Origin of the sequence: Maledivibacter halophilus (assembly GCF_900167445.1) — a bacterium.
Lineage (GTDB): Bacteria > Bacillota > Clostridia > Peptostreptococcales > Caminicellaceae > Maledivibacter > Maledivibacter halophilus.
The window spans coordinates 57,672-280,728 of the sequence record NZ_FUZT01000008.1; the positions used below are offsets into that span (position 1 = coordinate 57,672).

At 31.3% G+C, this 223,057-nt stretch carries 227 protein-coding genes, 1 other RNA gene and 1 other annotated feature (1 of these 229 running past the window's edge); of the genes, 19 read left to right on the forward strand and 209 right to left on the reverse strand.

Features of this window, described 5'->3' with window-relative positions; translation table 11 throughout:
- From pulA to B5X81_RS15710, 11 genes are all read right to left on the reverse strand, one after another.
- Positions 1-766: the 5' portion of a type I pullulanase gene (gene pulA, locus B5X81_RS15665; protein ID WP_079493025.1), read on the reverse strand. 1,124 nt of this gene lie to the left of the window's left edge; 766 of the gene's 1,890 nt are visible here — the first part of the coding sequence; it begins with the start codon at positions 764-766; the stop codon falls past the left edge of the window.
- A 24-nt stretch (positions 767-790) separates the two neighbouring features.
- Positions 791-3,226 (reverse strand): glycogen/starch/alpha-glucan phosphorylase, encoded by a 2,436-nt coding sequence (locus B5X81_RS15670; protein WP_079493026.1) that lies wholly within the window; start codon positions 3,224-3,226, stop codon positions 791-793.
- Between the two features lie 46 nt (positions 3,227-3,272).
- Positions 3,273-4,718 (reverse strand): glycogen synthase GlgA, encoded by a 1,446-nt coding sequence (gene glgA / locus B5X81_RS15675; protein ID WP_079493027.1) that lies wholly within the window; start codon positions 4,716-4,718, stop codon positions 3,273-3,275.
- A 35-nt stretch (positions 4,719-4,753) separates the two neighbouring features.
- On the reverse strand, positions 4,754-5,872 hold the full coding sequence (gene glgD, locus B5X81_RS27145; RefSeq protein ID WP_139380366.1) for a glucose-1-phosphate adenylyltransferase subunit GlgD: 1,119 nt from the start codon (positions 5,870-5,872) through the stop codon (positions 4,754-4,756).
- Entirely contained in the window at positions 5,869-6,969 is a 1,101-nt protein-coding gene (locus B5X81_RS27150; RefSeq protein ID WP_139380367.1) for a glucose-1-phosphate adenylyltransferase, read from the reverse strand. The genes glgD and B5X81_RS27150 overlap by 4 nt, the downstream gene beginning before the upstream one ends.
- Positions 6,970-7,210: 241 nt before the next feature.
- On the reverse strand, positions 7,211-8,620 hold the full coding sequence (locus tag B5X81_RS15685; RefSeq protein WP_079493028.1) for a S41 family peptidase: 1,410 nt from the start codon (positions 8,618-8,620) through the stop codon (positions 7,211-7,213).
- Positions 8,621-8,736: 116 nt separating this feature from the next.
- Positions 8,737-10,206 (reverse strand): Na+/H+ antiporter NhaC, encoded by a 1,470-nt coding sequence (gene nhaC / locus B5X81_RS15690; protein WP_079493029.1) that lies wholly within the window; start codon positions 10,204-10,206, stop codon positions 8,737-8,739.
- Between the two features lie 65 nt (positions 10,207-10,271).
- On the reverse strand, positions 10,272-11,651 hold the full coding sequence (locus B5X81_RS15695; protein WP_079493031.1) for an alpha-L-fucosidase: 1,380 nt from the start codon (positions 11,649-11,651) through the stop codon (positions 10,272-10,274).
- 103 nt (positions 11,652-11,754) lie between these two features.
- Positions 11,755-12,396: an L-fuculose-phosphate aldolase gene (locus tag B5X81_RS15700; protein WP_079493032.1), complete on the reverse strand. Its 642-nt coding sequence runs from the start codon at positions 12,394-12,396 to the stop codon at positions 11,755-11,757.
- 34 nt (positions 12,397-12,430) lie between these two features.
- Positions 12,431-14,212, reverse strand: coding sequence for an L-fucose isomerase (locus B5X81_RS15705; RefSeq protein WP_079493034.1), 1,782 nt, complete (start codon positions 14,210-14,212; stop codon positions 12,431-12,433).
- Positions 14,213-14,280: 68 nt separating this feature from the next.
- A complete protein-coding gene (locus B5X81_RS15710; protein WP_170917459.1) occupies positions 14,281-15,750 on the reverse strand; it encodes a rhamnulokinase in 1,470 nt (489 codons plus the stop codon).
- Positions 15,751-15,918: 168 nt separating this feature from the next.
- Here B5X81_RS15710 and B5X81_RS15715 point away from each other — a divergent pair, with 168 nt between their 5' ends.
- A complete protein-coding gene (locus B5X81_RS15715; protein WP_079493037.1) occupies positions 15,919-16,677 on the forward strand; it encodes a DeoR/GlpR family DNA-binding transcription regulator in 759 nt (252 codons plus the stop codon).
- Between the two features lie 53 nt (positions 16,678-16,730).
- Here B5X81_RS15715 and B5X81_RS15720 read toward each other — a convergent pair whose 3' ends face one another.
- From B5X81_RS15720 to B5X81_RS15855, 26 genes are all read right to left on the reverse strand, one after another.
- Complete coding sequence (locus tag B5X81_RS15720; protein ID WP_079493038.1) at positions 16,731-18,449, reverse strand: dipeptide ABC transporter ATP-binding protein; 1,719 nt, start codon at positions 18,447-18,449, stop codon at positions 16,731-16,733.
- 12 nt (positions 18,450-18,461) lie between these two features.
- Positions 18,462-19,298 carry an ABC transporter permease gene (locus B5X81_RS15725; protein WP_079493040.1) on the reverse strand — a complete coding sequence of 279 codons (837 nt, stop codon included), beginning with the start codon at positions 19,296-19,298 and terminating at the stop codon, positions 18,462-18,464.
- 2 nt (positions 19,299-19,300) lie between these two features.
- Positions 19,301-20,278: an ABC transporter permease gene (locus tag B5X81_RS15730; RefSeq protein WP_079493041.1), complete on the reverse strand. Its 978-nt coding sequence runs from the start codon at positions 20,276-20,278 to the stop codon at positions 19,301-19,303.
- Positions 20,279-20,283: 5 nt separating this feature from the next.
- Positions 20,284-21,861, reverse strand: a complete 1,578-nt coding sequence (locus B5X81_RS15735) for an ABC transporter substrate-binding protein (protein WP_079493043.1) — start codon at positions 21,859-21,861, stop codon at positions 20,284-20,286.
- Between the two features lie 57 nt (positions 21,862-21,918).
- Positions 21,919-22,446 carry an FmdE family protein gene (locus B5X81_RS15740; RefSeq protein WP_079493044.1) on the reverse strand — a complete coding sequence of 176 codons (528 nt, stop codon included), beginning with the start codon at positions 22,444-22,446 and terminating at the stop codon, positions 21,919-21,921.
- Between the two features lie 245 nt (positions 22,447-22,691).
- Entirely contained in the window at positions 22,692-23,873 is a 1,182-nt protein-coding gene (locus tag B5X81_RS15745) for a MalY/PatB family protein (protein ID WP_079493046.1), read from the reverse strand.
- Between the two features lie 266 nt (positions 23,874-24,139).
- Complete coding sequence (locus B5X81_RS15750) at positions 24,140-24,418, reverse strand: sodium ion-translocating decarboxylase subunit beta (RefSeq protein ID WP_079493047.1); 279 nt, start codon at positions 24,416-24,418, stop codon at positions 24,140-24,142.
- A gap of 45 nt (positions 24,419-24,463) precedes the next feature.
- Positions 24,464-24,991: a hypothetical protein gene (locus B5X81_RS15755; RefSeq protein WP_079493049.1), complete on the reverse strand. Its 528-nt coding sequence runs from the start codon at positions 24,989-24,991 to the stop codon at positions 24,464-24,466.
- A gap of 446 nt (positions 24,992-25,437) precedes the next feature.
- A complete protein-coding gene (locus tag B5X81_RS15765; protein ID WP_079493052.1) occupies positions 25,438-26,013 on the reverse strand; it encodes a flavodoxin family protein in 576 nt (191 codons plus the stop codon).
- 75 nt (positions 26,014-26,088) lie between these two features.
- Positions 26,089-26,823, reverse strand: coding sequence for a hypothetical protein (locus B5X81_RS15770; RefSeq protein ID WP_079493053.1), 735 nt, complete (start codon positions 26,821-26,823; stop codon positions 26,089-26,091).
- A gap of 50 nt (positions 26,824-26,873) precedes the next feature.
- Positions 26,874-27,431, reverse strand: coding sequence for a GNAT family N-acetyltransferase (locus B5X81_RS15775; RefSeq protein WP_079493055.1), 558 nt, complete (start codon positions 27,429-27,431; stop codon positions 26,874-26,876).
- Between the two features lie 322 nt (positions 27,432-27,753).
- Positions 27,754-29,064, reverse strand: coding sequence for a LysM peptidoglycan-binding domain-containing protein (locus tag B5X81_RS15780; protein WP_079493056.1), 1,311 nt, complete (start codon positions 29,062-29,064; stop codon positions 27,754-27,756).
- A 251-nt stretch (positions 29,065-29,315) separates the two neighbouring features.
- Positions 29,316-30,962, reverse strand: coding sequence for a hydroxylamine reductase (gene hcp, locus B5X81_RS15785; protein WP_079493058.1), 1,647 nt, complete (start codon positions 30,960-30,962; stop codon positions 29,316-29,318).
- A gap of 385 nt (positions 30,963-31,347) precedes the next feature.
- The gene (locus B5X81_RS15795) at positions 31,348-32,037 is read right to left on the reverse strand and encodes a Crp/Fnr family transcriptional regulator (protein ID WP_079493061.1); all 690 of its coding nucleotides are present in this window, start codon (positions 32,035-32,037) and stop codon (positions 31,348-31,350) included.
- Positions 32,038-32,146: 109 nt separating this feature from the next.
- Positions 32,147-33,091 carry a 1,4-dihydroxy-2-naphthoate polyprenyltransferase gene (menA, locus tag B5X81_RS15800; RefSeq protein ID WP_079493062.1) on the reverse strand — a complete coding sequence of 315 codons (945 nt, stop codon included), beginning with the start codon at positions 33,089-33,091 and terminating at the stop codon, positions 32,147-32,149.
- A 74-nt stretch (positions 33,092-33,165) separates the two neighbouring features.
- Positions 33,166-33,411 carry a PF20097 family protein gene (locus B5X81_RS15805; RefSeq protein ID WP_079493064.1) on the reverse strand — a complete coding sequence of 82 codons (246 nt, stop codon included), beginning with the start codon at positions 33,409-33,411 and terminating at the stop codon, positions 33,166-33,168.
- 80 nt (positions 33,412-33,491) lie between these two features.
- Complete coding sequence (locus tag B5X81_RS15810) at positions 33,492-34,265, reverse strand: ABC transporter permease (protein ID WP_079493065.1); 774 nt, start codon at positions 34,263-34,265, stop codon at positions 33,492-33,494.
- Positions 34,266-34,268: 3 nt separating this feature from the next.
- On the reverse strand, positions 34,269-34,883 hold the full coding sequence (locus B5X81_RS15815; RefSeq protein WP_079493067.1) for an ABC transporter ATP-binding protein: 615 nt from the start codon (positions 34,881-34,883) through the stop codon (positions 34,269-34,271).
- Positions 34,870-35,202 carry a PadR family transcriptional regulator gene (locus B5X81_RS15820; RefSeq protein WP_079493068.1) on the reverse strand — a complete coding sequence of 111 codons (333 nt, stop codon included), beginning with the start codon at positions 35,200-35,202 and terminating at the stop codon, positions 34,870-34,872. The genes B5X81_RS15815 and B5X81_RS15820 overlap by 14 nt, the downstream gene beginning before the upstream one ends.
- A gap of 217 nt (positions 35,203-35,419) precedes the next feature.
- The gene (locus B5X81_RS15825; RefSeq protein ID WP_079493070.1) at positions 35,420-35,626 is read right to left on the reverse strand and encodes a hypothetical protein; all 207 of its coding nucleotides are present in this window, start codon (positions 35,624-35,626) and stop codon (positions 35,420-35,422) included.
- An 85-nt stretch (positions 35,627-35,711) separates the two neighbouring features.
- Positions 35,712-36,875 (reverse strand): TraB/GumN family protein, encoded by a 1,164-nt coding sequence (locus B5X81_RS15830; protein WP_079493071.1) that lies wholly within the window; start codon positions 36,873-36,875, stop codon positions 35,712-35,714.
- Between the two features lie 301 nt (positions 36,876-37,176).
- Positions 37,177-37,986: a coiled-coil domain-containing protein gene (locus B5X81_RS15835; RefSeq protein ID WP_079493073.1), complete on the reverse strand. Its 810-nt coding sequence runs from the start codon at positions 37,984-37,986 to the stop codon at positions 37,177-37,179.
- A gap of 142 nt (positions 37,987-38,128) precedes the next feature.
- On the reverse strand, positions 38,129-39,187 hold the full coding sequence (locus B5X81_RS15840) for an ABC transporter permease (protein WP_079493074.1): 1,059 nt from the start codon (positions 39,185-39,187) through the stop codon (positions 38,129-38,131).
- Position 39,188: 1 nt separating this feature from the next.
- On the reverse strand, positions 39,189-40,400 hold the full coding sequence (locus tag B5X81_RS15845) for an ABC transporter permease (RefSeq protein WP_170917460.1): 1,212 nt from the start codon (positions 40,398-40,400) through the stop codon (positions 39,189-39,191).
- The gene (locus tag B5X81_RS15850) at positions 40,375-41,046 is read right to left on the reverse strand and encodes an ABC transporter ATP-binding protein (protein ID WP_170917461.1); all 672 of its coding nucleotides are present in this window, start codon (positions 41,044-41,046) and stop codon (positions 40,375-40,377) included. Before B5X81_RS15850 ends, B5X81_RS15845 begins: the two co-directional genes overlap by 26 nt.
- 1 nt (position 41,047) lies before the next feature.
- The gene (locus B5X81_RS15855; RefSeq protein WP_079493079.1) at positions 41,048-42,433 is read right to left on the reverse strand and encodes a synaptonemal complex protein 1; all 1,386 of its coding nucleotides are present in this window, start codon (positions 42,431-42,433) and stop codon (positions 41,048-41,050) included.
- 262 nt (positions 42,434-42,695) lie between these two features.
- On the opposite strand from B5X81_RS15855, the gene B5X81_RS15860 reads away from it, so the two are divergent.
- Positions 42,696-43,334 carry a hypothetical protein gene (locus B5X81_RS15860; RefSeq protein WP_079493080.1) on the forward strand — a complete coding sequence of 213 codons (639 nt, stop codon included), beginning with the start codon at positions 42,696-42,698 and terminating at the stop codon, positions 43,332-43,334.
- A gap of 79 nt (positions 43,335-43,413) precedes the next feature.
- Here the strand turns inward: B5X81_RS15860 and pduL are convergent, their stop codons facing one another.
- From pduL to B5X81_RS15875, 3 genes are all read right to left on the reverse strand, one after another.
- Positions 43,414-43,989, reverse strand: a complete 576-nt coding sequence (pduL, locus tag B5X81_RS15865; protein WP_079493082.1) for a phosphate propanoyltransferase — start codon at positions 43,987-43,989, stop codon at positions 43,414-43,416.
- Between the two features lie 103 nt (positions 43,990-44,092).
- Complete coding sequence (locus tag B5X81_RS15870; protein WP_079493083.1) at positions 44,093-44,392, reverse strand: MTH1187 family thiamine-binding protein; 300 nt, start codon at positions 44,390-44,392, stop codon at positions 44,093-44,095.
- Between the two features lie 19 nt (positions 44,393-44,411).
- Positions 44,412-44,981: a flavodoxin family protein gene (locus B5X81_RS15875; RefSeq protein WP_079493085.1), complete on the reverse strand. Its 570-nt coding sequence runs from the start codon at positions 44,979-44,981 to the stop codon at positions 44,412-44,414.
- 247 nt (positions 44,982-45,228) lie between these two features.
- Here B5X81_RS15875 and B5X81_RS15880 point away from each other — a divergent pair, with 247 nt between their 5' ends.
- Positions 45,229-45,603 carry a class II SORL domain-containing protein gene (locus B5X81_RS15880; RefSeq protein WP_079493086.1) on the forward strand — a complete coding sequence of 125 codons (375 nt, stop codon included), beginning with the start codon at positions 45,229-45,231 and terminating at the stop codon, positions 45,601-45,603.
- A 113-nt stretch (positions 45,604-45,716) separates the two neighbouring features.
- Here B5X81_RS15880 and B5X81_RS27545 read toward each other — a convergent pair whose 3' ends face one another.
- From B5X81_RS27545 to B5X81_RS15890, 3 genes are all read right to left on the reverse strand, one after another.
- Entirely contained in the window at positions 45,717-45,890 is a 174-nt protein-coding gene (locus B5X81_RS27545; RefSeq protein ID WP_170917462.1) for a hypothetical protein, read from the reverse strand.
- A 173-nt stretch (positions 45,891-46,063) separates the two neighbouring features.
- On the reverse strand, positions 46,064-46,600 hold the full coding sequence (gene hpt, locus B5X81_RS15885) for a hypoxanthine phosphoribosyltransferase (RefSeq protein WP_079493088.1): 537 nt from the start codon (positions 46,598-46,600) through the stop codon (positions 46,064-46,066).
- Between the two features lie 128 nt (positions 46,601-46,728).
- Positions 46,729-46,959, reverse strand: a complete 231-nt coding sequence (locus tag B5X81_RS15890; protein ID WP_280175285.1) for a YkvA family protein — start codon at positions 46,957-46,959, stop codon at positions 46,729-46,731.
- 498 nt (positions 46,960-47,457) lie between these two features.
- Here B5X81_RS15890 and B5X81_RS15895 point away from each other — a divergent pair, with 498 nt between their 5' ends.
- Positions 47,458-47,997 (forward strand): peroxiredoxin, encoded by a 540-nt coding sequence (locus B5X81_RS15895; protein ID WP_079493091.1) that lies wholly within the window; start codon positions 47,458-47,460, stop codon positions 47,995-47,997.
- A 52-nt stretch (positions 47,998-48,049) separates the two neighbouring features.
- Here the strand turns inward: B5X81_RS15895 and B5X81_RS15900 are convergent, their stop codons facing one another.
- The 9 genes from B5X81_RS15900 to B5X81_RS15940 all read right to left on the reverse strand — a co-directional run bounded on the left by B5X81_RS15900 (position 48,050) and on the right by B5X81_RS15940 (position 58,149).
- On the reverse strand, positions 48,050-48,655 hold the full coding sequence (locus B5X81_RS15900; protein ID WP_079493092.1) for an SIR2 family NAD-dependent protein deacylase: 606 nt from the start codon (positions 48,653-48,655) through the stop codon (positions 48,050-48,052).
- 418 nt (positions 48,656-49,073) lie between these two features.
- A complete protein-coding gene (locus B5X81_RS15905) occupies positions 49,074-50,783 on the reverse strand; it encodes a PocR ligand-binding domain-containing protein (protein ID WP_079493094.1) in 1,710 nt (569 codons plus the stop codon).
- A 246-nt stretch (positions 50,784-51,029) separates the two neighbouring features.
- Entirely contained in the window at positions 51,030-52,289 is a 1,260-nt protein-coding gene (locus B5X81_RS15910) for a TRAP transporter large permease (RefSeq protein WP_079493095.1), read from the reverse strand.
- Positions 52,289-52,777: a TRAP transporter small permease gene (locus tag B5X81_RS15915; protein WP_079493097.1), complete on the reverse strand. Its 489-nt coding sequence runs from the start codon at positions 52,775-52,777 to the stop codon at positions 52,289-52,291. The genes B5X81_RS15910 and B5X81_RS15915 overlap by 1 nt, the downstream gene beginning before the upstream one ends.
- 176 nt (positions 52,778-52,953) lie before the next feature.
- Positions 52,954-53,973: a TRAP transporter substrate-binding protein gene (locus B5X81_RS15920; RefSeq protein ID WP_079493098.1), complete on the reverse strand. Its 1,020-nt coding sequence runs from the start codon at positions 53,971-53,973 to the stop codon at positions 52,954-52,956.
- A gap of 20 nt (positions 53,974-53,993) precedes the next feature.
- Positions 53,994-55,652: a dihydroxy-acid dehydratase gene (ilvD, locus tag B5X81_RS15925; protein ID WP_079493100.1), complete on the reverse strand. Its 1,659-nt coding sequence runs from the start codon at positions 55,650-55,652 to the stop codon at positions 53,994-53,996.
- A gap of 277 nt (positions 55,653-55,929) precedes the next feature.
- Positions 55,930-56,273: RNase P RNA component class A (gene rnpB, locus B5X81_RS15930), an RNA gene on the reverse strand.
- 77 nt (positions 56,274-56,350) lie between these two features.
- A complete protein-coding gene (locus B5X81_RS15935) occupies positions 56,351-57,469 on the reverse strand; it encodes a Nif3-like dinuclear metal center hexameric protein (RefSeq protein WP_079493101.1) in 1,119 nt (372 codons plus the stop codon).
- Entirely contained in the window at positions 57,460-58,149 is a 690-nt protein-coding gene (locus tag B5X81_RS15940) for a tRNA (adenine(22)-N(1))-methyltransferase (protein ID WP_079493103.1), read from the reverse strand. Before B5X81_RS15940 ends, B5X81_RS15935 begins: the two co-directional genes overlap by 10 nt.
- A gap of 206 nt (positions 58,150-58,355) precedes the next feature.
- Here B5X81_RS15940 and B5X81_RS15945 point away from each other — a divergent pair, with 206 nt between their 5' ends.
- Entirely contained in the window at positions 58,356-58,571 is a 216-nt protein-coding gene (locus tag B5X81_RS15945; protein WP_079493105.1) for a hypothetical protein, read from the forward strand.
- A gap of 34 nt (positions 58,572-58,605) precedes the next feature.
- On the opposite strand, the gene rpoD is transcribed toward B5X81_RS15945, so the two are convergent.
- From rpoD to gpr, 38 genes are all read right to left on the reverse strand, one after another.
- Entirely contained in the window at positions 58,606-59,733 is a 1,128-nt protein-coding gene (rpoD, locus tag B5X81_RS15950; protein ID WP_079493106.1) for an RNA polymerase sigma factor RpoD, read from the reverse strand.
- Positions 59,726-61,606, reverse strand: coding sequence for a DNA primase (gene dnaG, locus B5X81_RS15955; protein ID WP_079493108.1), 1,881 nt, complete (start codon positions 61,604-61,606; stop codon positions 59,726-59,728). Before dnaG ends, rpoD begins: the two co-directional genes overlap by 8 nt.
- A 302-nt stretch (positions 61,607-61,908) precedes the next feature.
- Positions 61,909-62,919, reverse strand: coding sequence for a deoxyguanosinetriphosphate triphosphohydrolase (locus tag B5X81_RS15960; RefSeq protein ID WP_079493109.1), 1,011 nt, complete (start codon positions 62,917-62,919; stop codon positions 61,909-61,911).
- 149 nt (positions 62,920-63,068) lie between these two features.
- Positions 63,069-63,257, reverse strand: coding sequence for a hypothetical protein (locus B5X81_RS15965; RefSeq protein WP_079493110.1), 189 nt, complete (start codon positions 63,255-63,257; stop codon positions 63,069-63,071).
- Positions 63,258-63,502: 245 nt separating this feature from the next.
- Complete coding sequence (gene ppdK, locus B5X81_RS15970; RefSeq protein WP_079493112.1) at positions 63,503-66,136, reverse strand: pyruvate, phosphate dikinase; 2,634 nt, start codon at positions 66,134-66,136, stop codon at positions 63,503-63,505.
- 38 nt (positions 66,137-66,174) lie between these two features.
- On the reverse strand, positions 66,175-66,990 hold the full coding sequence (locus tag B5X81_RS15975; RefSeq protein ID WP_079493113.1) for a pyruvate, water dikinase regulatory protein: 816 nt from the start codon (positions 66,988-66,990) through the stop codon (positions 66,175-66,177).
- 19 nt (positions 66,991-67,009) lie between these two features.
- Positions 67,010-67,648 carry a helix-turn-helix transcriptional regulator gene (locus B5X81_RS15980; protein ID WP_079493115.1) on the reverse strand — a complete coding sequence of 213 codons (639 nt, stop codon included), beginning with the start codon at positions 67,646-67,648 and terminating at the stop codon, positions 67,010-67,012.
- A 155-nt stretch (positions 67,649-67,803) separates the two neighbouring features.
- A complete protein-coding gene (locus B5X81_RS15985) occupies positions 67,804-69,201 on the reverse strand; it encodes a glycine--tRNA ligase (RefSeq protein WP_079493116.1) in 1,398 nt (465 codons plus the stop codon).
- 64 nt (positions 69,202-69,265) lie between these two features.
- Positions 69,266-69,437 (reverse strand) — a binding site (T-box leader).
- 61 nt (positions 69,438-69,498) lie between these two features.
- Complete coding sequence (locus tag B5X81_RS15990) at positions 69,499-69,999, reverse strand: DUF4342 domain-containing protein (RefSeq protein WP_079493118.1); 501 nt, start codon at positions 69,997-69,999, stop codon at positions 69,499-69,501.
- 20 nt (positions 70,000-70,019) lie between these two features.
- On the reverse strand, positions 70,020-70,772 hold the full coding sequence (gene recO / locus B5X81_RS15995; RefSeq protein ID WP_079493119.1) for a DNA repair protein RecO: 753 nt from the start codon (positions 70,770-70,772) through the stop codon (positions 70,020-70,022).
- A 4-nt stretch (positions 70,773-70,776) separates the two neighbouring features.
- On the reverse strand, positions 70,777-70,929 hold the full coding sequence (locus B5X81_RS27550) for a hypothetical protein (protein WP_170917464.1): 153 nt from the start codon (positions 70,927-70,929) through the stop codon (positions 70,777-70,779).
- Positions 70,930-71,071: 142 nt separating this feature from the next.
- Positions 71,072-72,460: a magnesium transporter gene (gene mgtE / locus B5X81_RS16000; RefSeq protein ID WP_079493121.1), complete on the reverse strand. Its 1,389-nt coding sequence runs from the start codon at positions 72,458-72,460 to the stop codon at positions 71,072-71,074.
- Positions 72,461-72,544: 84 nt separating this feature from the next.
- Positions 72,545-73,432: a GTPase Era gene (gene era, locus B5X81_RS16005; protein WP_079493122.1), complete on the reverse strand. Its 888-nt coding sequence runs from the start codon at positions 73,430-73,432 to the stop codon at positions 72,545-72,547.
- 18 nt (positions 73,433-73,450) lie between these two features.
- Entirely contained in the window at positions 73,451-74,527 is a 1,077-nt protein-coding gene (locus B5X81_RS16010; RefSeq protein ID WP_079493124.1) for a DUF3048 domain-containing protein, read from the reverse strand.
- 25 nt (positions 74,528-74,552) lie between these two features.
- The gene (locus B5X81_RS16015; RefSeq protein WP_079493125.1) at positions 74,553-75,830 is read right to left on the reverse strand and encodes a hemolysin family protein; all 1,278 of its coding nucleotides are present in this window, start codon (positions 75,828-75,830) and stop codon (positions 74,553-74,555) included.
- A gap of 76 nt (positions 75,831-75,906) precedes the next feature.
- Positions 75,907-76,605, reverse strand: coding sequence for a diacylglycerol kinase (locus B5X81_RS16020; RefSeq protein WP_079493127.1), 699 nt, complete (start codon positions 76,603-76,605; stop codon positions 75,907-75,909).
- A 74-nt stretch (positions 76,606-76,679) separates the two neighbouring features.
- Positions 76,680-77,135, reverse strand: coding sequence for an rRNA maturation RNase YbeY (gene ybeY, locus B5X81_RS16025; protein WP_208985079.1), 456 nt, complete (start codon positions 77,133-77,135; stop codon positions 76,680-76,682).
- A 5-nt stretch (positions 77,136-77,140) separates the two neighbouring features.
- Positions 77,141-79,246, reverse strand: coding sequence for an HD family phosphohydrolase (locus B5X81_RS16030; protein WP_079493128.1), 2,106 nt, complete (start codon positions 79,244-79,246; stop codon positions 77,141-77,143).
- A 33-nt stretch (positions 79,247-79,279) separates the two neighbouring features.
- Positions 79,280-80,257, reverse strand: coding sequence for a PhoH family protein (locus B5X81_RS16035; protein ID WP_244282124.1), 978 nt, complete (start codon positions 80,255-80,257; stop codon positions 79,280-79,282).
- A 2-nt stretch (positions 80,258-80,259) separates the two neighbouring features.
- Positions 80,260-81,456, reverse strand: coding sequence for a sporulation protein YqfD (yqfD, locus tag B5X81_RS16040; RefSeq protein ID WP_079493131.1), 1,197 nt, complete (start codon positions 81,454-81,456; stop codon positions 80,260-80,262).
- 12 nt (positions 81,457-81,468) lie between these two features.
- Positions 81,469-81,750, reverse strand: coding sequence for a sporulation protein YqfC (yqfC, locus tag B5X81_RS16045; protein ID WP_079493133.1), 282 nt, complete (start codon positions 81,748-81,750; stop codon positions 81,469-81,471).
- Positions 81,751-82,014: 264 nt separating this feature from the next.
- Entirely contained in the window at positions 82,015-83,124 is a 1,110-nt protein-coding gene (locus B5X81_RS16050; protein ID WP_079493134.1) for an amidase domain-containing protein, read from the reverse strand.
- A gap of 102 nt (positions 83,125-83,226) precedes the next feature.
- Positions 83,227-83,667 (reverse strand): GatB/YqeY domain-containing protein, encoded by a 441-nt coding sequence (locus B5X81_RS16055; protein WP_079493136.1) that lies wholly within the window; start codon positions 83,665-83,667, stop codon positions 83,227-83,229.
- 13 nt (positions 83,668-83,680) lie between these two features.
- Positions 83,681-83,860: a 30S ribosomal protein S21 gene (gene rpsU, locus B5X81_RS16060; protein WP_079493137.1), complete on the reverse strand. Its 180-nt coding sequence runs from the start codon at positions 83,858-83,860 to the stop codon at positions 83,681-83,683.
- A 150-nt stretch (positions 83,861-84,010) separates the two neighbouring features.
- The gene (locus tag B5X81_RS16065) at positions 84,011-84,352 is read right to left on the reverse strand and encodes a histidine triad nucleotide-binding protein (protein WP_079493139.1); all 342 of its coding nucleotides are present in this window, start codon (positions 84,350-84,352) and stop codon (positions 84,011-84,013) included.
- A 200-nt stretch (positions 84,353-84,552) separates the two neighbouring features.
- Complete coding sequence (mtaB, locus tag B5X81_RS16070) at positions 84,553-85,857, reverse strand: tRNA (N(6)-L-threonylcarbamoyladenosine(37)-C(2))-methylthiotransferase MtaB (RefSeq protein WP_079493140.1); 1,305 nt, start codon at positions 85,855-85,857, stop codon at positions 84,553-84,555.
- The gene (locus B5X81_RS16075; protein ID WP_079493142.1) at positions 85,858-86,616 is read right to left on the reverse strand and encodes a 16S rRNA (uracil(1498)-N(3))-methyltransferase; all 759 of its coding nucleotides are present in this window, start codon (positions 86,614-86,616) and stop codon (positions 85,858-85,860) included.
- Positions 86,609-87,559, reverse strand: a complete 951-nt coding sequence (gene prmA / locus B5X81_RS16080; protein ID WP_079493143.1) for a 50S ribosomal protein L11 methyltransferase — start codon at positions 87,557-87,559, stop codon at positions 86,609-86,611. Before prmA ends, B5X81_RS16075 begins: the two co-directional genes overlap by 8 nt.
- A gap of 217 nt (positions 87,560-87,776) precedes the next feature.
- A complete protein-coding gene (dnaJ, locus tag B5X81_RS16085; RefSeq protein WP_079493145.1) occupies positions 87,777-88,919 on the reverse strand; it encodes a molecular chaperone DnaJ in 1,143 nt (380 codons plus the stop codon).
- 216 nt (positions 88,920-89,135) lie between these two features.
- Positions 89,136-90,989 (reverse strand): molecular chaperone DnaK, encoded by a 1,854-nt coding sequence (gene dnaK / locus B5X81_RS16090; RefSeq protein WP_079493146.1) that lies wholly within the window; start codon positions 90,987-90,989, stop codon positions 89,136-89,138.
- Between the two features lie 93 nt (positions 90,990-91,082).
- Positions 91,083-91,676, reverse strand: coding sequence for a nucleotide exchange factor GrpE (gene grpE / locus B5X81_RS16095; protein ID WP_244282125.1), 594 nt, complete (start codon positions 91,674-91,676; stop codon positions 91,083-91,085).
- A 264-nt stretch (positions 91,677-91,940) separates the two neighbouring features.
- Positions 91,941-93,473, reverse strand: a complete 1,533-nt coding sequence (locus B5X81_RS16100; RefSeq protein WP_170917465.1) for a TCP-1/cpn60 chaperonin family protein — start codon at positions 93,471-93,473, stop codon at positions 91,941-91,943.
- 132 nt (positions 93,474-93,605) lie between these two features.
- Entirely contained in the window at positions 93,606-94,634 is a 1,029-nt protein-coding gene (gene hrcA, locus B5X81_RS16105) for a heat-inducible transcriptional repressor HrcA (protein WP_079493149.1), read from the reverse strand.
- Positions 94,635-94,839: 205 nt separating this feature from the next.
- Positions 94,840-95,973 (reverse strand): radical SAM family heme chaperone HemW, encoded by a 1,134-nt coding sequence (gene hemW, locus B5X81_RS16110; RefSeq protein WP_079493151.1) that lies wholly within the window; start codon positions 95,971-95,973, stop codon positions 94,840-94,842.
- Positions 95,974-96,101: 128 nt separating this feature from the next.
- Positions 96,102-97,910, reverse strand: coding sequence for a translation elongation factor 4 (gene lepA, locus B5X81_RS16115; protein ID WP_079493152.1), 1,809 nt, complete (start codon positions 97,908-97,910; stop codon positions 96,102-96,104).
- 250 nt (positions 97,911-98,160) lie between these two features.
- On the reverse strand, positions 98,161-98,544 hold the full coding sequence (locus tag B5X81_RS16120; protein ID WP_079493154.1) for a hypothetical protein: 384 nt from the start codon (positions 98,542-98,544) through the stop codon (positions 98,161-98,163).
- A gap of 181 nt (positions 98,545-98,725) precedes the next feature.
- On the reverse strand, positions 98,726-100,030 hold the full coding sequence (gene spoIIP / locus B5X81_RS16125) for a stage II sporulation protein P (protein ID WP_079493155.1): 1,305 nt from the start codon (positions 100,028-100,030) through the stop codon (positions 98,726-98,728).
- Between the two features lie 251 nt (positions 100,031-100,281).
- Complete coding sequence (gene gpr / locus B5X81_RS16130; protein ID WP_079493157.1) at positions 100,282-101,256, reverse strand: GPR endopeptidase; 975 nt, start codon at positions 101,254-101,256, stop codon at positions 100,282-100,284.
- A 227-nt stretch (positions 101,257-101,483) separates the two neighbouring features.
- Here gpr and rpsT point away from each other — a divergent pair, with 227 nt between their 5' ends.
- Positions 101,484-101,759 (forward strand): 30S ribosomal protein S20, encoded by a 276-nt coding sequence (gene rpsT / locus B5X81_RS16135; protein WP_079493158.1) that lies wholly within the window; start codon positions 101,484-101,486, stop codon positions 101,757-101,759.
- A 93-nt stretch (positions 101,760-101,852) separates the two neighbouring features.
- Here rpsT and holA read toward each other — a convergent pair whose 3' ends face one another.
- The 12 genes from holA to B5X81_RS16195 form a co-directional block, all read right to left on the reverse strand.
- Positions 101,853-102,893 (reverse strand): DNA polymerase III subunit delta, encoded by a 1,041-nt coding sequence (gene holA / locus B5X81_RS16140; protein ID WP_079493160.1) that lies wholly within the window; start codon positions 102,891-102,893, stop codon positions 101,853-101,855.
- 25 nt (positions 102,894-102,918) lie between these two features.
- Positions 102,919-105,237 (reverse strand): DNA internalization-related competence protein ComEC/Rec2, encoded by a 2,319-nt coding sequence (locus B5X81_RS16145; RefSeq protein ID WP_079493161.1) that lies wholly within the window; start codon positions 105,235-105,237, stop codon positions 102,919-102,921.
- 144 nt (positions 105,238-105,381) lie between these two features.
- Positions 105,382-106,467, reverse strand: coding sequence for a YibE/F family protein (locus tag B5X81_RS16150; RefSeq protein WP_079493163.1), 1,086 nt, complete (start codon positions 106,465-106,467; stop codon positions 105,382-105,384).
- Positions 106,468-106,587: 120 nt separating this feature from the next.
- Positions 106,588-106,878, reverse strand: coding sequence for a hypothetical protein (locus tag B5X81_RS16155; RefSeq protein WP_079493164.1), 291 nt, complete (start codon positions 106,876-106,878; stop codon positions 106,588-106,590).
- A gap of 217 nt (positions 106,879-107,095) precedes the next feature.
- Positions 107,096-107,836, reverse strand: coding sequence for an MBL fold metallo-hydrolase (locus B5X81_RS16160; protein WP_079493166.1), 741 nt, complete (start codon positions 107,834-107,836; stop codon positions 107,096-107,098).
- Between the two features lie 229 nt (positions 107,837-108,065).
- Complete coding sequence (locus B5X81_RS16165; protein ID WP_079493167.1) at positions 108,066-108,572, reverse strand: ECF transporter S component; 507 nt, start codon at positions 108,570-108,572, stop codon at positions 108,066-108,068.
- Positions 108,573-108,729: 157 nt separating this feature from the next.
- Complete coding sequence (locus tag B5X81_RS16170) at positions 108,730-110,199, reverse strand: hypothetical protein (RefSeq protein ID WP_079493169.1); 1,470 nt, start codon at positions 110,197-110,199, stop codon at positions 108,730-108,732.
- Positions 110,189-110,818, reverse strand: a complete 630-nt coding sequence (locus tag B5X81_RS16175) for a hypothetical protein (RefSeq protein ID WP_079493170.1) — start codon at positions 110,816-110,818, stop codon at positions 110,189-110,191. Before B5X81_RS16175 ends, B5X81_RS16170 begins: the two co-directional genes overlap by 11 nt.
- Before the next feature lie 66 nt (positions 110,819-110,884).
- Entirely contained in the window at positions 110,885-113,113 is a 2,229-nt protein-coding gene (locus tag B5X81_RS16180; RefSeq protein ID WP_079493172.1) for an Eco57I restriction-modification methylase domain-containing protein, read from the reverse strand.
- Between the two features lie 173 nt (positions 113,114-113,286).
- Entirely contained in the window at positions 113,287-113,718 is a 432-nt protein-coding gene (locus B5X81_RS16185) for a hypothetical protein (protein WP_079493173.1), read from the reverse strand.
- A gap of 138 nt (positions 113,719-113,856) precedes the next feature.
- Positions 113,857-114,801 carry a hypothetical protein gene (locus tag B5X81_RS16190; RefSeq protein ID WP_079493175.1) on the reverse strand — a complete coding sequence of 315 codons (945 nt, stop codon included), beginning with the start codon at positions 114,799-114,801 and terminating at the stop codon, positions 113,857-113,859.
- 178 nt (positions 114,802-114,979) lie between these two features.
- Positions 114,980-115,561, reverse strand: coding sequence for a hypothetical protein (locus B5X81_RS16195; RefSeq protein WP_079493176.1), 582 nt, complete (start codon positions 115,559-115,561; stop codon positions 114,980-114,982).
- Between the two features lie 151 nt (positions 115,562-115,712).
- Between B5X81_RS16195 and B5X81_RS16200 the strand changes: the two genes are divergently transcribed.
- The 3 genes from B5X81_RS16200 to B5X81_RS16210 all read left to right on the forward strand — a co-directional run bounded on the left by B5X81_RS16200 (position 115,713) and on the right by B5X81_RS16210 (position 118,509).
- Complete coding sequence (locus B5X81_RS16200; RefSeq protein ID WP_079493178.1) at positions 115,713-116,705, forward strand: hypothetical protein; 993 nt, start codon at positions 115,713-115,715, stop codon at positions 116,703-116,705.
- Between the two features lie 44 nt (positions 116,706-116,749).
- Positions 116,750-117,949, forward strand: coding sequence for an alanyl-tRNA editing protein (locus tag B5X81_RS16205; RefSeq protein WP_079493179.1), 1,200 nt, complete (start codon positions 116,750-116,752; stop codon positions 117,947-117,949).
- A gap of 173 nt (positions 117,950-118,122) precedes the next feature.
- A complete protein-coding gene (locus B5X81_RS16210) occupies positions 118,123-118,509 on the forward strand; it encodes a hypothetical protein (protein WP_079493181.1) in 387 nt (128 codons plus the stop codon).
- Between the two features lie 57 nt (positions 118,510-118,566).
- On the opposite strand, the gene gdhA is transcribed toward B5X81_RS16210, so the two are convergent.
- From gdhA to B5X81_RS16240, 7 genes are all read right to left on the reverse strand, one after another.
- Positions 118,567-119,904, reverse strand: a complete 1,338-nt coding sequence (gene gdhA / locus B5X81_RS16215; RefSeq protein ID WP_079493182.1) for an NADP-specific glutamate dehydrogenase — start codon at positions 119,902-119,904, stop codon at positions 118,567-118,569.
- Positions 119,905-120,221: 317 nt separating this feature from the next.
- Complete coding sequence (locus tag B5X81_RS16220; protein ID WP_079493184.1) at positions 120,222-120,992, reverse strand: hypothetical protein; 771 nt, start codon at positions 120,990-120,992, stop codon at positions 120,222-120,224.
- The gene (locus tag B5X81_RS16225; RefSeq protein ID WP_079493185.1) at positions 120,958-122,553 is read right to left on the reverse strand and encodes a recombinase family protein; all 1,596 of its coding nucleotides are present in this window, start codon (positions 122,551-122,553) and stop codon (positions 120,958-120,960) included. Before B5X81_RS16225 ends, B5X81_RS16220 begins: the two co-directional genes overlap by 35 nt.
- A gap of 52 nt (positions 122,554-122,605) precedes the next feature.
- Complete coding sequence (locus B5X81_RS27555) at positions 122,606-122,782, reverse strand: hypothetical protein (RefSeq protein ID WP_170917466.1); 177 nt, start codon at positions 122,780-122,782, stop codon at positions 122,606-122,608.
- Between the two features lie 121 nt (positions 122,783-122,903).
- Positions 122,904-125,021, reverse strand: coding sequence for an ATP-dependent DNA helicase (locus B5X81_RS16230; protein ID WP_079493187.1), 2,118 nt, complete (start codon positions 125,019-125,021; stop codon positions 122,904-122,906).
- Positions 125,022-125,533: 512 nt separating this feature from the next.
- A complete protein-coding gene (locus B5X81_RS16235) occupies positions 125,534-125,938 on the reverse strand; it encodes a sigma-70 RNA polymerase sigma factor region 4 domain-containing protein (protein WP_079493188.1) in 405 nt (134 codons plus the stop codon).
- A gap of 378 nt (positions 125,939-126,316) precedes the next feature.
- A complete protein-coding gene (locus tag B5X81_RS16240; RefSeq protein WP_079493190.1) occupies positions 126,317-126,856 on the reverse strand; it encodes a hypothetical protein in 540 nt (179 codons plus the stop codon).
- A gap of 171 nt (positions 126,857-127,027) precedes the next feature.
- Here B5X81_RS16240 and B5X81_RS16245 point away from each other — a divergent pair, with 171 nt between their 5' ends.
- Together B5X81_RS16245 and B5X81_RS16250 are read left to right on the forward strand one after the other, a co-directional pair.
- Positions 127,028-127,465, forward strand: coding sequence for a helix-turn-helix domain-containing protein (locus tag B5X81_RS16245; protein ID WP_079493191.1), 438 nt, complete (start codon positions 127,028-127,030; stop codon positions 127,463-127,465).
- A 57-nt stretch (positions 127,466-127,522) separates the two neighbouring features.
- Positions 127,523-128,017 (forward strand): ImmA/IrrE family metallo-endopeptidase, encoded by a 495-nt coding sequence (locus B5X81_RS16250; RefSeq protein WP_244282126.1) that lies wholly within the window; start codon positions 127,523-127,525, stop codon positions 128,015-128,017.
- Between the two features lie 189 nt (positions 128,018-128,206).
- On the opposite strand, the gene B5X81_RS16255 is transcribed toward B5X81_RS16250, so the two are convergent.
- Genes B5X81_RS16255 through B5X81_RS16265 form a run of 4 tightly spaced genes read right to left on the reverse strand, consistent with a single transcriptional unit; the run spans position 128,207 to position 130,362 of the window.
- On the reverse strand, positions 128,207-128,905 hold the full coding sequence (locus tag B5X81_RS16255; RefSeq protein ID WP_079493194.1) for a helix-turn-helix domain-containing protein: 699 nt from the start codon (positions 128,903-128,905) through the stop codon (positions 128,207-128,209).
- Between the two features lie 34 nt (positions 128,906-128,939).
- Positions 128,940-129,956: a hypothetical protein gene (locus B5X81_RS16260; RefSeq protein WP_079493196.1), complete on the reverse strand. Its 1,017-nt coding sequence runs from the start codon at positions 129,954-129,956 to the stop codon at positions 128,940-128,942.
- A complete protein-coding gene (locus B5X81_RS27560; RefSeq protein WP_170917467.1) occupies positions 129,934-130,098 on the reverse strand; it encodes a hypothetical protein in 165 nt (54 codons plus the stop codon). The genes B5X81_RS16260 and B5X81_RS27560 overlap by 23 nt, the downstream gene beginning before the upstream one ends.
- Positions 130,099-130,149: 51 nt before the next feature.
- Positions 130,150-130,362 (reverse strand): aspartyl-phosphate phosphatase Spo0E family protein, encoded by a 213-nt coding sequence (locus tag B5X81_RS16265; RefSeq protein ID WP_079493197.1) that lies wholly within the window; start codon positions 130,360-130,362, stop codon positions 130,150-130,152.
- A 125-nt stretch (positions 130,363-130,487) separates the two neighbouring features.
- Between B5X81_RS16265 and B5X81_RS16270 the strand changes: the two genes are divergently transcribed.
- Positions 130,488-130,832, forward strand: a complete 345-nt coding sequence (locus tag B5X81_RS16270; RefSeq protein ID WP_244282127.1) for a helix-turn-helix domain-containing protein — start codon at positions 130,488-130,490, stop codon at positions 130,830-130,832.
- A gap of 24 nt (positions 130,833-130,856) precedes the next feature.
- Here B5X81_RS16270 and B5X81_RS16275 read toward each other — a convergent pair whose 3' ends face one another.
- The 7 genes from B5X81_RS16275 to B5X81_RS16305 all read right to left on the reverse strand — a co-directional run bounded on the left by B5X81_RS16275 (position 130,857) and on the right by B5X81_RS16305 (position 145,380).
- Entirely contained in the window at positions 130,857-131,615 is a 759-nt protein-coding gene (locus B5X81_RS16275; RefSeq protein ID WP_079493200.1) for a M23 family metallopeptidase, read from the reverse strand.
- Between the two features lies 1 nt (position 131,616).
- Positions 131,617-133,449, reverse strand: coding sequence for a VirB4 family type IV secretion system protein (locus B5X81_RS16280; protein WP_330397404.1), 1,833 nt, complete (start codon positions 133,447-133,449; stop codon positions 131,617-131,619).
- A 231-nt stretch (positions 133,450-133,680) separates the two neighbouring features.
- A complete protein-coding gene (locus B5X81_RS16285) occupies positions 133,681-138,432 on the reverse strand; it encodes a DEAD/DEAH box helicase (protein ID WP_079493202.1) in 4,752 nt (1,583 codons plus the stop codon).
- Positions 138,413-141,250 carry a hypothetical protein gene (locus tag B5X81_RS16290; RefSeq protein ID WP_079493203.1) on the reverse strand — a complete coding sequence of 946 codons (2,838 nt, stop codon included), beginning with the start codon at positions 141,248-141,250 and terminating at the stop codon, positions 138,413-138,415. Before B5X81_RS16290 ends, B5X81_RS16285 begins: the two co-directional genes overlap by 20 nt.
- Before the next feature lie 375 nt (positions 141,251-141,625).
- Positions 141,626-142,870: a PDDEXK-like family protein gene (locus tag B5X81_RS16295; protein ID WP_170917468.1), complete on the reverse strand. Its 1,245-nt coding sequence runs from the start codon at positions 142,868-142,870 to the stop codon at positions 141,626-141,628.
- Positions 142,871-142,951: 81 nt separating this feature from the next.
- Positions 142,952-144,691: a hypothetical protein gene (locus B5X81_RS16300; RefSeq protein WP_079493206.1), complete on the reverse strand. Its 1,740-nt coding sequence runs from the start codon at positions 144,689-144,691 to the stop codon at positions 142,952-142,954.
- Between the two features lie 308 nt (positions 144,692-144,999).
- Positions 145,000-145,380, reverse strand: coding sequence for a group II intron maturase-specific domain-containing protein (locus B5X81_RS16305; RefSeq protein ID WP_079493208.1), 381 nt, complete (start codon positions 145,378-145,380; stop codon positions 145,000-145,002).
- A 102-nt stretch (positions 145,381-145,482) separates the two neighbouring features.
- Here B5X81_RS16305 and istA point away from each other — a divergent pair, with 102 nt between their 5' ends.
- Positions 145,483-146,958: an IS21 family transposase gene (istA, locus tag B5X81_RS16310; protein ID WP_079493209.1), complete on the forward strand. Its 1,476-nt coding sequence runs from the start codon at positions 145,483-145,485 to the stop codon at positions 146,956-146,958.
- 1 nt (position 146,959) lies between these two features.
- On the forward strand, positions 146,960-147,703 hold the full coding sequence (gene istB / locus B5X81_RS16315) for an IS21-like element helper ATPase IstB (RefSeq protein ID WP_079493211.1): 744 nt from the start codon (positions 146,960-146,962) through the stop codon (positions 147,701-147,703).
- 12 nt (positions 147,704-147,715) lie between these two features.
- Here istB and ltrA read toward each other — a convergent pair whose 3' ends face one another.
- The 35 genes from ltrA to B5X81_RS16480 form a co-directional block, all read right to left on the reverse strand.
- A complete protein-coding gene (gene ltrA, locus B5X81_RS16320) occupies positions 147,716-148,678 on the reverse strand; it encodes a group II intron reverse transcriptase/maturase (RefSeq protein WP_244282128.1) in 963 nt (320 codons plus the stop codon).
- A 915-nt stretch (positions 148,679-149,593) separates the two neighbouring features.
- Positions 149,594-149,755, reverse strand: coding sequence for a hypothetical protein (locus B5X81_RS27875; protein ID WP_208985075.1), 162 nt, complete (start codon positions 149,753-149,755; stop codon positions 149,594-149,596).
- Between the two features lie 229 nt (positions 149,756-149,984).
- Complete coding sequence (locus tag B5X81_RS16325) at positions 149,985-152,051, reverse strand: restriction endonuclease (RefSeq protein WP_170917469.1); 2,067 nt, start codon at positions 152,049-152,051, stop codon at positions 149,985-149,987.
- Between the two features lie 196 nt (positions 152,052-152,247).
- The gene (locus B5X81_RS16330; protein WP_079493214.1) at positions 152,248-153,921 is read right to left on the reverse strand and encodes a restriction endonuclease; all 1,674 of its coding nucleotides are present in this window, start codon (positions 153,919-153,921) and stop codon (positions 152,248-152,250) included.
- 150 nt (positions 153,922-154,071) lie between these two features.
- Positions 154,072-154,950: an REP-associated tyrosine transposase gene (locus tag B5X81_RS16335; RefSeq protein ID WP_244282129.1), complete on the reverse strand. Its 879-nt coding sequence runs from the start codon at positions 154,948-154,950 to the stop codon at positions 154,072-154,074.
- Between the two features lie 6 nt (positions 154,951-154,956).
- Positions 154,957-155,676: a ParA family protein gene (locus B5X81_RS16340; RefSeq protein WP_208985076.1), complete on the reverse strand. Its 720-nt coding sequence runs from the start codon at positions 155,674-155,676 to the stop codon at positions 154,957-154,959.
- Positions 155,648-155,818: a hypothetical protein gene (locus B5X81_RS27880; protein ID WP_208985077.1), complete on the reverse strand. Its 171-nt coding sequence runs from the start codon at positions 155,816-155,818 to the stop codon at positions 155,648-155,650. The genes B5X81_RS16340 and B5X81_RS27880 overlap by 29 nt, the downstream gene beginning before the upstream one ends.
- A gap of 79 nt (positions 155,819-155,897) precedes the next feature.
- The gene (locus B5X81_RS16345; protein ID WP_079493217.1) at positions 155,898-156,773 is read right to left on the reverse strand and encodes an AraC family transcriptional regulator; all 876 of its coding nucleotides are present in this window, start codon (positions 156,771-156,773) and stop codon (positions 155,898-155,900) included.
- A 115-nt stretch (positions 156,774-156,888) separates the two neighbouring features.
- A complete protein-coding gene (locus B5X81_RS16350; RefSeq protein ID WP_244282130.1) occupies positions 156,889-157,059 on the reverse strand; it encodes a VOC family protein in 171 nt (56 codons plus the stop codon).
- Positions 157,060-157,163: 104 nt separating this feature from the next.
- Positions 157,164-157,988 carry a TrmH family RNA methyltransferase gene (locus B5X81_RS16355; RefSeq protein WP_079493220.1) on the reverse strand — a complete coding sequence of 275 codons (825 nt, stop codon included), beginning with the start codon at positions 157,986-157,988 and terminating at the stop codon, positions 157,164-157,166.
- A 27-nt stretch (positions 157,989-158,015) separates the two neighbouring features.
- Positions 158,016-158,741 (reverse strand): hypothetical protein, encoded by a 726-nt coding sequence (locus B5X81_RS16360; protein WP_079493221.1) that lies wholly within the window; start codon positions 158,739-158,741, stop codon positions 158,016-158,018.
- Positions 158,731-159,657, reverse strand: coding sequence for an aminoglycoside phosphotransferase family protein (locus tag B5X81_RS16365; protein ID WP_170917471.1), 927 nt, complete (start codon positions 159,655-159,657; stop codon positions 158,731-158,733). Before B5X81_RS16365 ends, B5X81_RS16360 begins: the two co-directional genes overlap by 11 nt.
- 48 nt (positions 159,658-159,705) lie before the next feature.
- Positions 159,706-160,131: a helix-turn-helix transcriptional regulator gene (locus B5X81_RS16370; RefSeq protein ID WP_330397405.1), complete on the reverse strand. Its 426-nt coding sequence runs from the start codon at positions 160,129-160,131 to the stop codon at positions 159,706-159,708.
- Between the two features lie 790 nt (positions 160,132-160,921).
- Complete coding sequence (locus B5X81_RS16375) at positions 160,922-161,596, reverse strand: hypothetical protein (protein ID WP_079493226.1); 675 nt, start codon at positions 161,594-161,596, stop codon at positions 160,922-160,924.
- A gap of 12 nt (positions 161,597-161,608) precedes the next feature.
- Positions 161,609-163,474 (reverse strand): hypothetical protein, encoded by a 1,866-nt coding sequence (locus tag B5X81_RS16380; protein WP_079493227.1) that lies wholly within the window; start codon positions 163,472-163,474, stop codon positions 161,609-161,611.
- Between the two features lie 85 nt (positions 163,475-163,559).
- Complete coding sequence (locus B5X81_RS16385; protein ID WP_079493229.1) at positions 163,560-164,189, reverse strand: hypothetical protein; 630 nt, start codon at positions 164,187-164,189, stop codon at positions 163,560-163,562.
- A gap of 98 nt (positions 164,190-164,287) precedes the next feature.
- Positions 164,288-164,836 (reverse strand): hypothetical protein, encoded by a 549-nt coding sequence (locus B5X81_RS16390; protein WP_244282131.1) that lies wholly within the window; start codon positions 164,834-164,836, stop codon positions 164,288-164,290.
- The gene (locus tag B5X81_RS16395) at positions 164,833-165,237 is read right to left on the reverse strand and encodes a DUF4320 family protein (RefSeq protein WP_079493230.1); all 405 of its coding nucleotides are present in this window, start codon (positions 165,235-165,237) and stop codon (positions 164,833-164,835) included. Before B5X81_RS16395 ends, B5X81_RS16390 begins: the two co-directional genes overlap by 4 nt.
- 23 nt (positions 165,238-165,260) lie before the next feature.
- Positions 165,261-166,133, reverse strand: a complete 873-nt coding sequence (locus tag B5X81_RS16400) for a secretion protein F (RefSeq protein ID WP_079493232.1) — start codon at positions 166,131-166,133, stop codon at positions 165,261-165,263.
- A gap of 68 nt (positions 166,134-166,201) precedes the next feature.
- A complete protein-coding gene (locus B5X81_RS16405; RefSeq protein ID WP_079493233.1) occupies positions 166,202-166,942 on the reverse strand; it encodes a hypothetical protein in 741 nt (246 codons plus the stop codon).
- A gap of 47 nt (positions 166,943-166,989) precedes the next feature.
- Positions 166,990-167,919, reverse strand: a complete 930-nt coding sequence (locus B5X81_RS16410) for a type II secretion system F family protein (protein ID WP_079493235.1) — start codon at positions 167,917-167,919, stop codon at positions 166,990-166,992.
- Positions 167,916-169,265: a CpaF/VirB11 family protein gene (locus tag B5X81_RS16415; RefSeq protein WP_079493236.1), complete on the reverse strand. Its 1,350-nt coding sequence runs from the start codon at positions 169,263-169,265 to the stop codon at positions 167,916-167,918. The genes B5X81_RS16410 and B5X81_RS16415 overlap by 4 nt, the downstream gene beginning before the upstream one ends.
- Positions 169,262-170,206 carry an AAA family ATPase gene (locus B5X81_RS16420; protein ID WP_139380371.1) on the reverse strand — a complete coding sequence of 315 codons (945 nt, stop codon included), beginning with the start codon at positions 170,204-170,206 and terminating at the stop codon, positions 169,262-169,264. Before B5X81_RS16420 ends, B5X81_RS16415 begins: the two co-directional genes overlap by 4 nt.
- Entirely contained in the window at positions 170,196-171,005 is an 810-nt protein-coding gene (gene cpaB / locus B5X81_RS16425) for a Flp pilus assembly protein CpaB (RefSeq protein WP_079493238.1), read from the reverse strand. Before cpaB ends, B5X81_RS16420 begins: the two co-directional genes overlap by 11 nt.
- 458 nt (positions 171,006-171,463) lie before the next feature.
- The gene (locus tag B5X81_RS16430) at positions 171,464-172,180 is read right to left on the reverse strand and encodes a hypothetical protein (RefSeq protein ID WP_079493239.1); all 717 of its coding nucleotides are present in this window, start codon (positions 172,178-172,180) and stop codon (positions 171,464-171,466) included.
- A gap of 192 nt (positions 172,181-172,372) precedes the next feature.
- Positions 172,373-173,104 (reverse strand): class I SAM-dependent methyltransferase, encoded by a 732-nt coding sequence (locus tag B5X81_RS16435; protein ID WP_079493241.1) that lies wholly within the window; start codon positions 173,102-173,104, stop codon positions 172,373-172,375.
- A 330-nt stretch (positions 173,105-173,434) separates the two neighbouring features.
- The gene (locus B5X81_RS16440; protein WP_139380372.1) at positions 173,435-173,677 is read right to left on the reverse strand and encodes a hypothetical protein; all 243 of its coding nucleotides are present in this window, start codon (positions 173,675-173,677) and stop codon (positions 173,435-173,437) included.
- Between the two features lie 187 nt (positions 173,678-173,864).
- Entirely contained in the window at positions 173,865-175,031 is a 1,167-nt protein-coding gene (locus B5X81_RS16445; RefSeq protein ID WP_079493244.1) for a hypothetical protein, read from the reverse strand.
- Between the two features lie 39 nt (positions 175,032-175,070).
- On the reverse strand, positions 175,071-175,949 hold the full coding sequence (locus tag B5X81_RS16450) for a protein kinase domain-containing protein (protein WP_170917472.1): 879 nt from the start codon (positions 175,947-175,949) through the stop codon (positions 175,071-175,073).
- A gap of 64 nt (positions 175,950-176,013) precedes the next feature.
- The gene (locus B5X81_RS16455; protein WP_079493247.1) at positions 176,014-176,619 is read right to left on the reverse strand and encodes a hypothetical protein; all 606 of its coding nucleotides are present in this window, start codon (positions 176,617-176,619) and stop codon (positions 176,014-176,016) included.
- Positions 176,620-176,825: 206 nt separating this feature from the next.
- A complete protein-coding gene (locus B5X81_RS16460) occupies positions 176,826-177,383 on the reverse strand; it encodes a prepilin peptidase (RefSeq protein ID WP_244282132.1) in 558 nt (185 codons plus the stop codon).
- 55 nt (positions 177,384-177,438) lie between these two features.
- Positions 177,439-177,777, reverse strand: a complete 339-nt coding sequence (locus tag B5X81_RS16465; protein ID WP_079493248.1) for a hypothetical protein — start codon at positions 177,775-177,777, stop codon at positions 177,439-177,441.
- Between the two features lie 80 nt (positions 177,778-177,857).
- Positions 177,858-178,067 (reverse strand): mercury transporter, encoded by a 210-nt coding sequence (locus B5X81_RS16470; protein ID WP_079493250.1) that lies wholly within the window; start codon positions 178,065-178,067, stop codon positions 177,858-177,860.
- 12 nt (positions 178,068-178,079) lie between these two features.
- Positions 178,080-178,913, reverse strand: coding sequence for a conjugal transfer protein TrbL family protein (locus B5X81_RS16475; RefSeq protein ID WP_079493251.1), 834 nt, complete (start codon positions 178,911-178,913; stop codon positions 178,080-178,082).
- A gap of 74 nt (positions 178,914-178,987) precedes the next feature.
- Complete coding sequence (locus tag B5X81_RS16480) at positions 178,988-179,278, reverse strand: hypothetical protein (RefSeq protein ID WP_079493253.1); 291 nt, start codon at positions 179,276-179,278, stop codon at positions 178,988-178,990.
- A gap of 217 nt (positions 179,279-179,495) precedes the next feature.
- Here B5X81_RS16480 and B5X81_RS16485 point away from each other — a divergent pair, with 217 nt between their 5' ends.
- Complete coding sequence (locus B5X81_RS16485; protein WP_079493254.1) at positions 179,496-179,726, forward strand: helix-turn-helix domain-containing protein; 231 nt, start codon at positions 179,496-179,498, stop codon at positions 179,724-179,726.
- A gap of 33 nt (positions 179,727-179,759) precedes the next feature.
- Here B5X81_RS16485 and B5X81_RS16490 read toward each other — a convergent pair whose 3' ends face one another.
- From B5X81_RS16490 to B5X81_RS16590, 22 genes are all read right to left on the reverse strand, one after another.
- The gene (locus tag B5X81_RS16490) at positions 179,760-179,993 is read right to left on the reverse strand and encodes a DUF6133 family protein (RefSeq protein ID WP_079493256.1); all 234 of its coding nucleotides are present in this window, start codon (positions 179,991-179,993) and stop codon (positions 179,760-179,762) included.
- Positions 179,994-180,024: 31 nt separating this feature from the next.
- A complete protein-coding gene (locus tag B5X81_RS16495; RefSeq protein WP_139380373.1) occupies positions 180,025-180,372 on the reverse strand; it encodes an Mbov_0395 family pilin-like conjugal transfer protein in 348 nt (115 codons plus the stop codon).
- 20 nt (positions 180,373-180,392) lie between these two features.
- A complete protein-coding gene (locus B5X81_RS16500) occupies positions 180,393-182,450 on the reverse strand; it encodes a VirD4-like conjugal transfer protein, CD1115 family (protein WP_139380374.1) in 2,058 nt (685 codons plus the stop codon).
- An 18-nt stretch (positions 182,451-182,468) separates the two neighbouring features.
- Positions 182,469-185,039 (reverse strand): S-layer homology domain-containing protein, encoded by a 2,571-nt coding sequence (locus B5X81_RS16505; RefSeq protein ID WP_079493257.1) that lies wholly within the window; start codon positions 185,037-185,039, stop codon positions 182,469-182,471.
- 287 nt (positions 185,040-185,326) lie between these two features.
- Positions 185,327-186,277 (reverse strand): relaxase/mobilization nuclease domain-containing protein, encoded by a 951-nt coding sequence (locus B5X81_RS16515; RefSeq protein ID WP_244282133.1) that lies wholly within the window; start codon positions 186,275-186,277, stop codon positions 185,327-185,329.
- 22 nt (positions 186,278-186,299) lie between these two features.
- Complete coding sequence (locus tag B5X81_RS16520; RefSeq protein ID WP_244282134.1) at positions 186,300-186,698, reverse strand: plasmid mobilization protein; 399 nt, start codon at positions 186,696-186,698, stop codon at positions 186,300-186,302.
- A 282-nt stretch (positions 186,699-186,980) separates the two neighbouring features.
- Complete coding sequence (locus tag B5X81_RS16525; RefSeq protein ID WP_208985078.1) at positions 186,981-187,721, reverse strand: PH domain-containing protein; 741 nt, start codon at positions 187,719-187,721, stop codon at positions 186,981-186,983.
- A gap of 112 nt (positions 187,722-187,833) precedes the next feature.
- The gene (locus tag B5X81_RS28480; RefSeq protein WP_280175263.1) at positions 187,834-187,965 is read right to left on the reverse strand and encodes a CD1375 family protein; all 132 of its coding nucleotides are present in this window, start codon (positions 187,963-187,965) and stop codon (positions 187,834-187,836) included.
- A gap of 14 nt (positions 187,966-187,979) precedes the next feature.
- Positions 187,980-188,135, reverse strand: coding sequence for a hypothetical protein (locus tag B5X81_RS27565; protein ID WP_170917362.1), 156 nt, complete (start codon positions 188,133-188,135; stop codon positions 187,980-187,982).
- Positions 188,135-190,000, reverse strand: a complete 1,866-nt coding sequence (locus B5X81_RS16530; protein WP_330397369.1) for an Ig-like domain-containing protein — start codon at positions 189,998-190,000, stop codon at positions 188,135-188,137. The genes B5X81_RS27565 and B5X81_RS16530 overlap by 1 nt, the downstream gene beginning before the upstream one ends.
- On the reverse strand, positions 189,975-191,033 hold the full coding sequence (locus tag B5X81_RS16535) for a reverse transcriptase domain-containing protein (RefSeq protein ID WP_079491498.1): 1,059 nt from the start codon (positions 191,031-191,033) through the stop codon (positions 189,975-189,977). The genes B5X81_RS16530 and B5X81_RS16535 overlap by 26 nt, the downstream gene beginning before the upstream one ends.
- 258 nt (positions 191,034-191,291) lie before the next feature.
- On the reverse strand, positions 191,292-191,624 hold the full coding sequence (gene avd, locus B5X81_RS16540; RefSeq protein ID WP_079491500.1) for a diversity-generating retroelement protein Avd: 333 nt from the start codon (positions 191,622-191,624) through the stop codon (positions 191,292-191,294).
- On the reverse strand, positions 191,612-191,866 hold the full coding sequence (locus B5X81_RS16545) for a hypothetical protein (protein ID WP_170917363.1): 255 nt from the start codon (positions 191,864-191,866) through the stop codon (positions 191,612-191,614). Before B5X81_RS16545 ends, avd begins: the two co-directional genes overlap by 13 nt.
- Entirely contained in the window at positions 191,844-192,155 is a 312-nt protein-coding gene (locus B5X81_RS16550) for an inorganic polyphosphate kinase (protein ID WP_079491504.1), read from the reverse strand. The genes B5X81_RS16545 and B5X81_RS16550 overlap by 23 nt, the downstream gene beginning before the upstream one ends.
- 3 nt (positions 192,156-192,158) lie before the next feature.
- Positions 192,159-192,464, reverse strand: coding sequence for a hypothetical protein (locus B5X81_RS16555; protein ID WP_079491506.1), 306 nt, complete (start codon positions 192,462-192,464; stop codon positions 192,159-192,161).
- Positions 192,448-193,404 (reverse strand): serine/arginine repetitive matrix protein 2, encoded by a 957-nt coding sequence (locus B5X81_RS27885; protein WP_208985034.1) that lies wholly within the window; start codon positions 193,402-193,404, stop codon positions 192,448-192,450. Before B5X81_RS27885 ends, B5X81_RS16555 begins: the two co-directional genes overlap by 17 nt.
- Positions 193,405-193,406: 2 nt before the next feature.
- Positions 193,407-194,543 (reverse strand): baseplate J/gp47 family protein, encoded by a 1,137-nt coding sequence (locus tag B5X81_RS16565; protein ID WP_079491508.1) that lies wholly within the window; start codon positions 194,541-194,543, stop codon positions 193,407-193,409.
- Positions 194,543-194,962 carry a contractile injection system sheath initiator gene (locus tag B5X81_RS16570; protein WP_170917364.1) on the reverse strand — a complete coding sequence of 140 codons (420 nt, stop codon included), beginning with the start codon at positions 194,960-194,962 and terminating at the stop codon, positions 194,543-194,545. Before B5X81_RS16570 ends, B5X81_RS16565 begins: the two co-directional genes overlap by 1 nt.
- A gap of 2 nt (positions 194,963-194,964) precedes the next feature.
- The gene (locus tag B5X81_RS16575; RefSeq protein WP_079491512.1) at positions 194,965-195,246 is read right to left on the reverse strand and encodes a hypothetical protein; all 282 of its coding nucleotides are present in this window, start codon (positions 195,244-195,246) and stop codon (positions 194,965-194,967) included.
- Between the two features lie 14 nt (positions 195,247-195,260).
- Positions 195,261-196,022, reverse strand: coding sequence for a hypothetical protein (locus B5X81_RS16580; RefSeq protein ID WP_079491514.1), 762 nt, complete (start codon positions 196,020-196,022; stop codon positions 195,261-195,263).
- Positions 196,012-196,593, reverse strand: coding sequence for a hypothetical protein (locus B5X81_RS16585; protein WP_079491516.1), 582 nt, complete (start codon positions 196,591-196,593; stop codon positions 196,012-196,014). The genes B5X81_RS16580 and B5X81_RS16585 overlap by 11 nt, the downstream gene beginning before the upstream one ends.
- Positions 196,593-198,995, reverse strand: coding sequence for a phage tail tape measure protein (locus B5X81_RS16590; RefSeq protein WP_079491518.1), 2,403 nt, complete (start codon positions 198,993-198,995; stop codon positions 196,593-196,595). The genes B5X81_RS16585 and B5X81_RS16590 overlap by 1 nt, the downstream gene beginning before the upstream one ends.
- A gap of 79 nt (positions 198,996-199,074) precedes the next feature.
- Here B5X81_RS16590 and B5X81_RS16595 point away from each other — a divergent pair, with 79 nt between their 5' ends.
- Positions 199,075-199,317 carry a hypothetical protein gene (locus B5X81_RS16595; protein WP_079491520.1) on the forward strand — a complete coding sequence of 81 codons (243 nt, stop codon included), beginning with the start codon at positions 199,075-199,077 and terminating at the stop codon, positions 199,315-199,317.
- Between the two features lie 213 nt (positions 199,318-199,530).
- Here B5X81_RS16595 and B5X81_RS16605 read toward each other — a convergent pair whose 3' ends face one another.
- From B5X81_RS16605 to B5X81_RS16755, 31 genes are all read right to left on the reverse strand, one after another.
- Positions 199,531-199,860 (reverse strand): DUF6848 family protein, encoded by a 330-nt coding sequence (locus B5X81_RS16605; RefSeq protein ID WP_079491523.1) that lies wholly within the window; start codon positions 199,858-199,860, stop codon positions 199,531-199,533.
- A 37-nt stretch (positions 199,861-199,897) separates the two neighbouring features.
- Complete coding sequence (locus B5X81_RS16610) at positions 199,898-200,329, reverse strand: hypothetical protein (RefSeq protein WP_079491525.1); 432 nt, start codon at positions 200,327-200,329, stop codon at positions 199,898-199,900.
- A 15-nt stretch (positions 200,330-200,344) separates the two neighbouring features.
- Positions 200,345-201,754 carry a DUF2586 family protein gene (locus B5X81_RS16615; protein WP_079491527.1) on the reverse strand — a complete coding sequence of 470 codons (1,410 nt, stop codon included), beginning with the start codon at positions 201,752-201,754 and terminating at the stop codon, positions 200,345-200,347.
- 2 nt (positions 201,755-201,756) lie between these two features.
- Positions 201,757-201,942: a hypothetical protein gene (locus B5X81_RS16620; protein ID WP_079491529.1), complete on the reverse strand. Its 186-nt coding sequence runs from the start codon at positions 201,940-201,942 to the stop codon at positions 201,757-201,759.
- 13 nt (positions 201,943-201,955) lie between these two features.
- Positions 201,956-202,453, reverse strand: a complete 498-nt coding sequence (locus B5X81_RS16625; RefSeq protein WP_079491531.1) for a hypothetical protein — start codon at positions 202,451-202,453, stop codon at positions 201,956-201,958.
- Positions 202,446-202,940, reverse strand: coding sequence for a phage virion morphogenesis protein (locus tag B5X81_RS16630; RefSeq protein WP_079491533.1), 495 nt, complete (start codon positions 202,938-202,940; stop codon positions 202,446-202,448). Before B5X81_RS16630 ends, B5X81_RS16625 begins: the two co-directional genes overlap by 8 nt.
- A 1-nt stretch (position 202,941) precedes the next feature.
- A complete protein-coding gene (locus tag B5X81_RS16635) occupies positions 202,942-203,394 on the reverse strand; it encodes a gp436 family protein (protein WP_079491535.1) in 453 nt (150 codons plus the stop codon).
- An 11-nt stretch (positions 203,395-203,405) separates the two neighbouring features.
- On the reverse strand, positions 203,406-204,305 hold the full coding sequence (locus B5X81_RS16640) for a Mu-like prophage major head subunit gpT family protein (protein ID WP_079491537.1): 900 nt from the start codon (positions 204,303-204,305) through the stop codon (positions 203,406-203,408).
- 25 nt (positions 204,306-204,330) lie between these two features.
- Entirely contained in the window at positions 204,331-204,732 is a 402-nt protein-coding gene (locus tag B5X81_RS16645; protein WP_079491539.1) for a hypothetical protein, read from the reverse strand.
- Complete coding sequence (locus B5X81_RS16650; protein WP_244282056.1) at positions 204,732-205,748, reverse strand: phage protease; 1,017 nt, start codon at positions 205,746-205,748, stop codon at positions 204,732-204,734. Before B5X81_RS16650 ends, B5X81_RS16645 begins: the two co-directional genes overlap by 1 nt.
- Positions 205,749-205,958: 210 nt before the next feature.
- On the reverse strand, positions 205,959-206,690 hold the full coding sequence (locus B5X81_RS16655) for a phage head morphogenesis protein (protein ID WP_079491541.1): 732 nt from the start codon (positions 206,688-206,690) through the stop codon (positions 205,959-205,961).
- Entirely contained in the window at positions 206,665-208,245 is a 1,581-nt protein-coding gene (locus B5X81_RS16660; protein ID WP_079491543.1) for a DUF935 domain-containing protein, read from the reverse strand. Before B5X81_RS16660 ends, B5X81_RS16655 begins: the two co-directional genes overlap by 26 nt.
- Before the next feature lie 10 nt (positions 208,246-208,255).
- Positions 208,256-210,022 (reverse strand): phage terminase large subunit, encoded by a 1,767-nt coding sequence (gene terL, locus B5X81_RS16665; protein ID WP_079491545.1) that lies wholly within the window; start codon positions 210,020-210,022, stop codon positions 208,256-208,258.
- Positions 210,015-210,578: a phage protein Gp27 family protein gene (locus B5X81_RS16670; protein ID WP_079491547.1), complete on the reverse strand. Its 564-nt coding sequence runs from the start codon at positions 210,576-210,578 to the stop codon at positions 210,015-210,017. Before B5X81_RS16670 ends, terL begins: the two co-directional genes overlap by 8 nt.
- Entirely contained in the window at positions 210,578-210,892 is a 315-nt protein-coding gene (locus tag B5X81_RS16675) for a hypothetical protein (RefSeq protein ID WP_079491549.1), read from the reverse strand. Before B5X81_RS16675 ends, B5X81_RS16670 begins: the two co-directional genes overlap by 1 nt.
- Positions 210,885-211,214: a hypothetical protein gene (locus B5X81_RS16680; RefSeq protein ID WP_079491551.1), complete on the reverse strand. Its 330-nt coding sequence runs from the start codon at positions 211,212-211,214 to the stop codon at positions 210,885-210,887. The genes B5X81_RS16675 and B5X81_RS16680 overlap by 8 nt, the downstream gene beginning before the upstream one ends.
- On the reverse strand, positions 211,204-211,656 hold the full coding sequence (locus B5X81_RS16685; RefSeq protein WP_079491553.1) for a hypothetical protein: 453 nt from the start codon (positions 211,654-211,656) through the stop codon (positions 211,204-211,206). Before B5X81_RS16685 ends, B5X81_RS16680 begins: the two co-directional genes overlap by 11 nt.
- A 119-nt stretch (positions 211,657-211,775) precedes the next feature.
- Positions 211,776-212,096 carry a Mor transcription activator family protein gene (locus B5X81_RS16690; RefSeq protein WP_170917365.1) on the reverse strand — a complete coding sequence of 107 codons (321 nt, stop codon included), beginning with the start codon at positions 212,094-212,096 and terminating at the stop codon, positions 211,776-211,778.
- Positions 212,097-212,130: 34 nt separating this feature from the next.
- The gene (locus B5X81_RS16695) at positions 212,131-212,856 is read right to left on the reverse strand and encodes an N-acetylmuramoyl-L-alanine amidase (RefSeq protein WP_079491557.1); all 726 of its coding nucleotides are present in this window, start codon (positions 212,854-212,856) and stop codon (positions 212,131-212,133) included.
- Between the two features lie 14 nt (positions 212,857-212,870).
- Positions 212,871-213,266: a hypothetical protein gene (locus B5X81_RS16700; protein WP_079491559.1), complete on the reverse strand. Its 396-nt coding sequence runs from the start codon at positions 213,264-213,266 to the stop codon at positions 212,871-212,873.
- Positions 213,267-213,287: 21 nt separating this feature from the next.
- Positions 213,288-213,548 (reverse strand): hypothetical protein, encoded by a 261-nt coding sequence (locus tag B5X81_RS16705; RefSeq protein ID WP_079491560.1) that lies wholly within the window; start codon positions 213,546-213,548, stop codon positions 213,288-213,290.
- A gap of 25 nt (positions 213,549-213,573) precedes the next feature.
- Entirely contained in the window at positions 213,574-213,999 is a 426-nt protein-coding gene (locus B5X81_RS28170; RefSeq protein ID WP_244282057.1) for a hypothetical protein, read from the reverse strand.
- A gap of 123 nt (positions 214,000-214,122) precedes the next feature.
- The gene (locus B5X81_RS16715; protein WP_079491562.1) at positions 214,123-214,530 is read right to left on the reverse strand and encodes a regulatory protein GemA; all 408 of its coding nucleotides are present in this window, start codon (positions 214,528-214,530) and stop codon (positions 214,123-214,125) included.
- A gap of 11 nt (positions 214,531-214,541) precedes the next feature.
- The gene (locus B5X81_RS16720) at positions 214,542-215,033 is read right to left on the reverse strand and encodes a host-nuclease inhibitor Gam family protein (RefSeq protein ID WP_079491563.1); all 492 of its coding nucleotides are present in this window, start codon (positions 215,031-215,033) and stop codon (positions 214,542-214,544) included.
- Positions 215,034-215,057: 24 nt separating this feature from the next.
- A complete protein-coding gene (locus B5X81_RS16725) occupies positions 215,058-215,285 on the reverse strand; it encodes a hypothetical protein (RefSeq protein ID WP_079491565.1) in 228 nt (75 codons plus the stop codon).
- Positions 215,285-215,482, reverse strand: a complete 198-nt coding sequence (locus tag B5X81_RS16730; protein ID WP_079491566.1) for a hypothetical protein — start codon at positions 215,480-215,482, stop codon at positions 215,285-215,287. Before B5X81_RS16730 ends, B5X81_RS16725 begins: the two co-directional genes overlap by 1 nt.
- 15 nt (positions 215,483-215,497) lie before the next feature.
- Entirely contained in the window at positions 215,498-216,457 is a 960-nt protein-coding gene (locus tag B5X81_RS16735; RefSeq protein ID WP_079491568.1) for an AAA family ATPase, read from the reverse strand.
- Positions 216,458-216,493: 36 nt separating this feature from the next.
- Positions 216,494-218,539 (reverse strand): Mu transposase C-terminal domain-containing protein, encoded by a 2,046-nt coding sequence (locus B5X81_RS16740; protein WP_079491569.1) that lies wholly within the window; start codon positions 218,537-218,539, stop codon positions 216,494-216,496.
- A gap of 121 nt (positions 218,540-218,660) precedes the next feature.
- Positions 218,661-218,990: a hypothetical protein gene (locus B5X81_RS16745; protein ID WP_079491571.1), complete on the reverse strand. Its 330-nt coding sequence runs from the start codon at positions 218,988-218,990 to the stop codon at positions 218,661-218,663.
- Positions 218,991-219,212, reverse strand: a complete 222-nt coding sequence (locus tag B5X81_RS16750) for a helix-turn-helix domain-containing protein (protein ID WP_079491572.1) — start codon at positions 219,210-219,212, stop codon at positions 218,991-218,993.
- Positions 219,213-219,269: 57 nt separating this feature from the next.
- Positions 219,270-219,662: a BC1881 family protein gene (locus B5X81_RS16755; protein ID WP_079491574.1), complete on the reverse strand. Its 393-nt coding sequence runs from the start codon at positions 219,660-219,662 to the stop codon at positions 219,270-219,272.
- A gap of 96 nt (positions 219,663-219,758) precedes the next feature.
- Between B5X81_RS16755 and B5X81_RS16760 the strand changes: the two genes are divergently transcribed.
- Positions 219,759-220,334: a hypothetical protein gene (locus B5X81_RS16760; RefSeq protein ID WP_079491575.1), complete on the forward strand. Its 576-nt coding sequence runs from the start codon at positions 219,759-219,761 to the stop codon at positions 220,332-220,334.
- Here the strand turns inward: B5X81_RS16760 and B5X81_RS16765 are convergent.
- The gene (locus B5X81_RS16765) at positions 220,331-220,717 is read right to left on the reverse strand and encodes a hypothetical protein (RefSeq protein WP_079491577.1); all 387 of its coding nucleotides are present in this window, start codon (positions 220,715-220,717) and stop codon (positions 220,331-220,333) included. The genes B5X81_RS16760 and B5X81_RS16765 overlap by 4 nt on opposite strands.
- Positions 220,718-220,906: 189 nt before the next feature.
- Here B5X81_RS16765 and B5X81_RS28835 point away from each other — a divergent pair, with 189 nt between their 5' ends.
- Both B5X81_RS28835 and B5X81_RS16780 read left to right on the forward strand, forming a co-directional pair.
- On the forward strand, positions 220,907-221,038 hold the full coding sequence (locus B5X81_RS28835) for a zinc ribbon-containing protein (protein ID WP_079491578.1): 132 nt from the start codon (positions 220,907-220,909) through the stop codon (positions 221,036-221,038).
- A 742-nt stretch (positions 221,039-221,780) separates the two neighbouring features.
- Entirely contained in the window at positions 221,781-222,440 is a 660-nt protein-coding gene (locus B5X81_RS16780) for a helix-turn-helix domain-containing protein (protein WP_170917366.1), read from the forward strand.
- The last annotated feature ends 617 nt before the right edge of the window (positions 222,441-223,057 follow it).

Here is a 223,057-nt window from a genome sequence, read left to right on the forward strand (position 1 = left end):
CATGATTATATACCACATCCATAATCACCATTATATCATTTTGATGGAGGGTCATTATCATTTTTTTAAGCTCGTTTATTCTTATTCTTCCATCATAGGGATCAGTAGAATAGGAGCCTTCAGGTACATTGTAAAGATAAGGATCATACCCCCAATTGTATTCCCCTACATTTCTCTCATCTACACTGGCAAAATCAAATATAGGCAGTAAATGGACATGGGTAATTCCAAGCTCCCTTAAATAATCAACCCCAGTTGATAATCCAGCCTTATTCTTTGTTCCTATCTCTGTGAGACCAAGGAACTTCCCTTTATTTTTTATGCCTGAAGATTCATGAACTGAAAAATCCCTAATATGAGTTTCATAAATTACTGATTGGTTTAACTTTACCGGCTTAGATCTTTTATGATCTTCCCAGCCCCTGGGATTTATAGAGTCAAAATCTACAATCATTCCTTTATCTCCATTGACAGTGGATCCTTTAGTATAGGGATCGGGAATTTCTTTTTCACAGATACCCTCTTTTAAAATATAGTTATAGTATTTGTTTTTATAATTTCCCTTCAGCTTTAATTTCCATACTCCATTTTTCCCTTTAATCATAGGATATATTTCGCCATACTCATCATTGTGATTGTCGTAAATAATAGCTTTAATATCATCCTGAGTAGGAGCCCAGACTTTAAATAGGGTATAATCCCTATGATAGCTGGCTCCCAAATCATCACCTTTATAAATATATTCCTCTATTTTACTATTTTCCATCAAGCTAACATTCCCTTGTGAATTTCAGTAATATCCATTATGCAGATTCATCTTCCATATTCCTGTTGCATATTCATATACAGTTCGATCACTGGAAAAAACACCTGAAGAACCTATATTTACAATAGACATTTCTCTCCATTTAGGTTTATTTCTATAAAGATTCTCTATCTTTTTTTGTGCCTTTACATAGGAATCAAAATCTTTTAGAACAAAAAATTCATCGTTATGCTTAATAAGGGAATCATATATAATAGATAATTCATCCTTCTTAACAGAAAAAAATCCGCCCTTTAATTGATTTAATATGGTTTTAAGTCTTATATCATTATTATATAGCTCCATTGAATTATAGCTTCCACTCCTATAAAGCTCTAAAAATTCCTTTTCATTTAAACCAAATACTACAATATTTTCTTCCCCCACGGCATTTTTTATATCTATATTTGCTCCATCAAGGGTGGCTAAGGTAATTGCTCCGTTCATCATAAATTTCATATTTCCAGTTCCCGATGCTTCCTTTGTGGTAGTAGATATCTGCTGACTTACATTTGCTGCTGGAATTATATCTTCCGCCAAGGATACCCCATAATTTTCCATAAAGACAATTTTTATCTTATCCTTTATCCTGCTATCATTATTGACTTTATCTGCAAGTGTATTTATAAGCTTAATAATCTGCTTTGCCATATTATAGGATGGCGCCGCCTTTCCACCAAATATAAATGTTCTTGGATAAATATCAAAATGGGGATTCTCCCTTAAACTATTGTATAAATACATTATATGGAATACATTTAAAAGCTGTCTTTTATATTCATGCAGCCTTTTTACATGGATATCAAATATAGAACCAGGGTCTACATCTATTCCATTTTTTTCTCTTATAATATTGCTAAGCTTTATTTTATTATTTTGTTTTATTTGATAAATCCTTTCCTGAAAAGCCGGATCATTTCTATACTTCAATAATTTTCTAAGCTTTGTGGGTAAGTTTATCCAGTCTCTTCCAATAGTTTCATTAATTAGTTCTGTAAGCTTTGGATTCGATTTAATAAGCCATCTTCTATGGCTTATTCCATTGGTTTTATTATTGAACCTATAGGGATAATAATCATAAAAATCCTTAAGCTCCTGCTTTTTCAAAAGCTCTGTATGAAGCTTAGCCACGCCATTTACACTATAGCTTCCTACAATTGCAAGATGGGCCATTCTTATTTGATTATGGGCAATTATAGCCATTTGTGAAATTTTATCAAAATCTCCATAATATTTAGTATTCCAAAGCTCCCTACAAAATCTTTCGTTTATTTCACTTATTATCATATATATACGGGGCAGGAGGCTTTTGAACATTTCCACATCCCATTTTTCCAGAGCCTCGGACATAATAGTGTGATTTGTATAGGAGATAGTATTTGCGGTTATATTCCAAGCCTCATCCCATCCAAGATTTTCTTCATCCATCAGTATCCTCATTAGTTCGGGAACTGCAAGGGCAGGATGGGTATCGTTTATATGGATTGCTATGTATTCATGGAAATCCTCTATTGGCTTTTTTAATTTTTTAAAGGTTCTCATTATACTTTGAATTCCCGCTGAAACCAAAAAATACTCCTGCTTAAGCCTTAAATTTCTACCTGCTTCAAGGGCATCATCTGGATAAAGCACTTGGGAAATAGATTCTATAGAATGCTTATATTCAAAGGCCTCAATATACTTTCCCCTGCTGAAATTTGAAAAATCAAAATCCTGCTCCATGGCTTCTGCACTAAAAAGTCTCAAAGTATTTACTCTTTTATTTTTATATCCTACCAAGGGTGTATCATAGGGAACAGCTAAAACCGATTCATAATTTTCATGGATAAACTTTAGCCTACCATCCTCCTCTATAACTCTTACATTCCCTCCGAATTTAACTTTAACTGACTTTTCCTTTCTTTTTATTTCCCAAGGATTTTCGTTTTGCAGCCATTTATCAGGAAATTCTACCTGATATCCATCTACTATCTTCTGTTCAAAGAGGCCATAACTATATCTTATACCGCAGCCATGGCCTGGAACTCCTATGGAGGCCATCGAATCCATGAAACATGCAGCAAGCCTTCCCAAACCTCCATTTCCCAGTCCCTGATCCTTCTCTATCTCTTCAATTTCATTTAAATCTATGTTTAGCTCTTTAAGGGCCTCCTGACAAATATCCTTTATTCCAATGTTTATAAGATTACTTACAAGGAGTTTTCCCATTAAAAACTCCATTGAAAAATAATATACCTGCTTTTCTGAATTCCTTATATATTGTCTATTGGTTTTTAACCAGTTCTCATATATATAATTTTTCATTAAACTGCTGAGGGCATAATATATGTCCAGTTTTGATGCTTCATCTATATTAATTGCCCGTTCAGTTTGAAGCTCTTTTATTATATCTCTTTTTATTCTATCCTTATTTAACCTCATACAGTTCCCCCACTTTGCCAAAATGAAGTAAAGAACTCTATTCCCTCTATATTCCCCTTACTTCTTGTATTTTTTCAAATAATTCTTTATATGTTTTTGCTGAATTACTCCAGCTATAGTCCTCATTCATAGCACTTTTAACAATTTTGCTCCATATTTCCTTATCTTTATAGAAACTTAAAGCCCTATTTATTGTATAAAGCATATCATGGGCATTATAATTGGTAAAACTAAAACCATTACCTTCCCCAGTGTATTCATTAAAGGGCTTAATTGTGTCCTTTAAGCCTCCTGTTTCCCTTACTACAGGTATAGAGCCATACCTTAAAGCAATAAGCTGACCAAGTCCACAAGGTTCAAATAGAGAAGGCATTAGAAACATATCTGAAGCTGCGTATATTTTATGGGCTAATTCTTCATCAAATAAAATATTTGCAGACAATTTTTCCGGATACCTATAGGCAAATTCTTTTAACTTGGATTCATAATAGGGTTCGCCGGTACCTAATATTATGATTTGTATATCTTCCCGTAACAGCTCATCTAAAATACCTATTACTAAATCCAGACCCTTCATCTTAGCCAGTCTTGAAACCATTGCCATTACAGGCGTATTTTTTGTCTCTGGAAGCTTTAAATACTGCTGCAGCTTTATTTTATTTTCTTCTTTTTTTCCTATAAAATTAACATCATACTTTTTAAATATCTTCTCATCCTTTCCCGGATCATAAATATCATAGTCAATTCCATTTACAATACCATACAATTCATCTTTTCTATACCTTAAAAGGCCATCAAGTCGTTCTCCAAAAAAAGGGTATTGTATTTCTCTGGAATATGTTTCACTTACAGTGGTCACTAAGTCGGAATATTTTATGCCTCCCTTCATAAAGCTAACTCCACCATAAAATTCAAGAGCATCCACATCATAATATTCCTTTCCAAGTCCCAATAAATCTCCTAATATTTCTCCTGAAAATATCCCCTGATATTTTAAATTATGTACTGTAAAAACTGTTTTTATATGGTCATATTTTCCATACTTTTTGTAATGCTCATTTAACAACACTGGAATTATGGCTGTATGCCAGTCATTACAATGTATAATATCGGGAATAAATCCTATATTTTCAATTGCTTCAAGTACTCCTTTGCAAAAATAGGAAAATCTTTCTCCATCATCATAATGACCATATAATCCATCCCTTTTAAAATAATACTCATTGTCTATAAAATAAAAAGGTACTTTTTCATATTCTAAATATTCTATTCCACAGTATTGCCTTCTCCACCCAACAGGAACTTCAAAGCTGGTTAAAAAATTCATTTCTTCTTTGTACTTTTCCCCAATTCCTTTATATTTTGGAATAATAACCCTTATATCAACACCAAGCTTACCAAGGGCCTTAGGAAGTGAAAAGGCAACGTCTGCAAGACCTCCTGTCTTTATAAATGGTACTGCCTCTGAAGCCACATAAAGTATTTTCAGCATTTGTATTATCCCCCTTAATAATATAGCTGTATTTTTTAAAGCTTTAATCCTTTCTTAACAACCAATGGATTTATTTTGTCCCCAGCAAGTATATTATTTTTAGTTACATTAACATATTTATCGACAATAGCATTTTTTATATATGCTCCTTCTTCAATTACACTTTTTTGCATAATAATACTATTCTCTATAACAGAATCTTTTTTAATCTTTACCCCTCTCCCAATAATACAGTTATGAACTTTACCTTCTATAACACAACCATTCGCTATTAAAGAATTAACCACCTCAGAATTTTCAGTATATTTAGCCGGTGGTTCGTCCTTAGTCTTTGTATATACTAAGTCTTCTTTGTGGAAGAGCTCCATTGATACCTCAAGATCCAGAAAATCCATACTGGTTTCGAAATAATTCTGAGTAGAATTAATACATGCCAAATATCCTTCATATGGATATCCATTAACATTTAATCTATCCAGTCTTTGAAAGATAGCTTGTTTTAAATATTGGCTGTCTCCCAATGTTAAACTGTCCTGAATAATATCTAAAAGTAATTTCTTTTTCATAATATACATTTCCATAGATATATTATAATATCTTCTATTGCCTTCATTACGCCCTATACTTTTTATTTTTCTATTCTCATCAATATTTAAGGAGTTGCATTTTAAAAATCTTCCGTTGTGATTTATCATTCTTTTATATGCAATTGTTATATCGGCTCCACTTTTTTTATGATACTTAAAGGCCTCTCTAAGGTCTATATTAGATATCATGTAGCTCCTAGATAAGAGTACATACTCCTGCTTACTATATTTAATATAATCCAAGTTATTTCTAAAATTTTCCAGATCACCTCTGTGGGTAATTACATCATTTATATTGACAACGGGATTTAAAACGAATAATCCATCAATTTTTCTATTTAAGTCCCATGGCTTACCGGTGCCTAAATGATCCATCAAGGAACGACTTTTTCCCTGGGTGAATATTGACACATTATGTATACCTGCATTGACCATATTGGACAAGGTGAAATCTATAACCCTATATCTCCCTCCTATAGGTATAGTTGCTATAGGCCTGTTATAGGTTAATTCTTTAATTTCTTCTTCATTTTCCCCTAAATTGATAATCCCCATTAAATTTTTCATTCTACATGTCCCCCTTTTTCACTTCCAATCTTTATAATTGAACCATCCATAACTATGGCCTTTTCAATGATTGCATAGTCTTGTATCTTAACACCGGGCATAATTACCGAGTCAATTATTTTTGCATTTTCTCCCACATATACATCGGTAAAAAGTATAGAACCTTCAACTTCGCCATGTACTATGCAGCCTTCATTTACAAGTGAGTTCTTAACATTTCCGCTCCTGCTTATATAATGGGGATGGGTATTATTATTCACAGAATATATTCTCCACCTACGATCATATAAATCAAGCCTGCTGTCTTCCTTTAATAAATCTATATTTGCTTCCCATAAACTTTCTATGGTTCCAACATCCTTCCAATATCCATCAAATTCATATGCATAAACCTTAGCTTTGCTGCTTACCATTTTAGGAATTATATTTTTTCCAAAATCATTTTGGGAGTTTTTATCCTTTTCATCTTCTATCAAATATTCCTTTAAAACTTTCCAGTTAAATATGTATATTCCCATGGAAGCAAGATTGCTCTTGGCGTCTTCAGGCTTCTCTTCAAATTCATAAATCCTATTATCCTTATCTGCATTCATTATTCCAAATCTATAGGTTTCCTTCCATGGAACTTCTAAAACCGAAATGGTGGCATCTGCAGATTTTTCCCTGTGATATTTTAACATCATTGAATAATCCATTTTATAAATATGATCCCCAGATAGAACAAGCACATAATCGGGATCATAGGAATCAATAAAACCCATATTTTCATATATTGCATTTGCCGTTCCCTTATACCATCTTCCTCCATCAAGTCCTATATAAGGAGGTAATATGCTTACACCTCCATGAATTCTGTCAAGATCCCAGGGGCTACCATTACCTATATGGGTATTAAGCTCTAAAGGCTGATACTGTGTAAGTACTCCAACTGTATCTATGTCTGAGTTAGAACAATTACTTAAAGTAAAATCTATAATCCTATATTTACCTCCAAAGGGCACTGCCGGCTTTGCGAGATTTTGAGTCAGTTTTTTCAGCCTTGAACCCTGTCCTCCTGCCAATACCATTGCTACTATTTCCTTTTTCTGTCTTTTCATGATTTTATCCCCTTTTTCCAAATATTTATCTATAATATATCAAGCTATTCTTTCAAAATTATATTTATAAAAATAATTATTATTCTAGTTTTTTTACTTTTTTTTTTGAAAACGTTTACTATTTTATATGACAAATATCTCAATAGAGGATGAAACTTAATAAATATCCTTTTAAAAAAATAGAGACCAGTAAAGCTTTTGCCTTACTAGTCCCTTAATTTTACTAACTTTAAATCATTCTTCATTTAATTGTCTTCTCTAATATTTCCATTAAACTTCCATCTTCAAAATCATCGGGCATTATAGAATTTCCCTCTAAGGGTTTATCATCTCCTAATATTATTCTTTCTCTAAGGGGAATATAAATTTGGGTTTTAGTATTTTTTAGAGTAAAAACATCTGTACCTCCACCAGCTCCCGTTGTAGGCATTCCAATTATTTTTCCTCTTTTATTAATTTGGAACCATCTCGGGAAAAAGTCTGACCCGCTAGCACAAATAGAGTTAATTCTAAGGATAACATTCCCATTCCAAACATTTTCAAAGTCAATTTTATCACTAATAAAGTTAAAATCTCCTATACCCGATGTTCTCATCTTCGTCTCAGAGTCAATATAATCATAAAAGAATTTAAACTCTTTATTTATTCCAATAATATGGGATAGAAATAAAACTTGATCAAATGCACCGCCGGCTGTATCCTTAAGGTCTAAAATTAAAATATCAGGTTCATTATTTAATATTTCCTTAAAGGTTAAGTCCAAATCATTTTGATTCCAGTTGTTAAAATCCCTTGGATGGAGAATTGCAGCCTTTTTGGAGTTAATTGTTCTAAAGTAATATAAAAGATCTGGATTCTTATATTGAACATCCTTTGGTATTTCTTCCAACGAAGGTTTTATCCCATTTGTTAGTAATACAAGATTATTCTCTTCATATTTTTCAAAATTGGTCGTTGCATGGCATTCTTTCCACTTAAGTATTGTTTCTTTTATATTTCCTTTTTCATCCTTGTACTCTATTTTTACATCCTTTAGCTCATCCCTTATAGGCATATTAGGATATTCTATTGAAAAATTTCTTGCAGCTAGCTCCATGGAACCATAGGATGTAGATGAAGGAATTATATCTGAAAAGGACTTAATCTCTTCTATTGCTTCTTTTCCGTCAATTTTTACTATTTCGTATCCTTCTGATATACTATCTATGTACTCATCATATATCTTTCCTACATAAACTTTATTATCCTTTCCAACTGTCATTATTAAACCTAAAAACATTCCCCCATCTCTTGGGTAAAGCTCTTTATCAAGGCTCCATATAACATGTCCATCTGGAAGCTTTGACAAGAGCTTTCTGATTTCAAAGATGAATTGCTTTTCTCCTCCACTCCAATCTAAAGAATTGGCATATTCAATAGATTCATTTAAAAAATCTTTTCTGGACTTGTCTAATTTTCTTTCTAGATATATATAATTATCTGCTATGAGCTTAACTGCTTCTAAATAGTCTTCTTTATAAATATTTGCTTTTTCAGAATTTACACTGGTAGTTATTTCTTCTTTAATACTATTTTCAGCACCACTAGCATTACAAGACATTAAGAAAAAGCTTGTAAGCGTTAAGATGATTAAAGTAATTACTTTTTTCATATAGGTCTCTCCTTAGATTTTAAAATATGTACCATAATTTAACACCTAATTCATTATATAGCCATAGTTTTAAAAAATCAAGGAGCCTACCTGTTCTCTTAGCATATAATAATAATTTATCCACCTAACTCTTGGTTTTCAGAAAGTCTGCTTTTATCATAAAAACATCCTATACCTGTTATGGCAAGTAATGGTGCAATTATAAAGTTTGTTATCTGTAAAAACATAAAAGGTAAATACTCTCCATAGGCAACACCTAAAGTTGCAACCATATATATTCCAGTTGTAGTCCAAGGCAGCATAGGTTCTATAAATGTTCCATAATCTTCTATGGATCTGGATAAAACTTTTCTTGGAATTCCAAGTTTATCATATTTGTATTTAAATGCATCTCCTACTATAAAACTTGTTGCATACTGATTTGAAGTAGTTCCATTTACTAAAGAAGAAGAAATAAGAGAAGCTAGTATAGTTGCACGTCTTGTCCTGACAAATCTGAATAGTCTATTTACTACCACCTGCATAGCCCCGATCATTTCAATAGAACCTATATAAATGAATACCATAAAGGTTATTACAACCGCTTCACTAAGACTATATACTCCTCCTCTATTTAGTATGGCAACTACATTATCGGGAATAGTATTTACACCTGTAATCATTTCAGCATTAAATCCTTTATATAATGTTTGAAATAGATCAGTAAGAGTAAAGTCCTGTAATGTAACTGATATCACACTGGCTACAATAACGGAAGCAATAAGTGTTGGCAGAGAAGGCTTCTTTTTCATTGCTCCCAGTAGAACAATTACAGGAGGTAAAAGCAATAAAATATTAAAATTAAAGCTGCTCCTTAGTGCATCTAAAGTTGGCTGTACTAAATGACTTGCATCTGCTGAAGCTGCTGGATAAACTTTCCCCATTATAATATACAATACACTAGCTATTATAAATGATGGTCCAGTTGTATATATCATAGACTGAATATGATCATATAGATTTGTTCCGGCCCCTAGGGCAGCCATATTTGTAGTATCAGATAAAGGTGACATTTTATCCCCAAAATAGCTTCCACCAATAACAGCGGCTGCAAGCACAGCAAGATTTGCATCAACTGCTTGTCCAACTCCCATAAGCACAATACCTATGGTTCCTGCTGAGCCCCATGAAGTTCCTGTTAAAAGTGAAAAAATTGCTGCAAGTATAAAAGCTACTGCATATAAAAATGAAGGATTAATCAGCTTAATTCCATAATATACAAACATTGGTATCGTACCACTAATAACCCAGCTGCCTATAATTAATCCAATGGAAAACAACAGATAAAAGGCAGGTAAAGCTTCACCGGTCTTTTTAATAATTGACTTTTGTATTTCATCCCAACCGAATCCCAAATAAAATAATTCAACAATTGTTACAATAGAAGAAAATATAAACACTAATTCCAGAGGTAATGAAGGCTGGTTAAAAACCTGGGGACGAATAACCATTCCATATATAATAATTGTAAATAAAGTCAGTACAGGAATAACCGCATGGATAAATTTTATCTCTTTTTTAGGCTTTACATTATTTTCTCTACTCATTATTATCCTCCTAATATGTTGACATGATTTTCTATATATCTACTATGTTTAAATAGTACAGATTTCTATTCGCATTTCCTCTCAATTTCCAATTCATACACATAAGCATGTGAATTCTGATATGTATTTGGGCTGACAATTGGAGACTCTATTTTAACAGCATTTCCATCCTGATAATACTTGATATCTCCATTGTAACCAATCAGACTAATATTCTTTATCTTAAGACCATCACTTATATAAATCTCTATTTCATCATCAAACCATTTTCTACAAATCACATAATTACATTTATTAGTTTCAGTTATAAAAATTTCTTTCTCCTTTGACTGTACTCTATTGGATGGCATCGTTTCATAAATAGCCTTTCCGTTTATATTAAGCCAATCGCCAATATCCTTTAAACGCTGCTGCTGTATAACTGGAATTCTACCATCGGCTGTAGGTCCTACATTTAATAATAAATTACCTCCCCTTGAAACAATTTCAATTAATTCATGGATTAATTCCGTAGAAGTATTATAATCCCATAAATTTTCTGCTCTATTAAAACCATAGGATTTTCCAATCCCCCTGCTTTCTTCCCATGGATGTATAAAACCATATCCTTCAATATCTCTATACTCAGTACTATAATAATCACCATGTTTTCCCGGCATTCCAACACAAAATCTGTCATTGATAACCACTTCATTTTTATTTGGAGCTTCATTATATAGCCATGCTAAAAACTCCTTTACCTTACTATCCTCTTCACTAAAATCCCATTCTCCCCCATCTGTAAAAATTAGAGCGGGCTTATATGTATTTACTAATTCTTTTAATTGTGGTATCAATATTTCATCCACATATTTGTCTTCATCAATTCCATACAATTCTCTATCCCTTTCAGGTACAAAATATCCGCCTTCCGGTCTATGGCTCCAATTAGTTTCCCAATCAATAATTGAATAATACAAACCCATTTTCATACCCTGTTTTCTAACGGCAGCACTTAAATCCCCTAGCAAATCACGGTTTGGACCAACATCAGTTACTCTCCAATTCTTTTTATGTTTATTTGTAGTTGGCCACATACAATAACCTTCATGGTGCTTGGATGTCAATACAACATATCTTGCCCCTGCTTCTTTAAACATCTCTGCCCATAAATCAGGATCAAAAAGTTCAGCCTTAAAATCCTTTACAAAATTTCTGTATTTAAAATCCTTTCCATAGATTCTCCCATGAAAATCGTCATCATTATTTTTGTAATCACTATATACACTGGCGTAATACCACTCTGCATAGGAACCAAATCTCTCATCACTAATTTTTCTCCATGCAGGTACTGAATACACTCCCCAATGTATAAATATTCCAAATTTTGCACTTTGAAACCAGCTGGGAATTCTTCTACTGTCTAGGGAAGACCAATTAGGTTGATACTTTATATTACCAGTCATAAATTTCATTCCTTTCTTAAAATATTGTCAATTATGAATAACCCAGATTAAGAATTCATATTACTTTAGAGTTGGTTGTTTCACTATAATATTAATTTCTTTATTATTTTTGTCCATAGGTTTGAAATTTCTTTTCCATTAAATTCATTTCATCATCCTCTAATATTACCGGTTCTCCAATGCTTTTCGATCTATAATAAATTTCTGAGCAGTATTCAACTTCTTCCAATATATTAAAGGCATTTGCTAAATCCCTTGCTCCGGCCAGTACACCATGATTTGCTAAAATAGCAGCCTTTCTGTCTTTCATAGCTTCATAGGCATTTTGAGCAAGTTCTTTTGTTCCATAGGTGGCATATTCAGAACAACGCACATTCTTTCCTGCAACAGCTACCATATAATGAACTGGTGGCAATTCACATCTTAAACAGCTCAGTACCGTTACGTAGGTTGTATGTGCATGAATTACAGCATCAATATCATCTCTTTTTTCATACATTATTCTATGCATTTCAAGCTCACTGGAAGGCTTTTTTAAGCCATCAACTATATTCCCTTCTAAATCAGTAATTACAATATCTTCAGCTTTGATTTCCAAAAAATCTATTCCAGTAGGAGTTATAGCAATCAATCTTTTTTCCCTATCATATATACTTAAATTTCCCCCTGTGCCCTTTGTTAAATTATTTATTACTAATTTCTTGCCATATTCAATTAATTGCAATCTTTCTTTTTCCATTATCATATCTATAACGCTCCTCATCTTATTAATTCAAAAACTATTTATATAATGGCCCATAGTACTTGCAGGCTCTAAAATCTGCACTTTCTAAATCCTTTGTACCAAATCCATTAAATGAATGGGGTCTAAATATATCTGAATCTTCAATATTATGCATAGATACAGGTATTCTTAACATACTGGCAAGGGTTATTAAGTCTTTGCCCACATTGCCATATACCCAGGCTCCATGATTTGCCCCCCATTTTTGCATAACATCATAAACACTTTCAAAGCCCTTTGCTCCCAATCTTGGAGCAAACCATGTAGTAGGCCATGTTCTATCAGTTCTATGATCTAGTATTCTATGAACATCTTCATCCAAAACAACAGTATATCCTTCAGCAATCTGTAATGTAGGCCCAATACCTTCAATCATATTTACACGAATCATAGTAACCGGCATTTCAGCACTAGTTTTAAAGTGAGATGAAAAACCGCCTCCTCTAAAATATTCGTAATTTGCTCTACACCAATCTGTTGCAGCTAAACAGGCTTTTATATCGTCTTTAGTTAAATTCCACCATTCTTTCATGCAGCCATTTCCTTTTTCATCCTTTGAACAGCCGGTTCCATCTAAAGCAGTGGCCCCTGAATTAATTAAATGAATTATTCCATTTTCCCCCCTGCCTTCTAATCTTTTTCCTGTAACCCTTTCAACAGATTCCGGAGACCAGTATGTTCTTACATCTGAAAACAAAGGGGCCTTATTACTTACTAAAAATCCTAGGATCATGGCTACACCATTTAAAGTATCGTTTTCAGTTGCAAAGGGAATTGGTTTCTTAGCTCCATTCCAATCAAAGCTGGAGGCAATTATAGCTTCAGTAAAATCACCATTAGGCAGCCAGTCTGTCCACATTCTCTGGCCTTGAAAACCTCCTGCAAATCCGTTTCTTCCCAATGACTCTTCATGCCATCCCATTTCTGCTAATTTAGAATTCCCTTCTAATATATCCCTGACAATAATAGCGTGTTTAGCCATGAACTCCCAGTCTTTATCAGGGTCTATAACTTTGGATTTCCTAATGATTTCCGGCAGCTTTTTCCCTTTGTTAACATCAAAGCCTTCTTTACAATTTTCCTTTATCCATTTTAAAGCTTTTTCATATTCATCATGATCATAAATTTCTAGAGTTATACGTCTTAAAATCTCAGTCATATCAACCCATTCACTTCTCATTCCAAGATATTTCTGGAAAAATGATGCATCAATATCTGAGCCTGCAATTCCCATTGAAACTGAGCCAATATTAACATAGGATTTTCCCTTAATCATTCCTACCGCCACTGCTGATTTTGCAAATCTTAGTATCTTATCCTTTACATCTTCCGGTATACTGCTGTCATCAGCGTCTTGAACATGCTTACCGTAGATAGAAAAAGCAGGAATACCTCTTTGGGCATAGGCCGACATAACAGCTGCTAAATAAACTGCTCCCGGCCTTTCAGTGCCATTAAATCCCCATACTGCTTTAATTGTATTGGGATCTAAATCCATTGTTTCTGTACCATAGCACCAGCAAGGTGTTACTGTAAGTGTGGCAATTACATTGTTTTTTTGAAAGTATTCACTACACCTGGCAGCTTCTAGACTTCCCCCTATAGTTGATTCAGCAATAATACAGCTTACCCTTTCTCCATTGGAATATCTTAGATTATTTTCAATAAGCTCTTTTGCAGCTTTAGCCATATTCATAGTCTGGACTTCCAAACTCTCTCTAACTCCTCCCCACCTTCCATCAATGGTTGGTCGAATACCTATCTTTGGATAACCCATTATATTTTCCTCCTTTTAAAATTTTTGATTTCTATACTAAGCTTCAACTTATATATCAAAACCCACTATTACTCTTTTTTTTCAATTAGGCGCAAATACTTTTGATAAGCTCTTTGCCATTTATTATGGTTTTTAGGATAGTAAGTTTTGTTTTCAAATGAATTCTTAATCATATTAAAAGCTTCCTCCATATTCAATATCTGTTTATCTTTGATTAATTGTATTACAATATTTCCTAACGCTGTGGCTTCCGATGGTCCTGCCAAAATAATTTTATTAGTGATATCGGCCAACATTTGACACATAATATTAGATTTTGACCCTCCACTAATCACCTGAATTTCTTTAAATTCTCTGCTTAAACATTCCTCAATGCTAAGAACAGTTTCATAATATTTGAAAACTAAGCTTTCATATATTGATCGAAATATTATTCCATCATTATCTGGAATACTTTGATTAGTTTTTTCAGCATAATCCATAATAAAATTAACAATACTGCCACCTAATGACGTTGGAACCTGATCAATATCGAAGGTACAAGAAAAATGTGGTGAATCCATAACCAGCCTATTTATCTCTTCATAGGTATATTTTTTTCTATGCTCCAACTCCTTAATAACCCTCTCAATCAACCATAATCCTGTTATATTCTTAAGAAATAAATTTTTATCACTGAAGCCACATTCATTGGTCAAATCATTTTCAAAGGCAAATTTATTTATAATCGGCTCCTCAGTACATACTCCCAATAATGACCATGTACCACTGGATAAAAACATGGTTTCATCATTAAAAAATGCTTTAGTTATAGACACAGCACTGGCTGTATCATGGGAAGCAACTGAAATAACATCTATATCCTTATCCTTCAATTCATCAATTAAAGAATTTTTTGTATTTCCAATAGTTCTACAATTGTCAATTATCTCTGGAAATAATTTTTTTGGATATTTTAATTTTTCTATTAAATCATAATTCCACTTTTTATTTACCATATCAAACAATTGAGTAGTAGAAGCCATTGTTTTCTCAGCAAATATATTTCCTGTTAAGTAATAGTTTATTAAATCTGGCATTAAGACAATTTTATCTATTTGCTTAAACAAATCGTAATTATTCTCTTTTATCGATTCGATTTGAAATAAAGTATTTATCTCCATGACCTGATTACCAGTCAGCATATATATATCTTCTTTAGAAAACCTTTTCAAAAGTTCTTTAAAAGTATTTTCATTCATTGGATCCCTGTATGATAAGGGAAATTCAATTAAGTTTCCTTCCCCGTCAAGTATTCCAAAATCAACCCCCCATGTATCTATACCAATACTGACAAAATCATGGGAGTCAAGTTTCTTAATTAGCCTAATAATCTCACATATAATTTTTTCCCAATCCCAAAATAAACGCCCATTTATTTCTTTAATATTATGATAAAACCTCATAACTTCATTTAAAATAATCTTATCATCTTGTACATATCCAACAATTCCCTTTCCAGAAGTGGCACCCATATCAATAGCTAAAACTTTTTTCATTTTCATCACCTGATATTTAAATATTTTATAATTTAATTAAATTATATCATCACCAAATACATATGAACACATATGAATCGTAAGTTGATTTTTATTTTCAAAATATGCTATAATTGATTCAAAATAATTCATTTTAGTTCATGAGAATGTGAGGAGGAAAAAGTGAATATGATTCCTGAAGAGAGAATTGATAAAATAAAGTCTCTTTTATCACAAAAAAAACATATCGGAATTAATGAACTATGTAAACTTTTATATTGCAGTAAGTCTACAATTAGAAGGGATTTGATTTATCTGGAAAAAGCTGGCCTTGTGAGAAGAACGAGGGGCGGTGTCAGCATAATTTCAAACTCCACTATAGAATATTCATCCTATATAAGGTCTATAGAAAATAAAGATAAAAAAATTGCTATTTGTAAAAAAGCAACTGAATATTTAAAAGACGATATGTGTCTTTTCTTAGATTCAAGCTCTACAGTTAATTACCTTTGCAGTTTCCTATCTAGTTTTAATAATATTAAAGTAATAACAAATGGACTTGGAGCAGCCCTAGCTTTAAACAGCCTTGAAAATGTTCAAGTTTTTGTAACAGGAGGAGAATTAAAGTCCCAGTCCAATTCCTTGCTAGGAGAATTTGGAGGAGAATTTATTAATCATTTCTATAGCGATCTATCTATCATATCCTGTAAATGTCTAGATGAATCTGCTGCTTATGAAATTGATCCTAGTCAAGCATTAATCAAATCTCATATGATGAAAAATTCAAAAAAAACCATATTATTATGTGACTCAAGTAAATTAGGAAAGTCTTCCTTTTATAAATTAGGATATTTAAAAGATTTTAACGTCATAATTACTGATAAAAAGCCACCTACATCAATCTACAGCAATATAATTAATGAAGGATGTACAATAGAATATTATTAAATAATACTCTATTGTACATCCTTAGACTGTTCAGATTAATAAATCAAATTCAATTATATAACACCAAAAAAACACTCATCAAATAAATTTTTTGTATATTCACACTTAGGATTATTAAATATTTCGAGGGCACTTCCTTTTTCAACTATTTCCCCTTTATTCATTACATATACTTTATCTGCTATTTTCCTTGCAACTGGTAAATCATGGGTTATAAATAGCATAGAAAATCCTTTTTCATTTTGCAATCCCTTTAATAATCTTAAAATACTGGCCTTTGTAGATGGATCGAGCATGGATGTAATTTCATCTGCAATTAATAACTTAGGCTTCATCACTAGACTTCTGGCAATTGAAATCCTCTGCCTTTCCCCTCCACTTAAAGTATTACACCGAACTGTAAGGCTTTCATCATCAAAAGCCATCCCAACATCCTCTAATGCTTTCTTTACAATGTCTTTTCGCTTTTCTTTACTTTCTATATTCAATATTTCAAGGGGCTCCATTACAGCCTTTTCTACTGTAAAGCTGCTATTGATAGATGAAAAGGGGTCCTGAAATACTATTTGAATTCCATATTCTCTCTTCATAGCTTCAAATCCATAAATCCTTTCATCTTTAAAATAGATATCTCCCTTATCCTCCTTCATAAAGCCAGATATTATTTTAGCAGCAGTCGTTTTTCCACAGCCGGATTCTCCTATGAGAGCTGCCACTTCTCCAGCCTTTACCTTTATCCCCACATTTTTACAGGCGTCTATTTTCCCTCTATTAAATTTAAAGGCTTTAGATAAATCCTTTGTTTCAAGTACAGTAATTATTCCACCTTTATTACAGGCAACCTTTCTCTCTATGGAAATATATCTGAGCTCTGGAAGCTTTTCTGCACATTCTCTACTTGATTGAACACATCTCTGATAAAAGGGACATCCATTTCCCACCTTTGAAGAAATTTTCCTCGGAATTCCCCATAAATCCTGATAAATATTAATATCACAGGAGGAATTTATCAGTCCTCTTGTATATATATGCATTGGATTATTTATTAAATCCTTTGTAAGTCCTTCCTCTAAAATATGGCCTGAGTATAAGACCTCAATCTTAGTTGTCAAATCTCTTATAACAGAAATATCATGGGATATAACAATCATAGAAAATTTATTTTTTTTCTGCAGCTCTTTAAGTAAATAGGTTATTTCCCTCTTAGATAAGATATCCAAGGATGAAGTAGGTTCATCTACAATTAAAAGCTTTGGATCACATGCAAGTGCCATTGCAATAAGGACTTTTTGTCTCATTCCTCCTGATAATTCATGGGGATACATATAAAGCCATTGCTCATTTAGTCCTACCATTTTAAAGAGCTCTTTAATCCTTTTATTGACTTCCTTTTTTGTTTTACATTTATGCTCCTTTAGTACTTCCTTAATTTGTTTTTCTACAGTTAAAACAGGATTTAAAACCTCTAACCTATTCTGAAAAACCAAAGCTATTTCTTTCCATCTATATTTATTTAGCTTTTTTTTGTCTAATCCATTAAGCTTTATACCATCATAAATTATTTCTCCCTCTACAGCAGTATTCTTTAAAAGTCCCATAATTGACATGGCTATAGAGGTTTTCCCGCTTCCCGACTCTCCTATTATACCTAAAGTTTCGCCTCTATTTAATTTAAAGGACACTTTATTTACTGCTTTTACAGCTTTTTTATTATTGTCTTCAGCCAAATATGATATTTTCAAATCATTGATTTTAAGTAATTCTTCCCTCATAAATTCCAGCTCCTACATTTTAAAATCGAATCTACTTTCCATCTCCCTTCCTATTAGAGAAACAGAGAGAACCACTAAGATTATAGCCAAAAGCGGTGATAACACCCACCATTTCCAATAGGAAGTAAAATATATACCTTTAAAATCCATGGCTCTATTTAATATGAGCCCCCAGCTTTTAGATGTGGGATCTCCCAGTCCCAGAAAGGATAGTGATGCCTCTGTAACCACGGCCTTCCCTATGGTTCTAATAAAGCCAAGCATAATTATAGGAAAAAGATCCCTCTGAATATGATTTATATATATATATTTAAAGCTTCCACCATAACCCTTTGAAAGCTTAATATAATCCTCCTCCATTAATGTAAGAACCCTTGAACGGGTTATCCTAGCTATCGGTGTCCATGAAAAAAGACTCAATACAATAATTATATTTTTTATACTGGGTCCGAAAAAGGCTCCCAATACTATCATAGTGGGAAGCTGAGGAAGTACTATCATCATATCAGTAAATCTCATTAGTATATAATCTATGGCTCCACCCTTATATCCTGAAAGTATTCCAATAAAACTTCCTATAGAACAAGCCAGTACAGCCACTCCAAAACTTATTATTATACTAATTCTTCCGCCATTACATATTTGAGCTAAAATATCTATTCCAAGACCATCGGTTCCCAATTTATGATTTTTAGATGGCTCCTCCAATGAATCGCCGGAGGGCAAGTCATGGGAATGCTTTGATAGCTGGGGCCCAAGGATGCTTAAAATAAAGATTAATATGAGTACTATAAATGCTAATTTGCCCAAAACCGAAAAATTTTTTATGATTTTTATAATCCTTTTCATATCTATCTCAACCTCGGATCCAATTTTTTGTAAATCATATCTGCCATGAAATTCATCATCAATACCATTACAGCCATAATTAGAAATATTCCCTGTATGAGAGGATAATCTCTAAAAAATACAGCTTCCCTCATTAATGTTCCAAGACCAGGATATCTAAAAACATTTTCTATGAGAACTGCTCCACCGATGGCCTTTCCAAGACTTAGAAACATCCTTGTTATAATAGGTAATAGAGCATTCCTAAGGGCATGATTAAATATTATACTACTTATTCTTAAACCCTTTGCATTGGCTGTAACAATATAATCCTTTTCCAAAACATTAATCATACTGTTTCGAGATATTAAATAGAAGCCTCCCATATTTATAAAGCTTAGGGAAAGGGTGGGCAAAATTCCATGGTATAAAATATCCTTTATTAGCTCCAAGGTGGATTTATAATCTGTAAAGGGCGTAATTCCCCCTGCAAGGGGAAAAATATTAAGATATGCAGCAAAGAAAAATAGAAAAATCAGTCCTATTATAAAACCCGGTATTTCAGATATAGTCATAAATACAAAATAGAGCATTTTATCTATTAGTTTATTTCTATTATAGGCCGATACAGAACCTAATAGTGAACCAAATAGGCTGCTGATTATTATGGATATTATTACTATCCCTAGGGTCCATGTAATTCTGGTAAAAACTATATTTGTAACCTTGTCATTTAGTATAATGCTATATCCCAAATCTCCCTTTAAAATATTTCTTATATATCCCAAATACTGAATCCTAAGGGGCTTATCCAAACCATAGTACTCCTTATATTTTTGAACTTCCGCATCTGAATAATTTACACTCATTCCCGATTCATCACTGGAAAGATAAGTAAAGGGGTCCCCAGGCATTAGCCTAGGGATGAAAAAATTTACTGTTATTATAAATATAAGGGTTAGCAAATATCCAAAGAACTTATTAAATATACTATTCTTCATTACATTTATTTCTCTCTCTCTAAATATGATAATTTACAGTGCTCAGGATAATGATGGTCATATGTATACATCCATCCATCATATTTTGAAGTTTTAAATACAAAATATGATTTGGTATTATATAGGGGTATTTGGGGTACATCCTTTGCAATCAATTCTTGAAGCTTAAATACAATCTCTTTTCTTTTATCCTTATCCAGCTCCTTCATCTGCTTTTGACACAGCTGAATTATTTCTTCATTATAATATCCCGGTAATGAATTTGAAGATAGGCTTTTAGTCTCTCCATTCTCCCCTCCATAGATTTCACGTAAATAATCGGGATCATTTCCCCATCCCCCATGTCCTATAAGGGCAATTTCAAAGTTCTTGTTCTTTACAGCATTGTCTCTGGTTTTCATATCTACACTTTTTATATTTACATCTATGCCAATATCCTTTAAAGACATTTTTATAAGCTCTGCTATTTTTACTTCTTCACCTTTATTTCCAGTTAGTATTTCAAAAGTATAGCTTTTTTCTTTAAGTAATTCCTTTGATTTTATAGGATTATAATCATATTTTTCAATATTTTCATTATACCAGATATGCTCACGTGGAATATATCCCATACTTGCCACCTTAGCAGCACCCCTTGCCACCTTATCTACCATTTCCTGTCTGTTTATTCCATAGGCCAGGGCCCTTCTAAGATTTACATCCTTAAACTTTGGTCTTTTTTCCATATTCAGAATAAGTCTATATCCCCAAAAGCCTTTATTTTTCTTGATTGTATACTTTTCATCATTTTCATATCTTGAAATGATATCGGGACTTGGAGATATTACATCTATTTTTTCCTTTTCAAAGGCCAATATCTCATCACTTACAGGAATCCATTCTATAGTATTTACCCTTTGCCTTGGCCCCCAGTAATCTTCATAGGCATTAAATTTATATGAGCCCTGTTCCCTATTATAGGATACAAATTTATAGGGTCCAGACCCAATTACGGCCTTTTCAGAGTCAAATTTATTGGGATCCTCTACATCCTTCCATATGTGCTTTGGAAGGATTCTCACGCTTCCCAGTCTTTCTAAATATGTAGCATTTGGACTATCAACATTTATTTTAATTTTGTTTTCATCAATAATTTCCACATCTTCTACTATATACTTACCATTTACAATTAGAGAGTTACGCACTGGAGAGTGGTTTTTATAATAATCAAATGTAAATTTTATATCTTCTAAAGTAAGCTCTTCTCCGTCATGCCATGTTACATTATCCCTTAAAGTAAATATATATTCTTTTCCACTATCTTGTATATCCCATTCACTGGCCAACCAGGGTATTATCCCTTCTTCATCCTTTTCCAGAAGGCTGTCAAATAAAAGTTGCATTTTATATGCCCCAGGTCCCCTGGAATAGTGGAGATATGGACTTGGCATACCCCAGTCACCACCTACTAATCTTACAACTACATCTTCATCTTCCTTTGTTCCATTATTTTTCATAGAATCAGTGTTTTTTGCAGGGCCAGAGCAAGCTGTTAAAGATATAAAAATGAATAATGCCATAACAATAGCTAAAAATCTTTTCATGTCTATCTACTCCTTAAATTAACTCATCATTCTAGTTTCCATATCAGGGATTTTAATTTACCAACCCCTTGTGTAATCTTCAAAACAGTCTAGACAAACCATTTTACCTTTACTTATTCGAATTTTATTTTCGGCAGCTGCTTCACCGCATACCTCACAAACTATACTGTTAAATATTTTTGCCCTTTCAGGTAAATTGAATTTCGGCTCTTTAAACTCGAAAATATCTTCTATATCAGCATTTAGCAAAAATTCCTGTCTTTCACTTCTATCCATTTTCTTTTCAGATTTTTTAAGTACTATCCTTATATTTTCACCTGTTGACCTATTAAAAAATGAAAATGCTTGCTTACCCCTATCTCTATAAATCAAATTGCCCTTACCCATACTGCAGCCTAATATTGCTTGAATTGCATCAACTCCACAGGCATCATTTTCTGTAACACATATTATCTCTTCATCCCTTGAAAAGTCAATTTTAAGTTTCTTCTCTGCAGCTTCACTTGCCTTAAAACCTATAGCCAATCCTGGACATTCATGTCCATGAAATTCTACACTTTTTTTCCAAAGTTCTTTATTATACATTTTATCTTCTCCCTTCAAAAACAAACATATTTATATGTTTTACTTAAATTTACAATTATAGAGAATTCCAATTAAAGTTTTGACTGAAATCTCTATATAAAGTTGCTCAAAATAAAAATCACGAAGACACTTCTAGCCCTTAACTAGAAATTGATCTTCGTGATCAAATATTCAATGGTAAAATTGGAAATAATATTAAATTATTACCACTATTATAAGGTACCATATTTTATTTTTTTTGTCAATCAAATACCATTAACAGCTTTACAAATCCTAGATAGTCCCTCTTCTAATAAAGTTCTTGGACAAGCAAAATTTATTCTCATAAATCCTTCTCCCCCTTGGCCAAACCATGTTCCACCATCCAGTGCTACTTTTCCTTTCTTTGCTAGAATTCTCTCTAACTTTAATCCATTTTCCTCATATTCCCTCAAATCGATCCATCCTAAATATGTTGCTTGAGGCTTTATCATCCTTGCCTTTGGAAGATTTTCACCTAAATATTTATGTATGAATTCTATATTTTCTTCTAAATACTTTAGCAGCTCCTTTAGCCATTGTTCTCCGTGGTTATAGGCTGCTTCGGTTGCAATAATACTAAGGGGATTTTGGTGTCCTATGTTATTTTTTTCTAATATTACTCTAAATCTTTCCATAAGCTTTGAATTTGGAATTATTATATTTGAAGCCTGCATTCCAGCTAAATTAAAGGTCTTGCTTGGAGCTGTACAGGTGATAGAATTCATGGCGAATTCTTCCTTTAGTGAAGGAAAGATAGTATGCTTATAATCTGAATATACTAAATCATTATGTATTTCATCAGAGATAATCAAGATATCATTTTCCAAACATATATTACCTATTTTTATTAGCTCTTCCTTTGTCCACACCCTGGAAACCGGATTATGGGGGCTGCAAAGAATAAACATTGTAACCCTAGGATCCTTGGCTTTTTCTTCAAGGTCTTGAAAATCAATTTCATAATACTCACCATTGAATTTTAATCCATTATTAACTACATGACATCCATTGTTTTCAATTGATCTTCTAAAGGGATAATATACCGGCTCTTGAATTATAATTTTATCTCCCGGAATGCAGAAAGCCTGAATTAAATAATTAACTGCTGGAACTATCCCAGGACAATATTCAATCCACTCCCTTTCTATTTCCCATCCAAAACGCCTTCTTGTCCAATTAATAATAGCTTCAAAATAGGAATCGGGCCTTTTGCTGTAACCATAAATACCATGCTCTGCCCCCTTCACTACTGCTTCTATAATAGCAGGTGCTGTTTTAAAATCCATATCCGCCACCCAAAAGGGAAGTGCCTCTGGCTCATCAAACATTTCTATAAGAGTATCTCTATCCCATTTCATAGAATTTGTATCTTTTCTATCAATTACCTCATCAAAATTATACTTCATAAAACCCACCCTTTCTTCTTTAATACAATCCCCTTAACTTTTGATCTTCTACATTGATTCTCCCTTAATCTCAATAATATCTCTAAAAAAATTAATATTTTTACATCAATAAAAAAGCTTTTGTATAATGAAGCTATATAAAATAAAACTTTACTAAAAATAATACATTTCCTTCATATTGTATCATGTTGTGGTAACATTATATTTAGATATATGAGTAAATTGCATAGCTGTATTATGTAATTTCCTCAACTATAAGCCAAAAACTATTTTACTGCTTTTTTAGTAAAAAACAAATATAAAATCCCAGCTATTGAAAGTAATATTAAAATAATAGTTAAAATATTTGAAGATAGTTGGGTTGTTAGATAAATAGCTGTTGGTCCATCTGCACCGCCTATAATTGCTGTTGAAGCTGGCTCATCCAACTCACTATTCAATTTATAGGATAAGTACATAGGTAATAAAAAATTGAAACCCAAATTAATAAAAGTTATTATTATAATTATAATGGTTAATAGGGTAACCACTTTTCTTAATTTCATTTTTCTCACCTCTTTAAATCTTCCTGATTTCAAAATAATTATTTTTTAATCTATATAATCATCTTTAAGATTTTTCTTCATATGTTCTAAACTCCCTTTTTCCACTATTCTATCAATAATACTCATATCAATATCTCCACTTATTCTATGCAAATCATATTCATACTCAAAATCCTTGGGAAATCTCCTAACTTTAATAAATTTATTACCAATTATCCTCATACTAACTATTCTTTTGCCATTATTAAAAGAAATATAGTCTATATGTCCTTCATAATATAATTCTCCATCTCCAATATAATACCTTCTAACCTTTATAGATTGAATTAGATCTATTAGTTTTTGTATATCCTCTTTATCATAAACCTTCACCTCATATGTTTTAAAAGGGTAAGAACCATATCTATATATTTTTACTTCTTCTTGGGCAGAAAGATTTTCGTTATCCATAAGGTATGTAAAATCCCTTAGTTTTAAATGCCAGTAGACTTTAAATGATAATAGAATTATTAAGATTATCATAATAAAAGCTATTATCTTATTATAATTAGTGGAAAATCCTTTACTGGTCATATTGGCCAAACTCTCCCTTTATTGTTATGTTATACATAATTGTAATTATCCTTATAAAATCCATTTTTCATTAGCTTCTATATATTCTTTCTTTAATCATTCTAATGGCTTTTTCAGTCTCTGGTGTTTGTAATATTACTTTTCTACCATCAAAGGAAATTTTTATTGATTTGCATAATTCCTTAAAAAATATTCTATTAACTTTTTTGTTTCTCTTAGGAGGAGGTCGGGAACTGTCAAAAACATAATAACACCCACAACTCCAAAAACTAATATACTAGTTATAACCTTCTCTCCTCCTCTTGTTAAATATATAAATATAGTAAAAAGAATTGTGGAGATTAAAAATCTTTTGATTCTTAATCTCATAAAATACCTTTTTACAAAATCATTAACCTTTTCTTTGTCTATATATGTCATAATCTATTTTCTCCATAAATAAATATTTATAACTCTTTTCCTAAGATTTTAAGAGCAAACTTTCTGGCACCTCTTATGGCTTCTAAGGTTTGAAATGATGCCTTGTCATCTTCATCCTTTACAGAATACATACCAGCATAATTTAGGTTTGAATGCTCACAAAGACGCCTTATTCCAGTTTCAAATGGCTTTGCTCCATATTCCACATCATATCCGTGGGTTGCAATAATGGCACATTTTTTTCCTTCCCAAAGAGAACCCTTTCCACTTCCATAAAATTTGTTCATTCCATAAAATCGGTCAAGTACTGCCTTCATCTCTGCCGGGCAGTACCATGTATAAATAGGTGCAGCTAAAACCAAACAATCCGATTGTACTATACTCCTAACAATATCCTTCATATCATCATCCTGTGGACAGCCATATTCTCCTGTTACATTTTGACAAGTATAACAACCGCGACAAAAAGAAATATTTTTATCTGCAAGTGTAATATAAATTACCTCTACACCATTCATTTCTAATTCCTCAATAAATGGTTTTACCAATTCCGCTGTATTTCCATTTAATCGAGGACTCCCCATTAAAATACAAAACTTCATATAACAACAACCCCCTTAAAATATTGATACTACTTAACCTTTCAGATTACTTAATAAATCAAATATAGGATATTATCAGCTAATGGCAACAATCAATAGTACCAGCGCAATTGCCGGATATACAAACCAAGATATTCTTTGAATCATAATATAAAACTCCGATGGCTCTGGGTCTTTAACTTCTAAAAAATTTCTAAGTTTGAAAAAGAATAATGGAAATTTAATATCTATTAGCCATATAATTAATATAAATACTGCAAATATTAATAACTCAACCTTACCACGAATTCTGTCCTTCTCAAAGGTTGCAAATTTCACTATATTTAGCAATGATATTTTGTAGTTATTTTCATAAGGATTTTGCCCTGGAAATGAAATTCTGAAAATACCATCTAATATTGGCTCACCATTTTTATCTAATAAAATACTGCTTCCTTTTATATATTTTCCCTCAAAAATTATTTCACCTTCTTCATCTTCAATACTATCAACCTCGGATTCTCCATTACTGGCTTCTTTAAAATTTACTGTATACTCCTCATTAATGTTATTTGGCAATCTATAGAGCACTTGTACGCTTTCATCATTATTTTGCTTAACTGTAATATGTATATCTCCATATATGTCTTCATCTCTATAGTGATTGTCAGAAGATATTACTTCTTTTTTCAAAAAAGTATCATTGAAATAGACTCCAATAGTAAAGAAGGTTTTAAAATAAATACCTAATATAAATATTATAAGAATTGATAAAAATATTTTTATATATGCTTTTTTCAAAATTATTTTCTTGATTTCTTCAATTGACATAACAGCATGTCCTCCTTAGTAAACTTCATCCCTTTACAGTATATATATTATCATATATTATTTCTATTTCCTTTATATTCGCCTTCTAATATACTATATAAATAAGAATCCCTCCACCTATCACGAATCCATTTATTTTGCCTCAAATGTCCTTCTCTTTTCATTCCTATATTCTCCAACACCTTTGCTGAACCAATATTATTTATATCACAGGTTGCATATATTCTATGTAAATTCAATTTATTAAAACCAAAATTCAATAATCCCTCTGCTGTTTCAGTTCCATAGCCTTTTCTCCAATACATTGGATTAAAACAATAGCCTATAAACCCTTCTTTATGTTTTCTATTACATATATTAATTGCTCCACCACCAATAAGCTCCCCTGTTTCCTTTAATATAACAGCTAGATCATAATTGACTCTTAAATTCTGCTGCTGAAAATCAATTGCCCTTGAAATAAAATTTTTAGTTTCTTCCTTTGAATTAGGTCCCCATTCCATAAAACGAACAACATCTTCTCTAGAAGCATAAGTATGTACTGATTCCCAATCCTCTTTTACAAAATCCCTTATAAACAATCTTGATGTTTCAATTAATCTATTCATCCATCACATCCCTTTCTATGCTTTCTATAATGCAATTCCCATAAAAAATCCAAATAGAATACTATACCAATTCTATTAAATTTTCCAATTTATATCAATATTTTATATTATTCTCCCAAATATATTAAATTCCCTTTTATTTTAATATTGTTTGAATCTAAAAATATTTTCTTTTTTAAAATATAACTTAGGGAGTATTAATATTTCATTTGAGTGATTTTTATAAACCTGTTTTCATCTTAAAAGTCATATAAAAAACAGGTTTATAGCATGAACGAAAAGGAAATATTAATACTCCCCATATAAAAACTAGCACAACGAGTTAAGTTAAAGATTTTCTTATGGAAAATAGATTTGAAAGAATATACCATGTTGCAGGAAGTGGTTGATTTAGTAGCCAGTAAAAAACCCCTCTAAGTCCATATTCATCAACAAGCCCATATTTGTAATAATGGCTTAAGGCATTCACAAACCATATTCTATGGGAGATACCTTCTTCTGTTATATAATCCATATAGGGCTGTTTTACATTATAATCGAAATTTATTCCAGCATTATATCTTCTTCCTAAATCCCATACCTCAGGTAATACAACAGCTCTAGCTAGATTTTCAGGTGTATCGGGAAGAGTCCAGTCATATCCATAAAGTGTCATCCCCATAAGTATTTTATTTGCAGGAATGTTATTGTAAATAGCATAGTCTATGGACCTTCTGACAAACTCTAGGGGAGTAGTTGCCCTTGGTGGTCCTTCCCTCCATCCCCACTCATAGGTCATAATGGCAGCAATATCTATTAAAGGCCCCAGAGCATTATAGTCAAAGAATCCAACCCACGGCCTGTCAGCCCATTCTTCCCATTTAGGAGGCATATTCAATATAAGAATCTGATTATTATTATGCAGTCTTTGGGATAATTCAGAAATAAATTCAGTAAATATATTCCTATCCTCGGGATATAAATTTTCTATATCTATTATTACTCCCTGTAAATTATATTTTCTAAGAAGAAATAAAATATTATTAATTAAATTATTTCGCTTTTCAATATCTGAAAGCACTGCTCTACCTAATTCACTGCTAAATGTTCCTTGAGCCAAATTAGTGATAACAGGCATAACCAGTACATTTTCCCTCTTAGCTGCTTCTAAGATCTCTTCATCTATTGTTCCTATTACATCTCCTGTTTCAATAAACGGGAAATCAAATATTCCTAGATAAGTAAGATATTTTCCTAAAGCATCTATTATAAAGGTTTTATCACTAACATTCCTTGGATCATAATATCCTAATGTTTCTATAGCAGGCTTAAATATATTCTCATCCTCAGCGGTTGAAATAATTAAAGTTTGATTGGGAAAAATCAAATATGGTGGAGTTAAATTGTTTAGGAATATTATTCTAGAAATTGGAACATTGTATCTGGCTGCTATTGACCAAAGAGTATCTCCTGGTTTGACTGTATATATTCTATCTCTTTGTAAACTGTCATTAGGTATAACCAAATCCATTCCCACAATTAACTCTTCTGGTCTATTCAACCCATTTACAGCTATAATTGATTGTATAGGCACATTAAAAAATCTTGCTATATTCCATAAACTATCTCCAGGTTTAACTTTATATATTACCATTCAAATCACCTCGATTCTTTTTTATGAGAAAATTGCACTATTATATTTATGAAAATCTTATCTGACAAACTTGCATAATTAACATTATTAATTTTAAAATGCAATGTCCTCATATTTATAGATATGCAAAAATTAGATATAAAGAATAAAAAAGCTTTAGGTTTTGATCTTTCTTCCATAGAAGATCAAAACCTAAAGCTTTTAGCTAATCAAAGTAATTATTTCTATATTAAATGAATTTGTAATTATTCTTACTTCATAAACATTTCTATATCTTCATCTACAGTTCCTATTCCAGCTATACCAAAGGTATCAACTAGAACCTTTGTAACATTTGGTGATAGGAAGGCTGGTAAAGTAGGTCCTAGGTGAATATTTTTAACACCAAGATATAATAGTGCCAGTAGAACTATTACGGCTTTTTGCTCATACCAAGCTATATTATATGCTATTGGCAGTTCATTAATATCATTTAATTCAAATACTTCCTTAAGCTTAAGAGCTATAACAGCCAATGAATAGGAGTCATTACATTGTCCAGCATCTAATACTCTAGGTATTCCTCCTATATCTCCAAGTTCTAATTTATTATAACGATATTTAGCACAGCCTGCTGTTAATATTACAGTGTCTTTAGGTAATTTATCGGCAAATTCAGTATAGTAATCCCTTGACTTCATTCTTCCATCACATCCGGCCATTACAAAGAATTTCTTAATAGCACCGGTCTTAACTGCATCTACTACCTTATCTGCAAGGGCTAATACTTGATTATGGGCAAATCCTCCTAGAATTTTACCATTTTCAATTTCCTTAGGTGGAGCTAGTTTCTTTGCATGCTCAATGATTTCGGAGAAATCCTTAAGGTCATTTTCATCTGCATCTATATGTTTACATCCCGGGAAGCCTGCTGCTCCAGTAGTATAAATTCTCTGAATATGCTCACTCTTAGGTGGAACTATACAGTTTGTAGTAAAGAGAATAGGTCCATTGAAGGATTCAAATTCTTCTTTTTGCTTCCACCATGCATTACCATAATTTCCTACAAAGTGATCATATTTTTTAAATGCTGGATAATAATGGGCTGGCAACATTTCGCTATGGGTATATACATCTACTCCAGTACCTTCTGTTTGTTTTAAAAGCTGCTCTAAATCCTTTAAATCATGTCCTGATATTAAAATAGCTGGATTATTTCTAGTTCCAATATTTACTTCTGTTATTTCCGGATTTCCATAAGCTCCTGTATTGGCAGCATCCAACATAGCCATTGTATCTACACCATATTTTCCAGTTTCTAATGTAAGGGCTACTAAATCATCAGCACTCATCCCCTCGTCTAAAGTTGCAGAAAGTGCCTTTGTAAAGAACGCAAAAACCTCTTCCTTTTCCTTTCCTAGATTATACGCATGCTTTGCATAGGCTGCCATACCTTTAACGCCATATGTTATTAATTCTCTAAGGGATCTGATATCTTCATTTTCCGTAGCTAGAACACCTACATTTACAGAGTTTGCCTTAGCCAGAATAGCTTCATTTGAATCTGCTGTCCATGTGGCTGCATCATGTAAGCCTTCAAGCTTTACATCCTTACTTTCAAATTCCCTTTTCATCTCTTCTCTTAATTTTAAGCCTTTCTTTATCTCTGCTATGAATACTTCATCATCGAAGTTAGCATTTGTAATAGTCATAAATAGACTATGCATTGTAAAGTAGTCAGCATCAGGGAATTTTACACCTGCCTTTAAACCTTTTTCTGCTATTTGGGCTATACCCTTTAAAGTGTAAACCATTAAATCCTGTAAATTGGCAACCTTATCTGTCTTTCCACATACACCTCTAACAGTACAGCCAGTTCCCCTTGCCGCTTCCTGACATTGATAACAAAACATACTCATTTAAAAGTCCTCCTTTTTTATTGGGTTTATATATTAAAATTAAATTTTAATTTGAATTATTATGTGAGCAAATTTCATAATTACCTTTTTAAGAAACCAACTATTACATATTGCTTTAAAATCTTTTAAGCCATACCACCAAAATATATTTTATTGTAAATAATTAAATTAAGGATAATATTCCCATATGCAATTTTGCCAAAATCCAATTTATTCAATTTTCTCATGTTTATATAATATAATAGATAAACTTTTATTTCGGTATCCACTGTTACTAAAATTAATAAATCTATAGAAAAAGTTGTAAAAAAAATGGCTATATGAATTATAAATATTTTCATATAGCCATTTTTCTATATATTCCCAATATTCAATTAATTAAAATCTATATATTTTTTTGCAATGCTTTAATATCAAGGATTTTAAAAGAAGATTTATAAAAATCTATAATACCTTCGTCTCGCATATTACATATTTCCCTGGATAATGAAGGCCTTGACACATTTAAAAATTCAGCCAGTTCACTCCTCTTTAAAGGCACCATAAATGTTTGCTCTCCATATTTATTGTATTGCTCAAGTAAATAGGTTGCAATTTTCCCCCTTATGCTCTTTATAGATAAATATTCTACCTTTCTGTTAAGTCCGAGGGCTTTGCGGGAAACTATTTTGAGCATATTTTGTATTAAAAGCTTATGGCCAGGGCACATTTTAGGACAATTTCCAAGGATTTTCTCTGGAGGTAAAAACAAAATTGTACAATCTGTATTTGCGATTACCGTGGCAGCCCATTTATTATAACCGGAAAAAGCAATTATTTCGCCAAATAGATCCCCTTCCTTAAGCTTAGCCATAATAACTCTATTACCCGCTGCATTTTCCTTTGTAACAATCACTTCACCTTCAACTACAATTCCTATTCCATCAAAATCATTTTCCGACATAGTAATGCTTTCCTTCTTTTTATAGGACACTACATTAGGACATATACACATAAGCATACTGGTTAATTCTTCTTTTCCAATATTTTTAAATAATTCTACATCTGTTAATAATCCAATCCATTTTGTATACATATAAATCTCCTCATTATAGATAACTAAGATTTTAAATTTTCTCTACTCATTTTAAGTCCATTATGATAAAGTATAAGCTTTTAATTGTTAAATTCATCATATGCTTCCCCTAGCTAAAAGCTCCAATTCCCAAAGAAATCACATGAACAATATTTATTATAACAAAATTTTTAACTGCTAAAACAAAGGTATCCTTTTTAGTTTGTTTTTTATTAAACTCCTGAATATTATTTATAACCGGCATTATAGTTAAAAGCACAAATAAAGAATAAATAGGAAGTATTTTTATTATAACTAAGATGATTAAATCAATATAAATAGCATAATACAACACTTTAAAAAGCTTAAGAGCATTTTCCTTGCCTATATGGATAGGTAATGTATATCGTCTGTTTTCAATATCGTCCTCTATATCGCAGATATTATTTGCAAGCATAATATTTGCAATTCCATTTACTGCAGGTAGGGATATTAAGAAAATATAAATAATCTCTATAATATCTATACTTATATCTAAAATTCCATTATTATATATAAGTTTAACTATATTTTCATCATATATATGTATATATACAGAAATAAAAACTATTACAAAGCCCATAAATATTCCGGAAAAAGTTTCTCCAAGGGGTGTGCGAGATATGGGTATTGGTCCGGCAGAATACGTCAGGCCAACTACAAAGGATATTCCTCCTAAAATCAGAACAAATACATTGGTATTTAGAAATAGAATAAATCCACATATCACGGCAACTAATACAAGTGTAAATATAACACCTAAAACGGTTTTTTCCTTTAGATTGCTTCTAACAATCACATTATGTATTTCGTAATTATACCCATAGGTCTTCTTGGCATTTTTATAATCATAAAAGTTATTAGTTGCCGTCACAGCCATGTCAAAGGCTATAAGTGAAATAAACATTAAAATAAAATTCTTTAAATCAAAGCTGTTAAATCTATATAGAGTATATGCTGTTCCCAATAAGAAGGGAATAACACTTGCAACCTTTGTTTGTATTTCAACGAGTTTTAGAAAACTTGGTATAGACATATTTGATTCTTCCTTTCCAGCTTAATCCTTGTAATATATAGCTTTGATCATTATTATGAATAAACTTGAAATTACTATTTTTCAATACCTTGATATTCTTCCTTAACCGGCACTTCTATTATAATCTTACCGCATTCATAACACCTATAGCAGAGAATAATACATCTAATACCACTTTCAATACTTATAACCTCGCCACCAAATCCTAAAAGTTTAACCACTTTATTAACTTTTTCCTCTGGGCTAAACCATCTTATACTATCCCTAGGGCTTTCAAGTGTTCCAATTACCATATCCTTATTGCAGTAAGGACATTTCATACTTATTCACCTCATTTCAGACTATTCTACACCTAATCCTTTAAAGGCAGTTATTGTAATTTCTTCAATCATCTCAATTCTTAAATAGCTAAAATATCATAATCATTAAATGCCTTATGGGCTGTAAATACTATTGATAAAATAGAACTAAAATACCTTACTATTAAAATAGCCACCATAATGGCAATCTGATATCTTATTGCTGTCATGGGTATAGCTCCTCCCAAAATCTGCCCTGTCATCATTCCAGGTAATGCCACTAATCCAATAGTTTCAATAGATGCTATTGTAGGATTTACTGCAGCCACCACAGCATTTTTAAAATAGGGTGCTAAAGCTTCTATTTTATTTCCACTGAGGCTCAATGAGTAAAAATACTCGTTTTTATTTTGCTTTATTTCTTTGTAAAAATTATTGATACAAATTATATTCCCATTTAAAGTGTTTCCCAACAACATTCCTCCAATAGTAATAACATACTGAGCATTAAATAGATTATCTAATCTCGTAACAAAGGCGTTAAAAAAGAAAAGCACAATTATATTTGGGACTATAAAAGCTAAAAACAAAGGTATAATAAATTTTTTAATTTGAAAATCACAAGATTTAATAGCTGAAAAACTTGCAACTATTATCATTAAAACAAAGTAAGCTAGATTTAAAAAAGGATTATTTATATTAAAAATATATTGCAAAAATATACCAACTAAGCTAAGCTGTATCACCATTCTTCCTATAGAATAAAATATTTTCTTGTTTATTGCAATATTTAGTTTATAATTTATTACAAATATAGGCACTATTAAAATCAATAAACTAAGGATTGAATAATAGGAAATATCATTTATACTCATGTTTTACCACTCCTTTATCCTGACAAAATCATCTCTCATCCAGATTTTATCATGGGAAATTATTAAAATAGTTTTATCCTGCTTCAAGACATAATCCACTACTATTTCCTTAGTTTCTTTGTCTAATCCTGAAATAATTTCGTCTAAAAGCCATACCTGCCTGTCTAATAGTATACATATTATTAAACCTATCCTTTGTCTCTCTCCTCCTGAAAGCTGACTTACTTCCTTATCTAAAATATCTGTAAAAAGATTAAAGTACGTGGCAATATTTAAGACCTTATCCTTGGTAATCTTAATATGTCTATTATGCCTATATGAAAAAATATCAACAATTAAATCCCAAACATTCTTGTTTCTAAGGTCTACATCCTGACTTACATATCCTATATTCCTTCGAAAATATGAAAGATTATATTTATTTAATATTTTATTATTAAAAAATATCTCACCATTATCAATTCTTTGAAAGCCTAAAAGTACTTTAAACAGTGTTGATTTTCCCTTTCCTGAATGAGCTTTTAAAAGCAATTTTTCTCCCTTTTTAACCTTCAAATTAAAATTCTTGAATACTATATTGTTATGAAAACTCAAATTTATATCTTTAAATTGAATCATCACTATCACCCTTTTCTACAATTTCATGGGTTAATTCTCTGGCTTTTTCTGTTGCCTCCTTTAAAATTTCTTCCCCTAGCACAGTTGTATCATAAAATTTTATAATTCTTCCATTAACATTTTTTTCTGTCTTGTGTAGCAAGCCTTCCTTTTCCATTCTGTTCAGTAGAGGATATAATGTTCCAGGACTGATCTTATATCCATGCTCCTTTAGTTCTTTCATCATCCAAGTACCGTATATAGATTCATGTTTAGCATGATATAATATGTGTATCTGTATAAAACCTAAAAATAGCTTTCTTAATATTTTTCCTTTCATAATTACCTCCATTTCAAATATAGCAAATTATTATCGTTTTACGATATCGTATTTCGATATCTGTATGTGATATTATAGCAGTAAAACTGTAATTAGTCAATCAAATATAACAATTAATTATAGTTATAAATAATCCATATTAAAAAGATGGCTTCCTTTTAAACCGTTAGAGGTAGCCATCCTTTGGAATGCATAATAAATTAACTTGTTAACTCCATTAATGGTTCATAAATATCCAGCTTGATAATAAGAGAAGTATTAGACCAGGAACCATTACCTGAAAACCTAATTTGTTATTTTTATAAACATATTCTCTGTCTACTATTTTCTTTAGTGGTGACATTTCATAATTTATAAAGAGTAAGCCTAAAAATACAAAGAATGTACCTAAAAGCATTAATCCTATGAATAGAAAATATATCATCATTTTCACTCCTGTCATATTATAATTATATTATATCTAAGTAATTTTAAAAAACCTAGCAAAGTTTTCCCTGCTAGGTTTTTCATTACAAGCTATTTATAAATAATCTAACTATATCCGTTCCGCTGACCATTGTTCCAACAACACTTCCTAGATTTGCAAGTACAACCACCAGCAAAGTTCTAGTCACTTTATTTTTCCAAAAACCCTTTATATTTAAAACATCTTCAGATAAATTTTCAAATTCCTTAACACTTGGTTTTCTAATTAAAACTTCAACTAGTCCCGCAAACCATCCTGCAGCTATAAGTGGATTCAATGAGCTTATAGGTGCTGCAACAAAAGCTGTGAGAACTGAAAGGGGATGGGCCACTGCAATTGCTGCTCCTAAGGCTGACAGGCTTCCATTCCATAATATCCAGCTGGAAATTTGTTTTATGCCAGTATCCCTATTCATTAAAAATGTAGATCCTATAAGCAAAATAATTATAGCTGGAATTATCCAGGAAATAAGCTTCTTTGTATTCTTTGGCTTAGGCAATTTACTTAATTCTCTTAAATCATTTTCTTTGAATATTTCTTTTTTAATTCCCGGCACATGGGCTGCCCCTAAAACTGCAACTATTTTTTCTCCCGGTGCTTCTTTGATTTTTTGAGCTAAATATCTATCTCTTTCGTCGACCAATGTACTTTTCAATCTTGGCATATTTTTCGTCATCTCATTTAAAGCTGAGTTTAACATATCTTCGGACTTTAGTTTATCTAAGTCCTCTTCACTGATATCTTCACTGTCAAACATACTAAAAACAAGCTGAAAAAGTAATTTCATCTTATCCCAAAGATTAATACTTGAAAGAATTCTCTTAAAAGTAATATCAATATTTCTATCAGCTAAAACAATTTCTGCATCCACATCTTTAGCCGATTCAATACCTTGTATCATTTCTTGTCCAGCATTAACACCCAGCTGTTTTGCAATTTTTTTTTGATAAGAAGACATTATGAGATTCACCAAAAATAAAAGTGCCTTTTTTTCTTTGATAATCTTAATAATATCCATATTAGCCCATCTGTTTTTATCCCTAATAGCATCGTATCGAGACTTGCATAATTCAACACAAACAGTATCAGGCTGCTCTTTTTCAATTACTGCTTTAACTTCTTCTGCGCTGTTTTTTGAAACATGTGCAGTTCCTATTAAAATAATTTTTTTATTGTCGACATTTAATTCGTGTATATTACTTGTCACTTAATCATCATCTCCACTATTGTTCAAATATTTAAAACATAGATTTAATCTATTCATATTTTATCAGATAGACCATTAGAAGTCTATTTAAAATTATTTAATTAAATGAATTGCATAATTACTTCTTTCAAAAAACAACTATTAGATTTCAATTATGATATTATCTCAAGTGAACTATTATCCCTTAAAAACATATTATTCTTTTTTTGTAAATATTAAAACCGCTATATTTCAATATTCTAGAAAATAGCGGTTCTAAATATCCTATAATACTGCTTTGAATAGTGGTAAAGTGTCATAGCTATATATATAAATCTAAAGACTTTCTATTTTCAACTTCATTTCTTTCTTTTTCTAAATCCGGTTTATTTTTATTTTCTTCATTGCCTTGATTTTCCACTTCTTTCTCCTGAGACTTTTCAACTTTTTCTTTAGTATTTTCATTGTCATTAGTGCTCTCTATTTCCTCCTGAATCTCATAGCCCTTTTTCATAATGGATTTTTCTACTGCTTTTATTCTTCCGTCCATTTTTCCAAATTCTTTTATTTTTCTAGAAACATCTTGTCCTCTAGATGCATCCAATGCAATTTCACTGGCTGCAACACGGGCTTTTCCCTTTAAATCAGTTCTCACCTTTGAAAGGTTCTTCATTTCAGAATAAGTTGTATCTATTTCTGTCAAACTTTGAAATTTTGAAGAATCAATTCCGTTATTATTATTTTCATCCTTACTATTATTTTCATCTAATTTACTTTCTTTATTTTTAGCCGCCTTCTTTAAATCCTCTTTCTTTTTAGTCATACTCTCAAGTTTAGTTTGTTGTATTTGAACATCAATTTCTTCAATTTGTTTTTTTAGCTCACTAATTCTTTCTTGCTTTATCTTAGGATCAGATTCACTTTCTTTTATTTTTTCTATTTGCTCTTGTAATCTACCTTTCTGATTTTCAAAAGCTTGAATCATTTTATTCTGAGAAAAAAGTGCTCCATTGACCTTTATAGATTTATTATCATTTGATTTTTCCTTAATATTTTCCTTTGATTGAGAATCATTATCTAAAGTACTAAAAGAAATATTATATTTTCCAGATGAAACTGCTGAAATATTCATATTAATCCCCCTAATTTCTAATTATCTCTTCACTCCAATCATTCTACATATTAATTATCGGATAAAAAAAACAAATTCTTTAGGGTTATTCCTAAATAATAGTATATTATCCACCATATAGCATATCATTAGCAGTTACCCATTAGGCTAGGAAGTGCATATACCACTTGATTGGAAAAAGCCATGAAACATAGTTAAGGAGCTTATATGTTCCATCTAACAATCCAGATCCTAGAATAATAGAAAGCAATAGAAAAACCTGACTGGCAAAATTATAGCTTTTTTTTGAATTGAAGCTAAGTCCAGTTAAAATGACTATACACCAGGTAAAAATTATATAAATTGAAGTGAGTAATATATTTGTCAATAGATATCTAGTACCTTCAGGAGCCAAATACTTAAACAGAATATGGGAAATAATAAAAGGGATAATTATACTTATAAATTGAATTATTAATCCCGTACCATAGTACTGTATTTCACTTATGCCCGATAGTTTAAGACGTACTATTATCCCCTTCTCCCTTTCACAAACCACATTTTTGCCAAAATTTGTGAGTAAGAAAAGTATTATTCCAGCCCACAATATTTTAAAAACATACTGTCCTACTGAATTATCGTTTTCTTTTATTATGCTTTTGTCTTTATTTACTTTTTTTATTTCCATAGATAGTATTTTATTGCTGGTCATAGCTTCTTCAAATTTTAATTTGAATTCTTCTTCCTGAAAATCACTATCCAGACTGCGGACTTTATTGAATGCATCTACATATAACCAATTCCTTATCACCACTAAGCTAATTTGGTCATTTAGCCAGTTAACTGCTCTTGAATCAACTTCTTTATGAGATACCATTATATTATTAAAATCACCTTTAAGAATTTTGTTTTCAAAGCCATCTTTAATCTCATATACAACATCATATTTGCCTCTATAAAGCTTTCTGAGGCTCTCTTCTAAATCATCATCTATTACTGTATCTATTTCCTTATATTCCTTGATTTTTCCAATTAATGATAAAGAAGTTGTAGTTTCATCATGGTCAATTATAGCCACTGAATATAAATTAGATTGGTCCTTGGTATTCTTATCAAGATATACACATGCAAAAACTATCAGGACAGGTATTATTATTAGAATTAATAGATTTTCCTTTTTGAAAATTTCCTCTTTCATTTTGACTCTTAATAAGCTAGGCAAACTATACCCTCCTTATTTTATGAACATATCTAAGAGTTACTGTAATTATAAAAAAATAGATAATAGTTATAAATGCTCTTTCTAATGTTAAGGAATATCCTAATAACAAATTGTGACCAATTGTCAATATATTGAATTTACTTAATATCTTAAATAATCCCCCCAGGGAATTGAGGGGTATAATTATTCCACTGGTAAATGAAAGGACAGTAAAAAACAATATAAAAAGCCAATCCCTTATTCTATCATTGTCTATAAGAATATAGAAAACTATTACTACCATATGAATAATTATATTAATTATAAAAAAGCAACTAATAAATCTTAAAAATTCCGTCACTACAAACACATCGAAAAAAATCATAAAAATTCCCTTAAAAATCCCCATGAGTATTGATGTAAATATTGAACCGGTAATAATTTTTGCTGAATATATATTCCTAAGATTATATCCACTACTCAAAACCCTTCTGATTCTTCCTTTTCTAATATCATCATTTATATCTAGATGAAATAGTATTGTGCTTATGATGGATATAATTAATAGAGATGTTACAAAATAATAATTTAGAGTAGCAGCTCCATAAAATTTATCTAAATCATCTGTGGATTCAAAAACATCGCCTCTTGTAAGAAAAGCCGCCATATAATTAAGGGCAATTCTATTTAAATTGTTTAATCTTTCATCAAAATCCAAGCCTTTGGATTTCATAATATCCCAATAAATCATGGATCCATTTTGTCCCTCATTTAATACTTTAACGAGACTTTCTAAATAATTTATAAGAAATTTTACTTTAATATCAGAATGATCATTAATGTATAGATCAAAGGCTGCAGGTCTGCCATAATTTAGAAGTTCTGTAGTTCCTTCTTTCAAGTGAATTAATGCTATTACTTCATTTTCCTTAAGAAGGTCAAATCCCGCTTTGAGACTAACTTCTTTAAATTCAATTATTTCCTTTAACTTGTTTTCAGTTATGTTTTTAAGTAAAGTTTTTACCTCAACAGAATTGTCTTCAATGGCTAATGCCACATTTGAATGAATTTTAGGTCCTTTATCTTTATATATAAAAATAAACATGTTAACAAATATAATTAATAACAAGACTAAAAGAACTACATTTGAAATCTGACTTGTAACTCTCTTTATCTCCATTTTTGCCAACATGCTTGTTTGGTTATATTCAGATTTTAGATTTAATTTCTTCATTAAAATCACCAAAGTATTCTTGCTTTCCATTTTTTATTATCAAGAGTTTATTACATATTTTCTCAATAAACTCAATTAGATGACTTGTTAATACAATAATATTACCCTGATTACTCATTTCAGATATAATATTTTCAACATCTTTTCTAGCCATATAATCTACACCTACAACAGGTTCATCCATAAATATAAATTGGGGATCTCTAAGTAATCCAATGCCGATATTTACTCTTCGTTTTTGTCCCCCAGAAAGCTTTGATGCCCTGGTGTTAAATTCATCTAAAAGACCTAAATTCTCTGCTGCTTTTCTGGCTCTATTTAAGATTATTGACCTATCATTGCTTATGGAAGCACCAAATAGCATAAAATTATCTTTAATAGTCAATTCTTCATAGAATGCTATTTCCTGAGGTACATATCCAATTATATCCTTTATATTTCCATCATACAAATTACCATTAATATAATATGAAACATTTCCCTTTGTCGGTTTAAGAATTGTAGCTAAAATTGAAATTAATGTGGATTTGCCGGCCCCATTAGGACCGACAATACCCAAAATATCTCCATTATTTAAGCTGAAATTTATATCCTTTAAAACATTTTTTCTTTGTATTTTCTTATTTACTCGACTTACCTTTAACATTTTACATCCCAATTTCATTTAACATCATTGGTAGAAGAAGTTTTGCTTGACTTAACATCATCTCAACACTATTAACAATTTGCTGACTTTCCTCAGCTGGTAATGTTTTAGATTCAGTTTTGATATCAGAAACTAGAGCTTCTACAGCTTCTCCTCCGATTAACTCAGAACCTAAATTAGTTACAACCTCTTTGCCAATTTCTTGAACAAGGGCTTGATTAGTTTCTAATTCCATGATATTGATTTTATCTTCAGCATTTTCTTCAATATTAACTTTTACATCGTCACCAAAAGCATTATAAGAAACAACTTCATTTATTTTCAAAAACTCTGTTTGCATACCTAATTCAAATTGTCTAATCATATGCTCTTTATCAATAGCTAAAATAAATTCACTATCAAAATTTTTAAGCTCTTCTAGTTCTGGCATATCAGAGAATGATTTAAATTCAGCTATCAGTGTATCCATTCCTTTATCCCAATTATTATTGATTTCATCTTCTAATTCCTTCATGCCTTCATTAAATTCTTCTTCTGTAATTCCAAACTTTTCATAATCTTTATTGTTAATTACTAACTCTTTTAATTCCTTTACTCTTGCCTGTACTAAGGCCTTAACATTTTCATCCTTTTTAGCAACTTCTAATATATCGGCATATAGATCATAAATACTTAATATGTCAATATTTAATTTATATTTAGTTCCCTTTATTTCTTTTTCCTGACCATATACATTTAATGTTATTTTATTATCATCGAGCTTTTCAACCTTGCCATCTAGGTAATCATAAACAACCTTTCTATATGGCTCATAATTCTTAGCCACTGCTTTATAAAGCTCGTCCTCTTTTTGTATTAAATCTATATAGGCTTTGAAGTCTATATCATTAAGATTAATATCATGGCCTTCTTCTTTTATAACTTCATTAAAGTCTACATAAAATGGCTTTTCATAAAGCTTAGGAGCCTTTATTCCAAGTTCCCATGGCTTTAAATAAAAGTTTCCATCTATTAATGTCTTACCACTATAGTTAATACCTAAACCAGCATCCATCTTAAATATATCTTTATCGTCATCAGTTATCATATTGATATCATAAAGAATTTCAAAGTTTTTAAGTAATGAATTAGCAAATTTAGCCATAGCCTCTGGATCCTGAGACATTTGATTAAACATGCCTTGTTCAAGGGCTAATTTCTCGTCTAATTCGGTTTTAATAGAAATTGTGGCATTTACATTTTTCTCTTTCCCAGTTTGAACTGAGCTGTACATAATGTGATTAATTGGATCCTTAGTTATCATGTAATTTTTAATTGCAGGAATCATAGCTAATCCAGCCACGACAATTACTAGTACTGCTATTAATGCGATGTTCTTCTTATTCATTTTTACTTCCTCCTCATATTCGTCTGCTGCATAAAATTGATTTGTATGTTTTAACTTGGATATAAAATAACATTCTACACTATAATACATCTTTAGATTTGTTTTGACAATAGATTTATTTATCATTGTCTTATTTTGTAAGAAATAATTAAGAAATCGAATAATTGAGATGATTTTGTAATTAATTTTCTATGAAGATATATCTATTCACTACCGAAATATATTATAGAGGATTAATAAGAACAAAAATAAGGAGAGATATATGAAAATTTCATCTGTAAAGAAAAATAGGATACATACCAACTTTGTTGATCGAAATACTACGGTAAATAAAACTGATGCAGTACAATCTATTTCACCTATTCCTAGATTACAAAATTCATCAAACTTTTCTTCAGAAAACTCTCTTTTTTTCTATGATGAGTTTTATGATAATATTAAGGATTTGAAAGAAGAATATAAAAGCTTTTATCATAATGAACAAATACTAGGAGATGCTATAGTCAATTTTGATAAAAATAGAGATAAATTACTTAGGAATATGAAGGATTTGATTTCTAAATACAATAATGCTGTAAATTCATTGATCTCATTTGACAAAGTCTTTGGAACAAAACATGTAAATAATATTGAAAATCTACTTAACAAATATAAAAACCAATTGGAAAACTTAGGTATACATATTGTTGATGAAAGGAAATTAGAATTGGATGAATATTCTTTTATAAAACAAATAGAAATAAATGAAGATGTTTTGGGTATATTGTTTGAACCAACCAAAGGCCTCATTTTAAAATTATATTCTACCTTTAGAAATATTAAAATTCCAAAAAAGGAAGCAATTGAAAGAGAATATGATAATATAGTATACAAGGGAATGATATTAGATAATAAGACCTAGAAAAGATAAAAAAACCCCGGCAAAGAAGATTAATTAATCTTCTTTGCCGGAATTCTTTAAACTTTAAAGTTATTTATTTTCACTTAATTATTTCCACCATATTTCCGTTTTTAAGTCCCGCTGCATTTCCTTCTTCTAGGTCAATATGAAACTCTAGTGCATAATTTGGACTTACTCTGACTAAGACATTATCAAATATTAGACCCCTTTTACCTTCAACGGGAACCTTTACTATGTCCTTATCCTTAACGCCAAATCTTTCACCATCAGTTGTATGCATATGTATATGTCTTGCAGCAACAATAATTCCCTCTTCTATTTCAACTTCTCCCTTAGGACCTACTATTTTAGCTCCCGGGCTTCCTGCTAAATCCCCTGAGTCTCTAACAGGAGCCTTAACACCTAAAACAAAACCGTCAGACATTGAAATCTCAATCTGAGTCTTTCCTCTTGCAGGTCCCAAAACTCTTACTCCCTTTAAAGTTCCCTTTGGACCAACTATGTCAACCTTTTCCTCACATGCATATTGCCCTGGCTGTGAGAGGTCTTTAAAATTAGTAAGCTCATATCCCTTTCCAAATAAAGTTTCAATATCTTCTTTGCTTAAATGTATATGACGGTTGGATAAGCCAACTGGTACTAAGTTTTTGCTCATATATTTTTCCTCCTCAAAGCAGTTATTGTATACATTATACATTAATATATTATCATATAATTTATCTATTGTGTCAAATATTTATTAAATCCAAATAATATTTTTAAAGTTTTTCTCTGACTGATTTTACTTTACCTTCCATAGTTGAATTCTTATCTCTTCTATCATCAATTTTTATGCTGGTTGAAACTCTTAATGCACCATTTTCAAATGGAACATCATGCATTTTTCTAATAAGGTTTAAAATCAAATCTAAATCTCCTTCAACTATTGTTCCCATTGGTGTAAGCTGATATTTGATTTTCTTCTCTCCTTCCAATACTTTATGACAGTTTGCCACATATTTGCTCAAGCTAGTCTCCTTAGTACCTAAAGGTACTATTGTAAATTCTACAATTGCCATTATACTGCCCCCTTTTTCATCATTCACATAATTTTTGGCCAATATTATAGGCCCTTTTTAAAATCTCCCTTTCATTAACCATAGAAATTTTATCTGTGTTATCAATAAGTAATTCTTCGGTAAATTCAGTATTAGCAGCTTTAAAAAACAATTCCACTACCTTTATGGCTCCAATGAAACCATCCTTGCCTTGTTTTGCACCGGCAGTAGATATAAATATCCCCTTTCTACTTTTATTTATATCTATTATAGGCTTTTTACAAATAAATTTACTTGCCCACAAAGCATGACATCTATCAATCATTAATTTACTTATACTGCTAACTGAATTAAAATATAATGGAGAAGCAAGTATAATTACATCAGCTTTATTAAATTCACTATATAGTTTTTTCATATCATCATCATATATACATTCTCCTGTATTACCACATCTATAGCATCCTATACATTGCTTTATTTCTAATTTTGAAAGTTGATATTTATTGATTTCTGAGTCACACTTTTTTATACCTCTTAATACTTCATCTAATAATGTATCTGTATTTTTACCTGCTCTGGGACTTCCTAATAACGCCAATACTTTCAAAGCTTACCTCCGTAAAAATTATTTGTATTTATGCTTATACCATTAATATACTATAACTTTGTTTTTCTTCCAAGGTAATCATAAAATATTTTATAGATAAACAAATTAGTATCTCTTCTATGATTTTGAAACAATATATAACAGCTAGTTTTAAAAAAATTATAAATAAATCGTTATTTTTTCAAAGTTTTGGATATATATATAAATAGATTAAAAAAGATTAATTTAAAATTTAGGAGGTTACCAAATGAAAACATTAGGTCAATTTTTACAAACTGGAGATTGGAAAGGAGAAAAGCATGTTCCTGTAATACATGCTCCTGAAAAAGTTAAAGCTGGTGAAGGATTTGATTTAAAAGTTTCTATCGGAGATGAAATAAAACATCCAAATACATTAGAACATCACATTTCATGGTTCAAAGTTTTTTTCCATCCAGAAAACGCTAAATTTCCTGTTGAAATAGGAGATTTTAAATTTACTGCCCATGGTGAAGGGGAAGTGCTTGATGAACCTGTTGCTTTAACAAATGTTAAACTGAATAAATCAGGTACAATTTATGCTGTAAGTTACTGTAATATACATGGACTTTGGGAAAACAGCAAAGAAATAGTAGTTGAATAAAACCAAAAGCCCCTTTTGATAGGGGCTTTTTTATTTTAAAAACTTCAAAGAGTCACCGCCACCTTAGAACTTACCTATTAGAACTACAAAAGCGCCATCCGGCGCTTTGTTAATTATGCCATAGCTTTTTCCAGTTTTTCAAGATGCTGAAGTGGAAAACTCCTTAATAATTCTTTGAATTGATCAACTGTCAGTCCTGATGTAGTAGTATATATTCTTATTTTCTCATCTAAATCTGCATTTATAAACTTTTGTTTTATTTCTTGGAATTCAGCAGTTGTAGCCATAAAATCACTCCTTACTTTTTGTAGTAATATTATTATTAGTGGTTTTGAGGATTTTATACTACCTGTTTCAAAATAAAAACTATATAAATCTAATCCAATAAAACTGAAAAAAGAAATCATCTTCTGAGCTTACCGATGTAAATCAAGGTTTAAAAGCCTACATATATGTTAAACTAACTATACACTTCCTCCTTTAAAGAACCAACAAAGGGAAGATTTCTGTACTTTTCAGCATAATCAATGCCATATCCAACAATAAATTCATCTGGAATTTTAAAGCCTATATAATCAACTTTAATATCCACTTTTCTTCTCTCAGGTTTATCTAGTAGTGTACATATCTTCATGCTTTTAGGTTTTCGTGATTTTAAATTTTTTAATAAGTATTTTAAAGTTAATCCTGTGTCTATAATATCTTCAATTATCAGTATATTCTTGTTTTCTATACTAAAATCTAAATCCTTGTTGATCTTTACAACACCTGAGCTTTCCGTTGAAGCACCATAACTAGAAACGTCAATAAAGTCTACTGTAACAGGTATATCAATATTTCTAATTAAATCACTTAGAAATATATTAGCACCTTTTAAAACACCAATAACTATTAAATCCTTTCCTACATAATCTTTAGTGATAATCTTTCCTAGCTCACAAACCTTTTCTTTTATCTTTTCTTCAGAAAATAGTACTTCTTTTACATCATCTCTCATCTACAACACCTTCCTTATACTTACTACAGATATAATAATACCATAAAGTAGAATTAATATTGATAAAAAATAGTAAAACTCAAAATGAATTTGAAAAAAATCATAAATCCCCTTACATTTTTTGATATTTATTGTTCATCCTCATCCTTGATTTCATATTCAACATTTTCTATTGTTTTATCTTTATCTACCTTTATATTTTCATCCCCTTTATTGGAAATATACTTGTCCAGTTCACTGGAAATTGAAGAAATAACATAAACAGCCAATAAAGCATCATCAATAAATCCAAATCCAAGAACGGCCTCAGGAATTATATCCAATGGTGAGAACACATAAATAAGCATTGCCAGTACCATAATTTTTTTAAATATGCTTACGTCCTTATCTAATAAATATTTATATAAAACTGTTACTCTCCTAAAAAATTTTAAAAAAGCCTTAAAAAAATTCAAATTATTATGTTTTGGATGATATCTATTTTTAATTAAAAATACCTCCCTTCAACAGTGTAAATGCTTTCAAAATAATATCTTAACATTTAGCCATCATCATAGTGAAACAGCACTCAAATTTATTATACCTTAAAGTTACTTATTTTTATTATTCACTATATTATAACAATATCCTTCAAAAATATAAATATTTCTTTTAAATTGATGATAATAATTATCATTATTATGTTTAAACCATTATCATTTTGGGAAGATATATAATAAATTAGAAATATTAATTGGCAACAATAGTTTATGCAAATATTATACTCAATTTATTTTAAAAAATTGTATATATATTCAATATAATTTTAAAACTATATATGAATTGAGAAAAACAATTTATAAGGAGGTAATTTAGTAATGGCTGAAAGATTAGTTGGAGTAAAAGCTCCTGATTTTGAAATGAAAACTGCCCTAGGTGATGGGGAAAACTTTGGTAAGGTTAGTTTAAGTGATTACAAAGGCAAGTGGTTAGTTATGTTTTTCTATCCCCTAGATTTCACTTTTGTTTGCCCTACAGAAATTACTGGTTTTAGTAGTAAACATGAAGATTTTAGTAATCTCAATGCAGAAATATTAGCTGTAAGTACAGATAGTATTCATTCCCATAAGGCTTGGATGGGTCTATCACCTGATGAAGGTGGAATTGGAAAGCTAAAATTCCCTGTTGCTTCCGATATAACTCATCAAGTCTCAAGGGATTATGGAGTTTATGTTGAAGAAGAAGGAATTGCATTAAGAGGTCTATTTATAGTAGACCCGGATGGAGTACTAAAATATTCTGTTATACATGACCTAAATGTAGGAAGAAGTACAGATGAAGTTCTTCGGGTTTTAAGAGCACTTCAAACTGGAGGATTATGCCCCCTTGGTTGGGATGAAGGAGATAAATTGTTGTAAGGTTAGTAAATAGAAAAAGAGCAATACCTACTAAAGATGGTATTGCTCTTTTTTAAGCCTTAAAAAAGCTTTCTAAATACTTAGGAACCATATCTTTTGCATTTTCATTGATTAGATCGACTTTTACGCCACTATTTCTAGCCTTTTCAACCATAAACCCTGCTGTAGATGTATAAAAGGATGTGCCTACAACCAATAATACATCGGCCGAATCAATTATATCCATAGCTTCCATATATCCCGGAATCATATCTCCATATAAAACTACATTGGGCTGTAATATTTCATTGCAGTTTGGGCAGTATATTGAATCATACACTTGTTTAAAATCATATTCCTTATTGCATTTGTGACAACTTACATATGTCAAGTTTCCATGAATTTCAAGAACTTTCTTGCTTCCAGCTTTCTTATGTAGTGAATCAATATTCATAGTTATGACTGGCACATCATATTTAGCTATGGCATTATGGGCTTCATTGGGGTGTGCTGCATTAATTCTATCACTAAACTCTTTTAATATATTATAAAATTTCTTCGGATGATTGTTAAAATAACTTCTACTTAATTTTTCACGTAAATCACCAAGCTCAACAAAAGTTGGAATTCCACTATCTTTAGAAATTCCTGCTCCTGTAAATACAACTATTTTTTTCATTTTTGCACCTCTTTTTTAAAATTATATTTTTTTCTTTTTTTCACCACAGCTTATTAGTATTTTATATAAATAAAATTAATTTTGTTGTAAATTGTAATAAAAATACTATTTCCACGGAAATGATATTTGGAAATTTATAATATTTTTGAGTTTACTATCTCTATATTGTAATTATAACATATAATCATAATTAATTTATTATTTTCCAATTATGTATATCATAACTAAATTTCATTCTATTTTTTAATCAATTAGATCATAATTTCAATCTTTTTAAATGGATATTCTAAACATTAAATTACACTATAAAAAGCAAGTATGGCTTTATTTAACCTTACTCACTTTTGTTATAATTCTCAACTTATCTAAATTCTCCTGTTATTGTAAAATCAGAATATAGTAATTTAATAGTTTCTTTTTATCTCCCATTCTTATGTCTATACTGCTTAGGTGTGCATTTTTCTATCTTTTTAAAAATATAACTGAAATAGCTTAAATTATTATATCCTACTTTCTTTCCAATGGCAGAAATTTTTATATTGCTTCCTGCTAAATATTTTTTAGCATTTTCAATACGAATCTTATTTATATAATCAGTTAAAGAATTTTTATTTTTTTCATTAAATACACTGCTTAAATAATTAGGACTAATATAAAATATATTGGCAATTGATTGCAAAGTAAGTTCCTTAGTATAATTCTTTTTTATATATCTATTCACTTTATTTATTAGGTCTCCTTCATCTTGGAAGAAATGTTTCCTTAAAAGATTTATAGAATTCTCTATAAATGAAATAGAATGTTTTGATAAATCATTATAATTGATACAACTGTATATAATATTTTTATATTCATTTCTTAATGAATATAAAATCTCAATATCTTTAATTTCATTATGAATTACTCTAGAAATTATTGTAAAAAGTTCGTCAACAATATTTTTTGCTTTATTAATAGAAATATTATTTGACTCATAATTTTTTAATAAATCTTTAATTATATCAGTGGCAATACCTTCATTTAACTCTTCAACAGCTTTTTCAAGCTCTATTTCTTTTTCAATTGGATATTCTATATTATCAAGATTAATAAAACTGCTTTTATTAAAATTTAGATTTTTCAAATTGGATGATACCTTTAATTTTAAAAGCTTAACATTAGCTTCTTTTAATGCGTTTTCCAGGTTTAAGGTTTCTTTAGTTTTTTCAATTATTTTATTATTTTTTTCTATCATTTCTCTTTCAGTTATATTATTAACTATAATTCTCGAAATACATTTTGCAATAATTGTAAGACATTCTCCTAATGCATATAGTCTACTTCTAAGAACTAGTGGTAGATTATAATAATACTTAATAACTTTTTCATAATCCAAACTATGTTCTTTTGATATTTCTCTTAATTTTTTTTCGATATTATTTAATCTTTTGATAAGTAAATGCCCACAATTTATATACCCAACTGTGGTGCCATTGATGTAAATAGGCACAGAAATTGTAAGTATATTAAAATCACAGGTGTGTATTCTGTGCATATGTTTTAGAGGACTGCTTAAAGCTTTGTCATCATTTATCTTACAATCCCCTTTGTAAATACAAAGCCTGCAAAATTGATTTAGATTAGAAGGCTCTGTAATTCTTCTATTTTCATTATCTAAAAATGTTATTGATAATTTTAAGAGCTTTGATACTTCCAATTGTATTTTTTCTAGAATATCCTTATCAATATTTTCAAGAATGTTTACTTTATCTGTTGTCAACATAGTTTGGTCAATTTCTCCAAACTGTGCAGGTGTATATATTATTAATAATTCAAGATTTTTATCGTCTTTATTTATTACCTCATGCTCTGAATAAGGTGGACAATGCATTATCATTTGAGATTCCATTTCGCTTTCTTTTCCATCAATAACTTGAATACCTTTGCCTTCAAGTACATACAGTATTTGCTCTTCTCCAAAATGAAAATGTCTTTCATGCTTTGAGTTAGGAAAAATAGTAACTAAACCTACACTCATTCTTTGACTTTTAATATCACGTGGGTGATGAATCCATGCAACTTCTCCCCATTTAAATCTTTGTATATCTTTATATTTCATATCCTTCATTTGCAATAGCATCTTATCCATATACAATCATCCCTTAAAAATAATGGATTAATTTTAATAAAAATATTATATCATAATTTTAGAAATTTAAATTTAAATATGGATAAACAAGACTGTCATTTAAAATAAATTTCAAATGAAATAATAAACCCGCCTACATTTTCTATTTGAAATTTATTAAACCTTAAAGTTGTTTATCTTTAGCTTTATAAAATATAAAAACTCTGCGCTCAAAATGAGGGCAGAGTCTTCGTCAAAAGTAAAGCTCTATAAAATTATTGGAATTATTAGGGGCAAGTATAGTATTAATAATAGTATAATAATCAAACCAAATAAATAGGGCAATATAGCCTTTGTTATTTTCTCAATAGATAATCCTGTAATTGTAGAAGCTACATAAAGATTAATTGCCACTGGCGGAGTAACCATACCAATTGCAAGACCCATGACCATAACAATACCAAAGTGAATTAGATTAATGCCTAATTGGTTAATTAAAGGTAAAAATACAGGAGTTAAAATTATTAAAGCAGAAGCAGTTTCCATGAATACACCAGTAATCAATATTATACCTGTTATAAGAAACATAATTATATATTTATTAGATGAAAGCATTAATACTCCATTTGCTATGGCAGTAGGAATATTCCAATTTGCAAGTATCCAACTTAAAATAGAAGATGTTGCTATTATAAACATTACAACAGACATTGTCATAGCTGATTTACAAATAATATTAAATACATCCTTTAGTTTCATATCTCTATACACAAATAGTGATACAATAAGGGCATAATTCACAGCTATAACTGCTGCTTCCGATGGTGTAAAATACCCAGAAAAAATCCCTCCAAGTATAATTATTGGTGTTAAAAGTCCCCAAATAGCACTTTTAAATGTAATCAGAATATTCTTTAATGAAAATTTTGCGCCTGTAGGATAATTTCTGTCATAGGCCTGCTTTATGGCAATACCTATCAGCATAACCCCCATCATTGTCCCAGGTATAAATCCGTTTAAGAAAAGTCTGGATACCGATTGATCGGATATTACTGAATAAAGAATCATTGGTACTGACGGAGGAATAACAACGCCTATTGTTCCACTTGCTGCTATTAGAGCTGCAGAAGATGCTTCATCATAACCCTTTTTCTTAAGTTCAGGTACTAAAGTTGTTCCAACTGCTGCAGTCGTTGCCGCTCCTGAACCTGATATTGCAGCAAAGAACATTCCCGCTAAAACAGATACTATAGAAAGTCCACCCTTGAAAAATCCAAATAAAGAATCTGCAAAATCTACCAGCTTTTCTGATACCTTTCCTTTGGCAAGTAAATCTCCAGATAAGATAAAAAAGGGAACTGCTACTAATGGAAAAGAATCTGTTCCCGCAAACATTCTTTGTGCAATTATCACAAGGGGCATGTCTTGAGTTATAAGTGCTACCATAGAAGATATCCCTAAGGCTATAGCAACTGGAACTCCAATGAGCAACAATATAAAAAATGATATAAATAACAAGGCTGCCATTACATCCCCTCCTCACTATAAATTTCTTCAAACATCAATGTTATTCCATGAATCACCATAACTATAGCGCTTACAGGAATAACACAATATGCCCATTTCATAGGCATACGTAAAGCAGCAGAAACCTGGGTTGATTGCATAGCCATATACTTAAATCCAAATATAACTACAACAATAAAAAATATAAGACATACAAATATATTAATAATTATAATAGCTTTTCTAAACTTATTTTTCAAAAAATCTACTCCAAATGTAACCGATATATGCATGCTTCTTTTATAAGCAAGTGTTGCTCCTAAAAATGTAGACCATACAAGCAGATACCTTGATACCTCTTCAGACCAAGTTAAAGCATCAAAGAATACTCTGAAAAATATTTGTAAAGATATGGATATAATCATTCCAACAATTGATACAAAAACTAATTTCATTATTATCTTATCTACAAAATTACTAATCGCTTTTAGTGTTGACAGTATTTTCATTGCCATCTTCCTTTTTTATTTATTAGCCCTAGTTTAAACTAGGGCTATTCATATATATGTGATTAAGAAATTTAACTTACTCCAATACCACTAAGAATTCTTTTTATTTCTGTCTATAAACCTCAGAGTCTACTTCCATTTCTTTAGTTTCTCAGTCACATATCTCTATAAAAATTTTATTTTAAATCTTCATTAATTTTTTCTATATACTCGCCATATTTATCTTTATATTTCTCATAGACTGGCTCAACGGCTTTTTTAAATGATTCTAAATCAGGTTCTACTATTTCCATTCCACTGGCTTTAAGCTCTTCTAATTGCTTTGCTTCATTTTCTGCATTTATTTTACGTTCATATTCAGCAGCTCTCTGAGCTGATTCTTCAAATATACCTTGAACATCAGTTGGCAGTTCTTCGAATTTTTTCTTGCTCATAACCAATATAGCAGGTGCATATGTATGTCTAGTCATTGATAAATATTTTTGAGTTTCATGGAGCTTAAATGAATGTATAACATTAACTGGGTTTTCTTGTCCATCTATTGTGCCTTGCTGAAGTGCCGTTAAGGCTTCTGTCCATGCCATTGGAACTGCATTGGCCTCTAAGGATTTAAAAGTATCGATATATACAGGATTTTCCATAACTCTTATTTTAAGACCCTCCACATCAGCTGCTGAATTAACAGGCTTTTTGGAGTTGGTCAGGTTTCTAAATCCCCTTTCGGCATATGCTAAACCCTTTAAATTTACATTCTCAAGTTTTCCTAAAAGCTCCTTACCAACAGAACCATCTAAAACTTTATATGCTTCTTCTGGACTACTAAATAGAAATGGAAGCTCAAATACTGCAATTTCCTCAACAAAGTTTGCCACTGGGCCGTTTGTAATAATTCCCATATCGACTGTTCCCATTTGCATTCCTTTAAGAAGTGTTCTTTCATCTCCTAAAGTTGCATTGGGATAAAGCTCTATCTTAACTTTTCCTTCTGTTTTTTCTTCAACTAATTCCTTAAACTTCATAGCTGCAATATGAAAACCATCCTTTTCGTTAACAACATGTGCCAGTTTAATTGTCATAGGCTCCTTCTCTGAATCGCTTGTATTTGCACCAGTATTTTTTCCCTCAGACTTTGTACATCCTGAAAGAACAGTTGTAAACATTAAAACACAAATAATTATTGATATTATTTTTTTCATTATATAAATTCCTCCTCTTGTTATTTTAAAACAGCTCCCGTGTTTGCAGAAGTAACAAGTTTAGTATATCTAGCAAGATAACCAGTATTAACCTTAGGCTCCGGTTTTTCAAATGTTCTTCTTCTCATATCCAATTCATTTTCATCTAGCATAACATTGAGCTTTCTATTCGGTATATCTATTTCAATAATATCTCCATTTTTAATAAGTCCTATAGTCCCACCTTCCATAGCCTCAGGAGATATATGTCCTATTGCTGCTCCACGAGTAGCCCCTGAAAATCTACCATCTGTTAAAAGCGCAACATCCTTATCAAGACCTATCCCTACTATTGCAGATGTTGGAGACAACATTTCCCTCATTCCAGGACCACCCTTAGGACCTTCATATCTTATTACTACAACATCTCCCTTTATAATTTCCCCTTCAAATATAGCATTAACAGCTTCTTCCTCTGAATTAAATATTTTTGCAGGACCCTTATGAGTAAGCATTTCTTTAGCAACTGCTGATTCTTTCACTACTGCTCCATCTAAAGCCAAATTACCTCTTAATATAGCAAGCCCACCTCTATTTCTGTAGGGATTATTTATGGACCTTATAATATTATTATCTGTAACATAAGCATCTTTCGTATTCTCAGCAACTGTTTCTCCTGTAACTGTAATTTCTTCTTTGTTAATTAAGCTTTTTTTAGATAATTCATTCATAAGGGCTGGTATACCCCCTGCTATATGAAGATCTTCCATATGATGTTTTCCACTTGGACTTAATTTAGTCAGATAAGGAGTTTTTTCGCTTATTTTATCAAACAAATCAAGATCAAGCTCTATTCCTGCTTCATGGGCAATTGCAGGTAAATGAAGTACAGTATTTGTAGATCCAGCCATTGCCATATCTACTGTAATTGCATTTTCAAATGCTTTAAGTGTTAAAATATCCCTAGGTTTAATATCCTTTTCTAAACATTCCATAACCTTAATACCTGCTTCTTTGGCAAGTCTTATCCTTTCTCCTGAATGAACCATGGCAGTTCCATTAAAGGGAAGGCCCATTCCTAAGACTTCGGTTAGACAATTCATGCTATTTGCAGTAAATAATCCTGAACATGAACCACATCCTGGACAAGCTTGTCTAGCTACTTCTTCCAGCTCTTCTTCATCTATTATTCCTTTTTGAAAGGCTGCTACTTGTTCAATGCATGTACTAAAATCGATTTCTTCACCCTTATACTTACCTGCTTTCATTGGCCCTCCACTTACTACAACAGATGGAATATTGAGCCTAGCTGCAGCCATTAACATTCCTGGTACAATTTTATCGCAGTTTGGAATCAATACTAATCCATCAAAACCATGGGCCCTTGCCATAGCTTCAATAGAATCTGCTATTAACTCTCTACTAGCAAGTGGATATCTCATTCCATCATGGCCCATTGCTATACCATCACAAATACCTATGGATGGAAATTCTATAGGTGTTCCACCGGACATGGCTACACCCATTTTTGCTGCTTGTGCTATTCTATCTAAATGCATATGACCTGGTATAATTTCATTTTGAGCATTTACTATACCAATAAGAGGCTTATCGATCTCTTTTCTAGTGTAGCCCATACCATATAATAATGACCTGGCTGGAGCTCCCTTTGCACCACCTTTTATAATATTACTTTTCATTAAAATTCCCCCTTACTCTTTACTAATATTATTATAGATTATCATTATATAAGAAATTTACTTAATTTTATGTAAATTATTCAGCACTCATAATTATCAATATATTAATATTTTTCATCAAAATATTAATCAAGAAATTTAATTTCTATTTTTATTATTTTTTAGTTAGACAATCTAAAAATTTAATTTGTATATCTTAAAAACATTAATTTTGCTAAATTTTTTGACTTACACATAAAAAAAACACAGCAATTACTGTGTTTTTTACAAATTATATTATACGAGCAAATCTATAAGCCGAGTTCTGTGTTAGACAGCCATCTATCTAGGCCTACTGTTGCCAGTAGGCTCATGCGACCTACCAACGGGACGGCAGCGGGCTACCACCTTTTTATGTCCCTACTTGGTCTTGCTCCAGATGGGGTTTACAGAGCAGACTAGTCGCCTAGTCTCTGGTGAGCTCTTACCTCACCTTTCCACCCTTACCAGCTTACACTGGCGGTATATTTCTGTTGCACTTTCCTTGGAGTCACCTCCACTGGGTATTACCCAGCACCCTGCCCTATGGAGCTCGGACTTTCCTCATCACAAAATATGTGACGCGACCATCTGACTTACTCGTAATATTCTTTTTTTTGAAGACAAAATATATCTTAACATATAAATTGTATTATGTCAAAATGTAAATTTTACCACTGTTATATGATCTTAAAGGGATTAATATCGATCTCTGAAGTAATAACCTTTAAATTATAATTGTTTTCGTCAATTTCCTTTACTAATCTATCTTTAAGGGGGGTACAGATTATATTCTCAGTTTCATAGTGGCCAGCATCAATTACATTTAGTCCCAACTCTTTGGCTAGCTGAGCATCATGATATTTTATATCTCCTGTAATATAACAGTCGCATTTGTTTAAATAGGCATCCTTAATAAATTCACTTCCACTCCCGGTACAAATTGCAATTTTGCTAACAGCCTCGGACTCATTACCTATTAGTCTTACATTTTCTGCCTTCAGTTTATTTTTTATTTCCACTGCCAGTTCCATTAATTTCTTAGGCTCTTCAAGACAGCCAATTCTACCAAAACCCATGGCTTCTATCATGTTTTCCAATGGTATTATATCGTAGGCAACTTCTTCATAGGGATGGGAATTTTTCATAGCTCTTATTACATTATCTAATTTATCAGCAGCAACTATAGCTTCCAGTCTAAATTCATTTACCCTTTCCAGTTCATTAATACTTCCTATATAGGGTTTAGCTCCCGGTAAAGGTTTAAATGTGCCTGTACCTTTAGCTTGGTATGTACAATGGCTGTAATTGCCTATATAGCCTGCTCCTGCCGCGCTAATGGCATTTCTTAGATCATCGGTATCCTCTTCAGGTACAAAAACAACAAGCTTATAGTATTTTCTATTGTGGGTTATGCTCAGGGGCGTTATGTTATTCAAATTCAGCAGCTTTGCCAGATAGTCACTCGTCCCTCCATTAGAAATGTCAAAGTTTGTATGGGCACAATATAAATTGATATCATTTTTTATTAATTTATTTATTATTCCAACTATGGGATCCGATGTCACCAATCTTTTAAGAGGTTTAAATATTAAAGGATGATGGGTAATTATCATATCGATATCTTTTTTTATAGCCTCATCAATAATGCTGCTATTTAATTCAAGACATACCATTATCTTTTCTATTTCCCTATCTTTATTTCCGACCTGTAGTCCAACATTATCCCATTCCTCCGCCAGATATGTAGGGGCTATCCTCTCCATTATATTTATAATATCAATACATCTTACAGACATTTCTTCACTTCCTTAAGCTTTTTTATCTTTATTTTACACTCTAAATATTTTTCTTTGGCCTTTATAGAGTTTTCTTCTTCTACATTTTTCAAAATCTCACTATATTTTTTGAGTTTTAAATCTACAAACTCTTTTATATATGGGTCGTTATTTTCAATCAGCTTCATCCCAACTTCGTAATATATACTATCCTTTATTGTCATTTCCCCTCTGCTTACTACTAGTATTTCATAAAACTTATTTCCTTCCTTTGCCAATCTTTCATTATCTATTTTAAAATTATTTTTACAGAACCATTTTCTTAATTCATCCTGTGCAATCATTGGCTGAAAAATAAAGGTCTTAATTGTATCTACTACTTCCTTACTTTCCCTAAGGATATCTCTGATTAACAAGCCTCCCATACCCGCAATAATTGCTGTATCTATCTCTCCTGGTTTTATTGCCCTTAAACCATTTCCTAGTCTTGTTTCTATATATTTTTCCATACCATAATTGTTTATAGTCTTTTCTGCGTTGTTAAGGGGGCCTATGTTAATATCTGCTGCAATTACCCTTTTAGCAATTTTATTTTTTATCAAATACACTGGTAAATATGCATGGTCAGTACCTATATCAGCAACAACACTTTCCTTTGGAACCAATTCAGATATTGTCTTTAGCCTTGAATTAAGTTTCACCGTTATCCCTCATTTCCATATAAATCTGTTATAACTTTTTATCTGATATAGTAAAATAATCTCAAAATTTTAATTATGCAATTATCTCAAACTAATAAAAATCTTAATTTGAACAATAATATAGATATTCCATCAAAACTAGTAGTAATTAGCTAGCAAATAGTAGTTATCTTCATCTAGAAAACATTAATTTATGAGGTGATTTTATGAAGGATAAAGAAAAACAAAATCCCCAAAAAAAGATTCAAAAACCTAGTCTAGTTCATTTTAGTTGGGGAGGATATACCCATGAATGGGAAGAAGAAGCAGACCAACTAATGAATTATAAACAAGATCAATTAGATAAAAAGGAATCAAGAGAAGAAAAAGAACGTAAAATTGAATATGGAAATGAGCAACAATATTGGTTAGACAAAGATTAAATTTTAATTTTAAAGATTCGCTTTATGCGAATCTTTATTCTAAATAGTCCTTTAATTTCTTACTTCTACTAGGATGCTTTAGCTTTCTTAATGCCTTTGCTTCTATCTGCCTTATTCTTTCTCTAGTTACATCAAATTTCTTTCCAACTTCCTCTAAAGTTCTTGCTCTTCCATCTTCTAAACCAAATCTTAGCTTAAGAACTTTTTGTTCTCTAGGAGTAAGAGTATCTAGAACTTCTATTAACTGCTCTTTTAGCATGGAAAATGCAGCTGCTTCTGCCGGTGCTGGCGCATCATCGTCAGGTATAAAATCGCCTAAATGGCTATCTTCTTCTTCACCGATAGGAGTTTCTAAAGAAACCGGTTCTTGAGCAATTTTTAAAATATCTCTAACCTTTTCTACAGTCATATCCATTTCCTTAGCAATCTCTTCAGGAGCAGGTTCTCTACCTAATTCTTGTAATAGCTGTCTTGAAACTCTAATTAGCTTATTAATGGTCTCAACCATATGAACAGGTATTCTAATGGTTCTTGCCTGATCAGCTATTGCCCTTGTTATTGCCTGTCGTATCCACCATGTGGCATAGGTACTGAACTTGTATCCCTTTCTCCAGTCAAACTTTTCTACGGCTTTAATTAATCCTAAATTCCCCTCCTGAATGAGATCTAAAAATAACATTCCTCTACCAACATATCTCTTGGCGATACTTACAACCAGTCTCAAATTTGCTTCACATAATTTTCTCTTTGCAAATTCATCACCATTTTCCATTCTTTTGGCTAGATCAATTTCTTCCTCTGCTGTAAGTAAAGGTACTTTACCAATCTCCTTTAAATACATTCTTACCGGGTCATCTATATTAATCCCCTTTGGCAAAGAAATTTCTAAATTAGTTTCTTCTTTACCATGAGCGTCTTCTACATTGTCATCGTCCTCATTAATGTCTATTATATCATCCTTATCACTTACTATCTCAATTCCCATAGAAGTCAATGAGTCATACACTTCTTCGATTTGCTCTTTATCTAGATCAATATCTTCTAGTGTATCCATTATTTCAGTATAAGTAAGATTGCCTTTCTTTTTACCCTTTTCTACAAGCTTAGTTACAGATTTAACCTTTTTATTATTAACATTTTTAATACTTTTGTTTTTACTCATATGACTTCCCTCCCTTCAAATCGATTTGGTTTTCCCCAATACTTTTTAACTCTTTTCCTAACAAGTCCAATTTTCTCCATAACTCCTTTATTTTCATTACATTCCTTTCATCCTCATATTTTGTTTTTTCTAATCTTTTCATTTCTTTTTTAGTAAATTCAATTTCATTTTTCACTTTAAAATATTTTAATGAATTTAATAAATCCTCTATGGTTTTATCTATATTTTCAAAAGGAATAAAGCACTGCTCTATTTCTTTTAATAATCTTGTCTCTTCAATTTCTAGTCTATCGATAAAAGAGATTAAATCTATCTTGTCTTCTAATTTGTAAGCCTCTACAATATTTGCAAATATATTTTTTATTCCTTTACTCAAAAAATCTTTTTCATCTATTTTTGAAAATATTTTCTCATAATTAGTTTTACTTGTTAGACATAAAGATATGATGTTTTTCTCTATCTCTACCCATCCATTTTTTTCTATTTTTTTTACAGGTTGAACCTTATTTTGAAATTTATTAAATCTGAAACTTGATTTTCTATTCTTTCTATTATATTTATAATGATTTTTTTTATCACTATTATTACCATAAATTTCCGACTTTATAACATCAACAGCTATTCCAGACTCTTTGGAAAGCTTTTCAATATAAACATCCCTTTTAATAGGACTTTTTATAGGTTTTATAATTTTTATTGATTCCCTGACAAAACTGATTTTTCCTTCATTAGTATCTAGATTATTTTCATTTTTTATTTTTTCCATTTTATAATCTATTAATGGGAGAGACATTTCTATCTTTTCTCTAAATGAATCGGCTCCAAATTTCCTAATATATTCATCGGGATCCATTTTACTATTAAGCCTTATAACCTTAATCCTGCAACCAACCTCATCTAATATATCCATTCCTCTTATGGTTGCAGCTTCACCTGCTGAATCAGAATCATATGCAATAATTACTTCCTCACAATACCTTTTAAATAAATTTGCGTGGTTTTTGGTTAATGCTGTTCCCAGAGTTGCAACAACATTTTTTATTCCAAATTGATATAAAGAAATTACATCAGTATAGCCTTCAACAACTATAAGTCTTTTTTCCTCTCCAAGCTGATTTCGTGCTAAATTTAGTCCATATAATACGCTTCCTTTATTAAATATAGGACTTTCTGGTGAATTCAGATACTTAGGAACAGAATCATCCAGAACCCTTCCACCAAAACCAATAACTTTTTTTGTAGTACTTATAATAGGAAAAATAACTCTATTTCTAAATCTATCATAATAACCTTTCTTATCTTTTCTTTCCACAACCAATCCTGTTTCATAAATAAGCTCTTGACTATAACCTTTACTTAATAAATACCTATTTAGTCTTTCCCACTCATTTATAGAATAACCTAGTCCAAACTTTTTAATAATCTCTGTACTCAAACCTCTATTTTGTAAATACTCTATACCTTTATTATGGTTTTTATTTAGATTTCTAAAAAAATATATTGCTGCCTCTCTATTAATTTTATATAGTTTATTCTTCCTATTTGCTTTTTCTTTATTATAATTATTATTTGTATACTCAGATAAATCAATATTACATCTTTCAGCTAATAACTCCAAAGCATCAATAAAATCTAAATTTTCTTTTTCCATTACAAATTTTATAACATCACCAGCCTGTCCACATCCAAAACAATGGAATAATTGTTTATCTTCGGATACAATAAAGGATGGTGTTTTTTCGTTATGAAAAGGACATAAGCCTTTATAATTTTTTCCACTTTTTTTTAAGCTAACATATTCTGATACTATTTCTACAATATCATTTCTTTCAGATACCTCTTTAATTAATTCATCAGAATATCTCATTGACATTTAAATCACACCTAACAATACACTATACATTATGTTTCTCTATTATTTCTAAATTTCCTTTTAAATTTTATGAATTTTTATAGATTGTATTAATTTGTAAAAAAGCACACAGAAAAAACAGTGTTTTGTCAAAATATTACTTGAAAATGTCTAAATATAGAATTGAAACTCCTGAAAAATAAAACTCCTGAATCCATTATTCGACATTATTCTTTAATATCCTTCTTAGTTTTTTAAAATATTAATTTCTGCAATTTTCAGAAAAATTTATAATTACGACATATTTGTGTATTTTTTAAGGTTTAAGTCCGAAATCTTGGAACAAATATTTCTAAATATTTATTTATAGCATACCTATCAGACATTCCAGCTATATAATCTTTAACTTTTTCTTGAGCTTTATTTTCATTTCTAATTTCATCATAAATTTCCTTCGGAAGCTTAGAAGGATTTTTGCAAAAATAATTATAAAGCTGAATAATCACATTTTGTGCTTTATCTTCCTCTTTCTTAGCTTTCTTATTTAAATAGACGTATTCAAACATAAAATTCCTTAATTTTTCTGTATAATAATGAATTTCATCACTCATTAGAATAACATCTTTATCAAAGCTCTCATTAATTACATCTCTAATCATGGTATTTATTCTATCCCTATGGGTAGATCCCAAATATATAGTACAATCCCTTGGAATCCAATCTTCTTTTAAAACCATAGCTCTAACAGCATCATCTATGTCGTGGTTTATATATGCGATTCTATCGCTTATTTTAACTACTTGGCCCTCCAAGGTAGTTGGAAGAGCTTTTCCAGTATGATTTAAAATACCGTCCTTTACTTCATAGGTCAGATTTAATCCACCTTCTTTATAACCTCTTTTCTCTAATTTCTCTACTACCCTTAAACTTTGCCTATTATGCTTAAATCCACTTTCATGTATCTCATTCAGTACATATTCTCCACAATGGCCAAATGGTGTATGTCCAAGATCATGGCCCAGAGCAATTGCTTCAGTTAAATCCTCATTCAATCTCAATGCCCTTGCTATGGTTCTAGAAATTTGAGCAACTTCTAATGTATGGGTAAGCCTAGTCCTATAATGATCTCCTTCAGGAGATAGAAAGACCTGAGTCTTATGTTTTAGTCTTCTAAAGGCCTTAGAATGAATTATTCTATCTCTATCTCTTTGAAACTCTGTACGTATGTCACATTTGTTTTGTGGAAGATCTCTTCCTCTGGAATCTTTTGATTTGCAGGCATATTTAGATAAAGTTATTTGTTCATTTTTCTCCGTTATCTCTCTAATATTCATAAAATACCCCATTTATACCATTTCTAATATAAAAAAAAGCAAACAATTTTTCTTTTCCTCAATTATATATATACAACAATAATGATATAATATCCTCCCTAAAAGTTTTTTAAATTTTAATTACAAAACAATGTATATAAAAAAATAAATTATTTATCTATTTGTAGATGGTTACTCTTTTTCCAAAAATATATACCCATAAGAATGTAAACAACTGCTAATCCTGCACCAAATTCTGTGGCAAAAAATCGTGTCATACCTCGGTCAATAGTCATAGGATCAAATACAGACTGTATAAAATAATTATGTGAAGCATGAATAATTACTGCAAACCACATACTATCCGATTTCCTCGATCCATAATAAATTCTCCTTCTTTCATATTGCCTCTCTAGATTATATTATCCCCTTAATAAACATGTCTATGAAAATCATAGAAAAATTGAGCCGAATTAATATAAAAAAATAGGGTACTGCCTCTTAAAATTACTAAGTGACAATACCCATATTATATTTTTTGTTAAAGCTGACAAACCCTTGATATAGAAGGTTTTAAAAACCTTAACCCTGCTATTTTAAAATTTTATTCTGATTGATCTTTGTTGATAATAACAGCTTGAGCTGCTGCCAATCTTGCAATTGGAACTCTAAAGGGTGAACAAGATACATACTCAAGCCCTATCCTATGGCAAAAATCTATTGATTCTGGATCTCCACCATGCTCACCGCATATACCAAGTTTTATATCTTTTCTTGCTTCTCTTCCAAGCTTTACAGCCATCTCCATAAGCTTTCCTACACCTGATTGATCCAGTCTAGCAAATGGATCTTTCTCAAATACCTCTTTTTGTCTATATTCATTTATAAATTTACCGGAATCATCTCTAGAAAAACCATAAGTCATTTGGGTCAAATCGTTGGTACCAAAGGAGAAAAACTCTGCTTCCTGAGCAATTAAGTCTGCTATTAAAGCAGCCCTTGGTATTTCAATCATTGTACCAATCTTATACTGTAAATCAACATTATTATCTTTAATGATTTGGTCAGCAGTATTTTTAACTAATTCCTTTATTATCTTCAGCTCTTTTTCATGCCCAATAAGGGGGATCATTATTTCAGGTTTTACATCAATTCCTTTGTCCTTACTAAGATGAATTGCCGCTAAGATGATAGCCTTCACCTGCATCTCATAGATTTCAGGATAAGTAATTGCAAGTCTACAACCTCTATGTCCCAGCATTGGATTAATTTCTTTCAAATCTTCCACTGTTTCCTTTAGTTTGTTAAAATCCATATTAAGTTCATCTGATAATACTTTTATATCACTATCTTTATGGGGTAAAAATTCATGTAAAGGTGGATCAAGAAGTCTTATTGTTACAGGTCTAGGACCCATAGCCTCAAATATACCAATAAAATCCTCCTGCTGAAAAGGAAGAAGCTTATCCAGTGCCCTTTTCCTTTCTTCAGTTGTTTTAGCCACAATCATTTCTCTTACAGCTAAAATCCTATTATCCTTGAAGAACATGTGCTCCGTTCTGCATAAACCTATGCCCTCTGCACCAAATTTAACCGCCATCTCAGAATCCCTTGGTGTATCGGCATTGGTTCTCACCTTTAGCTTTCTAATTTCATCTGCCCATTCCATTATCTTGGAAAAGCTTCCAATCAACTCTGCTTCCTGAGTTTTTACAATTCCTTTATATACAATACCTGTATTCCCGTTTAATGAGATGTATTCACCTTCTTTAATTACTATATCTCCAACTTTAAATAGTTTCTTTTTCTCATCAACCTTTATTTCTCCACAGCCGGCCACACAGCATTTACCCATTCCCCTTGCAACAACTGCTGCATGGGAAGTCATTCCTCCCCTTGATGTCAATATACCTTCTGCACTTACCATACCTTCAATGTCCTCCGGTGATGTTTCAAGCCTTACAAGAATAGTCTTATCTCCTTTTTTAGAGGCCTCTACTATTTCTTCGGAAGTAAAATATACCTTTCCAGTTGCTGCCCCTGGAGAAGCCGGTAATCCTTTGGCTATTTTTTGAGCCTTTTCTAATTCTTCTAGTTTGAAAGTTGGATGAAGCAGCTGGTCTATCTGCTCTGGGTTAATTCTCATAATAGCTTCTTCTTTATTTATTACTCCTTCATTTACCATGTCAACTGCAATATTAACAGCAGCCTTTGCTGTTCTCTTGCCAGTTCTCGTCTGTAATATATAAAGATTACCCCTTTCAATAGTAAACTCAATATCCTGCATATCTTTATAATGGCCTTCTAGAGTTTTTGTAACCTCCATAAACTGATCATAAACTTTAGGCATAATATTATTTAATTCTTCTATAGCCTTAGGAGTCCTGATTCCAGCAACAACATCTTCTCCCTGGGCATTAATTAAAAATTCTCCAAATACTTTTTGCTCTCCATTAGATGGGTTTCTTGTAAATGCAACACCGGTACCTGAATCTTCTCCTAAATTGCCAAATACCATAGATTGCACATTAACTGCAGTTCCCAAATGATGGGGTATATCATTTATGTTTCTGTAAACAATGGCTCTAGAATTATTCCATGAATCAAATACGGCTATAACAGCCATCATTAATTGTTCTTTAGGATCCTGGGGGAATTCTATATTTGTTATTTTTTTAACAACGCTTTTGTATTTGTCAACTATCTCCTTTAAATTATCCACTGTAAGGTCAGTATCATTTTCTGCACCGTTTGCTTCTTTTACTGAATCTAATATATTATCAAATTTATACTTGCTTATTCCTAAAACAACATCCCCAAACATTTGAATAAACCTTCTATAGCTATCATAGGCAAATCGTGGATTTTCTGTAAGTCTTCCTAGACCTTCAGTTGTTTCATCATTTAATCCCAAATTTAAAACCGTATCCATCATACCAGGCATGGATATTACTGATCCTGATCTTACTGAAACCAATAATGGATTTTCATTATCTCCTAATTTTTTATTAGTTTTGCGTTCCAGCTTATCTAGATTTTCGAAAATCTTTTCTTTTAATTCAGGAGTTATCTTCTTTCCATCTTGATAATATTTGTTACAGGCTTCAGTAGTAATTGTAAATCCCCAGGGTACCGGCAATCCAATTTTATTCATTTCCGCCAAATTTGCTCCCTTGCCTCCAAGCAGTGACTTCATTTCTTTACTGCCTTCATCAAAGAAATAGATATATTTCTTCATTTCTTATTCCTCCTAATCTTTAAAATTTATTTGAATACTTATAACAAATCATTTTCCCTCATTATTTCCATTATGATACTGGCGCTTTCCTCCACAGCCTTACTGGAAACATCAATAACTGGACAGCCAAGCTTTTTCATAATCTTTTCAGAATACTCAAGTTCCTCTAAAATTCTATCCAAATTAGCATATGAAGCATTATTACTAAGTCCCAAAGCCTTCAATCTTTCTTGTCTTATTTCATTTAATTTTATTGGGTTTGCCGTAAGCCCCATAATGCGCTTAGGTGATATATCAAACAGTTCCTCAGGCAATGGCGCCTCCGGTACTATTGGTACATTGGCTACCTTTATATTTTTATGGGCTAAATACATACTTAAAGGAGTTTTTGAGGTTCTTGAAACCCCAATTAATACTATATCAGCCTTCTTAATCCCCCTTGAATCTTTTCCATCATCATATTTAACAGCAAATTCAATTGCTTCTACCCTATTAAAATATCTTTCATCTAATCTTCTCATTGTGCCTGGCACATTTACTGGTTCATTTCCTAAAACATTATAGAAGGAATTTAAAAGCTGAGACATAATATCTACATATTCCAAGTCTTTCTTTTCACATTCAATAATTATTGTTTCCTTTATCTCCTTAATCACAGTGGTAAAAACTATTATTGATTTTAAGCCAGCTGCTTCTTGTATTATATTTATCACTTGTTCCTTCTCAGTTATATATGGATATCTTTTCAATTTATAATCTAGGTCTTTAAATTGAGCTACTGCTGCCTTTGCAACCTGTTCTCCAGTTTCTCCTATTGAATCAGATAATATATATATGTATAACCTTTCATCCATATTTTATCTCCTCCATTTTCTATATATTTGTTATTTCTATAAACAGCCTGGTAATATTGGTCTTTGATATTCTTCCGATTACTTTACAGTACTCCTTATTATCAATTATTTCCTTATCGACTATTGGCAGGCTATCCACCTCATGCAAAATAATTTTTTTGGCTGCTTCCAGTACAGTTTCATTTGGATAAACTGTTATTATATTTGGCATTCTGGTCATTATTACACCTATGGGAACGTTGTTAATATCCATATTTCCAATACAGGATTTTAAAAAATCCTTTCTAGATACAACACCAGTCAAATACCCATCTGAAATAACAAATATGGTTCCTACATCATTTAGAAACATAGAAACTATTCCATCGTATACTGATGTCTCTTCATTTACAACAACAGGAACAGATTTTATTTCCCCAACCTTAATTTCATTTACCTTATTGAAGATTTCCTGATTAGGTGATTTACCTGTATAAAAATATCCTACCTTTGGTCTTGCCTCAAGCATTCCAGACATGGTTAAAATAGCAAGATCTGGCCTCAATGTTGCTCTGGTCAGCTCTAGAATTTCTGCAATATTTTCGCTTGTAATAGGCTCCTTTTCCTTTACAATTTCTATTATCTTCTTCTGTCGACTACTAAACTCTATAGTAATCACCTCATTTTTGCTTATTATGTTATACTATTTTTTATATATTATATACTATACCATTAATTTTGTCTCTTAGTTTATTATTTTTTTTTATTTTTTTGAATAATATTTTGAAATATAAAAAAGGATAACCTAATTGTTACCCTTTTTGTGTATTATTATTAAAATTCGATCTTTTTATTAATATAATCTTCTAATTCATCAATCTTAATTCTTACCTGCTCCATTGTATCTCTATCTCTTACTGTTACACTATTATCTTCCGTAGTATCAAAATCAATTGTTATGCATAAAGGTGTACCGATTTCATCATGCCTTCTATATCTTTTGCCTATGCTTCCGGATTCATCATAATCGATCATAAATTTCTTTGAAAGCTTATTGTATACCTCTAATGCTGTTTCCTTAAGCTTTTTAGTAAGAGGGAAAACAGCTGCTTTAAATGGAGCTAATGCTGGATGAAACTTAAGAACTGATCTTTCATTGCCATCTTCTAACGCTTCTTCTTTATAAGCATCAATCAAGAATGCCAGTGTTACCCTATCAGCTCCAAGGGAAGGTTCAATACAATATGGTATATACTTTTCATTGGTTGATGGATCCTGATAGCTCAAATCAACTCCAGAATGCTCTGCATGCTGTCTTAAATCATAATCAGTCCTATCTGCTATACCCCATAATTCTCCCCATCCAAAGGGAAACTTATATTCAAAATCTGTTGTAGCGTTACTGTAATGGGATAATTCTTCAGGTGAATGGTCTCTAAGTCTAATATTATCCTCCTTCATATTAAGATCCAAAAGCCATTTCTTACAGAAATCCTTCCAGTATTTAAACCACTGCAGGTCTTCACCGGGCTTACAGAAAAACTCAAGTTCCATTTGCTCAAATTCTCTAGTTCTAAATATAAAGTTCCCCGGTGTTATCTCATTTCTAAAGGATTTTCCTATTTGTCCAATTCCAAAGGGGATTTTTTTTCTAGATGATCTTTGTACATTTTTAAAGTTAACAAAGATCCCCTGGGCAGTTTCGGGTCTTAAGAATATTTCTGATTGAGAATCCTCTACAACTCCTTGATATGTTTTAAACATTAAATTAAACTGTCTTATATTTGTAAAATCCGCTTGACCACATTCCGGACATTTTATTTTTTCGTCAGCTACATATTTCTCCATTTCTTCCTTTGACCAACCATCTACTATTGTTTCTTCTCCTTCTTTTTTATCAATATACTCTTCTATTAATTTGTCAGCTCTAAACCTGGCCTTACATTTTTTACAATCCATAAGAGGATCATTGAATCCGCCAACGTGTCCAGAAGCCACCCAGGTTTCCGGATTCATTAAAATAGCAGCATCTAATCCAACATTATATGGTGATTCCTGTATAAATCTTTTCCACCATGCCTTTTTAACATTATTTTTAAGCTCAACACCTAAAGGACCATAATCCCAAGTATTAGCCAGCCCGCCATATATTTCAGATCCGGAAAAAATAAATCCCCTTGATTTTGATAGTGAAACAATCTTATCCATAGTGCTTCGTTCTTTTTTTGCCATATTTATACCTCCTAAGAATATATAATTTGTTTTTTTATTTAAATATAAAAAAACCTTCCATCCCGTAAGGGACGAAAGGTTTACTTCCGCGGTTCCACCCTGTTTGGCGTATACAACACCCACTTTAAACAGTACAGCTCAAGAGCTCCCTTCACTAAGATATTATACCGGATTTTCACCATCACCGACTCTCTAAAGTAATATTCAAAGTTACTCTTCTCTATCATAGCCTATATTCATTTTTATTGATTTTACCATAACACCTTAATTTTGTAAACAGTAAAAACAGAAATATATTTACTCTATCTCATCTTCATCTACTTCTTCTTTTCTATTTTTTCTGCTGAATTTACTCCTGGCTTCCCCTACTTTTCCTTTAACACTATGTATTGCATCCTCAGTGATGTCATTTATATCAATTATCTCTCCATCATCTTTGAGTATTTCCAATCTACATCCACTAGCAAGGGCTGCCACAATACCAGCTATTGCTGCCGGAGGAAAAACTAAAGCCCCAATAGCTCCAGCTGTAACAGGTATATTCATCACAGTCTCTCCATTTTTTCTTAAGTAAATCTTTGTTACATTTCCTTTCTTAACTATTTCCTTAAGCTTATCAATAACTTCATTACCTTTGTCACCTATATTGTTTTTAATTTTCTTTTGCTGATTTGATTCAATATAAATTATAGCTTCTAAAACGTCACCATCGGTTTCTTCTAATGCTTTTTTTGCCTCTCCATAAGAAGCACCAGTTCTTTCTCTCACTTCATCTACTTGTTCTAAAGTAAATTCCATAAAAATCACCTCTTATTTTTTTAGATTTTTTTAATAGTATTTAAAAATTCCAGACTCTTAAAAGATTTTCTTTGAAGATGAAATAATATATATTTATCTATAATATAACTTAATCTATTTATTGTTAAAGGATTCAACTTTATTTTTGATATTGTTATTATATCTGTTTTTAAGATATATCTCATGATTTTTACCATAGTTAAATCTATTAAAATGACATTTCCTTTACTTTTATTAAAGCAATTATCGCATATTATTCCACCTTGTTCAATATTGAATCTGATTTTTTTGAATTTTTTCCCATTACACTCTATACATTTAGTTAATTCGGGACGAAATCCAGAATAGTCTAGGAGTTTTAACTGAAAAGCAAGCTTAATAAGTTCAAAATTATCTTCTACATGGGTTATTAAGCTTAATGCTTTTAAAAAAGTATCAAAAAGTCTGTTATTAGTAACTCCTTCCACTGTAACAGTATCACAAAGCTCTGCAAAATATGAAGCATATGCAAGCTTTGATAAATCTTCTCTTATACTATAAAAGGATTCATGAATATCCGCAGATGAAATTCTATCTAATTCTTTTCCCTTAACCAATACAAACTCGCCAAAAACAAATATATGGGAAGCAGGGGAAAGACTTGCTTTAGGTTTTCTTCCCCCCTTTGCAACAGCCCTTATTTTTCCAAGCTTTCTTGTAAAAAGTGTGAGTATTACATCTGCTTCAGATATTTTATTTTTCCTTAAGACCACAGCATCGGTCTTATATATCATTACATCACCTCAAGAAATTATTCTGATCATAGGTAAATTCCATATTTTTATTTTCTTCTTCACTAAATGATTCTAAGTCTTTATTCTTTTTAAATTCCAAATAATATTCCACATCACCTGTCATTAGAAATAGATTCCATAAACTATCTTTATACATTCTTATACCCCCTTCTAACAGTTATTATTTAAAAAAGTCATAAATTATAAAGGCAATTATACAACTTCCCCATATAATTATTTTCTGTTATAAAGAGGTGTATATATACAAAGAAAATTTTGTTATTTAAAATAACTTTTATCTAATAAACTAGCCTTGACAAAAGAATAGTTGTCAGTGTAAAGTATATGGATAAACCGGTTATATCAATAGTGGTAGTTATAAATGGAGCAGATGCTACAGCAGGATCAACACCTATTTTTTTAAATATTATGGGAACTAAAGTACCAATAGTAGCCGCAGTTATCATATTGGCCCACATTGAAATTCCCACTACAAAACTTAAAATTATTTCTCCTTGTATAAAAAACAAAGAAACTATAGCCACTATAATACTACAGCATAGACCAACTAAAAATCCAATACAAACCTCTTGAAATAAAGTCCTTAAAACCTCTTTTCCTTGAATATCTCCCATTGCTATACCTCGTACAGTTAAGGTGGATGATTGTGTGCCTACATTTCCTCCCATACCAGCAAGCAGGGGCATAAAAAGTGCTAATACAGTATTTTTATTAAGAACTTCTTGAAAACCACCTATTACCTGGGCCGATAACAATCCTCCAAATACAGTTATTATAAGCCATGGTAATCTTGATTTTACAGAGGCAAATATTCTCTCTGAAATATTGTAATGCTCAAGATCCTCAACTTCAGATGCTCCTGCAAATCTATATATATCTTCTGTGGCTTCTTCTTCAATAACATCAATTATATCATCTACAGTTATTATACCCATTATTCTATTATTATCATCAACTACTGGAATAGCCAATAAATCATATTTTGAAACCGCTCTGGCCACATCTTCTTGATCTGTTTTCAAATTTACACTAATAACATTTTCATGCATTATATCTTCAACAATATTATTGGGTCTACTTATAATTAACTCCCTTAATGAAAGTACTCCTACAAGTCTCTTATTTTTATCAACTACATAAACATAATAAATAGTTTCTGCATCCTTAGCCATCTCCCTTAAATCTTCTATGGCCTGATAGATAGTTATATCCTTTCTAACACTGATGAACTCCTTGGTCATTATACCGCCGGCTGTATCCTCATCATAAACAAGGAGCTCCCTAACACTCTTAGCATCCTCTAGATTTAAAAGAGATATTATTTCCTTTCTCTTTTCTTCACTAAGCTCGGCAATGAGATCAACCATATCATCCTGTGCTATTTGCTCCAATAATAGAATCTTATGCTCTCTTCTTAATATTCCAAGAAATTCAAGAAAGGTTTCTGAATTAACTTCCTCTAATACCTTCCCTGCTTGTTCCCATGAAAGAATGCTAAAAAATTTCACTTGATCCTCATCATTGAGTTCAAAAAGAACTTCAGCTATATCTGCTGGGTGCATTTCTTCAATAAATTCTTTTATTTTTAAATCTTCATTTCTATTTAATAGTTCTTCTACTGTATGGATTCTTTCTTCTATTACATTTTCATCAGTATTTTTTGTCATAATTACTTTCCCCCTTAAAGCGTCAATGAATAAATTGTACTAGCAAATGTCATAAATTCTCTTTATGAGTAGAGGGAATATAATTTATTCATATCCAAAATTTCTTAAAAGGTTCTCTTTATCTCTCCAGTCTTTTTTTACCTTTACCCATATCTCCATAAATACTTTAGATCCAAGAAGTCTTTCAATTTCTTCCCTTGCACTTTTCCCGACACCTTTTATTTTTCTTCCACTTTTCCCAATAATTATCGCTTTATGAGAATTCCTTTCACAGTATATTGTAACATCTATATCAACTATATCCTTATCTTCTCTTTTTCTCATATAATTTACAATAACTGCAACTCCATGGGGAACTTCCTCATGAAGATAGTGAAGGAGTTTTTCCCTTACAATTTCTGATACTATAAATCTTTCAGGCTGGTCAGTAATCATGTCAGAGGGAAAATACATGGGTCCTTCAGGCAATCTATTAACTATTTCCTTTACAAGTTTATCAACATTGTTTCCATTTATTGCTGATAAGCCCATAATATTTTCAAAGATACCAATTTCTTTATATTTATCATATATATCTTTAAAATCATCGGGCCCTATTTCATCAATTTTATTTATTCCAAGTATAATTGGGGTTTTTACATCCCTTAACAATTCTATTATATACTTATCTCCCGGTCCAATAGTTTTAGACTCATCAACTAAAAAAACTATAACATCTACTTCGTTTAAGGTTTCCTTAGCTGCTTTAACCATATGCTCTCCCAATTTGTTTTTAGGCTTATGGATTCCCGGTGTATCTAAAAACACTATTTGGGAATCTTCACTATTATATATGGTTTGAATTTTATTTCTAGTAGTCTGGGGTTTATCTGACATAATTAGTATTTTCTGGCCAACTATATTATTTATCAGCGTAGACTTTCCAACATTAGGTCTTCCAATTATTGTTACAAATCCTGACTTATAAGCCAAACTCGTCACCACCTATTTTTATTTCATTATTAATTTCAAATTACTGGGAACAACCTGATACCATGTAATTCCCGGATTCAATTTTATTTCTTTATCATTTAAATCATAATATCTTGTAATATCCCTTCTAGAAGGTTTTTTCCATTTTACTTCCATATATTTTCCATTTGTTATGTATAATCCCTTACCTTCTCCTATAAGCTCTACGTCAAGTCTTCCAACACTGTCAATTACTTTTTGATCTGCGTACTGCACTAAAATATTTTTTGCACTTAAATGAATTTTTGAAGCTTCATCTAAATGGGCTTTATTGTTAACATATCTATAGTATAAACCTTCTTCTTTGTTATATTTAAATCCAGAAGTATATTTTTCATCTCTATAGGGGATTTTTATCTCAATTAATGATTCACCTTCTATTTCAGTATCCTTTTCATTAAATTTCAAGGTTTCAAAGCTTCCAGTTTTGTTGTATTTTCTTCTTTTAGCTTCCTTAGTAATGGCCTCATAGCTTGAATACATATTATTAGGTTTTGGTTTATGGCTTTTTCTCCAGAATACATCTCCTCCACTTGATAGACCGTCAACATCAGCCATTTTTAAATTTTTTATATCCTTTTTAGCCTGTTCACTTCCTCCTACATGAACATATAGGGGATCGTACTCTAAGGCTTTATCTACAAAATATGGTCTAGCACTTCTAATTGGTCCAATTGTTTCCGGCTTATTAGTATAAATTATTGCTAAATATCTGGTTATATTTCCTTCTGCCAGTATTTCATATACTACATCGGCTTCACTAAGCCCTGCCTGTGGTCTAGCCTTATATAAATTATCCAACATAACTGCTATTGGCCTATCATTTAGTCTTTCCTTATCTATATACTCTCCAGTTAAAGGTGACTTTATTTTATTTTCCATGTCTATTTCTTCTTCAGCTTTTTCATCATTTGTACCATCGCTAATGACAATTTCTTCTGTTTCTTCCTGTATGACGCCGTCTGTAGAAACCTCTTCCTTATTATTGGAAGCCTCTTTATTAGAACAGCCAATTAGTAATGAAAGTGTTAATACTACAACTAATACTTTTTTCATTTTTTAGTCCCCCTTGTTCTTTAAACTATTCATCATTATTCATATTTTTTATTTCTATCTTTTTTATCCTTCGATTTTGAACCTCTAAAACTCTAAATACAATATTATTATATCGTATAATATCATCTTCCTTAGGGATTTTTCCAATTAAATTAAATACAAATCCCCCTAAAGATTCAAATTCATCTTCTGGCAAATTTTCTTCCAAAATATCATTTACTTCTTCTATGGATATTTTGGAATTAACAATTATAATATTCTCATCCTTATAATCTATCAAGCTCTTTTCATCATCGTATTCATCTAAAATATCACCTACTATCTCCTCTAAAATATCTTCAATCGTTACAAGCCCCAGAGTTCCGCCATATTCATCCAATACAATAGATATATGTACCTTCTCAAGCTGCATTTCCTTTAATAGATCGGCTGCTTTTTTACTTTCCGGCACATAATAGGCAGGCCTCATTAATCTTTTTATATTAAGCTCTTCTTTGTTAGATTTTAAATAACATGAAAGAAGGTCTTTGGCATAAATTATTCCAATAACATTGTCAATTGATTCTCCAATAACTGGAATCCTTGAGTAACCAAATTCAATTATTTTCTTTATAGCATTCTCTATGGACACATCTTCTTCTAAATATACTATATCAATCCTAGGAACCATAACTTCTGTAACTTTAATATCTCCAATTTCAAAAATGCTTTCTATCATTTCTCTCTCTTGCTTTTCAATAATTCCTACTTCTTCACCAACATCTACTAAGGTTTTTATTTCTTCCTCTGAAACCATAGTGCGATTGTTACTTGTATTTCCTCCTAAGCTTCTAATAATTATCCCAGTTATTTTATTTAAAACAAGTAGAATAGGACCAAATATTACTGAAAGCAGTTCCAATGGTCTTCCCAACTTCATTGCAACCTTCTCTGCATTATAGGAAGAATATGTCTTAGGTGTAATTTCTCCAAAGACTAAAATCAAAACAGTCATAATTGCAGTTACTAAAAAGGTTGCTTGTCCAGCCTGCTTTCCTTCAAAAATACTTAGTGTAAGTTCAGTTGCAATGGCTGTTGCAGCAATATTTACTATATTATTACCTATCAATATTGTTGCTAATATCTTAGGAGATTTATTTAGAAGTCTTTCTAAAATCTTAGCTTCTTTAACACCTTTTCTTTTAAGCTTTTTAATGCCTATTATATTTAAAGATGACAATGATGTTTCAGCACCAGAAAATAATCCGGATAATGACAGCAACACAATTAGAACTACTAATCTTAAAATAATAGAGTAATCCACTACTCTTCCTCCTATTTAATATAGCTCCAGCAATATGGGGTAGTAAATACTACCCCCTTATTATAATATAATTATTTCAATAAACAAGATTAAATATAAGTAAAGTTATTAAAGCTCCCAATAAAGAACCTACCAAAACTTGTATCAAAGAATGTATTCCAGATTCAATACGACTTTGAACTACTAAAAGGGCTAAAATAAATGCCAATGTTATTATCAAAGTGTTTTGTGATAAAAAAGCTATTGCTATGAAAATAGAAAAAGAAACAGCAGCGTGGCCGCTGGGCATTCCGCCCCTTAATGGAGTTCCTTCTTTAAAATAGGCTTTAATACCTATAGCAATGAAAATAACAATTAATAAACTCACAAATACTATATTCATTGGCATATTTCTCACTTTATGAATAAAAATAGTGGATAGCTTATCAAGCTTGTCAAAAAATACTATATATCCAACAATTATGGAGTTTACAGCAGAAATCAGTACAGCTCCCGCTGCAACATTTTTAGCTATTTTAGCTAATTCATGATATTTATCAGTAATAAGGTCTATAGTGGCTTCTATAGATGTATTTATCATCTCAGTAACTATAACCAAGGAGATTGTTATAAAAACTGCTATAGTTTCCATCTTTGACAAGTCAAAAAATATACTGAAAAATAGTACCAATATAGCTATAATAAAATGTATTCTCATATTTCTTTGAGTTCTTAATGTGTAAATAATGCCTTCAAAAGCATAATTAAAGCTATCAAATATTTTTTTGGTTTTCATAATATTCTCCATTATTATTCCATATTATACTATAGAATATTTAATTTATATAATTAATTAAGGAAATTAAGTAATCACCTTAATATTCCTAACAATTCCAATACTTTTTCTTCCTTAACCCTCATACTTTTAGTATTCTCCTCATTATCATGGTCATATCCAAGTAAATGAAACATGCTATGGGCAGTTAAGAAAGCCACTTCCCTCTCAAAGGAATGTCCATATTCACCTGCCTGCTCCTTAGCCTTTTCTAAAGATATTACTATATCACCTAATACTACTATATTATTTTGATCCCTGAATAATTCCTGATTATCGTATTGGGGAAAAGATAAAACATCGGTTTCTGCATCTTTTTCCCTAAAATTTTTATTTAAACGCTTAATTTCATTATTATCAACAAAAGAAATACTTATTTCAATATTATTGTCAATATTTTCAACTTCCAATGATTTCTTAACAACCTTTTCTAATATTTTATTTATTTCATCATTGTATTTGATAATGTCTTGTTTATTTATAATGTCGATATTAATCAATTTGAAGCCTCCATTTCTTCTTTTATTTCAGGGTACTCAATTCTCTCGTGGAATATACCCATCAATGTATTGATAAAGACAACTCTAATAGTTTCTAGGTCTTTAAAGGTTAAATCACAATCCTGCAGCTGCTTTTCATTAGACTTCCCTTCTATAATCTTTTTAACAAGCTCCTCGATATTATCCCTTGTTGGTTCAGACAAGCTTCTAACAGCTGCTTCAACAGAGTCAGCTATCATTACGATTGCCGCTTCCTTAGACTTAGGCTTTGGACCATTATATTTAAAATCACTTGCATCTACACTCTTAGACTCGTTTTTTTCACTTAAGGCCTTATGATAAAAAAACTTCACCAGAGTTTCCCCATGATGTTGCTCAATTATATTGATAATATCTTTAGGAATCTTATGTTCCTTTGCCAGAATAACCCCATCTTGTACATGACTTCTAATAATATTTGAACTCAGGTAAGGAGAAATCTTATCATGGGGATTGTCTGAAGTAAGCTGATTTTCCTTAAAGAAATAAGGTCTTTTTAATTTTCCTATATCATGGTAGTAAGACCCAGCCCTTGCAAGTAAGCTATTACATCCAATTGCATGGGCCGCAGATTCACTTAAGTTTCCAACTATTATACTATGGTGGTAAGTCCCCGGCGCTTCTACTAATAATCTTTTAAGTACTGGATGATTTGGATTTGACAGCTCTAATAACTTAATAGGTGTTAAAATATTAAACATATACTCCCATAGGGGTAGAGAGCCTATTGTCAATATAGAACAAAACACACCATTTAGTATACCATAAAATCCATCAATTAAAATAACCTTAGCTCCAAATCCATTAATCAAACCAAAACCTGTTATTAGAATCATATTAGTAAAACTTACAATTAAACCCGAAATAATAATTTTAGACCTTTGATGAGTATTTGTCGTGCTTATTGCAGCAACTGTTCCACTAATCAGCAATGTAATAAACACTATAAGACTATTTCTTGTTGCCAAAGTTACCAATATAGTTAAAAAAATATTTAATACAATAGCTATAGTTGGTGTAAACAGTATTCCTATTAGCATTGATGATGATGCCACCGGTATAAGATAGCTTGAAATACTGCTAAGGGGCTTCGACATAAGAAACACTATTAGAAAAACTATTACAATTAAATATATATTGGAAATTTTGTTAACTAATTTTTCATTAAATAAATATATATAGGAAAGAATTATCAGCTCTAAGATTAGAATAATAACAATTACTCCTATTAGTGGCTTCATATCCTTTTCCTTTTTTTCATCCACTAAACCGGCTTCCATTAAAAGCTTATAGTGCTTTTCTGTAATTTCTTCTCCTTCATTAACTATAATCTGGCCCCTTTTTATAAACACTTTATCAACTTGCTTTATTGCCTCATTAATCTTTTCCTGGGTTAATTTTTGATCTAAATAGGTGTTTTCCTTAATTGAACTATTAACTATTTTTATTCCAATAGTCTTTAAGTTTTTAGAAATTCCATCTAAAGACATAAAGTATTCTTCAATTTTCTTCTTTTTATTTTCCAGTTCTTCCTTTTTTATACCAGTTGTCATTATTTGCATAATAAATTCATAGGTATTTCCCTCAAGCTTCTTAACACTTTCTTCATTATAATTCAATAATATGATTAAATCACGTCTAGTCAAATTAAAATCATTATATTCCTCTATTGATTTAATATTCTCATCAGTATCAACCTTCATCTCTTCAGATAAATTTCTTAATTCATAAAGCTTTTTGAAAAAAATTTCAATATTATCCTTTATATTTATCTGAATAGTTGGATCAATCTCCTGTTTAGGCTCTACACCTTGTATTACTCTTTCAACTTCCTTTGCCGTAGCTTCCTTATCTTCTATATCAATTGGTGCTCTAATATCAGAAGGAGCAGGCTCACCAATTTTTATATCATATTGTTTTGGCGATACAGTAGTGTAGAAAGAAAAAAATATGATTATAAAAAATGATAGAGATAAGATAATTATATTTAATTTCTTACTTTTAAAAACTCTATTGATTAAGCTTTTTCTTGCAAGCTTGTCCAGTTTTTTTAATAAAGACACAGGTTAGCCCCCTTTTTATCGAGAATCTCATATTTATCTTTTCTTATTTGTTTTGTTTTCAAATGCAGCATATGCCTTTATTATTTTTTGTACTAAGCCATGTCTTACTACATCTTTATCGGTTAAATATATAAAATCTATTCCCTTTATATTACTCAAAACCTTAATGGTTTGCCTAAGTCCCGATTGTTTTCCCTTGGGCAGATCCATTTGTGTAATATCTCCATTTATAACAGCCTTGGATCCAAAACCAATTCTGGTCAAAAACATCTTCATTTGAGCTTGAGTCGTATTTTGTGCTTCATCTAAAATTATAAAGGAATCATCTAGAGTTCTCCCCCTCATATATGCTAGAGGAGCAACTTCTATCATTCCCTTTTCTTTATACTTCAAATAAGTTTCCCCACCAAGAATATCATATAATGCATCATATAAGGGCCTTAAATAAGGGTCTACTTTCATTTGCAAATCTCCAGGCAAGAATCCTAAACTTTCACCAGCTTCAACGGCTGGACGAGTTAAAATTATTCTGCTAACTTCCCTATTTTTAAAAGCTTTAACAGCCATTGCAACAGCCAAATAGCTTTTTCCTGTTCCAGCTGGACCTATTCCAAATACTATATCTCTATTTCTAATTGCCTCTATATATTTTTTTTGACCTATGGTTTTAGGCTTGATAGCCTTCCCCTTTGAAGTAATACAAACTATATCATCCATTAATTCATCAATTTTATCTTCTTTACCCTGATTAAATAGGCTTATAGTATAAATTATCTTTTGTCTATCTAGATTTTCACCAGCTTCTATCATTTTAATCATTTTTTTTAATACATCACCTGCTATATTAATTTTATTTTCATCTCCTAGTATTACTAAATCGCCATTCCTTGATACAATATTAACATTAAATTTTTCTTCTATTATTTTAATGTTTTCATCTAAGTTTCCAAACAATTCATCTAAAAAATCTATATTTTCTATTTTAATTCTTTTTTCATTTTGTACTTCCAAAATTACTCCTCCTCTTGTATTTCAAATCTTTGCCTAGTTCCAATAGATTCTATTACTTCAATTGTCAAACGTCCCCACAAATTAGAACCATTTTTTCTATAGTCTATTGTCTGTTTAACTATCTGTGCATCCTCAGGTATTTCCTTAGTAAGATTAACCATTAGGAAATCCTTAATTGATTTTTTAAGGATATCTTCTGGAACCTTTCTCTTCTTCTCTATAATTTCAAAATACTCTTCAATTACAAATTCTACAGGAATCTCAATTTTCCTCCATTTTGCTAAACTTTTATTTCTTGCTCTAATAACATATTTATCAAAGGGTATCTCGTCTTTAGATATAGTAAAGGAAGATTCTCCAAATTTGAAAATCCTTTTAGTATGCTTCCTGCCTGTCTTTACTTTTGTTACTTCACAAATAGGTAATTCCTTTGTTTTTTCATAAAATGTCCTGGCATATACTTCACCTGATGAATGAACTAAACGTAATATACCTTCCTCTCTTTCTATTTTACCACTAATAAGTATTTGATTTTGTCTTACTATATCACCTTTTTTTACCATGGCATCTCCATTTCTGGCAATGATTCTTTCTACTATACCATTTTTTTTAGCCACAATATGGCATGGAGTCTCTTCATTAATTATATTTGGATCCTTTTCCTTTTCAACTACTTCAATTTTAATTTTAGTTCCCTCTACTTCTACACCTACCCATGCCAAATCTTCATAATTAATCAATAGATTATTTTTTATATCAGTTTTATTTAAGCTGTATTTAAAAACTCCTGTTTTCACTCCTGATTTTCCTAAGGTTGTTAACATATCTTTCTTGGATATATTAATATTCCCTTTAATCTCAATATCCCATATAAAAGATGTGATACCAATAATTAATAATAAACATATAATGAATCCCACTGCAACTATTTTTTTTCGTTTTAATCTAAAAATTAAAAAAGGATAACCAACCTTTAATTGTATTTTCCCTCTACAGCCAGTTTTTTTCAATATCTTGCACAATTGTTTATATCCTTTAGCCCTTGTTTTTCCCTCTATCGTTGTATAATTTATTCTACGAATATCCCATAAATATATATCTTGATTAGCTGCCAAATTTAAAATTTTCTCTAAATTAAGTCCTTCAAGCTTAAATACAACATATCCCCTAAAAAAATTTAAAATTTTAATAATCAACACATTCCTACACCTCTACTTAAAAAAATCTATAGATACTATCTTTCCAGAAACTATAATTTCTTCGGCAGTAATTGTTTTTATCATAAGATCTATACCTGACAATTTTATGGTTCCATCCTTTATACCGATTCGAATATATTCACTTGAATATTCTATAATACCTTTATGATTTTCTATGCTCATCAATAAATTTCCTACAAAGGTTATTCTGGGAAGGTCCAGCAAAATATCCTTAGGTATTTCTAATATATTGGACATTTTTTCTTTAATGTTGTATATTTTATCTTCCTTCATGCTTATATCCTCCTTAGACAAAGGGGAAAATCCCTTTGTAGTTCTAAGTTCTGAGTGGTTAGTTCTAAGCTTTATGTCATTCTCTATGGGAATTTAAACCAACAACAAATCCTATTATTAATTCTATGCTTATACATATTCCTCTATTACTTGTTATATATAAACAACAATGAGATTTAAAATAAATTTCAGGAAAAATGATAGAATCTTCATCAAAAAAATAGACCTCTTTAAGAGGTTCAAAATAAATTTATGCATATTGTTTTAATAATGTACACGAATCAGCCAAAATTTTATGCCTTTATCACTCCAACCTAAATCCCATGGAACCCTATATCTATCAGTATTATGACTATGAACGTATGCATACCCCTTGGAATCTGCTCCTGTAACAACTGATATATGGGTAACCTTACCCTTCTTTACATAGGCAATAAAATCTCCTGGAAGCAGTTTAAAAGAAGCTTTATATACCTGCTCATATGTTCCATATGCTATTTTAGATGCCCTATTGCTGTACAACATATAATCCTTAAAGCTTTGGGCATTTACCCATGCTTTACTACCACCTTTATAATACTTCCAAGTATTTGTCTGTCTAAATTTTCCTCCCTCATACAGAATTTGCGATGCAAAATTCGCACAATCCCCTCCTAATGGATTATAGTTTTTATATTTTTTATTATAGTTAAAACCATATTCTTCATCAGCTGCTGCACCACAATATCTATCTGCATATTTTACTGCTTCTATCCTTCTCTTATTTAAATTTGTCAAATTGCTTTTCTTCTGATTCAATATGTATTGTGTAATTTCTTCACTCTTAATATCATTTAAGTTCAAGGAATCAGCAAAGGGATCGGTATACCACTCACGAACAATCTTCCAGGATTCCTCTGTTTTTTTTATATCTATAGAATGGTAAGTTCCTATTCTAAACATATTTTCTTTTCCGATTTGATCTTTATAATAATACTTATATTCCGTAGATGCTGTACAATTAATTCTATATCCTTCCTGTCTCTCTTTTATACTGCTTATTTTAACTAAACTTTTGACATCATAAAATTTAACTCCCTGTTTATTGGACCAGCTTTGAAGATATTTTGCTTTCTTCTTTTCGTGTTCATATGCCCAAACTCCATATTTAATACTCGTATCATACAGAGCCTCTATGGTATCAATATCACCATTCAATATTGCTTTATTCCTTGTACGAAAAAAATCATTTATTATCAGTTCTCCCTCATTACTTTCTGTAGAGAAAGTCGTGACAATTGAAGAATTGTATACTTTGTAACCTATTATAAAAATAAAAAATAATACCATAATTAAAAAAAGAAGAAACTTCTTTCTTGACAGAACTATTATCATGAGCTTCCTCCTTAAGGTTATTCATAAAATTATATGTTATTATTCCTTAAAATAGACTTATAAAAAACAAAAACTGCCTATATAAAATAGACAGTTTATCTTTTATAACAATTCTTTTACTGTTTTTGATACAAGCTTGCCATCAGCTTTTCCTTTTAGCTTAGGCATTAACACTCCCATAACTTTGCCCATTTCCTTAGGTCCTTGTACTCCTAATTCATCAATAGTAGCTTTAACAACTTCTCGTATTTCATCTTCTGTAAGCTGTTTTGGGAGGTAGGTTAATAAAATTTCAATTTCCTTTTGGCTTTCATCTACTAAATCCTGGCGATTCCCTTTTTGAAATTCTTCTAAGGCATCTTTCCTCTGCTTTAACTGCCTTGCGATAATTTCAATAATACCCTCATCATCAATTTCAGTTCTATTATCAACTTCATATTGCTTGATATCGGATCTTATCAAGGTAATAACAGATTTTCTTATTTTGTCCTTATTTTTCATAGCAGATTTTAAATCTTGCATTAATTTATCTTTGAGGGACACAAGTTTCACCTCTTTAATATCTTTTTTTCTTTCTTCTTGCAGCTTCAGCTTTCTTTTTACGCTTTACACTTGGCTTCTCGTAATGCCTTCTCTTTTTAACTTCAGACATAACTCCAGATTTAGAACATTCTCTTTTAAATCTTCTAAGCGCTTGATCTAAGGATTCATTATCTCTTACCTTTACCTTTGACATATATACTTCCCCCCCTCCTCTGATAAAGTACAGTGTTGCTGTGTCTATAACTTTTAAAGCTATAAATCACAGAGGAGTACTCATGTACTTAGCTATTATACATTAATATGATAAATTTTTCAAGATTTTTTCAATAACTATATATATTTCTTAGCCTGGAGGCCATTGCATTTGTCTTCCTGCTAACAAATGAAAATGCAAATGATTTACTGTTTGTCCTCCAAGCTCACCACAGTTATTTACTATTCTATATCCATCCTCATCTATATTCATCTCTTTTGCCACTTCTTTTATCCTTAAAAATATTTCTCCTATTAAATGTTTATGCTCTTCATTTAAAAAATTTACTGATTCTATATGTTCCTTTGGAATAAATAATATATGAGTTGGAGAAGCAGGATTAACATCCTTAAAAGCGATTATTTTATCATCTTCATAAACTATTTCTGCTGGTATTTCTTTTTTTGCTATTTTACAAAAAATACAGTCCAAATCTAGCACCTCCTTTAGGTTATATAATTCAACAGTTAGCAAAAAAATCCTGCAAATTTTATTAATAATTTGATTAATCGAGCAAATTGCATAATTACCTTACCTAAAAATTATCTACTGCATGTGGTTTTAAAATCTTCAAAGCCATACCATATATATTATGCAATTGTGCCAAATTAGAGTTATGCAATTTCCTCAATCTATATTTTTATTATTTCACCAATCACAGTATCATTTTCTATTTTGTTTAACCTCGTTTTAATTATTTTTCCTATTACATTGTCTTCCCCTACAGCTGTTACTCTAATGTAATTGGATGTTAATCCATCTACTATACCCTTCTCTTTACTATAATGATTCTCATATAAAACGTCTAATTCATCATCTATAAATCTATTCATATATTTATACATTAATTCATTACCCAATTTTATCATTTTCTCACTTCGTTTATTCTTTATATCTCCGGGAACTTGATTTTTAAATTTTGCTGCAGGTGTGCCCTTTCTGGGGGAATATTTAAAAACATGTATCATACTAAAGGCCATTTCCCTAACAAATCCATAAGTCGTCATAAATTCTTCTTCTGTTTCACCTGGAAATCCAACAATTATATCAGTAGTTATTGCAATATCTGGAATCTCTCTACGTAAATTATTAATAATTTTTCTATACTCTTCAGTAGTATATCTCCTATTCATTCGCTTTAAAGTCTCATTACATCCACTTTGAAGGGATATATGAAGATGAGGGCAAAACTTTGGAAGAGCTTCTATTTCTCCAATAAAATCCTCTGTAAGCAAAGTAGGCTCTACAGAACTTAGTCTTATTCTTTCTATACCTTCTACATCATGAACTTTCTTTATGACATCTATTAATGTACCCTTCTTTAAGTCTTTACCATAGGATGCTATATGAATACCTGTTAAAACTATTTCCTTAAATCCATTTTTAGCAAGTCTATTAACTTCTGATATAATATTTTCAAGTTTCCTGCTCCTTATTGGCCCCCTGGCATATGGAATGATACAATATGAACAGTATCTGTTACATCCCTCTTGAATTTTTAAAAAAGCCCTTGTCTTTCCCTTGACTTTTTCTATTGATAATTCTTCAAAATCTTTAACTTCCATAATATCATCAACATAGTTTATTTTTTCATTTTTATCAATTGTCTGGACCAATTCTACAATTTTATTTCGCTCATTGGTACCCAGTACAAGATTTACCCCTTCAATCTCCATTACTTCCTCAGGAGCTGTCTGGGCATAGCATCCAACTACCACTACAATTGAATTAGGATTCCTTTTTTTTGATCTTCTAATAAACTGTCTAGACTTTCTGTCTCCCAAATTTGTTACAGTGCATGTATTAATAACATAGACATCAGCTTTTTCACTATTTTCAACTACTTCATAATCATTTTTTTCAAAAAGCTCTATCATAGCCTCTGTATCATATTGATTTACCTTACAACCTAAAGTATAAAAAGCTACCCTTTTCACTTAGTTACCTCCTAGATCTCCTAATTCATACATCAATATACTAGTAGTCACCAGACCTGCTGTTTCAGTTCTAAGTATTCTAGGTCCTAGACTTACAGATATTGCCCCAGAACTTACAAGATTTTCAACTTCATCTTTTGTAAAACCACCCTCAGGACCTATTATTATGCCTACTTTTTTCACGCCTTTTCTATTGGCTACAACTTTTTTTATACCATTATCCTTTTCTTCTTCATAGGGGATGATAATCATATCAAAATCATCGAAAACCTTAATCAAATCCTGAATTTCAACCATACTACCTATTGTTGGTATTATACCCCTCTTACACTGTTTTGCAGCTTCATAGGCTATTTTCTGCCATCTCTCTACCTTTTTCTCTTCAGAGGTTCTATCTTTTATTTTAACAACACATCTATCAGAAATAATAGGAATTATTTTTTTTACTCCTATTTCAACATTCTTCTGTATAATCAAGTCCATTTTATTAGATTTAGGTATCGACTGAAACAATACTATTTCAATTGGTGCTTCAGTTTTCGATGTATATTTCCTTACTATTTTGCACTCTATTTGTTTTTTATCAATATTCGAAATCTGTGCCAAATAGTCAATATTTTCTTTATTACATATTTCTATATTATCCCCCTCACTAAGCCTTAAAACTTTACTAATATGTTTTAAATCCTCAGGAGAATCTATTATTATTATGTTCTTTTCTTCAAAAACATTATTCTTATTAACAAAAAATCTATTCATGCAAAACTTCCTTTTTCGATACTATTGCTGCCCATTCACCGAGCTTTTCCACATGTAGGATTCCTAATCCATTCTCTTTAAGGGCAAGAACCACTTCATCAACTTTATCCAAAATAATACCAGAAGCAATAAATATGGAATCATCCTTCATAAATTTTCTTATATCATTTGCCAATATTATTATAATCTCTGCAATAATATTAGCCACAATAATATCTGCTTTTCCCTTTACAACATCCATTAAATTTCCATTTTTTATTTCTACAATATCCTGAACAGAATTCATTTTGACATTAGATCTAGATACCTTGCATGCTGTTTCATCGATGTCTACCGCAACTACTTTTCCCGCTTCCAGTTTAGCTGCTGCTATGGAAAGGATTCCGCTACCGCACCCAATATCATAAACTGTATTGCCTTGTCTTATATATTTTTCCAATAATCTTATGCACATAGTTGTTGTTTCATGTGTTCCGGTTCCAAATGCCATTCCAGGGTCCAGCTCAATTATCTTTTCATTTTCTTTAGGCATATAGTCTTCCCATGATGGCTTTACAACTATTTTATTCCCAATCTTTTTAGGTTTATAGTATTTTTTCCAGGAATTTGCCCAATCTTCTTCATAGACTTCAGCTATAGTCACCTGATTAGGCTCACTATTTTCATTTTCCATTGAAAGATTATGTACATTTTGCTTTATAAGTTCAATCTTATCCGGCAGATCCTGGCTTTCCGGAAGATATCCCTTAACTACCGCACCCTCATAATCAATATCCAAGGAGTCTATATCAAAATAATCCCAGCTTGTCTCCTCCTTCATATTGATAATTAAGTCCTTGGGATCCTCAATAACAACACCTCCAACACCTACATCATAAAGAATATTACATACCGCCTCTACGTACTCACTTGTAGTTTTGATTGTAATCTCATTCCATTTCATAATTTACCCTCCATAGCAAGCTTTTTCAAAATTATTATACCCTAAGAACACATGTATTACAAAGAAAATTATATAAAAATGCTAAAAAACATTTTGAACAATTAACAAATCACCTAGCTTACTAGGTGATTTGTTAATTAAAATCTTAACATCTTTTTTCTAAAGAACATCAAAACTTGCAACCTGCAACTATAGAAGTCTTCCTAGAGACTTTCGTTCATATCCCAAAAACATCCTTTACTTTATCAAAGAAAGACTTTCTTTGCTGATGTAAATCTTCTCCCATCTCTTCTGCAAATTTTCTTAATAAATTCTTCTGATCTTCATTTAGTTTTTTAGGAATCTCCACTACTACCTTAACGTATTGATCTCCTCTTCCGTTTCCATTTAATATTGGAACTCCTTTTCCCTTTAATCTAAATACTGTGCCACTTTGGGTTCCCTCAGGAATCTTATATTTTACTCTTTCGTCCAAGGTTGGAACTATTATTTCATCTCCCAATGCAGCTTGAACAAATGTAATGGGAATTTCACAGATAATATCATAATTATCTCTTTTAAATATCTTATGGGGAAGCATTCTAATTACAAGATACAAATCTCCCGAAGGCCCCCCTTTAATTCCGGGCTCCCCTTCTCCTCTAAGGGTTATCACTGAGCCGTTATCAACTCCTGCAGGAATCTTTACGCTAATTTTCTTTTTCTTTCTAACAGTACCTTTACCATTACACTCATCACATGGTTTATCTATTATAGTTCCTTCGCCATGACAAACATCACATGTTCTAACATTGACAAATGAACCCAGTGGCGTTCTCTGAGAATATCTTACTTCTCCACTACCATTACATTTGTGACAAGTCTTCTTACTGGTCCCTGGTTTAGCTCCTGTTCCACTACATTTTTTACATTCTTCATTTTTAGATACTTCAATTTCTTTATTTACACCAAAGGCTGCTTCTTCAAAGGACAGATCAACTTGGATCTTAATATCAGGCCCTTTTTGTGGTCTGTTTTTTCTTCTGCCCGATGAAAATCCTCCACCAAACATATCAAAAATATCACCAAATATATCTTCAAAACCACCAAAGCCTGAAAATCCGCCGCCACCACCAAAGCCACCTTGACCATTTCCATTAACTCCAGCGTGGCCAAACTGATCATACATAGCTCTTTTTTCCTTATTGCTTAGCACCTCATAGGCTTCATTAGCTTCTTTAAATTTCTGCTCAGCATCTTTATCATCGGGATTTCTATCGGGATGGTATTTCATGGCCATTTTTCTATATGCCTTTTTTATGGTCTGCTCATCAGCATTTTTATCTACACCTAAAATCTCATAATAATCTCTTTTACTCACGTACTTACCGCCTTTCTTTTATGGTTGGTGAGTATTTATAAAGCTTTATATAACAATTGAATAACTTTTAATACTTGACACCTTAATTATTTATATTATTATACCTTAAAATCTTTAGTTTTTACAACCAATTTAATAAAAAGTGCCAATACATAACTTAATTCAGTCTTATAGTGTCAGTTTGAAGGCACCCACTCGGGTGCCTTAGATTAGTTACTATTTATCGTCATCATCAACAACTTCATAATCTGCATCTACAACATTATCGTCATCTTTCTTTTGAGATTGCTCCTGAGAATCTCCAGCTTGGCCTTCACCTTGAGGGCCCTGACCTTGAGCTCCCTGGTACATCTTTTGAGCCAATACATGGAAGGCATTTGTAAGCTCTTCGGTTCCCTTATTGATTTCTTCTACATTATCTCCTTCTAAGGCTTTCTTTAGAGCTTTTAGCTTTTCTTCTATATTTGCTTTTTCATCACCAGAAACTTTGTCACCATGCTCTTTTAATGCTTTTTCAGCTTCATATACTAGAGAATCGGCCTTATTTCTAGCTTCAATAGCTTCCTTTTTCTTTTTATCTTCTTCAGCATGCTTTTCAGCTTCCTGAACTTTTTTCTCAATCTCATCATCAGTAAGGTTTGTTGATGCTGTAATAGTAATATTTTGTTCCTTACCAGTTCCTAAGTCTTTAGCTGATACATGTACTATACCGTTGGCATCTATGTCAAAGGTAACTTCAACCTGTGGTATTCCTCTAGGTGCTGGTGGAATTCCAGTAAGTTGAAATCTTCCAAGAGTCGTATTATCCTTTGCCATTTGTCTTTCACCCTGAAGAACATGAATGTCAACAGCAGTTTGATTGTCTGCAGCAGTTGAAAATATTTGACTCTTCTTAGTTGGTATAGTAGTATTTCTTTCAATTAGCTTTGTAAATACTCCACCTAAAGTTTCAATACCTAATGATAGGGGAGTAACATCAAGTAATAATAGATCCTTTACTTCACCAGTTAAAACTCCAGCCTGAATTGCAGCTCCTAGAGCAACACATTCATCGGGATTAACACCCTTGTATGGATCCTTGTTTAATATATTTTTTATAGCTCTTTGAACAGCTGGTATTCTAGTAGAACCACCAACTAATATAACTTTATCTATATCAGAATGTGAAAGATTTGCATCTTTCATAGCCTGTCTAGTAGGTTCTAATGTAGCTTCAACTAAACTTGAAGATAGCTGCTCAAATTTTGCCCTTGTTAAATCTATATTTAAATGCAGTGGACCTGCTGCTGAAGCAGTAATAAAGGGTAAATTAACATTAGTAGTTTGCACAGATGATAATTCTTTTTTTGCCTTTTCTGCAGCATCTTTAAGTCTTTGAAGTGACATATTGTCCTTACGCAAATCAATTCCATGCTCTTTCTTAAATTCTTCAGCTAAGTAGTTTATAACGACTTCATCAAAGTCGTCACCACCTAGATGATTGTTACCCTTAGTAGCTAAAACTTCAAATACTCCATCTCCAAGTTCTAAGATAGATACATCAAAGGTTCCACCACCCAAGTCAAAAACTAATATTTTTTGACTTTCATTTTCTTTATCAACACCATATGCTAAAGAAGCAGCTGTAGGTTCATTAATAATTCTTCTAACATTTAGTCCTGCTATTTTACCAGCATCCTTTGTTGCTTGCCTTTGACTATCAGTAAAATATGCTGGAACAGTAATAACTGCATCTGTAACTTTTTCCCCAAGGTAACTTTCTGCATCGGATTTTAATTTCATAAGTATCATTGCAGAGATTTCCTGAGGAGTATAATCCTTATCATCTATTTTTATTTTATAATCTGTACCCATATGTCTTTTAATTGACATTATTGTCCTATCAGGGTTTGTTATAGCCTGTCTTTTAGCAGTTTCTCCTATTAATCTTTCTCCTTCTTTTGAAAATGCAACGATTGAAGGGGTTGTTCTATTACCTTCTGCATTAGGTATAACTACAGATTCTCCGCCTTCCAAAACTGAAACACATGAGTTTGTAGTACCTAAATCAATTCCAATGACCTTTCCCATGTTTTTTTCCTCCTTAAACAATTGTATATTTTAGTTTTTAAAATTAACTTAATACTAATAAGAAATAATAATTAGAATTAAGAATTAAGCTAATTATTTTGATACAATTACCATACTAGGTCTAACAACCTTTGAATTTAACATATATCCTTTTTGAAGAACCTTGGTAACAATATTATCATCAATACCTTCGCATTCTTCCTGCATAACTGCATGATGAAAATTGGGATCAAATTCTTTTTCAAGGGCCTCAATTTCTTCTACACCATGCTTATTTAATACATCCATAAGCTGCTTAAGTATCATTTTAATTCCATCTAACATTCCATCTGATTCATTATTCTCTTCACCTGATTCAATAGCCCTTTCAAAATTATCTATAACAGGTAAGAGATCCAAAACTATTTTTTCACATCCAAACTTATAGATATCATTTTTTTCCTTTTCAAATCTTCTTTTAAAATTTTGAAAATCTGCTGAAAGTCTCATGTATCTATTTTTATAATCTTCCAGCTCTGCTTTTACAGCTTCAAAATCCTTGTTTTCACATTGATTTCCCTGTATCTCTTCTTGATTTTCCATTTCTTCTTTCGTAGCATCTAAATTGCTATTTATATCTTGATTCATTTTTTTTTCATCTTTTTCTTCCTTAGTTTCCATTCCCTTTTCCTTTATTGTATTTTCCATTTCGTCACCCACCTGAATAAATTCTTTGATAATTAATAAATTTTATATTTAAATAAATATGAATTAATTTATAATTGAAACAGTTGTAATAATTTAAAGTTAAGATAATTACATATGAAATCATTACCCTTAATTTAGTTGTTTTGACAAATATGTTTTAATTCTAGCTCTTTAGAGTTTTCTAAACTAGATATTGCAGGTAATTTTCACAAGAGATAATTATGCAATTTCCTAAATTAATACTACTAATATATTGTGATTTTATTAGTTTAATTGCTTTCCTCTAAGTATTAAATTTATTCTAAGGATAGCCTGGGCTATTTCTCCAGCTTTTTTTAATGCACTTGTTTTAACATAAGTTGGATCAAATATTTTTTCTACAGGCATTTCTTTAATAGCTCCACTTTCAAAATCTATTGATAGAAATTTTTTATCCTCCAACCTAGTGGCAGTTATTATTTTTTCCATAATCTCTAGAGAATTAGATCCACTATTCTCTATCATCTGATAAAATGGCTTTTTAAGTGCTTCTATAACACAGTCAATGCCATATTTCTCCATTCCATTTATATCTTCTCTATATTTTTTTAATAAACATGAAATATAAATCTCTAAAGCCCCACCTCCTGGAACAACCCCATTTTTCAATGCAAACTGAAGAGATGCAGCAGCATCTTTAGCTATTCTTTCTTTTTCTCTGGTTATTTCACCAGTTGATGCAGCAATAATTATAGTGGCATAGGGTTTGCCATGGCCATTTTGAATTGCTATTTGCTCCTTTTCTAAGTCATAAACCACTCTATCAGCTTTGCCACAAGAACCATTTAAAACAGAAACATCTTTATTTAAAGCAGATTTTTTTAGAATTTTACAGCCACAATGCTTAGCTACTTTTATTAATTGACTATTTAAAACCCTATCAGCAATAGTAACATTACCATCTAAAAGAATCTGCATTGCCATAGGATTTATTCCTCTATTACATATGAGCAAATCAACTTTCATATTTACAATCTTTTCTGCAAATTCTTTAATCATTTCAACATTTTCAAAATAATTGTTCAAACCAGCTTCAGTTGCTAAAAGCTCTTTTTTATTTTCCTCTACATCTAAGGAATCATCTAGTACCATAATTTTAGCATCATTTAAAACACCATCTTCAAAATAATTTAATGGTTTTTTATCAATAACTACACCACTAATCACTTCATTATTTGTACCCTCGAAGGCTTCGATACAATCAGAAAATTTAAAACTATCATTACTTAGCACTTCATTTCCAATAATTTGGGCAGCACTAAAAACCATATCTGAAATCTCTTTATCTTCCCTAGCAGATATATATGCCACTTCTTTAAGTAAATGATAATTATTTTCTGTTATAATTATTTTTTCAGCTTCAATTATTTCTATAGATTTCTCAATTCCCTTTTTTATCCCTTGGATAACTTTATGTATAGGAACACCCATATCAACCATTTTAAGAGCTTCATCAAGTAATGCTCCAGCTAATACAGTTAATGTAGTAGTACCATCTCCTACTTCCCTTTCCTGCCCCATAACCCCATTGATTAACAATCTAGCAGCAGGATGGGTGGTATTTATCTCATTTAATATTGTTACTCCATCATTCGTAATAATAGCATTTCCATAATCATCTACTATCATGCAGTCCATTCCTTGGGGTCCAAGGGTACCCTTAACAGCTGACACAACGGAATTTATTGCATCAATATTGTTTTTAAGGGCTGATAACCTCAGCTCAGTTTTGTCAAATCCATTATCATTATTCTTCATTTTATACCCTTTCATATATAGGATTTACATAGCAAAACTTAATTTATACATGTACAAATACTCAACGCTTTTGAGAGTTTTGAACATGTATAAATTAATAACTTCCTATTATTTTCTCTTAAAACAATCTTTCTAAAGAATGTTATTATCGATATTATTAGATAATGTATTTGTTAAATAATTTAAAACAGCTATAATTTTTGAATAATCCATTCTTGTGGGTCCTATAACTCCAACTTTTCCAATAATCTTTCCATTTAATCTATATGTTGCAGTTATAATGCTACAATCATTTATTTCATCAATTTTATTCTCACTTCCAATTTTTATGCTCATATCTTCATTTGAATCATTTTTTAGCAAATCATAAACCAATTCTTTCTTTTCTAAAGCTGCAATAAATTTTTTAGCCTTATTTATATCAGTATACTCCGGCAAATTAAAAATGTTAGTTATACCATCTAAATAAATTTCACTCTCGCCTAAATCTTCTAAAGAATTTTGAAGCGTTGGTATTATTAAATCAATAGTTGTGCTATATTCAATTAATTCTCTCTTTATATTAGTAATAATTTCATCATCTAAATAAGCAATTGTTTTTCCTTTTAATTTGTCCTTTAGCAAATTAGACACCTTATTTAAAACATTTTGAGAAACATTGCTTATTCTTAAAATAACATTTTTTACAACTCCGGTGTTTGAAACCAATATTAATAAGACTTTGTCACTGTCAACTTGAACCAGTTTAATATTTTTTAGTTTACTGTTTCTAAATTGTGCAGACAAACTCATGGAAGTTAAATTAGTAATTTGAGATAATATTTTAGATGTATTCTTTATCATGTCATCGATTTCTACAATTTTATTTAGGAGCAAATCCTTTATAAATTTTTTTTGTTTATTCTCTAGCTCATATTCTCTCATCAAGCTATCAACATAAAGCCTATAGCCTAAATCTGATGGTATCCTGCCTGAAGAAGTATGGGGCTGAACTAAATACCCTAGTTCTTCTAAATCAGACATTTCATTTCTTATTGTGGCTGAACTAACACCCAAATTATATTTTTTAGCAATAGTTCTAGAACCAACTGGCTGAGCTGTGCAAATAAAATCATTTATTATAGCTTGTAATATTTTTAGTTTCCTTGCAACTAAATCCATATTACCACTCTCCAATTGTTAGCACTCTCTTTAATTGAGTGCTAAAACATTCTTGATTTTAAGTTAACACTTAATTTTGATTTTGTCAATATTATTTTTGAAATTTCTATAAAGATAAATAACTTTAAGGTTTAATAAATTATAGATAACAATGTTGTTTATCTATAATTAAATTATTATAGTGAAATAAATTTTAATAGTCATTTTACAAAAATTCTACGAATACTTGATTGGAAACATCCACCCCATACTTTGTTAACATAATATGATTATGGTCAATCGTAATAAGCCCCAACTTATCTAATTTTTCAATCTTGTCCCCATATACTTCAAAAATTGATTTGTTGAATCTGTCTTTAAAATACTGTATTCCTAGTCCTTCTTTCAATCGTAAATTAAGAAATACAGTTTCAGTCATTTCATCTTCTTTAGTTTTTGGCTCTTTAGTAACAACTGGATATTTATTATTTTTTATACTATCAATATATTCCCATATATTGTTTGTATTAGCATACCTACATGCATTCAAGTAGGAATGAGCGGATACCCCAAGGCCTAAATAGTTCTTATTATTCCAATAAATTAAATTATGTTTACACTGATATCCTGGCTTAGAAAAATTCGATATCTCATATTGATTTATACCATTACTATTTAATAATTCGATTGCTAAATGATACATATTTCTATCCTCATCCTCATCGGGCAAGTTTAATTTGTCCTGATCAAATAATCCCTTGAAAACAGTTCCTTCTTCAATCTTTAAGGAATATGCCGATACATGTTCAGTATCCAGTTTTAATATTTCTTTAAGGGTTTCTTCCCAATCACATGAGGTTTGATTTGGAAGTCCATATATTAAATCAACATTTATGTTTTTAAAACCTATATTCCTTGCCAAATAGTAATTCTCAAGAAAATCCTTTTTTGAATGTATTCTTCCAATAAATCTTAATATATCATCGTTAAAGCTTTGAAGACCCATACTTAATCTATTTATACCCAAATCTTTATAAATTTTAAGTTTTTCATCAGTTAATGTTCCGGGATTTGATTCTATAGTAAATTCTGGATTTTCAGATATATTAAAAGCTTTAAATATTTCATTTGTTATTTTATCAATTTTTTCAGGTTTTAATATGGAAGGTGTTCCTCCACCAATAAAAATAGTTTCAATTTTATAATCCGATAAATTATCTGAATACATTTTTATCTCATATAATAATGCTTTAACATATGAATCTATCATCTCGTCATTTTGACTATAGGAAACGAAATCACAATAATTACACTTTTTAATGCAAAATGGTATGTGCAAATACAATCCTATTGACTTCATAATAATACCTCCTTATCCATATAGGCATTTGTAGTTCTAAGCATTCAGTTATTTAGAATAAATTTAGTCACCCTCAAAGGGTGACTTGTTTTTAGAAGAAATTTCATGTCTAAAATAAAGTGAATTGTCTAATTTTCATCATACTTAAGAACTGATAGAAAAGCTTCTTGGGGAACTTCAACACTACCTAGCTGTCTCATCTTTTTCTTTCCTTCTTTTTGTTTTTCTAATAACTTTCTTTTACGGGAGATATCTCCACCATAGCATTTAGATAGTACATCTTTCCTCAAAGCTTTAATTGTTTCACGGGCAATTACTTTATTTCCTATAGAAGCTTGTACTGGTATGGCAAACATATGCCTAGGAATTACTTCCTTCAGCCTATCGCAGATCATTCTTCCTCTAGAATATGCTTTACTCTCATGAACTATAAGGGAAAAAGCATCTATAACTTCTTTATTCAACAATATATCCAATTTTTCTAATTTGGATTTAACATATTCTTTAAACTCATAATCTAAAGAACCATATCCCCTTGTTTTAGATTTAAGAGCATCGAAAAAATCATATATTACTTCATTAAGAGGAAGCTCATAGTTTAAGATAAGTCTTCTATCATCTATATATTCCATATTTATCATATTGCCTCTTCTCTCTTGACAAAGCTCCATTACATTTCCAACATATTCATTAGGTATCATTATTCTTGCATCGACTACAGGCTCCTCCATGTATTCAATTTCACTTTGCTCCGGTAAATTGCTAGGATTTTGAATCATTAAGACTTCACCATTAGTCTTTGTAACTTTATATATAACCCCAGGTGATGTTGTTATAATATCCAAATCAAATTCTCTATCCAGTCTTTGCTGTATGATTTCCATATGAAGTAATCCTAAAAATCCACATCTAAAACCAAATCCTAAAGCCACTGAAGTTTCAGGCTCAAATTCTAGAGCAGCATCATTTAATTGGAGCTTTTCTAATGCATCCCTTATATTTTCAAATTTCTCTCCCTCAGCAGGATAAATACCACAATAAACCATTGGAGTGGCCTTTTTATAGCCAGGTAAAGCCTTGTCACATGGATTATCGGCCTTTGTTATTGTGTCTCCCACTCTACAATTTTTCACATCCTTAATACTGGCAGTAATATATCCTACATCTCCAGCCTTTAGCTCATCTACAGGTCTTGGTCCAGGTGAGAAATAACCCACCTCATTAACCTCAAACTTTTTGCCTGAAGACATCATCATTATTTCATCTCCATCTTTCACAGCTCCTTCTTTAATTCTTACATAGGCAACCGCACCTTTGTAACTATCATAAAAAGAATCAAAAATAAGGGCTTTTAATGGTGCATTTTCATCTCCTTCTGGCTTAGGAACATACTCTACTATTGCATCCAACACCTGCTCAGTATTTAAACCTTCTTTTGCTGATATAAGAGGTGCATATCCAGCTTCAATTCCTACAACATCTTCAATTTCCCTTTTTACTTCATCAGGTCTTGCGCTTGGCAAGTCTATTTTATTTATAACAGGTATAATTTCCAGATCTTGATCTACAGCTAAGTATACATTGGCTAAAGTTTGAGCCTCTACTCCTTGAGATGCATCTACAACCAATATAGCACCTTCACATGCTTCTAGGCTCCTGGATACTTCATAGGTAAAATCAACATGACCAGGTGTATCTATAAGGTTCAGTATATATTCTTCTCCATTTTTATTGTATACTAGTCTAGTGGCCTGAAGCTTAATAGTGATGCCTCTTTCCCTTTCCAAATCCATATTATCTAATATCTGTTCCTTCATTTCCCTTTTTGTAAGCAGACCAGTTTTTTCAATCAATCTATCAGCTAAGGTAGACTTTCCATGGTCTATATGTGCAATTATACAAAAATTTCGTATCTTGCTTTGACGGTTTTGCGACATTGAATCTACTCCCCTTCTCAAAATATATAGCTTATGCTTAAATTCTACCAATTTATTTTAGCAGCTTTTTTATTCTCTACAAAATTTCAATTTATAAAATAATCTTTATAAATTATAACATAATAAAATACGGTAGTACAATACAAAAGCGTCTAACAACGCTTTTGTATTTCTAAGTTCTCTTTTTAATTTTAAGTTCTATGGTTTAACTCATTCTTTTAGGATATTTTTTTAAAAAATAAAGCCGAATTCACTTCGACTTGGTGGAATTAATAACGCTATCTATTAGTTTAGTAACAACTTCTCCTTTATCCTTTGCAAATCTTTTCAAATTATTTATTCCATACTCAGTTATTTCTATTATGTCTGCAACTAAAATTTCTATTTTCTCCGTATTAACTAGGTATTTATCTCCACAAAAAATTAATTCTATATTTTTATCATCAAATTTATTATAGCTAAAAAAACTTGTATCCCCCATAGACATCATGCCACGATTAGTTTCATCTACAATTTCTAATCCTATGTATAATAAGACAATCAAAAACACAAAGGAAAAAAGCCTTAAGAAAAATCTTTTTGCCCTTTTCATTCTACTTTCTCTTTTAATTTTTTTTCTTTCTACTCTATTCATATTTATCACCATTAATATTTTTGACACATAAGAGTTTTTTATTCCATAAAAAAGCAAAAAGAGATTTCAAAATAGAAATCTCAATTTTGCCAAATTAGAATTATGGAATTTCATCTATAATACATGCTTTTAAAGTCTAACTTACTTAGGTGGCCCCTGAAAATCTCTAAAGCCCTTATAATCAATTGCTCTTTACAACGAATTTTCTTAAAGCTTGGTTAATCACTTGACTAAGATATGCCGCTGTTCTTTCTGCTTCATATATATTATTTGCATTATTTCCTATTTCAAATAAAATATAATAATCTGACTTATATTGATTAAGCTTGTATTTGAAGGATTTTGATTCTTTTAAAATTATTTTTGAAGCAAATCCGGGATACATCTCGTCACTGATAGCTTTAACAAAATATGCAAAACGCTTCAATTCTTCTAAATTTTCATTGCCTCCACCAATAACCATTGAATATGTTGCAACCTTTTCTCCATTTATCTCTACTAAGTTTCTTTCTCTAATAGCTTCATAATCCTTTGTAGCTAATTCATCAATATTATTTATACCATCTCTATGTACATCAAAAACAACCTTCAAACTCGGATTATTCTTTAGATTTTTATTTAAGGTCTCCAGTGACCGAACGTATGACCCTTCATAAGAAGGATAGTCATGCAATGTATCATCATGGATAACTTTAAATCCAGCATTTTCAAGATTATTCTTCATTAGTTCTCCGATACGCCTAACCGTATATTTTCTATTTAAGGAATGATAATTCCCTACTTTTTCAGGACTATAGGATTCTGTACCATGGGTATGATAAATGAAAATCAGTGGTTTATCAGCCTGATGCTGAATTTCTTTTGGTGCTGGAGCAGGTGTACTCACTATTTCCACTTCATTAAATAAACCTTGATTTTCATTATTCTGATTACTATTTTCTTCATTATTTGCATCTTGTGGATCCATATTGATTACTTGTATATCATCTTCATAAAGATTATTCTCTTCATAGGACTGGCTGCCGCTATTTGTAGGTTTTTCTTCTGATTCATTTATATTTTCTTTGGCAATAAATATATCATGGCTGTCATAATCTTCACTATGGGGTAAGTCATCATCCAATTGTATATGACTTTCGAAATCTTTAATCAAAGGTATTTGAGACTTTATTAAGGATTTTGGTTTATTATAGTCAAAATTTATTTTATTTGCCAATAGGCCCTTTACAAATGAAGTAGTATTTTCTCCTCCACTTTCTTTAAAATTAATCTCAAGTATGGACATAGATTTATTCATTATATGAAGAAAAAAACTTTCTTTTAATTCTTCTCTTTCTTTAGTATCATTACTTATTTCACTTTCAGCCTGGGCAACTATAACCTCATTGTTAACAAAAAAAATGTTTAAAGTTAAAGCTATCATCATTATTGTAATCAATATCAACAGGAAACCTACAATATCGTAGTCTTTCTTTCTTTTGTCCATCTATTTCCCCCTCACTTCCCTTTTCTCTAAGTTGTATTTCTAAAGTTAGCTAATAAGTTGCACTAATAAAAGGAAATATTAAAAAACCCTAATATAAGAACTAGCACAACGAGTTCATCGGTTCTAAAGTATCATAATTATAAAAAAATATATAAGATGTCCACATCTATATAGCAAAACAAATTAAAAGGTGGACATTGTTCCATTATAATTATATGAATATATAAAGGTTTATATGATGAATTTTATGCTTAGTGTAGATATCTATTTACATCTTTAAGATCTATACCGGGATGTAAAGCGATATTTATTCCATTGGCAATAATTTGAGATATATCAGTAATAATTTTATCTATTTCCTTTGTAGTGACAATAACATTGGCACCATAAGGTTCTAGAACCTCTTTGATCAAAGAATATTTTTCATCATCCTTCATGGCTTCAAGTAATTTGAAAAAGCCCGACCCTTTTTCAGAATGGCTTTTTAAAGCTTCTACAACCATGCTGATAGTATCATTTGCCATTGTTGCTGCATCTACTACAGTGGGAACACCAATTGCTATAACTGGTACTCCTAAGGTCTCTTCATTTAATTGTTTTCTAAGATTCCCAATCCCTGAACCGGGACTAATTCCAGTAGTGGATATTTGTATGGTTGTACTTACTCTTTCCATTTTCCTGGAAGCTAATGCATCTATAGCTATGACTAAATCAGGTTTTGATTTTTCTACAATTCCCTTTATAATATCCTTTGTTTCAATTCCCGTTGTTCCCATAACACCTGGGGTAATAGCACTAACTGAAACCATCGTAGGATCTTCGGTTTTTTTATACATTTTGAACAAATGTCTTGTTACTAGGATTTTTGATATTACTTCTGGTCCAAGGGCATCAGGAGTTACATCCCAGTTACCTAATCCTACAACCAAAGTACTAAAATTCTTTTTTCTAGGAATCAGTTTAACCAATTCTTTAGCCATAACTTTACTTACATCGTCTTTTAAATCTGCATCGGCGCTTTTAAGACCTCTAGCTTCAACAGTAATATAACTTCCTTTAGGTTTCCCCATTAACTGGCTTCCTCTATCATCTACGACTTTTACCCTCGTTATTTCAATATTATTTTCCTCAGATTTTTCCACCTCCACCCCTGGTATTTCCTGTTTCTTATTTTCTTTGTACAATTCTCTTGTTTCAACAGCTAAATCTGTTCTAATCTGAAACATAATATTCCTCCACCTTTCTATTAATAAACAATATTATAACTAGTCACCTTTTAAATATATTTATGAGCTAATACTATTTTCTCTATAAAACCGTCAATATATTCAAAAAAGAATATTTCTAATCTATAATGGAAATAAAAAGTAATATAAGATTTATTTCTCTTGCATTTTCATTGTAATCATGATAAAATTACACGTGTTAAACAGCAAACGAGGGGGTGAAAAAATTGGCTAATATAAAATCTGCTAAGAAAAGAATTAAAGTTATAGCAAAAAAGACACAAGAAAATAAAAAAAGAAGATCTATGCTTAAAACTTCTATTAGAAGATTTAATGAAGCTATTGAAGCTGGTGATTTAAATTTAGCTACTGAAAAATTTCGTTATGCCGAAAAGAAAATTAATCAAGTAGCTTCTCATAATACTATCCATAAAAACAAAGCTGCTAGAAAAATTTCAATAATGGCTAGACAATTAAATCAGCTAAAGCAAGCTAACCAGTAATAAAATGTTTTTCTTCTTAAACCCCGTCGTCAATCCCGCTGCAAATAAAAAAGCGTACCGAGTACGCTTTTCCGCTTTTTTGAAAATATTTTCTTATCCTTTACAAAATATTGTTATTAGCATTTCTATAGCAAGCTTCGGTGACATCTTGCCTGTCTTAATTTTCCAGTCGGCTTCTAAGGCTTTATTTAATATATCCAATAACTCTTTCTCCGTAAAAGCATTGGCTTGTTTAACATATTTCTTAGCCACATATTGGGGCAAAGATATTTTCGGTGCTATAACACTAGCAGTATATCCTCTATTTACCATAAGCTTAACCCTATTTAAAATTCTAAACTGTCTAACAATCATATGTAATATTCTACCCTCAGGTTCTCCACCTACCAGCATTTGATTTAATACGTCTAATGCCCTATTTCCATTTTTATTTCCAACAGCATCAACTAATATAAAAATATTATTTTCTAAGGGCTTACTCATTATCTTTTCTATGTCATCAATTCCAATAACAGTTTTATCGGCAGTATAATTACATAGTTTTTTAAGCTCATTTCCTATATCGTAGAGGGTCTTGCTGGAGTCCTTTTCTAAATAACCTAAAGAATCAATGATTCTTTGTATATATGCAGCTTTTATTTTTTTATCATTGTCCTTCAAATTTTTATGAATCCATTTTGAAAGATCATCTTTTTTCAATTTAACAAACTCAAGAATTTTTCCATTAGAAGCAATTTCTTTGACAAGCTTTTTCCTTTTATCTATTTTTTCTCCAGCTATAAAAACTAAACATGTAGTCTCAGGTATTTTAGATAAATATTTTATAAGCTTTTCTTCATCCTCATTGCTCAAAGAACCCTTATTTCCGCTAAAAGCCTCCTTAGTCTTTACCATAACAATTCTCTTTTCCCCCATAAAGGGTAAAGTTTCACAAGAGTTTAAAACAATATCCATATTATCGCTAAGGCCATTAAATAAACTAAAATTAAAACTTTCATCATTGGCATTATTAATGAATCTATTCTTTACAGCCTCTACACCTTTATCAATCAAATATTTCTCACTACCATAAAACAAATACACCTTTGCAATATTATTGTCCTTTATATCCTTTAATAAGCTTTTATATGACATATTTCCTCCTTAAGTTTAATCCAAATTATTGAATCATCCTTTTAATTTCAATATTTTCACCATCAGACTCTATTATAACAGCACCGTTTCTATCATTTCTATATATTTTTATTTTTCTTTCCATCAATGTTTGGAGAGTTTCCTTATTGGGATGTCCAAAAAGATTTTTTCCTACTTGAATTACTGCTATCTTAGGATTATAATAATCTATAAATTCAGGCAAGCTGGATGTATTACTTCCATGGTGAGAAACCTTTATTACATCGATATCTCTTCTTGACCCATTAAGAATAGTCTCCCTTTCTCCTTCTTTCTCAATATCTCCTGTAAATAATACTTCAAAATCCTTGTACTTTAAAATACAAGCTAAAGAATTATTATTTATATCATCTTCACTTTTTGAAATCAAATTTGATGATGGGTGAATTGATTCTAGTATAATTTCATCCTCCAACTCAATGGTTTTTCCTCTAGTAAATTCATTTACAGGGATTTTCATTTTTGAGCATTTATTAATAAAATCTTCAAATTCATCAGATGAATATTCCTTTGTCCCTATAATTATAGTTCCTATTTTTATATTTTCAACAATATCTATAATACCTCCAATATGATCATCATGTATATGGGTAATGCAAGCTAAATCTATATGAGTAATCCTATTTTTAAGCAAATATTCATATAAAATACTTTCTTCACTTTTCCCTCCATCTATTAATACTCTCTTGCCCTTAGGAGTTTCAATAAGTATGCAATCTCCTTGTCCTACATCAATAAATGTAACCTTAAGATTATTCTCTTTTATTATTCCTATAAAATTAATAGCAAAAATGAAGACTAAAAAAAGCAATACCAATTTCTCTTTTTTGAGTTTATTAATATAGGGAATTTTCCCCCTATAGAAAAACAATATTAATCCAATATAAAAAATAATAAGGTATAAAACCCTAGGAGATATAATATTAAAGCTGCTAAATGGCAAATATGAGGAAATCGAATTTATACTTATTAATATTTTTATTAATATTCTATCAAAGAAAACAAGTAATCTGGAAATCTTAATATTTATAAATAATGTCACAAAAAATACTAAGCTAATAGGTAGTATAAAACTAATTAATAGAACAACCGGAATATTTAATATAAGTGAAATTAGTGAAAAAGTATTAAAATGATAGGCTATAATAGGTGATGTGCCTATTTGAGCCGACAGTGTAGTTGCAATCATTTTTCCAAGATACTCAGGCATAAAGTTTATTCTTTGGTAAATAGGACTGTAAAAAAGTCCAATAGATATTACAGCTAGGAAAGAAAGCTGAAACCCAACACTAAATATCATAAAGGGATTTACAAAAACATTTATTAAAGATATAAGGGCTAATGCAGCAAATAGATCATATTTCCTATCGATATGGTTTGAAATAACCAATAAAATAATCATAGATGAAGCCCTTATAACCGAAGGAGAAAAACCAACAATAATTGCAAAAAAACAAATTAGAGATAATAATACAAAGGCTTTATAGTTCTCCTTGAGCTTAAAAATCTTCAATATAAAATCCAGAAACATAAACAAAATGCCAAAATGCAAGCCCGATACAGCTAATGCGTGGGCAGTGCCGCTCAATTTAAAGGAATTATATAAATCCTCGTCAATAATTTTTTTATCTCCAAAGACAATACTCAAAGCTATTTTGCCTTCTTCACCGGGAAAAACTTTTGCCGTTTCATTGTATATATAGCTTTTTATTTTATGTCTTATTCTTATAAACAAAGGTAAATCAGATGGTCCCAAGGATTTTATATTGTATTGGTTTATACTTAAAATAGTATGAATATCCTGGGTTTTTAAATAGAGTTTATAATTAAACATTTTAGGATTTCTAGCAGGATCTGGCTCCTTCAGTATACCTCTAACTAAGACTCTTTTATTATTAAACCCTCTACCTTCCTGCTTAAATACCCTTAATAGTGATTTACTCTTTAATCTGTAGGTTTTATTATTGTATTTAATACTTTCTATTCTAAGGATATATGTACTCTTATCTGTCATATCTCTTTGAATACAATCTCCAATTATCTCTACTTTTTTATTTACAAAACTCTTTATTGGAGCATTAATATTAAGTTTATATTCCATGTGAAGACCACCAAAAAGCATCACAGTTGACAATAATAATATCATTGCCATATAACCTTTTTTTGTATCTACTAATACAAATAAGAGTAACATATTTAATGATACAATAGACCAAATAATTTTAAGATTTATTCTAAAATAATACTGAATTATTATACCTAAAATAAAAGCTATTGCTATCCCCACAATAGGTCGTCTATACATAAAAGCACTCCTATTTCTACTTTTTTCTCTCTATTTACAATTCTTTTCATTTTTTTAATTTCCTTCTATTTTTTCGGCAAAAAAATAAATCTAAAGAAACTTTATATAGCTCCTTAGATTTACTTTAGATTCTTTTTTTATATTTTACTTATCTCTTTTTACAAGCATAGCTCCTATAACCCCGGTTATAGGTATAGCTAAAATCAATCCTATACTTCCTGCTAAAGACCGAATTATTTCTGTGGCAATAATATCCATATTAATAATACGAATTAAAGATGTTTCATAGGCCATAAATAAAAGCATTAAAGGAACTGTACTTCCTGTATATGCTAAAATCAAAGTATTTGACATGGTACCCATTATATCCTTGCCAACATTCATTGCTGACAATAATAATTCTTTCATAGATAAATTTTTATTGGCTTTATTTATTTCTTCTATTGATGATGCTATTGACATGCTAACATCCATAACAGCCCCCAATGTACCCAATAATATACCAGAAAATAATAAATCTCTAAAATTAAAATTAACATCCTGAGGAATATAGGTTAACATAACAGCTTCTTCACTGGATAATCCGGTTAATCTAACCTTAGCTCCTATAATAAATGCCAGTACTCCTGCAATTAATACACCTGAAACAGTTCCAAGTATGGCTGCAAGGGTCTTTTTAGATATACCTGATATTATCACCATAGTTACTATGGTGATAATTGAAGATATAATTACTGTAATAATTACCGGATTAAAGCCCTTTAATATCATAGGCAGCAAAACTTTAAAAATCATAAACATTGTAAAAATTAAAGTAACTATCGTCTTTAAACCTTTAGTTTTACCAATTAGTAATAATGTTAATATAAATACGATGATTAAAATAAATATGTAATTACTCCTTACATAATCGGTAATATTTACATCTAAACTACCGTCCTCAATCTCTTCTATATATACCATTACTTTATCGCCTTCTTTAACCGGTATATCATAAATTGGATGTCCTGATTGAACATTTTCTACATTGAAAGTTTGATCTTTATATTTTCCAGTTAATACTTTCAGCTTAACAAATTGAACCGTGTCAATAATTTCTCCACTGGTTTCTTCTTGTAAAACTTCCAGTATCAAAGCCTTTTCATATGTCTCAAGTTCATCTTCTGCATAAACTGAAAAACTAAATACTGCTAATATTAATATAGTTAAAATTAGTATTTTTCTTGCCATATATATCACCTCATTTAATTTTAGTCAACCCAATTATATCATTTCCGTCTTTGAAGTTCCAAGATTTTTCTATCCCATATTTTAAACCCCCTGAGGTACAAGGGGGTTTAAATCTGCTGCTTAGTGATTTAAATATGGCGGTATATTTTTGGGATTTGTATGATCATTTCCCAAATAAACTAAATCAGCCTCTATATTTATACTGTGATTATTTCTGTCATGATTTACTTGAGTATTTTCTATTCTACCATCATCTTGATGATACTTTAAAAATTGAGTCAATACATCCCGTGCATTTTCCACACTTATCTCATTATTATAGATCATCAAGTAGTCCTTTTCTGGCACCTCAAGATACAGCTTATATCTATCCTTCAATTTTATTCTTCTTTCAGAAATACTATTCAGCAATTTTTACACACTCCTCATACTTCCAGATATTATGAATCAATCTTAAAACTTAGTTTATACATGTACAAATACTTAAGATTTTTGAGAGCTTTGAACATGTATAAATTAAAGTCTTTACTTAAATCCCTATAATATTAGAATCATTATTTTACTTGTAAAACTAAAACATAAAATTTTATATCTTTTATATTATGTGTAAAAATTACTTGCTTGATACCTAATCTATTTCATAGGTTTTAAACTCAGCTGCTATTTCCACATCACCTGGATAATAAGTTTTAACTTCATTAAGTATGGAACTTAAATCATATTCAGGCCATATATGTGTTAATAGAAGCTTCTTAACTCCCAATGAAGTAGATAATTCACCTACTTGCTTAGTAGATAAATGATATACATCCTCTGTTAAATCCTCTTCCATTATATTACATTCACATAGAAGTACATCTGCATCCTTTGCTATTTTTGCTAAATTATTACAATATTTAGTATCACTTGTATAAACAAATTTTTTGTTATTTTTTTCTACGATTACAGCAAAAGTTTTTACTGGATGAGACATCTCCTCAAAGGTTATTCTCATATCACCAATGTTTAGTAAGGTTCTTTCATTTAATTCATTTAATATAAAAGCATCTTTATACTGTATTTTATTATATGTTTCCAATGGGTCTTGCGGCGCATATAGAGGAATACTCTTCTTAATTTTTCCCTTAGCTTGGTTAATTCCAAGGGCATATCTCATAATCATAATATCGGATATATGGTCACTATGTAAATGGGTTAATATTATTGTATCCAATTCCTCTAGACTATTTATCTGCCCTAATAATCTACTTAATATTCCATTTCCACAATCTATTAGAATTTTAATTTCTTCATCTTCTAAAAGATATCCTGAACAGGCGCTTCCAGCCCTGGGGTAGGGTCCTGAATTACCTAGAATCGTAATTTTCATACACTTCTCCTCCCACTTTTATATTAAAACAAATACGACTAATGTCGTTTTTGAATTTTCAATTTTAAATAGCTTTAGAGTTTCTTTTTCTTTATACTATTATAAATATCGGAACTTTTCAACTTTAAGATATATGAAGAATTCTATAATATGTAGTTTCCCCATATAATAAAAAACCTGTATCTATTTATTATGGATACAGGTTTTTGGTACTATTCTCAATGTTAAATTATCTTTCTAGAATTTTTGATTTTTTTATAGCAATTGCAATTGGGAAAAATATAATTGCTCCTATAAATCCTTGAAGTACATTGGGTCCAACTTCTACAAGAGGAGTCTTAAAATTTCCGATCATTATAGCCTGAGCAATATAATAGCCTAATGCCATCCATACCGACCCTATTATTATGGCTGCTATATTTCTATAGTTAAATAAATTTTTATTCTTTTTATCAGCTATTTTCCCTACTATAAATCCCATAAGTCCTTTAACAATAAGAGTTGGAAGAGCATATGCCGGTGCAACAAGCAAGTCAGCTAATGCTGCTCCTAAGCCTCCTGCCACTAAACCATATTTCCATCCAAAAATAATAGCTGCTAAAAAAATAATACTATCTCCTAAGTTCAAATATCCTCCAGTTGCGGGTATTGGAACAGTAACTGCAATTGTGGCAACTGCCACTAAAGCTGTTAAAAGTCCTGCAATAGTTAAATCCTTTGTGCTAAAATCATTCATTGTACTCCCCCACTTTAAACAATTGTATTGTTAAGTATTAATTCTTTTTTATTATAATACAAATTGTATCCCTTGTAAATAGATGACATTAAATAAAAATATAAAAAACCAGAGAAGTGTATCGATACACTTCTCTGGTTTTCATACTTCTAAAACATTACAACTTTACAATAGCTAATTCTAACTTTTCTCCAAATTCACTTATAATAAATAATTTACTTTTATCAGGTGATTCATAAATCTTATTAATCGTACCATTTGCTTTATATTTAACATAATTTGAATTCAGGTCTGACACATATACACCGTTATTATGAACATATAGAAATTTATCCTTGGCTAAACTTTTTGAAAGAATTAATTTATTAGTTCCTTCAATGTTTGTATTAAACCTTTGAAGATTTCTAAAATCCTTTTCATCTCTATTGCTAATGTCAATAACTTTTACAATATTTTCTTGGTCCTTACCATAAAAGGATATATATAAATCATTTTCTTGTGCTGTAATTTCAAAATCATTGCTATTTTTAATTATGTCTTTAAAATAACTTTCTAGATCAGAAAGTTCATTTCTTTTTATATTATAAGAACAAACCTTGCTAAAAGCATATATATTTTCATTTTCCAAGTACTTGCCCACAGCTATAATGATTTGGTTGTTATTACTCCATACAGCAGGTTTTATAACTTTATATCCTTTGCCCATATTTTGAATAAATTTAGTCTTCCGTGTCTTTAGATTAAAAAGACCAACTCTGTCCCCTACTATATCCCTTGATTTCTTTTCCTTTGTATTGGTTTGTGAATTGTCTTCAAGATATGTAAAAGCTATTATTAAATTGTCTTTTCCCCAAACTGGATTTATTCCCAAAAGGTTTTCAGCATATGCTTTTCCTGAATCCGCTCCATACACTGAAAAATTACTCTCTTTAAAGTTTTCTCTATTGACGTTAGATACGGCTATATACCCAGCTTCGTGGGAAAAGCTAATACAGCTCTTAAAATCCTTAAATATTTCATTATTTATATCATGTTCTATTTCAGCAATCTTTTTAGTATTAAAATCGTAAATCTTTATAATATTTTGCTTTCCATCATAATAGGCTATTTTCCTATTATTATTGGACATTTTAAATAATAATTTATCATCAACCTTTATACTTGATGCTAAAAACACAGGTTCCTCATCTCTACATAAATGAAATAAACCATTTTTATCCTTTCCCTCTATGTATATTACATAATTATCCTCGTCTATTGACTTTACAAATTGAATTTTTTCTTTAAAATGGCTTCGATAAAATTCATCTTTTTCAGCATTTTTATCCTCAGAAAAAAGCTTATTGCTATAATCAAATTGAAAGGATTCAAATTCGTCATTATCTTCAACTTTGCCTTTAAACTCAACAAGATCTTCATTTATCCAAATTATATCCCTAATATCATTTATATCTGAAACGTATTTTATAAAATTTTCTCCATCAACAACCTCTACCCCATTATCTTTATACTCATACTGGTCTTTTGACAAACTTATAACCTTAATATCGTCTTTCAATAATGCTGCCACAGTAAATGTCACCACTGTTATGCCACAAAGAACTATTAGTATTTTCTTACCCTTCATTATTCTTTTTCAACTCCTCATCCATTCTACGTTTAGCTTCTTCCAAATTCTTATAAGCAGAGTCAATCTTATCCTTTAACTTGATAAGTACTTCATTGGTATGATTATTATTTAGAAATTGATATATATCAATTTGTTTGTTTTCATTCATAAGGCTACTTAGCTTTGAATATGTGAATATTCTGTATATTTTCTTGCCTTTAACTAGAATTACCATATCATTCAATAATAGTTTTTTTAAAAGCTTGTTAAGCTTTTCTATTCCCTTATTGTTTATTTCTTCTATTTCCTTTGAATTAACAATTCTTCCAATAAGCTTCTTATTGCTAAATAAAAAATAGTTTTCATCAATATAAGCATCACTATTTCTTTTTATTTTAATAAATTTAAACTCACCTCTCTTTACCTTCCTTGATTTTCCAAAGGCTTCAAAGTAAAGATCCTTGAGGCTCCAGTTTATATTTCTAATTTTTATTATTCCACCATTTGCTATTACATAGGTATTGTCTTCTTCAATTTTTTCATCAATTCTAATTTTAGTAAGGGTCATGGTATCTAAGTTTAATGCTAAATCTTCATTTTGCTGTTCTATACACTTAGCTATTAAATAAAACCTCATATATTCACCCCGTAAAAGAAAATAATATAAAATAAAGATAAATCCCAACTATTATTTCTATTTGTTCTACTTTTTAAAGCATCTTTCCATATATAACTTATTTATTAATTCAATTTCTTCCATATTAAAGCCAAATACTTTATACAATTTCCTATCTATATCATATTGATATTTTTCAATCAATTTGAAATCATAATTATCTCTACAGCAAGAGAGAATTTCATTGACTATTGTTTCAACATATTCCTTTGTTTTTGTATCAAAGCTGATATTAATAGGGATTTGAGATAATGGACTGGAATACAGCTCAAGATAATTTCCTTTTCTTTTCCCCATATTATATAGCCAAAAATACATAATTCTAGAATTTAATAAGCCTAATAATACTTTCAAATTAATATTTTGGACTTTTCCCGTAATAAAATATACATCGGCACTGGCATACCACATATCTTCATTATAGCCAAAATTATTCTGAAGAGCTCTATGGGGTACAACTATCTTAGGACCTTCAAATATTCTTTGATCTCTATACCACTGAAGGGCAAACCAGCTTCTAATTCCCCTTTGAGTTTCTCGTCTTAGCTCTAGTACATCTTTATATTTTTTCAAATGCTCCTGTATAATAAAGCAATAATATTCATTACAGATATTTTTATCAGTAAAATATAATATATACTTATCGGTGGAATGATTTGTAAAGTATTTTTTAATATTACTATTTTTATAGAAGGGCTTAAGAAGTTTGCAGCTTTCCATATTCTTATTTTTTATTTCTTCTTTATCCAGTATAAAAATTCCTTCATTAACTTCAATTTTATTTTTTGCTATACTATCTTTTTTAAATTTCCCCTGAAGCATCCTCTGAGTAACCTTATCTGCTCCACTGACAATACCCTGGTTTATATTACAGATATCTCCCAAATTCAAGCTGGAGAATGCTCTTATTTTCTTCAATATGTTCCAAAATCTACAATCGGGAAAAACCAATATATTTCCATTATCTCCATAGAGGTCACTTTGTTTATTTACTATATAGCTTGTTATATTTTCATTATTAACTTTTTTATTATTTATAAACTTAAGGACTTCGTTTGTTTCTAATTTATAGTTCTTTATGTATTTTATATTTGAAGTTTTCTCTTCATGGGCACCTTTAGTTATAGTGAATATCATATTGTGCTGGCCCCTGGCAGATTTAAAAATTTCATATTCATTAAAATTAATTATATTCTTAAAGCTCACTGTACTCCTTAAATGCTTTCTAAGTTTTTTGGCCCCATCTGCAGTAATAAAATAATTAGTTGTAATATATGACAAAACACCATTATCCTTTAAAATGTCAATTCCTCTATAAATAAAATAGTAAAAATAGTCCATTTTCCCTTCATAGTATTTTTTACCAAATTCATATTTCTTAATCTCTTCAAATACAGATTTATTTCCCTTTTCTCCTATATAAGGGGGATTACCAATCACTATATCGAATCCTCCCTCGTTTATAACATCATTTATTTTAGAAACATTAAATATTTCATTTCCCAGCACACTATTTCTTTTATACATATTAATATTTAATTTTTCAAGATTTACACATCTATGATCATTAAGTATATCTATGTACTTTAAAATAGCCATTTCAAGGGGCATTTGTTGTATGTCAACACCATATATATTCTTCTCTAATATAGACTTTAGCTCAGCATATTCATCAAATTCATAGCTTAATTCTTTATATATCCTTTTCCTGATCATAAATATTTTCTTTAATACATGATGAAGAAACAACCCCGAGCCACAGGATATATCAATAATCCTTAAATTTGATAATATATCTAATATATCTAGCAATTGGGAAGGATCAATATCATTTATAATTTCATCATCTATAAGCTTTGCTAAATTTCTATTATTTATTTTTGCATTTTCCTCAAAATATACTTTTAAAGAATTAGAAACCATAAACTCAATAATAAAATTAGGAGTATAATAGCTTCCTGTTAATTCACGGACTTTGTCATTTAAATACTCTTCAAAAATACTGCACAAATGTAACAAATCCAGATTCTGTGTAAACCCACTGGAAAGCTCTTTAGAATCTGTAATATCCTCCATTGATATCTCTATATTACCAATACTTTCATTTAAAAATTTAATATAGGAATCATAACTTATTTTAGTTTTTTTAAATACAGCTTTTCTTATTAGGTTTATAAAAACTTCTTCTTTACTCATATTTTCTGCATCAAAATCTAATAAAATATCATCAAGGACTTTGATTAAATTATTCTCCATTCTATTATTCCTTCCATTGTCTATTGATGTCTATTATATTATATTTGAATACTGTAATTAGTACAAGCCTATATAGATGTACACTTGTAAAGTTTAATTTATCTATATAAAAATATTCAGCTTTCTCTAAACTTAAAAATCCAACACAAATTGTGTTGGATTTTTAAAATCTATTATTTTATAACTTTATATTTACCTTCTGCTATCTTTTTTACTCCATCTATTTCCTGGATAATTTCATCTACTACTAAATCAATATCTTTAATAGTTAAATCTATACCCTTTTTCTTCAAATACTTCATGATAGTTAACAATCTAATATGATAGTTACATGGATTTTTAAAATAAGGATGTTTTTCTATATATTTTTTTATTTTATTCCTATTAATATAGCATCCTGTGTCAATACTCTTATTAACCATTTTTTTCTCAACTTTTCTTAAATAATCATTCAAATGCTTCTTAGGATCATTATATTTATTCAACAATGTCTTAATATCATTAATAACATTTTCCATTTCAATGTCATCCGATGGTATCCCTACAATTATTTTTTCATTATCCCCGTCATACGGCTCCGATAAATCCGCATTCGCAGTTTCCATAGAAATAACTGTACCCCTTTCAATTAATTATAGATAAATAGTATAAAAATCAAACTGAATTATAAATAAAAAGTTAACAGATTCTATTATATCTTAATGTTACAATTAATTCTACTACCTTTATGGTTAACTGTCAAATCATATTAAATCATCTATAGTTATAAATTCATCACTTATATGCTTTATAGAATCATTAGCTAACTTTTCTATTATTTCCTTAGCTTTATCATTATCAATTTGAGAAATACATTCTATTTCTAATTTATCTTTAAACAATACAATCTCACCTAATATTTTCTTTTTTTCTTCTTCATACATAATATAGTAAGATGAATTATTCTCTCTATAATCAAGTTCAATATTTTTATTTTCTAATAAAGCTTCATATATAAAATTATGATTTAAAACTGCATAATTACTTTGAAACACAGAGTATTCATTATTATCTTCGACTTGCTTTTTTGCCAAATCATCAATAATATCTGCAAAACTATATAATAATAAGGAATTTTCTTTGACAAATTCTTGTATTTCATAAATTCCTTTTTTTTCTTTATAATTTTTAAATTTTTCATAGAAAGATTTTTCTATTGAGTTTCGAAAAGCCTTGTCCAATATTAAGTAATCATCTAACACAAAATTTTCACCACGAAATTCTACAACCCTTCCTAGTAATAGATCATTAGAATTTATTTCTTTAATGCTTCTTTTAATATTTAATTCCTTTTTAGAAAAAATATCAATTAGTTTCTCATCTTTTTTGTGAAATTCAAACTCATATATTGACAAGTATGAATTTATTAGACTTTCAAGCATATCATATTGATTTTTAATTATTTTATTCCCATTTATTCTTTTATATTCTTCAAAAAAGTTATTTTTATTTTCTAATTTATAATCCCAAAGCAGCCAAGCGGTAAAATTTTTTTCATCATAAGAATAACTATTTCTTTCTATTATTGTCTTAAACATATTCTTTGCCCTACTAACTTCATTAGAATAATCGTCTCTTAAAGAAAAATATAATACTTTATTAAGAACTTCATTTTCTAATAAATTAAATTCATCTACAGTTATATTCATCTTTTCACTCCTTAAAAAATAGGCTTTTAATCTTTTTTATACTTATTTGTTTCCATCTATGAAAAGGAAATCAGGTGCTAAGTGCGTAAAAAACTTTATTCATTTTTAACACACTTAGCACTTTGAAACTAAGGGGACAGTTTTGGGTAATTATTTATATTATTCTAATAAAACCACCTTAATTTAATCCCAATATATAATCTAAGGCAGGAGCTTCTTTATAAAATTCATGGAATCTATACTCTTCCCTGGCATCTAGGGGATAAATTTTTCTGAAAATTTTTTTCAAATCACTATTATTTATATCTTTAAGATCTAGATCAGCTAATCCTTTTGCAATTATCTCAGCCAATTCTTTATCAATTTGATATATATCATAATCACTTTCAGCAAAAACATTCTTTAAAAAACTAATTTCTTCATCGTTTTTAATATCTATTATGGCGATATCATAAAGTTTATCATACCTATCTTTGATGTTCTTCACCAATTTATTCCAAGTAGCAATTCCTTCATTATTAAATTTACTCGTTATTTTTCCTTTATCTTCAAATACTCTTAAGAGTAAAATTTTACAACAATAATTAAAACAGGATTTTTTTAAAAACAGTCGGCACCAGTCTACTTCATCATATTCAAGATTTTTCCTACTATCTATTCTAAATTTTTTAATTAAACCAATATTTTCATATTCATATTTTATTATAAATATCTTTATGAATTTTTCAAGTACCTCTACTATGTCCTGTATTTCATACAAGCTTTCTTCCTCCTTTCATAGATGAGATAATTAAATACTTCAGCCCCTACTACATAATATTTCACAGTCCTTGTATTTGTCAGCTGATTTTTGAAATAATAATAAGTATTTTTTTATTTACACACATATATTTATATTGGGAGGGATCTAAATGAAAAAATATGTCATAGCTACATTAATTATTATGATTTTGGCAACTTCATTATTCTTGAACTATCAAAGCTTTGGAGAGCTTTATACTTCTGCTATGAGTACGATAAATATATACAACACTTCTATTCCCTATGGACTTATTAATCAATATAAAAGTGATAATCCAACTAAACAAAAAGAAGCAGAAGCAGAGATAAAAAAAATTTGTTTAAACATTCTTCAATATCCTAATTGGCAAAATCTTTTAAACTATATAGATTTAAAAATATACACTGGAAATATTCTACCCGAGGCTGGTGACGAGCTTCTTATTGTATTGAATTTGTCTAAAGATTTAGCGGCAGTATGTATTTTTACAGACCAAGGTCAAGGCTATAATTACTTTGATAAAATTAATAATCTATTGCCTGTAGAATCAATTAAATTTATAAATATACCAAATAGAAATTATAATTTTTTAACTGTATATCAGATAGCTGATGAAAGGCTTGGAGCTTATTATTACGAAAATTTTTTCGAGATTTTTATGTTTAATGGAGAGATTTTCGAAAAAAAATTAAGAGAAACTACATTTTATGAAGAAATCTTTAAAAGCATTTGGATAGATGATACAGCACCAAAGGATGAATGGATTAAAAACATGCTTAAAAATACCATATTATTCAAAGAAAATTCCACCTTAAATATTTTTGTTTCTGGAACAAAAAATAAATATAAAGCTTCTGGTTCAGACGCAATCCCTAATGCAAGTGATTTTAACTTAATAGATAGCAGCTCATATAAGTATAAATACTTTTGGAATCAGGACTCTGAAGAATTTAGTAGAAATAATACAATTACAGCTTTTAGTAACACTCTCGTATTCATTATAGGAGATAGTGACACCGATTATAAGAATTTATGTAATTTTTCTAAAAATAAATATAAGTTGTTGACTACTTCTGGTAAAATAATTTATATAGATAAAAATTTAATAGATGAAGATATTTAACTTTTTCATTTAAAATCATACTAAAGAATTGGGAGTTGATATACTTGGCAATAAAACTGTTTTATAAAAATACATATATTAAGGAATTTAATGCAAATATTGTACACATAGTCGAAAAGGATGACAGCTTTCATGTAGAGCTTAATCAAACTGCCTTTTATCCTGAAGGAGGAGGGCAGCCCTGCGATGAAGGATATATCGGTGATATCAAAGTATCCCATGTATATGAAGACAAGAACAAAATCTATCACGTCTTAGATAAACTGCCATCAACACTGGAAAATATAAAATGTACCATAAACTGGGAAAAAAGATTCGATCATATGCAGCAACATTTAGGTCAACATATATTATCTGCTGCCTTTGAAAAACTCTATGATGCAAATACTATCGGTTTTCATTTAAGCCCAAATACTGCAACCATTGATGTAGATAAGGTTTTATCTGGTGAAGATATTAAAAAAGTAGAATACTTTGCTAATCAAATAGTTTTCAATGACTTATTAGTAAAAGTATTATACCCTACTAAAGAAGAGCTTGAAAGTCTTCCTTTAAGGAAAATGCCAACGGTTACCGATGATATCAGAATAGTTAAATTAGATGATTTTGACTATTCTCCATGTTGTGGTACCCACCCAAATAGAAGTGGAGAAGTTGGACTTATTAAAATAAGGAAATACGAAAAATATAAATCAGGCCTGCGAATTGATTTTATATGTGGAAATAGAGCCTTAATGGACTACAGCATAAAAAATGATATTACTAATTCCCTTTCATCCCGTCTCTCTGCAAAACTTGATGAAATTTTAAATATTATAGACAAAGATAGCGAAGAACTTCAAAAAATAAAAAAGGAAAATAAAAATTTAAAGGAACAAATTATAAAATTTGAAGCTGCTGAATTGATGAAAACTGCTAAATTTGAGGGAAACACAAAAATAATAAAAAACATATTCAAACATAGGAACTTTAATGAAGTAAAACTTTTATCATCTATTTTAGCAAATAATGACACAACCGTTATTATTTTCGCAATTGACAATAAAGATAAGGCACAATTGATTTTTAACCGTTCAAAGGATTTAGATAAAATTATTATGAAAGATATTTTAAATAAATGCCTACCTTTAATCGATGGAAAAGGCGGCGGAAGCCCTTCTACTGCCCAAGGAGGGGGGACAAATACTGATAATTTGGAAGCTGCTATTAGTTTAGCATATGAACAAATTAAAAAAATATGTTAAATATAAACAACTCTAAAGTTTAATTAATTTATTTTTCTCTATTTAAAATTTCTTATAAAAAAAGGCTCATTTTTGAGTCTTTTTTTTTAACACTTTTTCCCTTTGTTCATATAATATTATTAAGGCTAAATAAAAAATTATTAATATAACCATTTAAAAGGAGGACTTTTCCTATGTGGAACAATCAATTTGGATTTTATCCACCAATGATGAGGGCTTATGGTAGAAACTACGATGATGATTTATGTCTCTACTATGAAAAAGAAAAAGTTTATTATGATAATAGATACCCAGAATGCTTTAAAGAAGCATTGAAAGATTTGGAATGCCAAAAAGTTGATATTTCTTTAGTAAATGGAGAAGCATATTGTGATGTTACCCTTGATGAGGTTGAAAGAGATTATGTTGCAATAAGAAAAAATGATTGTGGATCAGTTTGTTTAATTCCAATTAATAAAATAGCTAATGTATGTGCATCTGAAGATCTTGCTAAGGATCTATGGGGTCAAAGAGTAAAAGGCGACATGAATAAAATGAATAATAAGTACTATTGTAAATAATTGTTTAAGAAATAAGGAGCCTTTAGTTAAAGACTCCTTATTTCTATTCTAAGTTTTTTAGTAAATTCCTTGAGTTATCATTGCCTCTGCAACTTTTTTAAATCCGGCAATATTTGCTCCTGCCACTAAATTATATCCTAATCCATACTCTTTAGAAGCTTCACAAGCACTTTTATGGATATTTATCATAATATCTTTTAATTTATTATTAACCTCTTCAAAGCTCCAGGAATATCTCATGCTATTCTGTACCATTTCAAGGGCTGAAGTGGCAACTCCACCAGCATTCGCCGCCTTAGCTGGAGCCAAAAGAATTTCTTTCTTTAAAAAGAATTTTATAGCATCATTACTGGTAGGCATATTGGCCCCTTCACCTACTGCAATAGCTCCATTTTCAATAATATTTTTTGCCCTTTCCATATCTATATCATTTTGAGTTGAACATGGAAGTGCTATATCATATTTGAATTTACCTTCCCAGACATTGCCTTCATGGTACTTTGAACCCTGATGTTCCTTAACATATTCTTTAATTCTCTTTCTTTCAACCTCTTTTAATCTCTTAACTGTATCTAAATTAATGCCATCTGCATGGTATATGTATCCAGCTGAATCAGACATAGCAACTACTTTTGCTCCTAACTCTGTGGCCTTTTCACATGCATAAATTGCAACGTTGCCTGAACCGGAAATAGCTATAACCTTACCCTTAATTGAATTATTATTGGCCTTTAACATCTCTTCAACAAAATAAAGCAATCCATATCCGGTGGCTTCTTTTCTTGCTAAGCTTCCACCGTATTTTAAGCCTTTCCCAGTTATTACTCCATTTTTGAAGGCTCCTCTTATTCTTCTATATTGACCATATAAATAACCTATTTCCCTTGATCCAACCCCTATATCTCCAGCAGGCACATCTACATCAGGACCAATATGTCTGTATAACTCAGTCATAAAGCTTTCACAGAATCTCCTTATTTCACCATCCGATTTTTTTTTAGGATTAAAATCTGAACCCCCTTTACCTCCTCCAATAGGCAAACCCGTTAAAGAATTTTTAAATATTTGTTCAAATCCCAAAAATTTAATGATTCCAACATAAACAGATGGGTGAAATCGTAATCCACCTTTGTATGGTCCAATGGCCCCATTAAATTGAACCCTAAATCCACGATTAACATGAACTACTCCATTATCATCAACCCATGGAACTCTAAAAATAATTTGTCTTTCTGGTTCAGCAATTCTTTCTAAAACTGAAGTCTCTTTATATTCAGGATGTTTTTCAATAACTGGCTCCAGAGAATAAAATACTTCTTCAACAGCCTGAAGAAATTCATGTTCATCTCTATTTCTATCTTCTACTTTTTTTAACACCTCTTGTATATAAGACATATACACATCTCCTTCTAAAATGAAAAATAAAGAAAAAAGTTACTTTTCTTTATTGTTTGTCTAAATTATCCTCATTATCATACCAGTTTATGTCAGCTTTAAACAAAAAATGGAGTAAGATATTAATCAATACTCCATTCTTTTTATTTCATATTTTTTTAATTTAAGAATTTATCTCAAGCCAATCTATTGCACCTTGAACAAGCAAAGCCGTTCCTTTCCAAAACACCCTTTCATCTAAATCAAATTTGGAATTATGGTGAGGATAAACAACTCCATCTTATTTTCGTTTTATAGGAATTTAAGTAAAGGTTCTACTATTTATTAAGCTTTAAAATTCTATTTAAAATATTTTTTCTTAACTCATCTACACCTTTAAAATCCATATTAGGTATATAGTACTCCTCCATACGATCATGTACTTTTTTAGCTATAGCTATATTAGAAACTGCTAAGTTAATCAATTCTTTGAGCTTTTCATTATCCAGCTTAATCTCTTCTTTTCTTGTTTTTAATAATTCCCTATTAAGGCATGAATCAATATCTATTACTTTGTTATCCTTTTTATTAAATTTGGACGATGCAGTTATGGCTGTAGATATATTTTTTATAACTATGTGGTCTACTTTTTCGGGAATAAAATGATTATGGAATAATTCAACATCATATCCTTTGTTTAGGCCCACTTTAGCAATCTCTTTAAGTATGTCTGACTGAGCTGAATCATAAACGCCTTTTAAAACAAATATTTTTTCATTGAGATCGATAACTGTTTCAAGATAATCCTTTATTCCTTCAGGGGTTATTGCACTGCCAAATAAATGTCTTTCTTTCCCAATATCATTACCAAAAACTATTTCACCAAATATTTCGATAATCAGCTTTCCAATAATTTTATTGACTTTAGCAGGGTAGATTGCTTCATCCATATTGGCTTTAATATTATCATAAATACCCTTAGCCCCTGCAAGATATCCATAGGCCCTTCTAAAGTTTCTGCCTACTTCTTTATTGTCTTTCATTATATTAAATTTATTGCCTATCATCTTTTCTTCATTCCAGTAGTCTCCCAGATGTATTATCTCCATCATCAACCCTTTTAGGATATTTATTAATATCTATTTCATAATCACCATCTATTAGATAGAACTTAATCTTATTTCCTTTGATTACTATTTTGTCGATAAATGTAGCTACTAAATCCTTGATATCTTCGTCTTCACTTAAGGCTTTATAATTAAGCTCCTTATTTACCATATCATAAAACTTTTCTAATCTTTCTTTTTTAGTTCTTATATGAAGATTTTTATTCTCTATCATTTGCAGCTCTTTGTTTAATCTACCTTCAGCCTCCTGAAGCTCAGCATTTTTCTTTGCATAGCCTGCTTTATTAACCATTCCCTCCATATAAAGGTCTAATAGCTTATCTTTTTTATCTTGAATTTTATTGATTTTTTTCTTGATAATCACAAGATTTTGATTAGTGCTGCCCTCATTTAAGCTTTCCTCTAGAACTGTCATCATATTTTTTATAAATTTTTTTCTGTTTTTATCATCAGATATAGCTGTAAGTAAATCAACAAATATATTTTTTAATACATCTTCTCTTATATAGCTACCATTTTCACAGCCCTTTTTACCCTTGTTATAATTAACACTGCATTTATAAATTACTCTATCTGTCTTATCCTTATTTTTCATAGTTCTTTTTCTATATTTCGCTCCACAGCTTCCACATATTATCTTACTTGAAAATAATGACTTACTGTATCCAATACCCTTTTCCTTATATTTTCTTTTATTGCTATTTAATTTTACTTGAGCCTTATTCCATGTATCTCTATCAATAATTGCTGGATGATTATCCCTTATTATAATATAGTCCTTATCTCCGTTATTTTTCTTTCTTGCATGGGTAAGATAGTTAACTGTGTAATATTTTTTCTGCTTTAAATCACCTGCATATTTTTCATTTCCTAGAATTCTTCTTATTGATGAATGATTTATCTTACCTCCCATTTTTCCTTTGGTTATTCCTATTTTCTCTAGTCTTCTTACTATTCCATGTAGAGATTCATCCTCCAATAGATACCAATTAAAAATCCTTTTAACTATATCTGCTTCAGCTTCATTTATAGAAAGCTCCTTATCTACTAAATCATATCCTAAAACTCTATTGGCTCCAAAGACAACACCGCTTTTCATAGCTTGCTTGTGTCCAGATTTAACACGTTCAGATATCTTCCTTGATTCTTCTTGTGCCAATGTGGCCATCAACGATAGTCGAAGCTCTCCATCATTATCTCCCGTATTTATATTATCTATCTTAAAATAAACATCAACACCATACTCTTTAAGCTGTCTAGTATACTGTAATGTATCCACTGTATTTCTAGCAAATCTTGATACTTCCTTAGTTAATATTAGATCGAACTTCCCAGTTGAAGCATCATGAATCATTCTATTAAATGCTTCTCTCCTTTTAGTAGAGGTTCCACTTAATCCTTCATCTACATATAATCCGCAAAAATTTAAATCATCATGTCTTTCTATGTAATCTTCCCACATTTTTTTTTGATTTTCTAGAGAATTAAGCTGGTCTTCATGGTCACTACTTACTCTACAATATGCAACTGCTCTCTTTATCATAATTACCCTCCAATCAAATCCATATCCCTAATACCCTTTTTAGATACTAACATTATATACCTTTTATGGTATTAGGACAAGCAGCTGATCCTATATCGTAAATCTCATATAATTTTTTCACCATAGTATTGTATTCCTCTTGATTTATCATACTATTTCGCTTTAACTTTTTAATAAAAACAAGACTACTTTTATATAGCCACAAATTATCCTTTTGCACCTGATCCATACAATACTACCCCCTTATATAAAAAACATATGCTCTGCACAATATGTCCTATTTCAAAATTTTTATCTACATAAATAAAAGGACAAAGGTAAAATACTACCTTTATCCTCAACAGCACGATTTATTTAAAATAAGCTTCTTCTTTTTTATTATTTATAAATCTTTTAACTTCTGATATTGAATTAGTTACCTTGCAATTTGGAAGTGCCTTTACAACTCTATTGTAATAATTGCCGTTCTTCTTCATTCTGGAATCTAAAATAGATATTACCCCCGTGTCAGCTTCACTTCTTATAAGCCTACCAACACCCTGCTTAAGCTTAATTATCATTTCAGGTACAATCACCTTATCCTTGTATTCATCAAGGCTTTTATATAATGTCTGCTCATATTCTGATATAGGATCTGGAACAGCAAAGGGAAGCTTTACAACTATGAGGGAGGATAATATATCTCCTGGTACATCAATTCCTTCCCAAAAGCTGCCTGCTGCAAATAGTACTCCATTTTTACTATTTTTAAAGGTATCTATAGGATTTGTCATACCCTTCCCCATTTTAATAAGGGGATATTCCTTGATAATGTCGGATACATTTTTAAAAACAAGTCCCATAGCTCTGTAGGAAGTAAACAAAACTACAGTATGTCCATGTGCAGCTTTTATAAGCCTTCCTACTTCTATCGATAATTCATTTATGTATTTATTATCCTTATTATTTGGAAAAGGTAATTTATCATTGATATACATCAAGGTATTTTTTTGATAATTAAAAGGAGAGCCTTTAGTGACTTCATCAAGCCTTGCTCTCCTTACATTTTCTATTCCAGTTTTCTTTTTTAAATGGCTAAAGGAACCAGACTCTGATAATGTCCCCGAAGTAAGTATGATGGGTACTGGCTTTATCCAAAGATCATTAAATAGTCTTTTTTGAAGATCCTTTGGTATTGAGCATAAAGTAATTTTATTTTTATCCTTGTTTGCTATTTCAAGCCAGTAAATAATATTATCTTCCTTCAAATAAATATTGCATCTTCCTTTAATATCCTTTAAGCTTCTTAAAATATAGTAAAGCAAATTTTTCTTATTAGGCATAATATAAATATTATTTTCTATAATATCTATCAAGCTATCTATTCCAAAAATAATGCTTTTTATGCTTACCCATGCTTTTTTATTTATACTGGTCTTAAATTTTTCTGTATCTTCAAATATAGTGTCCCTTGGAATATTATTAAATAGCTCAGTGTATAATCTATTTGTATTATGAATTAATAATTTAATATACCTTTTAACAGATTTTTTAGTTTTCTTTCTTTTGAAATTAAGCTTTCCTATAATATTTAATATTTTTAATATGTATGTCTTTGATAATGGAGTATTATACATTTGCCTTGCAGTATCCATAATCTTATGGGCTTCATCAATGACTATTAAGAAATAGTCGGGTATTAATGGTGATTTGTTTTGACTCCTTCTTTTTATATCTGCTAATAAATAATTATGGTTACAAATTTGTATATCATAGGTAGGAGACATAGCTTTATTGAGAAATCTATTATATCGACAGCTATAATACTTCCTGCATTTATTGCTGCATTTATCATTTACATTAATTCTGCTCTTTACATAAGGTGTAAAATCATCATAATCATCTAGATCAATTTGTTTATAGCTCAATTCTACCAATTTTTTAAGCTTTTTGTATTCAGGCTTATCTTTAATACTTCTGATACAATCCTCCAGCCTTTGATCACATATATAATGTCCTTTTCCCTTTCTTACTACTGCTAATAAATGGGCTTGCAATATTCCCCACTCTTTAAGAAGCTTCGATAGCTCAGGAATATAGTCTTCTATCAATGCTTTTTGTAATGCTATGCTAGATGTTGATATAATAATGGGCTTTTTAGGCTTTCTTTTTAATTTTTCTTGGACTCCCTCAAATTTACTCTTACCGATACCCTCGATTTTCTTTTCTTTGATTAATTTAAATATAATAGCTGCTAATAAATAAGCAAAGGTTTTACCTGTTCCTACCTCAGCTTCACATAAGGCTATATTGGATTTTTTAATAGAATGATATATACTAGCTGCCAAATCTATTTGATTTTTTCTTATGGAATATCCATACTCAGGTAGTACATGCTTAAATATATTCTTGATTAAAGTCTCACCCTTATCTTCTGCAAATATAGTTTGCTTTCTCTTGAGCAACAGCTTTCTTTTTTCAATGTCCATCTGCTTTTTTCACTCCTGTTATTTGTATTTATCAGGCAATAAAATAATAGGACAAAGTATTTCTAATAAATTTGCCATATTACTTTATTGCCTGATAATTTAGTTTTATTAGATTTAAGTATTTAAGCAGCAGATAGTTAATCTGCTTCATAAAAGTCACCGGTATTCTTTCTCAAATACAAGCGTACATTTTCCTCCCACTGTAGGCAGGCTGCTCTCCTTAGGATTACTTAGGACTAAGCAGAAGTATCATTATATTCCTCTATGGATCATTGCGATTTATCAGTACTACTGATAATTTAAAGGCAAAAATTATCGCTCAAAGGTAGCTCCCTTGTCATGGCGTTTTTCCTTATGTCGCTTTCTAAAATAGTCATAGAGGTAACGTACTTAAATACTGTCTATATGGATAAAGCATATTCTGAATTATCATTTTTCAAAGATCATGAGATGGATATAAAAATCCCCCTCACTTCTTTAAGGAAAAAAATGAGGGGGTGAACGAAAAAATTTTATTCTTTTATTATTTTTTTCAATTTTTCCAGCAGCTTTTTCTTTCTATAGCTTAGTGTACTTTGACTTATTGATAATTCCTTTGCTAATTTTCTTTCACTTTTATCATTAAAAAACAATTCTTCAATAATCATTTTTTCATATGTATTTAACTGTCCAATGGATTTAAGCATTTTCTCTATCATAATTTTAGTTATAACTTCCTCAGAAAGGCTTATTTGCTTGTCCAGCATTTTGTTTTCAATAGGATAGCCTTGCTCCTTTAATGCATTAAAGGACAGATTTTTTTTACTGCTTACTTTTTCAATATACCTTTCATGCTCATAGTGCTTATAATATTCTCTGTAAACCTTCTCACTTACACTAATTCTCTTTCCTCCAGCTATTAATGTATAATCCTTCATTTTCCACAGCCTCCATTTTTTCATTTGATTTGTGACAGCAAAGTTGAAAAAATGAAGGCTTAGGGACTACGACATCTTATTTGCATTGGTACTGCCCCTTTCTTTACAAAAAACAAAAAAGGAGCCCCACGAAAACGTGTGACTCCTTCCTCAGCTAGCCATTACACCTATATAAATTTTTAAGCTTTAAAATACACACCTAAAAATTGGTAAAAAAAAGCTCCCTAACTGCTAGCAGCTAAGGAGCTAATGCTTTGGCTTTTTATTCTATTTTTGTTTATATTTATGCTATTATATCAAGTATAACAGTATCAAAATATCGTGTCAGTACCAATCAAATGTCAATATAGTCTCAATCCAGTTTCAATTTAGTCTCATTCAATATGTAAAAATCCCTGCCCTTTTTAATTCCTTTGCCAGTTTAGGAATTAGGTATCCCCAAAGTATCGTCCCTAGTAGGTTAATAGCTTTCTTTTTTTCACGAAAATATGTAGAGCGTGACATTGCCAAATATTCTATCATTTCCTCTGTTGTATATTTATAATGTGCTATATAGGCTTTGTATAAAATATCATAATATTTTTCCCCTGTATTGGGATAAGACTTCATCATTGCTAAAGCTTTATTTATTAGATTAATAAGACTTTTACTATTCTCTATACTTTCCAATCGACTCTCTAGTCTTTTCCTTGAAATAAACAATTCTATATCAGCTAGGTTATCAATAAATTCATCTAATTCCCTTTGTGCCTCATATTCACACTCTTCCTTTACCATTTGAATATCATTGTTTATTCTCCAAGCTACTTCTCCATAAAGCTTAAGCAGGAGCTTAGTATTGTGATATACATTTGGACTTATTTCCCCTTTGTTTTTTACCTCTAATCCTTTTATCCCAGCTTGATATCTTTCTCTCATATCAATAACCCCCTTTTTCTTGACAGAATTTTATTTCTAATATAGTATAATTTTAAGAACTTTATTTCTTATTTTAGAACATACGTTCTCTTGTGTCAAGGAAAATTTATGAAAGTTATGAAATCATTCCTACAACAAGAAACATATTTTAGATGATAGGAGGATTAATTTATGAGCTTTGGCGATAAAATTAGAAGCCTTAGAGAAGAAAACAAGTTTACACAATCAGATTTGGCTTCAAAGCTTGGAATATCTACAAGAACCCTATATAATTATGAAAAAGGAAAATTATTCCCTAAAGATATCAAGGTTGTTAAGGGGTTAGCCGAAATCTTTAATGTATCGACGGATTATTTAATGGATGAAATTGACGTGAAAATTATGTCTGAGCAGGAAAGTGAATTTCTAAGCTCTGCTAAAAAGAATTTTGGATATAAGGGGAAAAAGGAAGCAGAGCAGATTATTGAAAAAACCGCTGCCATGTTTGCAGGAGGTACTTTAAGTGAAGAAGATCAGGATAAATTTTTTGAGTCTATCACCAAGGTTTATTTTGATGCTAAGAAAAAGGCTAGGGAAACATACGGGAGAAAAAGTAACAGGGAAAAGTAATTGCTATTTTTCACTTACAAGTCATTTGGAATAGGTGATTATATGATTAATTTTATTTTGAAAAAGGTTGATAAGCTAATAAAAATACATAAGACAAGAAATCCTTTTGAAATTGCTGAGAGTATGAATATTACTGTAAAGTATGATGATTTGGGATCACTAAAAGGATTTTATTTTTACCAGTCCCGATTTAGATATATTGTAATAAATGAAAATATTGACGATAGACTTAAACCTATTATATGCGCCCATGAATTAGGGCATGATAGGCTACATCAAAGCTTCGCCAAGTCTGGAGCTATAAAGGAGTTTTCTTTTTTCGATATGTCTGCAAAGCCTGAAAGGGAAGCTAATTTGTTTATGGCTGAGCTTCTTGTTACAGATGATGATATTCTAAATCTTACTAAACTGGGATATAACCACGATTTTATTGCTAGAGAACTTGGTGTTCCTATTGAGGTTGTTGATTTTAAGGGACAGATTTTGAGGAAAAAAGGTTTTAAAATTAAGGACTTTGGGGTTGCTGAGGGGGATTTTCTGAAGGGGTATTGACAATAAATGACTTGATTTATCCTTATATATTTTTACCAATCATTTTTATAATAACTTCTAATAAATAAGGATTCATAATAAATACACTTTATAATACTCTAATAATAGCTTTTATACTATATAATTATACTTATTTTTCTATATCCTAATATTTTATTAAAGTGTATAGTTATTGGGATATACATTCTGTCACCCTCCCTCTGCCATAATATTTTCTAGCCCTTTATCCATATGCAGTTTTAGTCTTTGTAAACATGCTTTAATGTTGTTTTTAACTTTATTTAGTAGATTAAGCGACTTTATATGAAAAATTGATGATTGCTTACTTATATAAGCTTTACTGGTTTTATTTTGATTTTTTAAATCCTTAGAAGTATATTCTTTAACAGTTTCCAACTCATTTACGCTATTATTGTCTTTAATCCTATTTGTCTCTTTATCTATTTTTAGCTTGTCTTTGTTATCGATATCCTTTTCTGGATTTTCTTTTACATAATAAGAAAAATCAATATTCTTAATAGCTTCTTGGCTTTTAGTCTTTGGTTCTTTATCTACTGCTTGATCTTTCTCTTCTGTATTCTTACTTCTGCTGCTTTTTTTGTTTTTCAAAATTTGCAAGGTATATAAGTTGGAAGACTGTCCTCCATTTTCTCTCCATCTACTTTCTTTTTTTACCAAGCCTACTTTCACTAAGTCTTTTAATGCTCTTCTTACTGTTCTTATTGATATACTACAATCCTTGGATATAGTCTTAACAGCAGGAAAGCAAGTCATTTCCCTATTACATCTATTTATCAAATAAAAAATAACTGTGACAGCTCTACTTGGTAGATTAGAGCTGTACACAGTATTTAGAATATCTACTTTTGTAATTGTTTTTTCTTTCATTTAAAAAATCCCTCCAGTAATAAAAAATTGGCTTCTACAACACTTCCTCAATATGATCTTCTAATAATCTATTAAACACTTCTTTATTCACGTTACCATTAAATAAATCATGAGAATAGTCTAAATAATAGTATCTCTTCCCAAGCTCACTCATCAATTTTTCCATCTTATTTCCCTCCCTATATGATGTAAGTGAGAAAACTATATCCATTTCAATATCAAATATCATCTCTACTATCTTATACAACATCTTCACCTCATAAGGCTTAGTTCCTGCACAAAGAATATTGTTATTATTATTTTTAAATATGCTTATATTCTTATCTGTAAGCTTTCCAATATCATAAATAATGAAATGATAGTCGGATTCTATTTTCTGGCCATTGCTATAATACCTAACTCCTTTATACTCAATAATACTATCTTTATTGGATAATTCATTGTAAAACATAGACATCATTTTCATATGGCCGCTTTTATTTTTTTCTACATAACAAACCTTAGCACCAATACCTGCAAGATAATTAGCTAAATTCATAGCTGTAGTCGTTGTTCCAATTCTATGCATTACTCCTGCTACAACGATTTTAATATTTTGTCCTTTAAAGTTAAATTTTCTTGTATAGCCAGTATCTATATCTACCATAAATTTTAAGCAGTCTTGATATGTCATTCCCTCACCTATAATGCACTGCTCTATTTCTTTACGCATATCTTTAATAGTCTCTGCTGTAACTAGGTTATACACTTCAATATCTATCAATTTCCTTAATAAATTTTCTCCATGATTTAATCCTTCTGCCAGTATTACAATCCTTGCATTATATATAGCTTTAAAAGCTGTAATTGCATTTATTACTTCTTCTTCAGTGTCAGTTACAGCCTTTAAATCTATAATTATTTGTGTGCAGTGACTTAAATTCCTCATATCGTGGATTACAAATTTATTTAGGTTAAATTCTCCTAATAATTTTTTGATAACCAGCTTTTTATCATCAATCAGATAATCTAACAATCCCATATTCTCATTACTGGATAGGTATAAAATCATCAACCTCTACCTCCTCAGCTTGAGTATTTTCTACTGGTATTTTAATCTCCTTTATCTTTGGCTTGTATGTAAATAGCATTATTATACCTACTATGACAATTATGATGTAGATGAATAGCTCTATAAGAGTTTTCTTTTTCATATTACTGACCTCCATCCTCGTATTAAAAAAGACACTATTTAAAGTGCCTTCTTACTTTTTACTTCCATTCATATGATTTTCTTCATTATTTTCCAAGCTTAATAATTCTTTCTGTGCCAATGAAATGTATTTATCTAACTCCTGACTTAATCTTATTACTTCCTTTGTATGTCCCTTTGTTTCATAGGTTATATTTAATTTAAGCCTTAATTTTTTAATTATTTCTTCTATATTTTTTTGTCTACCTATTTCTATTTTTCCCATTTTTTTCACCTCTCAAATATCATATTATATCTTTTGTTGCAAAAATGCAACTGTTGGTAGTTATATTTTCAGTCTATAATAGATAAAATTCTATTATAGGCTAAATGATAAGAGAGGTGTTTATTTTGAGTAAAGAAAATTTATCTAGAACTATTGGAGAAAGAATAATGCTTAGAAGGAAGCAGCTTGGATATACCCAGGAGCAAGCTGCTGAAAAATCTGATTTAAGTCATCAATTTTTTTCTTCTGTTGAAACTGGAAGAAAAAACCTACGTGCTGAAAGTGTTATAAAGGTTGCAAGGGCGCTAAATGTTAGTACTGATTACTTATTAATGGGAGTTACTAATCAGGTAGATGTTGATAATATTTCTAAATCCTTATCCAAATTAAGTGGAACTGAACTTCATTGCTTAGAAGAGATTATTAAAAATTATTTAATAGCTTTAGGATATGCTGATGGTGAAGAATAAGTTTTTTATTAATATCTTCCTAGCTTAATTACTATTTACTTTATCCTGTATTTCCTTTGAGCCTTCTTCATCTTCTTTATTAGATGTATCAAATAAATATTCTACTGGATTAGTATGACTTCTAGAGCTTAATGATTTCCTTATTTCAAAGTGTAAGTGGTGTCCTGTTGATATACCAGGTAGTGGATCTTTTTCTGGGTCACCACCTTCAAGTGCTATAACTTCCCCTTGCTTTACCTTTGCATCTGGTAAAATAAAAATCTTTGATAAATGGGCATATACTGAGTAAAAGGTTTCTTTTTCTGTATCATGCTTTATTATGATATATTGACCGTAGCCTTTGTCTATTCCTACCTTTGCTATTTGTCCATTGGCTATAGCTATTATTTCCGTATGCCATGCTGTACCAATATCAATACCCGTATGCATTTTATATTTCCCTGTAACTGGATGAGTTCTGTATCCATAGGGACTTGTTATTTTACCCTTTGCTGGCATTGGATACTCTCCATTAAATATTAGCTGACCCATATTAAGCTTTATTGTATCTTCATAGGCAGCTTTAAATTCTTTCATTGCTGTATTTTCCTCATTAGAAAGGAAAAAATCTGTTATGAATGATAAAGGACTTGTAAGGATATATACCAATATGCTTAGTATTAAAAGAACTACTATCAAAGGTATTAGTAGTACTAAAAATAGCTTTTTCCTTTTCTCTTCGTCTGCTGCTATACTTATAGCTGACTTTGCTATTGCATAGGCTGTTTTAAGACCTATTGCCATATTACCTCCCTCCTGCTTTACCGAAGTAATCAAATCGCCACTGAGCTATCTCAAACTTCACCTGTAATCGCTTAGCTCCTATCATCATAAGTGCATTTCCTCTCTTTTTACTTGCAAGCAATTCAGTTTCTGCTTCCGTTAGATCATATAATGCTTTGGTTTCTTGAAGATTTTTTCCATCTGTACCAAAGAGTAATTTTATACAAGGTATATCCAATAGAGCTTGTCCATAATTCTTTATGCTTGGGTCTAAAAAGTCTACTACACTATGTGATATAATTCCTACAGCCGCTTCATATTTTCTGCTTCTTTTTTCAACATTTCTTAGAAAAACTAAAGACTGAGGTACATTTGGGTCTATAAGCAGATAGGCTTCATCAGCAATTAGTAAAACTTTTTCTTCTCTGTCTCTACTCATTTCTTGCCAGCACCAGTTAAGTAGTAAAAAGTATTGTGCCCTCTTTATACTATCACTGGTATTTTGTAAATCGTGGGTATCAAGACATATACAATTAGATATGGTATTGATAGTACTGTGACCATTCCAAAGAAATGAATCACTTCCATAGGCAATATCCTTTAATAGAAGTGATAATTGTAGGTAGATATTGTTTTCATCAGGAGTATTTTTAGCTTCAATTTCCTTTGCTTTTTTCATTATAAGCTGATATAAATCACTCATAATAGGGAAATCTTCATTATTAAGCTTTGTTATATCCGTTGTCCAATTAATATTAAACTCTTTATAAAGCTGAATTAAGCAGTCTTTTAAAATAGCTTTTTGCATATCCGTAAGACTAGGAATATATAGAGAAAAGAATATTTCTAAGTTTTTAAGATAAAGGGCAAGATCTCCCATCCCATTACCATCTTCATTTTTATATAGCTTGTTTTCTTCATTTTCATCATCTCTAGGGGTAGGTCGTACTTGTAATGGATTTATTCTTCCACCCTTTCCCCCACCTGCATTTATCCAGTCACCACCTAATTTTTTAGTCATTTCTTTATATTCTGATTCAGGATCTAAAAAGATAATCTTAGTTCCTGTCATATACTCTGATAATGCCAAATGCTTAACTGCTGTAGACTTACCTGTTCCTGCTATACCCATAATAACCATGTTGGTATTAGTTCTATCATCTCCACGCTTCCAGGGGTCTACTATAATAAGACCTCCTGCTGTATCTTTTCCAATGTAATAGCCTGCATTGTCATTGTAGCCACTTGATGAAAAAGGAAATCCACCTACAAAGGTGGATAATGGGATAATTCTTCCTAATATTTGCTCTATACTTTCTTCCATAGAATAAAAAGGAGAAAGCATTTTAAAGCCTTCTTTTTGTAAATTGGCTAGCCCTCTAAGCTTACATCCTAGCATAGCACTTGTACTTTCTGTTTTTCGCCTTATTTTATCAAATGTGGTTTCATCCTTTGATATTGGCATAATGTTAATACTCATAAGTCCAACAGTTTCTCCAGCCTGATCAATTTGAACCATTATTTTTTCACCATCAATTGCAGCCTTTTCTGCTCTTTTTTGTGTTAATGGATCTCTTGCACTTTCAGCTGTGCTTCTATTATGAATTACACTTCTTGAAAGGCTTTCTATAAAGCTGCCATTGTCTATTGGCTTGAAGGTTATGCTTACGACACTGCTGGGAATATTGGTGATTTTGCTCAGCCAGCCATAGTCTACTTTTTGCGGGTATTTGACTACACCATATATTTTGCCTGTGTTTTCTCCTATTACTAGGCTATTTCTTTTTATTTCTAATCCCATTGGGGTTATTATGTTTAGTAGGGAATTGTTTATTTTTGTTTGTTGTTTTTTCAAGCTAGAGTCCTCCTTTTTGGTATAGAAAAAACAGCCCTAAGGCTGTTGGGGTTCGCTTTCAAAATTTATATAACAAAAAATATTATTATCCATATATTCTAAACCAATTACTCATATCCTTTTTATTTAGTATAAAAACCCTTCACACTTTTAGAAATATATACTAATTGATTATCTCTTAGATTAATCAATGAAAAGATATATATAAATTTATCTTCTAAAGAATACTAATTATATATTAAGTAGTCCTTCAAAAAATTCTATAGCATATTTTCGCTTAATAATATCATGATGCTTCTGATTATAATAGTTACATAAACAACTATAACATGCTGAATCTCCATTACTGTCTTTCCCACAATTACACTGTTTTACAATGTCTAATGATTTCTTAAACATATTTATCAATTTAATATTGTCTGCTTCTCCAATTCTACGCACATGACCAGCTCCTCCAGGCACTGTATCAAATAGTATAAAGTTGGTTTCCCAAACACCACTATCTAATCTATTATAATGAAGTGTACCCGAAATGTCATTTCTTTCAATCCCAAGATATTGGCTAACACCTTCTAATAACGAATAGAGAATTGATAATGCTCTTTCCTTTTCATAATATCCACTGAGTGAAATACGTGCGACATCTGTTTTAAACTTGTGCCCTAGTGTTCTTCTATACAGTTTTTTACCTTGACACAGTTTCCCATATGGATTGTTGTGCCCTTTCTTATTAGGTATAAAACTAACATCTTGTTTTTCATCTACTATTGTGAAACCACATGTTGCACAAACATAAAAGTTTGAATTATTGATAACAACTAATTCATCATTTGAAGTGGACATAACTTTAATTCGGTGGTTATTTATAATAACTTCTTTGCTTTCCTTTTCTAGAATCTCTTCTTTATCTCCAATATAATAAATCTCACCTCTATATGTTCGTTTAGGCTTCTTTGTGGTTGACTTATTTATTTTAGGACTAATTATAAATCCATATTCAGGCACAATAAATGAATTTTTCTTAAAAACTATTTCTCCACAAATATCACAAGGCTTAGGAAATTTTGATCTTTCTTCATCAATATGTCTTTCTATATTAAGATGCCCACATTTCTTATTAGAACAAATTCCAAAATCAAATAAATCCCATACTTTATTTTGTCCAGTAGGCCTTTTAATGAATTGACTTTTATAAATATTTCCATCAGCAATAACCTCTGAGGCAGGAGCATATTCAGAAATAGCAATCATTAAATCTCTTTGAAGCCTTAACTTAGATGATTTACCATAACTAGTATTAATTGAATTTTTATCAAAAGAAGTAACTAGCTCAACTGTGTCTACAGGGAATCCATATTTAGGTATTATATTTTTTTTGGATAAGAATGACAGAATATTCTCATGCTTAATTTTTTTTACATAGTCATCAATTTTCTTAATATAACGCCCCATAGATTCTCCAGAATTTGCTTTAAAAAGTGCTTCTTTCTTTAATGTTCTAAGTTCTTCTAATTCTGACTTGTATTGTATAAACGCTTTGTTTAATAGCCCATTATCAGCTCTAAGTTCACTAATCCATTTTTCTATTTTACCTTTCAAGTTCAATGGTACAAATACTTTAATATAATTTATAATATCATTAGATAAATGATCAATATAATCTAATAAACCATTATAAATCTCTTCATCAAAAAATGTTCCTACATCTTTATAAGCATCTACATTTGTTCTCCAATAGGCTGCAATTATTGAAGCATTCATATGCCTTTTTACTATTTTCTCATTTTCAGTCTTAAACTTTGGTGGATAAATTTTTCCCTTAATCATTCTAATTGGTGTATTAAAGTAAGTTAAATCATGAGAAGATAATCTACAAAATGTCAACGAAAATGCAACAGAATTTTTTCTTCTTCCAGCACGGCCTGCTCTTTGGGCATAGTTTGCTGGAGTTGGAGGCATATTTTTCATAAAAACTGTTTCTAATTCACCAACATCTACTCCCATTTCAAATGTTGTAGAACAACTTAATACATTAATCTCATTTTTTATAAACATCTCTTGATATAACTTTGCTGTTTCAGGACTTAATTGAGCAGTATGCTCTTTTACTTTCATTGGAAAAATATTCATTTCTAAATACTGTCTTCTATAGTGGTTATCAGCAAAATCTTTTTCAAAATCGCATAGTTTTAACTTCCCATCACATCTATTAGCTGGGCAAACATCCTTAATATTATTTACAGTCACCTTACCACATTTTTCACAAATATACCAATTTATATCATGAACAAAGGAGGCACGAATCTTAAATTTTGATATATCCATTATATACTGATCTGGACTTTGTGCTACTAAACTTTTATTTTTTAAAAATATGCCTTTCCAAATATTATCTAAATATTTATTTATATCTTTCTTATCTAAGCAATTTAACGTCTTTTTAATATAATTAAAACGAGCATTTGAGTTTCTTGATGGAATCCAAGATTTACAATAAATATTCTTGCTATCACATTTTGTTAATGACATAGTTAATTCATTACCTTTATATGAATAATACTCTTTGTCTACTTTAAGCATTTGCTTAGATAATGGAAATTCAAACATGCAGTCTCTCTTAAAACTATTTGCCAATACTCTCTGAATAACTTTAACTTCATCACCTGTATAAAGACCAAGCTTAGAAAAATCTTGTCCTTGGTATTCGAATGAAATCAAGCCTAAATTTTCTAAACTATTTCTATCATTGCTTGATATTTCATAAAGAATAGTTTTCCATGCTTCTTTGACTGAAGAATCTGGCTCTACAATTTGGTGTTGTTCAAAAAGTGCAGCTAGATTCTTAACAGCAGCAGTTATTTCTATGCCGTCTTCATCTGAATATCTACCAATTTCTTTTAATGCCTCGATAAATAGTCGTCTTCTAAGAATATTATTATAAGTAAAATCAAAATAACTAGAAAAATAGGCTGCCTCTTGTCTACTGTCGGAAAAAACTAATAATTGTTTTCCAACTTTATCTTTGATGATATCTTTAACCATAAAATTTCCCTTTGAACTTTCTCCAAAGAAGTCATCATCGAATTCATGTGGTGTTTCGATAACTTTTACTTCTTCTGACGGTATTTCTTCATATAAACTTGATCCAAGAACACTTGCTGCAGCTTCTTGTCCTATATAAAACCCTCTCAAGATAGTTCCACGCCTATTAATCAAACCACAAGCTAAACATTTGTTTAACACTTTATTTTTAGGGACTGACTCAATCACCTTAACAATATATTCTTTACCACAATCACACATGCTTCCATTTATAGAATTAGCTTTTTCTATTTTTCCACATTTGCCACATAATTGATAAATACTATCTTCATATTTCTCCATAATGTTATCATCATCTATAAACCGTTCATAATCTTCATTGCCTAACAACATGTAAAAATCATTAATCCCATTGTGTTCATTTTCTTTCTTTTGAATTAAGTAAGAATCTTTATTAATCTTTGCTTCAATATAAATTTGCCCACAATACTGACAAACCGAAATTTTATAGCTTTTAAACTCTTGTCCATTAATATAAGCTTTATCCCTAGGAGAAATTGAAAGCTCTTTATGCGAGCCTAAAACAACATATGCTCCTTCTAAAGCTCGAATAAACATATGATATCTAGCATCTAAAAGCATAATATTATTTTTTTCAGCTTTTCTTGCTACTGAAACAAAAGCTACTAACTCATTTTCGTCAACAGATAATTGATTTGTAATTTTCTTAATTGTAGCGGGTTCTCCCCGGAGAATTTTCCTAGTTTTATAGTAAAATCTATCCTGTATAAGAAAATCATAAAGAAATTCACTAACACTTTTAGCTTGACTACTAAATTCAGAATCATATTTCTTTATTAGGCTCACAAACTTATTAAGTGACGCTCCCTCCTCTATCAAAGTATTTAACTTCATATAAATTTCTGAAGGATATTCCTTTGAACCATCGTAATCAAAATTCGAATATCTAAATGCTCTTACTATGCTATTTTTATCGAATGGCACATCAGTACAAAGCCTTGATGCAAAATCACAAATTTCTTTATTGTCCTTTTCATCGCCTAGTGTTGCACTAGTTAAAATAAATCGGATCTCTTCTCTGCTTTTCAAGATATTCTTTAAACGTCTTAAAAGCATTGATACTTCAATGCCAGTTGCACCTGTATAAGTATGAGCTTCATCGAGCACAATATACTTCCACTCAGTAGAATTAACGCCATGAAAAAACACATTATCATCAGGTCTAAGCAGTAAATATTCAAGCATTGCATAGTTTGTTATAAGAATGTGTGGTGGATTTTTCTTCATTTGATTTCTGGATATTCTTTCATTTTTAATTGGCTTTTGTTCATTATTTAAGGACATATACTTAGACAAAGCTCCTCTATCATATTTTTCTGTCTCCCCAGTATACGATCCAAATGTTATGTCAGGATAATCAACTAATAATTCTCTCATCCTTTTCATCTGATCATTAGCAAGTGCATTCATAGGATAAATAATAAGAGCCCTTACACCATCAGTTAATTCATCTTTTTCTTTTTGTTTCATTAAATAATTAATTACAGGTAAAAGAAAGGATTCAGTTTTTCCTGATCCTGTACCAGTAGTAACTACAACATTTTTATTCATAATAACTTTTCTAATTGACAGTTCTTGGTGCTTATAAAGTAGTCTAGATAATATTTTAGGCTTAGATTTATATAGTTTTAAAAACTCCTTACTTAGGACACCTTCATCTATTAAGTTTTTAATACTCTTTCCAAATTCAAATGAGTCTGAAAAATCTAGATAAGGGCCTTTTGCAAAATAATTAGCTTTTGCTAAAAATTGCTTAAACTGTCTCATATAATCTTTATCATCGATATAAAAGGTAGTCTCAATATATCTCAGATATTTTTCAACTATGTTTTCTGATGCTTTAATAGGATTTAATCCCATTTTTATCACCTCGCTCCATTATTTCTAAAATAACTACATCAATTAATTTATATCTTGATTCATTTCCATCTTCGTCTCTAGGATTTATATGTTTTGTTTTAATGTCATAAATCAATCCATCTTCATCCTTGTCAACAATCTCAAAACTTATTTCATCACTTCCAATTTCTACTGGTTTGATAACAAATGGATTATACTTTGTAAAATACCATTCACGTTTATGCCCAGTGAAACGGTCTCTTATTAAATACATACCATTTGCTTCATAGTAACCCCTTTTACGGGAAAACTTAATATCTTTCAAGTAAAAGTTATCAAGTTCAAACTTTTCCGAATCACTAATACACTTTATACCTTTAAGCATTTTATTCTTACACTTAACAATTACTGGATCACCAACAATGAATTTTTTATGAAGTAATATATTTTTTTTAATACCTTCACCAAAAAAATCATCTTCATTTAACTGATAAATCACTATTTCATGTTCGTTATAATACAATTCGATATCTTTATCCATTATGCCATCATATCGGTCAATTTCGTAGCTTTTAATAAGTCTAGTTGTTGGAGAATATATAATATCGGCATACAATTTTCCTTTTCCTAAAAAACTCCAGCTTGCAAACAATCCTCTAAGCACATGACTATCATCATAATATGAAATTGAGAAATTATGAATAGATGGTTTAAAATGAACTTCAGTTATCCTCTCTTCATTTCCTTCAACTATTACCCCGAGAGTAATCGGCTCTTTTTCTACGGTTTGAAATAAATGATCTAATGAATATTTATATTCATCGCCTATCTTCTTCCCTTGAATTTTTTCATAGTTACTGCCTGTAACAATGTGAAGCTTAGATTCTTTATTAGGAAATTTAATATACAGCTTATAGTCACCAATATCTTCCCACCAAATATTGTCACATGCTTTCATATCCGAATTTATATGCCCAAAGCGCCAAGTAATAATCGGTATGTTAATTACTAGTAAAAATCTACGTTCGTCATAATTAAACTCAGTACTAAAAACCTTATTTTTCTTGATGTTTACTTTTAATGGAAATTTGAGTTCTTCTGTTAATTCAATTTCGTTTGAACTTAGCCCAATAATTCGAGCTATTTTTTCTTTATAATAATAGCTTTTATCAAATTTGAAGTCTAATGACTTAAGTATAAATATGCTTTCTTCAATATAAATTCTACTAGTCCCTTTTTCTCGAATAATTATTTTAGCTGGATTATTATTCATAAAACGCTCAGCTTGAATAGAAATAATAGCTAAATTATCACCACTTCCATCTGAAATAGTTCTAAGTTTTACATTTGAAACTTCATTTAATATAAAGTTCATACCATTAAACGAAATAATAAAATCATTAATCTCTTTTCTATAAGGAATTCTCAACGTTATATCTGGAATCTGAGAATAAACATCATATACATCATTATTAGAATCTTTAACCTGTAATCCTAAATATATCCATTTATTGTTTAGCTCATTTTTAATAGCAGCTACATTAGTTGATAGGACCTTATCATTTATTAAAAGTAAAGATTCCTCATTTAAAAAGACAGTCGATATTCTATAGTTTGAAACATAAGCAATATCAATTTCTGCATCATCTTTTAATACTTGATTTTGGGCATAAGTAATAACCTTCACGGTCTCGTCAGTCAGTTTTTTAGGGCTGATTTCATTTCCTTTAAGATCAAAAATAATATAATTCCTAAATAATACTTTTCCAGATGAATAAATAACTTTATCTCCACTTTTAATACGATAACTAATTTCAGAATGAAACTTTGGTATTTGAACTAATATTTGTTCAGTTTTAAAGAATAGTCTGCTTTTAGTAAGTAACATTTTTTCTTGGTGAATCACCGAATCTCCAAACACAATTTCTAGTTGAATTTCTCTCTCAATATAATCTGAGTCAATGATTTGTCTTGGAATCTGTAAATATAAATTGCGATTTTCATAATAATACTGAGCCATATGAAATTTCTTAATGTTTTCTTTTCTAATTCTATGCTTGTATGATACAGATTTGAGTTTTCTATTTGTATAATCATAATCTGAAAAATACTCATCAAACCGATCGTTAGCAAGGTACTCAATCACTTCACCATAGTTAACTTGATTTATATAAAATAATAATCTTTCTATTATGGGGGCAACAATACTAGCTGCCCTTACAAATGCAATTCTAAACGATTTTGGCAATTGTTGTCTTGCTATAGTCATTTTAGAACCTTGGACAATCAATCTAATATCCTCATCCTCTAAATACTTAGTAAATAAACGATGCATATATTGCACAAGCTCTTCCACTTCAGCATCTATATAATCCTCTTCTAAATCCTTAAAATATATATCTTGCAGGAATTCAATAAATTTAGGCAAGCTTGAATTAGGAATGATTGCATGAGTCAATATTGATGTAACATAACCTTTGTTTTTATTTCCTATATGAAAATACAATTCTTTGATATTACAGAATTTCTCAATCGCTTGCTTACATATTTTCATAACATCAACTACATCTAAATCTAGTTTTATAGCAAATTCATGCCAAAATTGACCATTTTTATATTCTTGGATTGCAAAATTTACTAATGCAATTGAAATAATTTCATATTTTTCTTCTTTTAGCACAAATTCTTCTTCACAAATTAGCGATTTAGAAAAGTTTATAATAGCCTGATATGATTCTTCATCTATTTCAACCATACCAATTAAAGACTCTTCTTTATACTTATTTATTTTTTCCTCAACTCGATCCATCACTCTAATAACCTTTTCAGGCTTACTCATACTTAACCATCCTTAACTTTATTCATAAATATAATCTAAAGAAAATCTTATTTTTAAGTAATAACTAAAACTAGAATCAACGTATTATTTTGGAACGCTCATTAAATAGGTGTTTTGTATTACAATGTAATATTTGAATTCAGATATATCTTTAAGTTATTTCTATAAGCTCTTTAATCTTGTTATCAGATATTCATAATTTTTATATAACCTCATCTTATATCTGATTTGCCTACTATAAATACTTATGCAGATTTTGTAAAATTCCTTTGACTATTCTTGTCGATATTTTGATAGTTTTGTTGAATAGAAAAAGAACTACTGTGAAGTAGCTCCTTATTGTTTGTTAAATTCTGTTTTAATGTAATATTATGCTCAAATAATTATATCGTTTAATTCTTTATTACATGTGACTTTTTTTATAATATCTAAAAGTTCATCTCCTATACTTTTTACCGCTTTATTAAATGTGTTTTCATTTTGTAACTTTAGCAAACTATCCGTATGAAAATTCAAATCATATGTGACATAGTTGTATCCGTAACCTAAAGAATTAACAAATCCTAATTTTTCAATAAGATTTACCATTTCTTTATCATTCTCCTCAAAAGGAAAAAATTTATCTTCTGTTGCAATAGTAAATGATACATATATACGTTCATGATCTCCATCACAACCTATTAATAAATATATTTTTTTATTATTATAATCACCGACTTCATATTCAAAATGAATATCTCCATTTTTCTTTTTGCGTTGTTTAACAATATTTTCTATATCGCTTTTTTCATCCTTGAAAAAAACATCATCAAAATATTTTAGTCCTAATCTTTCTATTTGTTCATTATACCTATGATGTAATTTTGTCCAGAATTTATATTCTAACTCTGCTCTACAATAAGGAATTACTTTTGATATTTGTTGTGCTATCTCAAGATTATTATCTTTAAGTAATAAATTTTTTATCTCCATCTTTAATCCTCCATCAAGTTGATTTGTAATTTTCTCTATCAACTTTAAATATTGAGCTAGAGTTTCTCTTACAGCTGGCAATACAGGTGTTTTTTCTGCTCCAATGCATTTATTAATCCAATTTAATATATCGGTTTCAAATGATATACATTTGTAATTAATATCTGTATTTCCTGTACTATAATTACTTGCTTCATATCCATATAATGTCAAATAATATATATCATAATCTTTTCCACTTCTTAATCCATACTCATTATATCTTTTTAATTGATTTTTTTGATCTCCTGCGTCTATCTTAATTTCTATAATAATTAAATGCTCTTGATTTTCTATTGCCAAATCAACTCTACCTAAACTATTTATATTTCTTTCTCTATCTACTTTTACATTATTTAGATCAAAATTTTCAATTGATAAAACATTATTGACAAAAATTTTTAGGTACGTACTTCCTTGAGAATGACTACCATCAGGATTTAATAACTCATATAACAATGCAGAATGAGTTTTAACTTCTAATCTCTCCATATTCAAAATAGAAAATATATTAAATAATCCTCCAGTTTCTTTCTCAATCTTACTATTCTTTTCTATAATTAATTTCACCTGCTTCAATATTGACTCTACTTTTAGAATTTCTTTCATAACACTCATCTACTTTCCAGATAATCGTAATAAGCCTTTGTTTTGGTAATGATATATTATATGGATAATTGTAGATTACTATTATTCTTCATTTAGCATCTTTAGCTCATCCTTAATTGATAATCGTTGAGAATACAATTTTGTGTAAGCACTCCCGATTGCACCATAGAATAGTTTCAATTCTGGATTACTCTCTCCAAACTTTAAAATATGGTCTTTTGATATACCTGGATATGGATCTATATAGTATATTTGTTTTATGCCAAGTTGATATGCTTTCTTTGAACATAATTCACATGGACTAGCAGTTGTAAATAAAACTCCTCCTTCTATTCCAATTCCTCCATACTTCACAATTTGCAAAAAAGCATTTTCTTCAGCATGTAATGCTCGAGTATGAACTTGATTCTTTTTATCATGAATATCTTTGAAACAATATGGGTACAGTCTACCTTTCAGTCGAGAATAATCTATTTTAGACTTAAGATTGTTCATTTTATCAGAAAACTCATTGTTTTCTATTTCAAATTTACTATGCGAAGCATAGTCTCTATTGATACATAATGAATTAACATCTCTTAAATTACATGATACCTGACCAGAAGGTACATCATTCCATCCTATAGCCTTAATACTAAAGTTTTTATCTGTAATAACAGCACCGACCTGTCGTGATAAACAACCCGAATTCAATTTAGCATTATATGCAATCTGCATACAGCGTTCAATATGTGACGGAGTTACTAGACCTGGATGCTTCATTAACATTACATACATTATCAATTGTGTAGTTAAATAATAATTTTTCTTTATAGATGTTTTGGGATTATAGATATGAATATCTGATATTTCCAAGCATGCAGCTAAATTTTGCTGATTAAACTTTTTTTCATCTGTTAGTTTGTTAGGGTATTCCATTGCATCTAAACTTAATATTTGATTTTTGCTCATTTCTGCTAAGCGGCGTCTTCGCTCCTCATCTTCCGTATCAATTGCTATTAGATAAAAAGCAGAGTATCTATCTTGAAAATATGTTGCCTCGTAAGGATTTCTAAGTGCATCAATACATATTAATGTTGATTCTTTCTTTAACCGCTGCGATTCACGAACAGCCTTGATAAAATCATTTGCACGCTGTGCTAAATCAAACATGTTTTTACCACTAAAAGAATTGTCGAAGGGGTTTCCACTAGCTCTAACATTGTTCCCAAACTGTTGAAAGAAATATGTGTATGCTTCAGCTATACATTCTCGGTTAACACCTTGGATATTAATTTGTTGTGTTATCGTATATTTTTTCAACACCTTTTTAAACTTAATTGTTACTTTACTTATCTGTGATAATAGTTTAAGTTCAGCAATCTTAATCTCAGCCGAATCTCTTTTTAAACGCCCATTCTTACCTATACAGTTTTTTAAATCCTGTGATATTTTATTAATAGATGGAGATAAAGTCTCAAGTTCTGATAATAGGTCATCTTTTCTATGAATTATAATATTATTTTGTTCATCTATAAATTCTTTGATAAATCCATAACCTTTTTCAAAAACAAATGATGCTAGAACTATTGACATCTCAATAACTCTAAATGGTGTCCAATTACACTTTGCATAATTATATATAAGTCTATATTTGCGTTGTTCATTATCCTTAAAGTCACATTCTTTTGGTGTTTGTAGTGCAAGTTTGTTAAAATGGTTTTGTGACAAAATCTTTGTAGCGGTTGTACAACCTGAGCCAGTTCTTCCAGTAAGACCGATAATTATAAAATCACCACGTTCTCCAAAAATTGTATTTACCGCATCACTAGAATATGACATAGTCTTACTCCTCCTTTTTTACTTTCTAAAGTGCATTATTAGCAAATAAAACTCATTTCAACTTCCACTAATAGACATAATTAGTTTATATAATTTCAATCAAAACCCTCTATTACACTCCATCCAATTCATCTTCAACTATATTACTTATGCAAATTTTGTAAAATTCCTTTGACTATTCCTGTCGACATTTATCTAGTTTTGTTGAATCGAGTAGCTAGAAAACAGAATAATTAATCCTGTTTTCTTTGCTCTCACAGAACCGGACTTACGTTTGCCGTATCCGGCTCCTGAAATTTCTCACCGAATTAATAATAATTCGACAACAGACCAACTTCATATTTATATATATCAATGAGACCTAGGTCCTCAAAGTATTTATTGGGAAGTATCTGATGCATAATGTGAGCATTTGAATTCTTCCACTTTGTTACAGCCATTTTCAGTCCATTTCCTTTAATTCCTAGTCTTCTCATTTCTTTATGCATTGCCTTGTAGGTCTTCCATTGTTTCATTTTCACCATTCTTAATCTTCTGCGTAGCCATTTCATAAAGTCTCTTGTGAAACCCTTAATATTCGCTACGCGGTAATAGTTCATCCATCCTCGTAGAACTGGATTTAATTCTTTAATGATATTTTCAAACTTTCTTCCTGAATTTCTTCTTGTAATGTTAATGGTAAAATAAATTCATCAAAAAAGGGAAAGAAAATCCCCCAGTAAAATATTAAAAAAATCTCCTAAAGTCAAGAATCAAATAAAAAGATTTTTGATAAGGAGATGAAAAGAAAGGTGCTGAGGGAAGCAATGTATACAACAATAAAGACCCTTTTTGATAAAGGATATAACAAGACTCAAATTGCTAAGATGCTTGAAATTGATAGAGGAACGGTTAGAAATATATTAAAGAGAATAGAAAATGGTGAAGAAATAAAGAGAAAAAGTGTAGAATCTATCTTAGATCCATATAAAGAAATAGTACATATAAAAGCGAAACAAGAATTAAGTGCAATGAGAATATTTCAAGATATATCAGAAGAACATGGCTATACAGGCTCCTATGATACTGTGAAAAGATATGTTAAAAGATATAAACAATCAAATGCAAAAGTATATATGGTGAACAGTTCCCTACCGGGAGAAGAAGTACAAGTTGATTTTGGATATATAGGCAAAATACCTAACCCTATGGGGGTCCTTAAGAAGGCATGGGTGTTTTGTATGATCCTTAGTTATTCTAGACTTATGTACTGTGAAATAGTTTTTAATCAAGAAGTAAAAACTTTCATAAAGTGTCATGAAAATGCCTTTAAATATTTTGGTGGAGTACCTAAGACTGTAAAGATAGACAACCTTAAGGCAGCTATACTTGAAGCTAATTTTTATGATCCAGTATATCAAAGGGAATATGAGGCATTTAGTAAGTATTATGGCTTTTTACCAATACCATGTAGAGTAAGAACGCCTACTGATAAAGCCAAGATAGAATCAGGAGTTAAATATGTAAAGAATAATTTTTTCAAGGGGCGAAGTCTTAAAAGCTTTGAGGAGTATGAAAAAGCTTTATTAGGCTGGCTTGAAAATATATGTAATAGTAGAGTTCATGGAACAACAAAACAGATTCCGAAGGAAGTTTTTCAAGATGAAGAAAAAGAAACCCTCCAATCAATAAAACCTATAGAATATGATTTTGGTATATGGACTACAAGAAAGGTAAATGTTAACTGTCATATAAGTTATGATAGCAACTTTTATTCAGTTCCCTATAAGCATATAGGAGAAAATGTGGCATTAAAGGTATCAGATAAGCTAATTAAAATATATAGCCACTATGAACTTATTGCCACTCACTTAAAAATAGAGGGGAAAGGACAGTTTTCTACCAACAATGCCCATTACCCCGAATACAAAGTAAAAACCAAAACACAGCTTCAATATGAGTATAGACAAAAAATGTTAGAAATAGGTCCAAATGCATTAGAATTTTTTCAAAAAGTTTTAGAGAAAAATCAAAATAATTGGGGTAAACCTATTTATGGAATACTTAAACTTAAAGATAAATTTGGTAGTGAGGTCATTGAAAAGGCTTGTAAAAGAGCTTTAGCTTTCGGCTCTATAAAATATCAGACCATCAAAAACATATGTGAAAAAGGACTTTATGAGCAGCCAGTAGATACAGGTGTAAGTTTAATTTCAAATACAGAAACCGATATCCATAGACCTCTTTCTGAATATGAATCTCTATTCAAATTGAAGGAGGTGAAATAACTTGAATAGTCTGGTTAAAGACTTAAAAACATTAAAACTTTCTGGAATAGCAAAAACCTTTGAAATTAGAAATGAACAAGCTATAAAAGAAAAACTATCTTACATTGAATTTTTTGAGCTTTTAATAGAGGATGAAATATCTAATAGGAGAGATAATAGCTATAAAAAAAGGACAGCAAAAGCTAAGTTTCCATCAATTAAGACTTTAGAAGAATATGATTTTAACTTTCAGCCTAAACTTAATAGGCAAGAAATATACAATCTTGCTACTGGTGAGTATATTAGAAAAAAGGAAAATATAGTATTTGTAGGTCCGCCAGGAACGGGTAAGAGCCACTTATCTATAAGTCTTGGTATTAAAGCATTGCAGCAAGGTTACAAGGTTTTATTTACTTCAGTATCAGAAATGATGGAAACACTCTTTCAGGCTAAAGCTGACAATTCCTATCATAGAAAGCTTAAATATTACCTTGCTCCAGATTTGCTAATATTAGATGAACTTGGATTTAGACAGCTCAGTGATAGTATTGTGGATCTCTTTTATGAAATTATCTCTAAGAGATATGAGGCTGGATCAGTTATTATTACTTCAAATAAATCATTTGATGACTGGGGGAGCATCTTCCACGATAGGATTCTTGCAACAGCAATTCTTGATAGGATAGTTCATCACTGCCATCTAATTTTAATAAAGGGAGATAGTTTTAGAATGAAAGAGCAAAAACAAATGATTAAGAAAGACTAAATTTTTTTATTCTTAAGTGATGGATTTTCCTTCCCTTTTTTGCGGGTTTTTCCTTGACACTAACATTGTAATTCTTCTCACTTTATCTTTGAATCGTTTTATCCTTTTGGGATCAACTCCAAGAGTTTTGATGCGAATTACAAAGCCTAGAAATCTAACCCCTTCATACACACTTGTAAGCTTAGTTTTATTTTCATTAACCTTCAGTTTCAGTTCTTCTTCTAAGACTTTTGTTGCATAAGACCTATAGTTACCTGCCGTATTCTTATCTTTTGCAAAGATAAGAATATCATCAGCATAACGTACTATCCTTATGCCTTTACTCATCATCTTTTGGTCGAACTGATTAAGATAAATATTACTAAGTACTGGTGAGATGACACCGCCCTGCGGGCTACCAACTTCTGTAGCATTGAAGCTCCCATCTAGCATTACACCTGATTTTAGGAATCTTCTAATGAGCTCTAATACCTTCCCATCACTTATTCTTTCTGATACTGCTTTCATCATAATTTCATGGTCTAGCGTATCAAAACATTTACTTAAGTCCATATCCACTACATGCTTTAGGTTATATCTGTTCATAAAGCGTTCTGTTTTTGCAACAGCCTGTTGTTGTGAATGATTGGGTCTGTATCCATAGCTTGATGGATGAAAAGTCTTATCAAAGATTGGCTCTATAATATTAACAATGGCTTGTTGCACTACTCTGTCCTTTACCGTAGGAATTCCCAGTAATCTTATACCACCTTCAGGCTTTTCGATTTCTGTTCTCCTTACAGGACTAGGCACATACGTGCTAGTTTTCAGTCTGTCATGAAGAAACTCAATATTGAATTCTAACTTTTCTGCGAAATCAGAAACAGTTTCTCCATCTATTCCAGGAGCTCCATTGTTTCTCTTTACACGCTTAAAAGCTAGCTTTAAATTTTCTTTTCGATATATTTTATCGATAAGGCTGTACCATTTCTTCATGCTTTTCCTCCTCTGTTGCTGTATCTTTCAGTATTCTTTACTCAGGCTATATGTTCTTCACTAGGGTTACTTGACGTCTCTAGCTCTATGGCAATCTTATCTTCGTTTCCCTACTTATTTCATATCTGTGTCGTCGAGATAGCCCGCAAATTCTTTTATGCCAGCTATTCGTACCTTCCAGCATTACAGCCTTCTTTTAACACCTTCACCCTTATTCAAAATTCTTTCGGATACACTTTGAAATCTCTTCCGCCCTTCGCACCTACCATAGGCTTTTGACCTAAGGTAGTCATATCAACTTGATGATATGTCACCTATATTTTATCCTCCAGTCTATTACTAGCTTTCATTGGTATAGGCTTATTCACTACTACGGCTTCGTCTGCATACTGCACTCTCATTTCACCTCTTGCTTTCGCTTGTAGGTGAAACCTACAGCTTCGAATACAGCACTTCCAAGGTTAAGTCACTCCGCCTGTTATTAAAACGACCATCCTAACACATGTAGCTAAGCTAATTTTAGGACATTCCCACTTTATGGAAGGTTATCCGCCACATATGCCAACATTGGTTTACTTGCGTTCCGTTCCAATAACCGCCATCAGCTTCCTTCAGACCCTTTCGTCGCCGAAAACGCCCTTGCCTACAGCTTGTCTTCCCATTAGCTAGGTGACAGGTTTTCTTTCAAACCATCGACTCGGCAACATGCCTCGCAAACATAAAAAAGAACTACTTTTGAAGTAGTTCTCTAATCTTCCTAAAATAGTTTTTTATGCTTTAACATTTCTAAAATTCCACATCTTATCTTATCCACATTCAATCACTAGTTCATAATCACCTAACTTTATATATAAATTATGACCATATGGCTTATAAGTTGGTAGTTTATATGATACTTTAAATGACAATTAAATTCTAAATTGATTTTACTAACTCTTCTGGATATAGTATCTTCCTTCCAGATTTAAATTCCATAGGGTCTATAAATCTAAATTGGCTGTGAATTATGTCTCCAGTCATTGTTCTTCCTTCTAATTCTGAAACATTTCCATTTAATTTCACTTCATAAATCTGCACAAGATAAGGGTTAGACCAGCTAGTAAAAAGTCTTGACTTTTACTAGCTGGTCTAGTACCTCTTCCATTCCAGCTAAATAGATTTAATTCTTTTGTCCAGCCTTCTGATGATTCTGATAGGAGAATTTTTCAAGCTGATCTGACCACTTAAATGAATTCTTTTTTCTTATTATACGCTAGAATACAAATTTTTAAATACATAGCTATAATCTTAAAATATTTTTTAAAATCTACAATTTAGTATTAATTACTTCATCTATTTTTCTTCTTAACATATCTCTATCCCAAAGTACTACCCCATTAGATTCAGCTAAATCTAATGCAGAATTAGTAAAATAACTATTTGTTATAACAATCCCTTTTTCACAATTATAGTAGCTTAGTCCTGCAACAACTTCTTGTACAGATTTATTAGTAACTCTACCTGAATAGCATTTTGTTTGGATACCGACTTTAACACCATTTTTTTCTGCTATCACATCTATTCCTTGGTCTCCTGACCCTTTTGTTACTTCTGTTTCATATCCCATTTTGCTAAATAATAAACTTATAAACCTCTCAAACTCGTGTCCATCCATTAAATCAATATCATTAATTGTATATTGAGTAGCTTGTATTGATTGTTGTTTAGTAAGCTTTTTCTCAAATAATTCTAATTCTATTTTCTCAGACTTCTCAAAAACTTTATTAATAACAAGAGCATTACATTTCAAAAAATTATTTCTATAATCTGATGGAAATAAGTTTTTGCTAATTAAATAATAAGTTAACATACCTACTGGAGCTATGTTTTTAGTAGGTATATCATTACATCTACAATACATATCAATGTATTCATCTAAATTCATTATTTGATTGCTGTTTTCTAGGTATATTCCATACTCTTTATCCCATAATTGCGAGAAATAATTAATAGCTGCTTTTCTTATTAAAAGCCAAATAATACAGGAGTAATTTTCTTCTGGTATATTAAGATACTTTCCTGATACTTTGACAAACTTTTCATAACTTGTATCAATAAAAGAATTAATTTTATCGAAGAATTCTCTATCTTCTCTAAGTTTATCTATAATATTATCTCTTTCTTCAACACTACTATCTAGCAATTGCATTGCTATAAAGCTATTATATGAAATTAAATGTTCAAAAGCTATATACTCTTCCCTATCTAACAATATACTAGGAACTATAATGTCTAAATAATTTTCAATCATATCAAACAATTCAGAATGAATTTTAGGAATTGAATCTTTAATCATTTTAATTGTTTCATTAACCTCATTCATTATTTGTTCATTTATGTATTCGTAATACTTAAGTAGTCTATCTTTATCATTTATATTTACAATAAACGATGTGCCATTTATATACAAACTATATAGTTTTTCATGATTATTTTTAATATCCATCTCTGTAGCAAATACATTTAAAGTTCCTTCTTTTAAATTTGAAATAATATGATTTGCATCTGCTGTATTTATTGCTATATATCTTCCCATAAAATAAGCATTACAATGATACAATTTTTCTTCCTCTGACTCCCAAAATTGTATATTATTTATATACAAAAACCTCTGTTCTAGATAGGCTTTAAATTCAGTTAGTTCAGTAATATTAATAGTTAAATTCATTTCTTTTATAAGTTTAAAAAGTATTCTAATAAAAAAATCTTGTTCCATTTTGTATATATTATAATGCAAAAATACGGATAAGATTAACCTATCCATCTCAATGACCATTCTAGTGTTTTGCAATGATTTTATCTGATTTTGAAGAAAGGATTTAAGTTCAATATACAATCTATCATCTACAATATTTTCATTTAAGATTACCTTTTTGACTTCAGCATTTGGATTTGACATCTTATATATATATTCTTCTAATTGTTTTATACTAAGTCTTTCATTGGTAATTTTTAGTTTAAAAAGATACAAACTTAAATATCTAAGTCTTAGTTCATTAAAAACCTCATCATTGTCCGTCTCTGCAACGTATGATTTAATAATATCATTAATATTCCTTTTACCTGAAAACACAGGAGTATAAAAATCTTTCAAATTATTAAATCTATTTGCAATTTTTGAATTATTCTTAGTTTCTGTATTCGATTTAGCTTTATTAATTATTATATTACTATCAATTGATATGTTGTTCTCTCTATTTATAGAAATTACATCTGAATCGCCGTCTGCTTTTCTTTCAACTTGCCCTGTAATCCTTTCTTCACATGAATCATTATTCTTGTTTTCAATATTTTTATCTTTTTTTCTTAAATCCTTTAAAAAGTTTTTAAACATTAAAATCCTCCTCATAACTTAAATAAACACATGTTTTAATCTTATTTATTAATAGATTAATCAATTGGTTATTAACAAATATATAATTAATTCTACCTTATTCAAAAAATATTTTCAAAATTTTCCTTATTCAAAATTCGACAATTTAGACATAATAAAAAGCACCTAAACTATTATTTAGATGCAAATTATAGAATTATTTTACACTATTACTCTTCTTGGCTTGTTCGAGGTCTATATGAAAATTATAATTATGATTTTTAAACATCTCTACTAGTTTATCTCCATTTATAAGAGTTATATTGTGTTGTCTAGCATATTCTATTGAAGATGCTCCAAAGCTTGAAGTAGTTACTAAAATTCCTCTAATAGCATTGTGTTGATCCATCGACCCTTTCAAGGCTCTTACCGGCTCAGGTTGAACAGTATTTGTATATCTCTTTGCTTGTAATAGTATTACTCCTCCGGTATAGGGATTATTATTAAATGCAACTACATCAATGCCACCATCATTAGAGTGTTGAGTATTTCTTATTTCAATATCTTGTTCTCTAAACTCTAGTTCAAATAAATCTTTTATTAATGTCTCAAAATCTCTCCAATCCATAGCTGCCAAATTAGTATCAATACTTAGATTAGATAGAATTTCATCTGTTTCTATTAATTTAAACTTTCCTTTGTCTATAAACCTTATAGGCTCTACAGGGCTAATGTTATTGATATCTGGTACTCCCTTTCCTGAAAAATATTTAAAGGTATCTTTAGGCTCAATATTGTCTAAGTTAATATTTCTAAATTCCTCAGTTTGAAATTTCGAAGTCATTATACAAGCTTGAAATTCCTTCCCAGTTCTTGAATCAACTCCACTATATATCCCATTTAAGACTATATAAGATATTATTTTTTCAGTATCAACTTGAACAATATCGTTAACTATTGCAATATATAGACTATAATAGGCTTCTTTTATAAGATTCTCTCTTTCAGCTTTTTTAAATTCTATTTCTTTAATGCTTTTATGGGTCTTTATAAACTTATACTTTCTAAACTTAGGAAATTGATTTTCTTTAGGAAATTTAAAATTGACAATTAAAGTAGAGTCTTCACTATTATAATCAATTTCAAAGGTTATTTCTTTATATAAATTATTATAGCTCATCCTATTCGGAAGGAATTTTGAAAAATATGCTATTATACTATCTTTGTCAGACCTTTTATATCCATTTACCAAGTTATTCAATTCTTCGTTATAAATTTCAACTTTTAATTTTATTTTCAAAATAATTATTAAGGATTTTATCATTTTTCTTTTATATGTATCTTTGATCGTAGCATTAGTTTTTGTGATTTGTTGATTCTTGATTATTGTATCATCATAATTTTTCATATCAGTTTCATACTTCAATTTTGAATCTTTTATAAAAAAATATAAGAATGGATAAAATAGTTTGTGATACCATTTTAGTTGAAACATATATGTAGGATTATTCTTTGAAGGTTTTTCTGGTATTGCTAGTAATTCCTTTTCTTTATATATATTAGGTATTTTTACTTTACTTAAATCAACAACTCGTAAATACTTTGTATAATCAAATTTCTTTATATTATTTGACAACAAATGATATTTAGAAGAAGACTCAATAAATAATTCAATATTATTATTTGTAGATACTACTTCCCACTCTTTATATAATAATTCTATTGCTTCATCAAATTTATCTGAATATATTTGATGGTCTCTATTTCTTACTTTAATCGTTTTTTCTAGACCAACATGATGAATTGTTGATTCATAAGCTTTAACATTACCATTTTTATAATACTCTACATTATTATCTAAAACCTTTATATTTTCATCAATATCTTTCAAAACAAATACCCCTCCAGTAATAATTTTCTATCCTCTTATATATAATAATACCTTTGATTCCTGTATTTGACAATATTAGTCTAGCTGCTATTTAAGACATTATAAAAAGCACCTACCAAAGCAGATGCTGTTTATAATATCTAAATATAATTATCCTTTCCTATTTAACTTACTATTCCAATATTCTACAAAAGCTTTATAACTACTAATTGATGTTAAAAAATTCATATGCTGGTTAACTTCTAATTTATAAGACAAAGGGACGTTTCGCGAGTCTTTTTTGACTGCTTTCTCTATTATTGTTTTTCCAATCCCTAGTATTCTACTTAATTGTCTTATGCTTGCCTCTGTTTCATTATATATTTTTTCAATTATTTTGTTTCTTTCTTTTATAGGCATTTTATTAATATTATTAATCTCATATTCTTTTTGAATTATTTTCCTTAATGTATTATCATTATATCTTTTTATTGGCTTATATTCTAAACACTCATCATTATTATTAGCATTCATATAATTAACAAAATCTTTAAAGGTTTTAAAATAATCTTTTATTAAAGCTGTACTAATAAAAGATTTCTGTCCACTATAATCATTGTAATATTCTTTATAACTACTCCATTTGTAATCCTCTACTTTATTTACAATTCCTGCTTTGACAGGGTTTTGATGAATATACCTTAACACTATAAGTAAATAGCCTTCTTTTTCTACAGGCTCACTCATATATCTATTTTGAAATAAATGCCCTGTTCTTTCATATTTTCTATTATGCCACCCAACATATCCTCCTGTAATACGCCTCATACTTATTCCAATTTCTTCATCTTTTTTTATTAACATATGTATATGATTATCCATAAGACAATAACCATATATTTTAAACTTTCCTTTTTTCTTAGCTTTCAATACACATTCTATAAACTTTGTTCTATCTTCCTCATCTAAAAATATATCTCTTTTGTCTATTCCTCTTATCATAACATGATATATTCCTGTATTGCTTCTTTGTCTTGCTTGCCTTGGCATATTATATCACCCTATTTTTATATAGCACAATGTTACAACCAAGACAAATGAAACGTCCCTCTGTATTTGTGTGGCCTTAAGTAGCAATTCAAGACCTTTAGCTGACAGATATTCTGGTGTTGCAGGAATCATCACGCTGTCACAGGTTGCAAGGACGTTTAGTGTCATTAGACCAAGGGAAGGCATGGCATCTAATAGTACAAAGTCATAATCCGCTTTGATTTCATCTATAATAGTTTTAAGGATATATTCTCTACTCATTGCTGATACTAATTTAATCTCAATATCCGATAGCAGTATACTGGCAGGCAGTACATCAACATCTTCTTTTGTAATAATGTACTCCTCTTTTTCTGGTAAATCTTCATCCATAATAATTTTCTTCATTAGATGATAGAGTGTTATTTCTAACTTATCTGGACTCTCTATTCCGAAACAATCCGTTAAGTTTGCCTGATTATCACAATCTACTACCAATATCTTATACCCCATATTCTTTAATACTGTTGCTAGATTCCTACATGTGGTACTCTTTGTTGTTCCACATTTTTGACTTGCTATTGCTACTACTTTGCACATTTTTAAAACTCCTTTCATTCTAAAAATTTCATTATTTTCTTTTTCTTTAAACGCAAAAAGACAGGATTTGATCGGTACAATCAAATCCTGTCTTCTATTTATAACATGTCTACTTTTATTAGGTACGCACTGCAATGCAAATTTCAAGCTCTCCAATAGGCACTTTATTCTTAAAATCTCGCCCATTTTTCACAAACTTAAAATCCTTCAAATTCCTTGTAAATACAGCTATTTCATAGATTCTTTCCTTTGTATTCCTACAACGACCTCTACATGTGTCTTGGTACAATGATGATATTAATATACATAAATATTAGAATAGACCCCCTATAAAATTTATAGGGTCTGAAGTAGGTCTCATTAAACTTCTATTTCTTTTTGACAACAGGTATCCATATTTCACTTCTAAAAGTTGGTGAAGTTGTATCATGATTTTCGTTCCACAAAATTTCTGGTCCTTCTGTTTGTTCATAGTTTGACGTCGGAAACCATTCCGAGTAAATGCGTCCCCAGACATTCTGAAGTGTATCAGGAAACGATCCCACTGATTCAAATATAGCCCATGTTGAAGCAGAAACTTTAAGTTGTATTAAGTTATCTCGACAATCGCTAGTTGTTGCCACTCCTATATAATGATCCAGTCCTCCTTTTTCCTCCATTCGCCCTTCCGAAAAGTTTGTAGATGCTTGAATCAATCCTAAGGGCTCCACATTAGAAAGCTCCTTAAGTTTACTTATCCTTTCATCACCCAAACTTTTCCACATTTTAGTAATCTCTGGATTCACTCCATTGAAAATAATAGGCACCCTTTTCCTAATACCGACTATGCTAAATGCTTCTTTTTCTTCGATTCGATAGTTCATTTCATTACCTCCCTTTATTGATAATTGAAAAGTCATTGGTGGGTATGCTTTTAGTAACTCTCCATTAGTTCTGGCTATTGTTGGTGTGACACCATGCATACTTTGAAATGCTCTTGTAAAAGAATCAGGAGAACTATATCCATATTTAATGGCGACATCAATTACCCTTATGTTGCTATTAATAATCTCAAAAGCTGCAAGGGTCAATCGTCTTCGGCGAATATATTCGGACAAAGTAACACCAGCAAGGAAAGAAAACATCCTTTGGAAATGGTACTGGGAACATAAAGCTACCTTAGCAACTTCTTTTAGGTCAATATTATACGTAAGATTTTTTTCAATATAGCTTAGTGCTTCATTCATTCTTTTAAGCGAATCCATCTGCATGACCTCCTCTCATCAATAGAATAGCATAAGTTAAATCTATCTGCCCTACATCTCTCGCACAGTAATGTAGGGTTAAAGTGGTCTTTCAGTTTTAAATGAAATTATACTATCAATTATTCTTTTCAAGGTTTAATTGCCATGAGACACCAAATTGATCATCGAACCAGCCAAACTTTTCACTAAAAGGATACTCTGCCAAAGGCATGTGAACATGCCCATTTTTAGATAGCTTCTCAAAGTATTGATTTGTTTCTTCTTTGTTACTATTTATTAAGTTCAAAAGCTGTAAGTGTAAGTCGTCTACGTCGAATGTGCTCCGATAGCGTAACACTAGGAGGTCTAATTATTGTAAATATCACAATATATACAGCTATATATCATTTATCATAAATATCTTTGTCTTTTTATTTCATAAAGCATTATCGATGCAGCGCAAGAAACATTTAGAGAGGATGCAACTCCATCTATTGGAATCTCAGTCATTACGTCACATATATCTTTATAATTCCTATTAAGCCCAACTGTTTCATTTCCCAAAAGTAATATTGTAGGTTTTGAAAAATCACATTGATTAATTGCTTTGTCTCCACTAGCACTGGTTCCAACAACTTGTAAATCTAGATAATGTTCTTTTAAGTCTTGAATCCAATTGTATACTTCTTTATATGAGGATAGCCTTAAAGTTGGAAGACTAAAAATTGTACCCACAGATGAGATTATTGTTTTTGGATCAAATAAATCGACAGCGTGACCGGTCATTATTAATCCATTACAATTAAGTGAATCACAAGAACGAATTAGTGTTCCTAAATTTCCTCTGTTAGATGGTCTATCAATAACAACAATTAATGGATTTTTATCTAACTTTATTCTTGAAAAACTGTCTTCTTTCATTTTTACAATTGCAAGTAATTCTGAGGTGTCTTCTTTTCCACTTAATTTGTCCATTAGATTTTGTGATAACTCATACAATGTGTCTGTATTCACGTTATCTAGGATTTCTCGTGCCCAATCTGATAATCTTTTTTCTCTTGAATATAGAAAAGAACTTATATCCCAACCATTCCTGATTGCCTCTTTTATATTCCGTACACCTTCTACAAAAAATTTTCTATGCTTGTACCTTTTATTACGATTTCTTTTAATCACTTCAAAATGTTGAAAATTATTGTCTTCTTTTATTACCCTTATTACTTTTTTTTTAACCATTAATTATCAACTCCCTATAAAACCATTTCAATAAAGTGGTTCAAAAAACGCAATCTGACGTTTACCCAATTTAAAGTATTGAGTACGTTCAAATGACTTATGTTTTAGTTTTGACTTTTTATCAGCTATTATAACCAACACAGATCGTTTTTTATCAAGTGCATTATAACTATTCTCAAATAGATTTTGTATTGGGTCCTTCCTACCGCCTCGCCAATCAACAATAATTCCATAGGGAATATCTGTAATAATAATGTTAACTCCTTTAATAGGAAAGTCACTCAAATCTGCAATATCTCTTTGCATGCACACAATCTTTATGGCTTCTTTTTTTATTAATGTTTCTAAATAATCGACACTTTTTAGGGCCTGCATATGAGATTCTTTTCCGAAAGCTTTTATATATCCTTTAATTTCTTCTTTTCTTCTATCCAGTCCTTTCTTTGAAAGCAAGGAGAGGTTTTTTTTAGCTATTTCTAATACCTTATCATCATAGTCCGTTGCTATAAGTTCAGAAATCAGATCATGATATAAAAAACCAATAGTTGTAAGCAAAAAACCTCCCCCACAACATGGATCATATATTTTAAATGGTCCATGAGCTCCTTTTTTTTCAAGAATATCAAAGGAGCGCTGAATAACCTCACTTGCTAATCGAACAGGAAAAGCTGTTGTATTTGCTGCATAATATAGAACACGACCACTTGAAAAATCACTATAATCTCTTTTATTTGTTTCAAATTTATACTTCATTCAGTAAAGTCACCACTTTTGCTCTAATATAATCATAGCTGGGCTTTGCTTCTTGTTTCGCATAAAAACGTAGACCATCTACTGCTTTGAATAACATATGACAATGTAGCCTTTCTTCAAAATTCATTATGTCTTTTCCAGATTCTAACCATAAATTACGTACCTTTTGAGGAAATTCTAAGTGAGGTGCCCAAAAATGTAGCCCTGCAAGGTCAAACATAAAATCCCCATACATTGCAAGTTCCCAATCAACGATTCCAGTAACTTCTTTTTCATTAGAAAGCATATTTCCTAAATGAAAATCTCCATGAACAAGGTGGGGGGTACTTGGAGAATGTTTGGCCAGTTCCATCATAGCTAAATACCCTTCCTCAAATAAAGATTTTTCTAAAAAACTTGTTTCATAAAGCCTTGTCCAATCTTTATAAAACCCCTCCTGTTCTTCTGTGAAAAATGATGCCAATGCTTCCTCCCATGATTTATAAGAAGCAAAACCATAAGGAGATATCCAACCGTATCCTTGAGATGAATCTACTTTAATATAACTCATATTTGTAAAATGTTTAGCTACATCATTCAAAATGATTTTTTGCTCCGAGCCTGAACAAGAGCTTATAGGTTTACCTTTAGCCTTTTTACTTATACAGAAAAAAATTTCATCAATTTTTCCTAGCTTTACCACTGCTGGAATAGGTATTTGTCCTCCATATATTCTATACATATAGTTAGCTTTAATAAAACTTTCATTATTATTCCTAAAATGCACGATATAAGGCTGATCTTTCACAATAAAACTAAACACTTTACTTAATTCTCCCATTTCAATATGTGAAACATTTCTGACAGCCTCGTCAAATATTCTATTTAAAACTTCTTTAGCTTGATTAGTATTCATATATAATTTAAATGATTTCATTAGCATCAACTCCTAAATATGTTATACGTCATTATCTTCTTAAATATGCTAATCCCTTTGATCTAAATAAACATCCTCATCATACTCTGACAAGTGAAAGGTCATTCGTGAATAGAATTTTAACCTGTGACCATAATTTCTTGCTTCCGTCGGTGTAACCCCATGGTAATCTTGAAAAGCTCTTGTAAAAGAGTCTGGTGAACGGTATCCACATTTAAAAGCAATATCATAGATCCTCATATCGCAATTACTAAGTTCAAATGCTGCAAGCGTTAGCCGTCTGCGACGAATATATTCCGTAAGTGTGATTCCTGTAATAATGGAAAACATTCTTTTAAAATAGCCTGCTGAGCAAGAAACTAGCCTCTCAACTTCTTTGAAATCAATACTATACATAAGATTTTCTTCAATATAGTCTAAAGAACCATTTAACTTTTCTAATATATCCATGTTATATGACCTCCTTTTAATCAATAAGATAGCATAAATTAAAAGAATCCTTCCGACACTTCTTGCACAATTTTGCAGGATTATTTTCTTAAAATTGAAAAAATATTTTCATATAAAGTTTCTAGTTCTGTTTCTGTCTTTTATTTGTTGTACCTATTATTTAAAATTTGATGTGAAATGAAATATGTAGATTGCCAAGTAAAATTAACCTCTTTCTTGATTAATTTTCATTATTTCTTTTCTTGAAATGCAAAAAACAGGATTTGATCGGCATAATCAAATCCTGTCTTCTATTTATAACATGTCTACTTTTATTAGGTACGCACTGCACTGCAAATTTCAAGCTCTCCAATAGGCACTTTATTCTTAAAATCTCACCCATTTTTCACAAACTTAAAATCCTTCAAAGCCCTTGTAAATACAGCTATTTCATAGATTCTTTCCTTTGTATTCCTACAACGACCTCCACGTGAGGAGTATGTGGTAATATTTTTTAAAAATATAGTAATTTATAATATGATTCAAAAGCATAATATAAATCACTGGAAATAATTAATTTACATACTATAATTAATCAACTTCCAGTTATATAAATAATAAGTATCTACCATATTCAAAACAAACTCGTCATCTCTTTTTTAAATTCAATTCATTACATATTATATTTTATATAGATTTTTCAAAAGTACTTTGTTTTTTCTATCTTTTTAGAAAACAAAAAAGTAAACCTTAGGTCTACTGTACGTTGACTAACATAATAATTTTACCATACTTATCCGATGAATTCATCATACTAACTCCAAAATATTACAAATTATGTTTGAATTCTCGTTATTGTCCTATCATATTCAACATCCTCCAAATGTACATAAGCAGGATTATTGATAAGGTTACAAAGCCTTATAATCTCCTGCTCATTTAGAATACTTACATCTATATTTACACTATTAAACTTTTCCTTTAAAACATTACATCTTTTATATAAATCACCTTCATTATTTTCTGAATCCCAAACCATTAAATAGAATTGTCTTTCCACCACTTCCCCTGACAAGGCATATTCACTCATAGAAAGAATTTCATTTCTTAATAAATTTTTTCTAATCCTATCATTAGTACTAGCAATTAAGCTCATAAAATTATTAGTTACATTTGATATGTCCACTGGTCTTGATACTGCTATAAATTTGAAAGGCTCACGTTCACTAGACAGCTCTGCTGTTAGACTTTTTGATAGCTGTTCCTTTTCTCTTTGACTTAGAAGCTCTATGCTAATGGGGTTTATCTTTATATACATAATGATTTGTCCATCTAAGGTATAGAGATATTTGTCTCTAATATCTTTAACATTAATGAATTCATTAGCTGTTATTTGGGATCTGCTAAGCTGCCGAGCTTTCTTTTTCTTATTACTTCTTTTCATAATCAATGCTACTATTCCTATAATTATACATACTATTATTATCACAATTAATATAATAGGCTTCATTCTACAACCTCCCTATTTGGGTCCAATGTGCCAGTCTTCATATACATTTCCTTGAATGTCCACATAATCATCTACATTTATTGATAGCATTCCATCTGGTGTCCATAAATCTATGATTTGTCCATATACTCTATATTCTGAATCAGGAAACCATAATGGTGTAAAATGAACTCTGCTGTTATAGGTAGAATATTTGTTATTCTTTAGCTCAAATATAGCTGAATAATTTCCTGAGGTCTTTTCCATTAATCTTAAGTATTCTTCGTAGTTAAATTCTGGATAGTAGGTTAATACGTTTTGAACCCCTGTTACATGGCTATTAGGTGTATCTAAGCTCATATTTGCTGATACCTCAATATTGATTCCATATCCCGATTTCATTTTCTTACCTACTGCTGTAGGCGCCTTTGTATCAGGTGTAGCTGTCATTTCTCCTGTTAATGATATGCTATAGCTTTCATACTCATATTCCCAGTCACCCTTATCAACCCATTTTCCTCCTCCTTGTCCATTGGATACAAATACCCAGTTTGGTTCCCAATAGCAATCCCACTCTCCCCAGTTAGCAGAGCTTTTCTGTGCTTTGTTTGGCAGCTGAGGTACTATATATCCACTAGGCTTCATATCATTAGCTGTAGGATTTGGTGGTACCTTTTCCTCTAGGTCTACTACCTTTGCTGTAATAGTCTTACTTCTTGTTTTTCCATCTATTTTTGCTGAGCTATTGCCTGTTACATCTACTGTGATTTCTACATCTTTAGGAGTGGAAGGTGTACGCCATTTTATAAATACCAGCTGACTACCACCACCTGGTATTGTTACGGATTTTGTTGTTGTCTGTCCATTTGCATTAAACTTTATATAGGCTTTATCATGGGGTGTTATTCTTCCACTGCTAGCATATATCCTTACTGAGGTTATAACATCTGTATTAACCCTATACTCTGTATCATAGGTAATATCGTTTTCTATTGTGTTGTTACCATTGGCTTTAAGCATTCTCATACCCCAGCCGCCACCATTTATTATCCTATCTTCATTCCACTTAACACCATCTGGCAAGGCTGATACAACGGGATAACCAAACCAGCTTTCCTCTAATATTATTGAGTTAGGAAGGTCTGAATGAGTCATTGCTGCAATATATTGTCCATCTTTACCATACTTGAAATCAAAATACCCTAGCTTTTGAGCTAGAGCATATTCTGTGGCTGTAAATGCTAGTTTGGTTTGTCTATCCTTTAGGTAGGCTATTGTCACGGGTTCATAAATAATTACCCAAGGTACTTTGTTTTGATATTTACCATCTACCTTTATAGGTAATATTTCATTAGGTTGATATTTTTTTGTTACTCCTTCTATAGTGAATTTTATATTTGAAACTAATTCTTCTCTTGATATGCCTTTTTGCTCTGCAAAATTATTAATTAAAGTGTTTAGAGTAGCTGTATCTCCAAAGTAGGATTTAACTGAATTAATATTACCACCATTGGTAATTGGTATCGGTGGTGGATTGTCTGTTATATATTCAGTAATAACACTTGGCGTTAATGTAGCACCATTTAGATAATCTACTTTGCTATTAACCGTCCCAATGACATTACTAGGTAATGTAAAATGAGAAGGTTTAATATATATAGGACTGTTACCGATCATCATAAAATTACTATCTAAAGAACTATACTTATCAGCATTGTCACTTAAACCAACAAACACTGATACCTTATACATGTATTCACTTCCTCTATAATATCCCTTATCAGATACAGAACCAGTAGTATCTCCTGAACCTGTATCTGCATTATCCTCTGCAAATACCGTTATTTGGATTAATGCAATTACAATAATTAATACAAAGATTATAGGTTTCTTAAACATATTTTAAATCACACTCCCTATATTTGCATAAAAAAAAGATAGCTTCAATTAAGAAACTACCTTAAGTTATAATTATTAGCTGTTTTTAAAATTTATCACCTTGTCCAGCAGGTACTCCATCTTCATAATAGTCTGATCCCTGCATTTCGCCTCTTTTTCCATTATTAGGCATTGTATCTATAGGTTGTTTAAATGGATTTTCTGAATCTGGTACTAAGCTCCCACCATCATTATCATTAGTAGCTGCTGGCTTTGACTCTCCTTTTGTTTCTTCTTCCACTGGTTCAGTTGCTTGATTATTAGATTGAACTGGCTTATTTTCTTTATTCTCTGCTTGAACAGATTCTTCTTTTTCAGGCTGTTTTTTAGTATTTTCAGCAGCTTGCTTTTGTACAGCTTCTTCTTTGTCCTGTGATGAAGTCACTTTATCCTCTTTAGCATCATTGTCAACATTCTTTACTTCTTTCTTTATACTTGGAGCCTCTTTTGGATCTTCCGCAGCTTTTACTTCTATAGGCTTATCCTTATTTATTTTCTTCTCTTTCGGCTCTTCTATATCCACTTTAACATCCTTTTGCTCATCCTGTGTTTTATCTATAACATCAGTAGCTTTATTACTGCCATTAAGATTATTTACTATCATTGCTCCTACACCTATACATGCCACTATCAATACAGCTATTATTATATTTGTTTTAAGTTTTTGATTTCTCATTTCCCTACCTCCTTGATTTTGACAAGTGAGTGTTTTATGCTCTTGTTAAAAAGTAAACATATTTTCTCTGTATTGTCAAGTTTTTGTATAAAATCTCATTAGAATTTTGGTGTATATCCTGCCTTTACACCTATGTTAATTTTCATTGGTGGCAGCATATCCCATCCAAAGTCTAATGGTACTTCTAGTAGTATTTTGCCTGTAGCTGAAAACCTCCTTTCTCCATCTGGATTATTAGGTGCTAAGGGACTATTTATTATTTCTAAATCTAAATTTGATAGTTTAAATTCAATATCATCACCTGATATTTTCATATGGTATACTCCATTATTCTTTAGTCCTAAAGTACTGTCTAGGTGATAATAGACGCTTCCTATGTCAATGCAGCTTTTCCATTTGTCATTTGGAGATAATTCATATCCACCGCTATAGCCTTCACGAATTCCACTATATAGGTCATCATAATTTTGTGTAGCTACCGATATGATTGAGGTTTGTAATGCATCCCTTACCCCCTTTGCTATCATTTGAAGCCTCAAATATTCTGATATAACTGTAAATAATAGAATTAATACTAAGACTATGATACAGGCATAAATTGCGCCATTTCCTTTTTTATTTTTCAATATCATTTTTAGCTTTGTCACTTCCAGTATACCTCCGATCTACCTTTAGCCTTGGAGGTCAGCTCTATGGGAAATGAGCCAAAGCTGAAAAAGCCTATATCTACTGTTTGCTTTAGTGTTACGTTTATTTCTCCATTAAGCTGTATTTTATTTCCTGAGACATAGCTTGTAGACCAAGAAATAGTAGGAGCTAGTCCTGTATTATCTTTCATGTCCTTTATTTTATTTTTTACATCACTTCCTATTCGTCCTGATATTTCAGCTTCTCTCATTATTTCATCGGCGAAGGTATTTAACTGATTTTTAGCTGTAAATACAGGAAGTACTTGTACTGCTAAGGCTATAACTAGTATTGCTGCAAGTATAACTATAACCACATCTATATATCCTTCACCGCTTTTAGATTTTAATAGCTTTATCAATTTACCACCCCTTCATTTTTTATTTAAAACATTGTTCCTAATGAATTCATTATCTCTACTGCCATTACTGCTAAGTACATAAGTATAAAGCAGCCTAGCATCATAAAGGAATATTTTCTAAGCTTACCAGGTCTTTTCATTGCTATTGTTTTAAGTCTTTGAAGCTCTAAAGCCTTTAAATCATGGGCTAGCATCTGAAAATATACTACTCCATTGTCTCCCCTTAATACACCTATAAGTCCTCTTACTATTTCAGAAAGGGTTGAGCTTCCAATCCTAGCTTCAAGCCTTGTTAGGGCTGATTCATAGCTTCCTGATTTCATATCTGCTATGGTTATTTCAATTTCCCTTTTCAAGCTATCCCCTGCATTTTTCTTATAGGATTCGAGTATTGATAGTACATCTCTACTAGCCTTTAACTCCTGTGTTAATACTCCTGCAAAGCGTGGTAATTCATATTCTATATCCTGTCTTTTTTCCTTTAAGGCTTGGTCTGCACTGTTTATTTCTCTAAAATAGATTGCTATTGCTGTAAATAGTATTACTGGTACTAAAATAGGAAAAATAAATAAAGCAGGTATTATACTTAGTAGTATAAAGCCTGCTTTTACATATGCCTTTGCTATAAAGGTTTCTGGTGTTAGGTTTATTTCTGCTGACTTCAGTATTGATATCAGCTTTCTTTTTTTGTAAGGGCTTATCTTTATTATCTTAGTTAGTTTTTCTGCTATCTCTAGAATGAATAGTTCTAAGCTTTTAGATTTTTTTCTATCTCTTTTGTTTACTGTTAATATGGCTTTTGATGTTTTATTCTTGGGTAGCTTCAGTTTATCTCCTAATATAAGAAACATTCCCAATGAAAATAAACATGTAAAAGCAAGTAGTATTGCTGTCATTTTCTCACCCACCATTTTTTATAATAAAAAAACACACAATTTTAATCTTGTGCGTTAGTTTGAGGTATTTATTTTTTTAATAATGATCCTAAAAATTGCCCATAAGAGAATAGTACAGCTTCATTGTCATTGTATAATACAATATTATCTATTCTTCCACTTGAACCAGTATCAGATTCGAATGTTATTTCATTAGTATCATTCTTAAAATTAACTTTAATTCTACTCACTGATTTAGGTTCTAAAGCAATTAATAACGGAGTATTATCATTACCATAAGCTATAGCCCCATATTCGTTATGAGTTTGAAATATTTTTTGATTAATATTAGGCTCTTTAATTCCTAAATAAAACTCTCTTCTTTCATTACTGTGGTTTTTTAATTTGATTTCTGCTCCAAATTCAGTTATTTCTTCATCATTAGCATTAAAATAATGCTCACTTTCATTCCATATGACCTCTATTGATAATAATCCGTCTGCTTCTCGTTTAATCCATTCAGCATATTCATTAAGCCCAGCTGTAAATACAAAAAGTATTATACAGATTATAATAAATATTTTCATTTTACTAAGCTTTAATTCCAAATGGCAATATTTATTTACACCAATTAATCCAATTATTAAAGGGATTAAAAAATAAAAAATTGTTAAATGTGTTCCTAAATTACCATTACCAGACCAAGCCTTTAATCCCATTCCTTGTATTATATAATCCCCTAATGCTCCAAAATATTTAGTGTCAACCATCATAAAAAATGATATAGCTGTTAGCATAATTGAGCCAATTGCAAGTATTTTATTTTTCAAAGAGTAAACCTCCCATTTAATTACTACCATAGTTTATATTACCATACCTATCTTCTATACTCAACAGGTTTAGACAGCCTGATCACAGCCCCAAGAGAAATAAATATCACTAGCATACATATTGCTAAAACTGCTTTACCAGCTGGTGTAAAGACTAATGTCTTATACCAGCCTCTATTAAGAAAATACATTAGTGGTATATTTCCTATGAGTAACAATAGAAGGGTTACAAATTCCTTTATTGGCTCATACATTAGATATTCCAGCTCTGCTCCTACTACTCTCATGTCCGATAGCTTTGATACAGTTGGTGATAATGTATGCTTTAGGTTTTTATCTTCTCTACATGCAATAAGTCCATCTACCCATTCTCTAAATACCTCATTATCTATCTTAGATTTCAACCCCTCAAGGGCTAAATTCACATTGGAGTTTATTAGCTTTGTTTGGGATAAAAAGCTTTTAAATACATCTCTAACCGGTGGATTTATATAGTCTATATTTTCTTCTACTGCTGTTAGGATGCTTTCACTTCTTAGATAGGAGTTTGTTATTACTGAAAGAGCTGTTTCTAGCTCACTGTTTAGCTGTTTTTTATAGAATACTGCTGTAAATTTTATATACCAAAATGGCATTAATGCAAGTCCTGCTGCTAATACTGGTATCATTAATAGATTTGCCATGGATATTGACAATAAAGCTCCTAGTATTAATAGGGTAAAGGATAGAATGCATATAGCTGTAAATTTATCCTTTTTCCCTGTCATTTCAAGTATATCTTTGGTTTCAGTAATTAATTTTTTAAATCCTCTTTGCTTCTTCTTATGCTGGACTTTATTTACCTTTTGTTTTATGATCACCTTTTTATTTCTAAATGGTTTTGATATACTTTCTAATAATTCTAATGGTGATAAATCAAGTAGTATAAAGCTGCCCGATATAAAGCCTAAAAGAGCTATTATAATTAGCGTTGTCACTCATTATCACCTTCCTTCAAAAATCTTTTTAAGGCATCTTGGGGCAAACCATTTTCCAATAGTCTTTTTTGAAGGCTTTCTGATATATTATTGACCTTTTCAAATTCACCAGCTATTACAAATTTACCATCAACTATTTTATTTTCTTTGACTTTGTAACGGTATAGGGTACGGACTTCCCTTTTACCCTTTGGATGAATCACACACTCTGTTATTTCCATTATTTTTCTTGTATTGTCCTCTAATTTTTTTGCAAATACAACAATGGGAAAGGCTTCTGTTACTAGCTGATAAAGTGTATTATCATTTATATCATAACGCATTTTGCACAGGGTAACCATTCTTCCATAAGTTGCTTCGCAGGAGTTTGCATGAGTTGTTGTAGTAAGGGCATGTCCAGTTCTTGCAGCTTCTTGAGCTGCAAAGGCCTCTGCTGATTTCATTTCTGCTACGCTTATAACATCTGGATTAGCTGTTAGTGCAAACTCTAATAGCTTTTCTTGGTCTATGTTCTGTTTTTCATCCTCTGAATATCTTGTTACTGTATGGATGACGTTATTAATTACATTACCTTCTTCATCCTCCTTCACCAAATCAAATTCACGGGTGCCATTTTCTATTGTTATTATCCTTTTATCCTTGGGAACTGTTGATAGTATCCAGCTCATTAGTGTTGTTTTACCACTACTTGTTGCTCCAGTGATACAGTTACTTACACCATATCTTAAGCATATACTTAGAAAATCTAGCATTTCCTCTGTGGCTGTTTTGTTTTTTATGAAGTCTTCCTTTTTTAATTCTCTGGGATTTACTATACGAATGGATACCGCTATGCCCTTATCTGGATCTATTACTCCATTTCCAAAGACTGTTATTCTTATTTTGTTGGATAAATGACCTCGCACTACGGGTTGAGAATTATCCAGAATCATTCCTGATTGATGCAGCAGTCTTCTTATGACATCTATGGCATGACCTGGAGAATTGAATTTTTCTTTTGTGGGAATTATTCTCCCATCTGAATAGGTTATTTTAATATCCTTGTAGGAATTAATATTTATTTCTTCTATGTCATTGGCAAAAAGGTATTTTGTTAGAAATGAGAATTCTGCCATTTCGCAGTAAAGCTTGTTAACTAGTTCTTGCTCTGTCATTCCTTCTATACTATATCCATAATCTCTAATGAACTTGGCTATATATGCCTTGATCTGTTTTTTCTGCTCATTTGGATTGTCTGAAATTAGTACTGCATATTTATTGGAGATATATTCTTGTACTGACCTTAATATTTCTGTGAAGCTGCTTAAGGTATCCTTGCTTTGGAAAAACATAGCTTTTCTACTCATTGAATCCCTCCATTTTCTTTCTTTAGTATTTTAAAAAGCTTATCCTTGAAAGATAATTTATTAGCTTTTCTATCCATCGATACTTTTTCTTTATCCATTGTTGATTTGAATTTATCTATGAATGAAATAATGCTATCTTTTATCGATTGTAATATCTCTGAAGATTTCTTTTCATTATTTAGGCTTGTAGCTTCTGAATCTGTAGATATAATAGCTTCTACTATCTTGGAAATTGTATCGTTATACTGCTTGCTTTTTTTAGATACCAATGACTCTAATAGGATGCCTGATAGAAATTGTTCTTCTATTTCTTGTCTATGGGGAAGGTGATATTTTACTCCACGAAATCTCTGAATAACTGGTGATTTGGCTTCATAATCTTTAATATTGGATAATATTTTGATATGGTCATTGGCTTTAAATCTTCTGTGGGAAATTAATGGTAGATGGGATTCATAGAAGGATATGCTTTTTAGGTCACATGTAATATGTCTTAACACTACATCTGCCATTTCTAATGCTGTGGCTGAAAGTATGTTAGTTTCTATATTACTAGTACAATCTACTATTATATAGTCTGCTAGGTGTCTTAATAGGATGAGAAAATCAACTGCTCTTTCCCTATCGTACTCGGCATAGGAGAATATATTGTCTCCCTGCTTATATCCTATAAAGGTGAGGTATTCATTTTTCTTTAGTGTTATGCACTGTGATAATATGGTTTCCTGGGTTATTTGGGGAGCTGATAATATATTTCCTAGTGTCTTATCTCCTATACCTTGATTAGGTAATACCGTCATTAATGCTGGAGAGCTTAAATCACACATCACAACAATGACATTCTTCTTTCTCTTCGACAGCTCTTTAGCTAGCTTCATTGTTGTTATGGTTTTGCCGCTATTAGCACTTCCCCATACTGCAATTATTTGATTATTGGTCATTGGCTGTCACCCCCTGCTTTGCCTCTGTAAGTCCATCGTCATTAGAAGTAGTTACCTCTGGATTTGATATATTCCCTTCTAATTTTAAAATTAGTTCTTCCTGCTCTTTCAAAAACCTTTCTGCATTTTCTCTTTTTCCTCTGTAAACTAGGGCTGTGTGGATTTTGCTATTCTGTTCTAGTTCAGCTAATAGCTTTGATTGCCTTTCATTAACTATGAGGGTTATGGTTGAAGGCAGCTCCTGATCTTCTTCACTGCTTGAGCCTTCATAGATTCTGTCTGTACCTTTTTTAGTTGTAACTGCTAGCACCTCTACATATTGAAGCTCAGGAAATATTATTGTTTCTCTGAATTCTCCATAATCGGAAGCAATAATCGAGACAATATCACCCTTTTCTATTTTCCCAGATAGTCCTGCTGCAAAGCTTTTTATGGTTACTGATATAGCTCTTTTACTTCCGTCAAAGTTATATAGATACTCATTTTCTGTTAATGGATCATCAGATACTTTAGAGCTTAATATATAATCGCCTTTCATTAAATCTGCTGTTGCATATTTACCTACAATATTTGATTTATCCTTTAATACGTTATCTGGTAGGTTATAGCCTCCAATGGTTACAGTTTGTACTTTACTATTTGTTATGACTTCTCCTGCTTTTATGTTCTTAGATACTCTTATTATTTCTGTCTTTGCTCCTACTGCTTCATTGAAAAGGGGTGTTACTCCGAAGCATATGATTAGGGATAGTAGTATACATATAAGCCCTAATATTGTTTTATTTTTTAAGAAATTCATAGTCTAATTCCTCCTTTTATGTATTAAAAAAGCTCTCAATCATTGATTGAAAGCTAATTTTTCATTTTAGATTCTACTGGATTAAATTGCATTGGTGTAAAGATGAAGCTTGCTAATATGTATCAGAATTAAGTTGGGAATAAAATTTATGGTCAAATATTTATAATTGCTTATAATAATCTAATTATGGAGGGAAAGTGTAAATCTTTTAATATTAGTTCTTTTTATTATTTTCAGTTATGTTTTATCTTGAATTTAAAAATGATTGGAACAAATAGAATCTATAACATGGCTAAAGTCTGTTTTAGTGTTGTAACATTTTCATAGTACCTACGCAAGCATCCCATAGGACTTAGCGTCAATTTTGACCACGAAAACTCTACCCCGTATACAACAAAATTGTTGTTACAAGTTTGTGTTAGGAACTGATGTATTATCAGATGCTCTTAGCTATAATATTACTTAAAAGCTGTACCGATTTTCTTTGGAAAACCAGCTTCAATATTTACAACTTCATTATCATCATTACATCTAAAAATAAAACCTTGTATATACTCATTCATAAAGCAATCAAAAAAACTTAAATACAATATCTGCTCTCTACTTTTGTCAAAACTAACGTTAATTAAATAAGTTTTATCAAGTTTCATATTTGCTTTAATGATATAATTAAATGCTTGTCCACCAAAATTAGTTCCATTATTATATGTTAGAGTTCTAGCAAAATTCTTTCCTATATTCTCAATTTGAATTAATACAGGTACTTTTTTATCACCCTTACCTAAATCGCATAATTTATCTATATTGTCTGTATTTTCAGTAATATTCAAATTAAGAAAAGGCTTATTTTCAATCATTTTATTCTCAACATCTGATTTACGATAGTAACTAATTGTAAGCATAATTCCTATAATAGACAAGAACCCTGAAATTATACCACCTAAAGCTCCACCCCAAAATGATGCAATGGAACTAATACTAGTACCTACAGTAGCTTCAAAATGACATAAATTCATATATACAGAGCGCCAGTATGTTTCAACATGCATACAGAATAATACCACTATAATAAAGATTAAAGGTATAACGAAAAACCATATTTTACCAAGATTCATTTTGTTATTACAATCTTTGTATTCTAAACCTAGTCTTGTCATCTTTATTTTATTACACATTATATATCCCTCATTCTACTAATTTAAAATTTCTGATAACGTTGCCACAAGTCCTGAGGCAAGTTGTGCCTCAGCGTTCGCACCATTTTTGCTCACCAACACAAAATCCCTTGTCCAGCAAAATCCATGTCAAAAATTTGCGTTGAAGAACTGTGGTATTATTTTATGTTTAAATTTACCACTAAATAAATTCTAAGGTTTAAATATTACTGACAGAAGATATAGTTCTACATAATCATTTTCAATTTTTTTATTATTGTAAGATAATACTCTACCACTTTTTGATTTAGCAAAAGTTCTCGTTGAATTAAACTCTATAGATGAATAATTAAATTCAGTCTTGATGGCAATATAATCATTCAAATAATCTATATCTATAGTTCTATCAACCACTTGAACAGGAACATTATAGGTTTTACCATATCTGCCACATAGCCAAATAATATATTCTGAGTATGAAGACTCTGGAGCTTCTTTAATCTGTTCTAAAGTTAATCCATATTGCATCAATTTAGGAACATAATTTTGAATCATTGTTGTGGACCAATAAGTTCCTATATTCCAACATATAACAATATCAAATGGTATAGCTTCAATAATAAAATTTGAATTATTGTCACAAACATCCATTAAAATAAATATAACATCACATTTGCCAATATCATCTCCTAAATCCCCAATCTTATATCCATTACTTAATATTAAATTTTTAGCTTTTCCCATACAGTATTCATTCTTTTCTATAGCAATAACTTTATGACCATTTTTAATTAATGCTAAAGTGCTATAACCAGTTCCACAGCCTATTTCCAATACAGTATTATATGATTTAATTAAACCACACATCCAATTATAGTCATTGTTATTATAAAAAAATGCTGAACTCTTATCCCACTGCTCTGAGTACTCTTTTTTCTTATCCATATTTAGCCCCTCTTATATATTTCTTTAGTAAATATCTGATTTTCAAACTTACCATTTCAACCATATTGAGAAACCAATCCATAAAAAAGTAATACATGTTAAAGATGTATCCATATTATACCATGTAGATGTACTTCTAAGATTTATTTTTATTAATCTACCTATACAAACTAAAGTTTTAATATAATATACTTTGAGAATTCTTATAGCTTCAATTTGAAATTATATGGATAATGTTCAGTTCAACGTTTAAACAGTTCCCAACACAATTTTGAATCTTCTTTTTTTGATAAATAATCGTATCAGAAACTACTGTGTTAGGCAATATAATTAATCATCCCCTAAAGCTTTATCAGTTAATTTAGATGCAGTAAAAGCTAAATTTTTCTCCCATAGTTTGTGCCATTCTTCTATTTCAATATCACTTTCTATATATTCATCAGAATTATCTGCCCATACTCTTTTTAATGAATTTAAATTTGTACTGCATGCAGCATAGAAACCATAATTATTAATACTATTTAATTTACTCTTTATAAATTTCTTTCTATTTTTAGAAACTTCAAATTTCAATTTATTGCCAAGCACTATTCCTATTCTATAAATATGAGGACAAAATATTTCTATCCATCATAGTTATATTTCACCATATTCTAACTGCTTTCATCATCTTATTATGATTATACATATTAAAAAACAGTAGTTTATACAGATACTGTTTCTTAATATTCATGATATGGATAATAGGAAGTAAATATTGTTAATTATACTGATTATTAAAACTCGAAAGAAGATAGGATTCTTTTAATAGTATCGTCTGAATTTCATTAAGTAGTCTTTCTGATTGTTTTGATTTAAACTTATAGTCTAAAGGATACCATATGTTAAATATGTTGTCATTACAAGGATTCATACCAAGAAGATCAGATAACATCTTAAAATCCAATTTTTCGTTATTGATTCGATTAATAGCAAATCTAAATGTTTGCTCCTTAAAGTGAAAACGGAAATCTCCTGAAAGCAATGTTTCTAAAGTATCTCGATACAATATAACTGCTGAAATTTTATCGAGGTCGTTTCGATTGAAAATATCAGTTCCATCTCTATGTTTAATTAACTTTAATGCATTATTATTATTAAACAATCCATTTTCAGTGTTAATGAAAATGCTCATTGGTTCATTAACACCACATTCTGGAAAATCTGTATATGTCCAATTAATAAAAAGTAAATTAAAATGCTTGTTAGTAGTTGGTATTTGAAATTTACTTGACGCACTTTTTATGAATCCCCCAAGCTTACTGACTCTAGGAAAAACCAACTGTAATTTATTTTCCAAACAAAATTGTTTCAATTCATTTTTGGTTGATTGATTGAGTGCAATATTGGGTTTAATTGCGCCATTCTCTCCTTCAAGAGGATCTATACTGTTGCTAAAATTAGCCTTTTTAACCTCAATATCCATGATAACATCATTTTGAAATATAAACCTTGCTTCAGGGTTTCCTCCATTTATACCTTGTTTAGGCTCATAGTAGGATTCTTTAATTTTACCAATAAAATTGCAAAAATAGAAAAGTACGTTAATTTCTGATAGAGCTTCAAAAAAAGTCGGTTCCCGATAATTCTTTTTACCTGCTGATAATTGATTTTTTACAAAATCAATTATTTTTTCTTCTGAAAAAACACCAGCACATCTACGTAACTTATTTGAAAAATTCATTAAAAAAGTCGAAGAGAAGTCAGGTGTACAATTATTAATGAATGATCTACTTAATAAGTGCTCATATTCTTTAATAATATCAACTTCACCTTTCATTGCTCTAATTAGAAAGTGATTTTTAGAATAATCTTGCATGAATCCATTATCGTAAAGTGAATAAATATATTCTGTCAACTTATTTCTATTAGTGTTTATCATCTTCATATTTACCCTTCTTTTAATATAATGATTTATATTTTGTTACTACAGCTTTGAAACAAGATTTATATCAGTATGGAACATTTTTATTTCTTTAATTATATTACTATTCAAATTTATACTCTTTAAAAAATCACTTATATAATTAATATCAATAAAATTGTACTCACATATAATAATTTCAAGTGGTAAAATAAGTTGCTCGATTAAAGTATAAGAATCAGCATCTTTGATATTTAAAGTCTCTAACGACCATAGAACTGGCAAAACATGTAACATAACATCTTTTATAACTTGAGATCCCCTTTCAACAATTGATGATTTAATAAAACAAATCTTTTCTAATTCAGGCACAAGTTTATAACATAACTTATATAATAGATTTGCATCTCTTTTATGAGATTGTTCAACTCCAGAAAAAACACTTGTTCCGAAATCAATTAAAAATACTTCATCCATCTGTGTGTTTATCATTATGTTTTTTTCGTGTATATCACCATGAAAATAACCCGCATCGTAAACGTCACTTAAAATGCGAAGAATTTTTTCTAAATATATATATCTAATAACAAAGTCTCTCTCATCATCTAAATAGCTCTTTAATGTAATCCCCCTAACATATTGCATTCTGCAATAATAATGCTCTTCAATAGTATTTGCCTCATAAATAGTAGCAATATTTTCATGGAAGAATTTTGAATTTTTTCGTACTTCACTTAGAAATCTTTTTTTATCCACTACATTTTTACCAATTCTAGGCGTCCAGATTTTCAAAGCTTCCTTACGTTCTAAAACTTTATTATATATTAAAAACACGTGTGCATTTGCACCATATCCAAGTTCTTCTAAAAAAACTATATCTTTGAACTCTAATAGGTTTTTATCAATGAAAAGATTGCCGTCTCTTATCGTAAACTTTATCATTTCATTTTTTACCTCCATATTAACTTCTATTAATTAGTCTAATGGTTATATGAATAATGGACATCTAAATAACTATACCTGCTATTGCCAATGCCTTATTAATTACATCACTAGTCGTAAAGCCTTTTATAATGTTGAAGAATTCTATCTTTTTCAATTCCCTAATCAATGAAACAACATCATGTTTTGATTTACATTTATTGGTTAACAATTCAACTAGTTGTCTAATTGTTACATAATTTTCATCAAAATTTTTTTCTAAATCAATTTTGAATGTTTCATTAAAATGTATGTACCCATCGTAATAATTTGCTAGAATTAACTCTATATGATCTTTATATTTTTTATCACTAACTTGATTAAGCTCATTTTTTATGGTAATAAAAGCATCTAAATCAAAGTAAACTCTGTTATTGTTCCCTGGAAATTCTAAAATCGTTTTCGTTGAAGTTTGTTCATCAGGACAAAGGTATGCTCCATATCCTGCCCAATAAATATCCAAGACTTTACCAGTGTTCAAGTGCCAATATTGATAACAATCGGATATTATATTTTTAATTAGACTAATATCATATCGCGCCAACATGATCCCAACTATGCGTTTTTCGTCATAATCATATTTATGCCGTACTATTTCTTTCAATAAATCAACTGATAATGCAACTTCCATGACTACCCCTCACATTCACTTTATAATCCTTTAACTTCTCATTTTAGACACAATTATTACATATAAAGTTATTTAAATTTACTGTTTCATTATTTGTTAATTACATCCAACTATAATACTTATGTAAATATCATTAAATTCCTTTGACTAGTTTTGTCGAACTAAAAATAATACTGAATCAAGTAACTACTTAAAGTTCATTGACTTCAATGTAATAAAAAGGATAAAAAACCTCCAGTCCCTAGATAAGGCACTAATGGAAAGGATATATTTCTATCCTTTTCTTTGAGCTTGTAATATACTCCATTAATAATTACAGCGGTGGTAAGCCCTATGATTGCAGCTATTAATCCATTTTTAATTCCTAATAAAAATCCTATTCCAGTCATTAATTTTATATCTCCACCACCTATGCCTCCTTCCTTTAATAATGCTGCTATTAAAAATGGGAAAGGGACTATTATGGCTCCTGCTAATGATTGATATAAATTTATATTGATTAAGCTTACTAGTATTATTAAAATGTGAACCATGTTAGGAATTATCTTAGTTTTAAAGTCTACATATGCTGTAAATATTAATATCATTGAAAATAAGAAACCTTTGAATATCATTATTGAATTATCAAAGGTTTTTGTTAAAATAAGCATTGCAAGAATATTTATGATTACTGTATATGGGTACTTATCTAAGTGTAAATATTTCATCAGAATTATATCTATCAGAATACTGACTGCAGCAGCAAAAATTATATATTTCTCCATGTTACTCACCTACCTAAAAATGTACTTCATGTGAATTCTTACACAATATCTATGCCTAATAATTAGATAGTCTTTTAAAATCCCATTCATCAAGATATTTGTACTTGTACACCTTTTGACTTTTTGCAAATCTAATCATAAACTTCATCTGATCATAGGCTGAAATATTTGTAATATCTTTTGTGAACATCATTACTGCTGCTGAAATTGAGCATAAAATAAACACTACTGAAAAGGTAGTGTTCTTCGTTAATATATATATGATTGTGTCTATTCCTCCAGCTATAAGTGTAACTATAGCTGACTTAATAAGTTCTTCTTTTCCAAAGCCTTCAAATAATTCTGTTCTTGTTTTAAGACCAAGGGGTATGTATAAGGATTGATTTTGCTTCAATATATCGCCTCCTTAAAAACAACTACTAATTACTGTCACACCACCCATAGAGCTAATAATACTTGGGAGTATAATAAATATTACATATAATACCCGACCACTATATCCTTTATCTGCCACACACTCTCAGCAATAATGTAAAACACTACTATATTCCTAGCTTTTTTCTTGTATCCCTCTGATTCTTGTTCATTTCCTCCAATTTTAATAAGACAGAACACCACTCTAAATGATGCACCTACTCTGATTAATACTATAAAGGCATCGGCCATTTCCTTTAATAAATCCATCAATACCTCCCACTACTTTTTAAATGCTCTCTTTGCTATTTGTACTAGCCTTATTCCTGAATATGCAGTTCCCATTGGATTACCTGTGCCACCTGATACTATAATGAACTCTTGTAGAAATCTCGGTGTCTTTATTGCTAGCATTAAGGCAGCTATTCCCCAAAACACATGTAAATTTAACATTAGTCCTACACCAAGCTTTGCAAGGACTATTTGAATAAGTACAGCTAGTGTTGACTGGAAAAATTTTTGTATATAGGTTCTAAATACTCCTCCGTCTGAGTCTATTAAGCCACTGCAAGCAAGGGGTAAGCCTACTCTAAGTATGAATATTTCCATACCTCTTATTAAAAACTGTATGTATAATAGAAAAAAACAGATAAAGAATATTAGCGATACTATTGCTGTAAATAGCCCTGCTGTTGATATACCAGATATTATAGATGTAAAATCTTCATTCATTCCTAATCCTATAGCTGTCAATATTTTATTTGTCATATCCTCTATTATTGTAGCCATCCAACCATATAGTGTGGGAAATGATACTGCTATGGCTAGTGCTTTAAAAAATCCTGTTAAAAGTATTAATGGGTCAATTTCTGCATCTCCATCTGTCCATAGTATGTAAATATCAAATCCCTTCTTTAAAAATTTTAAAACTATCAAGGATATTCCAAAGCTAAAAAATATATCAAATACCTTGGTAAATCCATTTGTTTTTAGAAGGGTTCCCATATATGTTTCAGCATATAAAGCTATTGGACTTAACCCCTCTAATACTGAGTTTGCATACGTTAAACACCCATTTAATATTGCCACTATAAGGAGAACTAAAAGAACTTCCAATCCATCGCCTCCTTTGTTTTTGACATAAAAAAACCTATTGACTAAATTGCTAATCAATAGGTAATATTCATTATCTAAATTATTTTTGTTGTCTTTAATACTCGGATACAATCTCCAAATCCCTGTATATAGCTTATATAATTACGTTCAACTGCTAACACATTCTTCTCATGTAAATATTCCTCTATAAGTTTTTTCTCTTCTTCGTCTAGAGCTGATATTATCTTATCTACTTTACAGCTTAATTCAAGTATTCTTTTTTGCAGCATTTCCATATCCTCATCAGATTCTTTCACTTTCTGAAAATTATATTCTAATAATTCTGTTATTAAATCCCTTACAAACATCTCATATTTTATTTCCATATTCCCACCCTTAATTAAAATTTTCTAATCTTCTTTTAACCTCTTTTTCATCATATACCGCTCAATAATTTCTATATTTTTTACCTTTATTTATTTTCTTCCTTAGTCAGTCATAAAAAGTCTTAATATATAATACTATAAAATTATTATCTCTCATTTTGGGAGATTTGTCAATATCTCATTTTGAACGATATATAATAATTTTGAGGTGAGTATTATGTTGATTGAAAGACTAAAAGATTTAAGAGAAGATAACGACTTATTACAAAAACATGTGGCTAAAGCACTAAAAATTCCAGAAAGAACATATGGTAATTATGAACTTGGACATAGAAAAATACCTATTGAGATTTTAATTGAATTAGCAAAGTTTTATAATACAAGTACTGATTACATTTTAGGGCTAACTGATAAAAAACAACCATATCCACCATCAAATAAGTATTAGGCTTGCAATTATATTTTGCAAGCCCTTCTTTTTTCATTGACCGTTAAAATTAAACATCTCTGTTATCTTTTCAGTTAAAGTTGGCAGTATTGTATCTTTGAAAAGCATATATAATCCTGAAAGGATTAATCCTCCTACTACCACACTTATTAAGATTTTTAAGGCTGTATCTATAAATCCTTCTCCCTTATTGGATTTTAGTATCTTTTTTGTTTTACTTAACATGTTCATTCCTTTAATTTGTGTTCTTACTATAAAATTTCTCATTATAAATTCCTCCTGGTTTTATAATTTATTTTTATTGATAATAACCAATAATTAGGTTTAAAATTGCTGACCCAAGGACAGCTCCAATACAAGATACAATGGCTGTTGTTATACGATTATTCCATTTTTTTACGTCCATTTCATCTGCTGCACTTCTTCTTATGCAAAAGTATATTATTAGTAATCCTGCAACTATTGGAGCCAATACCATGAGCCATACTGTTACATCATTTATAAGCTTTTCTGTTCCTTTGACCAGCTTACTGTCTTTTACCTTTGGGGCAGCATAGACGGGGATTGTATATGCAATTACAATACCTGCTGAAATTATTAATGCTTTCAGTCCCTTTAACGCTTTTTCAAATTGCGAAATTATCAATAGCTAGTCCTCCTTCCTATTCATTTTTGTTTTGTAGTCTCCCTCCTCATATCCTTTAGTGATACTTTTGGTTGTTCACATAGAGCTTTAAAGTAGACCCAAACATTCCATAGATCCATATCATTAGTTTTTTCAATTCTCCGTCTCCGTCTTTTTTCTCTAAGCTCTCTAACTGCTCTATTATGCTCTTTATCTCCTAGTCCAAATATGATATTAAAGCTCCATCTTGATAAATCTGGACTATACATCATAGCTGGATTGCTCCTAGATATAACTAAGGAATATGGTCTTGAAATAAGCCTTACTTCATCTGGTGTAAGTAAGGCTCTGCTTGTAAGGTTTAGACTATGGGAGCTTGATGGTGCTGAGTATTTACCGTGGGAAGCACTTAGGGTATAGGTGCTTACTGTGTAATTCCCCAGTTTTTTTGATATTTCTTCTAGGGTTTCAAGATCATCTGCCTGGAGATAAATCCAGTTTTCACAGTTGCTTTTGATGGTTTTGGAGATTTCCTTACCATACTTTTCATCAATCTGTGCAAAGGATTGTACAAATAAGTTAAAGCGTATTCCTCTACCTCCTCCTACTGTAAGCTTTGCTCCAAAATCAGCTATTTTAGCAAAGTTTCCATACTCATCTAGGATAAAGTTTACTCTTCTTTTGAGCCTTCCACCTCGCTTATCAGCTTCATTTACTAATAATTCATAGTGCTGTGATACTAATAAGCTTGCTAGACTGTAATAGGTTGTTTTTTCATCGGGTAGTACTATGAATAATGCTGTTTTTTCTTCTCCCAGCTTATTTGGATCATAGTCGCTAATGTTTGTCATGGAATTAATGAATGGATTTGTGAATAGTCTAAGGGTTGTTAAAGCAGCAGTATAAAAGCTTCCTCTTGTCTTATCTGGAGCTACCTCAGATATGGATAATAGTCCTCTGGCAGGATGTGACTGCTTTAGGGTTTTGACATATTCTACTATTGGCATTTTTCCATTGATGGTTTTGCACATTTCTGAAATGAAATAAAATACATTAGTCATATTCTGATACTTTTTATTCAATCTATCTTTGTTATCATAGACTACTGACATTATTGAGCTTGCTATGATGCTGGCTTCCCCATCGGTCCAAATTCTTTCCCCCTTGGCTTCCCCTACAAGCTGTGATGTTAAATCCCAAGTTTTATCTATGGCTTTAGGAATATTTCCTTCATCAACTGCATCAATAATCGGCTGTAGAAAGTTATATCTTGTGCTTTTAAATGGGTTTTTAAAGTCTATTGTTATGACCTTATATCCCATTCTTTCTAGGTATGGAGCTGTATACTGATTTAATTCTCCCTTAGGATCTGAAATCACCATGCTTTCTCCTGCTAGGGCTAGAGTTCCTATTGTTTGAAGCACTACTGTTCGGGTTTTACCACTTCTTGTTGCTCCTATGCAAAGGCTGTGAACGTCATCACCTATGTAGTAGATTTTTTCCTTGTTTTTGTCCTTATGATGCCCTAAGACTATACCCCCCTGTGATATATATGTTTTTTCACATAAGGGATTCTCTTTGGCTTCCGCTGCTTGTAGATTTGTTTCCTTAAAGCTTTCTTCAAAATACTTTTCCTTGATTTCTTTCTGCTCATTTTTGTCATCCCCCTCATCATTCATATCATCATAGCCCTTTGACATAAGGTCTTTAATATTGTTATCTCTTGTATCTAATACAAAGCTTTCAAAGCTACTATCCTTATCATTCAGCCATCTTGCAGAGCCAAATTGGTTTTGTCCTGCTGGTACAGGGGTTTTAATGTCAGGAGTTATTTCTACCAGCTCACTTTGATAGGGCTTGTTATTAGCAATATAGTAGAAAACTGACATTAGAAGTATAAATCCTTGAAAGCATAGAAAAAGCAGCAGATGGGTTTTATCTGCTGCTAGGCTTTTTATACATTCTATTAAACTTAATATCTGTAGGGTTTTCATTTTTCTTAATAACAAATAATGAACATTGGTTGAAAAGAATAGGTTAGCTATCAGTCCAAGGATAAATATTAGGGATGATATATATAGTTTTTCTTTTTTCTTCAATTAATCTCTCCCTTCATTTTACTCAAAATAGTATTCTACACTATATGTAATATTGGATTTGTTATACATACACCTATGGTTTGTATAGTAATAAAATTCTAGCTTTGTATATTTTCCTTTGTCTAATGATCCTGTCATTGTTATACCGTTATTAGTATATTCAATGTCTATCTGCTCCCAAGAATCGGTGATCGGATTGTAGCCTTTGATTCTTCCGTGGTCACTACCGTTGTGTCCTGAAACTGGTGGTACAGTAAAGGTGTACTCTACTATACTTGCTCCTTCTATTCCCTGTTCTATTATTGTTGAATCAGGTCCTGTTAATGTCATTCCACCACCATTTTGTGAATCTGCCACAAAGAATACAATAGCTGATTGTGGTGATTCTGCTCCTGCTTCATCCACTGCCTTTACTTTTACTACATTTTTACCAAGGGGATACTTACCTGTTTCAGCTACTCTACCTTCCCAAACATAAGTAATATCATCACCATCTGAGTCATTTGAGCTTGCTGTAATTGTAATGCTGGTATTAGGAGGAACACTATTGCCATCTGGTGTTCTAGTAATGACTGGTGTTGTTGGTGGATTATTTTCCACATCAAAATTAACAATAGCCCACTCTGAATAAAGACCATAGCTATCCTTAGCTCTCACTTTTACTGTATTGCTTCCAGCTGGGTAATAATTATCAGTTGTCTTACCGACATACTCATAGATTACTGTATCACCATCGGGATCTGTAGAATCTATATTAAGATTTACTTTAAACCTTCCATCTGAAATTTCTCTTGTAACATCTGCTGTGATACTTGGGATTGATGGCGGATTGTTAGTTACACTTACACTGTTTGAATAGGTAAACACTCTATTTGTACTATCGGTTATTGTTCCTGTAAGTGTATAATCGCCAGCCTGGTTAAAGCTAATAGCTCCACCATTATTAGTAATGTCCCCAGTTAAATACTTTGATATATCTACAGTCTGACCATCCTTTGATAAGCTCCAAGCAACCTTTAAAGCTCCAATATCTGTTGGACTTGTAATTAAATTAAATTCACTCCCAATATGGAGACTATCGGAAAGGCTTATATTTATCTTTGGTATTGGATAAATTTCTATAGTATCTTTAAATACAAACGCTCTACCAGTCCCATCTTTTGCTGTTGCTTTTAAGCTATATTTCCCTTTATCCCTGAATCTTATTGATCCACCGTTATTATCAAGACTTCCTTCAATGTATATTGATATATCTACTGATTCACCGTCCTTCTGTAAAGTCCATACAATATTATTTGACCCTATCTCATTTAAATCTGTAATTACATCTATCTTACTATCTGTATGTCCAGTCTGAGGTAAGTCAAAGCTTGCTTTGATTATTGGATAAATTTTAATACTATCCTCATATTCAAAAACTCTTCCAGCCTCATCGGTAATTAATGCTTTCAAGGTGTAATTTCCTTTTTCTTTAAGGGTAATTACTCCACCATCATTAGATAAATCTTCTACTAAAGCTGTGACTTGATCTTCCTTTTCTAAGCTCCATACAATATCAAGCTCACCCAATTCTTCAGCATTTGTAATAACCTCTATTTTGCTATCGGTATGTGCATATGCTCCTAGATCAAACGTTGCTTTTGGGATAGGATATACTTTAATTAATTTACTGAATTCAAATTCTTTGTTTCCATAATTAGTAGCTTGTGCTGTAAGCTTATATATTCCTTTGTCTGAAAAATTTATAGCTCCACCAGTTGTACTTAGTGGAGCTTCAAGCTCTACTTCTACCATTTCATCGTCTTCATTTTGTTTCTCTAGCTTCCAAATAAGCTCTTTTACATTTTCTGTGGCAGCTTCTATTTCAATTTCCTTATCGGTATGTGTATACTGTGGCAAAGAAAATTGAACCTTTGAAGCAGGATAATGCTTCCTTCTGTGGGTTTTATTTTCTATATCAATTTCCTTATTCATGACTTTTTGCTGATTAATTAACATTTTAACTGCTTCGGCTCTAGTAGCCAGTCCATTAGGTCTAAATGTATTATCTGGGTAGCCTGATATTATTCCATAATATTCTGCTAGATATATGTATCCTTTATCTTCTTTTTTTATATTTTCATCATCATCAAACTTAATATTAGCAGCCATTTTTCTAGTCTTTTTGTCTTTATCTATTGCTCTTATAATCATTTTAGCTATTTCAGCCCTAGTTATTTCTTCATCAGCTAAATATCCATTTACGTACTCATCAGGAATAATTACTTCTTTTTCTACTAATGCCTCAATAAATTTTTCTGACCATAAGCCTTCTATTTCCTTAAAAACTACAGTTTTTTCTTTAGATATTTCTTCTTTAAGACCTAGTATTCTATACATCAATGTGCTAAATTCACTCCTAGATATATTGTCATCGGGTTTGAAAGTGCCATCGGGATAACCACTTATAATATCTTGATTTACAAGATCTATTATCTCCTTTTCTGCCCAATGTTCTTTAATATCAGAAAAAGTAGTATTCTTTGCATATACATTAGTTGAAAATACAATAAGCAGCGTTATTACTATTACTATCTTAGATTTTTTCATATTAATTCAATCCTTTCTTTATTTTGATTTTAAAATTTTAAATTTATATCTCTGTATACAGGTGCTGACAATAAAACAGCTTCTTCGCTTATACATCATTATTTTACCTCTTGGTATTTTTAGCTCTATCATATATACATTTGTTTATCATACAGTGAATTTTTGTTTTATCATTTCCGAAGCTATCTTTACCATCTCTATAATAGGTTAGAAGGAACGGACAGCTAAAGCATTTACATTTATGATTTTTGAATGCGATTCCATGCAAAATATTCTCTCCTCTCTGATTATCTTTCATGGTCTATTTTCTTATCCCAATTAAGCCCCCTTCCTTTTTTAAGCTCTGCTATTCTTTCCTTTAGTGCATCTCCTTTCAGATCTCTATTCTTAAGAAAGGTTAAGGGATAGTTGCTTTGATTGGTGCTAGTTGATTTTGACAGCATATAAATTGACGAAATTAAAAGCTCCATTCGATTATGAAGGAGCCTCTTATCCTGGTACTTTTTATTTAATTCAAAGGTTTTTAATAGGTTTTCTTTTGTAAATTTTTCAGGTGGATAGAGCTTTCTATTCCTGCATTTCTTGCCGTCAGGAGTTATAAAGGTTATGTATTTTCTATTATCTTCCCAGCCTACCTTATAGCCCAGCTTTTCCATGCTAGTAATGAATTCTTCCCTGCTTGATGAATTTCTCATGCATTCCTTTACCGCTAGATATAATTCATATTTCCAAGACGCTCCCTTCTTTTTACTTCTATACTCACCACGATTTTTATAGTTACCTTCTTTGCCTTTTACAACAATTAGACCGTACTGACGACAAAGCTCATCGGAACAATCCTTTAATTCCTGAAGCTGCTCCTTTGATAGCTGCCATTTGAGTCCTGTGTCTGCATTGACAGTGTTTACAATAAAGTGGGTATGTAGGTGTGGCTTATCGGTATGAACTGCATATACTACTTGAAATCCTTTGAACATTTTATGCTGTAATAGCTTATCTGCTATTTCTTTTATAGTCTCTGGACTTGCTTTGTCTAGGGGAGAAAAGGATTGGATAAAATGAATATACTGTCTGCCATTTTCTTTTTTATAGTTTTGCTTGGTGAGTACAAATTCTTCATAGGCAGTAGCGGTATTACAGTTTAGCCCTGCGGTTAGATGATACTGAGTTTTTTGGAGATGTAAGATATATGTGATGGCTCTTTTCATAGCTGAATAGGTGCTGTTTTTTCCTTTCACAAAGTCTATTATAGCTATAGTATCACCTGCTTTTTTTGTTTTTTCTAATGATTATAAGGAATTTATAAATATCTTGTAATAGATTATGGATGGCTGATAGATTGGGATTGCTTATTCTTCCTTGATGGTATAGAAGGGTTAATTGATTAAGGTTATTTCCTACTTTCAATAATTGTCTTGTGAATTCTTTTATTTCATCAATGACTATTATATCTTTATCTAGTGCAGATGAGATAATATATGCACTTACTGACATGTTGGCTTTTTTAGCCTTTAATTTTATTTTTTCTAAATCACTACTGGCAATTCTGAATTTGAATTCTGTGTCTTTTTTTATATTGATCACTTCCTTTACTGAAAAAATAAAGACCGTATCTGCACTAGCATGATACGGCGTTAAGGGGTGTGGGGATTCCCCCACTTTTACAAGCTAGTTGTGGGAACAACTAGGAAGCTTGCCCTCTCTAAAGAGAGGTTTTATATGTAAGTCCTGCGGACTTTTTTTAAAAAAATTCAATAGATTTTGGGTATTGAAAAGCAAAGTTTCTTAAATAGTATGTTCTAATTATATGTGAATGAGATATTAGCAAGTATAAGTTTGATTTCATAATTCAAAATAATAAATTTTATATTCGTCTATTATTTAAGTACTAATATAGAAAATTATGAAAACAATAATGGTAAGTAATCTTTCTACATTTGCCTAATTTAGTCCTAAAGCTTCAATAAATTCAATATACTCAGGCTTGGATACATCAAATTCATCTATGATCTTATCTACCAAAATATTAGTCAAAACCTCATTTTGAAATTCTAAGCAATCCATATGATTTTCCAAAATATATGTTGCTAAGTATCTTGGTAAACCTATATTTTGAAGTTCTATAACTTTCAGATCGGTAGTACCATATTCTAAATAATCGCCCCAATTAGCTCCAGCATTTTCTTTACCAAATTTTTCACACAAAATCAAATAATAATTTGTAAAATAGTTCTTTACCTTAAATCTAATATTTGTTTCGATATCACGCATTAGCTCATTTATAATAAGGTTTATTACCCATTTTTCTTTTCCTGTAAACTTTATCGAACCACCTACATCCCAATATTCACCTCTTTTTTTATAATAGTTTATAATATTCCATATTATTTTATTTAGAGGAACTGAAGTCATCCAATCTTTCATAAGTACCGCATAATACTTTAGCTTATTCTTATTCTTGGCTAAAGCTCCATGACCTTTTGATTCTTCCATTTCCCAATTATATAAACTATAAAATTTCATTAAAAAAGCATAACAATCCTCTCTTGTTACTTCTTTAGGTAGAATTAAATATTTCAAATCATCTAATTCCCATATTTTATTTTGATATTTTTCTTTAATCATTGATGAAGTGGCAAGTATTTTTACTGGAATATTATTATACTTTGCTTTTCTTTTCAATATTTCTTTTCCATTTTTATTCCTATTGTAGCTTCGCAATTTTTTTTGCAAATTTTCGCATGATTTTTGGCAAAAAAGCAGACTCATATTTTCGAGCCTGCTTTTCTCTATTTTACTGGTTTTCTTCTTGATGTGCAAGGTGTTCAGCCACTGGTATTTGATAACTTTCAGGAATACCCTCAATTTCTCTTTTCCCAGCTTTAATGAGAAAACTGTAAATTTTTACCATATATTGTTTAATCATCTTTATTCCCTCCTTTATTTAGATTCTAAAGTTGCAACTTTCTCCTCAAGAACTAGAACTCTCTCGAACAAATCAGCCATTCCTTCGTACAACTCTGAAAGCATTTGTATTTGTTTTTCTTCTTCTTCTTGCCTTATTTCCATAATAGATTTTCTATTTATCATTTTCATTACTCAAAAGCACCTCCAAATCCTCTAATTGAAACCTCATTTTCATTATCTGGATTTTTATCAATAGTGATTTTGATATTGACTCCCCATTTTTCGGCAGTTTTTACTTCGTTAGTAAAGTTAAAATGTCTATTTTGTGCCACTTGAGAAGTTATATCTTCCCATGTGGGGATTTCATCAAAACCATTATTACAAGCTTCAACTGTTGCTGTAGCACCTTCGATATTCCATGAAGGCGTAACAAGTATTTTACTCGCTTTAGCGTCTGTCTCAAAAGGTTCTTTAAGAGCAAGTTTTATCTTTGTTTCGCTTTTCATAAAATTGAAGTTTCTTATAGAAGTAGAACCATTGGAGTCAGTAGCTTCAACTTTAAGTGTATGGGAGCCATTTGTAAGCTTTAGCCATTCTTCTTTTGGTATTGTAACAGTGTTTGAAGCCCCTAAAGTAGCCACAAAGCTCTTGATTACTATATCGTCTATTTTTTCTGTGATTACTACGGTATCACCTTCAGCATCAGTCACGATATAATCCCTTGTCATAGGAGCCGCTATCTCTCCAAGTTCTTCATCTGTTCCAGAAATTAAGGGTGCTGTGTTTGTTCTTCTGAAGGTGTAAGTCCTATAAGATACCCCTCCATTGCCATCATCAGCCTCAATTGTAACTGTATTAGAGGATAGAAGAGGCAAAGCATATAAAGTGTCATTGTCTATATCTATTGTTATATCCTGACCCTTTGGAGCGTTACTTAAAATTCTTATGATATCACCATTAAGCTTTTCTTTAACTGTAATTGAGTCATTATCACTGTCTGTTACTTGATAAACAACTTGAAAACCAATATTTTTGTCACCAAGATTTTGGTCTTGACCGCTTATAGTTGGAGCTGCATTTGTTCTTTTGAAAGTGTAAGTCCTTGTTGCTGAAGCTCCTTTTCCATCTGATACCTCAATTGATACAGTGTGAGTTCCAAGGCTCAACGAATCAATATCAACATCAATGGTATACTGGAAATTTCTTTGTGCTGGACTAATAACTTTTTGTTCAACTCCGTCAAGTTTTTCCCTAATCGTCAATACATCCTCAGAATCAGTGTCATTGACTTGGTACGTTATTTGAAAGTCTGAATTTTTATCCCCAAAGTTGGTGTCTGAGCCAGAAAGCAGAGGGGCAGAGTTCAGAATTTCAAGGACGGGACGCCAGCCGAGGTCACCGGTACGACCCGACGCAGTACCGTAGAACCACCACCGAGCCGAACTGCCGCCACGAATAGCACGATAGGACGTGTTGGAAGAATAAACCTCTTGACACCAAGTATATACTCCCATCCAATTCCAAAATTGATTATGCGTACTATTTTTATCCGTCATATCTCTTGTAGTATCTAAATCGCTAGAAGTAGGAGAGGGAAGCCCTGAAATTGATTCTTCCCTAGTAATAAATCTATCCCATTCGTTATCTATTGGTGTTCCTCCTGCATAATAATTATCATTCCTTTTGTTGCTTCCACCAGTCAAAAGCCTTACTTTGCACTGCTGTCCATCTATAGTTATTGTTTTCCCAGTAATATAGTTCTCACTATTGAGGTCATTCCATGAAACATTCACAAGAATTACCCTGTCACAAATAAGGAGAGTTTTGTCTCCGTCCTTAATTTTAACCCACTTCAGTTTTTTAGCAGAGTCAGAGGGAGTATCTCCTAAAGTCCATTTTGACATATCAATTAATGACTCAAAATCGGAGATGTCGCCAACGCCAATACCGCTGACTGGCTCACTGCTTATTCTCCATGGTTTAGAGGGTCTGTTTTGAGCTATGCCATTTTTATAAAGAGCTCCCAGTTCAACAACTCCTAAATATTCTGCCAAAGTATTCACCTTCCTTTTCAATTTTTACATAAGGATATTTCTTAAATATCTTTTTACAAAGATTAAAGCTATTTGAATGTCTTGCGTGTCCAAGCCAACTATTAACAGCTTGAACAACTTCCTTTTCAGTCATTTTTCCATTTCTCAGCTTTTTATCCATTGCCTTGATTCTTCTTTTCATAGCTCTTTTAGACTGATTTCTAAGAAGCTTGTGAGTAGTCCATATCTTGTAACCATACGCATTTACACCTTGACTTATAGGAAAAATTTTAGTCTTTCTATTAGTTTCAAGGTCAAGCTTTTCCTTCAGGAACCACTTAATCTTTCCAAGATACTCCTGAGCTTCATGTTTTGTTTTTGTAACAATGATAATGTCATCCATATATCTCGTATACCACTTGATTCCCAAGTATCGCTTTGCGAACTGGTCTACCTCATTGAGGTAAATGTTAGCAAAATCCTGACTCGTAACATTCCCAAGCGGAATGCCTTTTTCTCCTTCTGGAGAAGAATCTATGATTTTATCCAAGAGCCAAAGCATATCAGTATCTTTGATTTTCTTCCTCAAGATATTTTTCAGGATATCTCTATTGATTGAATAAAAGAACTTTCTGACATCCATTTTAAGAACCCATCCATCTCCATATTTCCACTTGCAAAGCCTCATGTTGTGCTGCACATTTTCAACAGCCTTATGAGTTCCTCTTCCTTCTAAACATGCATATGACGTATTAATAAATACTGGCATGTAAACCTCTTGAAGTATGTTATGGACTGCAAATTGGACTATCTTATCTTTGATTCTTGGGGCACTCACCATTCTTTCTTTTGGCTCATATACTTTAAATCTAATGTATGAGCCCATTTCATACCTCTTGTGTTTCAGCTCTCGCCAGAGCCTGACTAAGTTTCTTTCTCTGCACATATCAAAGAGAATAGTATCTTTTCTAAATTTGCGACAACCTTTCTTGGTGTTCTTATAGCTAACTTCAAGGTTTTTATAATCAATTACTTTATTAAATAACTTCGTCATTATGGCATCCTCTTTCTAGGCTTGGCAAAAATGACTTGTTCATGTGTTTACACCTGAAGGTGAAGGATTGGCTCTCCCCTGAAATTCTAGGGTCATGCTGGTGAATCCGTAAACGCACCAGTCAAACGGTATTTACAGGGCGGGACGCCAGCCGATGTCATCGTTACGATTCGACGCAGTATTGTAGTTCCACCTCCGAGCCGAATTGTTGCCACGAATAGCACGATAGGACGTCAAACAGAGCCAACCCTGCATATATTAAGCTTTCTTCATTAAGCCGCCAGTAATTCTTCCAAGCTCTGATATTTTATCTTGTAGCTCCATAGCTTTCTTTTTGCTGATATACTTTTGTTCTCTGGCTATACCGAATAATACAAGAAGCAGCTTAAGGTCTGCATCCACTTCATGTAAATATTTAAGTCTATATTTCTTTAAAGCATTTGCCATCATAACATTTCGTATAACTCTGTAACAAGCTTGCTTTATCTCTTGACATAAACAAAACTTTTCAGCCTTTGGAAACCTTTGTAATACTGGATAGATAGAATTTAAAAAGACCTCAGCTTTTTTCTGTAATATTAAAGGCTGCATGATTGTAAACACCTTTTTTCTCTAATGTTTTCTATAGCTGCAATATCGCCATAGTAGTTGCATCCATAGTCAGTTATTTCAATAGATGCCACTTTATCAGTCCCAGCCACTATACCCTTTATCCTGATAGTATCATTCTTGCAATTATCACATATAGGAAGCAGCTCCTGAAATAAGTTTGATATAATACAGCTTAGCTCACTCTTGCTGCAAGCAACTTTATACATAAATCTTTTTTTCAACTGGGTCATATATTCCATTTTCAATCTCTACGCTATCCAGATTATCAAAGTTTTCAAAGAATACATTATTTGTTAAATTATTCAGCGAAGCATTTTTTAAAATTGCAACCTCTACAGCAAGACTTGTTATGTTGTTAGAATTATTAATTGTTTCATCTGTTACATTGTATATACCATCCTCAATGTGATTCATCCTTCTAGCACTTATTGGAGTGCCTTCTTGAATTACTTCTTCTGTATCAATATCAACAATATGATCTTTCCAATAATTTTTATCATACCTATCCATCTTCTATCCCTCCACTTCTACAAACCTATACTTAAAAACAGTATATAAGCCTTTTTGGGAAGGCTTAATAAAAACTCTAGATGCATGAGCTATAGCATCGCCATCTATATCAATAAGTTTTATATTATCAATTTCACCTTCTACAGAATCATCAAGATACACATATATCTTGACAGTATTATCATCTATAGATGATTTGAAAATATCAATTTGTTTTTCATCTCCATTCAACTCATAGGTAGCATGAGATAGAGAATTTATAAATCTTTGGGCCTGCTTCCTGATACCTATATTAGTCAACGTCTTCATTAAAATCACTTCCTTCACATCTCGCTATACCGCATAAGGGGTATTCGCTCAAACCATCTTTATTGTAATTATCTATTTCTAGATAGCTTTCAAATATTTTAGCAATGGTTTGTTTATCTGGATAAACCCCTGACAAAATTTGATTACACCTTATATATTCAATTATTCTTGTTTGTAAGTTTTCAAAAGTTTTAAACCCTGATTTAAAATCACAATATTGAGCATATATTTCCTTTATATACTTTTCATTAGAAGCATTTGTAAAGCCTGCTTTTGGATATTTTACTTGAACATTCTTGCTAAAGGATTCTACATTTAACATGCTATTAAACGCTTTACCTTGATTGTTAGGTTGTGGCCACATTCCGCATGATATTGTATTGCATAAAGGTAATCTTGAATATCCAGACCGGAAGCTTGATCCAATTCTTATATTTGAACTTTCTTCTATCCCGTAGGATGGTAAACTACTTGCGGATTTAACCTTCATAATTTCTTTATTTATGACACCGATATCATCTATATCGCTAGCCTTAACGCTTCCAAGATAAATAATAAACTCAGCCCATCTTTCAGGATCGTGTACGTAAAAGGGTTCTATATAGGATTGTTCATAACCAAGAGCTTTTAAAGTTAGTAAAATAGCTTTCTTGCTTCCTGCCATAATAGCTATTTCCCATTTTGCCAATAGCCTTTTTTTGTAACTCTCATCGGTTTCCCCTGCAAACCTTTTTAATTTTCTTCCTTCTCCATGTTTATCAAGAGCCTTTCCAGAAGCGGTGTAAATAAGAGCCTGTCTTCTTATTAGAAATATTTTTTCTTTTACTTGGTCTAAAACATTCCCTAATACTTTAAATAGTTTATATGCATCACTTTCACTAGGTTCTGATAATTTTAATGGTCTGTGAGCTAGATACCATAAATATTCAGTAAACTTCATGATTAACTACTCTCCTTGACCACATTTACCGTAACATCCCTTAGTATAATAAGATTTTTAATCTCCAAAGATACGTCCTCCAAGGGATTATTAACTATCACATTAATTACATTTTCTATACTCATAAGTTTATGGCTTATCTTAGCTCTATATAGTTTGTTTCCTGAATTCTCATCATTTATGGTAAATAAACTTTTTATAATATTTTCTGCTTCTAATTTTATTTGTGTTTCATCTCCATATATATCATCTATATAAACAGTTACATCAATATCCTGATAAATCGCTTCAGGCCCATAAACCAAGACATCATCATATGGTCCTTTAATCTCTTCAATCTTTTCTCTAACTGATTGAAGAAGTGCTTCAGTGGGAAGGCCTGCAACTCCAGTAACAATTATATCGATGGTTCCTTGTCCCCTTGGATGCTGGTCATCAACAAATACAGTAAGTACCCCATTAACATTATTTACATAAGACCTATAGGTGTCTCCAATAGGAAAGGCAGCAAGTTCAGCCCAAGTGTTTTCACATCTTTTCCTTAAGGAATCATCACTCTCTTCATCAGTTCCTTCCTTGATTAGCCAATTGATTTCATTGGTTATATAATCAATGCCTGGAATATGCTGAACCGAATATTTTATCATACCAGAAGACACGTTATATATAGACCCAGGGAATTCAGCTTTAACAGGAATATATGCCTTTAGATCATCCGCTTGCATAACTACAGTTTTCGTCGATATAAACCGTAGAATTTTATCATTTTGGTAGACATCAGTTTTAAATATAGTTCCTTTAGGAATCTGTTTAGACATCCCATCACTTGTGTTTCTGCCTACTGTTATGCTTCCCTCAGTTTTGATTGCTTGTTTTCTTTCCTTCCCAAATTCCCTTGCCTTTAAATCCAGCCAAACGCCTTTAGCATCTGGTAAAAAAACCATAGATACTACTTGTAACAGCAACTTGTAGAGTTCATTTACCGACTTAAGAAATATCATTTCCAATGCTTTAAATATCTTGCCAGCTCTAAAATTCTTAATCTTAAAATCATTGGCATCAAGCTCTTTTTCTACTTGATTGCTCATTTCATCTAGGTTAGGTATAGGAAGAATTGAATTAAGATCCTTTTCATCCATTACACGTTCACCACCTCAACATTAACTCTATCTGCCACAGTGAGTGCTAACTCAATTTCTTTATCCAAAATCCTAAATTTTACACTTGTTGTAATTGCTTTTAAATCCCAATTAGAAATATTTACTTTTATAGAGTCAGGACTTATAAATTCATTCCTTGAAAGCTTAGTTTTTATTCTTTGGGTAAATTCCAGTCTATTTATTTCATTGTTTTGTTTTTGTATAAATTCTAAAAGCCCATAACCATATTCTTTGTCATAGAAAAGATCGCCAGGCTGTGTATTCATTTCATTTCTAATTTCCTGAATTAGGCAATCATATTCAGTTACAATTTCAGCATCACCATCAGGAGCCCTAACAAAATTCCCTTGATCATCAATTAAGATGTCAGACCCAATTAATTCTTCAATTGTACTCACAGTCAATCAACCTTTCCATCTACATAAGGCATACCTAAATCATTGTAATAAAATCCGACTCTTACCACATCCCCAACCATGTAACTATTTCTCACTTTTACTTTTGGTATTTCAGGGTACTCATCATTAGCCTTTCCATACTTATCAAGGAGCCTTATATCAACAAAAACTTCATAAGATTTTGTGACAACTGCTTTTACTGGATAATGGATAGAATAAAGGTCAGGATGTTTCTCCTTTAAAAACTTTCTAATTGTTCTAACGATTAAATTGTATAGATCCATTTTTCCTCCATGCTCTATATGAAATAAATCTCAGTCCTTGGAAAGCCTTTTTCGTTAACAGAATAATGCACTCTATAGACTTCAAAAATCCCCGATATACTTGGGTGGGTTACATTAATTTTGTGAGAATGCCTTACAAAAGGAGCTGATATCGTTTCAAAAACCCAAAATCCATTTTTGAAAGTCATATTAATAATGTTTTCGCCATATATAAACTCGTAAATTTCATCTTGATCTGGAATTTCTCCCCAGTAAAATATTTTATCTAAAAAGAAGAATCTTTCATTTATTCCCCATATTCTATTTACTTCACCCATCAGTTCAACAATATTTTTTCGTGCAACTACAAGCGTAGGCTTTTTTACAAAGGTTTGAGATTTTATTTTATAGTTTTTTATTCCAGCCTTATCTAGGCCATATTGTATTATTTCTTGAGGGGATACATTTAGAAAAGTTTCTGTAATTCGTGTCTCCTCAAGCTTTATCATTTCATCCTTTGCCACAATTTCGTTATCTAATGTCATCCCAGTATTTACAGTTCTTTTCACATAACCATCAAATATAGCTTCATTATTTCCGGAATATCCTAAATAAATTTTCACATCATCCATTTTGTTAAAACTTACTTTATCAACAAATTCTTTCGTAAACCTTACCTTCGCCCAGTCAAAATGCTTCTCCTTTGATGAAAAGACATCAAAAGTTACACCAGTATCAAAAAAGTATGAACCTATCTTAACACTTACAGTGGGGTAAAAGAACTCTTCATTTAACATAGTAAGGCCTCCAAACAATATCATCATCTATAGCTGCTGTTGCTTTGCTTTTATCTATTGGGCTGTTTCTTTCCTCTAAATAGGTTTCGTACTCATTAATAAGATTTAATTTAGGGCTAATACTAGACTCATTATTATTTGATACTGAAGATGTTTTTGTTGATCTTATAGTAATAGGAATGTATTCCCAAAACTCGCATACAACCTTTATGATATTGCTATTATTATCTTCCCTTGAGGTAAGCTTTTTGAAGATAACCCTGGTAATGCCTCTAGTATTCAAATGCTTGTTGAATATTTCATAGACCTTCGGTTTTTCTTGTCCAGGTCTTTTAAAAATGTTTTGAATCCTTGAAAGCTGCTCAAACTCATCCTCCTGGTTATTAGGTCTAAGTCCTATGACAAGCTTTATTTTTGCATCCTCATAGCCCGTGGCCTGCTTTGGCTTGACTGACTTTCCCTTAACATCAACCTCATCAACCTTTACATCTGAATCTATTTCTAGCTTTTGAAAGATTCCAGGGAGGATTACACCTCCAACCTTAACAATATCAGTATCTACTATAATCATTAAATATCATCTCCATCATCATCTGTATCAGACTCAACTTGATCCTCAAGCTCCTTGATAATATCCATCAACTGGGCGATATCCTTGATATTTTCCACCTTCAGTTCAAGCTTTTCTATAATTATTTTCTTATCATCTTCCTTGTAATAAATTTTTTCTCTGCTTTGGCTATCCTTTTCCTTGATAATTTCCTTTAAATCAATCTTCTCAATCCTTCGATCCCTTCCAAAAGAAGCCTTTTCAAATTGGGGCATTGCTGGATTTATCATTCCTGCAAAGGCAAGCTCTGTTGTTCTTTTTAATATAGGAGCTTCAATTTCCATTCCCGCTGATAAAGTCTGAAATATTTTTCTACCACTAAGAGTAAGCTGAGACAAGGGGCCCTCCTTTGCATCGGAAAAGGGGAGAAGATTTCTTATTTTTGCAAGCCCCTTCTTAACAGCGTTTATAGGAGCCATAACTCCATCGGTAATCCCTTTTCCTAAAGTCTCCATTATCTTTTTTCCTGACTCCTTAAAGATGTTAAGCTTCTGAAGAACAGCTTCTTTAATTTTTATTGGAAGCCCCCTAAACAAGCTTGTAAGGTTGCTAAAAAGGTTGTTAAAGAAGGAAATTATCTTATCCCAATTCCTGATTATAAGAGCCGGAATACCTATAACTGGAAATATAGCTGAAAGTAGTAAAACAAACCCTTGAGGAAGACTGTCCACCTTTTCTTTAACCCAGCCAAAGGCATTTCCTATTAAATTTAAAGCTCCGTTAAATACTCCTGAAACAAAGCTTGATACCTTATCAAAATGTTTCCAAAGTAGATATAAAGCAGCAATAAGGGCGATAACCCCAATCACAATCCATGTAATAGGGTTTGCTAATAGGGCTGTTGTAAAAGACCACACGCTTCCTATCAAACCCGGAAGAGCCTTAGCTCCTGCTATTACAGCCTGCTTAGTCATGTTGAAGATGCCTAGAGCAAAGTTTTTAATCCCTACACCAGCAGTCTTAACCATTTCCAGTCCCATTTTAGCAACCCTCAGGGTGAGGCTGCCTACTCCTTTGGCGGCTTTTAACGTATTAGAGCCTAATTTACCAATAACGCCTTTAAATATTACCATGTTTTTAATCGCAGTAGTAACTACCATTCCTCCTATGCCGAAAACTGCAAGCATTCCTCCGAATATGGTAATCAATATACCTACAGCTAAAACTACCTTCATAATAATAGAGGTAAGTTCCTTGTTTTTATTTACCCACTTGGTTATATTTTCTATGTGCTGACTTCCAGTTTTTATAAGGCTTAGGACAGTTGGTATAAGGGACTTGCCCATCTCTTCTTTAAGATTGTGGGCCTGCTGCTTCAAAAGCTCATATTGGCTTCCAGGGTCTTTGTTCATAACTCCCGCCATTTCCTCGGCTATTTCAGTTCCCTTACCCATTGATTTATGCATATCTACAATATTTCTTTGAAGATCCCCAGTTTTGTTGTAAAGGAGATCAACAAGGGCCACAGCTTCTTGTCTTCCAAAGGCCTTTTGAAGCTCCAACTTTTCAGCAGCATCCATGGTTTCTCCAAACTTGCCCTTTAAGGTTTCTAATATTTCAGGAAGGGATAAAAGCTCATTATTTGTATCCACAAAGGTAAGGCCTAATTCCTTGCCGGCCTTTGCAGCATTTTTTATAAAGGAATTGTACTTTGTGCCAGCTTCACTGCCCGACATTGTAGCTTGGAGCATCCCCATAATTGCAAGCTGCTCCTCTAGGGGTACCTTGGCAGTGGTCGCCGATGCCCCCAGGGTTTCTATTGCCTGGGCCATTTGTGATCCAGTTGTCTTAAACTGCTTTACTGATCTTGATATGCCCGCTGAAAACATTTCTCCAAATTCTATATCGCTCATATTTGAATAAAAGTCCTTATACACACCGTATCCAGTGGCAAATAAGGAGGTCATTTCATCAACCGATGACTTTGTAGCCTTTGCTGTAAGGCCTGAGAGCTTTGTGTACTGAGCAACTCCTTCATCTGCAAGGGAGGAAATTCCTGATTTGATATCATAGGCGGAGCTAATGAATTCAGCCTTTGTGGTTCCAGACCAGGTGTTGGAAAATTCTACAGCAGCCTTTTCAAGGGCTTCCATGTTTTCAATTCCTACAGATGAAAGCTCCCCAAGGGCTTTTTGTGTTTCAAAGGTGGCTTCAACGGGGGATAAGACCCCCTTTGTTATCCCGACTCCGGCAGCACTGACTATAGCTCCGGTCTGGGCTGTCTCAGCATAGCTTCGTCTTAAATTGTCAAGTCGTTTTGTTGTTGAATCTACCGCTGAGTTAATTTGCCTTGATGGCCCGGTAAGGTTATCTATCATATTTACAAAGACTGAAAGCTTAAAAATAGTATCTAGGCCACCCATTTTCCCACCACCTTATTGTTAAATTTTGCTAAATAGGGTATACTAAAAATATAATAAGTTTTTATAGGAGGTTAAAGATATGCTTACCTTTACTCTATATCTGCTTTTAGGAATATTATGTATTTGCGTCGGGGTTATAGTTCCTTTTTTTATCTTGATGGCAATTTTTTGTACTCCATATTGGTTTTATCTTGGCATGTATAAAGAACAACATAATCTATCAAAGGATTTCAGAAAAACTAATTCTGTCTTCAAAGAAATAAAATATGCTGCTATATTCTATGGACAGATAATTCGATTCAAGAAACCGACATTTGATTAATAGTCGGTTTCTTTTATTCTTCTTCACCGAATACATCTGATATAGCGTTTGCTATTATATTTTCTTCTATTTCCTGAAGACATTTAGCCTTGGCAACCCCTTTTAAAAACTCATCTATATCCATATCTTTTATTTCTCTTACGCCTAGGAATCTATAGAGCAGAAGACCCCCATAGGAAATAAAGTTTTCCTTTATTTCACATATCTTCTGATCTATAATATCTTCAAATTTGTGATATCACTTAGTCCCATCAGTCTAAGATATTCCTTGGCAATAGATGAAGCTGCTGCTGGAAATTCCTCTAGGATTTTTTCTAACCTTTCTCTATCTTCATCAATTATTCCTGATATTACTAGATTCTTAAATGCTTGAGCAGGCTTTTTAGAAGCATCCTTGATAAACCTGTTGTAGGTTAGAACACTTGGCTTTTTGAATATGAATTCAACTTCTTTATCTTCACCATCTTCATCAACTACAGTAGTGGTTATAAGGTATATCTTTCCGTGCTTAGCCTTTAATTCATCAATTCTATTTTTATCCATTTTAATTTCCTCCTTTTGCAATTTTATTTGCGAATTTTTATATAGCCTTAACGCCATTTCTTACTATTACACCGGATACAAGTAAATCCAAATCAACCTTTAGACTTTTATCTCCCTGGGCTGCTTTATTGGATGTTTTTGTTATTGATACCTGGGGCAGTACATCGGTTTGAGTAGGGTAGTTATCGTTAGCATAGGATACTACTATTTTAGGTATTTCAAGCATATATAAAGAAATCTTCTTTTTGTTGCAGTATGCTAAAAGAATGTTAAATTCTTCTCTGGATAAGGATATTTTGGCAGTGGGCTTATAGTTTCCAGTTCCATAGCCCTTAGGCTTAGATCCTTTTCCATATTGCAGCTCCTTTTCAAGTTCATCATCATAGCTTATTTCCAAAAGCTCTATGTTTAAGCCTGTCAGATGTATATCTACATCTGACCAATCGTATCTTTTTCCATTTACCTTCATGTTTCCACCTCATTCCTATTTAAATGGGTTTTCCATTCCAAACTCAATTTCAATTTCCCTCATTATAGCCATGGGAACTGCCTTTACCTTCACCTTGAGTTTTGATGTACCTAGTACGTTTTGCCCCTTTGGAATAATGACTTCCCCAGATGCAATTTCTTTATCATCTGTCATGTTTTCAAGGGGAATTTGAAGAAATTCCTTAAGTAGATTGATGCTTCCTTCTATATTTATAGGATCAAGCTGCATTTGGATGTTAAAAAGGGCTTGTTTTCTTATTTCCCTTACAGCTTTATTTATAGTTCTGACAGTTTCTGCATATTGATAATCAGAGCCATCGGGAGCAAACATTCTTCCGTTAGTTACGTAAAAGCCCTCAAGACCTATATATCTTCTAAAGGTTACGAATTTTGCTTGATCAAGAATAGATATATAAGGCTCTATTCCTTCTGGTAAAAGCTTTATAACATTATTTAAGGGAAACTCTGAAACCTCTCCAATGGATTGAGAGACATTGGATTTTGAGTATAATCCAGCAACATCCCCAGCCCCATTGCTGTTTCGTATTTTCCCATCCAGTGAAACTATTTCAGCCCTTGCAGCAACTACTTGAAGTCTATAGTTATTTACGCTATTCCTTGCAGTAATAAGGCTTTCCACGTATTCGCTTATAGATTCTTCCTTTTTTTTATTTCTTGCCTCACATATTATGAATACTGGCTTAAAGTAAGTGCTAAATAAAATATCAGCTTGAGTTGCCACAGCCGCCCACATAGGGGCATCTGATTCCCCAACTATATGGATGTATTCAAATTCAAAAACTGCATCCTCAGTAGTAGATATAGCATCTAAAACTTCTTGATTTGACATTTTGGGAGCAGTTGTTTTGAAGCTGTATACATCTCCTATCTTAAAGGAGTTTTCTGGATCAGCAGCTTCAGTAAAGGTTATTTTGATTCCAGTGTTTTCTATAGTTACTTCTCCATCTGTAGGGATAGTTTTTTCGCCAGTGAAGCTGTTTCCACCATCAATTGAATATCTATAGGTGGCTCCGTTTAAACCTCCATCTTTTAAGACTTCAATAATTATTTCATAGCTGTTTTTCGGTGTGCCAGATACAGTATAGGTCGCCTCACCTGTACCACTATGTATTACATCGCCAATGCTTCCTGCCTCAGTTCCTTGTGTAGGAATACAATAAATGGTAGATGCTCCAGTCCCTATACTATCCATTACAGCGTCTGCTAGGGGGCTGTGGCCAAGTACATCCTTTATTTCATTAACCTTCATTGAACTATTTATTACTATAAGCTTGTTTTTTTCGGCCTTTGATACACCGATTTTGACATGTATGCCATCACCGCCAGCAGATGATATTCCAAGGCCACCATCGGCAATTTTAATCTTCACATCATTCAATGACATCTTTATTCACCGCCTTTATCAATAGAAGATTCTAGAAATTTCTTAGCTGCATCAAGAAACTCTTTTTCACTTACTTTTTTCCCATCGGCCCATTTTTTATAGATTTTAAGACCTATATAAACTGGCTGGGATATTTTATGCTTTTTCTTTAATTCTTCAATTGAAGTCAAATTAGTTTTAGCTTTCACAGAATCACTTCCTTTATGTTCCAATTTCAGTACCGGTTATTTCTATTTCATTAATCTTTACAAATGGTACATCTACATAAACGCCACCTATAAATTCGATGAGAATTTGTACAGCTATTTTGCTTTTTAGTATGCTGTCCTTTTCATCTACCCAATAGCTTTTTAAAATATTTATTTCCACATAGTTTCCATTCCCATCATCAATTCCAGCACCTATACCCTTTAAAAATTCACTAAATATTGCTTCGCATTTTTCTTCGCTGTAGTCTCCTATTATTACTGTCATTTGTGTTTTTCTGGTAAGTTTTTTGATTCTTTTAACCTTAGTTCCATTTTCTAAGGTATACATTTTTTTTGACCCGTCCTTTTGAAATTTCTCATCTTCAAACAAAACAGCTCCAATATGAACAGCTCCTGAAGCTTTAAGCTCCTTCATACTTCTATAGACTTTTCTTTTAATGCCAGCACTTACAAGTTTCTTTTCAAGGTAATCCTTGTATTTGCTAATCATCTATATGATCCCTTACTTTCTCTTCTAAAGTTGCCTTTATTTCTGCCATATCTTCTTTAGATATGCCAAGGAATTCTCTTTTAGGCATATTGACATTGACTTCCTTTTTAGTTATCCATTTACCATTTATTTTGAATCTAAGACCTTTTTTGTTTTTAGCCCTTATGGTGAATTTGCCTCCTAATTGATGGGTTCCAGCATAAATCTTGTTTGTACCTACAGCAAAACCTTCAGGAGTTGCTTTACTTTTAATTGAATTTTTAAGCTCAGATTCATCTGTAAGAGTTTGGCCTCCTTCTTCCTTTGCCCTTATAGAGGGCTGCCATCTCTTTCCCTTTGGATCCTTTTCATCTTTAAATCTTTGCTTTGTACTAGACAGTAGGGCTTCTCCTAAAATAGTATTTAGTCCTTGGTAATCAAAATCTTCTAAGTTTTTAATCGTATTTATAAGCCCATCAATATTTCCTTCAAGTTTTATTCCTGGCATTTTACATTCCTTTCATACTACTTCTTGAAAAGAGCCTTTTATTTGAATTAATTTTAAAGCCACTTGCAGCTCTTTTTTCTGGTCTTTGGATACCAATGTCAATTAATCCTTTGGCAACATTTTCAAGGAATTTTACAGCACTTTTATATCTAATAAGCAGTATGTTTTCTCTTTCATCTTCATCAATTCCAATCCTTGAATAAACATTGTAAACAGCTATATCCTTTGAAAACTTGTTTATTATTTTGGGAGTAGGGGAGGGAAGGGGAGTGGAGTACCTTTTATTAAGGTATCCATCAATTTCCCCATCAGCATCCTTTATTGCTTCATTAATTATTTCACTTATCTTTATTTCACGCTGAGCTTCATCCTCAATATATTCATCTCCAATGATGGAATTAACAGCATCATCCTTAATCATTTCTCGTACTTCACCCATGCTAGAATAGCCCATTTAATCACATCCTATAATGGTTTGTCTTCTTCACCAGTAGAACCAAAGGCAAGCTGCCACAATCCATAGCCAGCATTATCCCTGGAGTCAGCTCCATAGATATACTTTTTATTCATAAATACATTGGTGTCACTTTCTTTGGTCATTGATACAAATTTAGGCTTCTTTCTCTGCTGGAATATCGTTGGCCTTACTGGCCTTGATACATCTAGTAGGAACCAAGCAGTAGGATTGATTGAAAGTTCAGGAGCAATTAAAAGCTCAGCTGATCCTTTATATATATTTGTTGTGCCTTCAATTTGCTCAGAATATAATATTCTTCTAGCTTGGCTCTCAAGCTGTGGTGGCACCACTAAAAGATTTGGAGTTACCTTTAAAGGTTTCCCTCGGTCGTCCTTAAAACTCATCATTGAAGCTCTGGCATCGCCATAGGTTTCAAGAGTAAGCTTATATGTGCTTTTGTTACTTTGAGAACCGCTTTTACCTTCCTTATGATCATCAGCAAAAAAAGCTTTCTTATCGTAACATTTGTTAGTAAATCCATTTATTAATAAGGGAAAAACCAGCTCATCAGGATGCATAGCAGCAGAATTACCCATCTCTTGAATTATTGGTCTGTATACTCCGATGCTGTCATCTTCAATGTCATTTCTATCTACTGATACAGTTACTTCAAAATCCTTGTTCTTGATTTCATAATCGTAGGCTGATAAATTTTGAATAACTCTATCGCTTATCCACTCCTTCATGCGTGGAACCTTTCCAAGCCATTTATAGCTTTCCTTGGCTGTACTAGATGGAATCACAGTGGCAATTTTTGTATATAATGGCTTCGCATTTTCAAAAGCCTTGTTATAAATCACCCTGAAATTTGTGTATATACTTTGTAAAACCTGTTGATTAACAAGCATTTTTCATTCCTCCTAAATTATAAATTTATTCTATTTCAACCCATACGCCATAGGTATCAACTGCAATTACTTTTCCTGCTATAGACCTTGAAGAAGATCCATCCGATGATGATACTGTCTCATCATCAACAATATAGCAGTTTGAAAGCACATGAGACTGTAAAACTGGATCATTTTGATCATTCTCAAACCTAAAGCAGCCCCTTTTAACTTTTACAGTGGCATCTCCATCTTGCCCTTCGGTATTATCAACATATTCTTCAGCCCTTCCTGCTGCTGTGAGTCCCACGCTTTCTGACCCTGGAACAGCATATCCTGAGGCTAAGGTTATAAGTGACCCTTCAAATATTCTGATTCCTGCCTTTACTGGAAGTACCAAGCAGCTTACTTGTCTTTCTGGAGTATTTCTTCCTGCTGCAAGTGCCATTATTTATCATCCTTTCCATACTTTTCAATGTCCTCTTGGCTGACTCCAAGCATTTTGTTGACACTTATCTCTTCAGCACTACTTTTTATTTTTGTTTTATCGTCATCGCCTCCACCAATTTCATCAAGGGGAACTACCTGTGGGGCTGTATCGATAAACTTTTTGAATCCAGAAGGATCTTTAAGGGCTATTTCTTCAGCCCATTCTTTTTGTGCCGGTGTGATCTTTCCTGTGCTTAAAGCCATCTTTACTAATTCATCACTTTCATTTTTTTCAATCTTTTCCTTCAGCTTGTTGAACTCACTAACTGAAACATACCCAGCAGGATTTTTCAATGCAATGATTTTGCCTTTTACATCATCAAGAGTGGATCCTTCATTAAGATCTAAAGCTTCAAGGACTTCCTTGCTTGCAATTGTTTCTGTTTCTTCCTTTTCATTTGAAGCTTCGCTAAGCTTTTTAATAGCTTCAAATATTTGTTCTTCTGTTGAATCTTCTGATAATCCTAATAGCTGTGCTAATTTCTTTAAAAATTCCATTTCTTTATTTCCTCCTTCTAGATCAATATCTAAACTATTTATAATAGGCTCCATGCCATCTATAGCCGGAGTATTGGTCAGTGCAATAGAGTGTAGCACCGTGGCTCTATCATCGGTTTTCCTCTTAAAAATCACTGGAGAAAGATATCTATATTCCTTATTAGCAAGGTACCCTTTAGCCTTATCAGTCCACTTCACCCTTGCCATAATACCTTTTTCTGTGTACTCTATATCCTTTACCCAACCAGCAGCAGGAGCTTGAACTCCTTCAAGGGTTTGATGCTCATAATCCACTACAACATCAATCTTTCTATCCTTGAAATAGTTGTACATACACTTAAAGCTTTCTTTATCAACCTTAAAGGGCCCTTTTCTAGACTTAACTAGCCCCAATGGAAGTATTTTGATTTTTTCAGGAATCCCATCTATATCTATACTATTTGCTATTATGAAAAAACCTCTGTTTTTCATTTTCATCTATAATCACCTGTAAATTATATTTTTGTATAGCGTTACAACCCCGTTACCTTGCGTTATTTTGCGTTACCAGTATAGGAAAGGTGTATTACTATTATTTGGTAACTTTTTCTTTAAATAAGGGCCTTTAAACGGATGATTTATGTATATTTCTATTTCTATTTGGAAATACTATCAAGTTACGCTTAAATTTATTAGTATTTTCAACCGTTACAAGCTTTTATCCATTCTTTTTTTATAGGCCTTTTCTAAAGCCATAGGATATTTTGAAAGTTCAGGCTCAAAAACTGTTTTTGCTGGATTAGTCTCAAAACCTTTATCGGGGATTAGGTTTCTTAAAACACCACCCTTAGGCTCTACCATAACTGGAATTTCAGTTTCAATCTTAAGACCTTTCAATTCAACCTGTCTTTTAGATAATGTTGATACACTACATCTGCATCTATAGCCATTTGGAGGATACCATGTGTCCCATATTTCATGATCAGCGGGATACACTTTTCCATCCATTGCTAAATGTGTAGGTCTGCTTCTTCTGTCATTTACCGCATCATATATCCAGTAGGGCCTCGCCTTTAAAGTTTCAGGCTTTGTCATCTGCTTATAGTGGCCAACATTATATGCAGTCTGAATATTTGTTCTGAAGATATTATCTGCTTGATAGGGGGTTATTCCCTCATAACCCTTCCTAGCAAGAAAATCATTCATCCTGTTTTTAAATTCCCCTGAAGTTATTCCATCCTTAAGGGCTTTCACTAATTCATCCTTAAACTTTTTGAGAATTTCTAAGGATGTATAACCTGATACAGTAAAGGCTTTTGTTTTATAATCTTCTTTTATCGAATAGAATTCCCCTGAAGTTACTGGTATCTTCTCTTTAAAATATTCTATAGCTTCTTCAAAGTTCAGGGGCTTATTAATTATCTTTTGGATGTTCAGCATTCTCTCTCATCCTTCCAAGAATATCAGCTGCAAACATTACCCTGTGAAGAAGCTCCTCGAGCTCTTGATTATCCATTTCCTTATATAGCTTCTCAACAATTTTAAAATCTTCTAATTTCTTTTTCATGCCCTCAAGGGAATCAGATTCATCCATAAGCTTTTCTAGGGGCTTAAATATTTCCCTAAATATTTTGATGCTTTCTATAGTGGCACCATCTGCGAGGGCATCAATTTTTTTTTGATATTCTACAGATATGGGATTTTTATTAACCTTAGTTTTATTAGCTATTATTTGACCAGGAATTTCTTTCATAGCTAAACTATTATTAGGCTTTGCTATTATCTGTCCTGGCTCTGGCTTAGGTATCCCAAATTTTTCATATATATGCTCTATGGATATTGGAAGCCCTATATCATTTATCAGTTTCGCATAGGTGTTTGCATTTTTTTCTTGATCCTCTGGAGGTTCGCAGTGAAATTTAATATAGGGTAAGCGTTCTGCTGTACCAAAATTAAATAAACAAAGAGGCTTTATTAAATCTCTTTTTAAGGTTTGAGCTAAAGCCTTGCAGTCAGCCTCTATAAGATCTTGTCGTACCTCTCCGTGGGTTTTGGATGCAGCATAGGAGCCACTACTTCCAACTTCACTTGTCAGTGTTTGCCCTAGTATAGCCTTTGACATTTCAGCATTACAAAATTTAGCCAATCTTTCATAAATGTCCGCAGAAGCTGTTTTATTTGATTCGATAAATTCTATAAGTGTGCTATCTGGGATTATTCCAGCAGCATCACTGCCAAGCATCATAAGAGCTTCCATCAGAGCGTTTTTGTCTTCTTCAGTTGTTGAAGAATTATATTTACCTAGTCTAAGGGGCATCCCAAAGACTTCGCAAAAAGCAACCCAATCCTTTATGTCATAGTTCTTAAATAGATACATCCATGCTGCAACTCTTAAAATTCCCGCCTTACTCGGATGACCAGAACGGGCTTTATATCTATGAATTATAAATTTATTTTTAGGAAGCTTTATTCCGCTGGGTTCTTTATCGGTTCTGACCTTCATTGCGTCATGTTCATCCCAGAAGAATTTTTTTTGATGTCTCCACTTTATCTCATCAACCAATACATTGTTATTCTTAAGTTTCCACATTATTTCACCAACAGCAAAGCCTTTGCCTATTGCATCAAGCAGATCTATAAATACATCCTCTAGTGACTCTATATTCGATATAGCATCTGTAATGAATTCGGCAATCTTTTTGTCTCTCTCATCATCAGAGAAGGGGAGTATATCATAATCTATGCCAATTACTGCGTTTTTCCTTGTCTGAAGCTGTGAGAATAAATGCAAGTCTTTACCTTCAATTTCTTCAAATAGCTCCATTTGTCTATAGACATCACCAGTATCAGCTTCTTTAAATATTTGAGCTAATCTAACTGGAGTAAGACCATCTGAAGGGTATTCACTGTATTTATCGTAAATTCCAGCCACTGCTATTTCTCTTTGTATTGGTTTTTTAGAGCTTATTCTTTTTCCGTATTGATCTAATATCATATTTGCACCTCTAATAAGCACCTTTTTTGAATCTTAAAGCTCTTTTAATAACTGTTTTATAATCAGTTTTAGTTATTCCAGATATTTTTTCAGCTAACTTAATACACATTTCCAAGCCATCTGGGCCATCATCATTGGCTCCCATTGGATACTCCTTAAGTTGTTTAAGAAGGGTTTTAAGTCTTGGATTGAATTTTACATATTTGTTTTTAATATATGGTTGTATGCTTCGTATTCTCATATCTTTATTAGATACACTTTGTATTTCTTCTATCGGGAAATATTCCCCCGATTTAGCACTTTCCTTTGCAAGGACATCCTTAAAAAAGTGTTGGAATTGATTTGTTTCAACTCCAAATTTGGTATATCCTTTACCAAAGTCACGTTTATATCTTTTTTGACTTTCTATAGCATCACTTATGATTACATCAGGATGTCTTTTTTCTATACTCGCTTCAAATACATACATGTATCCAGTTCTTATGTTCTTGGCTATGGCTATAATAGCTGAAGTATCACTTCTTTTGTTTTTGCCTAAGGATGGATCTATACATCCAACTATTATAAAATCTTTGTCTGAAAAATCTATCTCGACTTCGTTATAGTAATCAAACCATTCATCATTGAATATTTTATTATCAGGATCAATAGGTTCGTTTTGAATTTCAGAATTAAAGCTTGCTTCACCCTCTGAAATTTTCATGATCATAAGATCATAATAGCTAAGTTTTTCTTCCCAGAGTACCTGAACTCCCTCAAGCATTTCTTCTTTATTAGCTTTAAAGAACTGTTTAGCATCTTTTTTTCTGTTGGGATTTTCTAGGTTTACATAGATTTTTTCCCATTCATCCCAAAGGCTTTGATTTTTAGCAAAGGATAAAACACCCTTGTATTTTATACATTCATATTCTGGGTTTTCTAATACCTTTGCTAGTAAACTGTCGTAGTGGAGAAGGGTTCCAATGTAAACTATATCTGTATAAGTATCTCCAGCTTTAGATACTGCTTTGTAATACCAATTAGCCAGTTTCCTTCTTTGTTCTGGTGTATTTACATTTTCATCATTTTCTATATCGTCCAGAATAATTAAATCTGGTCTCCAATTTCTATTTTTACGTCCTCTGATTTTTTTGCCAGATCCTATTGCTTCGACTTTTATGTTTGTTTTTGTTTTAAAATGACTGTCAGTCCATTTCTTGCCCTTGAGATTGCCAAAGTCTTCTAGGATAAGGGGGTTTTCTTCAAGTTCTATTTTTATATCCCCAAGAAATCCTTCGGCCTGCTCGCTTGAATCTGAAAGTATTATAATGTAATGCTTATACTCGTAAAGTATGGCATGTATTGAGTTTTTAAATGTAAATGTGGTTGATTTTGCATGACCCCTTGGAGCTGCTATCCCATGTTTACAGCCTTTAGCCCTAGATATTTTTTTCTTGGACTTGGTAGATAGGGGATTATTTTTTTTCAAAACTCCAGTAAGCCATATGTCATTTAGCTCTCTGTGGAACTTTGGGCAAGTTCTTGTAAAATAGTGGCTTAAATAAGCTCTGCCAAAATATTCAAGGTCTATTGCCCCTAGTTTCTTTCTAAGTCCATCTTTTCCTTCTAAGGGTTCGCCTCTTTGATATGCCCTTAAAAGCTTTTGTCTATAGTCCCTAAAACTATCATTAATCACTGTGTATTCTAAAAAAAGCTTTCTTTGGTCTTCTTCAAAATTAATAGCTTCTATATTCTCTTCAATATCTAGTTTCCTTATATAATCATCAATATTAATCATCGCTTATCATCCTAGCTTTAGCTTTTTCAAGAAGCTTTTTAAGCTCTCCAGCAAGCAGTGCATCTCCTTTGATGACTGTCCATATATCTTCTTCTAATTTTTCAAAGGCTAAATCTATTCTTTGTTTCATATCTTGTTTGACTTTTTCCTTGTAAACTTTTGTCCTGCTAAGAGCCACAATTAACCTTCCCGCCTTATCTAAAGGCATTGCATCGAATTCTTCCTGGGCTGTGGCAAGTTTTTCTGTAAGCCCACCCATGAGCATTTGCATTGTCGCTTCAGTATAATCTACATCAGGGTTATTTTTAACTACATTTACCAAAGCCTTCGCTTGCTCTTGGGCCTCAATAAGTCTTTTTGTTGCATTATTGGTTCTAAGGGCGTACCTTCCAACCGCTGACTTTGATATGTCATAACCTTGTTCCTTTAGGAATTGAGATATTTCAAGGTATGTGTATCTTGTATCGGAGATTTGTTCATTTACTTTTTCTTTTAGATTTTCAGGAAGCTCATCAATCTTAGATCTTATTCTAGTTCGCTTTCTTTGCTTTGCCACTAAATATCAACCCCTGGATCATTAGTAGTTCCTTCTACAAGGTCTACTCCTTTCGATGTAAGTTTTATCATTGCATCATTCATGTAAGCTGTATAGGATGTGATTTTTTCATCGGTATATTCAATATACTTTTTCTCATGCAAGTAATCTAAATAGCCGGATATGTCAGGGGAAATTATAATAGCATCCCTCATCATTAGGTTTACAAGTTGTCTGCATAATAGTCGATTGTGATGTCCCTTTACTAAAGATCGAATTATATATCCTCTTATAGCTTTGTTTTTGTCAGCGATTTGCTTTTCCTGTTCAATCATTTTTTTGCCCTCCTTTGCTGATTGTGAAATCAAGTATTTTGTCTAATTTTCTATCTATACCTGTCATTTTTTTATCTACTGCATTCATGGCTGCCGCATGATCCTCCCTTGTTGTGTAAATGAAGGGTAAATCACTTTTTAAATTATTGAATTCCTTATTCATTAGGTCAACTCTTTCCATGAGATCATTTTCTATGTTTTCAATTTTAGATTCGTTTTTCTCTATTTTCTTGTTTAAGTCAGTTAGGGTTTTTTTTAGGAAAAATATTATTATCCCAACACCAGCTGTAGTTACACCTTGTAAAAAGGTATTAAAGGTCATGGGGTACCTCTTTTAAATCTTTAACTTTCTTTACTTTTTCTTCAATAGTATTCAATATATATGTTTCTGCATCTCCAAGTGTACTTTCTAAGGCATCTAAGTATTCTGGTTCAAGGATGTCTATTATCTCGTTATATGCAACTACAGCTAAGTCTTCAAGTTTTTCTTTGTCGATTTTCCCTCCCTTTACCAACTGCCTTAGATTTTTTGCACTGACTTCTTCAATTTTATTTACTGTCTTAAAAGCCACATCTTCAAGTCTATCAAGGGCAGTCCAAAGAATATCTCTTTGCTTTTCCTCTTCTATTCTTTGCGTTTCTATTTTTACTTTTTTTGTTGCTCTTTGGATGTACAATGTTGCATAGGCACCCCCTAAAGTAACCAGTCCTAACACCACATTCAATAATACATTTGTTATAGTTCCTTGCATTTCACTTAACATTCCTTTCACCCCTTAATTTTGGAAAATAAAAAAATCATAGCACAAGGAATAATCTTCCTTATACTATGATTCTATTGGTTTTTCTCAAAATAGTCGTCCAAAACTATTTGTCAAATTATTTAATCAAACATACTTATTTGGCCTTTAAGGGGCTTGTTTCTAATTTGTTTCATTTTTTCTTTGCAAATCTGCCTAATACGTTCTTCAGATAACATGTATTGCTTGGCTAACTCTCTTTGATTATACCCATTAAATTTTTCTCTTATTTCCTTATCTCTGCGATCTAGCACCAGGGATTTAATTATTGGAAAATATATTCTACTTCCTCCAAAAATCTTCGCAAGCTTTATTGTATTTTCCAGTCCAATTTCATCAACAATGCTAGAATATGGCTCTCCAAGGTCATTAATTTGTATTTGGTTTATTAGTTTTTTATTCAATGACCCCACCACCTTTACAATACATCAAATTGATTTATTTTTCAAGCCTTTCTATTCTTTCTAAAATTCTACATATCACCGCTGCCATTTCATCCCATGTAACTTCTTCGCTGCTATCATGACTGCTGTCGATGATTTTTTTTTGAGAAAGCTCATTTATATATATCTCTCCCCAACGTTCGGTCCAGGGATTTTTAAATTCTATATCAAAGTATTCACAAGCAGTTTTCCCTATCGCTAAGGCACACTTTTTTTGAAACTCAAGTGATTTTAATAGGTTTTCCCTTTCATGCTTATTTGTAAAATACCCATGTTCCATAAGGATAAAAGGGCAATTAGTTCTTCTGACTATATGGAAATCAGTCCATGTTCTAGGAATGCATGCCCGAATCCCTCTGCTTTTGTTTGGTAGTGTTTCATCGGCATATTTAAGCCACTTCAATGCAAGAACTTTTCCTTTTGGTGAAGTGTGCCAGTAAAAGGCATGATGTCCAGCAACATCTTCGTCGGAGGCTGCATCTGCATGAATGCTGAAGCCGATATCACATTTTTCTTTATTTATATTACTGCTCCTTATTTTTAAAGGAACTTCTTTTGAGTCAAAGGGCTGTGATAGGTATACCTCAAATCCATTATGCTCAAGTATTTCCTTAGCGAGTTTCCCTACTTCATTGTTAAAACTAAACTCTGCAAAATCTCCTATACCTTTGCTTGGGGGGTAAGTGTCTATTCCATGTCCCACATCAATAGCTATTTTCATTTTATATCTCCTTCCTATAGTTTTATTATAGGTGCAATTATCTTTTCATACATGTCCATAGGTTTATACTTGGTTTCTCCTTTATCTTTTAAATCTTGGTGGAATTTCTTTATTTCAAGTGCCAATTTTAAAGCTTTCAAGACACCCACCTGCTCAGGTGATACCTTTGGCTTTACTTCAGATTCAACCATCGGTAGCATCCAGCTAATAGCTTCAAACAAGTGAGGTATATCTGAGTAGGCTTTGAAATCTTTTTGAAATTCTTCAACAGTTTCTTTGGCAAATTTGCTTCGGTTGAGTCTCGGCTTTGTTGGAGGAATCGCTCCTTCTTCTCTTAGTTTTTTGCGAATTTTAGCCCGTTCATTTTTTTCTTTTTGAGTCATTTTTTTATACTTTTTCTTTTTTGCCATATATCCACCTTCTTAATTTTGTTAAATTTCTTTGTTTAACTTCTCTAATAAGTGTTTAGCTTTTTTAAGCTGTTGGTGTCTTCGATGTTTCAGTTTCTCTTTCACAGCATTTATAAGCATATTGCAGTCATAGTAGGTTGACCAAAAATTGATTTCGAAATTTTTATCTAAAAAGTAACTGCAATTCATGGAATTAGGTCTTCCATCAACCACAACATTCTCGTTTTCGCATACACATTGATTTTCAAAATGCCAATTACATTTTTGATTATCACATCTCATTTTTCTACCCTCTTTCTTAGGCTTTTTAATTGCTATACCTTAATCCTCCTAAGTCTGTTGTAGTTTTTAAAGCACAAACCGTACAAACGCCAGCCACATTCTTGTTTTTCAATACTTTTCTTGCAATATCACTTTCCCAACAGGATTTACCACATATAGGGCATGTAACAAGTTTCCAATCATCACGTGGATTAGTATTATCTTTTAGAGGTAGACAAATATATCTTTCAATTCTTTTGACTTCGCCTGATTCTTCGGCTAGGGCGTGCTTCAAAATAAGATCACTTGACCATTTGCTAGTGCTGGAAAAATTCCTTGTATTTTTGTAATCGGTTCTAATTATTCGGGGCTTTCTTTTTCTTATAAAGCTTTCTATTGCATATCCAATACCTGTCCTAAAAACTTTAACATATGCATCTTTACCTTTTCTTACCCAGATTAATTCCTTCATACAAAACCTCCTAGCTTTGTTTTTTATCCTTACAAACACCATCTTCGCTTATATAAACAACTTCCAAAGTGCAAAATCCATTTTTATTGTTTTTGCAATTTCTTTTGTCACACCTTGTAACTCTCATTCTTTGCCTCCTTGTCTATCTAAAACTTTTTTAAGGCCTTCTATAAGATTTGAGGCCTGATCAAACTTAAGCCACTGAAGCTTTTCGACTTTATAAAATTTTCTTGTAAATCCTAGCAGTCTTTTAGGATTGTCATTCCAGCCCAGCTGCTTTTCAAGGGCTCGTATTTTTCTTATTTGTTTGTCTGTGGCCATACCTGGTCTAGCTCTCGCTTTTTCCTTCATATTGATTAACACAGCTATAACTCTGTTAAGTTGTCTTGTTGTAAGCTCTCTCATGCTATCCTTACCAGTTTCTCTTATTATGATGGAGTAAAGGGTTTCATCATCCAAGCCTAGCTCCTTTGATTTAGCAAGACCCCAGATACTTCTAATCTGAGGTCTACTTTTTTTAGTCCTTGCCATATTATCACGTCCTACGCCTTGAGCTTTTCTTTGTCAACTTCGTACCAGAATACATCTTCTACCTTTTTGCTCGCTCCAATCTTCGCTATATCTGCATCAGTATATTTCTTAAGCACATCCTTGTTTACGCTTTCCTTGATCTTGATGCAATCTACCATGCCAAAACTTTTAAGATTTCTTATAATGTTGTCAACCTTTCTTAAAACAATCTTTGTGCTTTTCCTAAATCCAGTTTTGCCAAAATTCAGGAACTTTGTTTTACCCTTTAGGTCAGCTCTGTTGGATTCAACAAAATTCTTAACCTGCTTTTCAAGGGTTTTAATACTCTCTTTGTAGGGTTTTGCATCCATTTCTGCTTCAAGCTTTACATCTGAAATCCTTCGATTCATTTCACCCTGGATCTTTTCAATCTCAATTTCACATTCAGCTATTTCTTTGAGATTTAAATTTACATCATCCCAGCTTTTAAGAACTGGTTCATCTGGTATTCTTACTCTTGCCATTTTCTCATCCCCCTTTAGCTTCATTTAATTTTCTATGCTTGGAAATATTGCACGTCCATTTTCGCAGTGTATGTATATATCATAGTTTGTATAGTTTTCATAAGCTTCTTCTAGCTTCATTTTGTCAAGATCCTTCTTGACCTCGTAATTCTTACTTATAAAATTAAGAACTATTTCAATAGCTTCTCTCTTACTTTCAACGCCTGCTTCAAAGGAGTTGAAGGCAAGATTCAATGTTTCGGTTAGGCCCATTAAACCGCCTCCTTCTTGTTTTTCAAGGTCACATTTTCTATAACTACGTTTTCCCTTTCCCAATATTTTCTTATGTTGCAGTATCCTTCACCTGTTTCAAGGTTCACTTCAACCAATGGATCTTTAAACTCAAGTCTTTTGTCTTTGCTGAGACTTGAGTTTATTATAAATAAGCCTTTATCAAGATCATATGCCATTTAGATTTCCTCCCTTTAATAAAGAAGCTTATAATTTTTAGCATCTTTTACTATATCCCTAGTGATTTCTCCATCTTCAGCAGATTCAAGACATAATTCTAGTATTTCAATAAAGTTTCCAAGTCCTCCATGTTTAACATCAATAGCCAGTGCAACAAGCAGATTCTCGGCTTCTTTAGTTACTTTATATTGCTTTAAAAGACTTCTGACCTCTTTTTCTTTAATGCCTATAAGCTTCATCATGTATTTTCTACGGTAAAGCTGGGCTAAATTGTCTTTTCCATTTCCTCTTGTTAATATGTCTTCAAGCTCATGGGTGCCACATAAAATTATAGGCACCTTAGTGTTATCCCATATTTTTCTAAGTATTTCAAATTTGTCTACATCCCATTTTTTGAGATATTCTGCCTCATCAATTATGAACATAAGCTTTTTATTCTTCAATGCCCTTATGAGCTGCTGAATCCTTTTATAATTTGAGCCTCGTTTAAGCTCTATGCCACACTCTTCAGCCATTATTTCAAGAAGATCCTTCATCCTCATGCTTGAAAAGGCTTCTATATATACAGCACCTGGCGTTCTCTCAACATACTCTTTAACAGCTGTTGTCTTGCCAGTACCAGGATATCCAATTATCACTCCCATTTTCCTTCTCATTCTCATATCTTCGCAAAAGCCGAGTATTCCTTTGAATTCTGTAGTAGGGAAGAGCTGTATTTCTTGGCTGTATTCAACAGCTTCGCTAGCCTTGTAATATCCAGTCAAAAAGCTTCTAAGCTTTTTTTCTAGTTCATCGCTTGTTTTTCCATGATTTACAAATTGGGATACTAAGGACCTACTTACTCCTATTTGCTCTGCAATTTCCGAAAATGGTATCCCTTCAACTTCTTTGATTCTTTTTATCTGTTCAATTATTTCTTCTTTGTTTGCATTGAAAATGTCACTTTCTGGTTGAAGTTTTAAAACTGTATTCATAAAATTTCCTCCCTTTGCAAATTAAATTGCGAATTTCTATATAACATTTGGACGTTTAAGTACCGATTCACCGGTTTTAATAAATCTTTTCTTTGCAGGGTTTTTCTTGTTTTCTTTATTTTCATCTTTTTTAAGGGCTTTTAGCTCTTTATCATAATCCTTCATAGCCTTCTCATATTCCAACACAGTTATATTTCCCTTTAGGCCTTCAACTATTTCTCCTGTCAGGGTATTAGCACTTGATTTTTTAGGCTTAGGCTTACTTTTACCTGTAAGCTCTGCAATTCTTTCTTTAACTTCTCGTTCTTGTTTTCTTTGATTCGATACATGGTTAGATACTTTTTCTTCATCTTCAAATACCATTTTAAGCTTTTCCTTTACTGAAGCTGCACAGATATATTTTCCTTCATGGGTTACGATAATAACGTCTTTATTCTCTCTATTGAATTTTATTTTGACCCACTGACCAATTAAATGTTTTAGCTCAATATTCCAATAAATCTTGTTATCAAACCTTATACCTTGAGTAGATATCTTACGTTTTTCACTTTCCATTTTGCATATACCAAGGACTGCCCAGCTAGGTTTGTCGTATCTTGCTTTTTCCTTCTCCATATAAAGCTCCATTGGCGTTTTTCCTCCATAGCCGCCATGGGGTGTATTATGATATTCTTTTAAGACTATATTTACAAACCATTCCTTCAACTCGTCTAAAGTCCACAGTTTATTATGCTTTATCAGCCTTTTTAAATCCTTTGCAAAGGTTTCAGGTCTTTCTTCAGGATCAGTTCCGCACCACCCTGGTATTTCTCTAACATATTTGTCAGAAAAAGTGCCAAAGAACCTTTCGACGGGCTTCACCCAGCCGTGATAGGCTTTAGCGTGTATATTGCCAACCTTTAGCTGTTTTAATAATCCTTCTGTTTCTAGGTTATATTCTATAGCGTTAGCATATTTTTTCTCTATTATTTTCCCGCCCTCGAAGGCATGGGATCTATAATCCTTACCATTATCGGTATACACTACCTTTGGAACTCCCCAAAAGGGAAAGTCCTTTTTTTCTTGTATGCCATATATAAAGGCTTCAGCTATGGTTCTACTATTTGGCTGCATCGTGATGCACCACCCCACCATGCACCCTGTGGCTATATCGTACCAAGCGGTAAGCCAGGGTCTAGCCACATTGCCATCTTTATCAACCGCAAAGGCGTTGAATCTATAATGATCTCCAAACCAACACTCGTTTACAATTTCTGGCTTTTTTCTATCAGCTTTATGCATAAAGTTTGCTTCCCAATATTTTTTGCCACGTCTTGCATAGGCCACTATTTCTTCAGGTATGGAATTCAAAATTCTACTTGCAGACTTAGAACATTTTGAATACTTCATTCCCTTTTTATTTTCTTTCTTGCAAGTTTCTATAACATAGCCCTGGGCCTCAAGTTTTTTTCTAAGTTTTGACCCTTGATTAAATCTACATTTATCGCATGCTTCACTTCCAAGCCTTTCAGCTTCCTTAACCATTTTTTCATAGGAGGCTGTCTTGGTTCTTCTTATAGGTGTTAGGTAATAGGATTTCATTAGCATTTCTGCTTCTAGACAAAAGCTCATGCTTTTACCTTTGTTGCTTTTTTCCTTTTTCATAAGGCCAGCCAAACCATTTTTTTCATAATCCTTTATCCAGTTGTAAAGGGTTCTAAAGCCTATTTCATTTTCCTTTGCCAGCTTTTTTCTAAGCTTTGTAACATTTTCATCAATACTTAAAGCTCTTTGCACAAGCTCGTATTTTTTAAGCAGTTTATGCATCCCTTCTTCGCCATGCTTTTCTCTATATGAAGCCAAATCAGCATCTATATTGATTTCCTCTGTGCATCCTATTTCCCTTGCCCCACTTATTTTTTCAAAATATTTTATTTGGGCTTCGGGTGGAAGGGAAGAGAGGTCTACTAAATATATCTTTAGGTTTTTTTCATTTATTACTTCTTTAACTTCAATCCTTCCAAGGCTTATTCTCCTCCTAATTGTGCTTTCGTCTACGCCGCAAATTTCAGCAGCGTTTTGTGTTGATATCCAATGCTTCACTCTATCCCTCCTTAGAAATTTATGATATAATGAGGGGAGAGAATATATCTAAAAGGCTTTTAGAGAGTCGCTTTGGGGTGCTCCCTTTTTATTTGCCCTTAGGATATATTCTTCTTTCGTTTTATGCTGTTTTCTCAGCTTCACTTGAATTTCCCTCAGTAAGACTTGTATATTTCTTTGCACATTCTTCTCTTTCATGCATGATTTTCATTTTAAGATCCTTTATGGCACTGATTTTACTGCTCATTTCAAGGAGGGTATTCCTTATTTCCTTAAGAAGCTTTTCTTCCTTTTCTTCTATTAGCTTAAAGGTTTCTCCCAGCTCTCTTTCCTTGCTTGCCAAAAACTTTATTTCCATTTCCTTATCCATGTCCAGTGAGCTTATTTTATTCAGATAGTCAGCTATATCTCTAATTTGACTTTCAAAGCTAAATCCAGTCATTTTCCCCAATTATACTACCTCCTTAAGATTTTCTATTTTGGTTTCAAGCTTAAGTATGCTTCCTATTTCATCTAAATATTTAAGTCCTTGTTTTTCTCCTCTTAGTACATCTGCTAAATAGCTTTCACTTACTCCTAAGTCATTAGCAAGCTCTTTTTGAGTCATATTTAGCTCTATTAATCTTTTTTTAACCTTGATACCAAAGCTTGTAAGTTTTCTTTTGCACTTCATGATGTCGCCCCCTTATTGTTACAAAAGTGATATGTTTTCTTTAGTTTTTATTGCTTTTTATTGTGCATTTCTTATTACTAATACAACAGCTGGTCCCCATTCCTTTATATGTTTATTGTCTCCTCTAAATTTAAATTGCTGTTCCTTTTTCATTTTTGCTATGGTTACATGCTTTCTGGATTGCAGCTCCTTGATAAGCTCAGTTGTTTTGTAATCCTTTAGCTTTTTACCAAAACCAAGCATAGTTTTATCGTCCTCCTTTTTATCTTTTGGCTTCTTAAAGGCTTTGGCCTTGCAGAGAAATGTTTTCCCTTCATATACATTGATAAAGCTATTGTCCTGGGAAGTCATCACATAAACTTGCTCCCCTATATATGTCTTTAGTAAATCATTCCAATACATCTTGCCTTTGTACCTGATCCCTTTATAAGTGACATTTCTTCTATCCATGCAATTCCTCCAATAAATATATTTACCTTTTCCTTTCTCTAGTGTTAAAATATAGATGCGAGTATTTTCCTAACACTTAAAAAAGGAGGTGAGCTTGTGGATGATGTTCAAGTTTGCAGAGAAATTTTGAAATTATTAAACCAATTTGCCAATGAACATGGGCTTAATCGATATGGATTTGGCCCTAAGTACTTCTTAGAAAATTTAAATATTCCAGAAAATCAATTGAAAGTAAATATTGATTTTTTAGAAGAAGAAGGCTATATTAAACTTCTCAAAGCTTTAGGTTCACATTTTAAAGCAGCACGACTAACAAGTCGTGGAAAAAAATTGTTTATGAATCCTTCTGAGTTTAATAGAGCTTTTCCAGCAACATCTATTACTTATATAAATGGCAACAACAATATCACAGGTAATAATGTGAGTGTAAATAATAGCTTTAATAAAATAGACAAAGCAATTGAAGCATCTGATTTAGATGATAATTTAAAAAATGAAATCAAAGATTTAGTAATCGATTTAATTAACGACATAAATAGTAAGAAGTTAGACGATAACAAACTTAAAAATTTTTTCTCAAATATTATTGCCAAAACAAGTCAAAAAGCTGTTCCTGAAATTGCCACAAGCATTATAAAGAGTTTATTAGCTTATTTTAATATTTCTTCCTAGAATATTGCTGAATCTTCTGCATATAATTTATATTTTTCAAGATTTTTTAAAATTTTTTCTATCTTAAATTTGCAGTCTTCAACTTCAAGATACAGTCTTGGCACACTTTCAATCTTGCAGTAAGATTCAGTCTCTTTTTTCTCCAATCTTATAATTCGTGATTCTAGCTCTGCTCTAAGCTTTGAAGCAAGTCTTTTATATTCTAACAATTCACTTTTCAAAACAAATTTATCAGTATTAATAGAGTCTTCTCCTCCAGCTGTTTCATTCATGACATTATAGAAGATATCTAAGGCTTCGTCATAGGCCAATCCATAACTATCCCCAAAAGACTTTATTGTATAAAAAACTTCTTTTCTCAAAGCTTCTTTAGTAAGTGTCATCTGACTTACCACCTTTCTTTATTTACTTTTCAAAGAACAATTCTCTGACACATGGGGAATTCATAAGACCCAGTACGGTTTTTACTGTTTTTACCGCCAAACATAACCAGTATTTTGTAATTACCTTCCTATAGTGTTAAAATATAGTTGTTAACACTTTTAAAACACCACAGAAAGGGGGATTTCACTATGCCAACAACTGGCGAAAAACCAGGTATAGGTACATATACTTGTACAAATTGTGGACAAACTGTTCACTTAGATGACAACTCTGATACTTTGCCACCATGTCCTAGCTGTGACGGTACTGACTTTAGATAGTAGTTCTCCGTCACAAATTCTTTAATCGCTTCATCTGTGTAGCCAAAGACTTTACCTAAAACCCAATGATCAAAAACTGTCTTTGGCTTCTCAGGTAAGCTCTTAATAACTTCCACTAAATACTCATCTTTGTATATCCATAAAGTAGCCCATTCATCAGTCAAGCATTTAGCATAGGTTCTTAAATTAAAACTTTCTTCAATATACTTTGCAGCAGCAGTAATTTGAGATGTTTTTATTGGAATTATAGCTGCTGGCTTACCTCGCATTACCATGTAACAATATGCAATTATTTCTCCTTTTAGCAAATCGTTTAAACTTTTCAAAACATCACCTTTGCCATCCTAATCCCTAACCAATTTTGATACAGGCTCCTACTGTCTCATATCCCTATGGGCTGGTTCTAGGATTAAACGATTGTTTATTTTTATCAGCAGCACCACCGACAATGAACTTGTCCTTGAAGAGAATGCTATGTATAGATAATTCCGATGGAGGGAATTATTAGATTAGAGTTTTTTATATGTCAAATTATTTTTGACACAATACATATGTTTGGTTAACTACACCTATGAAATTATGATAAACTTAAGGTGTAGAAATTCACTTGATAATTATATTATATGTTCATATAAGAACATTGTCAATAGTATTATGTTCTTATACGAGAAAAAATATTAAAATATTTCTTATAAGAACATATTTTGGTTCTTATAAGAACTTAAAGGAAAGGAGATTTCATTTGAACACTCTTGGAGATAGATTGAAATACCTTAGAAAACTTCATAATATTAAGCAGCAAGATTTATCCAATGCAACTAATATTTCAAGAAGTAATATAAGTAAAATAGAAAACAATTCATTGAGCCCTACAGCGACTGCAATTATAGCACTTTCAAATTTTTTTAGAGTGTCAACGGATTGGCTTTTAATCGGAAAAGAAGATACGTTTAATAAGGCTAAAGAGGGTAGTGCAGAATATTTTATAGAAAACTATACAATAGATGGTAAGCCAGCTGATCCTTCAAATATATTTAATCCCCAAAGGAAAACTTTATTAAAGCAAATATGGGAAACTTTTGTTACTCTAATTAAAGAAGAGTCAAATGTAAATATGAATAAAAATACCCCAGACCAAACATATGGCGTATTTGCTATAAAAAATGATTTTCCCGATCTTTACAAAGAAATAAAAGCTATCAAAGAATTAGGAGCAGTAGATAATATATATATAAAAGAAATAGTGGAACTTTTAAAAGAGTTACCTCCATCTGAGCTGAAGGAAATTAAAAATTACGTAAATTATAGGCTTCAAAGTTACAATGAAGCGAATAAAAAGGGAGAGTCATCGACTTTCACGCATGGCGAAGAAACCGCTACTCTAGATGATGCTACAGCTTGATTTTTTTATCCTCAAAAAGTGAAGAACTTCACTAATATTTTTTATCTTGCAATAGTGAAGTTCTTCACTAAATAAACATAAAAAAAACAAGCACCGGTTTGATATGCTCAAAATGATAAATGTTAATTGTCATTTGATATCAGGTTCTTGTAAAAATTGTGGTTATTTTCCAAATTTAAATCTTGAATTATTTCCACTTTTTTATTTAAATTTAATGCACGCTTAAAAAAATTCTTTCAATCTATAAAACTCAGTATTTTCAATACTTATACCTATGCACGCTTAACCCTTAAAAAATGCACGCTTAAAATTCCAATTTTTATGATATACTATAGCCAAGGTAAAAAACTTGTTAACACACTTTAACGCTGATTAGTTCTAATACTGACGGTACACGTTACAAAGCGTTTTATTGTAACGTTAAATTCGTTAACAGCAGCATGTCTCGTTCAAAAACTGCCGATCAGCTAGATGGTTTTGCAATTATTCGTGTCCATCGCCTCTTAAATCCTATCTCTAGCTAAATCGTTCTTTCTCTTGTAATCCCAATATATCCCACGGTTTATTATTTTATCTTTTCCCTTCGGGGGTTTTGCAGTTTAACTTGTCTCTCTACA

Excerpts from the sequence above, each read along its gene's own strand:
- B5X81_RS15700 (WP_079493032.1), bottom strand. The coding sequence starts at position 12,396 with ATGATAATGGAAAAAGAAAGATTGCAATTAATTGAATATGGCAAGAAA.
- B5X81_RS16165 (WP_079493167.1), bottom strand. The coding sequence starts at position 108,572 with ATGAATGATTTTAGCACAAAGGATTTAACTATTGCAGGACTTTTAACA.
- B5X81_RS16550 (WP_079491504.1), bottom strand. The coding sequence starts at position 192,155 with ATGGATAGGTATGATAAAAATTATTGGAAAGATCATATTGTTGATATT.
- B5X81_RS16685 (WP_079491553.1), bottom strand. The coding sequence starts at position 211,656 with ATGTTAAGTGAAATGCAAGGAACTATAACAAATGTATTATTGAATGTG.
- B5X81_RS16190 (WP_079493175.1), bottom strand. The coding sequence starts at position 114,801 with ATGAATATAACTGTAGATGAATTTAATTTATTAGAAAATGAAGTTCTT.
- B5X81_RS16275 (WP_079493200.1), bottom strand. The coding sequence starts at position 131,615 with ATGGCAATAGGTCTTAAAACAGCCTATGCAATAGCAAAGTCAGCTATA.
- B5X81_RS16640 (WP_079491537.1), bottom strand. The coding sequence starts at position 204,305 with ATGCTTGTTAATCAACAGGTTTTACAAAGTATATACACAAATTTCAGG.
- B5X81_RS15705 (WP_079493034.1), bottom strand. The coding sequence starts at position 14,212 with ATGGGTTATCCAAAGATAGGTATTCGACCAACCATTGATGGAAGGTGG.
- B5X81_RS16355 (WP_079493220.1), bottom strand. The coding sequence starts at position 157,988 with ATGGTTAAAAAAAAAGTAATAAGGGTAATAAAAGAAGACAATAATTTT.
- B5X81_RS16150 (WP_079493163.1), bottom strand. The coding sequence starts at position 106,467 with ATGGCAAGAAAAATACTAATTTTAACTATATTAATATTAGCAGTATTT.
- B5X81_RS16225 (WP_079493185.1), bottom strand. The coding sequence starts at position 122,553 with ATGATAAAGAGAGCAGTTGCATATTGTAGAGTAAGTAGTGACCATGAA.
- gpr (WP_079493157.1), bottom strand. The coding sequence starts at position 101,256 with ATGTTTCAGATTAGAACAGATTTAGCTGTTGAAACAAGAGAATTGTAC.
- B5X81_RS15835 (WP_079493073.1), bottom strand. The coding sequence starts at position 37,986 with ATGAATATTTCAGCAGTTTCATCTGGAAAATATAATATTTCTTTTAGT.
- B5X81_RS15855 (WP_079493079.1), bottom strand. The coding sequence starts at position 42,433 with ATGAATAAGAAGAACATCGCATTAATAGCAGTACTAGTAATTGTCGTG.
- B5X81_RS15730 (WP_079493041.1), bottom strand. The coding sequence starts at position 20,278 with ATGAAGAATAGTATATTTAATAAGTTCTTTGGATATTTGCTAACCCTT.
- B5X81_RS15880 (WP_079493086.1), top strand. The coding sequence starts at position 45,229 with ATGAAAACATTAGGTCAATTTTTACAAACTGGAGATTGGAAAGGAGAA.
- B5X81_RS16750 (WP_079491572.1), bottom strand. The coding sequence starts at position 219,212 with ATGAAGTGCAAAAGAAAACTTACAAGCTTTGGTATCAAGGTTAAAAAA.
- B5X81_RS16375 (WP_079493226.1), bottom strand. The coding sequence starts at position 161,596 with ATGAAGCCTATTATATTAATTGTGATAATAATAGTATGTATAATTATA.
- B5X81_RS16335 (WP_244282129.1), bottom strand. The coding sequence starts at position 154,950 with ATGCCAAGGCAAGCAAGACAAAGAAGCAATACAGGAATATATCATGTT.
- B5X81_RS15685 (WP_079493028.1), bottom strand. The coding sequence starts at position 8,620 with ATGAAAAAAGTAATTACTTTAATCATCTTAACGCTTACAAGCTTTTTC.
- B5X81_RS16360 (WP_079493221.1), bottom strand. The coding sequence starts at position 158,741 with ATGAAGTATAAATTTGAAACAAATAAAAGAGATTATAGTGATTTTTCA.
- B5X81_RS16660 (WP_079491543.1), bottom strand. The coding sequence starts at position 208,245 with ATGATATTAGATCAATACGGAAAAAGAATAAGCTCTAAAAAACCAATA.
- B5X81_RS16585 (WP_079491516.1), bottom strand. The coding sequence starts at position 196,593 with ATGATTATAGTAGATACTGATATTGTTAAGGTTGGAGGTGTAATCCTC.
- B5X81_RS16300 (WP_079493206.1), bottom strand. The coding sequence starts at position 144,691 with ATGTCATATTCTAGTGATGCGGTAAATACAATTTTTGGAGAACGTGGT.
- B5X81_RS28480 (WP_280175263.1), bottom strand. The coding sequence starts at position 187,965 with ATGATTAAACAATATATGGTAAAAATTTACAGTTTTCTCATTAAAGCT.
- B5X81_RS15815 (WP_079493067.1), bottom strand. The coding sequence starts at position 34,883 with ATGATTCAATTTAAAGATATAAATTTGAGTTTTCATAACAATATAGTA.
- B5X81_RS28170 (WP_244282057.1), bottom strand. The coding sequence starts at position 213,999 with ATGAAGGAATTAATCTGGGTAAGAAAAGGTAAAGATGCATATGTTAAA.
- B5X81_RS15990 (WP_079493118.1), bottom strand. The coding sequence starts at position 69,999 with ATGGAATTTACTTTAGAACAAGTAGATGAAGTGAGAGAAAGAACTGGT.
- B5X81_RS16595 (WP_079491520.1), top strand. The coding sequence starts at position 199,075 with ATGCTTACCTTTACTCTATATCTGCTTTTAGGAATATTATGTATTTGC.
- dnaK (WP_079493146.1), bottom strand. The coding sequence starts at position 90,989 with ATGGGAAAGGTCATTGGAATTGATTTAGGTACTACAAACTCATGTGTT.
- B5X81_RS16630 (WP_079491533.1), bottom strand. The coding sequence starts at position 202,940 with ATGCCAGGAATAAAACTTGAAGGAAATATTGATGGGCTTATAAATACG.
- B5X81_RS16470 (WP_079493250.1), bottom strand. The coding sequence starts at position 178,067 with ATGGATTTATTAAAGGAAATGGCCGATGCCTTTATAGTATTAATCAGA.
- B5X81_RS15725 (WP_079493040.1), bottom strand. The coding sequence starts at position 19,298 with ATGAAAAGGATTATAAAAATCATAAAAAATTTTTCGGTTTTGGGCAAA.
- B5X81_RS15945 (WP_079493105.1), top strand. The coding sequence starts at position 58,356 with ATGAAGGATAAAGAAAAACAAAATCCCCAAAAAAAGATTCAAAAACCT.
- B5X81_RS16400 (WP_079493232.1), bottom strand. The coding sequence starts at position 166,133 with ATGACAGCAATACTACTTGCTTTTACATGTTTATTTTCATTGGGAATG.
- B5X81_RS27565 (WP_170917362.1), bottom strand. The coding sequence starts at position 188,135 with ATGAAAATGATAAATAGAAAATCTATTATGGAAATAAGGCAAGAAGAA.
- B5X81_RS16700 (WP_079491559.1), bottom strand. The coding sequence starts at position 213,266 with ATGGCAAAAAAGAAAAAGTATAAAAAAATGACTCAAAAAGAAAAAAAT.
- B5X81_RS15915 (WP_079493097.1), bottom strand. The coding sequence starts at position 52,777 with ATGAAAATACTGTCAACACTAAAAGCGATTAGTAATTTTGTAGATAAG.
- B5X81_RS15850 (WP_170917461.1), bottom strand. The coding sequence starts at position 41,046 with ATGTTAAAGGTAAGTCGAGTAAATAAGAAAATACAAAGAAAAAATGTT.
- B5X81_RS15860 (WP_079493080.1), top strand. The coding sequence starts at position 42,696 with ATGAAAATTTCATCTGTAAAGAAAAATAGGATACATACCAACTTTGTT.
- mgtE (WP_079493121.1), bottom strand. The coding sequence starts at position 72,460 with ATGACAAAAAATACTGATGAAAATGTAATAGAAGAAAGAATCCATACA.
- B5X81_RS15975 (WP_079493113.1), bottom strand. The coding sequence starts at position 66,990 with ATGGATGAAAGGTTATACATATATATATTATCTGATTCAATAGGAGAA.
- B5X81_RS15920 (WP_079493098.1), bottom strand. The coding sequence starts at position 53,973 with ATGAAAAAAATAATATCAATAATTATTTGTGTTTTAATGTTTACAACT.
- B5X81_RS16380 (WP_079493227.1), bottom strand. The coding sequence starts at position 163,474 with ATGTTTAAGAAACCTATAATCTTTGTATTAATTATTGTAATTGCATTA.
- avd (WP_079491500.1), bottom strand. The coding sequence starts at position 191,624 with ATGCAGCCTTTAATATTACAGAAAAAAGCTGAGGTCTTTTTAAATTCT.
- ltrA (WP_244282128.1), bottom strand. The coding sequence starts at position 148,678 with ATGAAGAAATGGTACAGCCTTATCGATAAAATATATCGAAAAGAAAAT.
- yqfC (WP_079493133.1), bottom strand. The coding sequence starts at position 81,750 with ATGAAGGAAGATAAAATATACAACATTAAAGAAAAAATGTCCAATATA.
- B5X81_RS15745 (WP_079493046.1), bottom strand. The coding sequence starts at position 23,873 with ATGAAGTATAATTTTGATGAGGTAATTGATAGAAAAGATACAAATTCT.
- B5X81_RS16765 (WP_079491577.1), bottom strand. The coding sequence starts at position 220,717 with ATGACACTTACTAAAGAAGCTTTGAGAAAAGAAGTTTTTTATACAATA.
- B5X81_RS16220 (WP_079493184.1), bottom strand. The coding sequence starts at position 120,992 with ATGGAGATAATACATCTGGGAGACTACTGGAATGAAGAAAAGATGATA.
- prmA (WP_079493143.1), bottom strand. The coding sequence starts at position 87,559 with ATGAAATGGAATGAGATTACAATCAAAACTACAAGTGAGTACGTAGAG.
- B5X81_RS16295 (WP_170917468.1), bottom strand. The coding sequence starts at position 142,870 with ATGAAAGAAATTCTAAAAGTAGAGTCAATATTGAAGCAGGTGAAATTA.
- B5X81_RS16755 (WP_079491574.1), bottom strand. The coding sequence starts at position 219,662 with ATGGATAGAAGAAATGTCACTTATAAAGGGATCAGGTACAAAGGCAAG.
- B5X81_RS15750 (WP_079493047.1), bottom strand. The coding sequence starts at position 24,418 with ATGAAATTAAGAAAAGTGGTTACCCTATTAACCATTATAATTATAATA.
- B5X81_RS15795 (WP_079493061.1), bottom strand. The coding sequence starts at position 32,037 with ATGTATACAAAATGGATTGGATTATTAACAGATGTAGAATTATTTAAA.
- terL (WP_079491545.1), bottom strand. The coding sequence starts at position 210,022 with ATGATTAATATTGATGATTATATAAGGAAACTAGATATTGAAGAGAAT.
- B5X81_RS27545 (WP_170917462.1), bottom strand. The coding sequence starts at position 45,890 with ATGGCTACAACTGCTGAATTCCAAGAAATAAAACAAAAGTTTATAAAT.
- B5X81_RS16345 (WP_079493217.1), bottom strand. The coding sequence starts at position 156,773 with ATGGATTCGCTTAAAAGAATGAATGAAGCACTAAGCTATATTGAAAAA.
- B5X81_RS16415 (WP_079493236.1), bottom strand. The coding sequence starts at position 169,265 with ATGAGTAGAAAAGCTATGTTTTTCCAAAGCAAGGATACCTTAAGCAGC.
- rpsU (WP_079493137.1), bottom strand. The coding sequence starts at position 83,860 with ATGTCAAAGGTAAAGGTAAGAGATAATGAATCCTTAGATCAAGCGCTT.
- pduL (WP_079493082.1), bottom strand. The coding sequence starts at position 43,989 with ATGAGCAAAAACTTAGTACCAGTTGGCTTATCCAACCGTCATATACAT.
- B5X81_RS16645 (WP_079491539.1), bottom strand. The coding sequence starts at position 204,732 with ATGGCACTTGCAGCAGGAAGAAATACTCCAGAAAGACAAGTAAGCTGC.
- B5X81_RS15935 (WP_079493101.1), bottom strand. The coding sequence starts at position 57,469 with ATGTCTGTAAGATGTATTGATATTATAAATATAATGGAGAGGATAGCC.
- B5X81_RS16020 (WP_079493127.1), bottom strand. The coding sequence starts at position 76,605 with ATGAAAACCAAAAAAATATTTGATAGCTTTAATTATGCTTTTGAAGGC.
- menA (WP_079493062.1), bottom strand. The coding sequence starts at position 33,091 with ATGTCTATACCAAGTTTTCTAAAACTCGTTGAAATACAAACAAAGGTT.
- B5X81_RS15960 (WP_079493109.1), bottom strand. The coding sequence starts at position 62,919 with ATGAATATTAGAGAGATAACGGAGAAAAATGAACAAATAACTTTATCT.
- glgA (WP_079493027.1), bottom strand. The coding sequence starts at position 4,718 with ATGCTGAAAATACTTTATGTGGCTTCAGAGGCAGTACCATTTATAAAG.
- B5X81_RS15845 (WP_170917460.1), bottom strand. The coding sequence starts at position 40,400 with ATGAAGAAATTAAATCTAAAATCTGAATATAACCAAACAAGCATGTTG.
- B5X81_RS16285 (WP_079493202.1), bottom strand. The coding sequence starts at position 138,432 with ATGGGATTAAATCCTATTAAAGCATCAGAAAACATAGTTGAAAAATAT.
- B5X81_RS27150 (WP_139380367.1), bottom strand. The coding sequence starts at position 6,969 with ATGAAAAGACAGAAAAAGGAAATAGTAGCAATGGTATTGGCAGGAGGA.
- B5X81_RS16715 (WP_079491562.1), bottom strand. The coding sequence starts at position 214,530 with ATGGCAAGGACTAAAAAAAGTAGACCTCAGATTAGAAGTATCTGGGGT.
- lepA (WP_079493152.1), bottom strand. The coding sequence starts at position 97,910 with ATGTCGCAAAACCGTCAAAGCAAGATACGAAATTTTTGTATAATTGCA.
- B5X81_RS16240 (WP_079493190.1), bottom strand. The coding sequence starts at position 126,856 with ATGAGAGAAAGATATCAAGCTGGGATAAAAGGATTAGAGGTAAAAAAC.
- B5X81_RS15905 (WP_079493094.1), bottom strand. The coding sequence starts at position 50,783 with ATGGATAAGATGCTATTGCAAATGAAGGATATGAAATATAAAGATATA.
- B5X81_RS16290 (WP_079493203.1), bottom strand. The coding sequence starts at position 141,250 with ATGAGTAAGCCTGAAAAGGTTATTAGAGTGATGGATCGAGTTGAGGAA.
- B5X81_RS16730 (WP_079491566.1), bottom strand. The coding sequence starts at position 215,482 with ATGGCATATGATCTTGATAAAGGCTTATTTATAATAAACTCAAGTCTC.
- hpt (WP_079493088.1), bottom strand. The coding sequence starts at position 46,600 with ATGAGAGATGATGTAAAAGAAGTACTATTTTCTGAAGAAAAGATAAAA.
- B5X81_RS16535 (WP_079491498.1), bottom strand. The coding sequence starts at position 191,033 with ATGACGAAGTTATTTAATAAAGTAATTGATTATAAAAACCTTGAAGTT.
- B5X81_RS15870 (WP_079493083.1), bottom strand. The coding sequence starts at position 44,392 with ATGGCAATTGTAGAATTTACAATAGTACCTTTAGGTACTAAGGAGACT.
- B5X81_RS16175 (WP_079493170.1), bottom strand. The coding sequence starts at position 110,818 with ATGAGGTTTTATTTAATAGCTAAGTGTATAGAACAGCAAAATGAAGAT.
- B5X81_RS15985 (WP_079493116.1), bottom strand. The coding sequence starts at position 69,201 with ATGGCAAAAAAAGAACGAAGCACTATGGATAAGATTGTTTCACTATCA.
- hcp (WP_079493058.1), bottom strand. The coding sequence starts at position 30,962 with ATGAGTATGTTTTGTTATCAATGTCAGGAAGCGGCAAGGGGAACTGGC.
- recO (WP_079493119.1), bottom strand. The coding sequence starts at position 70,772 with ATGATATATAAGACCGATGCTGTGGTCTTAAGGAAAAATAAAATATCT.
- B5X81_RS15765 (WP_079493052.1), bottom strand. The coding sequence starts at position 26,013 with ATGAAGTTTTGTATTTTAATGGGGAGTCCTCGATTAAATGGAAATACA.
- B5X81_RS15810 (WP_079493065.1), bottom strand. The coding sequence starts at position 34,265 with ATGAGTATAAATGATATTTCCTATTATTCAATCCTTAGTTTATTGATT.
- B5X81_RS15670 (WP_079493026.1), bottom strand. The coding sequence starts at position 3,226 with ATGAGGTTAAATAAGGATAGAATAAAAAGAGATATAATAAAAGAGCTT.
- B5X81_RS16385 (WP_079493229.1), bottom strand. The coding sequence starts at position 164,189 with ATGAGAAATCAAAAACTTAAAACAAATATAATAATAGCTGTATTGATA.
- B5X81_RS16480 (WP_079493253.1), bottom strand. The coding sequence starts at position 179,278 with ATGGAAATAAAATATGAGATGTTTGTAAGGGATTTAATAACAGAATTA.
- B5X81_RS16365 (WP_170917471.1), bottom strand. The coding sequence starts at position 159,657 with ATGAAATCATTTAAATTATATATGAATACTAATCAAGCTAAAGAAGTT.
- B5X81_RS27560 (WP_170917467.1), bottom strand. The coding sequence starts at position 130,098 with ATGAAAAAGAAAACTCTTATAGAGCTATTCATCTACATCATAATTGTC.
- B5X81_RS16010 (WP_079493124.1), bottom strand. The coding sequence starts at position 74,527 with ATGAAAAAAGTATTAGTTGTAGTATTAACACTTTCATTACTAATTGGC.
- ppdK (WP_079493112.1), bottom strand. The coding sequence starts at position 66,136 with ATGAAGAAATATATCTATTTCTTTGATGAAGGCAGTAAAGAAATGAAG.
- B5X81_RS15755 (WP_079493049.1), bottom strand. The coding sequence starts at position 24,991 with ATGACCAGTAAAGGATTTTCCACTAATTATAATAAGATAATAGCTTTT.
- B5X81_RS16210 (WP_079493181.1), top strand. The coding sequence starts at position 118,123 with ATGTGGAACAATCAATTTGGATTTTATCCACCAATGATGAGGGCTTAT.
- B5X81_RS16050 (WP_079493134.1), bottom strand. The coding sequence starts at position 83,124 with ATGATAATAGTTCTGTCAAGAAAGAAGTTTCTTCTTTTTTTAATTATG.
- B5X81_RS16255 (WP_079493194.1), bottom strand. The coding sequence starts at position 128,905 with ATGAAAGAAAAAACAATTACAAAAGTAGATATTCTAAATACTGTGTAC.
- B5X81_RS16260 (WP_079493196.1), bottom strand. The coding sequence starts at position 129,956 with ATGATTTTATACCTATCCAGTAATGAGAATATGGGATTGTTAGATTAT.
- B5X81_RS15720 (WP_079493038.1), bottom strand. The coding sequence starts at position 18,449 with ATGAGGGAAGAATTACTTAAAATCAATGATTTGAAAATATCATATTTG.
- B5X81_RS28835 (WP_079491578.1), top strand. The coding sequence starts at position 220,907 with ATGCCAACAACTGGCGAAAAACCAGGTATAGGTACATATACTTGTACA.
- holA (WP_079493160.1), bottom strand. The coding sequence starts at position 102,893 with ATGTCATATAAAAGCTTATTAAAGGATATAAAGGACAATAATATTGCA.
- hemW (WP_079493151.1), bottom strand. The coding sequence starts at position 95,973 with ATGAAGTCAATAGGATTGTATTTGCACATACCATTTTGCATTAAAAAG.
- B5X81_RS16445 (WP_079493244.1), bottom strand. The coding sequence starts at position 175,031 with ATGAAGATGATAAACACTAATAGAAATAAGTTGACAGAATATATTTAT.
- B5X81_RS16450 (WP_170917472.1), bottom strand. The coding sequence starts at position 175,949 with ATGATAAAGTTTACGATAAGAGACGGCAATCTTTTCATTGATAAAAAC.
- ilvD (WP_079493100.1), bottom strand. The coding sequence starts at position 55,652 with ATGAAAAGTAATATTATAAAAGGTGGTGCAAAGGGAGCTCCAGCCAGG.
- B5X81_RS15895 (WP_079493091.1), top strand. The coding sequence starts at position 47,458 with ATGGCTGAAAGATTAGTTGGAGTAAAAGCTCCTGATTTTGAAATGAAA.
- B5X81_RS16460 (WP_244282132.1), bottom strand. The coding sequence starts at position 177,383 with ATGGAGAAATATATAATTTTTGCTGCTGCAGTCAGTATTCTGATAGAT.
- B5X81_RS16490 (WP_079493256.1), bottom strand. The coding sequence starts at position 179,993 with ATGAGAAATTTTATAGTAAGAACACAAATTAAAGGAATGAACATGTTA.
- B5X81_RS16185 (WP_079493173.1), bottom strand. The coding sequence starts at position 113,718 with ATGGAAACTGCGAATGCGGATTTATCGGAGCCGTATGACGGGGATAAT.
- B5X81_RS15715 (WP_079493037.1), top strand. The coding sequence starts at position 15,919 with ATGATTCCTGAAGAGAGAATTGATAAAATAAAGTCTCTTTTATCACAA.
- B5X81_RS16610 (WP_079491525.1), bottom strand. The coding sequence starts at position 200,329 with ATGAAGGTAAATGGAAAAAGATACGATTGGTCAGATGTAGATATACAT.
- B5X81_RS16120 (WP_079493154.1), bottom strand. The coding sequence starts at position 98,544 with ATGAATAGAGTAGAAAGAAAAAAAATTAAAAGAGAAAGTAGAATGAAA.
- B5X81_RS16650 (WP_244282056.1), bottom strand. The coding sequence starts at position 205,748 with ATGAAAATGAAAAACAGAGGTTTTTTCATAATAGCAAATAGTATAGAT.
- B5X81_RS16200 (WP_079493178.1), top strand. The coding sequence starts at position 115,713 with ATGAAAAAATATGTCATAGCTACATTAATTATTATGATTTTGGCAACT.
- B5X81_RS16235 (WP_079493188.1), bottom strand. The coding sequence starts at position 125,938 with ATGAAGGATTATACATTAATAGCTGGAGGAAAGAGAATTAGTGTAAGT.
- gdhA (WP_079493182.1), bottom strand. The coding sequence starts at position 119,904 with ATGTCTTATATACAAGAGGTGTTAAAAAAAGTAGAAGATAGAAATAGA.
- B5X81_RS15775 (WP_079493055.1), bottom strand. The coding sequence starts at position 27,431 with ATGAATAGATTAATTGAAACATCAAGATTGTTTATAAGGGATTTTGTA.
- B5X81_RS16635 (WP_079491535.1), bottom strand. The coding sequence starts at position 203,394 with ATGGGCTATTCTAGCATGGGTGAAGTACGAGAAATGATTAAGGATGAT.
- B5X81_RS15825 (WP_079493070.1), bottom strand. The coding sequence starts at position 35,626 with ATGATATATTTTCTATTCATAGGATTAATGCTTTTAGGTACATTCTTT.
- B5X81_RS16430 (WP_079493239.1), bottom strand. The coding sequence starts at position 172,180 with ATGTGTAATAAAATAAAGATGACAAGACTAGGTTTAGAATACAAAGAT.
- B5X81_RS15780 (WP_079493056.1), bottom strand. The coding sequence starts at position 29,064 with ATGGTAATATATAAAGTTAAACCTGGAGATAGTTTATGGAATATAGCA.
- B5X81_RS16245 (WP_079493191.1), top strand. The coding sequence starts at position 127,028 with ATGAGCTTTGGCGATAAAATTAGAAGCCTTAGAGAAGAAAACAAGTTT.
- B5X81_RS16705 (WP_079491560.1), bottom strand. The coding sequence starts at position 213,548 with ATGAGATGTGATAATCAAAAATGTAATTGGCATTTTGAAAATCAATGT.
- B5X81_RS16555 (WP_079491506.1), bottom strand. The coding sequence starts at position 192,464 with ATGAAGACGTTGACTAATATAGGTATCAGGAAGCAGGCCCAAAGATTT.
- B5X81_RS16615 (WP_079491527.1), bottom strand. The coding sequence starts at position 201,754 with ATGTCATTGAATGATGTGAAGATTAAAATTGCCGATGGTGGCCTTGGA.
- rpoD (WP_079493106.1), bottom strand. The coding sequence starts at position 59,733 with ATGAGTAAAAACAAAAGTATTAAAAATGTTAATAATAAAAAGGTTAAA.
- B5X81_RS15965 (WP_079493110.1), bottom strand. The coding sequence starts at position 63,257 with ATGTGGTTTGCAGTAATTATTCATGCTTCACATAATTATTTTATACAG.
- B5X81_RS15695 (WP_079493031.1), bottom strand. The coding sequence starts at position 11,651 with ATGACTGGTAATATAAAGTATCAACCTAATTGGTCTTCCCTAGACAGT.
- B5X81_RS16735 (WP_079491568.1), bottom strand. The coding sequence starts at position 216,457 with ATGAATACAGTTTTAAAACTTCAACCAGAAAGTGACATTTTCAATGCA.
- B5X81_RS15710 (WP_170917459.1), bottom strand. The coding sequence starts at position 15,750 with ATGAAAAAAGTTTTAGCTATTGATATGGGTGCCACTTCTGGAAAGGGA.
- B5X81_RS16435 (WP_079493241.1), bottom strand. The coding sequence starts at position 173,104 with ATGGATAAGAAAAAAGAGTACTCAGAGCAGTGGGATAAGAGTTCAGCA.
- B5X81_RS16325 (WP_170917469.1), bottom strand. The coding sequence starts at position 152,051 with ATGTTTAAAAACTTTTTAAAGGATTTAAGAAAAAAAGATAAAAATATT.
- B5X81_RS16455 (WP_079493247.1), bottom strand. The coding sequence starts at position 176,619 with ATGGAAGTTGCATTATCAGTTGATTTATTGAAAGAAATAGTACGGCAT.
- B5X81_RS16625 (WP_079491531.1), bottom strand. The coding sequence starts at position 202,453 with ATGATTAGCAAATACAAGGATTACCTTGAAAAGAAACTTGTAAGTGCT.
- B5X81_RS16675 (WP_079491549.1), bottom strand. The coding sequence starts at position 210,892 with ATGATTGAACAGGAAAAGCAAATCGCTGACAAAAACAAAGCTATAAGA.
- B5X81_RS16575 (WP_079491512.1), bottom strand. The coding sequence starts at position 195,246 with ATGGATCTATACAATTTAATCGTTAGAACAATTAGAAAGTTTTTAAAG.
- B5X81_RS16590 (WP_079491518.1), bottom strand. The coding sequence starts at position 198,995 with ATGGGTGGCCTAGATACTATTTTTAAGCTTTCAGTCTTTGTAAATATG.
- B5X81_RS15740 (WP_079493044.1), bottom strand. The coding sequence starts at position 22,446 with ATGTATAATAAAGAACTTTGGAAAAAAAGTGTAGAATTTCATGGACAT.
- B5X81_RS16680 (WP_079491551.1), bottom strand. The coding sequence starts at position 211,214 with ATGACCTTTAATACCTTTTTACAAGGTGTAACTACAGCTGGTGTTGGG.
- B5X81_RS16170 (WP_079493169.1), bottom strand. The coding sequence starts at position 110,199 with ATGAAGGGTAAGAAAATACTAATAGTTCTTTGTGGCATAACAGTGGTG.
- B5X81_RS15910 (WP_079493095.1), bottom strand. The coding sequence starts at position 52,289 with ATGGCAGCCTTGTTATTTATATCATTTTTTATATTGTTGCTCATTGGA.
- dnaG (WP_079493108.1), bottom strand. The coding sequence starts at position 61,606 with ATGTCAATGAGATATTCTGATGAATTAATTAAAGAGGTATCTGAAAGA.
- B5X81_RS16420 (WP_139380371.1), bottom strand. The coding sequence starts at position 170,206 with ATGACCAATAATCAAATAATTGCAGTATGGGGAAGTGCTAATAGCGGC.
- B5X81_RS16505 (WP_079493257.1), bottom strand. The coding sequence starts at position 185,039 with ATGAAAAAATCTAAGATAGTAATAGTAATAACGCTGCTTATTGTATTT.
- B5X81_RS16720 (WP_079491563.1), bottom strand. The coding sequence starts at position 215,033 with ATGGCAAGAGTAAGAATACCAGATGAACCAGTTCTTAAAAGCTGGGAT.
- B5X81_RS15890 (WP_280175285.1), bottom strand. The coding sequence starts at position 46,959 with ATGGTACTGGCAATGCTTATTTATGTGTTCTCACCATTGGATATAATT.
- B5X81_RS15805 (WP_079493064.1), bottom strand. The coding sequence starts at position 33,411 with ATGAAATGTCCTTACTGCAATAAGGATATGGTAATTGGAACACTTGAA.
- hrcA (WP_079493149.1), bottom strand. The coding sequence starts at position 94,634 with ATGGATTTAGTTGCAAGGAAACTAAAAATATTACAAGCTATAATAAAT.
- B5X81_RS16145 (WP_079493161.1), bottom strand. The coding sequence starts at position 105,237 with ATGTATAGACGACCTATTGTGGGGATAGCAATAGCTTTTATTTTAGGT.
- B5X81_RS16565 (WP_079491508.1), bottom strand. The coding sequence starts at position 194,543 with ATGGATGAAAAGGATCTTAATTCAATTCTTCCTATACCTAACCTAGAT.
- nhaC (WP_079493029.1), bottom strand. The coding sequence starts at position 10,206 with ATGAGTAGAGAAAATAATGTAAAGCCTAAAAAAGAGATAAAATTTATC.
- B5X81_RS27550 (WP_170917464.1), bottom strand. The coding sequence starts at position 70,929 with ATGTATAAAGATAGTTTATGGAATCTATTTCTAATGACAGGTGATGTG.
- B5X81_RS27885 (WP_208985034.1), bottom strand. The coding sequence starts at position 193,404 with ATGAAGTTTACTGAATATTTATGGTATCTAGCTCACAGACCATTAAAA.
- B5X81_RS16265 (WP_079493197.1), bottom strand. The coding sequence starts at position 130,362 with ATGGGAAAAATAGAAATAGGTAGACAAAAAAATATAGAAGAAATAATT.
- B5X81_RS15900 (WP_079493092.1), bottom strand. The coding sequence starts at position 48,655 with ATGAAAAAAATAGTTGTATTTACAGGAGCAGGAATTTCTAAAGATAGT.
- B5X81_RS16230 (WP_079493187.1), bottom strand. The coding sequence starts at position 125,021 with ATGGACATTGAAAAAAGAAAGCTGTTGCTCAAGAGAAAGCAAACTATA.
- B5X81_RS16695 (WP_079491557.1), bottom strand. The coding sequence starts at position 212,856 with ATGAAAATAGCTATTGATGTGGGACATGGAATAGACACTTACCCCCCA.
- B5X81_RS16180 (WP_079493172.1), bottom strand. The coding sequence starts at position 113,113 with ATGGAGAATAATTTAATCAAAGTCCTTGATGATATTTTATTAGATTTT.
- B5X81_RS15770 (WP_079493053.1), bottom strand. The coding sequence starts at position 26,823 with ATGTCAATTGAAGAAATCAAGAAAATAATTTTGAAAAAAGCATATATA.
- B5X81_RS16160 (WP_079493166.1), bottom strand. The coding sequence starts at position 107,836 with ATGAAAATTACGATTCTAGGTAATTCAGGACCCTACCCCAGGGCTGGA.
- spoIIP (WP_079493155.1), bottom strand. The coding sequence starts at position 100,030 with ATGGACAAAAGAAAGAAAGACTACGATATTGTAGGTTTCCTGTTGATA.
- B5X81_RS27555 (WP_170917466.1), bottom strand. The coding sequence starts at position 122,782 with ATGGATCAGGTGCAAAAGGATAATTTGTGGCTATATAAAAGTAGTCTT.
- B5X81_RS16075 (WP_079493142.1), bottom strand. The coding sequence starts at position 86,616 with ATGAATAGATTTTTTGTTAATAAGAATAATGTTTTTGAAGAAAAGAAC.
- B5X81_RS16580 (WP_079491514.1), bottom strand. The coding sequence starts at position 196,022 with ATGTTAAATGAAGAGTTCTTTTACCCCACTGTAAGTGTTAAGATAGGT.
- B5X81_RS16605 (WP_079491523.1), bottom strand. The coding sequence starts at position 199,860 with ATGGATAAAAATAGAATTGATGAATTAAAGGCTAAGCACGGAAAGATA.
- B5X81_RS16485 (WP_079493254.1), top strand. The coding sequence starts at position 179,496 with ATGTTGATTGAAAGACTAAAAGATTTAAGAGAAGATAACGACTTATTA.
- B5X81_RS16100 (WP_170917465.1), bottom strand. The coding sequence starts at position 93,473 with ATGAAGAATAATGATAATGGATTTGACAAAACTGAGCTGAGGTTATCA.
- glgD (WP_139380366.1), bottom strand. The coding sequence starts at position 5,872 with ATGAAAAATTTAATGGGGATTATCAATTTAGGGGAAAATGAAGAAGAA.
- cpaB (WP_079493238.1), bottom strand. The coding sequence starts at position 171,005 with ATGAATTTCTTAAAAAATAAAACAATATTAGGGCTTATATGTATACTA.
- grpE (WP_244282125.1), bottom strand. The coding sequence starts at position 91,676 with ATGGAAAATACAATAAAGGAAAAGGGAATGGAAACTAAGGAAGAAAAA.
- B5X81_RS15820 (WP_079493068.1), bottom strand. The coding sequence starts at position 35,202 with ATGAAAGGAAAAATATTAAGAAAGCTATTTTTAGGTTTTATACAGATA.
- B5X81_RS15735 (WP_079493043.1), bottom strand. The coding sequence starts at position 21,861 with ATGAAAAGATTTTTAGCTATTGTTATGGCATTATTCATTTTTATATCT.
- B5X81_RS16655 (WP_079491541.1), bottom strand. The coding sequence starts at position 206,690 with ATGCTGAACATCCAAAAGATAATTAATAAGCCCCTGAACTTTGAAGAA.
- B5X81_RS16725 (WP_079491565.1), bottom strand. The coding sequence starts at position 215,285 with ATGGGCCTAACCGAAACATTGAATCTTGCCTTCAACTCCTTTGAAGCA.